General features: G+C 59.0%; 206 protein-coding genes and 4 pseudogenes (1 of these 210 only partly in view). 116 read left to right on the plus strand and 94 right to left on the minus strand.

Annotated features, from left to right (window positions below; all coding sequences use genetic code 11):
- The 3 genes from QLG10_RS01585 to QLG10_RS01595 form a co-directional block, all read right to left on the minus strand.
- On the minus strand, positions 1 to 2680 hold a 2680-nt coding region (locus QLG10_RS01585), incomplete at its 3' end, for a CheR family methyltransferase (RefSeq protein ID WP_282485302.1).
- 98 nt (positions 2681 to 2778) lie between these two features.
- Entirely contained in the window at positions 2779 to 4935 is a 2157-nt protein-coding gene (locus QLG10_RS01590; RefSeq protein WP_282485303.1) for an amylo-alpha-1,6-glucosidase, read from the minus strand.
- Positions 4910 to 5989 (minus strand): glycosyltransferase family 4 protein, encoded by a 1080-nt coding sequence (locus tag QLG10_RS01595; RefSeq protein WP_282485304.1) that lies wholly within the window; start codon positions 5987 to 5989, stop codon positions 4910 to 4912. Before QLG10_RS01595 ends, QLG10_RS01590 begins: the two co-directional genes overlap by 26 nt.
- Positions 5990 to 6281: 292 nt before the next feature.
- Here QLG10_RS01595 and QLG10_RS01600 point away from each other — a divergent pair, with 292 nt between their 5' ends.
- The gene (locus QLG10_RS01600; protein ID WP_110747812.1) at positions 6282 to 6617 is read left to right on the plus strand and encodes a hypothetical protein; all 336 of its coding nucleotides are present in this window, start codon (positions 6282 to 6284) and stop codon (positions 6615 to 6617) included.
- Positions 6618 to 6673: 56 nt separating this feature from the next.
- Here QLG10_RS01600 and QLG10_RS01605 read toward each other — a convergent pair whose 3' ends face one another.
- Positions 6674 to 8323 (minus strand): arylsulfatase, encoded by a 1650-nt coding sequence (locus QLG10_RS01605; protein WP_110747809.1) that lies wholly within the window; start codon positions 8321 to 8323, stop codon positions 6674 to 6676.
- 416 nt (positions 8324 to 8739) lie between these two features.
- On the opposite strand from QLG10_RS01605, the gene QLG10_RS01610 reads away from it, so the two are divergent.
- Positions 8740 to 9513: a ParA family protein gene (locus QLG10_RS01610; protein ID WP_033042239.1), complete on the plus strand. Its 774-nt coding sequence runs from the start codon at positions 8740 to 8742 to the stop codon at positions 9511 to 9513.
- 225 nt (positions 9514 to 9738) lie between these two features.
- On the opposite strand, the gene QLG10_RS01615 is transcribed toward QLG10_RS01610, so the two are convergent.
- The 9 genes from QLG10_RS01615 to QLG10_RS01655 form a co-directional block, all read right to left on the minus strand.
- Positions 9739 to 9948: a hypothetical protein gene (locus QLG10_RS01615; RefSeq protein ID WP_282485305.1), complete on the minus strand. Its 210-nt coding sequence runs from the start codon at positions 9946 to 9948 to the stop codon at positions 9739 to 9741.
- A 212-nt stretch (positions 9949 to 10160) separates the two neighbouring features.
- Positions 10161 to 10445 (minus strand): hypothetical protein, encoded by a 285-nt coding sequence (locus QLG10_RS01620; protein WP_188264536.1) that lies wholly within the window; start codon positions 10443 to 10445, stop codon positions 10161 to 10163.
- Between the two features lie 197 nt (positions 10446 to 10642).
- A complete protein-coding gene (locus QLG10_RS01625) occupies positions 10643 to 10873 on the minus strand; it encodes a hypothetical protein (RefSeq protein ID WP_056852777.1) in 231 nt (76 codons plus the stop codon).
- A 119-nt stretch (positions 10874 to 10992) separates the two neighbouring features.
- Entirely contained in the window at positions 10993 to 11214 is a 222-nt protein-coding gene (locus tag QLG10_RS01630; RefSeq protein WP_020797233.1) for a hypothetical protein, read from the minus strand.
- Between the two features lie 72 nt (positions 11215 to 11286).
- Positions 11287 to 12306 (minus strand): DNA topoisomerase IB, encoded by a 1020-nt coding sequence (locus tag QLG10_RS01635; RefSeq protein ID WP_033042232.1) that lies wholly within the window; start codon positions 12304 to 12306, stop codon positions 11287 to 11289.
- Positions 12307 to 12382: 76 nt separating this feature from the next.
- Positions 12383 to 13462, minus strand: coding sequence for a molybdenum ABC transporter ATP-binding protein (gene modC, locus QLG10_RS01640; RefSeq protein WP_110747801.1), 1080 nt, complete (start codon positions 13460 to 13462; stop codon positions 12383 to 12385).
- 3 nt (positions 13463 to 13465) lie between these two features.
- The gene (gene modB / locus QLG10_RS01645; RefSeq protein ID WP_179057188.1) at positions 13466 to 14146 is read right to left on the minus strand and encodes a molybdate ABC transporter permease subunit; all 681 of its coding nucleotides are present in this window, start codon (positions 14144 to 14146) and stop codon (positions 13466 to 13468) included.
- Positions 14147 to 14914, minus strand: a complete 768-nt coding sequence (gene modA, locus QLG10_RS01650; RefSeq protein ID WP_223194143.1) for a molybdate ABC transporter substrate-binding protein — start codon at positions 14912 to 14914, stop codon at positions 14147 to 14149.
- Positions 14915 to 15035: 121 nt separating this feature from the next.
- Entirely contained in the window at positions 15036 to 16100 is a 1065-nt protein-coding gene (locus QLG10_RS01655; protein WP_282485306.1) for a nitronate monooxygenase family protein, read from the minus strand.
- A 174-nt stretch (positions 16101 to 16274) separates the two neighbouring features.
- Here QLG10_RS01655 and QLG10_RS01660 point away from each other — a divergent pair, with 174 nt between their 5' ends.
- Positions 16275 to 17258, plus strand: coding sequence for an MDR family oxidoreductase (locus QLG10_RS01660; RefSeq protein ID WP_282485307.1), 984 nt, complete (start codon positions 16275 to 16277; stop codon positions 17256 to 17258).
- Positions 17259 to 17260: 2 nt separating this feature from the next.
- Here the strand turns inward: QLG10_RS01660 and QLG10_RS01665 are convergent.
- From QLG10_RS01665 to QLG10_RS01695, 7 genes and pseudogenes are all read right to left on the minus strand, one after another.
- Positions 17261 to 17341 (minus strand): annotated as a pseudogene (locus QLG10_RS01665) (outer membrane lipoprotein carrier protein LolA); the annotation flags it as partial.
- A gap of 31 nt (positions 17342 to 17372) precedes the next feature.
- Positions 17373 to 18440 carry a bifunctional DNA-binding transcriptional regulator/O6-methylguanine-DNA methyltransferase Ada gene (gene ada, locus QLG10_RS01670; RefSeq protein WP_282485308.1) on the minus strand — a complete coding sequence of 356 codons (1068 nt, stop codon included), beginning with the start codon at positions 18438 to 18440 and terminating at the stop codon, positions 17373 to 17375.
- Between the two features lie 87 nt (positions 18441 to 18527).
- Entirely contained in the window at positions 18528 to 19193 is a 666-nt protein-coding gene (alkB, locus tag QLG10_RS01675; protein WP_282485453.1) for a DNA oxidative demethylase AlkB, read from the minus strand.
- Between the two features lie 5 nt (positions 19194 to 19198).
- Positions 19199 to 19285: pseudogene (locus tag QLG10_RS01680) on the minus strand (2OG-Fe(II) oxygenase); the annotation flags it as partial.
- Between the two features lie 116 nt (positions 19286 to 19401).
- Positions 19402 to 19506 (minus strand): annotated as a pseudogene (locus QLG10_RS01685) (2OG-Fe(II) oxygenase); the annotation flags it as partial.
- 20 nt (positions 19507 to 19526) lie between these two features.
- Positions 19527 to 19697, minus strand: a complete 171-nt coding sequence (locus tag QLG10_RS01690) for a hypothetical protein (RefSeq protein ID WP_093935766.1) — start codon at positions 19695 to 19697, stop codon at positions 19527 to 19529.
- A gap of 35 nt (positions 19698 to 19732) precedes the next feature.
- Complete coding sequence (locus QLG10_RS01695; RefSeq protein ID WP_110747780.1) at positions 19733 to 20035, minus strand: DUF1883 domain-containing protein; 303 nt, start codon at positions 20033 to 20035, stop codon at positions 19733 to 19735.
- Between the two features lie 211 nt (positions 20036 to 20246).
- On the opposite strand from QLG10_RS01695, the gene QLG10_RS01700 reads away from it, so the two are divergent.
- On the plus strand, positions 20247 to 20603 hold the full coding sequence (locus tag QLG10_RS01700) for a hypothetical protein (protein WP_110747863.1): 357 nt from the start codon (positions 20247 to 20249) through the stop codon (positions 20601 to 20603).
- A gap of 72 nt (positions 20604 to 20675) precedes the next feature.
- A complete protein-coding gene (locus QLG10_RS01705) occupies positions 20676 to 20906 on the plus strand; it encodes a hypothetical protein (RefSeq protein WP_110747777.1) in 231 nt (76 codons plus the stop codon).
- Between the two features lie 11 nt (positions 20907 to 20917).
- On the opposite strand, the gene QLG10_RS01710 is transcribed toward QLG10_RS01705, so the two are convergent.
- Both QLG10_RS01710 and QLG10_RS01715 read right to left on the minus strand, forming a co-directional pair.
- Positions 20918 to 21199 (minus strand): lipoprotein, encoded by a 282-nt coding sequence (locus tag QLG10_RS01710; protein WP_033040807.1) that lies wholly within the window; start codon positions 21197 to 21199, stop codon positions 20918 to 20920.
- A 128-nt stretch (positions 21200 to 21327) separates the two neighbouring features.
- Entirely contained in the window at positions 21328 to 21516 is a 189-nt protein-coding gene (locus QLG10_RS01715; RefSeq protein WP_282485309.1) for a hypothetical protein, read from the minus strand.
- A gap of 292 nt (positions 21517 to 21808) precedes the next feature.
- Between QLG10_RS01715 and galU the strand changes: the two genes are divergently transcribed.
- Both galU and gorA read left to right on the plus strand, forming a co-directional pair.
- On the plus strand, positions 21809 to 22648 hold the full coding sequence (gene galU / locus QLG10_RS01720) for a UTP--glucose-1-phosphate uridylyltransferase GalU (protein ID WP_008065368.1): 840 nt from the start codon (positions 21809 to 21811) through the stop codon (positions 22646 to 22648).
- Between the two features lie 349 nt (positions 22649 to 22997).
- Entirely contained in the window at positions 22998 to 24356 is a 1359-nt protein-coding gene (gene gorA, locus QLG10_RS01725; protein WP_188264528.1) for a glutathione-disulfide reductase, read from the plus strand.
- Here the strand turns inward: gorA and QLG10_RS01730 are convergent.
- The gene (locus QLG10_RS01730) at positions 24353 to 25366 is read right to left on the minus strand and encodes a DNA-binding protein (protein WP_282485310.1); all 1014 of its coding nucleotides are present in this window, start codon (positions 25364 to 25366) and stop codon (positions 24353 to 24355) included. The two genes, gorA and QLG10_RS01730, sit on opposite strands and share 4 nt — an antisense overlap.
- 207 nt (positions 25367 to 25573) lie before the next feature.
- Between QLG10_RS01730 and ahpC the strand changes: the two genes are divergently transcribed.
- Together ahpC and ahpF are read left to right on the plus strand one after the other, a co-directional pair.
- The gene (gene ahpC, locus QLG10_RS01735) at positions 25574 to 26137 is read left to right on the plus strand and encodes an alkyl hydroperoxide reductase subunit C (RefSeq protein WP_110747742.1); all 564 of its coding nucleotides are present in this window, start codon (positions 25574 to 25576) and stop codon (positions 26135 to 26137) included.
- 140 nt (positions 26138 to 26277) lie between these two features.
- A complete protein-coding gene (gene ahpF / locus QLG10_RS01740) occupies positions 26278 to 27840 on the plus strand; it encodes an alkyl hydroperoxide reductase subunit F (protein ID WP_282485311.1) in 1563 nt (520 codons plus the stop codon).
- A 97-nt stretch (positions 27841 to 27937) separates the two neighbouring features.
- On the opposite strand, the gene gloA is transcribed toward ahpF, so the two are convergent.
- Positions 27938 to 28459 carry a lactoylglutathione lyase gene (gene gloA, locus QLG10_RS01745; RefSeq protein WP_020797214.1) on the minus strand — a complete coding sequence of 174 codons (522 nt, stop codon included), beginning with the start codon at positions 28457 to 28459 and terminating at the stop codon, positions 27938 to 27940.
- A 138-nt stretch (positions 28460 to 28597) separates the two neighbouring features.
- On the opposite strand from gloA, the gene QLG10_RS01750 reads away from it, so the two are divergent.
- A complete protein-coding gene (locus QLG10_RS01750) occupies positions 28598 to 29122 on the plus strand; it encodes a DUF4946 domain-containing protein (protein WP_110747860.1) in 525 nt (174 codons plus the stop codon).
- Between the two features lie 167 nt (positions 29123 to 29289).
- On the opposite strand, the gene QLG10_RS01755 is transcribed toward QLG10_RS01750, so the two are convergent.
- Together QLG10_RS01755 and QLG10_RS01760 are read right to left on the minus strand one after the other, a co-directional pair.
- Complete coding sequence (locus tag QLG10_RS01755) at positions 29290 to 29652, minus strand: histone-like nucleoid-structuring protein, MvaT/MvaU family (protein WP_008065377.1); 363 nt, start codon at positions 29650 to 29652, stop codon at positions 29290 to 29292.
- A 238-nt stretch (positions 29653 to 29890) separates the two neighbouring features.
- Positions 29891 to 31423: an EAL domain-containing protein gene (locus tag QLG10_RS01760; protein ID WP_110747736.1), complete on the minus strand. Its 1533-nt coding sequence runs from the start codon at positions 31421 to 31423 to the stop codon at positions 29891 to 29893.
- A gap of 443 nt (positions 31424 to 31866) precedes the next feature.
- Here QLG10_RS01760 and hppD point away from each other — a divergent pair, with 443 nt between their 5' ends.
- Entirely contained in the window at positions 31867 to 32943 is a 1077-nt protein-coding gene (hppD, locus tag QLG10_RS01765; RefSeq protein ID WP_110747733.1) for a 4-hydroxyphenylpyruvate dioxygenase, read from the plus strand.
- Positions 32944 to 33031: 88 nt separating this feature from the next.
- Here hppD and rarD read toward each other — a convergent pair whose 3' ends face one another.
- Together rarD and QLG10_RS01775 are read right to left on the minus strand one after the other, a co-directional pair.
- Positions 33032 to 33913: an EamA family transporter RarD gene (rarD, locus tag QLG10_RS01770; RefSeq protein ID WP_110747730.1), complete on the minus strand. Its 882-nt coding sequence runs from the start codon at positions 33911 to 33913 to the stop codon at positions 33032 to 33034.
- Between the two features lie 233 nt (positions 33914 to 34146).
- Positions 34147 to 35157, minus strand: coding sequence for an aldo/keto reductase (locus QLG10_RS01775; protein ID WP_282485312.1), 1011 nt, complete (start codon positions 35155 to 35157; stop codon positions 34147 to 34149).
- Positions 35158 to 35324: 167 nt separating this feature from the next.
- On the opposite strand from QLG10_RS01775, the gene QLG10_RS01780 reads away from it, so the two are divergent.
- The 6 genes from QLG10_RS01780 to QLG10_RS01805 all read left to right on the plus strand — a co-directional run bounded on the left by QLG10_RS01780 (position 35325) and on the right by QLG10_RS01805 (position 42610).
- Entirely contained in the window at positions 35325 to 36446 is a 1122-nt protein-coding gene (locus tag QLG10_RS01780; protein WP_110747723.1) for a sugar diacid recognition domain-containing protein, read from the plus strand.
- Between the two features lie 219 nt (positions 36447 to 36665).
- Positions 36666 to 37814, plus strand: a complete 1149-nt coding sequence (locus tag QLG10_RS01785) for a glycerate kinase (RefSeq protein ID WP_282485313.1) — start codon at positions 36666 to 36668, stop codon at positions 37812 to 37814.
- Positions 37815 to 38040: 226 nt separating this feature from the next.
- Positions 38041 to 39156, plus strand: a complete 1116-nt coding sequence (locus QLG10_RS01790; protein ID WP_188264522.1) for a hypothetical protein — start codon at positions 38041 to 38043, stop codon at positions 39154 to 39156.
- A 305-nt stretch (positions 39157 to 39461) separates the two neighbouring features.
- The gene (locus tag QLG10_RS01795; protein ID WP_282485314.1) at positions 39462 to 39722 is read left to right on the plus strand and encodes a hypothetical protein; all 261 of its coding nucleotides are present in this window, start codon (positions 39462 to 39464) and stop codon (positions 39720 to 39722) included.
- A gap of 6 nt (positions 39723 to 39728) precedes the next feature.
- Positions 39729 to 41708: an RHS repeat protein gene (locus QLG10_RS01800; RefSeq protein ID WP_282485315.1), complete on the plus strand. Its 1980-nt coding sequence runs from the start codon at positions 39729 to 39731 to the stop codon at positions 41706 to 41708.
- A complete protein-coding gene (locus QLG10_RS01805) occupies positions 41708 to 42610 on the plus strand; it encodes an RHS repeat-associated core domain-containing protein (protein WP_110747677.1) in 903 nt (300 codons plus the stop codon). Before QLG10_RS01800 ends, QLG10_RS01805 begins: the two co-directional genes overlap by 1 nt.
- A gap of 58 nt (positions 42611 to 42668) precedes the next feature.
- Here the strand turns inward: QLG10_RS01805 and QLG10_RS01810 are convergent, their stop codons facing one another.
- Both QLG10_RS01810 and QLG10_RS01815 read right to left on the minus strand, forming a co-directional pair.
- Entirely contained in the window at positions 42669 to 43421 is a 753-nt protein-coding gene (locus QLG10_RS01810) for a response regulator transcription factor (protein WP_110747674.1), read from the minus strand.
- A 51-nt stretch (positions 43422 to 43472) separates the two neighbouring features.
- Positions 43473 to 43757, minus strand: coding sequence for a helix-turn-helix transcriptional regulator (locus tag QLG10_RS01815; RefSeq protein ID WP_110747671.1), 285 nt, complete (start codon positions 43755 to 43757; stop codon positions 43473 to 43475).
- Between the two features lie 341 nt (positions 43758 to 44098).
- On the opposite strand from QLG10_RS01815, the gene QLG10_RS01820 reads away from it, so the two are divergent.
- Positions 44099 to 45286: an aminotransferase class I/II-fold pyridoxal phosphate-dependent enzyme gene (locus QLG10_RS01820; RefSeq protein WP_110747669.1), complete on the plus strand. Its 1188-nt coding sequence runs from the start codon at positions 44099 to 44101 to the stop codon at positions 45284 to 45286.
- A gap of 128 nt (positions 45287 to 45414) precedes the next feature.
- On the opposite strand, the gene QLG10_RS01825 is transcribed toward QLG10_RS01820, so the two are convergent.
- The 5 genes from QLG10_RS01825 to QLG10_RS01845 form a co-directional block, all read right to left on the minus strand.
- Complete coding sequence (locus tag QLG10_RS01825) at positions 45415 to 46392, minus strand: D-glycerate dehydrogenase (RefSeq protein WP_110747666.1); 978 nt, start codon at positions 46390 to 46392, stop codon at positions 45415 to 45417.
- Positions 46393 to 46406: 14 nt separating this feature from the next.
- Positions 46407 to 47702, minus strand: a complete 1296-nt coding sequence (locus QLG10_RS01830; RefSeq protein ID WP_110747663.1) for an MFS transporter — start codon at positions 47700 to 47702, stop codon at positions 46407 to 46409.
- A 112-nt stretch (positions 47703 to 47814) separates the two neighbouring features.
- Positions 47815 to 48789, minus strand: a complete 975-nt coding sequence (locus QLG10_RS01835; protein ID WP_188264520.1) for a sugar kinase — start codon at positions 48787 to 48789, stop codon at positions 47815 to 47817.
- Positions 48782 to 49564 carry a sugar phosphate isomerase/epimerase gene (locus tag QLG10_RS01840; protein ID WP_248678126.1) on the minus strand — a complete coding sequence of 261 codons (783 nt, stop codon included), beginning with the start codon at positions 49562 to 49564 and terminating at the stop codon, positions 48782 to 48784. The genes QLG10_RS01835 and QLG10_RS01840 overlap by 8 nt, the downstream gene beginning before the upstream one ends.
- 79 nt (positions 49565 to 49643) lie before the next feature.
- The gene (locus tag QLG10_RS01845) at positions 49644 to 50669 is read right to left on the minus strand and encodes a LacI family DNA-binding transcriptional regulator (RefSeq protein WP_282485316.1); all 1026 of its coding nucleotides are present in this window, start codon (positions 50667 to 50669) and stop codon (positions 49644 to 49646) included.
- A gap of 627 nt (positions 50670 to 51296) precedes the next feature.
- Here QLG10_RS01845 and QLG10_RS01850 point away from each other — a divergent pair.
- Positions 51297 to 53342, plus strand: coding sequence for a fibronectin type III domain-containing protein (locus QLG10_RS01850; protein WP_282485317.1), 2046 nt, complete (start codon positions 51297 to 51299; stop codon positions 53340 to 53342).
- A gap of 6 nt (positions 53343 to 53348) precedes the next feature.
- Here QLG10_RS01850 and QLG10_RS01855 read toward each other — a convergent pair whose 3' ends face one another.
- The 3 genes from QLG10_RS01855 to QLG10_RS01865 all read right to left on the minus strand — a co-directional run bounded on the left by QLG10_RS01855 (position 53349) and on the right by QLG10_RS01865 (position 58450).
- Positions 53349 to 53990, minus strand: a complete 642-nt coding sequence (locus QLG10_RS01855; protein ID WP_110747649.1) for a DUF1345 domain-containing protein — start codon at positions 53988 to 53990, stop codon at positions 53349 to 53351.
- 188 nt (positions 53991 to 54178) lie between these two features.
- Positions 54179 to 57277, minus strand: a complete 3099-nt coding sequence (locus tag QLG10_RS01860) for an efflux RND transporter permease subunit (RefSeq protein WP_282485318.1) — start codon at positions 57275 to 57277, stop codon at positions 54179 to 54181.
- 15 nt (positions 57278 to 57292) lie between these two features.
- A complete protein-coding gene (locus tag QLG10_RS01865) occupies positions 57293 to 58450 on the minus strand; it encodes an efflux RND transporter periplasmic adaptor subunit (protein WP_282485319.1) in 1158 nt (385 codons plus the stop codon).
- A 264-nt stretch (positions 58451 to 58714) separates the two neighbouring features.
- Here QLG10_RS01865 and QLG10_RS01870 point away from each other — a divergent pair, with 264 nt between their 5' ends.
- Both QLG10_RS01870 and QLG10_RS01875 read left to right on the plus strand, forming a co-directional pair.
- Entirely contained in the window at positions 58715 to 59416 is a 702-nt protein-coding gene (locus QLG10_RS01870) for a response regulator transcription factor (protein ID WP_020797194.1), read from the plus strand.
- A 4-nt stretch (positions 59417 to 59420) separates the two neighbouring features.
- Complete coding sequence (locus QLG10_RS01875) at positions 59421 to 60719, plus strand: ATP-binding protein (RefSeq protein WP_110747640.1); 1299 nt, start codon at positions 59421 to 59423, stop codon at positions 60717 to 60719.
- 104 nt (positions 60720 to 60823) lie between these two features.
- Here the strand turns inward: QLG10_RS01875 and QLG10_RS01880 are convergent, their stop codons facing one another.
- The 7 genes from QLG10_RS01880 to QLG10_RS01910 all read right to left on the minus strand — a co-directional run bounded on the left by QLG10_RS01880 (position 60824) and on the right by QLG10_RS01910 (position 65760).
- Entirely contained in the window at positions 60824 to 61585 is a 762-nt protein-coding gene (locus tag QLG10_RS01880) for a transcriptional regulator (protein ID WP_110747637.1), read from the minus strand.
- A complete protein-coding gene (locus QLG10_RS01885) occupies positions 61582 to 62079 on the minus strand; it encodes a sigma-70 family RNA polymerase sigma factor (protein ID WP_177411566.1) in 498 nt (165 codons plus the stop codon). The genes QLG10_RS01880 and QLG10_RS01885 overlap by 4 nt, the downstream gene beginning before the upstream one ends.
- Positions 62080 to 62133: 54 nt before the next feature.
- A complete protein-coding gene (locus QLG10_RS01890; protein ID WP_110747631.1) occupies positions 62134 to 62667 on the minus strand; it encodes a tetratricopeptide repeat protein in 534 nt (177 codons plus the stop codon).
- 139 nt (positions 62668 to 62806) lie between these two features.
- Entirely contained in the window at positions 62807 to 63760 is a 954-nt protein-coding gene (locus QLG10_RS01895) for a D-2-hydroxyacid dehydrogenase family protein (RefSeq protein WP_188264516.1), read from the minus strand.
- 13 nt (positions 63761 to 63773) lie between these two features.
- Positions 63774 to 64796 carry an alpha/beta hydrolase gene (locus QLG10_RS01900; protein ID WP_282485320.1) on the minus strand — a complete coding sequence of 341 codons (1023 nt, stop codon included), beginning with the start codon at positions 64794 to 64796 and terminating at the stop codon, positions 63774 to 63776.
- A gap of 83 nt (positions 64797 to 64879) precedes the next feature.
- Positions 64880 to 65314 carry a YqaA family protein gene (locus QLG10_RS01905; RefSeq protein ID WP_282485454.1) on the minus strand — a complete coding sequence of 145 codons (435 nt, stop codon included), beginning with the start codon at positions 65312 to 65314 and terminating at the stop codon, positions 64880 to 64882.
- Positions 65314 to 65760, minus strand: a complete 447-nt coding sequence (locus QLG10_RS01910; protein ID WP_188264514.1) for a DUF411 domain-containing protein — start codon at positions 65758 to 65760, stop codon at positions 65314 to 65316. Before QLG10_RS01910 ends, QLG10_RS01905 begins: the two co-directional genes overlap by 1 nt.
- 379 nt (positions 65761 to 66139) lie before the next feature.
- Between QLG10_RS01910 and QLG10_RS01915 the strand changes: the two genes are divergently transcribed.
- Entirely contained in the window at positions 66140 to 66328 is a 189-nt protein-coding gene (locus QLG10_RS01915) for a hypothetical protein (RefSeq protein ID WP_075945084.1), read from the plus strand.
- Positions 66329 to 66351: 23 nt separating this feature from the next.
- Here QLG10_RS01915 and QLG10_RS01920 read toward each other — a convergent pair whose 3' ends face one another.
- A complete protein-coding gene (locus QLG10_RS01920) occupies positions 66352 to 66723 on the minus strand; it encodes a fe2+ zn2+ uptake regulation protein (protein WP_188264513.1) in 372 nt (123 codons plus the stop codon).
- Between the two features lie 255 nt (positions 66724 to 66978).
- Between QLG10_RS01920 and QLG10_RS01925 the strand changes: the two genes are divergently transcribed.
- A complete protein-coding gene (locus QLG10_RS01925; RefSeq protein ID WP_282485321.1) occupies positions 66979 to 69315 on the plus strand; it encodes an acylase in 2337 nt (778 codons plus the stop codon).
- 54 nt (positions 69316 to 69369) lie between these two features.
- Here QLG10_RS01925 and QLG10_RS01930 read toward each other — a convergent pair whose 3' ends face one another.
- Entirely contained in the window at positions 69370 to 70371 is a 1002-nt protein-coding gene (locus QLG10_RS01930) for a FecR family protein (RefSeq protein WP_282485322.1), read from the minus strand.
- A 96-nt stretch (positions 70372 to 70467) separates the two neighbouring features.
- Entirely contained in the window at positions 70468 to 75318 is a 4851-nt protein-coding gene (locus QLG10_RS01935) for a DUF6543 domain-containing protein (RefSeq protein WP_282485323.1), read from the minus strand.
- A gap of 183 nt (positions 75319 to 75501) precedes the next feature.
- Here QLG10_RS01935 and QLG10_RS01940 point away from each other — a divergent pair, with 183 nt between their 5' ends.
- Complete coding sequence (locus QLG10_RS01940; protein WP_282485324.1) at positions 75502 to 76542, plus strand: Ldh family oxidoreductase; 1041 nt, start codon at positions 75502 to 75504, stop codon at positions 76540 to 76542.
- An 84-nt stretch (positions 76543 to 76626) separates the two neighbouring features.
- On the opposite strand, the gene QLG10_RS01945 is transcribed toward QLG10_RS01940, so the two are convergent.
- Positions 76627 to 76944, minus strand: a complete 318-nt coding sequence (locus QLG10_RS01945) for a DUF883 family protein (RefSeq protein WP_110747577.1) — start codon at positions 76942 to 76944, stop codon at positions 76627 to 76629.
- Positions 76945 to 77108: 164 nt separating this feature from the next.
- Here QLG10_RS01945 and QLG10_RS01950 point away from each other — a divergent pair, with 164 nt between their 5' ends.
- Positions 77109 to 77360, plus strand: a complete 252-nt coding sequence (locus tag QLG10_RS01950; RefSeq protein WP_008061409.1) for a hypothetical protein — start codon at positions 77109 to 77111, stop codon at positions 77358 to 77360.
- A gap of 119 nt (positions 77361 to 77479) precedes the next feature.
- Here the strand turns inward: QLG10_RS01950 and QLG10_RS01955 are convergent, their stop codons facing one another.
- Positions 77480 to 78388, minus strand: coding sequence for a LysR family transcriptional regulator (locus QLG10_RS01955; protein ID WP_282485325.1), 909 nt, complete (start codon positions 78386 to 78388; stop codon positions 77480 to 77482).
- 813 nt (positions 78389 to 79201) lie between these two features.
- Here QLG10_RS01955 and QLG10_RS01960 point away from each other — a divergent pair.
- From QLG10_RS01960 to QLG10_RS01975, 4 genes are all read left to right on the plus strand, one after another.
- Complete coding sequence (locus tag QLG10_RS01960) at positions 79202 to 79849, plus strand: hypothetical protein (protein ID WP_282485326.1); 648 nt, start codon at positions 79202 to 79204, stop codon at positions 79847 to 79849.
- The gene (locus tag QLG10_RS01965) at positions 79850 to 81739 is read left to right on the plus strand and encodes a Mu transposase C-terminal domain-containing protein (protein ID WP_282485327.1); all 1890 of its coding nucleotides are present in this window, start codon (positions 79850 to 79852) and stop codon (positions 81737 to 81739) included.
- Entirely contained in the window at positions 81736 to 82728 is a 993-nt protein-coding gene (locus QLG10_RS01970) for a hypothetical protein (protein WP_282485328.1), read from the plus strand. Before QLG10_RS01965 ends, QLG10_RS01970 begins: the two co-directional genes overlap by 4 nt.
- A gap of 1513 nt (positions 82729 to 84241) precedes the next feature.
- A complete protein-coding gene (locus QLG10_RS01975; RefSeq protein ID WP_282485329.1) occupies positions 84242 to 84553 on the plus strand; it encodes a BPSL0761 family protein in 312 nt (103 codons plus the stop codon).
- 1021 nt (positions 84554 to 85574) lie between these two features.
- Here the strand turns inward: QLG10_RS01975 and QLG10_RS01980 are convergent.
- A complete protein-coding gene (locus QLG10_RS01980) occupies positions 85575 to 86660 on the minus strand; it encodes a tyrosine-type recombinase/integrase (RefSeq protein ID WP_282485330.1) in 1086 nt (361 codons plus the stop codon).
- Between the two features lie 78 nt (positions 86661 to 86738).
- Here QLG10_RS01980 and QLG10_RS01985 point away from each other — a divergent pair, with 78 nt between their 5' ends.
- From QLG10_RS01985 to QLG10_RS02005, 5 genes are all read left to right on the plus strand, one after another.
- Entirely contained in the window at positions 86739 to 87644 is a 906-nt protein-coding gene (locus QLG10_RS01985; RefSeq protein WP_282485331.1) for a DNA-binding protein, read from the plus strand.
- Positions 87645 to 87987: 343 nt separating this feature from the next.
- A complete protein-coding gene (locus QLG10_RS01990; RefSeq protein ID WP_282485332.1) occupies positions 87988 to 89097 on the plus strand; it encodes a hypothetical protein in 1110 nt (369 codons plus the stop codon).
- Between the two features lie 330 nt (positions 89098 to 89427).
- Entirely contained in the window at positions 89428 to 91089 is a 1662-nt protein-coding gene (locus QLG10_RS01995) for an AAA family ATPase (RefSeq protein WP_282485333.1), read from the plus strand.
- Positions 91082 to 92239: a UvrD-helicase domain-containing protein gene (locus QLG10_RS02000; RefSeq protein WP_282485334.1), complete on the plus strand. Its 1158-nt coding sequence runs from the start codon at positions 91082 to 91084 to the stop codon at positions 92237 to 92239. The genes QLG10_RS01995 and QLG10_RS02000 overlap by 8 nt, the downstream gene beginning before the upstream one ends.
- A 677-nt stretch (positions 92240 to 92916) precedes the next feature.
- Complete coding sequence (locus QLG10_RS02005; RefSeq protein WP_282485335.1) at positions 92917 to 94569, plus strand: methyl-accepting chemotaxis protein; 1653 nt, start codon at positions 92917 to 92919, stop codon at positions 94567 to 94569.
- On the opposite strand, the gene QLG10_RS02010 is transcribed toward QLG10_RS02005, so the two are convergent.
- The 3 genes from QLG10_RS02010 to QLG10_RS02020 are packed head-to-tail and all read right to left on the minus strand — an operon-like array spanning position 94557 to position 97729.
- The gene (locus tag QLG10_RS02010; RefSeq protein WP_282485336.1) at positions 94557 to 96083 is read right to left on the minus strand and encodes a DHA2 family efflux MFS transporter permease subunit; all 1527 of its coding nucleotides are present in this window, start codon (positions 96081 to 96083) and stop codon (positions 94557 to 94559) included. The genes QLG10_RS02005 and QLG10_RS02010 overlap by 13 nt on opposite strands.
- The gene (locus QLG10_RS02015) at positions 96076 to 97257 is read right to left on the minus strand and encodes an HlyD family secretion protein (RefSeq protein WP_282485337.1); all 1182 of its coding nucleotides are present in this window, start codon (positions 97255 to 97257) and stop codon (positions 96076 to 96078) included. The genes QLG10_RS02010 and QLG10_RS02015 overlap by 8 nt, the downstream gene beginning before the upstream one ends.
- The gene (locus tag QLG10_RS02020; protein WP_282485338.1) at positions 97250 to 97729 is read right to left on the minus strand and encodes a MarR family transcriptional regulator; all 480 of its coding nucleotides are present in this window, start codon (positions 97727 to 97729) and stop codon (positions 97250 to 97252) included. Before QLG10_RS02020 ends, QLG10_RS02015 begins: the two co-directional genes overlap by 8 nt.
- Positions 97730 to 98048: 319 nt before the next feature.
- On the opposite strand from QLG10_RS02020, the gene QLG10_RS02025 reads away from it, so the two are divergent.
- The 3 genes from QLG10_RS02025 to QLG10_RS02035 are packed head-to-tail and all read left to right on the plus strand — an operon-like array spanning position 98049 to position 100840.
- Positions 98049 to 98990 carry a Rieske 2Fe-2S domain-containing protein gene (locus QLG10_RS02025; protein ID WP_282485339.1) on the plus strand — a complete coding sequence of 314 codons (942 nt, stop codon included), beginning with the start codon at positions 98049 to 98051 and terminating at the stop codon, positions 98988 to 98990.
- Between the two features lie 17 nt (positions 98991 to 99007).
- On the plus strand, positions 99008 to 100036 hold the full coding sequence (locus QLG10_RS02030; RefSeq protein WP_282485340.1) for an aromatic ring-hydroxylating dioxygenase subunit alpha: 1029 nt from the start codon (positions 99008 to 99010) through the stop codon (positions 100034 to 100036).
- A gap of 24 nt (positions 100037 to 100060) precedes the next feature.
- Positions 100061 to 100840, plus strand: coding sequence for an SDR family oxidoreductase (locus tag QLG10_RS02035; RefSeq protein WP_282485341.1), 780 nt, complete (start codon positions 100061 to 100063; stop codon positions 100838 to 100840).
- Here the strand turns inward: QLG10_RS02035 and QLG10_RS02040 are convergent.
- Complete coding sequence (locus QLG10_RS02040) at positions 100837 to 101232, minus strand: VOC family protein (RefSeq protein WP_282485342.1); 396 nt, start codon at positions 101230 to 101232, stop codon at positions 100837 to 100839. The two genes, QLG10_RS02035 and QLG10_RS02040, sit on opposite strands and share 4 nt — an antisense overlap.
- Before the next feature lie 201 nt (positions 101233 to 101433).
- Between QLG10_RS02040 and QLG10_RS02045 the strand changes: the two genes are divergently transcribed.
- Genes QLG10_RS02045 through QLG10_RS02065 form a run of 5 tightly spaced genes read left to right on the plus strand, consistent with a single transcriptional unit; the run spans position 101434 to position 107610 of the window.
- Positions 101434 to 103671, plus strand: coding sequence for a CoA transferase (locus QLG10_RS02045; protein WP_282485343.1), 2238 nt, complete (start codon positions 101434 to 101436; stop codon positions 103669 to 103671).
- Between the two features lie 51 nt (positions 103672 to 103722).
- Positions 103723 to 104460 (plus strand): SDR family oxidoreductase, encoded by a 738-nt coding sequence (locus tag QLG10_RS02050; protein ID WP_282485344.1) that lies wholly within the window; start codon positions 103723 to 103725, stop codon positions 104458 to 104460.
- A 24-nt stretch (positions 104461 to 104484) separates the two neighbouring features.
- Positions 104485 to 105780 carry an acyl-CoA dehydrogenase family protein gene (locus QLG10_RS02055; RefSeq protein ID WP_282485345.1) on the plus strand — a complete coding sequence of 432 codons (1296 nt, stop codon included), beginning with the start codon at positions 104485 to 104487 and terminating at the stop codon, positions 105778 to 105780.
- Complete coding sequence (locus QLG10_RS02060; RefSeq protein ID WP_282485346.1) at positions 105777 to 106829, plus strand: phosphotransferase family protein; 1053 nt, start codon at positions 105777 to 105779, stop codon at positions 106827 to 106829. Before QLG10_RS02055 ends, QLG10_RS02060 begins: the two co-directional genes overlap by 4 nt.
- A 25-nt stretch (positions 106830 to 106854) precedes the next feature.
- On the plus strand, positions 106855 to 107610 hold the full coding sequence (locus QLG10_RS02065; RefSeq protein ID WP_282485347.1) for an SDR family oxidoreductase: 756 nt from the start codon (positions 106855 to 106857) through the stop codon (positions 107608 to 107610).
- Positions 107611 to 107649: 39 nt separating this feature from the next.
- On the opposite strand, the gene folE is transcribed toward QLG10_RS02065, so the two are convergent.
- Together folE and QLG10_RS02075 are read right to left on the minus strand one after the other, a co-directional pair.
- Positions 107650 to 108207, minus strand: coding sequence for a GTP cyclohydrolase I FolE (gene folE, locus QLG10_RS02070; RefSeq protein WP_282485348.1), 558 nt, complete (start codon positions 108205 to 108207; stop codon positions 107650 to 107652).
- A gap of 61 nt (positions 108208 to 108268) precedes the next feature.
- Positions 108269 to 111832, minus strand: a complete 3564-nt coding sequence (locus QLG10_RS02075; protein WP_282485349.1) for an indolepyruvate ferredoxin oxidoreductase family protein — start codon at positions 111830 to 111832, stop codon at positions 108269 to 108271.
- A 370-nt stretch (positions 111833 to 112202) separates the two neighbouring features.
- On the opposite strand from QLG10_RS02075, the gene QLG10_RS02080 reads away from it, so the two are divergent.
- From QLG10_RS02080 to QLG10_RS02115, 8 genes are all read left to right on the plus strand, one after another.
- Positions 112203 to 113876, plus strand: a complete 1674-nt coding sequence (locus tag QLG10_RS02080; protein WP_282485350.1) for a DUF1302 family protein — start codon at positions 112203 to 112205, stop codon at positions 113874 to 113876.
- 65 nt (positions 113877 to 113941) lie between these two features.
- Complete coding sequence (locus tag QLG10_RS02085; protein WP_282485351.1) at positions 113942 to 115294, plus strand: DUF1329 domain-containing protein; 1353 nt, start codon at positions 113942 to 113944, stop codon at positions 115292 to 115294.
- A gap of 65 nt (positions 115295 to 115359) precedes the next feature.
- Positions 115360 to 116178: an SDR family NAD(P)-dependent oxidoreductase gene (locus QLG10_RS02090; protein ID WP_282485352.1), complete on the plus strand. Its 819-nt coding sequence runs from the start codon at positions 115360 to 115362 to the stop codon at positions 116176 to 116178.
- Positions 116179 to 116211: 33 nt separating this feature from the next.
- Positions 116212 to 116661: a nuclear transport factor 2 family protein gene (locus QLG10_RS02095; RefSeq protein ID WP_282485353.1), complete on the plus strand. Its 450-nt coding sequence runs from the start codon at positions 116212 to 116214 to the stop codon at positions 116659 to 116661.
- Between the two features lie 37 nt (positions 116662 to 116698).
- Positions 116699 to 118060, plus strand: coding sequence for a phosphotransferase family protein (locus tag QLG10_RS02100; RefSeq protein WP_282485354.1), 1362 nt, complete (start codon positions 116699 to 116701; stop codon positions 118058 to 118060).
- Positions 118061 to 118119: 59 nt separating this feature from the next.
- A complete protein-coding gene (locus tag QLG10_RS02105; RefSeq protein ID WP_282485355.1) occupies positions 118120 to 118941 on the plus strand; it encodes an SDR family NAD(P)-dependent oxidoreductase in 822 nt (273 codons plus the stop codon).
- Between the two features lie 11 nt (positions 118942 to 118952).
- On the plus strand, positions 118953 to 120203 hold the full coding sequence (locus QLG10_RS02110; protein ID WP_282485356.1) for an MFS transporter: 1251 nt from the start codon (positions 118953 to 118955) through the stop codon (positions 120201 to 120203).
- A gap of 95 nt (positions 120204 to 120298) precedes the next feature.
- Positions 120299 to 121225: a zinc-binding dehydrogenase gene (locus QLG10_RS02115; protein WP_282485357.1), complete on the plus strand. Its 927-nt coding sequence runs from the start codon at positions 120299 to 120301 to the stop codon at positions 121223 to 121225.
- 39 nt (positions 121226 to 121264) lie between these two features.
- Here the strand turns inward: QLG10_RS02115 and QLG10_RS02120 are convergent, their stop codons facing one another.
- Positions 121265 to 122170: an AraC family transcriptional regulator gene (locus QLG10_RS02120; RefSeq protein WP_282485358.1), complete on the minus strand. Its 906-nt coding sequence runs from the start codon at positions 122168 to 122170 to the stop codon at positions 121265 to 121267.
- 142 nt (positions 122171 to 122312) lie between these two features.
- Here QLG10_RS02120 and QLG10_RS02125 point away from each other — a divergent pair, with 142 nt between their 5' ends.
- Complete coding sequence (locus QLG10_RS02125) at positions 122313 to 123224, plus strand: LysR family transcriptional regulator (RefSeq protein ID WP_282485359.1); 912 nt, start codon at positions 122313 to 122315, stop codon at positions 123222 to 123224.
- Positions 123225 to 123416: 192 nt separating this feature from the next.
- Here QLG10_RS02125 and QLG10_RS02130 read toward each other — a convergent pair whose 3' ends face one another.
- A complete protein-coding gene (locus QLG10_RS02130; protein WP_282485360.1) occupies positions 123417 to 123866 on the minus strand; it encodes a hypothetical protein in 450 nt (149 codons plus the stop codon).
- Between the two features lie 120 nt (positions 123867 to 123986).
- A complete protein-coding gene (locus QLG10_RS02135; protein WP_282485361.1) occupies positions 123987 to 124121 on the minus strand; it encodes a hypothetical protein in 135 nt (44 codons plus the stop codon).
- 223 nt (positions 124122 to 124344) lie between these two features.
- Here QLG10_RS02135 and QLG10_RS02140 point away from each other — a divergent pair, with 223 nt between their 5' ends.
- The 7 genes from QLG10_RS02140 (at position 124345) to QLG10_RS02170 (ending at position 133991) form a co-directional block, all read left to right on the plus strand.
- The gene (locus QLG10_RS02140; protein ID WP_282485362.1) at positions 124345 to 125964 is read left to right on the plus strand and encodes a GMC family oxidoreductase N-terminal domain-containing protein; all 1620 of its coding nucleotides are present in this window, start codon (positions 124345 to 124347) and stop codon (positions 125962 to 125964) included.
- Complete coding sequence (locus QLG10_RS02145) at positions 125961 to 127451, plus strand: aldehyde dehydrogenase family protein (RefSeq protein ID WP_282485363.1); 1491 nt, start codon at positions 125961 to 125963, stop codon at positions 127449 to 127451. The genes QLG10_RS02140 and QLG10_RS02145 overlap by 4 nt, the downstream gene beginning before the upstream one ends.
- Before the next feature lie 65 nt (positions 127452 to 127516).
- Entirely contained in the window at positions 127517 to 129184 is a 1668-nt protein-coding gene (locus tag QLG10_RS02150; RefSeq protein WP_282485364.1) for a DUF1302 family protein, read from the plus strand.
- A 27-nt stretch (positions 129185 to 129211) separates the two neighbouring features.
- Positions 129212 to 130573 (plus strand): DUF1329 domain-containing protein, encoded by a 1362-nt coding sequence (locus QLG10_RS02155; RefSeq protein WP_282485365.1) that lies wholly within the window; start codon positions 129212 to 129214, stop codon positions 130571 to 130573.
- A 396-nt stretch (positions 130574 to 130969) separates the two neighbouring features.
- Positions 130970 to 132007, plus strand: a complete 1038-nt coding sequence (locus tag QLG10_RS02160; RefSeq protein WP_282485366.1) for an amidohydrolase family protein — start codon at positions 130970 to 130972, stop codon at positions 132005 to 132007.
- Entirely contained in the window at positions 132004 to 133203 is a 1200-nt protein-coding gene (locus tag QLG10_RS02165; protein WP_282485367.1) for a phosphotransferase, read from the plus strand. The genes QLG10_RS02160 and QLG10_RS02165 overlap by 4 nt, the downstream gene beginning before the upstream one ends.
- Positions 133204 to 133205: 2 nt before the next feature.
- Positions 133206 to 133991, plus strand: coding sequence for a tyrosine-protein phosphatase (locus tag QLG10_RS02170; RefSeq protein ID WP_282485368.1), 786 nt, complete (start codon positions 133206 to 133208; stop codon positions 133989 to 133991).
- Here QLG10_RS02170 and QLG10_RS02175 read toward each other — a convergent pair.
- Positions 133988 to 134872, minus strand: a complete 885-nt coding sequence (locus tag QLG10_RS02175) for a DMT family transporter (RefSeq protein ID WP_282485369.1) — start codon at positions 134870 to 134872, stop codon at positions 133988 to 133990. The genes QLG10_RS02170 and QLG10_RS02175 overlap by 4 nt on opposite strands.
- Before the next feature lie 89 nt (positions 134873 to 134961).
- A complete protein-coding gene (locus QLG10_RS02180; protein ID WP_057715116.1) occupies positions 134962 to 135807 on the minus strand; it encodes an SDR family oxidoreductase in 846 nt (281 codons plus the stop codon).
- A gap of 420 nt (positions 135808 to 136227) precedes the next feature.
- Between QLG10_RS02180 and QLG10_RS02185 the strand changes: the two genes are divergently transcribed.
- The 8 genes from QLG10_RS02185 (at position 136228) to QLG10_RS02220 (ending at position 147462) form a co-directional block, all read left to right on the plus strand.
- Positions 136228 to 137889 (plus strand): DUF1302 family protein, encoded by a 1662-nt coding sequence (locus QLG10_RS02185; RefSeq protein WP_282485370.1) that lies wholly within the window; start codon positions 136228 to 136230, stop codon positions 137887 to 137889.
- A gap of 30 nt (positions 137890 to 137919) precedes the next feature.
- The gene (locus QLG10_RS02190) at positions 137920 to 139278 is read left to right on the plus strand and encodes a DUF1329 domain-containing protein (RefSeq protein ID WP_282485371.1); all 1359 of its coding nucleotides are present in this window, start codon (positions 137920 to 137922) and stop codon (positions 139276 to 139278) included.
- 96 nt (positions 139279 to 139374) lie between these two features.
- Positions 139375 to 140505, plus strand: coding sequence for a YCF48-related protein (locus QLG10_RS02195; protein WP_282485372.1), 1131 nt, complete (start codon positions 139375 to 139377; stop codon positions 140503 to 140505).
- Between the two features lie 35 nt (positions 140506 to 140540).
- Positions 140541 to 143072, plus strand: coding sequence for an MMPL family transporter (locus QLG10_RS02200; protein ID WP_282485373.1), 2532 nt, complete (start codon positions 140541 to 140543; stop codon positions 143070 to 143072).
- Positions 143073 to 143119: 47 nt separating this feature from the next.
- A complete protein-coding gene (locus tag QLG10_RS02205) occupies positions 143120 to 144091 on the plus strand; it encodes a hypothetical protein (RefSeq protein WP_057715112.1) in 972 nt (323 codons plus the stop codon).
- Positions 144088 to 144906, plus strand: a complete 819-nt coding sequence (locus QLG10_RS02210; protein WP_282485374.1) for an enoyl-CoA hydratase/isomerase family protein — start codon at positions 144088 to 144090, stop codon at positions 144904 to 144906. Before QLG10_RS02205 ends, QLG10_RS02210 begins: the two co-directional genes overlap by 4 nt.
- Positions 144907 to 144938: 32 nt before the next feature.
- Positions 144939 to 145760 carry an SDR family oxidoreductase gene (locus QLG10_RS02215; RefSeq protein WP_282485375.1) on the plus strand — a complete coding sequence of 274 codons (822 nt, stop codon included), beginning with the start codon at positions 144939 to 144941 and terminating at the stop codon, positions 145758 to 145760.
- A 97-nt stretch (positions 145761 to 145857) separates the two neighbouring features.
- Positions 145858 to 147462: an NAD(P)/FAD-dependent oxidoreductase gene (locus QLG10_RS02220; protein WP_282485376.1), complete on the plus strand. Its 1605-nt coding sequence runs from the start codon at positions 145858 to 145860 to the stop codon at positions 147460 to 147462.
- Between the two features lie 143 nt (positions 147463 to 147605).
- On the opposite strand, the gene QLG10_RS02225 is transcribed toward QLG10_RS02220, so the two are convergent.
- Positions 147606 to 148271, minus strand: a complete 666-nt coding sequence (locus QLG10_RS02225) for a TetR/AcrR family transcriptional regulator (protein WP_282485377.1) — start codon at positions 148269 to 148271, stop codon at positions 147606 to 147608.
- A 173-nt stretch (positions 148272 to 148444) separates the two neighbouring features.
- On the opposite strand from QLG10_RS02225, the gene QLG10_RS02230 reads away from it, so the two are divergent.
- The 5 genes from QLG10_RS02230 (at position 148445) to QLG10_RS02250 (ending at position 153449) form a co-directional block, all read left to right on the plus strand.
- Positions 148445 to 149722, plus strand: coding sequence for a cytochrome P450 (locus tag QLG10_RS02230; RefSeq protein WP_282485378.1), 1278 nt, complete (start codon positions 148445 to 148447; stop codon positions 149720 to 149722).
- A 51-nt stretch (positions 149723 to 149773) separates the two neighbouring features.
- Positions 149774 to 150805, plus strand: coding sequence for a hypothetical protein (locus tag QLG10_RS02235; protein ID WP_282485379.1), 1032 nt, complete (start codon positions 149774 to 149776; stop codon positions 150803 to 150805).
- 139 nt (positions 150806 to 150944) lie between these two features.
- Complete coding sequence (locus QLG10_RS02240; protein WP_282485380.1) at positions 150945 to 151733, plus strand: SDR family oxidoreductase; 789 nt, start codon at positions 150945 to 150947, stop codon at positions 151731 to 151733.
- A gap of 45 nt (positions 151734 to 151778) precedes the next feature.
- Positions 151779 to 153074, plus strand: a complete 1296-nt coding sequence (locus QLG10_RS02245) for an MFS transporter (RefSeq protein WP_282485381.1) — start codon at positions 151779 to 151781, stop codon at positions 153072 to 153074.
- A gap of 24 nt (positions 153075 to 153098) precedes the next feature.
- Positions 153099 to 153449 (plus strand): nuclear transport factor 2 family protein, encoded by a 351-nt coding sequence (locus tag QLG10_RS02250; RefSeq protein ID WP_282485382.1) that lies wholly within the window; start codon positions 153099 to 153101, stop codon positions 153447 to 153449.
- Between the two features lie 45 nt (positions 153450 to 153494).
- Here QLG10_RS02250 and QLG10_RS02255 read toward each other — a convergent pair whose 3' ends face one another.
- From QLG10_RS02255 to QLG10_RS02270, 4 genes are all read right to left on the minus strand, one after another.
- Positions 153495 to 154328 (minus strand): oxidoreductase, encoded by an 834-nt coding sequence (locus tag QLG10_RS02255; RefSeq protein ID WP_282485383.1) that lies wholly within the window; start codon positions 154326 to 154328, stop codon positions 153495 to 153497.
- An 84-nt stretch (positions 154329 to 154412) separates the two neighbouring features.
- Complete coding sequence (locus QLG10_RS02260) at positions 154413 to 155648, minus strand: FAD-dependent oxidoreductase (RefSeq protein ID WP_282485384.1); 1236 nt, start codon at positions 155646 to 155648, stop codon at positions 154413 to 154415.
- Positions 155649 to 155668: 20 nt separating this feature from the next.
- Positions 155669 to 155989 carry a 2Fe-2S iron-sulfur cluster-binding protein gene (locus QLG10_RS02265; RefSeq protein ID WP_282485385.1) on the minus strand — a complete coding sequence of 107 codons (321 nt, stop codon included), beginning with the start codon at positions 155987 to 155989 and terminating at the stop codon, positions 155669 to 155671.
- A 27-nt stretch (positions 155990 to 156016) separates the two neighbouring features.
- Positions 156017 to 157279 (minus strand): MFS transporter, encoded by a 1263-nt coding sequence (locus tag QLG10_RS02270; RefSeq protein WP_282485386.1) that lies wholly within the window; start codon positions 157277 to 157279, stop codon positions 156017 to 156019.
- Positions 157280 to 157689: 410 nt separating this feature from the next.
- Here QLG10_RS02270 and QLG10_RS02275 point away from each other — a divergent pair, with 410 nt between their 5' ends.
- The 6 genes from QLG10_RS02275 (at position 157690) to QLG10_RS02300 (ending at position 163137) form a co-directional block, all read left to right on the plus strand.
- Complete coding sequence (locus QLG10_RS02275) at positions 157690 to 157926, plus strand: ferredoxin (protein WP_123432352.1); 237 nt, start codon at positions 157690 to 157692, stop codon at positions 157924 to 157926.
- 51 nt (positions 157927 to 157977) lie between these two features.
- The gene (locus QLG10_RS02280) at positions 157978 to 158736 is read left to right on the plus strand and encodes an SDR family NAD(P)-dependent oxidoreductase (RefSeq protein ID WP_282485387.1); all 759 of its coding nucleotides are present in this window, start codon (positions 157978 to 157980) and stop codon (positions 158734 to 158736) included.
- A gap of 66 nt (positions 158737 to 158802) precedes the next feature.
- Entirely contained in the window at positions 158803 to 159753 is a 951-nt protein-coding gene (locus QLG10_RS02285; RefSeq protein ID WP_282485388.1) for a VOC family protein, read from the plus strand.
- Between the two features lies 1 nt (position 159754).
- Positions 159755 to 160639 carry a fumarylacetoacetate hydrolase family protein gene (locus QLG10_RS02290; RefSeq protein WP_282485389.1) on the plus strand — a complete coding sequence of 295 codons (885 nt, stop codon included), beginning with the start codon at positions 159755 to 159757 and terminating at the stop codon, positions 160637 to 160639.
- A 38-nt stretch (positions 160640 to 160677) separates the two neighbouring features.
- On the plus strand, positions 160678 to 162264 hold the full coding sequence (locus tag QLG10_RS02295) for an MFS transporter (RefSeq protein ID WP_282485390.1): 1587 nt from the start codon (positions 160678 to 160680) through the stop codon (positions 162262 to 162264).
- 87 nt (positions 162265 to 162351) lie between these two features.
- Positions 162352 to 163137, plus strand: coding sequence for an IclR family transcriptional regulator (locus QLG10_RS02300; RefSeq protein ID WP_282485391.1), 786 nt, complete (start codon positions 162352 to 162354; stop codon positions 163135 to 163137).
- Between the two features lie 9 nt (positions 163138 to 163146).
- Here the strand turns inward: QLG10_RS02300 and QLG10_RS02305 are convergent, their stop codons facing one another.
- Positions 163147 to 164337, minus strand: coding sequence for a thiolase family protein (locus tag QLG10_RS02305; protein ID WP_282485392.1), 1191 nt, complete (start codon positions 164335 to 164337; stop codon positions 163147 to 163149).
- Positions 164337 to 164735: an OB-fold domain-containing protein gene (locus tag QLG10_RS02310; RefSeq protein ID WP_282485393.1), complete on the minus strand. Its 399-nt coding sequence runs from the start codon at positions 164733 to 164735 to the stop codon at positions 164337 to 164339. Before QLG10_RS02310 ends, QLG10_RS02305 begins: the two co-directional genes overlap by 1 nt.
- Before the next feature lie 139 nt (positions 164736 to 164874).
- On the opposite strand from QLG10_RS02310, the gene QLG10_RS02315 reads away from it, so the two are divergent.
- From QLG10_RS02315 to QLG10_RS02330, 4 genes are all read left to right on the plus strand, one after another.
- Positions 164875 to 165576, plus strand: a complete 702-nt coding sequence (locus QLG10_RS02315; protein WP_282485394.1) for an SDR family NAD(P)-dependent oxidoreductase — start codon at positions 164875 to 164877, stop codon at positions 165574 to 165576.
- Positions 165573 to 166571, plus strand: coding sequence for a fumarylacetoacetate hydrolase family protein (locus tag QLG10_RS02320; protein ID WP_282485395.1), 999 nt, complete (start codon positions 165573 to 165575; stop codon positions 166569 to 166571). Before QLG10_RS02315 ends, QLG10_RS02320 begins: the two co-directional genes overlap by 4 nt.
- A gap of 122 nt (positions 166572 to 166693) precedes the next feature.
- Positions 166694 to 168094 (plus strand): Rieske 2Fe-2S domain-containing protein, encoded by a 1401-nt coding sequence (locus tag QLG10_RS02325; RefSeq protein ID WP_282485396.1) that lies wholly within the window; start codon positions 166694 to 166696, stop codon positions 168092 to 168094.
- A gap of 91 nt (positions 168095 to 168185) precedes the next feature.
- Positions 168186 to 168761, plus strand: coding sequence for an aromatic-ring-hydroxylating dioxygenase subunit beta (locus QLG10_RS02330; protein WP_282485397.1), 576 nt, complete (start codon positions 168186 to 168188; stop codon positions 168759 to 168761).
- Positions 168762 to 168846: 85 nt separating this feature from the next.
- Here the strand turns inward: QLG10_RS02330 and QLG10_RS02335 are convergent, their stop codons facing one another.
- Positions 168847 to 169587 (minus strand): DUF2889 domain-containing protein, encoded by a 741-nt coding sequence (locus QLG10_RS02335; protein ID WP_282485398.1) that lies wholly within the window; start codon positions 169585 to 169587, stop codon positions 168847 to 168849.
- A gap of 101 nt (positions 169588 to 169688) precedes the next feature.
- On the opposite strand from QLG10_RS02335, the gene QLG10_RS02340 reads away from it, so the two are divergent.
- Positions 169689 to 170489, plus strand: coding sequence for an SDR family oxidoreductase (locus QLG10_RS02340; RefSeq protein ID WP_020798206.1), 801 nt, complete (start codon positions 169689 to 169691; stop codon positions 170487 to 170489).
- A 264-nt stretch (positions 170490 to 170753) separates the two neighbouring features.
- On the opposite strand, the gene QLG10_RS02345 is transcribed toward QLG10_RS02340, so the two are convergent.
- Positions 170754 to 172385, minus strand: a complete 1632-nt coding sequence (locus tag QLG10_RS02345) for an ATP-dependent acyl-CoA ligase (RefSeq protein ID WP_282485399.1) — start codon at positions 172383 to 172385, stop codon at positions 170754 to 170756.
- A gap of 183 nt (positions 172386 to 172568) precedes the next feature.
- On the opposite strand from QLG10_RS02345, the gene QLG10_RS02350 reads away from it, so the two are divergent.
- From QLG10_RS02350 to QLG10_RS02435, 18 genes are all read left to right on the plus strand, one after another.
- Complete coding sequence (locus QLG10_RS02350) at positions 172569 to 173300, plus strand: TetR/AcrR family transcriptional regulator (protein ID WP_282485400.1); 732 nt, start codon at positions 172569 to 172571, stop codon at positions 173298 to 173300.
- Positions 173301 to 173646: 346 nt separating this feature from the next.
- The gene (locus QLG10_RS02355; RefSeq protein ID WP_282485401.1) at positions 173647 to 174711 is read left to right on the plus strand and encodes an amidohydrolase family protein; all 1065 of its coding nucleotides are present in this window, start codon (positions 173647 to 173649) and stop codon (positions 174709 to 174711) included.
- Positions 174711 to 175562 carry a fumarylacetoacetate hydrolase family protein gene (locus QLG10_RS02360; protein WP_282485402.1) on the plus strand — a complete coding sequence of 284 codons (852 nt, stop codon included), beginning with the start codon at positions 174711 to 174713 and terminating at the stop codon, positions 175560 to 175562. The genes QLG10_RS02355 and QLG10_RS02360 overlap by 1 nt, the downstream gene beginning before the upstream one ends.
- 13 nt (positions 175563 to 175575) lie before the next feature.
- Positions 175576 to 176481, plus strand: a complete 906-nt coding sequence (locus QLG10_RS02365) for a 3-hydroxyacyl-CoA dehydrogenase (RefSeq protein ID WP_282485403.1) — start codon at positions 175576 to 175578, stop codon at positions 176479 to 176481.
- Positions 176478 to 177653, plus strand: a complete 1176-nt coding sequence (locus QLG10_RS02370; protein ID WP_282485404.1) for a thiolase family protein — start codon at positions 176478 to 176480, stop codon at positions 177651 to 177653. The genes QLG10_RS02365 and QLG10_RS02370 overlap by 4 nt, the downstream gene beginning before the upstream one ends.
- Before the next feature lies 1 nt (position 177654).
- The gene (locus tag QLG10_RS02375) at positions 177655 to 178158 is read left to right on the plus strand and encodes a carboxymuconolactone decarboxylase family protein (protein ID WP_282485405.1); all 504 of its coding nucleotides are present in this window, start codon (positions 177655 to 177657) and stop codon (positions 178156 to 178158) included.
- A 139-nt stretch (positions 178159 to 178297) separates the two neighbouring features.
- Complete coding sequence (locus tag QLG10_RS02380) at positions 178298 to 179575, plus strand: cytochrome P450 (protein ID WP_282485406.1); 1278 nt, start codon at positions 178298 to 178300, stop codon at positions 179573 to 179575.
- A gap of 190 nt (positions 179576 to 179765) precedes the next feature.
- Positions 179766 to 181073: an amidohydrolase family protein gene (locus tag QLG10_RS02385; protein ID WP_282485407.1), complete on the plus strand. Its 1308-nt coding sequence runs from the start codon at positions 179766 to 179768 to the stop codon at positions 181071 to 181073.
- Positions 181074 to 181184: 111 nt separating this feature from the next.
- Entirely contained in the window at positions 181185 to 182333 is a 1149-nt protein-coding gene (locus tag QLG10_RS02390; protein WP_282485408.1) for an acyl-CoA dehydrogenase family protein, read from the plus strand.
- Complete coding sequence (locus QLG10_RS02395; protein ID WP_282485409.1) at positions 182333 to 183406, plus strand: acyl-CoA dehydrogenase family protein; 1074 nt, start codon at positions 182333 to 182335, stop codon at positions 183404 to 183406. The genes QLG10_RS02390 and QLG10_RS02395 overlap by 1 nt, the downstream gene beginning before the upstream one ends.
- Positions 183403 to 184203, plus strand: coding sequence for a crotonase/enoyl-CoA hydratase family protein (locus tag QLG10_RS02400; RefSeq protein ID WP_282485410.1), 801 nt, complete (start codon positions 183403 to 183405; stop codon positions 184201 to 184203). The genes QLG10_RS02395 and QLG10_RS02400 overlap by 4 nt, the downstream gene beginning before the upstream one ends.
- A 42-nt stretch (positions 184204 to 184245) precedes the next feature.
- Positions 184246 to 185370 (plus strand): acyl-CoA dehydrogenase family protein, encoded by a 1125-nt coding sequence (locus QLG10_RS02405; RefSeq protein ID WP_033040994.1) that lies wholly within the window; start codon positions 184246 to 184248, stop codon positions 185368 to 185370.
- A gap of 24 nt (positions 185371 to 185394) precedes the next feature.
- Positions 185395 to 185946 carry a glutathione peroxidase gene (locus tag QLG10_RS02410; RefSeq protein WP_282485411.1) on the plus strand — a complete coding sequence of 184 codons (552 nt, stop codon included), beginning with the start codon at positions 185395 to 185397 and terminating at the stop codon, positions 185944 to 185946.
- 4 nt (positions 185947 to 185950) lie between these two features.
- A complete protein-coding gene (gene panC / locus QLG10_RS02415; protein WP_282485412.1) occupies positions 185951 to 186832 on the plus strand; it encodes a pantoate--beta-alanine ligase in 882 nt (293 codons plus the stop codon).
- Entirely contained in the window at positions 186829 to 187686 is an 858-nt protein-coding gene (locus tag QLG10_RS02420; RefSeq protein ID WP_282485413.1) for a cache domain-containing protein, read from the plus strand. The genes panC and QLG10_RS02420 overlap by 4 nt, the downstream gene beginning before the upstream one ends.
- A 42-nt stretch (positions 187687 to 187728) precedes the next feature.
- Positions 187729 to 188466: an alpha/beta hydrolase gene (locus QLG10_RS02425; RefSeq protein ID WP_282485414.1), complete on the plus strand. Its 738-nt coding sequence runs from the start codon at positions 187729 to 187731 to the stop codon at positions 188464 to 188466.
- Positions 188466 to 189659 carry an MFS transporter gene (locus tag QLG10_RS02430; protein ID WP_282485415.1) on the plus strand — a complete coding sequence of 398 codons (1194 nt, stop codon included), beginning with the start codon at positions 188466 to 188468 and terminating at the stop codon, positions 189657 to 189659. Before QLG10_RS02425 ends, QLG10_RS02430 begins: the two co-directional genes overlap by 1 nt.
- 18 nt (positions 189660 to 189677) lie before the next feature.
- The gene (locus QLG10_RS02435; protein WP_282485416.1) at positions 189678 to 190103 is read left to right on the plus strand and encodes a hypothetical protein; all 426 of its coding nucleotides are present in this window, start codon (positions 189678 to 189680) and stop codon (positions 190101 to 190103) included.
- A 296-nt stretch (positions 190104 to 190399) separates the two neighbouring features.
- Here the strand turns inward: QLG10_RS02435 and QLG10_RS02440 are convergent, their stop codons facing one another.
- Positions 190400 to 190879 carry a hypothetical protein gene (locus QLG10_RS02440; RefSeq protein ID WP_282485417.1) on the minus strand — a complete coding sequence of 160 codons (480 nt, stop codon included), beginning with the start codon at positions 190877 to 190879 and terminating at the stop codon, positions 190400 to 190402.
- An 87-nt stretch (positions 190880 to 190966) separates the two neighbouring features.
- Between QLG10_RS02440 and QLG10_RS02445 the strand changes: the two genes are divergently transcribed.
- Entirely contained in the window at positions 190967 to 191254 is a 288-nt protein-coding gene (locus QLG10_RS02445) for a helix-turn-helix transcriptional regulator (RefSeq protein ID WP_282485418.1), read from the plus strand.
- Positions 191255 to 192026: 772 nt separating this feature from the next.
- Positions 192027 to 192950, plus strand: coding sequence for a carbon-nitrogen hydrolase family protein (locus tag QLG10_RS02450; RefSeq protein WP_110747572.1), 924 nt, complete (start codon positions 192027 to 192029; stop codon positions 192948 to 192950).
- On the opposite strand, the gene QLG10_RS02455 is transcribed toward QLG10_RS02450, so the two are convergent.
- Both QLG10_RS02455 and QLG10_RS02460 read right to left on the minus strand, forming a co-directional pair.
- Positions 192940 to 194367: a nucleobase:cation symporter-2 family protein gene (locus tag QLG10_RS02455; RefSeq protein WP_110747569.1), complete on the minus strand. Its 1428-nt coding sequence runs from the start codon at positions 194365 to 194367 to the stop codon at positions 192940 to 192942. The genes QLG10_RS02450 and QLG10_RS02455 overlap by 11 nt on opposite strands.
- Positions 194368 to 194555: 188 nt before the next feature.
- A complete protein-coding gene (locus tag QLG10_RS02460) occupies positions 194556 to 195449 on the minus strand; it encodes a LysR family transcriptional regulator (RefSeq protein WP_282485419.1) in 894 nt (297 codons plus the stop codon).
- Positions 195450 to 195550: 101 nt separating this feature from the next.
- Between QLG10_RS02460 and QLG10_RS02465 the strand changes: the two genes are divergently transcribed.
- The 5 genes from QLG10_RS02465 to QLG10_RS02485 all read left to right on the plus strand — a co-directional run bounded on the left by QLG10_RS02465 (position 195551) and on the right by QLG10_RS02485 (position 200170).
- Entirely contained in the window at positions 195551 to 196642 is a 1092-nt protein-coding gene (locus QLG10_RS02465; RefSeq protein WP_282485420.1) for a polyamine ABC transporter substrate-binding protein, read from the plus strand.
- Between the two features lie 13 nt (positions 196643 to 196655).
- Positions 196656 to 197615: an agmatinase gene (gene speB, locus QLG10_RS02470; RefSeq protein ID WP_282485421.1), complete on the plus strand. Its 960-nt coding sequence runs from the start codon at positions 196656 to 196658 to the stop codon at positions 197613 to 197615.
- Between the two features lie 253 nt (positions 197616 to 197868).
- Positions 197869 to 198987, plus strand: coding sequence for a cell division protein ZapE (zapE, locus tag QLG10_RS02475; RefSeq protein ID WP_188264506.1), 1119 nt, complete (start codon positions 197869 to 197871; stop codon positions 198985 to 198987).
- A gap of 18 nt (positions 198988 to 199005) precedes the next feature.
- The gene (locus QLG10_RS02480) at positions 199006 to 199587 is read left to right on the plus strand and encodes a DinB family protein (RefSeq protein WP_110747556.1); all 582 of its coding nucleotides are present in this window, start codon (positions 199006 to 199008) and stop codon (positions 199585 to 199587) included.
- A 91-nt stretch (positions 199588 to 199678) separates the two neighbouring features.
- Positions 199679 to 200170 carry a GNAT family N-acetyltransferase gene (locus QLG10_RS02485; protein ID WP_248677584.1) on the plus strand — a complete coding sequence of 164 codons (492 nt, stop codon included), beginning with the start codon at positions 199679 to 199681 and terminating at the stop codon, positions 200168 to 200170.
- A gap of 132 nt (positions 200171 to 200302) precedes the next feature.
- Here the strand turns inward: QLG10_RS02485 and QLG10_RS02490 are convergent, their stop codons facing one another.
- From QLG10_RS02490 to QLG10_RS02505, 4 genes and pseudogenes are all read right to left on the minus strand, one after another.
- A complete protein-coding gene (locus QLG10_RS02490) occupies positions 200303 to 200518 on the minus strand; it encodes a hypothetical protein (protein WP_020797165.1) in 216 nt (71 codons plus the stop codon).
- A 107-nt stretch (positions 200519 to 200625) separates the two neighbouring features.
- A pseudogene (locus QLG10_RS02495) lies at positions 200626 to 200832 on the minus strand (hypothetical protein); the annotation flags it as partial.
- Positions 200833 to 200983: 151 nt separating this feature from the next.
- A complete protein-coding gene (locus QLG10_RS02500) occupies positions 200984 to 202714 on the minus strand; it encodes a phosphoethanolamine transferase CptA (RefSeq protein WP_282485422.1) in 1731 nt (576 codons plus the stop codon).
- Between the two features lie 196 nt (positions 202715 to 202910).
- Complete coding sequence (locus QLG10_RS02505) at positions 202911 to 203087, minus strand: DUF6026 family protein (RefSeq protein ID WP_177411564.1); 177 nt, start codon at positions 203085 to 203087, stop codon at positions 202911 to 202913.
- 273 nt (positions 203088 to 203360) lie between these two features.
- Here QLG10_RS02505 and gnd point away from each other — a divergent pair, with 273 nt between their 5' ends.
- From gnd to QLG10_RS02520, 3 genes are read left to right on the plus strand one after another with little or no spacing between them, the layout of a single operon-like run.
- Positions 203361 to 204341: a phosphogluconate dehydrogenase (NAD(+)-dependent, decarboxylating) gene (gene gnd, locus QLG10_RS02510; protein WP_110747551.1), complete on the plus strand. Its 981-nt coding sequence runs from the start codon at positions 203361 to 203363 to the stop codon at positions 204339 to 204341.
- Positions 204338 to 205861 (plus strand): glucose-6-phosphate dehydrogenase, encoded by a 1524-nt coding sequence (zwf, locus tag QLG10_RS02515; protein ID WP_110747549.1) that lies wholly within the window; start codon positions 204338 to 204340, stop codon positions 205859 to 205861. Before gnd ends, zwf begins: the two co-directional genes overlap by 4 nt.
- Positions 205858 to 206679, plus strand: a complete 822-nt coding sequence (locus QLG10_RS02520) for an HAD family hydrolase (RefSeq protein WP_188264503.1) — start codon at positions 205858 to 205860, stop codon at positions 206677 to 206679. Before zwf ends, QLG10_RS02520 begins: the two co-directional genes overlap by 4 nt.
- Before the next feature lie 115 nt (positions 206680 to 206794).
- Here the strand turns inward: QLG10_RS02520 and nhaB are convergent, their stop codons facing one another.
- The 3 genes from nhaB to QLG10_RS02535 form a co-directional block, all read right to left on the minus strand.
- Positions 206795 to 208297: a sodium/proton antiporter NhaB gene (nhaB, locus tag QLG10_RS02525; protein ID WP_110747540.1), complete on the minus strand. Its 1503-nt coding sequence runs from the start codon at positions 208295 to 208297 to the stop codon at positions 206795 to 206797.
- Between the two features lie 78 nt (positions 208298 to 208375).
- Complete coding sequence (locus tag QLG10_RS02530; protein ID WP_188264501.1) at positions 208376 to 209665, minus strand: hypothetical protein; 1290 nt, start codon at positions 209663 to 209665, stop codon at positions 208376 to 208378.
- 283 nt (positions 209666 to 209948) lie between these two features.
- Positions 209949 to 210215 carry a hypothetical protein gene (locus tag QLG10_RS02535; RefSeq protein WP_110747535.1) on the minus strand — a complete coding sequence of 89 codons (267 nt, stop codon included), beginning with the start codon at positions 210213 to 210215 and terminating at the stop codon, positions 209949 to 209951.
- 343 nt (positions 210216 to 210558) lie between these two features.
- Between QLG10_RS02535 and QLG10_RS02540 the strand changes: the two genes are divergently transcribed.
- On the plus strand, positions 210559 to 211884 hold the full coding sequence (locus QLG10_RS02540) for a sigma-54 dependent transcriptional regulator (protein WP_110747532.1): 1326 nt from the start codon (positions 210559 to 210561) through the stop codon (positions 211882 to 211884).
- A 157-nt stretch (positions 211885 to 212041) separates the two neighbouring features.
- Here QLG10_RS02540 and QLG10_RS02545 read toward each other — a convergent pair whose 3' ends face one another.
- From QLG10_RS02545 to pnuC, 8 genes are all read right to left on the minus strand, one after another.
- Positions 212042 to 213322, minus strand: a complete 1281-nt coding sequence (locus QLG10_RS02545) for a hypothetical protein (protein ID WP_033038538.1) — start codon at positions 213320 to 213322, stop codon at positions 212042 to 212044.
- 46 nt (positions 213323 to 213368) lie between these two features.
- On the minus strand, positions 213369 to 214115 hold the full coding sequence (locus QLG10_RS02550) for a hypothetical protein (protein ID WP_110747530.1): 747 nt from the start codon (positions 214113 to 214115) through the stop codon (positions 213369 to 213371).
- A 33-nt stretch (positions 214116 to 214148) separates the two neighbouring features.
- A complete protein-coding gene (locus tag QLG10_RS02555) occupies positions 214149 to 214829 on the minus strand; it encodes a C39 family peptidase (protein WP_020797151.1) in 681 nt (226 codons plus the stop codon).
- Positions 214830 to 214890: 61 nt separating this feature from the next.
- Positions 214891 to 216408, minus strand: coding sequence for a heme utilization protein (locus QLG10_RS02560; RefSeq protein WP_248677589.1), 1518 nt, complete (start codon positions 216406 to 216408; stop codon positions 214891 to 214893).
- Positions 216409 to 216459: 51 nt separating this feature from the next.
- A complete protein-coding gene (locus QLG10_RS02565) occupies positions 216460 to 217032 on the minus strand; it encodes an adhesin (protein ID WP_282485423.1) in 573 nt (190 codons plus the stop codon).
- A 1-nt stretch (position 217033) separates the two neighbouring features.
- The gene (locus tag QLG10_RS02570) at positions 217034 to 217411 is read right to left on the minus strand and encodes a hypothetical protein (RefSeq protein ID WP_110747519.1); all 378 of its coding nucleotides are present in this window, start codon (positions 217409 to 217411) and stop codon (positions 217034 to 217036) included.
- Positions 217412 to 217806: 395 nt separating this feature from the next.
- Complete coding sequence (locus QLG10_RS02575; protein WP_282485424.1) at positions 217807 to 218331, minus strand: AAA family ATPase; 525 nt, start codon at positions 218329 to 218331, stop codon at positions 217807 to 217809.
- On the minus strand, positions 218328 to 218891 hold the full coding sequence (gene pnuC / locus QLG10_RS02580) for a nicotinamide riboside transporter PnuC (RefSeq protein ID WP_110747513.1): 564 nt from the start codon (positions 218889 to 218891) through the stop codon (positions 218328 to 218330). The genes QLG10_RS02575 and pnuC overlap by 4 nt, the downstream gene beginning before the upstream one ends.
- A gap of 286 nt (positions 218892 to 219177) precedes the next feature.
- On the opposite strand from pnuC, the gene QLG10_RS02585 reads away from it, so the two are divergent.
- A complete protein-coding gene (locus tag QLG10_RS02585; protein ID WP_110747510.1) occupies positions 219178 to 220008 on the plus strand; it encodes an undecaprenyl-diphosphate phosphatase in 831 nt (276 codons plus the stop codon).
- A complete protein-coding gene (locus QLG10_RS02590) occupies positions 220005 to 220415 on the plus strand; it encodes a DUF1294 domain-containing protein (protein WP_188264499.1) in 411 nt (136 codons plus the stop codon). The genes QLG10_RS02585 and QLG10_RS02590 overlap by 4 nt, the downstream gene beginning before the upstream one ends.
- Positions 220416 to 220426: 11 nt before the next feature.
- On the opposite strand, the gene QLG10_RS02595 is transcribed toward QLG10_RS02590, so the two are convergent.
- Together QLG10_RS02595 and QLG10_RS02600 are read right to left on the minus strand one after the other, a co-directional pair.
- On the minus strand, positions 220427 to 220786 hold the full coding sequence (locus QLG10_RS02595; RefSeq protein WP_110747504.1) for an MmcQ/YjbR family DNA-binding protein: 360 nt from the start codon (positions 220784 to 220786) through the stop codon (positions 220427 to 220429).
- On the minus strand, positions 220783 to 221691 hold the full coding sequence (locus tag QLG10_RS02600; protein ID WP_110747501.1) for a LysR substrate-binding domain-containing protein: 909 nt from the start codon (positions 221689 to 221691) through the stop codon (positions 220783 to 220785). The genes QLG10_RS02595 and QLG10_RS02600 overlap by 4 nt, the downstream gene beginning before the upstream one ends.
- 132 nt (positions 221692 to 221823) lie before the next feature.
- On the opposite strand from QLG10_RS02600, the gene QLG10_RS02605 reads away from it, so the two are divergent.
- Together QLG10_RS02605 and QLG10_RS02610 are read left to right on the plus strand one after the other, a co-directional pair.
- A complete protein-coding gene (locus QLG10_RS02605) occupies positions 221824 to 222435 on the plus strand; it encodes an FMN-dependent NADH-azoreductase (protein WP_110747498.1) in 612 nt (203 codons plus the stop codon).
- 182 nt (positions 222436 to 222617) lie between these two features.
- Positions 222618 to 223655, plus strand: a complete 1038-nt coding sequence (locus QLG10_RS02610; protein ID WP_110747495.1) for a dienelactone hydrolase — start codon at positions 222618 to 222620, stop codon at positions 223653 to 223655.
- A gap of 27 nt (positions 223656 to 223682) precedes the next feature.
- Here QLG10_RS02610 and QLG10_RS02615 read toward each other — a convergent pair whose 3' ends face one another.
- The 3 genes from QLG10_RS02615 to QLG10_RS02625 form a co-directional block, all read right to left on the minus strand.
- The gene (locus QLG10_RS02615; RefSeq protein WP_110747493.1) at positions 223683 to 224105 is read right to left on the minus strand and encodes a tail fiber domain-containing protein; all 423 of its coding nucleotides are present in this window, start codon (positions 224103 to 224105) and stop codon (positions 223683 to 223685) included.
- A gap of 154 nt (positions 224106 to 224259) precedes the next feature.
- On the minus strand, positions 224260 to 225456 hold the full coding sequence (locus QLG10_RS02620; protein ID WP_110747490.1) for an MFS transporter: 1197 nt from the start codon (positions 225454 to 225456) through the stop codon (positions 224260 to 224262).
- Positions 225457 to 225746: 290 nt separating this feature from the next.
- The gene (locus QLG10_RS02625; RefSeq protein ID WP_033044478.1) at positions 225747 to 227333 is read right to left on the minus strand and encodes an ABC-F family ATPase; all 1587 of its coding nucleotides are present in this window, start codon (positions 227331 to 227333) and stop codon (positions 225747 to 225749) included.
- A 490-nt stretch (positions 227334 to 227823) separates the two neighbouring features.
- Here QLG10_RS02625 and lpxO point away from each other — a divergent pair, with 490 nt between their 5' ends.
- On the plus strand, positions 227824 to 228672 hold the 5' portion of the coding sequence (gene lpxO / locus QLG10_RS02630; protein WP_188264497.1) for a lipid A hydroxylase LpxO. Its footprint extends 51 nt past the window's final position; the window shows 849 of its 900 coding nt (coding positions 1–849); its start codon is at positions 227824 to 227826; its stop codon lies beyond the right edge, outside the window.

Consider the following 228672-nt stretch of genomic DNA (forward strand, 5'->3'; position numbering starts at 1 on the left):
CGTCGAGAATGATGATCGCAAAATCGTGGGTGCTTTCGGCAACCAGGCGCATGCGCTCGTTATTCAAGCGCAACTCATCCTCCGCCGCTCGCCGCTTGGTGATGTCGATAAAGGTCAGCACCGTGCCGTCGATATGATCCTCGCTGGAACGATAGGGCAGCAATCGGGCGATGTACCAGCGTTGGTCGTTGCTGCTGATCTCGCGCTCGATCATGTTCAGCGAGCCGAAAACCGTCTCCGCATCCTCGACCATTTCCGGATAATCGAGGCGATGGGTGATGTCCAGCAACGAGCGCCCGGTGTCCACCGGCAGCATGCTGAAGATGTCCGTGGCCCGGGGGGTGAACCAGCGGATGCGCATGTTGCGATCGACGAACACCGTAGCAATGTCGGTCGACGCAATCAAGTTGGTGAGGTAGTCATTGATCTTGTCGGTTTCTTCAACCTTGGTCTTGAGCTCGTAGTTGACGGTCAGCAGTTCCTCGTTGATCGACTGCAACTCTTCCTTGCTGGTCTCCAGCTCTTCGGTGGCCGAACGTAGCTCTTCGTTGATGGCCTGCATTTCTTCGTTGGAAGCCTTGAGTTCTTCACTGGAGACTTCCGACTGTTCGATCGTCTCCTGCAAGTGCAGCTTGGTGCGCTGCAGTTCATGCTCGAGGCTGGCCAGCAGGTGGTTGTCGCTCTCGTTCGAAGCAACATCCAACTGTACATTCGCAACGATTTCCTGCTCCTTGAGGATCACCAGCACGTACTCGCTGTCGGTCTCTTCATCCTTGTACGGGTGCGCGCTCAGATCCACCTGGTAATACTGCTGTTGGCGTTGGATTCGGACCTTGTTCGAGGTGACGGCAGCGCCTGTTTGATGGACCTGATAGAGCATCGTGCGCAGCTCCAGTCGCAATTCTGGAAGCGCGAGTGCCAGCAAGCTGCGGGTCAGCTCTCCTGCTACATACCGCAGGAAGCGCCCGGCGCCTTCACTCAGGTGCAGGATGTTGCCGTTGACGTCGACAATGATGCTCGGTGGTGCGGTCTTTTCCAGCGCGCGCAGATGGATATCGGCGAAGGAAATCTTGCGAGTCGTCTGGGTTTCAAGGGGGCGGGCGCTGATGGCGGTTCGCGCATAGCCGTCGTGAGGCAGGGCCGGGGCGCGCCGAGACGTGTTCGCAGGGCTCTTGGCGCGGAAGATGCGATTGCGTTTGTCCACCGGGGTAAACAGGTCCGGGCAGCCATCGGCGAATTCGGATGCCCCCAAAAACAGGAAACCGCCCGGCCGCAAGGCAAAATGAAACATCTCGTAGAGGGTGCGTTGTACGTCGCGGTCCAGGTAAATCAACAGGTTCCTGCAGACAATCAGGTCCATCTGCGAGAACGGTGGGTCCTGTAACAGGCTGTGCTTGGCGAACAGCACCTTGTCACGGATCTCCTTGTGCACCCTGAAGTTCTGGCCCTCCTTGATGAAATGCTGACGCAGGCGCTGGGGAGGGACATCGGTGATGATCGCCCCGGGATAAAGGCCCCTGCGTCCAACGGCGATGGCGCGCTCATCGATGTCCGTGGCAAATACCTGCACTTTGGCCGCTGTAGCCTCTAGCGCCAATTGGTCACTGACCAGAATGGCCACGCTGTAGGCTTCCTCGCCGGTCGAACAACCGGCCGACCAGATGCGAATTTCCTCACGGTGCGGCTGGGAGTCGCGTAACGATTTCACCAGGTTGGGCACCACTTCGCGTTCCAGCGCTTCGAAGGCTTCGCGGTCGCGGAAAAAGTTGGTCACGCCGATCAGCATATCGCCCAGCAGGGCGTTGTTTTCTTCCGGGTGCGTTTGCAGGTAGTCGTAGTAGGCGGCCAGGTTTGGCTGGGCGGTCACTTGCAAGCGTCGCTCTATCCGGCGCAGGACCGTGGCGCGCTTGTAGTGCTTGAAATCGTGGCCGGTATTGGTGCGCAAGTGCAGCAGGATGTCCTGCAGGATACGCTCGGTCTTTGCTGCATCCCGTTCCTCGGGAAGGGCCGTCTTGAGGCCTGGATCATTGGCGCCGGGCAGGGTGATGGTCTTTGCGTTGTGCCAAAGCTCCAGGAGCTTTTGTGGCATTTGCGCCACGGGCATCACCAGGTCGACCATCCGCGTGTCGATGGCCGCGCGCGGCATGCTGTCGAACTCGGCCTCTTCGGGCGTCTGGACCAGGGTGACGCCCCCTTGCTCCTTGATTCGCGACAGACCGACCGCGCCATCGGAGCCGGCGCCGGAAAGCACCACGCAAAAAGCGCGCTCCTTGTGCACATCCGCCAAATCCCTGAAGAACAGATCGATAGCAATGTGGCTTCCCGCCGAGCGCTGTGCAGGAGCGACCGACAGGTAGCCGTCATTCATGATCAGGTCATGGGCCGGCGAAATGACGTAGACGCAGTTTTTCTCGATCGGGATCGTCTCGGTCACCTGGCGCACCGGCATTTGCGTGACGTCCTGAATGATCCGGTCGGCAATGCTTTCATGGTCTGGCGCCAAATGAAGAATGACCACGAAGGCCATGCCATTGTCATTGGGCATGTGCTCAAAAAACGATTTTACCGCGTTGAGGCCGCCAGCGGAGGCGCCAATCCCGACCACCGGAAATGCAAGGTTGCTGGGGGTCAGTTCCTTTCGTTGCGGAACATTGGGTGAGCGGCTGGGAGTAGTTCTCATAGGAGGCACCTTGATCTCCGGGGCAAGCTCTGCCTACAGCTGCCCAGGGTAAACCGCGATTCCGGTCCCTGGCGTGGATATCGGCGGATGACAGCGATTTACAATTTAACGTCGAGTCGAATCAAGCTTGGACCATCTTGTCGTTCTATGTAAACCGCAACGCGGTCGCCAATTCGTTGAAAGCCAAGATCGACGCTGTGTTCATTGATCTGGAGTGTCCGCACTTCCAGACGGTCAATACCAATGGGCAGTCGAGGTTGCCTGATGATCACTCGACAGTCAGCAGCGTCAATGCTGATCCCCAGGCATGCCTGCAAGAGCATGAAAATGGAGCCTGCTGCCCAGGCTTGAGGCAAACAGGCGACTGGATAGGCAACCGGTGCCTCACCCGGACCACGCTTGAACCCGCAGAACAGTTCGGGTAACCGCATCCCGAAAAACGTCGCGGCTTCGAACATCCCGCTGAGGACACGAACGACGCCCGTATACTCGCCATATCGGGCCATACCTGCTGCGCACAGGGCAACGTCATGCGGCCAAACCGAACCGTTGTGATAAGACATGGGGTTGAACCGCACGGCCCCGGTTTCAAGTGTTCGAACGCCCCAGCCGTTATTGAAGATGTTGGTCAGAAATTGCCGGGCAACCGTTTTTCCCCGTTCAGGCATGGGTAATCCGGTGAACAGCAGGTGACCTGCGTTCGAGGCCTTCACCTCGCAACGCTGGCCATTGCCATCGAGCGCCAGTGCGTAAAATTGCTGATCCTCCATCCAGAAGCATTTTTCAACCGCCCGGCGCAGGTTTTCTGCGATGCCTTGCCATCGAACCGCAGCTTGCTCATTGCCTCGTTGCCTGGCCAAGGTGCTCATGCTCAAGAATGCGCGCCAGGCGTAGCCTTGCACTTCTATCAATGCGATGGGCCCAACCGGGGTGCGGCCATCGCGATGAAAAATGGCGTCATGACTGTCTTTCCAGCCTTGATTGGCCAAGCCGGTGACTTCCCCTCGCTGGTAGCTGATAAAGCCTTCGGCATTCTTCGAGGCATTGGTCTCCATCCAGAGCGTGGCCAGTTCCAGTGCCGGCCAAAGTGCTTCAATGAACGCCCGATCGTTGGTGCGTTTTGCATAAGCGCCGGCCAGCATCACGAACAAGGGGGTCGTATCGACGCCTCCGTAATAACGGGCAAAGGGTAATTCGTTGAGTTTCGACATTTCACCCTGTCGCGTCTCATGCATGATTTTGCCCGGCTCAGCATCGCTGAAGGTCGAAATCTCCGTGGCCTGATGAGCAGCCAGGTAGGCGAGCACACCTCGGGCAAGGCACGGGTTGAGCCAGAGTGATTGATAGGCTGTGATAATCGCATCGCGGCCAAAAGGTGTGGAGTACCAAGGAACGCCGGCATAGGGGTAGGGGCCGGAGGGAAGATCGGCAGTCAATAAGGCTAGGTCAGCCCGGGATTTGTTTATCCAACCCTGGAACAGCCGGCCGGAAGCCTTGATCCGAGCCCCTCGCTGCTCTTTCCTGCGCATGGCCCGGCAAGCTTGCGCGGCGGCGGATCGATAGCGCGTGCGGCCAGGACTGACAATGCTGGAGCCTACTTCAACATACAACTCGCGGCGCTCGTGAGCGCCGATATCGATCTGGAAACTCGCACTGTCGCCGCTGATGTGTTCTGGCAATCGGGAAAAACTGATCGCCATGCAGCGTCGCTGATGGTCCAGTCCCTCGTAATGAAGCATCACGCCCTGGTCGAGTACTTCAGGTTTGGTCAGCGTGCCACGCAATGGCCGTTTTTGACCACGAACTTCGAACATGTCGAGGAAGTCTCCCCGGAACCGCAGTTCAACCGGTAGTTTGCCGGGTTGCTCGCTGTAGTTGAAAAAGCAGATGCGCTCGAACATTCGCTCTTCCCAAAGAAAGCGTTTGCGCTCGATATGGATGACGCCTTGCGGTGTGTCTTCTTCTCCCAGTACCGGTAGCGGATGGTTGGTCAAATGTGAGCGGAAGTACACGTTGTCGCGGCTGACCGCCGCCGAGAGCAGCGACGGACGCCGACCCGCCACGGTCAATTGATATTCGGATAACAAACGCGTGTCGTGGTAGAACATGCCCACGGCACCGCCGTCGATATCACCGAATGCATTGGCCACCAGGTACGTATTGTGATCGACCAGCACATACAAGGTATGCGCAACGGGTTCGTTCGCACCGGGTTTTGGTTGAGGCTGTTCAGGATTGCTGGACGATGTATTCATGGGCTATGTCCGGCACTGTGTAATCAGACCTGTCGGTGAGTGTCCGATAGAGGTCAACATAATGTTGCGCCATCACCTTGGCTGAAAAACGTCTGACGAATACGTCACGTATCACTTGTCGATCAAGCTCAAGTACCTGACGGGCAGCGAGCACCGCCTCTTGTTCGCTATTGATTATGAAGCCGGTTACACCATGATCAACCACTTCGGGGACAGAACCGCAGCGCCAGGCGATGACCGGCGTACCGCAGGCCATGGCCTCGATCATCACCAGGCCGAAGGGTTCGGGCCAATCAATGGGAAAGAGCAGCGCCCGGGCGTTGCCCAGGAACGCGGATTTGTCGGCATCGCCAATCTCGCCGATGAACTCGACGCCTGGCAGTGTCAGAAAAGGGCGAATCTGCCGTTCGAAGTATTCGCGATCGGCGGCGTCGACCTTGGCGGCGATTTTTAGTGGCAAGCCGGCAGCGTGCGCAATGCGGATAGCCCGGTCGGGACGCTTTTCCGGAGAAATACGCCCCAGGAAGGCGAGGTAGTCACCCGGTCTTGAATGGAACGTCAGACTGGACTGCGGTAAACCGTGATAAACGGTGTCGATCCAATTGGCGTTCGGTAATGGCTGGCGCTGATGTTGCGAAATTGAAACCAGGGGATAGTGAGACCATCGAGAATAGGCTCCCTCCAGATCCTTGATATCAAGGCGACCATGAATAGTGGTCAAGACCTTATGCGCCATGTCTTCGAAAAATGGAAAATGCAACAGGTCTATATGAAAGTGCAGCACATCGAACGCTGCCGCCCGATGTCGCAACTCATACAGCAAACTCAAGTGACTCGCCAACTCGGACTTCAACGGACTACTGTCCAGTCGCAACGCCTGATCCCGGGCTGCGACCAGGTTTGCACAAGTGCGCGATCCCTCGGCGGCAAAAAGGGTGACGTCATGTCCCAGTCCGACTAAAGCATCCGTTAGATGAGCTACGACTCTTTCGGTTCCTCCATAGAGACAAGGGGGCACGGATTCATACAGCGGGGCTATTTGTGCGATTTTCATAGCCGCGATCTCTAAGTAATCAGCGTTTATGGAAAAGACCTGCCGTCAAGTTTTTCGACCTGACCGTAAAGACATTGGATTTATTGCCACGACAAGCGGTTAATTCATAGAGGAAAGCTAAATGTGCAGCGACAGTGATATTGCAAATATATAGTTTTGGGAATGATTTTCGTGGAGGAAATCGTCCGACAAGTGGCGGGTTTCAGGAAGTTGACGCTGTAGATTTGTCGTACTAAATATTTCGTATTGCGTTGGTTTTCATCGAAATTCAACAAAGAGGGAGGCCACGAAGATGATGCGCAGAGGTTCCACGTATTGGCTCTGGGCGGACTGCGAGTTGCATTGTCGATCCCACGATGAATTGCAAAATGATGGCACTCTCATTGATGTTCAAACAAGAGTTTCCAGAAAGGGTAGAACGCAGCTATTCATCGGTGTCTACGACAAAAACGGTTCGCCTTTATTTGAAGAGGCCCACGACTGTTTGCCCCACGATACGATGACCACGGCACTGGCATGGGGGGTATCTCGTGCGCGGGAGATTGCCTCGGGAAACCTGGTAATGAATGCTCAGAGTGACACAAACCACATCGCAGCCAGCGATTCTCAACGAACAACCTTGGGTTGAATCCCCCGTCGAACGCCAGCGCCGCGCCAATCAAGCGCAGGCGCTGGCTGCTTGCGCTAGTTGGGTATTGGAATAGTGATGCCTTCCTTCTCCAAATCTTCGCGTACCGATTGGAACTTCTGGTACTTGGACAATTCGATCGGGCCGTCATAGCTCATGCTTTGCAGTTTGCGAGGAGGGTACTGAACGTAGGTTTTCATCAGCTGGGTGATTGCCATGCTGATTGGCACCATTGTCCAGGTGCGCTCGGTGTAGTTGTTCATGAAAATGTCATAGCGCTCCTGCGGATCCTGCAGCAAGTCGAACACCTGCGGTACGGTCGCTACATACTTGGACGGGCCTTTCCAGCCTTGGTTGCTGTCGACGGCCAGGCCACCGGTCACGGCGCCGTTGTCGCCACGCAGGTTGAACACCGCCTTGTAATTGCCGACACGGGCAGCGCCCGGGGAGAGTTCGTTCTCGGTGAAGTAGAACCACTCCTTGCGCGGATCAGGGCCGGTGCCGAGCAACACAGGGGTCATGTCATAGCTGTCGAACATGATCGGTTTTCCTTCGCGATCCTTGTCCGGCAGCTTGATCCCGGCAACCGAGGCGAACGTCGCCATCAGGTCCAGTCCGCCGATGATGTCGTGGTTTTTTGCGTCCGGCTTGATCTTGCCGGGCCAGGACATGATCGCCGGCACCCGGTTGCCCCCTTCACGCACGGTGCCTTTGGTGCCACGGAAGGGCGTGTAGCCAGCGTCCGGATAAACGTCCTGCCAGGCGCCGTTATCGGTGGTGTAGACCACCAGGGTGTTCTTATCCAGGCCCAGCGCCTTGAGCTTGTCGAGGATGCGGCCAATGTGGGTATCGAGCTCAACCACGGAGTCGGCGTACTTGGTCTTGGAGATCGACTTGTGGACGAACTCCGGCGCTGGCAGGTTGGGCTGGTGAACCTTCATGAAGTTGACGTTGATAAAGAACGGCTTGCCGGATTTGGCCGCGGTGTCGAGAAACTCCAGCGCCGCCTTTTCCACATAGTTGTCGAAGAACGGAATGCCCACGACACCGGGCTTGCCATCCACTACCGGGGTGTCGACGTACTGGCCGTTGATCTTGAACTCTTCAACGGCTTTTTCCCCGGCCTTGCCCGACAACGCGCCCTGGGTCACCTTGGCGAACATGGCACGGGTTTCTTCATCCATGTCCGGGAACCAGGTAGGGTCGGCATAGGTGTAGGCGTTGAGATGATAGAGGCCAACGTACTTCATCACGTCGTAGCCCTGGGCATTGGGCAGTGCGTAATCAGCCTCGCCCAGGTGCCACTTGCCGGTGAAGTAAGTCTCATAGCCGCCGGTTTTCAGCACCGATGCCAATGTCCATTCAGCCGCCGGCAAACCGCCGCCCTGGCCCTGGAACGCCACCGTGGTCATGCCGCTGCGATTGGGGATGCGCCCGGTCTGCATGGCGGCGCGGCCTGGGGTGCAGCTTGGTTGGGCATAGAAGGAGTAGAAGGTGGTGCCCTCTGCGGCGAGCCGGTCGATGCTCGGCGTTGGCATCCCTCGACCCACGCCGCCGCCGTAGGGGCCCAGGTCACCGTAGCCGGTGTCGTCGGAGACGATGAAAAGGATATTGGGTTTTTCGGTTTGGGCAGCTTGGGCAAAGTTGATTGCCATCAACAATGAACAGGCGAGGTAAAACCTGGGGCGGTGCGCGAACTCGTTCATAAGGTTTCCTTTCTCAAGTCCGATACTCGTTGCGGGCCGCTCAAGCATCGAGCGCAAAACAACAAGCATGATCGTTAGTAACCCCCAACGTTTAGCCTGGACAGTTCAAGGTAGCCATCAAACAACGCGATGACATTTCCATTCACTGCTCAAGGCAGTCGTGCAAGATTAGTTCGACAATTCGCGCCCCGCGTGGTCGTAGCTCGTGGATTAGATGTCGTTCGTCGATTATTTGGACTTCGACCATCGACGTTCCTTTATTGAACAGGTCATGAAGGCCTCTCACTCCATCGCTCTAATCCGGGCCTTGTGCCGCCACTGTCGCAAAACTGTAATGTTCCGGTCATACAATTGACACGGCTTCTTACATTTACCGTCAGTTGGCCTCTGGCTTTTTTCATGGATGAGCAAGTCACATGCGTCGTGTCGTATTCAATCAGAAAGGCGGGGTTGGGAAATCCAGCATTGCCTGCAACCTCGCCGCCGTGAGTGCTGCCGAAGGCTACCGAACGCTGCTGGTTGATCTCGATCCCCAGGCCAATTCGACTCACTACCTCACCGGCCTGGTGAATGAGGATATTCCTGCGGGCATCGCCGATTTTTTCAAGCAGACCTTGTCCGGCGGTTTCGAAGGCAGGAAGCATCGCGTGAATATCACCCGCACGCCTTACGCCAACCTCGACCTGGTAACCGCCAGCCCTGAGCTGTCAGACCTGCAGTCAAAGCTGCAGAGCAAGTTCAAGGTCAACAAGCTGCGCAAGCTGTTGGTGGAACTGTCCGAGGACTACGAGCGCATTTATATCGATACACCGCCGTCATTGAATTTCTACACTTTCAGCGCCTTGGTGGCGGCGGACAGGTTGCTGATTCCCTTCGATTGCGACAGGTTTTCTCGTCTGGCGCTGTATCGCGTCATTGCGCAAGTAGAAGAGTTACGACTTGATCACAATGAGTCGCTGACGGTGGAAGGGGTGGTGGTCAATCAGTTCTCGGGGCAGACCGGATTGCATCAGCATCTGGTGGATGAGCTGTTGGCCGAAGGGATACCGCTGCTGCCGGTTTACCTGAGTCGCTCTGTGAAGATGCGCGAGTCTCACCAAGTGTCGGTTCCCCTGGTTCATCTGGCTCCGCGCCATAAGCTTTCGCTGGAGTTTGCCGATTTGCTGGATGCCCTGGAGCGAGCGGCTTAGGTGCAAATTTGGATTGGGGGATATCCATTCCTGCGGTAACGGCGATTTGTGGTTTCAATTTATATAGCGAGTGAGCCTGTAGGAGCGAGCCTGCTCGCGAAGAAGGTCCTGACAACGTATTCATCCAGACAGGGCGCGTTATCGTTAACGTCCATCGCGAGCATGCTCGCTCCTACAGGGGATTTGGGGTATCCGTAAAAGACTGGTCGGGTGTCAGGCCGCTCGTTATTGCTGTTTATCCTCAGTGCTCAAATCCGCCTTGCGCCGATCGTTGCCGTTCGGGTTGCCGACATCGATCAGCCTTCTTTCCAGCAAAATGTTTTGCAGCGCCTCGCGGTCTGACGGGGACATTTGGTGTTCTCGCTCCTTGAGTTCAAGCAGGATCGGGCTGGACCACTGGCGATAGGTTTGTTCGGCATTACGAGTGGATGACATCGCTTCCTCCTTGGGGTGATTTCTGCCAATCAACACGCCTTGGTTCTATACGCAAAATGACCCTAGCCGAGGAAGGCCATTGTCGCCAATGCCTCACATCGGAAGGGTTCAGGCGCGTGCTGTAGCGGTGCGTCGGACATTGTTGCGAAAGACCCGGGGGGATGCGTCGATTGTCAGGAACGGCCGATCAGATCGACCCGATCCTCGTGCCTCTAGACGAAGCCCTGGCCATGAAAGCCCCGTGGCAACCGTTGCATCCCTGCCATGGCGGTCAGTCGCTCGGTCCAGGCCTGGCGCCAGTCATTGACCACGTGAGCGGTTTTTGCCTTGCGTGCGGCGCGGCGTGCAGCATTGCGCTCGGTTTTGCGCGCCTCTTTGTAAGCGTCGGTGTTTCGACAGCTTCTGCATTTCACCCGATTCAGTTCCCGGGTGGAGGTGAGGTTGCTGCCCTTGTGACCGCAGGCGAGGTGCCCGCCGATTTTGAAGTGGGTGACCATCAGAACGCCTCCTTCGTAACGAAGTAATCGTTAGACAACCCTGTGTTAGTGATATTCGCCGCTTGCGGGCGCAAAAAAACCAGCGCCCGGCTGGTTTGAGGGACAAGAATCAGGCAAGCACTCGCTCGGCGACGATAGCGTCGCCGATCATGCGTCCTGCATCAGGTCGTGCCTGCGTATCGGTATCCCGATCTGGATCATCTGAACCGTGGCAGAGGCCGGTCGACTGGCTTGAGCGACGACAGTGTATTGCGGATCAGGGGTGTATCCTTCTCGATGTCGTTCAGACGATCACGGATTCTGAGCGCAGTCGGGTGTCCGCCTTGATGATCGACCCAGTCGGCGATTTCCTTGCACGCGGCGGCCAGGCGAACCTGACGGGAGTCGAGCAGGGTGAGCAGGGTGGTGATGGACTCTTTTTCGGACATGGGGAACACCTCCGTTTAAGAACCTGAAGATTGGCAGTAAAAAGCCCGCCGCAAGCGAGCTTTGAACCGATGGGCGCTGATCCTTCAGCACTTTGTCAGTATAGACCCGCGAATGTTTGTCAGCCTTGCCGGACCATCACTTGTGACCGGGCGTTGAGCTGTCGGCATACCCGCTGGGCATCGTATTCATGATCGTAGCCGTCACCGATGAAACCATTGGTGCGGGTATCGGCGATGCGGTACCAGACGGCGGCTTCAGCGGGTTGATGCGTGGTTTCTCCAGCCCGGCGTCCATGAATGATGATCTTGTTGCAGCGCTTGACGACGAAAATGTCTTCCATGGCTTCACCGCAGCTGATTGGCGTACAGATCAACTATAGAAGCCATTTGCAATCGTGCAAAAAATAGGCAGGTCAGTTCGTCGCCTCGGACGCCATTTTCTCCAGCAGCATCGCCAGTGCGACTTCCTCCGCCCGCAGGCCTTTACGAACCCTCGGCTTTGGCAGTTGCGCCAGGGCGCCGAGCAGGAAACCCTCGAGTACCGCCGGGTGGATGTAGCACTTGCGGCACACCGCCGGAGTGTTGCCCAACTGTCTGGCGACGTCCTTGACCATCGCCACCACGTGCTGTTTTGCCTGGGACTCGGGTTGCCACTCGAGCTCGCGCAGAACCGCCAGGGCCAGGGCGCTGCCGGCCCAGGTGCGGTAGTCCTTGGCGGTGAAGTCGGCGCCGGTCAGGGTTTGCAGGTAGGCGTTGACGTCGGCGGAAGTGATCGTGTGTCGCTCGCCGTTTTCATCGAGGTATTGAAAAAGGTTTTGCCCGGGAATGTCCTGGCAACGCTTGATGATACGCGCCAGGCGCCGGTCCTTCACGGTGATCTGGTGCTCGACGCCACTCTTGCCGCGAAACTGGAACTGGATCGCACTGCCGTTGACCTCGACATGGCGGTTGCGCAGGGTGGTCAGGCCGTAGGAGCGGTTGTCTCGGGCGTACTGGGTATTGCCGACACGGATCAGCGTTGCGTCGAGCAAGGTGATGACGGTGGCCATGACCTTGTCGCGACTCAAACCCGGCGCCTCCAGCAAGGTTTCCAGTTGTTTGCGCAGCTTGGGCAGGGCCAGGCCGAAATCCCTCAGCCGCGAGTATTTGTCGCTGTCGCGCACCTCGCGCCAGCGCGGGTGATAGCGGTACTGCTTGCGCCCGCGGGCGTCGCGACCGGTGGCCTGCAGGTGCCCGCGCGGGTCGCTGCAGATCCACACGTCGGTATAGGCCGGGGGTACCGCCAGGGCGTTGATGCGCTGGATTTCTTGCGGGTCGACGATGCGCTGGCCAGTGGGGTCGAAATAGCAGAATTTGCCGCGCAGTTTGCGGCGGGTGATGCCGGGCTGGGTGTCATCGACGTAGTGCAGGTCACGGGGCAGTGCATCGGGCATGGCGATTGTCCTGGGCGAGGGATCGAGGGGCCGTTACAGCCATTGACCCCGCGCCGCGCCAGTCGTGCCCACGGCGTTACGCCAGCACGGCCACGGCCTTGATCTGCGCCCAGAGACGTTGGCCCGGGTGCAGGTGCAGGTGGTCCCGGGAATAGCGGGTGATACGTGCAAGCAAAGGGCTGCCCTCGGCGTCCAGGCGCACCAGCACATGGGCGTTGTTGTCGGCGGGCATTTCGCTGACCACCGTCACGGGCAGGCGATTGAGGATGCTGCTTTGGTAATCGCCGAGCAGGCTGAGGCTGACATCCCGCGCCTGGACCTTGCAACGTAACGCCTGGCCCATCGCCATCGGCGTGTGAGTCACGCGAATGTTCAGGTCCGTATCGGGCAGTTGCAGCGTCAACAACTGGTAGTCGGCGTCATAGGCGGCGACATGCCCTTGGATCACTACGCCGGCGTCGTCACCCAGCGCCAGCGGCAAGTCGAGGCGTGCGAGGGTCTGGCCGATGGGGCCGCTGGCGAGCGCCTTGCCGTCGCTGAGCAGCACCAGGTGATCGGCCAGTTGCGCGACTTCATCCTGGGAGTGGCTGACATAGAGCACCGGGATGTCCAGTTCATCGTGCAGCCGTTGCAGGTAAGGCAGGATCTCGCTTTTGCGTTGCGCGTCCAGTGCTGCCAGCGGTTCGTCCATCAACAGCAGTGTCGGGCTGGTGAGCAGGGCGCGCGCCATGCCGACACGCTGCCGTTCGCCGCCGGAAAGGTGCTGCGGATGGCGGTCGAGCAGATGACTGATACCCAGCAGTTCGGTCGCGTGTGCCATGTCGACCCGGCGCTGAGGCTTGGGGATGCGCTTGAGGCCAAATTGCAGGTTGGCCAGCACCGACAGATGAGGGAACAGGCTGGCTTCCTGGAACACGTAACCCAGTGCGCGCTTGTGCGGCGGGACGAAAACCCCCTTGGCGCTGTCTTGCCACACTTCATCGTTGACTTGGATAAATCCCTCGTCGGCGCGTTCCAGCCCGGCGATGCAGCGCAGGCAGGTGGTCTTGCCAGACCCGGAGTGTCCAAACAGCGCCGTTACCCCGCGGCCGGGCAACTGCAGATCGACATCGAGGGCGAACCCCGGATAACTCAGTTTCAGACGCATTTGAATCATCGATCAGCTCCAGCCTGTTTTGGTTTTACGGCTGGAGTACAGCGCCAGCAACACTGCAAATGAGAACACCAGCATGACCCCGGCCAGCCAATGGGCCTGGGCATATTCCATGGCTTCGACGTGATCGTAGATCTGCACCGAGACCACTCGGGTCTTGTCGGGGATGTTGCCGCCGATCATCAGCACCACGCCGAATTCCCCGACGGTGTGGGCAAAGCCGAGGATGGCCGCGGTGAAGAAACCGGGCCTGGCCAGGGGCAGGGTGACGCTGAAAAATGTGTCCCAGGGACCGGCGCGCAGGGTGGCGGCCACTTCCAGCGGACGGGTGCCAATGGCGGAAAAAGCGTTTTGCAGCGGCTGGACCACGAACGGCATCGAATACAGCACCGACCCGATCACCAACCCTGCAAAACTGAAGGTGAGGGTGCCAAGTCCAAGGGATTGGGTTAACTGGCCGACAAACCCGTGGGGGCCGAGCGCCAGCAACAGATAGAAACCGATCACCGTGGGCGGCAGCACCAGGGGCAGGGCGACGATCGCCCCGACCGGGCCGCGCAGCCAGGATTGGGTGCGCGAGAGCCATAACGCCAGTGGAGTACCGACCAGCAAAAGAATGACGGTCGTCAGGGACGCCAGTTTCAGGGTCAGCCAGATGGCGGAAAAATCGGCACTCGATAGCGACATTTAGATCTGGTAACCGTAGGACTTGATGATGGCAGCGGCTTTTGGCCCCTTGAGGTACTCGACCAGTGCCTTGGCGGCTGGATTATCCTTGCCCTTGTTGAGGATGACCGCGTCTTGCTTGATCGGGTCATGCAGGTCGGCCGGGACGATCCACGCCGAGCCGCTGGTGATCTTGCCGTCCTTGTAGATCTGCGACAAGGCAACGAAGCCGAGTTCGGCATTGCCGGTGGACACGAACTGGTAGGCCTGGGTGATGTTCTGTCCTTCGACGAGCTTGTCCTTGACCTTGTCGGCCAGGCCTTTTTTGGCCAGCACCTGGGTCGCTGCAAGGCCGTAAGGCGCGGCTTTCGGGTTGGCGATGGACAGATGCTGATAGGTGTTATCGCCCAGGACGTTGCCCTTGGCATCGACGTAGCCTGCCTTGGCCGACCACAGGGCCAGCGTGCCGATGGCGTAGGTGAAGCGCGAGCCCTTGACGGTGTCGCCTTCGGCTTCAAGTTTTTGCGCGGTGGTGTCGTCTGCCGAGAGGAACACCTCGAACGGCGCGCCATTCTTGATCTGGGTATAGAACTGCCCGGTTGCACCGAAGGCCGTGACCAGTTTGTGCCCGGTGTCCTTCTCGAAGTCAGCGGCGATGGCCTGGATCGGCGCGGTGAAGTTGGCAGCGACAGCGACCTGGACCTCGTCTGCCTGGGCAGAGCCGAAGGCGAACACGGCGAGCAGGCTCGCCAGGCAAGTGGGGGCAAAACGTGAGGCACGAATGGTCATGAAACGGCTCCGTCACAGGCAAGTGCTGCAAGATGGGTGAATCGCTATATATCGGAATATATAGCGAAATGCCGGTAAACGGAATGTGTTGCAGCGCTAACCGTGTTCCCCGCCACCACGGTCAGCGCCGGAGCAACTTCGCCAACCCTTCCTCGGCCAGGCGTCGGGTCAATTCGGCGGTGCCCGACTCAACCCCCAGGGTGAATGCCTGTCCGGCCCAGAGGTTGCTGAAGTCTGCCTCGCCTTTGGCACGCAACGGCAGCAATGCACCGCCTGCGAGGGGAAAACGCGGCGCATGGTCGCTCATCGGCCCGAGCTCGCGCATTACCCGATTGAGTATCCCCCGTGCCGGGCGACCGGTGAAAATGTTGGTGACCGCGGTCTCGCTTTCCCTGGCGGTCCGCAAGGCCTGGTGATGCGCGGCACTGACCTTGGCCTCTGGCGTGAAGAGGTACGCCGTGCCCACTTGCACCGCCGAAGCCCCCAGCATGAACGCCGCCGCCACACCCCGAGCATCGGCAATGCCGCCAGCGGCAATCACCGGTACGTTCACGGCATCGACCACTTGGGGCACCAGGGCGAAGGTGCCGACCTGGCTGCTCAGGTCATCACTGAGAAACATGCCCCGGTGCCCACCCGCTTCAAGACCCATGGCGATGATCGCGTCGCAACCCTGCTGCTCGAGCCAAATGGCCTCTTCGACGGTGGTGGCCGAGGACAGTACCTTTGCCCCGGTGGCCTTGACCCGATCCAGCAGGGATTTTTCCGGCAGGCCAAAGTGGAAACTCACGACTTCGGGGCGCAATTGTTCGACCACTTCGCAGGCGGCCTGGTCGAACGGCGCGCGATTGGACACCGGTGTCGGTGCATCGAAATCGACACCCAGTTCGCGGTAATAGGGCTGCAGCAGGTTTTTCCAGTCCTGGGCGCGTTGCTCGTCGACCGCCGGCGGCTGATGGCAGAAGAAGTTGACGTTGATCGGGCGCTGGCACTGTTGGCGAATGCCCTTGAGCTCGTCACGCAATTGCTCGACGCTCAGCATGGCGGCAGGCATCGAGCCGAGGCCGCCGGCGTTGCTTGCCGCAATGACCATGGCAGCGGTGGTGGCGCCGGCCATGGGGGCCTGGATAATCGGGAGCTCGATTCCGAGCAGGTCAAGAATGCGCGTATCTGGCCATTGACTCATTTCAGTTTGTACTCCGACGTTGGGACCGGGCAGGGCTCGATTTTTAACAGCAATGCCTGCGGTTATGCCAGTCATGTTTGCCACAGGCGAATTGGCTTAAAGTCCAATAGGGTAATATTTTGCGAAATGGTATTTAAATCACACCACAACAGGTGATCTCACCAGGAGGCAGCAATGTTCCAAGGTATTTTGATCGACAAAGACGAAAGCGGTTACCGGGCCACACTGCAACAGATCGATGATGACCAGCTGCCCGAGGGCGATGTGACGGTGCGTGTGGCGTACAGCACGCTGAATTTCAAGGATGGCCTGGCGATCACCGGCAGCAGCCCGGTGGTGCGCAAATTCCCGATGGTGCCGGGGATCGACCTGGCGGGGACTGTCGAGGTCAGCACGCATCCGGACTACAAGGCGGGTGACAAAGTCCTGCTCAATGGCTGGGGCGTGGGCGAAGGGCATTGGGGTGGCCTGGCGCAAAAGGCGCGTCTCAAGGGCGAATGGCTGATTGCGTTGCCCGAGGCCTTCACTGAAGCCCAGGCCATGGCCATCGGCACGGCAGGCTACACGGCGATGCTGTGCATCATGGCGCTGGAGCGCAACGGTGTGACGCCCGACCAAGGCGAGGTTCTGGTCACCGGGGCCAACGGCGGCGTGGGCAGTTTCGCTATCGCATTGCTGAGCAAGCTAGGCTATCGGGTCGTCGCTTCCACGGGTCGCCTGTCGGAACACGAATACCTCAAGCAACTGGGCGCCAGTGAAATCATCGATCGCGCCACCTTATCCGAGCCCGGCAAGCCGCTGGCCAAGGAACGTTGGGCAGCGGTCATCGACTCGGTGGGTAGTCACACCTTGGCCAACGCCTGTGCCAGTACCCGCTCCGAAGGCACCGTCGCCGCTTGTGGGCTGGCCCAGGGCATGGACTTTCCGGCTTCCGTCGCGCCCTTTATCCTGCGCGGCGTGACGCTGGCCGGGATTAACAGCGTGACCCAGCCTAAAGCCAGGCGTGTAGAGGCCTGGAGTCGATTGGCCAAGGATCTGGACTTTAACTTGTTGCCGTTGATCAGCCATGAAATCGCTTTGAGCGAAGCGATCGAAGCCGCCCCGCGCTTGCTGGCCGGACAGCTGCGCGGGCGAGTGGTGGTGGATGTGAATCGCTGATCGACTGTAGGAGCGAGCCTGCTCGCGAAAAACCTGAGAGCGGCGGGGGGTGTCAGGTGACCAGCGTCATCGTTGACGACCAGCGTCGGAACGCCGCCCGGAGCCTGCTCGCTTCTACAGGGGTTTTTCCCGTTCCAGCAATTGCCGCTTGCGCTCCACGCCCCAGCGATACCCCGACAGGTTGCCGTCGCTGCGTACCACGCGGTGACAGGGGATCGCGACTGCCAGGCTGTTCGCGCCGCAAGCTTGCGCCACTGCGCGCACCGCTTTGGGGTTGCCGATGCGTTGGGCAATGTCGGCGTAGCTGGCGGTGCTGCCAAAGGGGATGTCCCGCAGGGCTTGCCAGACCCGCTCCTGAAATGCGGTGCCGCGCACATCCAGTGGCAAGTCCAGCCCCAGGGCCGGGGCTTCTATGAAACCCACGACCCTGGCGATCAACTGTTCGAAGGCCTGATCGGCACCGATCAGTGTGGCGCGGCGAAACTTGTCCTGCAGGTCGCAAAGCAGTTGCTGCGGATCGTCGCCGAGGAGAATCGCGCAGACCCCACGCGCGCTTTGCGCCACCAGGATCGCGCCGAGGGAACACTGGCCAACCGCAAAACGAATGTCATTGTTTTGCCCCGCGGCACGGTAATCAGTGGGTTTCATCCCCAGCACCTGATCCGCCGCTTCATAGAAACGGCTGTTGGAGTTGAAGCCGGCGTCGTACAGCGCATCGGTGACCGAATGGCCATCCGCCAGCCGTTCGCGCATTCGGCGCGAACGATGGGCCGCGGCGTAGCCTTTGGGCGTCAGGCCGGTAACGGACTTGAACACCCGATGGAAATGAAAGCTGCTCAGTCCTGCCGCTTGCGCCAGCTCGTTCAGCGCGGGCAGCGCCTCGGCGGTTTCGATCTGGCGACACGCGGCGGCCACGGTGGCGGCATGTTGCGCGGCGACCGCGCTTTGATCCTTTGCCGCGCGCTTGCTTGGGCGATAACCGGCGGCCTGGGCAAGTTCGGCGCTGTCGAAGAACTCGACGTTCTGCGGTTTCGGCAAGCGCGAGAGGCTACTGGGGTTGCAGTAGATCCCGGTGGTTTTCACCGCATAGACAAACTGCCCGTCCGCCTGTGGATCGCGGGCGACCACCGCGGCCCAGCGTGGATCGTTTTCGGTGCTGCTTGTTGTCGATTGGCTTGTCATGGCTTTACATCCGTTGACCCGTTTGCCGCAGATTAACCAGCGGCCCGTAGGCCCACACTCCGGCGCTTGCGGTCAAACTCCACGGTCTCACCGCGCGGTACGAAACGTGAAGTTGATCCGCTGCTCGCCCAGGCGTGGGTGGTGGCCATTCTTGATCGGCAGCACACCGTGATAACGCAAGCGATCCACGCCGCCCCAGACCACGATGTCGCCATGCAGCAACGGCACCCGTTGGCTTTTGTCGCTGCGCGCGCAGCCGCCGAACAGAAACATTGCGGGTAACCCCAGCGATACTGAAACGATGGGTGCAGCGTAGGATTTTTCGTCCTTGTCCTGATGCAAGGACATTTTCGCCCCGGGCACATAGCGATTGATCAGGCAGGAGTCCGGCACGAAATCGGCAAATCCTGCTTCCCGTGCCGCCGCCTGCGCCAATTGCAAAAACACCTCGGGCATGGGGGGCCAAGGCAGGCCGGTCCGGGGATCCTCGCGGGTGTAGCGATAACCGCTGCGGTCGGTGGTCCAGCCCCAGGTCCCGCAACTGCTCAGGGCCACCGACATGGTGAAGCCCCCAGGGGTGACCATGTGCCGGAACGGTGCCGCCGCCAGCACGGTCTCCAGTGCCGGTAACAAGCGCGCAAGCCAGGGCAGGGCAAAGCCCCTGAGGACGTAGGACTGTTCGCCGATCTGCTCGCGTCGGCGTTCCTGCTCGGGCTCTACATCGGCAAACAAGTCCAGGGTGGGCGGTTTCATGGTGCTCATGATGCGTCGTGAAAGATGATCCCAAGAGTATGCCGTTTTCCACTGTGCAAGCGACTGACGCCGTGGCGCAGGGTGACCCTGTAGGAGCTGGCTTGCCAGCGAAGGCGTCCTGAAGACCTGCGCAATGTTTAAGCAAACCTTCGCCGGCAAGCCGGGCTCCTACAGGCGACTCGCCGGCCTCATTAATTGTAACCGGGGGCAGGCAGTTGTAATGCTGTGTCCCGTATTGGAGCAACAAAGGCGTCGGACGCTATTGGCCGGCGGCATGACAGCGCTCGAGGAAGGTGGCGTGGCTGTCGGGAAATGTTGTTGCTCCAAACGATGTTACAGCGCTTTGCTGACGCTGATGTCGCTGATGACGTCTTCGCCCTGGCCATGAAGCGCGTCCAGCGCGGCTTTGGCTTCTTCTGCCGTGCCGTTTTCCAGTTGGGCAAATTCGAAGCGGCGTTCGCCATTGAGTTTGTACTTGATGACGTATTTGGTCGTCTGGGCCACGGTCATACCTGTCTGTCTGTGTATTAAGGCGCTGCTCAGCTCAGTTTCGAGTTGGAGCGGCGGATGATCTTGATCGAATGTGTCAGGGTCGGCTTGCGCGTCACACTGATCGGCCGGCGGTTGACCGTATCGATGGTGATGTTCCAGAACCCGGTGCTCGGCGCCGTGATACGGGCCGGGAAGGTGTCGAACGCGCCGCCGTGATAGGTGTGACGACCGCCATTCTTGAAGCTGCGGAAGTTGGCGTCGTTCATCAAGCGAATGTTGCACGTTTGCGAGCATTGAATGACGACGATGTCGTCTTCGTTGAGGTGCTCGCGCTGGTGGATAAATTTCATGAGGCGCCTCCAGAAGGGCTTTTTCTACAAAATCAAAACGATAGCATGGTCGATTGGCGCAGTTTATCAGCCCCGGGGCGTTATTATCCGGCTCTCCGGGCCCGGCTGGACAATAAAAATGCATATATCGCGTGCCGGGGAAGAAAAAAGCAGTCAAGCCCGGAGAAAACCCTTATTTGTGCTGTCCGAGGGTCTTTATTGGAGATTTCATATGAAGTGGGGCATGTTTGGCTTGCCGTGGGTTCTGGCAGTCGGTGGTTGTGCAAGTGTCTCGGACATCAACCAGACGCTGCCGACCATGAATGTGATTTCCGGCAAGAAGCCCCTTGAGTACGCCCAGTGCCTGAGCGAAAAACTCGCCGACAGCCGTGGCGCCTTGCAGGTCGAGAAGCAGAAAGACGGGGTGCGGGTGATCGTGCCGCAGAAGCTTACCTCGGGGCCGGCCGCGGTGTTTGATATCGAACAGCGCTCGGGTGGCAGCAGCATCAAGCTGCACGAGCGCATCTCCAATGTGCCGATACGTCCCTTCGATGTACGCGATGCCGCCACGGCGTGCATTTCCGGCTGATAGACTGTCGACCGTCAGCACCAATGCCGTCAAAGCATGCCTTTGCCGGCATTGTCATTTCTGGAGTCGAACATGAAGCGAGAGCGGGTACGGGAGCGGCATGCAGAGGGCCAAATCTGCGCCACCCATGTGATTCAGAACCCGGCGAATCCGGGGGAGTGGATCGTTTTTTTCAAGAAAAGCGCCGGGCGCAGTTTTTTCCTGGTAGACGAAAGCGACGAAGTCGAGTCCTTCAGCAGTCTCGACGAACTGGTCGAGACCGTACGCGGCCTGGGGATCAAGTTCGCCGAAATCCACATGTAGGGCTCGATGCCCTATTTGCAGACCACCACGACGCTACGATTCTTGTAGTTGCCAACGTCGACGCCAAGGGTCTTGTCGCTTTCCTTGGGGGCGGGTGAGCCGTCAGTGCCAACGATCCGGTAGCCGGTGCCAGCGCAAGACGCATCGGCCTTTTCGTAGCAGGTCGCCCAGGAATTGGCCTCGCCGGAGCAGTCAATGGCCAGGCCTTGTTCGCCATTGTTCAGGTAAGTGGTTTCGGAGGTGGCGCAGCCACTGAGGGCCAGGACCGCAATCAGCGGCAAAAATTTGGTCATGTCGTTGTCGTCGTCAGGATAAGGGGCAAAGCCTGTGACAGCGCGGTAGGCAAAAGGTTATAGCCAAAGGCCACTTCTTGCGGATATTTGCAAAAAAGCCCTGCACAAGGGCAGGGCGTCGGCCTGGATCAATTCTTGTCCTTGCCCCGTCGTTTCGGTGCCGAGTGTTCCAGTTGCAACACCGATGCCACTTCGATTGCCATGGCTTCGGAGGGGAAAGGTCCGGCAATATTTTCACCGCCAACGCCGGCTACCCACCACTGGCCATCTTTGGCCTTGTTGATCAAGTACCCGTTGACGCTTTTTGCTTCTGACATCTATTTGCCTCGTTGGCTGGTTCAAGGGCGCCATGATACCGCCAAATGCACCGTTCGGGTGCCGCTGGGCGCGTGTTGGTGCACTTGGCCATGGGTTGACTTGGCGTGCAAACCTGGCGGACTCTGCTATCAATAACAGGCTGCCGGTCCATTCGCGGTGCTCGCTGCGGAACTAACGGCGAGAATATTTCTCTATGATGGCATCGGTTAGCCAGTGCGGGGCATTGTAAGGTGTACGCCGCCTGATTAGACTGCGCCGAAACCCGTACACACAGCCCTTTCAAGGACTTATATGATCAAGAAATGCTTGTTTCCAGCAGCCGGTTACGGCACTCGCTTCCTCCCAGCGACCAAAGCCATGCCTAAAGAAATGCTGCCGGTGGTAAACAAGCCACTGATCCAGTACGGCGTCGAAGAAGCACTGGACGCTGGCTTGACGGAAATTTCCATCGTCACCGGTCGTGGCAAGCGCGCCCTGGAAGACCATTTCGACATCAGCTACGAGCTGGAAAACCAGATCAAGGGCACCGACAAGGAAAAGTACCTGGTCGGCATCCGCAAGCTGCTCGACAATTGCTCGTTCTCCTACACCCGCCAGACCGAAATGAAAGGCCTGGGCCACGCGATCCTGACCGGCCGTCCGCTGATCGGCGACGAACCCTTCGCCGTGGTGCTGGCAGACGACCTATGCGTCAACCTCGAAGGCGACGGCGTACTGACCCAGATGGTCAAGCTGTACAAGCAGTTCCGCTGCTCGATCGTGGCCATCCAGGAAGTCGACCCGCAAGAGACCAACAAGTACGGCGTGATCGCCGGCGAGATGATCCGCGACGACATCTACCGCGTGCACAGCATGGTGGAAAAACCAAAACCTGAAGATGCGCCATCGAACCTGGCCATCATCGGTCGCTACATCCTGACCCCGGACATCTTCGACCTGATCGAACAGACCGAGCCAGGCAAGGGCGGCGAAATCCAGATCACCGACGCCCTGATGAAGCAAGCGCAAAACGGCTGCGTCATGGCCTACAAGTTCAAGGGCAAGCGTTTCGACTGCGGCGGCGCGGAAGGCTACATCGACGCGACCAACTTCTGCTTCGAGAACTTCTACAAGACGGGCAAGGCGTACTGATAGCGCCCCAGTCGCTTGTTTTGAAAAGCGAACTTCACCAGCTGTCATCACGCTGATGAAGGCCTGAATAAACGCCCCGACTTGTTCGGGGCGTTTGTTTTTGTGCGCTGAAAAGTTCCTGGTTTCCTGTAGCCAGGCTTGTCGCAAAAAATGCACCGCAGCGTCTGATTCGCCTGTAGGAGCCAGGCTTGCCGGCGAAGAACGATAGCGCGGTGTGACTGATACACCGCAGCGCCTGGTTCGCGGGCAAGCCTCGCTCCTACAGTTCGTCCGGCGCCCGGGCATTTCAGCGCAATGCTTGCTCCGCGGCTATCCACAGGTATGCTGGTCACCTGCCGAGGAGATAGAAATGGCCTACGATTTTGACCTTTATGTGATTGGCGCCGGTTCTGGCGGTGTGCGGGCGGCCCGGTTTGCGGCCGGCTTCGGCGCGAAAGTGGCGGTAGCCGAGAGTCGCTACCTGGGCGGTACTTGCGTAAACGTCGGCTGCGTGCCGAAAAAGCTGCTGGTGTACGGCGCGCATTTCGCCGAGGACTTCGAGCAGGCTTCGGGTTTTGGCTGGAGCCTGGACGAGGCGCAGTTCGACTGGGCGACGCTGATCGCCAACAAGGATCGCGAGATCAATCGCCTCAACGGCATTTACCGCAACCTGCTGGTCAACAGTGGCGTGACGCTGCACGAAGGCCACGCCAAGATCGTCGACCCGCATACGGTCGAGATCAATGGCGAGCGCCACACGGCTAAAAACATTCTGATCGCAACCGGTGGCTGGCCGCAGATTCCGGAGATTCCGGGGCACGAGCACGCAATCAGTTCCAACCAGGCGTTCTTCCTCAAGGAACTGCCCAAGCGTGTGCTGGTGGTGGGCGGTGGTTACATTGCCGTCGAATTCGCCGGCATTTTCCACGGCCTGGGTGCGCAGACCACGTTGTTGTATCGCGGTGAACTGTTCCTGCGGGGCTTTGACGGTTCCGTGCGCAAGCATCTGCAGGAAGAGCTGACCAAGCGCGGCATGGACCTGCAATTCAATGCCGACATCGAGCGTATCGACAAGCAAGCCGATGGCAGCTTGAAAGTGACGCTCAAGGATGGCCGTCAGTTGGAGGCCGATTGCGTGTTCTATGCCACCGGTCGACGTCCGATGCTGGACAATCTGGGGCTGGAAAATACCGCGGTGAGGCTCGACAACAAAGGCTTCGTCGAGGTGGACGACCTGTACCAGACGGCCGAGCCTTCGATCCTGGCCCTGGGCGATGTGATCGGCCGGGTGCAGCTGACGCCAGTGGCGCTGGCTGAAGGCATGGCGGTGGCGCGGCGCTTGTTCAAGCCTGAACAGTATCGCCCGGTGGACTACAAGATGATCCCAACGGCGGTGTTCAGCCTGCCCAATATCGGCACGGTCGGCCTGACCGAGGAAGAAGCGCGTGAGGCCGGCCACGAGGTGCAGATCTTCGAAAGCCGCTTCCGGCCGATGAAGCTGACCCTGACCGAATGCCAGGAGCGCACGCTGATGAAGCTGGTGGTGGATGCCCAGACCGACAAGGTACTGGGCTGCCACATGGTGGGGCCGGAAGCTGGCGAAATCGTCCAGGGCCTGGCTATCGCCTTGAAGGCCGGCGCCACCAAGCGCCACTTCGACGAAACCATCGGTGTGCACCCGACGGCCGCCGAAGAGTTTGTCACCCTGCGTACACCGGTCGGCGCTTAATCGACCCTGGCGACGTCTGGCGCTGCTGCATTGGCAGTGACCAGGCGTAGGCTTTTTTCGAGGTCGGCCCGGGCTTTCTGCAGTTCGATTTCCAGCGCCTTGTTGAGCTGCGCTTGTTCCTCGACGCTCTGCTTGAGCGCCTGGCTTTCCAGCATGGCTACGCGCAGGCGTTCCTGGAGGAGGGTGCGTTCGCTGTCGACACGCGTGGCCTGGTCGAGTAGTTGATCCTGGCGGGTGTTGCTTTGCTTGAGCTGCTCTTGCAGCAGGCTCAGCTCGCGCAGCGTGCCGCGATTTTCCGTCAGCAGGCGTTCGTTGTCGCGGTGCAGCTGGGTAATTTCGTCTTGGCGCACCAAGGCGCTTTGCTGGGCTTGGCGCAACTCCATCTGCAGTTGCTGTACCTGGCCTTCGTGGCGGCTTTGCTCTTGCTCGCGCTGCTCGTTGATCGCGTTGCGGTAGTGCTCCAGGGCATCACGACTGTGCAGGTGTTTCTCTTCGAGCGAGCGAATCTGCTCGTCTTTGTCCTGCAGGCGCAGCTCAAAATCAGCCAGTGCCTGAGTCTGCCCGGCGTTGCGCGTTTGTTCACCCTGCAGCAGGGTGCGCGTGCTTTGCAGTGCCTCGGATTCCTGGGCCAGTGCCAGGCTCTGCAGCTCGTAGTGTTGCTGCAGTTGCGTATTGGCTTGCTCGGCTTGCTGCAGTTGCGTTTCCAGCGCCTTGCGTTGTTGCTCGTACTGTTCGCGGGCCTGGTCAATGGGTTCCTGCGCCTGCTCTTTAAGGCGCTGCGCGAGGCGTGTTACCAGCGCCAGCAACTCTTCGTCGATCGGCTCGGAAGGGGCTTCGTCAGGGCCCGGGGTGCTATCATCGAGCTCCTTCATATAGCGATGGATCGTGGTTTTCGAGCCGGTATTGCCCATTTCGATCCGTACGGCATCGATGCTGGGATTTTCGCCGCGGGCCAGGATCGCCAATCGCGCCGCTTGCACCACTTGTTTGTTCACGCCGCCACGGGCCATGAGATCTCCTGCTGTTTTGCTGTGTGGTACGTACCACGAAAAAAGCATTCTAGCATTTGTCGGGCGTAAATTCGGTTTTCTTCTATCAATACCGTCGGCTAATAGCGAAAGCCAATCAGCGGCATGAGGTTTGCCAATGAGCCAACCGTCCGTCGAGTGGGTAAAGTTCTCTCCATCAACTTCTTAACCCCTGACGGAGAGTCAACGATGCCTATCATCAACAGCCAAGTTAAACCGTTCAAAGCTGACGCATTCAAAAATGGCGACTTCGTAAAAGTCTCGGACGCTGACCTCAAAGGCAAGTGGTCGGTGGTGTTCTTCTACCCGGCCGACTTCACCTTCGTCTGCCCTACCGAGCTGGAAGACCTCGCTGACAACTACGAGGCGTTCCAGAAGCTGGGCGTCGAGATCTACAGCGTTTCCACCGACACCCATTTCGCCCACGCTGCCTGGCACAACACTTCGCCAGCTATCGGCAAGATCCAGTACACCATGATCGGCGACCCGACCCACGCCATCTCCCGCAACTTCGACGTACTGATCGAAGAAGCAGGCCTGGCTGACCGTGGCACCTTCGTGATCAACCCTGAAGGCCAGATCAAGATCGTTGAACTGAACGACGGCGGTGTTGGCCGTGACGCCAGCGAGTTGCTGCGCAAGATCAAGGCTGCCCAATACGTCGCCGCTCACCCAGGCCAGGTTTGCCCAGCCAAGTGGAAAGAAGGCGAGGCCACTCTGGCGCCGTCCCTGGACCTGGTTGGCAAGATCTAAGTCTGTGACGCGCTTCATCAGGGCGGACTTCCGCACCTTCTAAGCAAGCTGCACCGCCCAATAAAAACGCCCGGGCGAGATTCGCTCGGGCGTTTTTTTATGTCTTCGTCTCTTCACCAAACAGCATGGAAATCGCCCGTATGTTGGACGCCAATCTTAAAGCCCAGTTGAAATCGTACCTGGAACGGGTCACCCAGCCGATCGAGATCGTTGCCTCCCTCGACGACGGTGCGAAATCCCAGGAAATGCTCGCACTGCTCAAAGACGTTGCCAGTCTTTGCAGCCAGATTACCTTGCTCGATAACGGTGACGATGCACGCAAGCCATCGTTCTCGATCAACCGCCCCGGCGCGGATATCAGCCTGCGTTTCGCTGGCATCCCCATGGGCCATGAATTCACCTCCCTGGTGCTGGCCTTGCTGCAAGTCGGCGGCCACCCCTCCAAGGCCAGTGTCGAAGTGATCGAACAGATCCGTTCGCTCAAGGGCGAATTCAACTTCGAGACGTATTTCTCGCTGTCCTGCCAGAACTGCCCGGACGTGGTCCAGGCGTTGAACCTGATGGCAGTACTCAACCCCAATATTCGCCATGTCGCCATCGACGGCGCGCTGTTCCAGGCTGAAGTCGATGAGCGCCAGATCATGGCGGTACCGAGCATCTACCTCAACGGCGTGAACTTCGGCCAGGGCCGCATGGGCCTGGAAGAAATCCTCGGCAAAATCGACACCAGCGGCATCGAGCGTCAGGCCGAGAAGATCAGCGCCAAGGAAGCCTTTGACGTACTGGTGGTGGGTGGTGGCCCGGCCGGTGCTGCAGCGGCCATCTATGCCGCGCGCAAAGGCATTCGCACCGGTGTTGCTGCCGAACGCTTTGGTGGCCAGGTGCTGGATACCATGGCCATTGAAAACTTCATCTCCGTGCAGGAAACCGAAGGGCCGAAACTGGCGGTCGCGCTGGAAGAGCACGTCAAGCAGTACGACGTGGACATCATGAACCTGCAGCGCGCCGACAAACTGCTGCCGGGCAAAGACGGCGAGCTGCACGAAGTCCACTTCGCCAGCGGCGCGAAACTCAAAGCCAGGACGGTGATTGTGGCCACGGGTGCACGCTGGCGCGAAATGAACGTGCCCGGTGAGCAGGAATATCGCAACAAGGGCGTGGCCTACTGCCCGCACTGCGATGGCCCGTTGTTCAAAGGCAAGCGTGTGGCGGTGATCGGCGGCGGTAACTCTGGCGTCGAAGCGGCCATCGACCTGGCCGGTATCGTGGCCCATGTCACCCTGCTGGAGTTCGATGTGCAACTGCGTGCCGATGCGGTATTGCAGCGCAAGTTGCACAGCCTGCCGAACGTGACCGTGATCACCCATGCGCAAACCACTGAAGTGATGGGCGATGGGCAGAAGGTCAACGGCTTGCGCTACAAGGATCGCCAGAGTGACGAAGTGCGCAGCGTGGAACTGGAAGGGATCTTTGTGCAGATCGGACTGTTGCCCAACACCGATTGGCTCAAGGGCACCATCGAGCTGTCGCCGCGTGGCGAGATCATCGTCGATGCTCGTGGCGAGACATCGATACCGGGCGTGTTTGCGGCAGGCGATGTGACCACCGTGCCCTACAAGCAGATCGTGATCGCGGTGGGCGAGGGCGCCAAGGCTTCCCTCAGCGCATTCGACCACTTGATTCGCACCTCGGCCCCGGCGTAAACCGGGCGCTGAAAACACAAAACCCCATGAATGATCATGGGGTTTTTTTTTGCTGATCGTTACCACGCGGAGCTTGGGAACGATCAAGCCAGATTTTTTACAGTGGGGCTGGCTGGATGATTTCGACCCAGTACCCATCCGGGTCCTTGATAAATGCCAGGCTCTTCATGCGGCCATCGTTCAGGCGCTTCTGGAAATCGCAGCCCAGCGCTTCGAAGCGTTCGCACGCAGCCACGATGTCCGGCACCGAGATGCAGATGTGGCCGAATCCGCGCGGGTCGGTATTGCCGTTGTGATAGGCGAAGTCCGCATCGTTCTCGGTGCCGTGGTTATGGGTCAGTTCCAGAATGCCCGGAATCGACTTCATCCATTGCGTGCGCTCGGCGGCATCGGCCGGAATCTGACGCTTGTCGACCAGGGCGAGGAAGTACAGGCTGAATTCGGCTTCCGGAAAATCGCGTTTCTCCACCAGCGAGAAGCCGAGAACGCGCGTGTAGAAGTCCAGGGACTTGGTGATGTCCTTGACCCGCAACATGGTGTGGTTGAAGACAAATTTCTGGGTGGCGGTGTCAGGCTGTGCGGTCACGCCGGGGAAGGTGTTCAGATCTTGCAGGCTCATGGGCCCTCCGGAAATTAAATGGGGCTGCCGACAATGATACGCATGGCTTGCGACATCACCAAACCCAAAGCGTCTGCTATTGCCTGACCGCCGGCCGAAGATCAAACTTCAGGGCTAACTGGCTGAGTGTTGATGGCAATGATTCGATTGTGCAGGTCGTTGATTATCCTGAGTGGTGTGCTTTCTGTGTTGGCCCGGGCACACGCCGATGAGCCCGTCGTGACGTGGCCGCCGGGCTGGGAGGTCGAAGCCGTTGCCCAAGGCGAAGCCGGCTCTGGTGTCAGTCGCCAGCGCGCGGTCAAGAACGATGCGCAAGGCATGCCGTTGATGGTGATGGAATTGACCGTGAGCCGGGTGCAGGCCGGTCACCAGGTGAACCTGGAAGCTGTGTTGCTGGAGATGCGCAAATCAGTGCAGAAAGACTTTTTCCGGGGTGGTTATCAAAGTGTTTGCAACCGGATTCACGCGGCCACCTTGAGTCGCTTGCCGGCGCTGGAAACCACTTGCACCATCACGCAAAACGGCCGGCATGTGCTGTCTCAAACATTGGTTGCCGCGGTGGATGCCGATAAGGCCTACGTATTTTCCTACGCCGGGCAGGCCGAAGCTTATAAGGCCAGTCAGAATGAAATAGAGGCGGCTCGTAACGGCTTGAAACTTTAGTTGAGGCCTTCAATGGGCACCGATTTCATGTCTGTGCCGACAGCGTTAGATAGCCAAAAGGATTAAGCACAAAGTTGCCGGGAAAGTGCCGGTCAGCCTTGCCTTTAGATGCCATCAATGAAAAAAAAGCCCTGCAGGTGCAGGGCTTGGTTTTTCAGTGCGAGGGTTTAGCCGCGCAGCCAGGAGTCAACGGTAGCGGCACCGTATTGCTCCTTCCAGGCCTTCAGTCCACGGTGGTTGCCGCCCTTGGTTTCAATCAGCTCGCCGGTATGCGGGTTCTGATAAACCTTGACCACGCGGGCGCGGCGGGTCTTTGGAGCGGCCTGTTGCAGACCGGATTTTGCCGGGTTCGGGTCGAGGATGGCGATGATGTCGCGCAGGCTCTTGCCGTAGGTTTTCATCAGCCCCTGGAGCTTTTCTTCGAATTCGATTTCTTTCTTGAGCCCGGCATCGTTCTTCAGGGATTCAAGCTGCTTGAGCTGCTCTTGAAGGGCCTTTTCAGCTGCACGAAATTCAGCGAGTCTGGACAATATCTTTACTCCAATAGTGTGTTTGGCTGATACCAACCGCAAACAAAGCTATAAGCCAAGAGCCTTGAAGCGACTCGGGGATTAGATGGCTCACCTGCCAATCTGATGCAGGCATGAAAAATTGTAGTAGTTAATGGGTCAAGAGTAAATAATGACTTTTTGTTCATGTAACAAGAGTTGTACTTGATTCAAATGGAGGAGTGCGGTGTGTCGTTGAATTGCTGCTAAAGGCCACTAGTTAATCATCACTTAATGCATTAATGAATTCGGCGGCGGGCATCGGCCGACCAAACAGATAACCTTGCAGGTAGTTCACGTTGTGGGCCGCCAGGTAGTCACTTTGCTCCTGGGTTTCCACACCTTCGGCAACCATTGCCAGGTCGAGCTTGGCCGCCAGCTCGATGATGCTTTCCAGAATGTGGCTGGAGAGGGTATCGATGCCGATCATGGCGACGAAGCTCTGGTCGATTTTCAGGAAATCCACGTTGAACTGGCGCAGATAACCGAGGCTTGAGTGGCCGGTGCCGAAGTCGTCGATGGCGATCATCACGCCAAGCTCATGCAGTTGCTCGAACAGTTGAAAGGTGATGGCCGAGGGCTCGATCAGTTTGCGCTCGGTCAATTCCAGCACCAGGTGAATGGAGCCCGGGGCAAAGGCGGCGAGGAATTGCCGGCAATCCTCGACCAGCGCAAGATCCTGGCAATGATTGGCGGTAATATTGATGCCCACATGGAACGGCTCATCGAACGACGCCGACTTCGGTGCCAACAGCCTGGCGGTTTGTTGCATGATCGAGCGCGTCATCGGCACGATCAGCCCGCTGTGTTCGGCAAACGGAATGAACAGATCAGCGCTGACCAAACCTTCCTTGGGATGGTTCCAGCGCATCAGTACCTCGACCCCCGTGCATTTTTTGCTCAGCGCATGCACCACTGGCTGGAAGTACGGAACGAACTCCGCCGCGTCCAGTGCGCGCTGCATCTCAAGGGTTGGCGACGAGGAACGCTTCTGTATGACGTGCCCGATAAAACCGGCAATCACGCCGAAGAACAGCAACAAACTGAACAGTGGCGGATATTCACTGCTCATGTAGCGCCACACTTCGCCTTCGGGGAAACCGGCCGTTACGCTGAAGGGATAACGCGAAGATGCCAACGTGTTTTGTGCGACGGGGAACTCGGGTGGATCGCCTTCGTGAAAACTGCCGTCTGCGGACAACCAGTGCGGCCCGACTTGCAACAACAACAATGTCTGGTGCCCGATCAGGCGCAGGAGATTACTCAGGTGGTACCCGTCCAGCGTGCTCATGGCGCCCCGTTTACCGTCGCTGAGTCGATAAACCAACAACGCGGTGTCGGGCGTCACCGGGTTGCCCTTCATCAGCAACAACTGGCCGTTGGCAAAATCTCCGGAAGCCATTTTTTCGTGATAGTCACCGAACAGGGAACTGCAATAGACAGTGTCGTCCCATAGCAGGTTGGTCGAGCGCACGAATGGACGCCGTGTCACCTGCTCGCGCAACGCCAGGTTGACGTCAATGCAACTCTGGCCAGCCAACGGCAGCAACTCTCGCGCCGCCTGGGCGGTGTTGTCGAGCATCAGTTCGAATTGGCGCGTCGCTTCTTCGGCGGTGTGCTGGCTGCTGAGCCTGAGTACGCGTTCGGCCTGCATGTACAGAATGACGAAACCCAGCAGGATCGGCAGCAGTCCACTCAACAAGGTTACAGCGAGCTTGATGCCTCTGGGGTGGGCGTTGGTTTTCAGTGGCATTCGCGAAACCTGTATCGCTGGAGTGGGGCTCTCAACGCCTGGCGGGAAGTGATGCCTGCCATCGAGCGTTCAAGCAAGAGGCAGGATAGTTGGCCCTCGGCACTTGTGCCGAGGGATCATTCCGGGGGTGATTTTCTTGTGTAACAAAGCCCTTGCGCGCCATGGGGAAAAGGGGATTTGATACAGAAGGCGGACAAATTGATTTACGCTGTGTAGAATCAGGTTACGCATACAATAATAATCGTCTTCTGGCAGCAGAAGCCTCGCCCTCAGAGCCTTGGGTCGACAATGAAGATATTCGGGTTTCAATTGATCTACGGTGATTTCCTCGCCCGCAGCGTGCGGGGCATCTCCTGTGCGCCACCCACCGCTCTCAGCATTGCTAGCAACTAACGCTCGTTAATTTCAGCGGTTAATTCTTAAAGCATGATGAGGCGCCAACCATGGCAGATTTATACGAAAACCCAATGGGCCTGATGGGCTTCGAGTTCATCGAACTTGCATCGCCGACCCCCAATACCCTGGAGCCGATCTTCGAGATCATGGGCTTCACCAAGGTCGCGACCCATCGTTCCAAGGACGTGCACCTGTATCGCCAAGGCGCGATCAATCTGATCCTCAACAACGAACCCCACAGCGTCGCCTCGTATTTTGCCGCCGAGCACGGTCCATCGGTGTGCGGCATGGCGTTTCGCGTCAAGGATTCGCAAAAGGCCTACAAGCGTGCCCTGGAACTCGGCGCCCAGCCGATCCACATCGAGACTGGCCCGATGGAGCTGAACCTGCCGGCGATCAAGGGCATCGGCGGTGCGCCGCTGTACCTGATCGACCGTTTCGGTGAAGGCAGCTCGATCTACGACATCGACTTCGTGTTCCTCGACGGCGTTGACCGTCACCCGGTCGGGGCTGGCCTGAAGATCATCGATCACCTGACCCACAACGTGTACCGCGGTCGCATGGCCTACTGGGCGAACTTCTACGAGAAACTGTTCAACTTCCGCGAAATCCGCTACTTCGACATCAAGGGCGAATACACCGGCCTGACCTCCAAGGCCATGACCGCGCCAGACGGCATGATCCGCATTCCGCTGAACGAAGAATCGTCCAAGGGCGCCGGGCAGATCGAAGAATTCCTGATGCAGTTCAACGGCGAGGGCATCCAGCACGTGGCCTTCCTCAGCGATGACCTGATCAAGACCTGGGATCACCTGAAAAGCATCGGCATGCGCTTCATGACCGCGCCGCCGGACACCTACTACGAAATGCTCGAAGGCCGTCTGCCCAACCACGGGGAGCCGGTAGGCGAGTTGCAGGCGCGCGGCATTCTGCTGGACGGTTCGTCCGAGTCGGGCGACAAGCGCCTGCTGCTGCAGATCTTCTCGGAAACCCTGATGGGGCCGGTGTTCTTCGAATTCATCCAGCGCAAGGGTGATGACGGCTTCGGTGAAGGCAACTTCAAGGCGCTGTTCGAATCGATCGAGCGCGACCAGGTTCGTCGTGGTGTGTTGTCCACTGACTGATTGGTTGTAAAGATCAAAAGATCGCAGCCTGCGGCAGCTCCTACACGGTCCACCTGTAGGAGCTGCCGCAGGCTGCGATCTTTTACTTTCAAGGGCGGCGATGGCGCACCAGGTGCTTGAACCCTTCAAACACCAGCACCAGTACCGCCATCCAGATCGGAATATAGGTCAGCCATTCACCGGGCTTGATGCTTTCCCCCAGCAACAACGCCACGCCCAGCAACAGCACCGGCTCGACGTAGCTCAACAACCCGAACAGGCTGAACGGCAGCAAGCGACTGGCGATGATGTAGACAACCAGCGCCGACGCGCTGATCAAGCCCAGCAGGGGAATCAGCCAGGTCAATGCCGGGTGCTGCTCGAAGACCCCAAAGCCCTGCTCACCACTGCTCACGAACCAGAATGCGATCGGCAGCATCAGGGTCATGTCGACCCACAGTCCGCCGAGGTTGTCAGTCTTCAGCCATTTGCGCACCACGAAATACAGCGGATAACCCACGACCACCACCAAGGTCGCCCAGGAGAAGCCGCCGACCTGGTACAGCTCATTGACCACACCCAAGCTTGCAAAGAACACCGCGATCTTTTGCAAGTACGACAGGCGTTCACCGTAGGCGATGCGCCCTGTCAGCACCATGGCCAGCGGCAACAGGAAGTAGCCCAGCGACACATCGAGGCTGTAGCCGTTGAGTGGTGCCCACATGAACAGCCAAAGCTGGACGCCCAGCAGCGCCGCCGAGACGAACAGGATGCCGATCAATCTGGGTTGGGTGCTGAACCGACGCAACAAGTCGGCCACGCGCCGCCATTCTCCCGACACCAGCATGAACAGGGTCATGCACGGCACGGTCAACAGCATGCGCCAGCCGAAAATCTCCACACCGCTCAACGGCTTGAGCAGTGAAGTGTAGTAATACATGACGGCAAACAGCACCGAGGCTGAAACCGATAAAGCGATACCTTTTGACAAGCTGTCCTCGCGAGGTTGAACGTGAAACGGGGTGCGGAGGATACGTGGTTTTACTGTCGAATATTGTCCAATCGATCAATAAAGATCCCCTGTAGGAGCGAGCATGCTCCGGGCGGCGTTCCGACGATGAACGACTAGACACCGCGGGCATTCAGGCACCCCGCGTTATCGTTGACCACCATCGTCGGAACGCCGCCCGGAGCATGCTCGCTCCTACAGAGGGGTGTGTTCATTCAGTTACGCGTTTTACGGCCGGACACGAAATGGCTCACATCATTGAACCCCGGCGTCGATGCATGTCCCGGCGTAACCAACGAATCGATGAAGGCTTCATCCTCAATGCTGATCTTCACCGCCTGCGCCCTGGTGTAGGCATCCCACTGTTCTTCGGTGCGCGGGCCGACGATGGCCGAGGTCACGGCGCTGTTGTTCAGCACCCAGGCGATGGCGAACTCGACGATGCCCACGCCGCGTTCCTGGGTGTATCGCTGGATCTGCTGGGCGATGCGCAAGGACTCGACACGCCATTCGGTTTCCAGAATGCGTTTGTCGGCACGTCCCGCGCGGCTGTTGGCATCCGGCTTGACGTCCGGCGCGTACTTGCCGCTGAGCACGCCGCGGGCCAACGGACTGTAGGGCACCACACCCAGGCAATAATTCTGCGCGGCAGTGATCTGCTCGGTTTCGGCCTGGCGGTTGACGATGTTGTACAGTGGCTGGCTGATCACCGGCCGGTCGACACCGAGCTTGTCGGCCACGCGAATCACCTCGGCGATACGCCAGCCCCGGTAATTCGACAGGCCCCAATAGCGGATCTTGCCTTGGCGAATCAGGTCGCCAATGGCCGACACCGTGACCTCAAGCGGCGTGTTGTGGTCTTCGCGGTGCAGGTAATAAATATCGATATAGTCAGTGCCCAGGCGCGTAAGGCTGGCATCGATACCGTTGAAGATGTGCTTGCGGCTCAGGCCGCTGCGGTTCGGCACACCGTCCACCGGGCCAAAACCGACCTTGGTCGCCAGTACCCATTCGTGGCGGTTACCGGCAATCGCTTCGCCGACGATTTCTTCAGAACGGCCATTGGTGTAGACGTCGGCGGTGTCGATGAAATTGATGCCCTGGTCCCAGGCCTTGTCGATGATCCGCAGGGAATCTTCGGTGTTGGTCTGCTCGCCAAACATCATGGTGCCCAGGGTCAGGGTCGACACCTGCAGGCCCGAGTGACCCAGCGTGCGGTAGCTCATGAGGAAATCCTTTTGCCGGTGGGAAAGGCTCAATCAAATACCACAATGGCACAGCGGGGCAAAAGCTCTGTGACAGGCAAGTTCGCTTTATCATGATTTCTGGCGATGCAAAGGGTAACGTTGATCGACCTGTGAGTCTCGACCACCCCGTTTCAAGGAACCCCGTTATGTTCGAACTCGATCACGACCTGGCCCAGGACATCGTCGACCGGGCAATGGCCATCCTGCCTTACAACGTCAACGTCATGGACAGCCAGGGCCTGATCCTCGGCAGTGGCGAGCCGGAGCGGGTCAACACCCGGCATGAAGGCGCGCAACTGGTGTTGGCCAACAGCCGCGTGGTGGAGATCGACGCACAGACCGCGATCCACCTCAAGGGCGTGCAGCCGGGCATCAACCTGCCGTTGATGCTCGACCAGCGCTTGATCGGCGTGCTGGGCATCACCGGCGATCCCGAACAATTGCGCACTTACGCGCAGCTTGTGCGCATGACCGCCGAGATGCTGGTGGGCCAGCGCAACCAACAGGCCGAGAAACAGTGGCGCAGCCAGCGTTGCGATGACCTGCTGGCCTTGCTGCTCAGTGATGGCGGCCACTCGCCGCGCTTGATCGACGAAGCGCAACAGCTTGGGCTTAAACCGCAATTGACGCGGGTGCCTTACCTGTTCGAACTGGGCCAGGAGCAGGGGCCGGGGCACTCCGTCGAAGCGCTCAGTGCCTGGCTGACCAGTCGTTACCCGGACAGTTGGTGCGTGAGTTCGGCCAAGTCTTCGTTGCTGTGGTGCCGACCGACGAACCAGGCCGTCGACAACGAGCGATTGCTGGAAAAACTCGACGGCCTGGGCTGGAACATCCTGCGCATGGCCGTGGGCGGGCAGGCGGATGGGCTGACAGGATTGTGCCGCGGCTATCGTCGGGTCGGCGACTTGCTGGCCTATGGGCGCGAGGTGTTGCCTCAATCCCGTTTGCTGACGCTTAACCGCTATCGGCTACCGGTGTTGCTGTGGCGCCATCGCAACGACGATGCACTGGACGAGCTGCTCGACCCGTTGCGTAAAGTCATTGCCAGGGACAACAACGGCCAGTTACTGGCGACCCTGCGCAGTTGGTGCGAACACGATGGCCAGAGCCAGGCCTGCGCCGATGCGCTGGGCATCCATCGCAACAGCCTGCGTTACCGGATGGAGCGGATTGCAGAACTCAGTGGCGTTGATCCGTTGCGCCTGGACGGCATGCTCGCCCTTTACCTGGGCGTACAGCTGCTCTGCGAAACCGCCCCAACTCCCTGACCAAGACCCGCCCCCCTGTAGGAGCTGCCGCAGGCTGCGATCTTTTGACTTTGCTTTTCAAGGTCAAGATCAAAAGATCGCAGCCTGCGGCAGCTCCTACATGGAAAGTATAAGATTTGTGGGAATGAACAATAATCCTCGATGCCCGTTGTGCAGCGGCCCGGCGTTATTGTTCATGCCGGCTGGCAGCATGGATAGCATTGGAACTGGAGAATCCCCATGAAAATCGTCATCGCCCCCGACTCGTTCAAGGACAGCCTCAGCGCTCAAGGCGTGGCCGACGCCATTGCCCTCGGTCTGGCAGAGGTGTGGCCCGATGCGCAATTGATCAAATGCCCGATGGCCGACGGCGGGGAAGGGACGGTCGAGTCGGTGCTTGCCGCGTGTGCTGGCGAGCTGCGTCGCACGACGGTTCGCGGGCCGCTCGGCGTAGCCGTCGATGCTGCCTGGGGCTGGTTGCCCCACAGCCACACGGCGATCATCGAAATGGCCGAAGCCAGTGGTTTGCAGCTGGTTCCGGTCGATCGCCGCGATGCCTGCATCAGCAGCACTTTCGGCACCGGTGAATTGATTCGCGCTGCCCTCGATGCCGGGGCCCAGCGCATCATTCTGGCCATCGGCGGCAGCGCGACCAATGACGCCGGCGCAGGGGCGATGCAAGCCTTGGGTGTGAAGTTGCTGGACACGCAGGGGCAAATCCTCGCTCCGGGCGGCTTGGCACTGGCACGGCTGGCCCGCATCGATATGAGCGATATCGACCCTCGCCTGGCCGAGGTGCGCTTCGACATCGCCGCCGACGTGAACAATCCATTGTGCGGGGCTCACGGCGCGTCGGCCATTTTCGGCCCGCAAAAAGGCGCGACGCCTGCGCAGGTCAAACAACTGGATCTTGCCCTTGGGCACTTTGCCGATCACTGCGCAAGCGCCTTGAACAAAGACGTGCGCGATGAGCCTGGCAGCGGCGCAGCAGGCGGCCTGGGGTTTGCCGCCAAGGCGTTCCTGGGGGCGCAGTTCAAAGCCGGGGTGGAAGTGGTCGCCGAGCTGGTGGGGCTGGCCGATGCGGTTGCCGGTGCTGATCTGGTGATCACTGGCGAAGGCCGCTTCGATGCACAGACATTGCGCGGCAAGACGCCCTTTGGCGTGGCGCGCATTGCTCGTGATCGCGGTGTTCCGGTCATCGTCATTGCCGGCACGTTGGGCGAGGGCTATCAAGCCTTGTATGCCCATGGGATCGACGCCGCGTTTGCCCTGACGAGCGGACCGATGACATTGGCGCAGGCGTGCAGCGAAGCGCCGCGTCTGTTGCGTGAGCGGGCGGGTGATGTGGCGCGGGTTTGGCGGACGGCAACGACGTCTTTATCGTCCTGACCGACTCCGCCTAGAGGTGTCTCCCCATCCCAAAAAATGCGCAACACCTGTCAACTTTGACAGTATCACGTTTTGAGAAACCGGCGCTTAATCTGCCCAGGTCTTTTGACCGGGCAGAACGACAGGGTGCTCTGCAGTGTTGAGCCATGGGTTGGACTGCCAAATAAGTTTTGCAAGCCATGAAGCTGCTCATGGCTTAACTGAAACGGATTTGGAGAGACAAGCAATGGCAAGTTCATACCAGAAGCTGACTGCTGAGCAGGTGCGGGCTCGATACCATCAACGGTTCCTGGCAGACGATCTGCAGCCCCCTCGGATCGTGGATGCCCTTGATGCTGACGGCTTGATACACAGCAGCAAGCGTGATGCACCGTTGAAAGTGCATATTCCATTGTGGGATGGGCGCCCACCATTTCCAGGTGCGGATCCAAATGTACTGAGGATGGAGTGGAGGCCTTCCAGTTCAGAGCAATGGTTGCCTGTCGGTAATCCAGAGGAGGTTCCAGGTCCTGATGGCTTGCCTGATGACCGTTTCCCCCTGGAAAGGGAGATCCCACTTTTGATTTTCCGGGATTATGAAGGGGTATTTGAATTTCGTTACCGTGTGAAAAACTGGAATGACGGGAGCGAAAGAGAATCCCCAGAGGTCCCGGTCACTATCGACAGAACGGGGCCGGTCTGGGTAGATCCGCTAAAAGCCATGATCGATATCGTTGAAAAACCCGTGATCACTGATGCTGTTTTAGCACGCGATAACGGTGTCTTTTGCATCATCCCGGATTTTATAGAAGCGAACAGGCCTGAGGTATCGGTTAGCGTTGTCTGGATGACCAGGCCGCCTTTGCCGACGGAGGATATTACCGATTTTATCGTGTATACCGGTCTGCTTCCCGCAGATCGCGAAGTGCTGGTGCCCGCAGACGTCGTCAGGGGGTATGGCTCGACCACCCAGTACGCGGTGGCCATCCTGTTCGACAAGGCAGGTAACCGTGGTGAAAGGTCGCTACCCGCTACGGTGCCGGTTGCGTTGGGTTCACTGCCTACAGGACTCCATCCTTGCACCGTGCCTCTGGCCGAAGACGCCGAAAGGCTGATTGATCGGGCCGATGCGGCTTTTCCAACCAGGGTACATATCGAGGAATACACCGGGTGGCTCCACAACCATGGCGTCCAGATCCGCTGGGGGGGGCAAATCCTCGCCCGGACGTCCGTCGGCTCACACGGCGGGTTCCCATTAAAAATTGCGGTGCCCTGGCCCCGCATGTCACAAGAGTACGACTTTGATTCGGCCACGCATGTGCAACCTGTCGCTGTCGATTACAAGATTCTGGTAGGCGATTAGGCAAGACGAAATACTCAATCGTGGTTCGCGGTACGGACGTGCCGTCTCAAACGGTCCAAGCGTACATTGCCGTATTTGAAGCTGACGGCTCGGGCAACGACCACTGCCGTATTCCCAGACCTTAAGTCGTTCGATGGCAGGCAGCAGGAAGAGCGTTTCTTCCTGCTGCCTGTGATTGAGTGCGGCCGCACTTCGGATAAGTCCTACAGACGCATCTGCGAATTCTGAATAACGTTGCCACCCCGGTTTGTAGGGCAAAGGCATTAGCCCTGACGAACTCCAGCACAATGACGGTGTGGTCCTTGATGAACGCTAAACGAACCTTTGCCTTACAACCTCTGTCGGCATCCTTGAAATGGATGACGCTGCTGCCGCTGTTGCTGGCCAGTACTCAGTCCCTGGCAAGAATCATCGATGGGGGCCCGCCGGTGGCGATTGACGGCAGCGTAGCTTCCGATGAGTACTTGTTGAGAAATGCCGCGAAGCTGACGGCCAACGGTGCGACCACTTACAACATACGGGCTGAAAGCCGTTTGAGCACGGCCGCAAGTTGCAGGAAGCGGTGACCCTCAATGGTAAAACCACCACGAACCGTGGCGCCCGTTACTCCATACGAAGCCAGTCGCAAATACAGCTATTTCCTTACCAGCGCTGTTGGCGAGCGGGCCTCGCAAACTGTTGTTGACGTGAAGGGAGTCGAAACCATCGCCTACCTGGATGGAAACAATCGGGTCATCCGTGAAATCCGCCGCGATGCCGATGCGCTGGGCGGCGACGCGACCGGGTACCGTGAAATTTATCGTGCGACCTACAACAACCTTGACCAACTGAGTCACGAGACTGTGATCGACTGGGAAAGAGCCAAAGATGTGCCGCTGACCAGCTTGTTCAAATATGACGACTGGGGTGAGTTGTGCAGTGAAGTGCGCCCCGATGGTGTCGAGGAGCATAAAGTCACTGACCCGATCAGCCGCACCGTCAGCCACTGGCTCGAAGGCATGGGTAAAACCGTCACGACCAATAACCTGTTCGACAAGCCCGACCGTATCGTGCGCATCAACCTGGCCGGTGAGACCATCAGCGAACACACCTACTATTACGATGGCATGGGGCGTTTGGTCGAGGAATACGACGCTGCAAACAACCGTACACGCTATGAGTACGACGCTTTCGACCGGATGATAAGGACAATATTGCCGGACGGTAGCGTTGTCGAACGCGAGTACGCGCCGCACAGTAGTGAAGACTTGCCGGTGAAGATCAGTGTCAACGACGCCGTACTGGGCACGCGAAGATACGACGGAATCGATCGCTTGGTCGTGTCGATCACCGGCGGGAGGCAAACTGACTACAGTTACGATCCGGGTCAGAGCCAACCCAGTAAGGTCAAGCGCCCCACGGGGCTGGAAACCGGCTATGTCTACGTGCCCGCCCTGGGCGAAGATCCGCAGAAGCGCATCGCACAGGAAAGCACCGCCATCTTCGATTACGATCCCCAGAACGCGCGTCTGAGCAAAACTGAAGAAGTGGACCCGGACGGTATCATGCATACCCTCAAACGTGAGTATTTCAGTACGGGTGAAATCAAGAGCGAAAGCCGCGGACAGGGTGACGAAGTGCCGCTGGAAATGTTTTATGAATACAGTCGTCAGGCGCGCCTGCTCAGTTACAAAGACGTCCTGAAGCAAGTCCAGGAGTATGAGTACAACGAACGTGCGCAATTGATTTGCACAAGCCTGGGCACAACGCGCTCGACGTTCGCCTATAACGACCAGGCGCAGCTCGAGTCCATTTTAACCATTGATGGATCGCAGCAACTCAAGACCGACCTCGAGTACGATGATTTTGGCCGCGAGATACTGCGTAGGTTCGACCTGGGCAATCAGGTCATTCAAACCTTGGAGCAGACCTATGATGAAGTCGACAGGCTTGTTCAGCGCACGCTGATGCAAGGCGTGCAAACGTTGCGGGACGAACGCTACGGTTACGACGAGCGCGGGCGGCTGGTCGATTACAGCTGCACCGGCAGCCAATGCCCCGAAGACCCTTATGGGAAGATCATCAAGGGGCAGATTTTTGGTTATGACGCGTTTGATAACATGGACTTCGTCGAGACCACGTTCGAGGGGGGGCGACATACCATCTATTTCGAGTATTTGAACGAGCTGGACCCTTGTCAGTTGACGGGCTTGACCAACCATTTGAATCCCGCCCTGCCAGACGATCCACTTTACCCAGCCAGAATCGACTTTTGCTATGACGCCGACGGTAACCTGCTGCGAGACGAAGTCGGTCGGAAGCTGGAGTATGACAGCCTGGGACGACTGATCAGGGTCTGTGCTCCATCCGGCGAATCGGGCACAGACTATCAATATGACTCGCTTGACGAACTGGGCGGGCTCGAAACGTCCAGCGGGAGCGAGCAGCGTTACTATAACCAAGGTAAATTGACCAACCAGATCAAATCCAAATCAGGCGACTCCAGTACGTTCTTCCACGCCGAGGGGATTGCGCTTGCAGAGCTCAAGGAAGGTGCTGGCCCAAAGTCCTGATGCTGGCCAATGATCAACAGAACACGGTGTTGTGTGAGTTGAGCCAGGATGGACGTAAAGAAAGCGCGTATTCAGCGTATGGCCATCGTGCCGATGATGCGGCGATCCATAGTCGGCTTGCTTACAACGGCGAACTACGTGAACCGCAAAACAATTGTTATGTGTTGGGCAATGGCTACCGGGTGTTTAATCCGGTGTTGATGCGGTTTCACAGCGCGGATAGTTGGAGTCCGTTTTGGTTGGGGGGATTGAACGCTTATACCTACTGCCGCGGGAATCCGATCAGCTTCAGGGATGATTCAGGGCATGTCTCATTTTCAAAATTCTTGTTGGTGTTCATGAGCGGCGTCGGTGACGATATGGCTCGGACGGGCATGAATCCGCGTCCTGGTGGATCCGTTGGCTCCTTAGGACGACCTGTTCAGTCCGGTAGCTTGTTTTCGGGAAGCAGAGCACCAGCCAGCGGCGCTATGGAAAATGTCACAGAAAACTTGGGGGCGCTTAAGTTGTCTGGTCGCACTTCAAGGACACCTCCTCGGCAAACGGCAAAACCGCGTGACCCGGCGCCGGACTACAGTTCTGATGAATCTGTCACTGGGGCTTCTGTAAATAAAGCACCTTCTGATGTACCCCGGCGGGCGAAGAGCAAGAAGCCGAGACTGATAGAGAATAACTATGAGCATAATAGGAAACACTTTCCAGAGGCTTATGACCGGGCGCTACAGCAGAGTATTCCAGGCGCAATTATAGAAAAACATAGAGACAAACCAGGAGCGTTCTGGGTGGCAGGTCCTAGGCAAACCGGGGTCGATCCGTTTTTTGGTGTGGCCAAGCGCAACATAATCGTACGTCTGCCTGATAGTCCCAGAGGGCCTAGAGACCGTTTCGGTTATAATGTGTAAAGGATGCTTGATCGACAGAGGCTTGAATGTATCCGCATTTCATGCGGATACATTCTAATCAACTACTTCGCAACCCACTCACCCGCGCAAACTCCACCAACCCACCGTCATGCACGAGCCCCAACTTGTCCATGGCGGTGCGTTTTTGCCTGCTGATGGTTTTTTCGCTGCGGTTCAGTCGCGCGGCAATCTGTCGTCCAGATAGTCCTTGGGCAAACAACCGGACTACTTCGATTTCCCGGTTCGACAGGTTTACTGATGGCGTGTTGGGGCCAAGGGGCGGCAAGGCGTGGGCATCGAGAATCCGGGCAAAAGCCGGGCAGAGGTATCGACGCCCGTTGGCGGTGGAAAAAACCGCCCGTTTCAACTCGCTCAAGGCACTGCGCTTGTCGAACAGACTATCCACACCGATGTTGAGCAAGGCTTGCAACAAGGCAGGGTTGCGCAACATGGTTATCACAATCACTGGCAGGGACGCGAATCGCCGCTTGAGATAACCCATCAATGCCAGCCCATCGGGAAGGCGCCCATAAGGCATCGCGTAGTCGCTGATCACCAGGTCACAGGGCGTGTGGTGCAGATGATGAATCAGCTCATCGGCATTTTCAGCCCTGGCGACAACTGAGCATGTGAAATCGGCGAAGGAGGAGAGAACCATTTCGATACCCGTCAATACGACCGGATGATCGTCGGCAATGATGATTCGCAGCCCTTTGTTTGGTCGGTGCCCATGGGACACTGGCGCATCGTCACAGGCACTGGCGTGGTAGAGGTCAAGCGGTCGTGATCGAGGTACGGGGTCCAAGCTCATGAATAGTCTCAACAGGGGTCAATGAAAGGCCGACCGCTGGAGAGACAGGGTTCAAGGTGACTGGATAAGACCTTGTTCCAGTGCCTTCACCATGGCAAGCCAGCGCGATCTCACGCCAAATTTCTTGCGAATGTTACAAAAGTGATAATTCACACCTGCCTCGCTGCATTGGCAGATTTGCGCGATTTCCCATGACGATTTGCCCATGGCTGTCCACTTCAAGCACTCCTGTTCCCGAGCCGTCAGCTTGATCGCTTCAGGTTGAGGGCACTCCGGCGATTGGAAAGTGGCCTGTGTGGGCGTTGATCGAACTGATCCGGTATTGGCACGGTACATAGTTGAATCTCCCATTCATCATCATTGACGGCGTGGGCGCGGCGGAATCTTCCTACATCTAGATGGCATGGTTCGCGCGGCCGTCCTTCAGGCACCTGATTCAGGGCTGGAGGCTCGACTTCCTTATAGCTCGAATCACCCCACTTGAAACCTGTCACAAATTACAGGTGGTGGACTTTAATCGGACTGCGCCGAGTTGGCTGTCAGCAAAAGAACCCAGTCATGTAGGAAGAGTTGCTGATTTCTGTTGCCTAACCCGTTCGTCGATTTCATCGAGGTAGTGGCGCGTGGCGCGATTTGAGATAGGGTTGACTCAGGAACTCGCGCGATTGGAGAACTACATGCGCTATTCAGGCTTGACCCAACGCATCGCCGGAGATGGCGCTGCGGCCTGGCAGATTCACGACCGCGCACTGCAAATGCGCGAACAAGGCGTCGACGTACTGCTGCTGTCGGTCGGCGACCCGGATTTCGATACACCCAGCCCCATCGTCCAGGCCGCCATCAACAGTTTGCTGGCGGGCGACACCCATTACTCGCAGGTGCGCGGAAGTCGGGGTTTGCGCGACAGCATTGCCCGCCGTCATCAGCGTCGAAGTGGTCAAGTGGTGGATGCCGATCACGTGATCGTGATGCCTGGTGCGCAATGCGCGGTGTACTCCGTCGCGCAGTGCCTGCTCGATCCAGGCGACGAAGTGATCGTTGCCGAGCCGATGTACGTAACGTATGAGGGCGTATTCGGCGCGTGCGGGGCCACCGTGGTGCCGGTAGGGGTGCGTCCGGAGAACGGCTTTCGGGTCGATCCGGCGGATGTGGCGGCCCGCATCACCCCCAAGACCCGCGCGCTGTTGCTCAACAGCCCGAACAACCCTTCCGGAGCCAGTTTGTCGCTGATGATCTGGCAGGAGCTGGCCTTGCTGTGTGTGCGTCACGATCTTTGGTTGATCAGCGATGAGGTCTACGGTGATCTGCTGTACGAGGGCGAACACATCAGTCCGGCCAGCCTGCCGGGCATGGCCGAGCGCACCGCGACCATCGACAGCCTGTCCAAATCCCACGCCATGAGCGGCTGGCGAGTGGGTTGGGTGATCGGGCCGAAAACCTTGAACGACCACCTGGAACATCTTTCGTTGAGCATGCTGTTTGGCATTCCGGAGTTCGTTCAGAAGGCGGCGCAACTGGCGCTGGATGCAGACCTGCCGGAGGTGGCGTTTATGCGCGATGAATATCGCCGGCGCCGCGACCTGGTGTGTACCAGCCTGAACCAATGCCCGGGTATTCGGGCCATTCGCCCGGACGGCGGGATGTTCGTAATGGCCGACGTGCGCCAGACCGGGTTGTCCGCCCAGCATTTCGCCGAGCGACTGCTGGAGGGGTATGGTGTGTCAGTACTGGCGGGTGAGGCGTTCGGACCGAGTGCGGCAGGGCATATTCGTATTGGCCTGGTGGTGGATCAGCGCAAGCTGGCGGATGCCTGTCGGCGGATTGGGCAGTGCGCCATGGACCTTCTGGAGGCGCGGCGGGCCTGACAGTTTTTTGTTGTTCGGGCCGGCCCCTTCGCGGGCAAGCCCGCTCCCACAGAGTATCTGCGGTGGTAAACAGACCCCCTGTGGGAGCGGGCTTGCCCGCGAAGACTGCCTGACTGACAACTAATTTCTCAAGCCTTCCACGCCCGCCCATTCACCAAATTAGCCGGCCGTTCACCCGCCAACGCCGCCAACAGATTATCCACCGCGCACCGCGCCATCGCCTCCCGTGTTTCATGGGTCGCCGAGCCCATGTGCGGCGTTGCCACCACGTTGTCCATCTGCAACAACGGCGAGTCGAGGTGCAGCGGTTCACGCTCGAACACATCCAGCCCCGCCGCGCGAATCTGCCCCGTATGCAATGCCTGAATCAGCGCCGCTTCATCCACCACCTTGCCTCGTGAAATATTGATGAAGATGGTCTCGGGACGCATCAGCGCAAACTGGTCAGCGCCGATGAGCCCTTCAGTATCCGAGGTCAGCGGCAAGGTCAGGCATACGAAATCGGCCTGCTGCAGCAATTCCGGCAGGCTGCGGTACTGAGCGTTGAAGCGCTGTTGCGCTGCCGGTTTCGGCGAGTGGCTGTGATAGATCACCGGCATGCCAAAGCCGAAATGCCCACGCTGGGCCAGTGCCTCGCCGATACGGCCCATGCCAATGATGCCCAGGGTTTTGCCATGCACGTCGCTGCCGAAATGCGCGGGGCCGAGGTTACGGGTCCAACGGCCTTCGCGAACCATATTGGCCAGTTCCACCACGCGTCGAGCGGTGGCGAGAATCAACGCAAAACCGGTATCGGCGGTGGTTTCGGTGAGCACGTCCGGTGTGTTGCTGAGCAGGATGCGGCGCTCGGTCAGGTAGTCGATGTCGTAGTTGTCGACGCCCACCGAGACGCTGGCGATGGCTTCAAGGTCGGGGGCCAGGTCGAGCAGTTCGGCATCCAGCTTCAGACTGGCACCGAGCAGGCCGTGAGCGCGGGGCAGGGCATCGCGCAATCGGGCCAGGCCATCGGCGTCGAGGTTCTCGATGAGCGTCACTTCGGCCTGCTCGTGCAAGCGAGCCATCAGCAGCGGCGAGAGTTTCTTGTACAGAACAACCTGCTTTTTCATTGTCGTCATCCAATTCAGGAATGTGCAGCGGGGCGGGTTAATGCGACCGTGGGCCGTTCCCGGTCGCTGGCGCCGGGCTTGAGGCAAATCGTCAGCACCACCGAGAGCATCAGCGCGCCGCTCATCAACAGGTAAGACGCGCCGGGCGAGCCGGTGGAGCTGTTCAGGTAACCGACCAGGTAGGAGCCGCCAAAGGAACCGAGGGCGCCCATGCTGTTGATCAGCGCCATCGCACCGCCGGCGACGTTGGCTGGGAGGATCTCCGGGATGATCGCGAAGAACGGTCCGTAAGGTGCGTACATGCAGGCCCCGGCAATCACCAGCAAGGTGTAGGACCACCAGAAATGTTCGGCGCCCAAGGCGTAGGAGCCATAGAAAGCGAATGAGGCGATCAGCAGCGGCGGCCAGACGAAGCGCTTGCGTTTTTGCAGTTTGTCCGAGCCCCAGGATACCAGCAGCATGCCGATCACCGCCGCCAGGTAAGGCAGCGCCGACAGCCAGCCGGCTTGCACCATGTCCATCTGCGCACCGGCCTTGAGGATCGACGGCAGCCACAGCACGAAGCCGTAGACGCCGATGCTCCAGCAGAAAAACTGCAGCGCCAGGAGGATGACTTTCGGCGAGCGGAAGGCTTCGGCGTAGTTCTTAACGGCCTTGATGCCTACTTGCTCGGCGGCCAGGGCGCTTTCCAGGTCCTGCTTTTCCTGGTCGTTGAGCCACTTGGCCTGGGACGGACGATCATCAGCCAGGCGCCACCAGATGAATGCCCACAGCACCGCCGGCAAACCTTCGACTATGAACATCCAGCGCCAGCTGTAATGTTGCACCAGATAACCCGAGACCACCGACATCCACAGCATGGTCACCGGGTTGCCGAGGATCAGGAAGGTGTTGGCCCGTGAGCGTTCGGCGCGGGTGAACCAATGGCACAGATAGATCAGCATGGCCGGCATCACTGCGGCCTCGACCACCCCAAGCATGAAGCGGATGACGATCAGCCAGTAGGCGTTGGAGACGATACCGGTCAAGGTTGCCAGACTGCCCCAGAGGATAAGGCTGACGAAAATCAGCTTCTTCACGCTGTGTTTCTGCGCATAGATCGCCCCCGGTACCTGGAAGAAAAAGTAGCCGAGGAAGAACAGCGCACCGAGCATCGACGACAGGCCCGGCGTGATCATCAGGTCGGCCGCCATGCCCGAGGCGGCGGCGAAGCCGTAGTTGGCGCGGTCCAGATACGCCAGGCTGTAGGTGATGAAGACAATGGGCATGATGTACCACCAGCGGCGGGTGGCGAGGGTTGCGGTTTTCATGGGTGGTGCTCCTGAGCTTGTTGTTTTTGTCGCAGCAGGTAACGGTGATCCTTCCCACGCTTCGCGTGGGAATGCCTCTAGGGACGCAGAGCGTCCCCTGTGACGCAGAGCGTCACGGGCTGCATTCCCACGCAGGAGCGTGGGAACGAGCGGTGAAAGGGGGAGGCAGTTCGGCGCGTGTAGGTAACCCCTCCATGTCCCCCCGGCTCTGCACCGCGCGGCTGCCAATCCAGTTGGCCCGCTGCACGGCGTCGGCAAAGCTGTGGTTTTCGAGCAGAGCACTGATCATGCCCACGGCAAATCCATCGCCGGCACCCACCGTATCGATCACTGTTTGCACCGGTACGCCAGCGACAAATCCCTGATCCTCTTGAGTGCGGTAGTAAGCGCCATGCGGACCGAGTTTGATCGCCACCGCCTCGGCGCCCTGATCGAGGTAGAACGCGGCGATGTCGGCCGGATCGTCGCAACCGGTGAGCAAGCGCCCCTCGCTCAGCCCCGGCAACACCCAATGGGCGAGCGCGGCGAGACGGTTAATCTCGCTGATCATCTGTTGCTCGCTGGCCCACAGGCTGGGGCGCAGGTTCGGATCGAACGATACGCTGCGGCCGGCCTCGCGCATGCGGGTCATCAATTCGAACGACATTTGCCGGGCGGTTTGCGACAGTGCTGGCGGGATGCCAGTGGCATGCAGGTGTCGGGCCTTGAGTAATTGGGGCACGATCGAGTGTGGTGACAGGTGACTGGCTGCCGAACCGCGGCGGAAATATTCGACGGCGGGGTCGCTGCCATCTTCGGTGCGCGACTTGAGCTGGAAACCGGTGGGGTGCGCGGTGTCGATGTCGACATGGCGGCAGTCCACGCCTTCCTTTTCCAGGGTATCGATCACGAAGCGGCCCAGTGAATCGGCACCGACCCGACTCAGCCATGCGACCTTGAAGCCCAGGCGCGACAGGCCGATGGCGACGTTGCTGTCCGCGCCGGCGATGCGTTTGTGAAACTGGCCGACGCTGGCCAGATCACCGGCCTGCTCGGCGACGAACATCGCCATGGTTTCGCCGAACGACAGGATATCGATCTCAGACATGTGCGTTCTCCCGCTGCGATTGGCCCAGGTGGGCGAGGGCGGCGACGTGTTCGCGGGTCAACTGCACCAGGTCATCGCCTTGCAACGGGTATTCCGCCGCGCGCATGACACCTTGGGCCATGTGCCGCAGCAGGTGTTCCCACTGTTGCAGGTCGCTGGCGGCGGGCGGGATGGCGACCAGTTTGCCGTCGGCGCGACGGGTCACCGCTTTGCAGTGCACATAGTCCACATGGCGTCCGAGCAATCGAGCAGCGCTCGTTGGCGACTGGTCCTGCCAGTGCCAATTGCCGATATCGAAGGTCATCCTGATCGGCAGGCTGTGCTGCTCGACCTGCGCGAAGAAGCGCTGGAAGGGCTCGATGCGACCACCATGCAGGGTCTGGTCGTTTTCCACCAGCAACTGCACGGCACTCTCGCTCAGCAGCCGGGCGAGGGTTTGCAGATCGCTGTTGTCGGTGAAATAGCCCAGCGACACTTTTAGCCATTTGGCGCCAAAAGCCAGGGCCCGCTGCAGGGCGGCAATCAGTTCAGGGTTGGGTTTGGGTTGACCCGCCAGCCACAGCTCAATCGGCGAGGAATAAACGCTCTCCAGACCCTCGGCTCGAGAAGCCATGGCCAGTAGAGCGGGGACCTCATTGGTCAGTAGCTCTTCGCGCCATTCAATGCGCGAGGCGCCGGCAGCGGCCAGTATTTCAATAAAACTGCCCTGGCCACGTTGGCGCACAAAATCGGCACCGTAGCTGGAGAGGCTGATGGAAACGGCGGGTGTATTCATTGTTTTTCTACCTCTGAAACCGGTTTCATTTTTGTTCAAAAAAAGGTGGTCCTGCTTGCCCGCGATGAGATCGGAACAATCACCGACGATCTCCAAGGGTCGACCCCCGCACAATCAATCGCGCCGAAAAATCCAGCGTCCGCACCGGACCGTCATCCCCGCGCAAACGCTTGAGTAAACATTCAAACGCAGTGGCGCCAATCTCGGTAGTCGGTTGGGCGAGGGCGGTAATGCCACTGCCCACCAGCGGGTACCAATCCAGGTCATCCAGGGCAAGCAGGCCCACGTCCTCGAACAGATTGCACCCAAGCTCACGCAATGAGTGGGTGCTGGCCAACGCCGCAATCCCGTTCGCGCAAAACAGCGCCTTGGGGCCGGGGCCAGGAGTGTCGAGGAAGGTTTTCAGATTCGCCGTCAGCTCGCTGCCGGTTTCGGTGATGGCCCCGCGGAGCGCAGGCCGCTGTTCGATTCGCGTCTTGAAGCTGCTGACCCGTTCGATCCGCGAACTGGTGCCGTCAAAAGGCTCAGTCACCAGCATCAGGTCGCGATAACCACGCTCTTCAAGATGGGCGAGGGCGATGTCGATCGCTGCCGGATTGTCCAGCCCGACCATGTCGCTCTCGAGGTGCTCGACCTTGCGATCCACCAGCACCAGGGGCATTTCCCGATGCAGTTCGTGCAATTGGTCGCGGTGATGGCCGAGGGTGTTCACGATCAGGCCTTCGATGTTGTACGAGCGCAGCAGCGCCAGGTGCTGGCGTTCCTGCTCGTCGTCGCGGTCGGTGTTGCACACCACCAGGCTGTAGCCGTGCTGACGGCAGGCGGTTTCTACCCCGTGCATCACGGCAATCGAATAGGGGTTGCGGATGTCGGCCACCAACATGCCGATCAGGCGCGTGCGGCCGCGCTTCAAGCCACGGGCCATCTGGTTCGGGCGGTAGCCCAGTTCGGCAATCGCCTGCTCGATGCGCAAGGCTATGGCATCGGACAGCAGGGCGCGGTCTTCGCCGATGAAGCGCGACACGCTGGCCTTGGAGACCTTGGCGTGTTCAGCGACATCAAGCATGGTCACGCGGCTACGCTGGGCGGCGGAAAAACTGTTCACGGGGCACGACCTTGTTCTTGGATTTATTGGGAGACAGCGGCTGTGAGATATCGCTGAAACCGGTTTCAGGAAACACCATTACGTAAGGATCGTCAAGAGGCCAGGCGAGATAATACCCCGGTAGCACAGCTGTAGCGTGCCGCCACTATCAGTTCTGTTAGTAGCGGTTGTGGAGAGAGAAGGCTTAAATGGCTTGCCATATGGACGCGGCAATTTTTGACGCTCCACCGCACATTCAAGATGTTCGCCAGTACTTGAGAGGGTATTTAGACCATGGACTCTTCAACTGAAATCGCGACGAGTTTAGACAACACGCAGGTGCGTAATTTGAGTAACCCGGGGCGAACGTTCAACGAGGCGTGGTTGACCTGGGAACCGCCCGTAGACTCCTCCTACCTGGTCGATTATGAGATTACTTGCCCAGGTCGGGACCCCGTTCGTACAGCGGACCTGGAATACACTGCTACGGGGCTGATGCCGGATCTCAACTACCTGTTCCAAGTGCAGCCAAAGCGGTCTCAGGGGGGGCCGGCGTCACCTGCATCGATCAGCATAATCACCCGTGACCGAGTGCCCCCGACTCGACCTCAAGGACTCAAACTTCGGCCGACGTCACCCGGTAAAGTGATGATTAGCTGGCGCGCGTCGCAAGATAACGTTGGCACGTCCCGCTACGAGATTCGCCGTAATGCAGAACCATGGAAGCCACATTATGCAAACGAGTATGCCACTGCCGAATTAGAGGCTACCGAAACCTTTGAAGTGCGGGCGATAGATGCCTCTGGCAACTACTCTGTGACAGCGCTACTACGTGGCAAGGATGAAACAGCGCCTACCCAGCCTACCGAGTTACAGGCTACTGAAATCACTCATGCCTCGGTCACCCTGGAGTGGGCTGCGTCCAGTGATGACAGCAGGGATGTCTTCTATGAAATTTCTTGCGACGACACCCCGATCGACATAGTCAGCGATACCCGGGCTGTCGTTACCGATTTGACCGCCATGAGGACCTATTTTTTCAAGGTGCGTGCTAGGGATGCTACCGGGAATGGTTTTGAATCAGACCCATTGACGGTCACTACACTAGACGAGACCGCACCTTCCAAGCCAATCAAACTCTCAATCGTGACTAATATAGGCAAAAGCGCTCTCCTCTGGCACCAGCCAACTGGTAACGTCGAGCTTAACGGCTATGAGGTTTATCGAAACGGAAATCTACTCGACAAAACCGACGATACGCTTCTTTTCCCTATCGACGTGACCGAACCCTATTCATTCAAAGTCCGCGCACTGGGCACCAATGGAAAAAATGCTGATTCGGACCCGCTGTCATCCGTAGAGAATCACCCCCCCAGCAAACCCGGCATTCCGCGAGCCACGCTCATCACCGACAACTCGGTGACCCTGGAGTGGGCGCCATCCACGGACAATGTGGTTGTGGTTGGATACCGTGTTTTTCTCAACAGCACGATGATGCCCCTGGTCGAAGATACGCGCTTTACCGCCCTCGGGTTGACTGAAGGCACTACGTATAGGTGCAGGGTACGCGCGCTGGATGCAAATGGAAATTATACCGATTCCGACACCCTGCCGGTCACTCCCACCAAACCAGACACGATAGCGCCCTCCAAACCCACTAACTTAAGAGCCACCACCATCACCGGCACCTCTGTCACTCTGGAGTGGACTGCATCCAGTGATAACGTCGGGGTTACCGGCTATGAGATCTTCCGTGGCAACAATAGGATCGACACAGCGAACGGCACCCGCTTCGTTGTCAACGGCTTGAGCCCAGGTACACCCTATGTTTTCAAGGTGCGCGCGATGGATGCCGCCGGCAACGGTACCGACTCCGATCCGCTGCCAGTCACCACCACCAAACCAGACACGACAGCGCCCTCCAAACCCACTAACTTGAGAGTCATCCCATTCAGCGGCAGCTCCGTGTTCCTGGCATGGGATGCCGCCGTTGATGATGTTGGGGTTAAACATTATGAGATCTACCGCAACAATATCTACTACACCACAGAACCCGGCACGCAAGTTCTTGTGATGGATCTGGCGGGGGGGACTACCTACCTATTCGAAGTGCGGGCTGTGGATGCTGCTTCAAACACTGGCGAGTTTGAATGGATTTTGTTTACGAATCCCGGTTCGGATACCTTGCCGCCGAGCAGACCGGGCAACTTAAGAGCCTTCGAGATCACCAGCAACGCCGCTCGCCTTTCGTGGTCCCCTTCGACAGACAACGTTGCGGTGACTGGGTATGAGATATGGCACTTGCAGGAGCGGATTGATACGGTGCCCAACCTGCAATATCTCGTCACCAATCTGAACGCTTCCACCACCTACACCCTCAGGGTGTACGCTGTGGATGCTGCCGGGAACCGCTCGGAACCGAATAGTGTTGAGGTGACCACGCTCGTGAGCAATGGCCCGACCAATCTGACATTTGCGCGGACCGGCAGCACTGTCGGACTTCTCAAATGGGAACCTCCCGTTGATAGTAGCGGCGTCATCGGTTATCAGGTTACACAAGATCGATTCATCCTCGAAGATTCTCCCCATACCTTCTACCCGTTCTTTAATTTGACGCCCGGTGTAACGCACTTCTTCGAGGTGCGAGCGAACCGCAATGGAACGTATTCGGATCCTGTTCACATCAGTGGCTGAACCGCCTCAGCCGAATAACCCCGCCGCGATATTGATCGAAAACCCCAATATCGCGGTGTTGAACACAAAACCAATCAACGACTGCGCCAGTACGATTTTGCGCATTCCCCGCGTTGCAACCCCAACATCGGCGGTTTGAACTGCAACGCCGATGGTGAACGAGAAATACAGGAAGTCCCAATAATTGGGCGTCGTCAAACCTTCGGCAAACCGCAACGCCGGGTCTTTGCCGTTCCAGGTGTAGAACAGGCGCGCGTAGTGCACGCTGAAAATCACCCCGATCAGCAACCATGAACCGATGACAGTCAATGCTGTGAAGCCGTAGTGCAGCAGCTTGCGGGAGGTTTCCAGGTCTTTGCTGCCGGCCAGTTCGAAGGCGATGGTTGCCAGGCTGGCAATCGCTGCGATGCACACCACAAACAGCACCAGCGCGGCGTTTTCGTCTTCGATATCGGCGATGCGTTTCACATCGGTCGCCTTGGAGCGCAAGGTGAGCCAGAACATCAGCAGCAGATAGGTCCAGACCCCGACGTTCCAGCCGATAAGGATTTTGCTGATGATCGAGTCGGCCGGAACCAGGATGCCTACCGCGATGCCGAAGGTGGTGGCGGCGGACAGGCGAGGGTGGGTGTGGGTGAGGTAGGGCATGGAGGCTCACTGTGGCGGGGCGTCAGTGCACCATAGCGCAGGAAATTTGTAGGAGCGAGCATGCTCCGGGCGGCGTTCCGACGATGGTCGTCAAAGATGACGCGGGGAGCCTGATACCCAGAGGCGTTCTTGAGTTCATCGTCGGAACGCCGCGCGGAGCATGCTCGCTCCTACAGGGGGGGTGTCGGTTAACGATCTTTATGGCGTTTGCGCACCCGCTTCATCACCACCACAAAAAACACCGGCACGAAGATCACCGCCAGGGTCGCGGTGATCATTCCGCCGATTACCCCGGTACCGATGGCCTGCTGGCTGGCAGAACTGGCGCCGGTCGCGATCGCCAACGGCACCACGCCGAGGATGAACGCCAGCGAGGTCATGACGATAGGCCGCAGGCGCAAGCGTGCGGCTTGCAGGGAGGCGTCGATCAAGTCGTGGCCTTCGTCGTACAGGCTCTTGGCGAATTCGATGATCAGGATCGCGTTTTTCGCCGACAGGCCGATGATGGTAATCAGCCCGACCTTGAAGAACACATCGTTGGGCATGCCGCGCAGTGTCACCGCGAGCACTGCGCCGAGTACACCCAGCGGCACCACCAGCAACACCGAGGTCGGGATCGACCAGCTCTCGTACAACGCCGCCAGGCACAGGAACACGACCAACAGTGACAAACCGAGCAGGATCGGCGCCTGGCTGCCGGACAAGCGCTCTTGCAACGACAGCCCTGTCCACTCCTGGCCCAATCCGGCCGGTCCTTGCGCCACCAGCCGTTCGATTTCCGCCATGGCCTGGCCGGTGCTGTGACCGGGTGTCGGTTCGCCGGAAATGCTGATCGCCGGATAACCGTTGTAACGGGTCAGTTGCGCCGGGCCCTGGGTCCATTCGGCCTGGGTGAAGGCCGACAAAGGCACCATTTTTCCGTCGTTGTTGCGTACGTGAATCTTCAGCAGATCGGCGACCTGGCTGCGTTGATCGCCCTCAGACTGAACCACCACCCGTTGCATCCGTCCCTGATTGGGAAAGTCATTGATGTACGTCGAACCAATCGCGGTGGAGAGCACGCTGCCGATGTCGGCAAACGACACGCCCAACGCGTTGGCCTGCTGACGGTCGACGACCAACCGCACTTGCGGCGCTTCGGCCAGGGCGCTTTCGCGCACGTTCATCAGCACCGGGCTCTTTTCAGCGGCTGCGAGCAATTCACTGCGTGCCTGCATCAGCGCGGCATGGCCGAGGCCGCCGCGATCCTGTAAGCGAAACTCGAAGCCACTGGACGTGCCCAGGCCATCGACGGGTGGCGGCAGTACCGAAAACGCCATGGCATCCTTGATCTGGCTGAGGGCAGCGTTGGCCCGGTCGGCAATCGCAGCGGCCGAGTCCTTGACGCCTCTATCGGACCAATCCTTCAACGTGCTGAACGCCAGCGCCGCGTTCTGGCCACTGCCGGAGAAGCTGAAACCGAGAATGACCACGCTGTCGCTGATGCCCGGTTCGCCGGCATTGTGCGCTTCGATCTCCTCGACCACCTGCACCGTACGGTGCTTGCTCGCGCCGGGTGGCAATTGAATGTCGGTGATGGTGTAGCCCTGGTCTTCCACCGGCAGGAACGAGGAGGGCAGGCGCATGAAACACACGCCCAGGGCCACCAGTAGTACCGCGTAGATCAACAGGTAACGCCCGGTGCGCTGCAATGCATAGGCAACCCAGCCCTGATAACGCTCGGTAAGTCGCTCGAAGCGGCGGTTGAACCCGCCAAAGAATCCGCTCTTCTCGTGGTGTGCGCCTTGGGCAATCGGTTTGAGCAAGGTTGCGCACAGCGCCGGGGTCAAGGTCAGGGCGAGGAAGGCCGAGAACAGGATCGAGGTGGCCATCGACAGCGAGAACTGTTGGTAGATCACCCCGACCGAACCCGGCATGAAGGCCATCGGAATGAACACCGCCACCAGCACCAGGGTGATGCCGATGATCGCCCCGGTGATCTGCTTCATCGCCTTGCGGGTCGCCTCCCTGGGCGACAGGCCTTCGCTGGCCATGATCCGCTCGACGTTTTCCACCACGACGATCGCGTCATCCACCAGGATACCGATGGCCAGCACCATGCCGAACATGGTCAGCACGTTGATGGAAAACCCCAGGGCCAACATGGTCGCGAAGGTGCCCATCAGCGCCACTGGCACCACCAGCGTGGGTATCAGGGTGTAGCGGATGTTCTGCAGGAACAGGAACATCACCGCGAACACCAGCAGCATCGCCTCGCCGAGGGTGTAGACCACCTTGGTGATCGAGACCTTGACGAAAGGCGAGGTGTCGTAAGGAATCGTGTACTGGACGCCTGCGGGGAAGTACCGCGACAGTTCATCCATCTTGGCCCGCACCAGGGTTGCGGTGTTCAGGGCATTGGCCCCCGGCGACAACTGGACGCCGACGGCGGTTGATGGCTTGCCGTTCAGGCGCGTGGAGAATTGGTAGTCCTGACTGCCGATCTCGACCCGCGCGACATCGCCGATGCGCACCGTGGAACCATCAGGGTTGGCCTTGAGCACGATGGCGGCAAACTCTTCAGGGCTCGACAGCTGGCCTTTGACCAGGATGGTCGCGGTGATTTCCTGAGTCGCGCGGCTCGGCAAGTCGCCAATGCTGCCGGCCGAGACCTGGGCGTTTTGCGCGACGATGGCGGCGTTGACATCCGCCGGGGTCAGGTTGAAACCGATCAACTTGCGCGGGTCGATCCAGATGCGCATGGCGCGCTCGGCGCCATACAACTGCGCCTTGCCGACGCCGTCGAGGCGCTTGATCTCGTTCATCACGTTGCGTGCCAGGTAGTCGCTGAGCGCCACGTCGTCGAGCTTGCCGTCGCTTGAGGTGAGGGCAATCAACAGCAGGAAGCCGGCGGACACTTTTTCCACCTGCAAGCCTTGCTGGTTCACCGCTTGCGGCAGGCGCGACTCCACCACCTTGAGGCGATTCTGCACGTCGACCTGGGCCATTTCCGGATCGGTGCCCGGCTGGAAGGTGGCCTTGATCGTGGCGCTGCCCAGGCTGCTCTGCGATTCGAAGTACAACAGATGGTCGGCGCCATTGAGTTCTTCCTCGATCAGGCTGACCACGCTTTCGTCCACGGTCTGTGCTGACGCACCGGGGTACACGGCATAGATTTCGATTTGCGGCGGTGCGACGTTGGGGTACTGCGCCACCGGCAACTGCGTGATGGCCAGGGCACCGGCCAACAGGATGAACAGGGCGACCACCCAGGCGAACACCGGGCGATCGATAAAGAACTGCGGCATAAACAAGCGTCCTGCTTACTGGCCAGAAACCTGGGCAAGTGGAAGAGGGGTGTCGTCAACCTGCACTTTTTCGCCGGGACGGGCGTGTTGCAGGCCTTCGATGACGATGCGGTCGCCGGGCTTCAAACCGCCCGTGACGACCCAGCGGTCGTTCTGCACCGGCCCCAGTTCGACCGGCTGCTGGCTGACGCGCTGCTCTGCGTCGAGCAGCAATACCTGGGCGATGCCGGCACTGTCACGCTGGATGGCCCGTTGCGGCACGCTGATGCCTTGCTGGTTGACGGCTTGCTCCAGGCGCACGCGCACGAAGCTGCCTGGCAGCAGATCAAGGTCCGGGTTGGGGAATTCGCTGCGCAGGATGACCTGGCCGGTGCCCGGGTCGACGGTGATGTCGGTAAACAGCAGCTTGCCGGGCAACGGGTAGAGGCTGCCATCGTCCTGGATCAGGGTCGCCTTGGCCTGGCCTTGACCCACTTCCTTCAATTGGCCGGAACGGAACGCCCGGCGCAGGTCGTTGAGTTCGCGGGTTGATTGGGTCAGGTCGGCGTGGATCGGATCGAGTTGCTGGATCAGCGCCAATGGTGTGGTCTCGTTTTGCCCGACCAATGCGCCTTCGGTGACCAGCGCGCGGCCGATGCGTCCGGAAATCGGCGCGGTGACAGTGGCGTAGCCAAGGTTCAGCCGGGCGCGTTCAACCGCCGCCTTGCTGGCGGCCACGTCGGCGGCGGTTTGCCGGGCGTTGGCCCGGGCATTGTCGTAGTCCTGGCCGCTGATGGCCTTGTCGTCGATCAACTGGGCGTAGCGCTGCTCTTGCAGTTTCGCCTGGAACGCGTTGGCCTCGGCCTTGCGCAATACCGCCTCGGCGCTATCGAGATCCGCCTTGAGCGGTGCCGGATCGATCCGGAACAGCACCTCGCCCTTTTTCACGTCGCTGCCCTCGCGAAAGGCCCGTTGCAGCACCACGCCGGCGACGCGGGCGCGCACCTCGGCCATGCGCGGCGCGGCAATGCGCCCGGTCAATTCGCTGCTGATCGACAGCGCTCGGGTTTCGACGGTTTCGATGCGAACGCTGGCCAATGGCGGCTGTTCTTCGGCGATCGAAGCCTTGTCGCACGCGCTCAGCGTCAACGCCAGTGCAATCAGGCTGAGCCCGGCAAGCAGTTTCTTTGACATGGATGACCCCAATAGTGACCCCCAGCATCCTACTGGGCGACGGCGATGGTAGCGGTGAAGCTTTGTTGGTGCTGTGTGAAATTGTGTAAGGGTTTTGCTCAGGTGTGTGTGAGGGCGTATATCCTTCAGGCCATGAATTTTATTGCGCCTGTCAGATCGTCTTCGCGAGCAGGCTCGCTCCCACAGTTGAAATGCATTCCCTGTGGGAGCGAGCCTGCTCGCGAAAGCGGCCTGACCGGCACCACAGCATTTCTGGAAACACCCATGCCCAACATCCTCCTGGTCGAAGACGACACCGCACTCGCCGAGCTGATCGCCAGCTACCTGGAACGCAACGGTTACTCCGTCAATGTGATCGGTCGAGGCGATCAGGTGCGCGAACGCGCGCGGCTCACACCGCCGGACCTGGTGATCCTCGACTTGATGCTGCCCGGTCTCGATGGCTTGCAAGTCTGCCGCCTGCTGCGCGCCGATTCAGCGAGCTTGCCGATCCTCATGCTCACCGCCCGCGACGACAGCCACGATCAGGTGCTGGGCCTGGAGATGGGCGCCGACGACTATGTCACCAAACCCTGCGAACCCCGGGTGCTGCTGGCCCGGGTGCGTACCTTGCTACGGCGCAGCAGCCTCGCCGAGCCATTGGCGGCCAATGACCGCATCCTCATGGGCAACCTGTGCATCGACTTGTCCGAGCGCACGGTGACCTGGCGCGGGCAGCCGGTGGAAATGTCCAGCGGCGAGTACAACTTGCTGGTGGTGCTGGCCCGACATGCTGGCGAAGTGTTGAGCCGCGACCAGATCCTGCAACGCCTGCGTGGCATCGAGTTCAACGGCACCGACCGTTCGGTGGATGTGGCCATCTCCAAGCTGCGGCGCAAGTTCGACGACAATGCCGGCGAGGCTCGCAAGATCAAGACCGTGTGGGGCAAGGGTTACCTGTTCAGTCGATCCGAGTGGGAATGCTGAGACGATGTTCAGAATCCTCTTTCGCCTGTACCTGGTGACCATCGTTTCGTTCAGCGCCGCGATCTACCTGGTGCCGGACCTGGTGATCAAGGTCTTCCACGAGCGCTTCCTCACCTACAACCTGGATTACTCGCGCGGTTTGCAAACCCTCATGGTCAGGCAGTTCAAGGCCGTCCCGAGCGAACAATGGCCAGCCCTTGCCGCGCAAATGGACAAGGAATTCGAACCGCTGCATATCGTGCTCAGCGCCATTGACGATGCCAGCTTGTCGAGCGAAGAACAGCAGCGTTTGCAGCGCGGCGAAAACGTCGTGCGCGTTGGCGACTGGGGCTGGCGTACCCTGGCGGTGGCACCGCTGAACGAGCACACCGTGGTGCAAATGGTCGTACCCCCAGACCCGATGGACGTCAGCCTGTTGTACTGGAGCATCAACGTGCTGATCGGCGCCACCATGCTTGCCTGTCTGCTGCTGTGGCTGCGCCCGCACTGGCGTGACCTGGAACGTCTCAAGAGCGCGGCGGAACGCTTCGGCAAGGGGCACTTGAGCGAGCGTACGCAGATTGCCGCCAGCTCCAACATCGGCAGCCTGGCCAACGTTTTCGACACGATGGCTGGCGACATCGAGAACCTGCTGAATCAACAGCGGGACCTGCTCAATGCCGTATCCCACGAATTGCGCACGCCATTGACCCGCCTGGATTTTGGCCTGGCCCTGGCCCTTTCCGATGATTTGCCCGCCACCAGCCGCGAGCGTTTGCAGGGATTGGTCAATCACATTCGTGAGCTCGACGAACTGGTGCTGGAATTGCTGTCGTACAGCCGCCTGCAAAACCCCGCACGTTTACCGGAGCCTATCGAAGTGTCGCTGGATGAATTCATCGACAGCATCCTGGGCAGCGTCGACGAAGAACAATCGCCGGATATCGTCATCGACGTGTTGCTGCACGGCCAGCTCGAACGCTTTAGCCTCGACCCACGCCTGACCGCCCGCGCCCTGCAAAACCTGTTGCGCAATGCCATGCGCTACTGCGAAAGGCGCATTCAGGTCGGTGTACAGGTGTGCCCCAAAGGCTGTGAGATCTGGGTGGACGACGATGGGATCGGTATCCCGGATGACGAGCGCGAGCGGATATTCGAACCGTTCTATCGACTCGATCGCAGCCGGGATCGGGCCACCGGCGGGTTTGGCCTGGGGTTGGCAATCAGCCGTCGGGCATTGGAAGCCCAGGGTGGAACGTTGACGGTGCAAGCGTCGCCGTTGGGTGGGGCAAGGTTTCGGCTGTGGTTGCCGACAGCGCCCTGATCCATCATCACCCGGTAGGAGCTGCCGCAGGCTGCGATCTTTTGATCTTGCTTCTTCCAATATCAAGATCAAAAGATCGCAGCCTGCGGAAGCTCCTACAAGGGTCAGGTGCTGATCCGAGTGCGTAATTGCGTGGCCATCTCCTCAAGATCCACCAGCGAATTACGCCCGATCAGCATCCACGCATGCTCCATATCCGACCAATACACGATGTTCATCCCGTGCCGTCGCTCATTGGCAAAATGCCGGCTGCCGCTGTTGGAGCGCGTGACGCACAGCGCCATCGGCCCATGAACCGGGTCCAGGTAAGTGATCTGGGCGATAGCCACGCCGTCGTATTCAAGGATTTGTGCGCGCTTGAATTGGGCGCGTGGCAAGGCCAGTTTTGCCGGCAGCAGATTGAGTCCCAATCGCGCGTCGATGGTGCGCAACTGCGCCTGTTGCGTCGCTTCGTCGCTGGGCAAATGGTCGAGGGTTTCCGGCACGTAGAGCACCATGTAGTCGGCGACGAGCCCGCGCCAGTTGTGGGTCTGCTGACTGGTTTGCCAACCGAGGAACAGACGGTCCGCCAGCACCCCGCCGGCCAGCAATCCGGCGGCGGCCGCGAGGAACCAGCGCCGACTCAGTGCAGGGCGAGTCGGGGCGGGCAGGGTATCGAGCATGGCTTGCAGGCGCTCGACCGGGGCTTGTCGAGTCACTTCGTCGTAAGCTGACTTGAACGGCATGCTGCTGCGGTCCAGCCATTGCAGGCGCAAGCCGAGCATCGGGTCTTCGGCGAGGGCGGCATCGATGCGGCTGCGTTGTTCGGCATCGAGCTGGTTGTCCAGGTAGGCCACCAGTTGCTCATCCGACAGTTTCGCGTTCATCGACGTTCTCCGGTGGAAGGGTTCGGCACCGTGTGCAGGGGCGGATACTCGGCGAGTTTCAGCCGGGCGGCGGCCAGTCGACTCATCACGGTGCCGATGGGGACTTGCAGGACATCGGCCACCTCGCGGTAGGACAAGCCTTCGACGTAGGCCAGAAACACCGTTTCGCGCTGGGCCTCGGGCAACGCCTCTACGCGCCGGATCACCTGCGCGGCGCGAACATGGGTCTGTGCCGCTTGTTCGCCATCGAACGACAGGGCTTGATCGGCATCCACCACGCCCTGGCCCTGCTGCACTCGGCGGGCTCGCACTTCATTGATCCAGATTGAATGCAGAATGCTCATCAGCCAACGGTCCATGCGCGTGCCCGATTCAAATTGCCCGCCGCGTTCGAGCGCCCGCACGCAGGTGGCCTGCACCAAGTCCTCGGCGACATGCCGTTGTCGGGACAACAGCAAGCCGTAACGCCACAGACGCGCCAGGTGCTGTCCCAGTTCTGCCCTAATTTCCTGATCGCTGGCGATAGCGACCTCCCTCCAATCGGGTTGTCAGGTTTTCGATGACGCGTTGATGGCTTCGGCGAGGTCCTGGTATTGCTCGCAGGTGGTGTTGCCGCAGATCGATTTGATCTGCTGCAACTGTTCCCGGGCGAGGTCCAGCCGGCCCTTGATCACATAGGCTTCGCCAAGGTACTCGCGAACCAGCGCATATTGCGGATCAAGCGTGACCGACTGCAGGTAATAACCGATGCCTTCATCGGTCCGTCCCAGTTTACGCGTAGCGTAGCCCCGATAGTTCAAGGCCTTGGCGGTGTTGGGTTGCTTGAGCGTATCGAGCAGGGCCAGGGCTTCTTCGTAACGCCCGTCCTTGGCCAGCTGATAGGCGTAGTCGGTACGGTCGGCGTCCGGCAAGAGCATGCTGGTTTGCTTGACGCACCTTTGTGCCTTGCTGTCGAACACCTGCCCTCGAGGGCACTGCGGTTTGGCAGGAGTATCTTCCTCGCCGTTGGCCCATGCCAGGGAGCTGGACAGCGCGACGGCAAGCACCAGTGGTGCAGTAACAATCGAGAGACGGCGATTCATGGGCAATGCTCCGAACGGGCCGAAAACGTTGAGAAGGGCTGATGACCCTTCATGCGAAACATAAACACCTCGGCCTGAACATTTATTCATTTTTCTTGGGCGATTTTTTGCAACAAAAGCCCCAGCTTACCGGGGGCTGTCAATTCAGTAGACGAATCGGTTTTTCCGCCGCCCAGGCCTGGATGTCCTCGATCATCTGCGCAAAAAATAGATGGTAATTTTGCTGGCTGACGTACCCGACATGGGGCGTTGCCAGCACGTTGTCCAGGGTTCTGAATGGATGATGCGCGGGTAGGGGCTCTTGCTCGAACACGTCCAGCGCCGCGCCTCCCAGGCGTTGTTTCTGCAGGGCCTTGATCAGCGCCGCTTCATCGACAATCGGCCCGCGGGCGGTGTTGACCAGTAGCGCCGTGGGCTTCATCCATGCCAACGCCTGGGCGTCCACCATGCCACGGCTGCGCTCACTGAGTACCAGGTGCACCGACAACACGTCGGCCTGCTCGAACAATTGCTGCTTGCTGACGTAGGTCACGTCGAACTCGGCGGCGCGTTCGGCGCTGAGGTTTTCACTCCAGGCGATGACCCGCATGCCGAACGCCTGGCCGAAGCGGGCGACCCGTTGGCCAATGCTGCCCAGGCCCAGGATTGCCAGGGTCTTGCCATGCAGGTCGCCACCGAGGCCTTGTTGCCACTTTCCGGCGCGCAAGGCGTTGGCTTCGACCACCAGGTTGCGGGTGGCGGCCATGATCAAGGCCCAGGTCAGCTCCGGCGCGGCATGTTTATAGCTGTCGGTGCCACAGACCTGAATGCCGAGCGCAGCAGCGGCCTTGAGATCGAGGGCGGCATTGCGCATGCCACCGGTCACCAGCAGCTTGAGATTGGGCAAGCGGCGCAGCAGGTCTTCGTCGAAGCGCGTGCGCTCGCGCATCACGCAGATCACTTCAAACTCGCCCAGGCGCGTGGCCAGGGTCGGGTTGTCAGCGGGGTAGTCGTGGATGAACGCGACCTGGCCGATGGTCTCCAGCGCCGACCAGTCCACCACGTCGCGGGCCACATCCTGCCAATCATCGATCACTGCAATCTGTACCGCCATCAGCCTTACCTCATCAAGGAACGGGGTTGGTTTTGTCCAGCCAGCCAAGCAAGGCCTTGTGAAACTGCGCCGGCTCTTCCATCTGCGGCGCGTGGCCCATGCCGGGGAATTCGACGAGGGTCGATTGGGGAATCAGTTTCGCCACCTGCTTGCCGAGCGCATTGTAATCACCGATTTTCGCCTTGACCTCGGGGGGCGCGATGTCTTTGTTGATCGCCGTGGTGTCGGCGGTGCCGATCAGCAGCAAGGTCGGCACCTTCAGGTCCTTGAACTCGTAGTAGACCGGCTGGGTGAAAATCATGTCGTAGATCAAAGCCGAGTTCCAGGCGACCTGGTTTTTACCAGGGCCCTTGGCCATGCCGGCGTACATGTCTACCCAGCGGTCGAATTCGGGTTTCCAGCGGCCATCATAATAGGTGTTGCGCTGGTAGTCGTGGATGCCTTCGGCTGTCACCTTCAGTTCGCGCTCATACCATTGATCGACGGTGCGATAAGGCACGCCGAGGGCTTTCCAGTCCTCCAGGCCGATCGGGTTCACCATCGCAAGCTGGTCGACCTGTTCGGGATATTGCAGCGCATAGCGGGTGGCGAGCATGCCGCCGGTGGAATGTCCGAGCAAGCTGGCTTTCTGGATGCCGAGGGCCTTGAGCAGTTGCTGGGTGTTGCTCGCCAGTTGCTGGAAGGTGTACTGATAATGGTCCGGTTTGCTGGACGTGCAGAAACCGATCTGGTCCGGGGCAATGACCCGATAGCCGGCATCGCTCAGCGCCTTGATCGAGGTCTCCCAGGTGGCGCCGCAGAAGTTCTTGCCATGCATCAGCACCACGTTGCGGCCGTTGGCCTTGCCATGGGCTGCCACGTCCATGTAGCCCATTTGCAGGGATTTGCCCTGGGACTCGAACGCAAAATGCTTGACGGTGTAGGGGTATTCGAAGCCTTGCAGCTCGGGGCCGTAGACCGGGCCCTCGGCAGCGATGGCGGGCATGGCGGCGGTCAGCAGCAGGCCGGGCAGCCAGCTTGAGCGGGTAAGGGGCATGGATGAACTCCGTTGAAAATCCGCCGATGCTGGATCGGCACGATTAGGGCGACATTAAACAGGCAATCGCCGCGGCACTTGGTTCAACTCATCCACCCCAGGGTGGCCAACGCCACTGCGCCATAACGGGCGCCTTTGGCCAGGGTCACGATCAACAGGAAACGCCCCAGCGGCTCGCGCATGACGCCGGCCACCAGGGTCAGTGGGTCGCCGATTACCGGCAGCCAACTGAGCAGTAACGACCAGTGGCCGTAACGTTGATAGTGACGACGGGCGTTTTCCAGGTGTCTGGCGCTGACCGGGAACCAGCGCCGGTCCCGAAAGCGCTCGATGGCGCGTCCCAGCAACCAGTTCACCACTGAACCGAGGACGTTGCCCAGCGTGGCGACAGCCAGCAGCAACCACAGCCAGTACCGATCGCTGAGTATCAGCCCGACCAGCACCGCTTCGGACTGCAGCGGCAGTAAAGTCGCGGCACCGAACGCCGCCAGGAACAAGCCGAAGCAGGCAGTGAAAATCAATGGGCGGGGTAATCCGCCACCACGACATCCGTACCGTCCTTTTTCAGGCCGATCACCTGATAGGCATCGCTCATGCCGTCCATTTCCATGCCCGGCGAGCCCATGGGCATGCCAGGGGCGGCAACACCGAGCAGGTCATCGCGCTTGCTCAGGGCCAGCACTTGATCGGCTGGCACATGGCCTTCCACGAATTTGCCGTTGATCAAGCCGGTATGGCACGAGGCCAGGCGCGGAGGTACTCCGTGTTGTTGCTTGAACTCGCTCATGTTGCTTTCGACATGGTCTTCTACCTTGAAACCATTGGCTTCGAGATGGCTGATCCATTTCTTGCAGCAACCGCAATTGGCATCACGATGGACCTCGATCGGGATCAGGTCGGCGGCTTGGGCCAGGGAGGAAATGAACAGGGCGCCCAAGGCAGCCAGACGTAAATGGGTTCGCATGGGGGAAGGGGTCTCGGGTAGCGGGCGAAAATCATATTTTGAAGGTTTTTAGCGGGTAGGCGTTCCGAGTTTGTTTCGAATTGCTACCGAGTTGCTTGGCCTTATTATCGTAGATCAAAGTTGTCAGGCGGATGAGGGGAAGATGACAAGTTTGTCAGGTGGGCGGCCGCACCCGTTGCACACGGCTCACGTCATGCGTTGTCAGCGGAACGCGGAGCGTCCCTGGCGGCATTTCCGCGCAGAGCATGGGAACGATCATACATGGGCGGCTGTCAGGCGGCCTTCGCCGCGATAAAGCTAAAAATCTTCATCGGCTGTAACATAAGCCCCCGTCTGATGGATGCACAGCGGATACATATTTCAGCTTCAGGAATTACCAATGACTCAATCGCAACGTTTGAAATACTCGATTCTGATCTCCCTCGTGGTACTGGGAATCATGTTTGGCCTTTCGTATTTGCAGAACACCGGCGTCATCAGTGAAAAACTGTTCCAGTACATCGCCATCGGCGTGGCGGTGGTCGTGGTGGTCGTCAACGGCGTGATGCGCCGCAAGGTCAAGCCCTGAGCGGCGCGCCGGGCCTGGCTCGATCAGTCGTGGCTCAGCAGGGCGGCGGCGCGTGGGTGGAGGCTGTAGCTCTTGTCCGCATTGAGGACAATCACGCCTTCGGTGCACAGGCGTTTCAACACCTCGCGCACACTCAGGAACGATAAGGGAATATCCAGTTCCAGCAAGTGCGTGTGCACGCCGCGCACGCCCAGGCTGCGGTCGTTCTCGGCGGCCGACAGCAAGGCGTCGATGACTTTCAGGCGAATCAGACTGGTTCGCAGGCCAAAGCTCTTGAGCAGGATACGGATGCGCTCGTTGCCGTGGCGCTCGGTACGCTGGTCGAAAACACCGACCCCAATGGAAGTGCCCTTTGGCGCTTTGCTACCGTCCGTTGGCAGTTGCGAGTTGTACATTGCAAAAACTCCTTTTCAGAGCCTGATCGGGAAAAATTGGGCGCTCTTGCCTTACAGACGCATGAGCGACCCAAATCATGAAGACTTAAATGTAGAAATTTCGTCGTCATGATGTGACCACTGTGTAAGGTGGCGTTGAAATGCGGTCCGCGACCGCCATCCAGTCTCCTAAATTTTCGTCGTTTGCTTCGTCCCTAACAGGATGCGCAGTCTGTACGCAGAACTGTGACCATCGGTTTTCGATCAGGAGCGAGTGTGATTATTTCCAGCCAGTTAGCCAGGATCAGCCTGGCGGGTGTATTTCTCGGGCTGAGCGTTGCGGCGAGTGCACACAACCCGCCTGGTCAGGCGAGTGCCGATATCCGCCGGACCGGTTTCGGTGTGCCACATATTCGAGCCGAGAACGAGCGGGGGCTCGGTTACGGCATCGGCTATGCCTACGCTCAGGATAACCTGTGTTTGCTGGCCAACGAGATCGCCACGGTGAACGGTCAACGCTCACGCTTGTTCGGCCCCGACCCGTTCACCGTCGAAGGTCGGGAAAACCGCCTCAGCGATCTGTTTTTCATCTGGTTGAACACCCCGCAGGCGGTCGATGCTTTCTGGCAGGCGCAACCCCCTGAAGTTCGGCAGCTGATGGAAGGTTATGTGGCCGGTTACAACCGTTTCCTGGGCGAGCGTCGGGCGCGTGGCCTGCCGCCGCAGTGCCAGGGCGATTGGGTGCGGGACATTACCGCGATGGATCTGGTCAAGCTGACCCGGCGCTTGCTGGTCGAAGGCGGCGTCGGGCAGTTCGCCGAAGCTCTGGCGGGTGCGACGCCGCCGGCCGCGGTCGCCGCCACTGGCCATGAGCAGGCTTCGTTCCAGGTGGCCGCTTTACGCTTGCAGCGCTTTGCCCTCGATCGTGGCAGCAACGCGGTGGCGGTGGGCAGCGAGCGTTCCTTCAACGGACGCGGCATGTTGCTGGCCAACCCGCATTTTCCGTGGGTCGGCGGGATGCGTTTCTACCAGATGCACCTGACCATCCCTGGCAAGCTGGACGTCATGGGCGCCGCATTGCCTGGATTGCCGTTGATCAATATCGGTTTCAACCAGCACCTGGCCTGGACCCACACGGTGGATTCGTCCAAACACTTCACGCTGTATCGACTGCAGCTCGATCCTAAGGATCCGACCCGTTACCTGCTCGATGGCCAATCCCTGCCAATGCACAAACAGACGCTGACGGTTGACCTCAAGCAGCGGGATGGCACGGTCAAAGCGGTGTCCCACGTGGTGTACAGCTCGCAATTCGGTCCGATTGTGCAATGGCCGGGCAAGCTGGATTGGGATAGGCAGTTCGCCTACAGCTTGCGCGATGCCAACCTGGACAATGACCGGGTGTTGCAGCAGTGGTACGCCATGAACCGTGCCGGCAGCCTCAAGGAGTTCCAGGCTTCGGTCCATGAAATCCAGGGCATCCCGTGGGTCAACACCCTGGCGGCGGACGATCAGGGCCAGACGCTGTACATGAACCTGTCGGTGGTGCCGAACGTGAGCAGCGAAAAACTCGCGCAGTGCAGTGATCCACGAATCGGCTTGCAGATGATCATCCTCGACGGTTCAAACAGCGCCTGCGCCTGGGACATCGACCCGCACGCCGCACAAAAAGGCATTTTTGCCGCGAGCCTATTGCCGCAACTGCTACGCAAGGACTTCGTGCAGCATTCCAATGATTCGGCCTGGCTGGCCAACCCGGCGCAGCCGCTCACCGGGTTCTCGCCATTGATCAGCCAGGACGGCCAACCCTTGGGGCTGCGCGCGCGGTTCGCCCTGGATCGCCTGGGTTCACTGGCCAGGTCCGGGCCGATCGCGGCGGCGGATCTGCAACAGATGGTGCTGGATGACCAGGTGTATCAGGCGACGCAAGTGATGCCGGACCTGTTGCAATTCTGCGCGGCCGACCTGGGGGCCGATGCGCAGGCGCTGGCGCCGCTGTGTGCCAGCCTCAAGGCCTGGGATCGCAAGGCCAACCTCGACAGCGGCATGGGCTTCGTGCATTTCCAGAATGTCATGGAGGCGCTGGATCAGCTGCCCGATGCCTGGCGCGTGGCGTTCGATCCGCTGGACCCGCAACACACGCCGCGAGGCCTGGCGATTGATCGTCCACAAGTGGCGCAGGCGTTGCGCCAAGCGATGCTGGCATCGGTAGAGCAGGTCCAGGCGTCAGGGCTCAGGAAAGATGCCCGCTGGGGCGATGTCCAAGTGGTCAGCAGCGGTGGGGAGCAAACGCCGATCCATGGCGGGCCAGGTACGTTGGGCGTCTACAACGCCATCCAGAGCGTGCCCAGGAGCGACGGCAAACGCGAAGTGGTCAGCGGTACCAGCTACCTGCAAGTGGTGACGTTCGATGAACAGGGCCCGCAGGCCAAGGGGCTTCTGGCATTTTCGCTGTCGAGCGATCCAGCCTCGAAATACTCGCGGGACCAGACGCTGGCTTTTTCGAAGAAGCAGCTCAGTGTGTTGCCATTCACCGAGCAACAGATCCTGGCGGACCCGGACTATCAGGCCCAGACCATCCACGAACACAACGCCAGGGGGGGTACCCAGTAAGCTGAAGGCGGGTTGATTGAGGCGTGAAGCCCGCAGCCGCGTGGGCGGCGGCCTTCAGCTTTTCGGGGCTTGCTGCGGAATGGAGTTGAGGACCGGGTTGCCGTCCTTGTTGCGGGTCAGGTAGACCGGCAGCACCTTGGGCAGGGACGTCACCAGGGTATCAAGCTCCTTGATGTTGTAGATGCCGCCGATGCGGATCGCGCCGGTGCTGTTGTCGGCGACCATCAAGGGGTTTTCGAGGTAGCGGTTGATCAATGGCAGGGCATCGCTGAGCGTCAGGTCGTCGAGCACCAGTTTGCCGTTGCGCCAGGCCAGCGAGTTGTCGTTGTCGTAGGTCTGGCTGATCCGCGGAATGTGGTCGCCATGGCGATAGCTCGCTTGCATCGAAGGGCCGAGCCTCAAGCCATCCCTCGACAGGTCATCGTTGCTGCTGACCAGTACCGAGCCTTCGACCAGGTTTACCTTCACCTGGTCTTCATACATCCAGACGTTGAATTTTGTCCCGGTGACCCGGATTCGGCCTTCGGACGCCTTGACGACGAATGGGTGCGACGCGTCGTGGCTGACGCTGAAGAACGCCTCGCCTTTTCCCAGGGTGACCTGGCGTCGATCCTTGTAGTTGCTGTAGGTCAACTCGCTGCCCAGGTTCAGTTCCACCTGGCTGCCGTCGTTCAAGGTGACCTGACGCACACTGTCGGTCGCCTCGAAGTGTTGATACGAATTGGGCAGCCAGCCCAGGTTCCAGCCGCTGTACGCCGCCAACGGCAACGCCAATGCACAAACGGCCGCCGCCATGCCGACAGTGCGCCAGGACGCCCGGGTGCGGCGCACCATTGGCGCAACGCTGGAGTCTGGTCGCGGAAGATCGCCTGCAACTTCCCAGATTTCCAGCATGGCCTCGTATTCGACCAGATGCAGTGGATGAACATCCAGCCACTGCTCGAATGCCTGGCGCTCTTCAACGGTGCAGTCGGGTTCATGCAGGCGCATGCACCAATGCGCGGCGGCTTCGGTAATGGCGTCAAACTGGGCTTGCGGGAGAGGGGTGTCGGTCATTGACTCATCCTGATTTCCCGCATTCTAACCTTGAGGGCAGCTTGCGAAAACAGCCGTCATGGCATTTACCCATCAAACGGCTGTTTATTTTCTGAATCAAGGCGTGTGGGTGTGTAACACCCGTCCGAGCTGACTGATTAACCAGGCCACGCTATCCGCGTTGCCAAGTTGTACCGCCAGCCGGACCAGTGAGTTTCTCTTGAAGGTCTCGCGAGCACCGCTCAGGTTTTCTGCGCCGGTCAACGCCAGGATATGCGCTTTGACCCGATCGGTATCTGCAAGAGTAGAACTTCCCGGATCTTCCCACTCGCCAGTGTCGGGATCCTGGGTCATGAACAGTTGTGTGTAGGGTGTCTTGATCGACAACGCGGTGTCCTGAACACTGGTCAAAGCATTTTTGAGCTGCCTGGCGGTCCCACTGGCAGTGCCGATCAGATCGGCGAAAGGTCTACCAGGATCCATGTAGGAAATGTCCTCGGAGTCACAAACGATGTGTGAAAGTTCATGCAGGAGAGTCGTCGCCCGTGCATGCGTACTGATCGGGAAGGCCTTGTCGGTAAGGTGTTGGCGGTAATGCTCGTAACTGGAGTCAAAGAACTTTTCTCCCAGGTAGATTTTCTTTTTTATGTCCTTCGGAACGACAAAACCGAATGTACTCTCGGCGCCTTCGATTACCCTGCCGACGACAAAACGATCGGACTTGGCCTTTCTGAGCGAAGGGTCCAACAAGGCGGCAAACATGTCGCCCACGACTTTTTCCAGCTTTTCCACATGTGCGGGCAGTACTTCTGGCACGTCGATGAAACGCTTGATGAGTTCGTGCACGGGGGTGGTCGTGTCGTTGGCGTTCTTCAGCAACTGCAGGTTTTGAAAACTGTTCCAGGCATAGCTCGTCGCCAGGTCCAGCGCTTCGTCGATTTGCCGGGCCTTTAGCGGGAAAAGGCGTCGTATTTGCGCCATTCCATGGGCGTCGATGTTCATGCCGTCCCAGGCCGCTGCCAGCGCATCCAGTCGGCGGATGAGGCCAAATTGCGGTGCGGATGCAGCCCGGTCGAGCACCCATTGTTTCGATTCGTTTTGCCGTAGATAAGGGCCGAGCGCCTGTGTGCCAGCGATGCGCCAGCGGGTGCCGCGTTTGGCCACCGCAAATACCTTGCCTTCCACCGGCCCGTAAACTTGCCGGGTCGCCGGGTGCGCGTAGAGCCCGAGCGTTGAGTCGGGCTTGAGCGAAGCCAGGTCGACGTGCAGGCTTTCATGATGCTTCAGGCCAGTGCGTTCGGGGGCGGTAACCTTGATGTCTTGCCATTTGCAGGCGGCTTCAGGTTTTTCTTGCAGCGCATCGGTCGGCCTGGAAGTCGGCGGTGCGGGAATGTCCAGCGATTGGCGCAACGAAGCGAGTTGAGCAATGCCGCTGATGAACCTCTTGATGGCCGACGACCATTTATGCGTTTGCAGGTCTTCGGCGGATTGCTTGATGTCACGGTAGCTGGAGTACACCGTGACAGGGTAGGCGAGCTTGCCCATGAAAAACGAATAGGCCTCGTGCAGGTCTTCACCCAGAACGTGCTTGATGGTTGCCCATTCACCCTGCTTTCCGTCATCGGACTGACAACCGAGCAATCGGCTCAACAACGCGGCATTGTCATGGAACAATTGACCGAACAGGTGCCCCTTGATGGGGTTGGATGCCAGCGTGACGTCGGCTCTGGTATTGCCCGAGGCCACCGGCACGGCTCTTGTCGTCCGGTTGCTGGACGTTGCCATCCGCGTCTCCAGCAAGATCCGCTCGGGGTTCTCCAGGTTCATGAGTATCCAATCGAGCAATGGGCCGCGTGTCTTCAGTTCGGCCAACAACTGGGCTTCGCTTGCGTATTCCTTCATCCCGTGCTGAGGACTGTGAGGGGCCAACAGCACCTGCGGCGCTGTGTCATCTGCCGATGAACCGATCAGGTAGATGCCAGGCACCTTTACGGTTTGGCCGCTCCTGACACCGAGGAACTCCAAAGGCCGGATGATGGCGTGGGCACCTTCGACGGCGGCTCGGGCGATGGCGTCCGGCATGTCCATGACTTGGCGGACAAGGTCAAAACCGGTTTCGCTCAAGCGCTCCTGCAGTTTTTCTTCATGGGCGTAGTGCATCAGTTGCCAGGGCAGTTGCGTGTAGAAACGCTGCCGGCGAACCCTGTTTGCCTCGGTGTCGGCGAGGGCTGCGCTGAGGATTTTCCGCTGATGCTCACCCGGTTTCAGATTGCGTATCAGGTCTTTGATGTAGCGTTCGTCGAAGCCTTGCGCAATGACCGTGGTGTCCAGGGGCGTCAGTTCGAGGCGGATGGTGTCGAGGTCCTTGAGGTGAGCCAACGCAAATTCGGTCAGCGTCTGGCTGCTGGATGCAGACCTGGGACCCGCGCTGATCTCGACCTGGACCTTGTCGGGGTCGATGTTGAAGTTGTCTGCCTTGAGTTGTTTTTCCAGTTCATGGTGGGCAGTGCGCTGCAATGAGCGGATGCCGGTGAGGTAATCCTGGTCGTCCTTTACGTTTTTCAGGTATTGCTCAAGCAGCTCGCCATGCAGGATCAGCTCATTGATCGACGCCTTGGCCAGCCAGGCTGGCAGTTTTTGCTGGGTGGTCAGGGACTGGGCGATGTCGGTCGCGCGACTGAGCCCGGTCATCGGCTCACGCAGGGCTACCAGATTCAACAGGTTGGCCAGCGGCGCGGGGGAGAGAGGGGTGGTCAGCGCACGGGTGACGAAGGCTTGGTCCAGATCAACGAAGGGCTTTTGCACATGTTCGAGGAAATGCCCATGAATCCGTTGCAGCGGCGCCAGCGTGTAGACTTTGCCGGGCGACCGCTCGCTGCGGCCGAGGTTTTCCAAGAGCATAAAACGATGATTTTCGTTTTCAAGGCGCCGTTCGAGCTCGTCCTTTAGTGGCGTCAGTGACTTGAAGGCTTCAAATCCCAGTGCCGGCGTCCACAGAATGGCTTTGCCCGAGTGCACCGGATCCAGGCCACCCCGTTCAGTCAAGACAAAACAACTGGCCAGTTTCAGCGGGGTTGCAGTGGCTCCAGCCTTCAACGCCAGGGCAAAGACTTCCGGTAAAAAGCCGTTCAATGCTGCTCGCTGCCAGTGTATGGGCGTATCGAGCACGGTCTTGATGATCGCCCGTTCTGACGCACCCAGAGTGCGCGAGACGGTGCGCAGCTTCAGTTCACTGCGCAGGGCCGTTGACAGGGTATGGGTAAAACTCGATTGCAAACCCTCCAGTGACAGGTTGACCAGGCTTCGCGCATCGGTGAACGTGCGGGTCTGCGGGGGAATGGCCGGGTGTTTTTCAAGGAGTTGATCGAGCGCCTGTTCGACCGAATTGAGCAGCGACAGCTCCTGTTTGGCCGACTCGGCGCGCACGGTGGCCGGTCGCGCGTTAATGCCGCGGTCCGGCCGTGTGCTCCAGCGTCCCTGGGCTTCAGCCAGCAGCAAGCGTTGATCGATCAACCCCCGAACGTCCAAGGCGTTGTCGAGCAAGGCATGAGGGTCCAGCATGCCTTCGCTTTCACGGTAACGGCTCAAGGCATGGCTGAGGTTTTGCCGCTGTTTATCCACGATGTCATGCATCAAGCGAGTAAACACCGAGCCGACGATGGGCTCACCGATGATCAGCCGTTCGTTCGGTTCCAGCCCCAGAAAGGTACTGCGTTCGTCCAATGACATGAAATTGAGCAACGTGTCTTCATGCCCCTCGCTTTCGAGCATCTGCAGGACGATTTTTTTCACCGCGGGCAGGTCGCTTGAGGCCTCGATGCCTCGGGACGGGCTGTACAGGAAACCCAACGAGTTGGCGCCGCCAATCATCAAGGTCGAGGCAAGTTCCGCAAAATGTTTGAAGGGGGCGGTGACCCGTACTTTTTCTATGCGAAGAGGGTCGGTCGAGGCGGGAGCGAGGCTGACAGTCAACAGTCGCTGGTATTGCTCTGTGGTCAATGTGCCCTGTTGACGCTGGTGTAACAGTCTCGCGTGAAAAATGCCACGCAAGCACTCGGCGAAAAACGCCTGTCGCGACAAGCCATTGGCCATGGGCGTGTTCCAGAACGTCGCAAGCAGACTGTGCAGGTGCGGGGTGAGACTCTGCGCGATTTCTTTTATCGCGCTTTCCCAGGCATGGTTGTCAGCATCGCTGCTGATGACGTGCTCGGGGTGGGCAAACACCCTGGAGTCGCCCCTTGGCCACTGGTTCGTCAGGTAAAAAACCAGCAGCGCGTTGCTCAATGGCATCGAGGCAACCGTATGAGTCGTTTCGCCGTCATCAAACACAGAACCTGTACTGACAAAGCTTTTCAGCTGCGTCAGGCGCTGGTCGAGTTTGGGGAACGACTTGTACAGCGAGTGCTTGAGGGTGTCGTCCAGCATTGATTGCAAGGAGGGCATCTTGACCAATTCGTCGATCATCGCCTTCAGGTTGTGTTCCTGCTGTTGCTTGAGCGTGAGTTCCTGATCTTCAAACACGGCACCGTCGATCTCGCGGGTGGAGATATCGAGTGCTGCGGCGGCGGCCATGCGTTGTTCGATGGAGAGGAAACGCAACAGTTCACGTTGTCCAGTGGCCTGCGCCAACCACGCTTTGAGTGTGCTTTTGAGGACGACCATGTCCGCGAATTTGATCAAGCCTTTCCACGGTGTGTAGAGCGTGACCTCGCCATTGCCGGGTCGGCTCATGGCAAAGCTGCCGGCCAATGGGATGTCGGCCTTGTCGCTCAAAGACAACAACAGATGGAAGACCTGCATCGGTTTTCCATGGCTTTTGCGGGCTGCCTGGGTCGGCAGGTAAACCGTCTTCAGCCAACTCAGATCGTCCAGGGTAAAGCCCAGCGCATTTTCCCGCTCGCCGGGTTCCCTGGCAGTGGACGCGCGCTCAGCCTCGTCAAAAAAATACGGTAATGCAGGTATTGTCATGATGCTTCCTTGTTGGACTGCGACACTGCTCGGCGCAGGTCATTGAATCAAGGGGTGACAATAGGGAGCGGGATCAGCTTGGGTGCGGTACATATTGCTTGCGCGAGAGACTTGACAGGACGCCGGTAAGAAAGCGCTTAATCGACATGTCGCCCGCCTCTAACAATAAAACTGGAGCTTCAGATGACCGCTTCGCCTGAAATGGCAATCAGTTCGGCCAACTCAACCCTGGATTTTGATTCTCTCGTCCTGTTGCTCGAACGTATTTTCGTTCGGCATGGCACCTCCAATGAGGTCGCCAGGACACTGGCCCTCAACTGCGCCGGTGCCGAGCGCGACGGTGCCCACAGTCATGGCGTGTTCCGCATGCCCGGTTATGTGTCCACGCTCAAGAGCGGCTGGGTCAATGGCCAGGCCGTGCCTGTGGTCGAGGACGTGGCCTCGGGTTTTGTCCGGGTGGATGCCGGCAATGGTTTCGCCCAACCGGCGCTCGCCGCCGCACGCGCCTTGCTGGTGGAAAAGGCTCGCAGTGCCGGCATTGCGGTGTTGGCGATTCGTAACTCCCATCACTTCGCGGCGTTGTGGCCGGACGTCGAGCCGTTCGCCTATGAAGGGCTGGTGGCGTTGAGCGTGGTCAACAGCATGACCTGCGTGGTGCCGCACGGCGCCGATCGCCCACTGTTCGGCACCAACCCGATTGCCTTCGCCGCCCCGCGGGCAGACGGTGAGCCGATTGTCTTCGACCTCGCCACCAGCGCGATTGCCCATGGCGATGTGCAGATCGCCGCGCGCAAGGGCGAACGTTTGCCGCAGGGCATGGGCGTCGACAGCCTTGGCCAGCCGACCCAGGACCCGCAGGCAATTCTGGAGGGAGGCGCGTTGCTGCCGTTTGGTGGCCATAAAGGTTCGGCGCTGTCGATGATGGTGGAGCTCTTGGCGGCGGCGTTGACCGGCGGCAACTTCTCGTTCGAGTTCGACTGGAAGAACCACCCGGGGGCCAAGACTCCGTGGACCGGCCAACTGTTGATCGTGATCGATCCGGCCAAGGCGGCCGGGCAGAGCTTTGCCGAGCGCAGCCAGGAGTTGGTGCGGCAAATGCACGGTGTGGGGCTCAAGCGGTTACCGGGTGATCGGCGTCATCATCAGCGCGCCAAGTCCAATGCTGATGGAATTCAGTTGGATGCGGGTACGCTGGCGAATCTTCGGGAGTTGGCTGGCGCCTAGATATTTAAAAGTGGACCTGTGGGAGCGGGCTTGCCCGCTCCCACAAGGAATGCATTTCATTTTGAGGTTATTTGACGGCAGTGCTTACCGTCGTCCCAACAACAAGCCCACGACCAACCCAAAACCTGCGGAAATGGCCACGGTCTGCCATGGGTGCCCACCTATGTAGGTTTGTGTGGCTTCGACCGCCGGCAGGGTCCGAGAACGGACGCTGGTAACCGAGTCCCGTGCCTGTTGGAGTTTCTGGGAGATTTGTCCACGAAGCGTGTCCGCTTCTTCACCGACCAGTGACGCACTGCTCTTGAGCAGTTTTTCCGACTCTTCGATCAGCGACTGAAGTTCGCTGAAAGCCTGGTCCTTGATCTGGTCTTCGGCAGCTTGTGCGGCGGTTTTGCGGGCCATTGGGTGACTCCTTGCAGGTAATGGACAGTGAACAATGGAGTCTGCCGCGATAGAAAAAGTTGCAGTGACTTTGCGTGCGGACGCCATCCTGTAGAAAAATCCAGCGCAGGACATTTCTTCCTACAGTGTAAGATGTAGCCTATTTACGCAGCAGGTAATTTCCCATGAGTTTCAATCTGGCCGACAAACCCCTTGCCGAGCGCGCAGCGCTGGAAGACGAGAAATCCCGTCTGTTCGAACTCTGGCAAAACAACCTGGGCAAGGCCAAGGGCGAAGCCGCACGTCTGTTCGGTGAGCGCGCCAAGCGCAAGGGAAAATGGGCCGAGTGGGTGCGCGCCGAGCTGGATGGCATGTCGCCACCGGAGTTCTCGAACATGGTGCGAAGTGAAGTCAATCGGCTGATGGCGGCCAAATAATCGCTCGCGGCTGTTCCGATCTACTGTAGGAGCGAGCAAGCTCGCGATGGACGTCAACGATAACGAGGGCTTTGCGGGTGACCACGCTGTCCAGACGTTTTTCGCGAGCATGCTCGCTCCTACAGGAAGCTGGCGACAATCGCTTCACGCACCTTCATGACCAGGGAATCGAGCTGGGTGCTGGTGCGCCAGCCCAGTTCGATCGGGTAGCGCGGCAACGCCAGGGGGCAGGGCAGCAGTGCCAGGCCGCTGAGCGTGGCGATGCTTCGGGCGGCATGGGCCGGAATGGTCGCCACCGCCTGGCTGCCCTTGAGCAGATGCGGCAATGCGGCGAAATGCGTGGTCGAAGCGCATACCCGGCGGCTAAGGCCAAGTGCGGCCAATCCTTCGTCAGTGATCCCGATAAAGCCACCCGATGACACCAGGATATGTTCACGGGTGACGAACTCTTCAAGCTCGATGGTTTGCTGTCCCGCGGCAAGACTCATCGGGTCGACCAGGCACAGGTAATCGCCTTCACCCAATACCTGGCGACTGAGCAACCGCTCGGCAAACCCGCCGGCCGTGATGGCCAGATCGATGCTGCGTTCCATCAAGGCGTGGGCGACGATCTGACTGTGGGTCTGGCGGAAGATCAGCCTCAGTTTCGGCGCGCAACGGGCGATTTCCTCGATCAAACGGCGTCCGTAGGCGATTTCGAAATCATCCGACATGCCCACTGTGACCGAGCGCCCTTCGTAGTGATGGGCCGCCGGGTCGACCATCGCCAGGCTTTGCCGGCATTTGTTCAGCGCGTCGCTGACCACCGGTTTCAACTGATTAGCCTTGAGCGTCGGCGCCAGGCCGCGGCCGGTGCGCACAAACAACTGATCGCCATATAGCTCGCGCAGCCGGCGCAATGCCGCGCTTACCGCCGACTGCGTGACGCCCAGGCGCAACGCCGCGCGGCTGGCGCTGGACTCTTCGTGCAAGGCTTCGAAAACTTTGAGTAAGTTGAGGTCGACGGTGGCGATATTCATCAGGTTCATATCATTCAGCAGTAAACAGGGCTTTATTCCCGCATCGCAATAATTACCGGAATTTTAGCCACCGGACTTTCTGTGAAAATCCCGCTTGAAAATGTCCTGGCAGGTATTTTAATTACTGATGCGGCTTTTTTAATTGATGTTTAATAATTTTTTCGCATAAAAAGTCCATCAAGAAATTGAATGGCTTCGACTTAAATAGTGGACATTTCGTCGTACTACCGGAACTACTGGACTTTATGTCGTTGCGCTAAAGGTGAATTTGAAAGAGTTGGCCCAACGGGCCATTGAGATTTTGTAAAATTTTCAATCTGTTAGGGAAGAAATTTCACTTGATTTGCGATAGGTGTTCTCTATTGGTGTGGCGTTTCTATTTGAGAAATTCCATTATGAACTTTATCAAATGGCTGACTATGATATTCGAATAGTGTTTCGCGTAGGACAGCCCCCATCAGAGGATAAGGCGGATCTTACTTTCCAAAGAATTTACTTCTTGGAGGTAAGGTATGCCTTTTTTTTGTGGGGTTTTGTCATATAAAGTTAAAAAATCACTTGAGCTGAAAAGGCGTGCCGAGAGTGTCTTGCCCAATGGTCGGCTTCTGGCTTTCTGTACCCCGCAGAAATCATCTGTATTAATAGTCAATTCAAGCCAAGTTCAGTTTTTTGTTTTTTGTAGTAGTGCTAATTTTTATATTGCTACTATCCTTTCAATTACCTCGGGGCCTTCCATCGAAGCGTTGCCTTCAGTTGTATTGCGCTACTTCATCTTCTTGATTTCGGTATGCCTCTTTTGCCTTGGCTCGGCAGGGGGTAACCGTGAACATTGAAATGCCGAATGATTCTTTATCACCACTACAATCGATAAAGCGTCCAAGGAACAGTCATCTGATTCGGGTATTTAGCATAACCAATCGTTGTTCGCTTGAGTTTTACTATAGGGCCCAATTGTCGGAGTGGACGAGGCTAGAATTTGATTCGCAGATAGTGGATTTTGAATCTATTAATAAAGCATTTTGCTGGGAGGGAAAATCCTTATTTGTTGCTTTTCGGGTTAGGTATCTTCATTCGGACTGCTTTATATATATAGATCATTCGGGTCAAGATACTCTCGTAAGAGCTTTTGAAGACTATTGTTCTGTCGTAGGTGGTGTATGTAAGCCGCTGCTGGCAGAAACTTTAGTCGGGGCGAGGTTTGAAGTTTGGAATCGACTAAAGATGCTTTCAGTTATTTCAAGATGGCAGAATGAAATAACTTCGGACAATATCAGGCGATTCATAGCGGAGCTCAATGGTTTTCCGTTTTACTCGCTTAGCGAGATAGAAAAGCTCGAAGCGTTCTCCAATGGTCGGGGACATGCGTATGCATTTGAATTGGTCCGAATCGGAAAGTTTCGAATAGATAGCCTTGCTAATGAAATGATTACAGGTCGGACGTTAATTAAATTAAAGCCTGAAGGTGTTTAAATGGACAAGCCAAAGGAGCGTTTTTCCCGGTCTGGTTTACGTTCGTCGGGAATTGATATCTCTGTATGGAAAGCTCCAGATTTAAGGGCGTTTTCTACCGATAAGAGAGAGCTAATAGAAAGGCGACTGTCAGCTTTGAATGCTTTTTTGACTCAAGGGGCGACATGTCGAGAAATCGAACAGAACTACAGTGTTCCCAAGTCAACTCTGTATGACATGATTGGCAAGGCGCTTCAGTTAGGTGAGGATGGTCATTATGTTGGGTATCGAGCTTGCCTGCTAAATTTTCGCCTGCAGAAAAATTTTCGCACGGCAGAGTTACAACCAAAAGCAGTTGGTGTAGATAATCTGCCGGGAGACGCGGGGCTATTCTCGCAGTTGTTGCGTAAATACCCGAAGCTTGAAACATTGCTTAGGCGTTACGCAATAATCTACAAATCGCGTAAGTCTGGGGGGATCAAAAAACTAATAGATTTTCACTCGGACTTTCTCAAGGAGTGTGAAAAGCTCGAAATTCGAGCTCCACAATATCCGTTTGCCCGAAGCGATCGAGCGGTAAGAAGTTTTGAAAGGTATCTGCATAACTTTAAACGAGAATACGCTGAAAACCAACGCGATAGAGAACTTGGAGTAGACGCTCTGGCCATATTACCCACCACCGAACCACTGCAAGAGGTACAGTTGGATGGACATAATCTGGATATACGTATTACCGTGCAGGAGACTGATACTTATGGACTGAAATTCGTGCACGAGATACTTACGGTGTGGGTAATCCTGGTTATTGATGTCTATACTCGCTGTGTGCTCGGTTACAACTTGGCGCTGGGAAAGAATTATGATCAAACCGACCTGCTTACCGCGATCTATAACTCAATCGCCCCACATGTTAGGCCAAGGTCCGTTATTCAAGGTTTAACGTACAAAGCTCAAGGGGGATTTCCAAGTGAAAAAATATCGGATCTTGGTTGGTCTTGCGGAATTATTTATAAATTAGATAACGCAATGGCCCATAAAGCAAAATTTGCGGAGCAGACGCTGCGTAGGGTAGTTGGCTGCTTTGATGATTTTGGTCCCCCACATGCACCGAATGATCGAGCCATTGTCGAAACTTTTTTCAGATATCTGGTGGATAATTTTTCTCATCGCATAATTGGCACTACAGGGTCTCAGCCAAAAGATGAAATCATCAGGCGACTTGCGCCGAAAGGCGGTGATTTAACAATTCTTCTAACTATTGAGGAGTTGCATCAGGCTTTAGATATCGTTATATCTGACTATAATGGTCGCCCTCATAAAGGGATCCCTCCACATTCACCACTCGAACTATTTGTTCGTACTGTTCGTGAGCGAGATGCAATTTTCCCTCGGCTCCGTTCGGAGCATCGGGATATTCGTCATTTTACTCAGAAAACTGATTTCACTAAGGTTCGAAGTGATGGGCAGTACAGCGCATTTATTAACTTTAAAGGTGCTCGTTACAGGAATTTACCTGTTTTAAGTCATTCTGTGGGAGATGAAGTAATGATTGAATGGGATCCTTTAAATATTTCATATCTGCGAGTTTATGATCTGCAAGGGCGATATCTTGGTGAAGTATTTCCGCCGCAGCCTTGGGTTTCACCGCACAGTGAGAAGCTCCGCGAGCGACTTCTGAAGAGCCTAAGGAATAAGCAAATTTCTTATCGTGAAGGTGATTCGGTTGCCGATTTGATTAGGGCGCTTCAGCAGACTGAGAATTGGAAGTCGCGAGATGTCGCCACATATAATCTAAAACATACTGGTTCAGTAACCCTTTCCGTTAATTCGGGGGGGCATGTAGCTCCTCCGTCGGAGCCTGTAGAGCGTTTAACAAAAGGCTATATCTTCTCTCGGCGAGATAAAAAATGACTGAATCTGAGTATTCTACTATCCGGCCATGCGCGTTTGAAGAGCATCCGCTCAATCATCAGGACTATCTTTTGCCTACAGACTCCATTTCTTTTGCCTGGGGAGAATTGGATAAAGTTTTGCGACGAAGGTCAGGCGGATTCATCATGTGGGGATATTCACGAATTGGTAAGTCATCTGCGATAACCTACCTAATGTGTCAAGCGCAAGCCAAATACAAAGGGCTATACGCGGCTTTAATGGATGGAACAATGAAGACGTACATTTCCGAGCGGGATTTTTTCTCGACGCTCTGCGAAAGCCTAGGCTGCGCTACCGGTGGGGCTGCGGTGGAATGCCGGCGGCGAGCCATCAAGACCTTGGTGAGTCGGGGAGGGCGCAATGTGAAACGATTATTCCTACTTTTCATCGATGAGCCCCAAAAGTGGACCGATATTCACATGCAGTGGATTTGTGAAGTATACGATAAGTTGGAAGAAAACAACATTCGCTTAATAACGGTGTTGGTCGGGCAGCCGGCACTGACGTCATTTCGCGAAACTTACATTGAGAGAAAAAATATTGTGATCGTGGATCGCTTGATGAAATCTGCAATCCAGTTTCGTGGGATTCAAAGTCCTGATCAATTAAGGTATGTCTTAAGCGGCTACGATACATTGGCGCATGATGTCCCTGAGTGGCCGTTTACACGTTTTTTCTTTCCAGAAGCATTTGCGAGCGGGTTCCGACTAGAGCAGTATTATGAACCAATATGGGATGGATTTGCGGCGGTGATCGATTTGCATGGGAAGTTCATCGAGTATTGGTTGCCGATGAAACATATTACCGCGATGATTGAGTTGTTGTTTTTAGAGTATCATCATCTTGATGCAGTTGATTTTGTAATCGACCGCGGACTTGTCGATGAGTTGGTTCGAGAAGTTGAATTTTTACTGTATCTCGAGATGATTGATTCTTCCGTGGAGGGCGAGGCAAGCGGGCGAAGATAGACGCAGAATGTAAGCTAACGGACTACAGCTGGAGGTAACTATATTGCAATACTTTCCAGGCGGTGTGATTGATCGTTTTGAATCCGTGTACGCCGTTCTTGGGCGCTTTCAGGCAGACAATGCGCTGTCGGGGTCAGCATTTAGACGCCTGTTTAGAACAAAATCGTATACGAAAAATTGGCTGAGCTTTGGCTTGGAGGATCTGAGGTCCGTCAATTATTGTTCGCTGCAGCGAATCATTGGTCTGAGCCGATCGCAATTGCTGGAGATGTTCTTAGTTCCCTGTTATTTACTTGGCGCATCATTAATATGCCCTTACCTGCGCTTCTGTCCTATCTGCATAGGTGCACGTAGGCACTACGCTATTTTTCAGCTGGAACAATTGGCCGCATGCCCCTTTCATTCAGTGCAGCTACGTACGACTTGTGCAGTCTGCAATAATGTCGCTATTTATGATTGGACGGGAAAGCTATTCGACGTGCCATTTTGCTGCGCGCATTGCGAGGTGCCGTTGGGGGCTAAGCAGGGGCGAGTTTGTTTTTTTGATGTGTATACTGCGGCTAGATCATATCGAATCGATCGGGTGTACGCTGCGTTAAAGGGCGTTGTCCCGATTCGGTACAAGGGTAGTAGCGGTGGCCATGAGGCGTGCGTTGGATTTCTGGTGTACGGTTTGAATGGCTCAGCTTTTGAACAATGGCAATCGATGGTCGAATTGCCGCTACAGGGATTGGGTCCGTCGGACGTTGACTGGCTTCACTCGCTGGGCTACGTCCAGATAAGAGGTCCTTCCCCAGGTGTTTTTGCGCAGGATACTGGCGAACTGTCCAGCGTGCGGGTGGAGCTAGTCGCTCGGCTTAAAAACTGCCTCAAATCGATTCTGCGGAACTTGCGCCAGAGTTGGGGTCTTAGGCGGCAGTGCTCAAGTTTAACTCCTGCCGAGCGCGAATTGCAGCGCTTTCGGAAGCAAGCTTACCGGCTGTTGCAGCAACATTGGTGGGGATTTTCGAATGAGTCAGTTTACCGCGGAGGCGGACCTCATCATAAACGCGTGATGTCAAACATCGATGCCTTTGTGGGGCGCCATTGGGCAGCCGATTGCCGAATTCCTTGTCCTGCGGCGGTGCAGGCATGGCTGATGACTCATAGGTTTTGTGGGCAGGTGATAGATTGGATTGGAGTTTTGTCCCAATTGACCGATTGCTTGCCTGGAATTTCCGATGACTTATTGTTGGAGAAAATCGCGATGGTAAATAAACCGCTATGGTTGGTAGCGCTTATCACACCGAATACGGCTCCATCTTATCGCGTAGTTCGACATTATAAATTTCCAGCGTGCTTGTGGTCATTGGACCTGTGGGGGGGGAGCTAAATCGAAAAATTTGAATAGGGAGATTCAGAGGCGCGAAATGAACCGTTGATCCATTAAATCCAGTAAGGTGTGTTCTATTTCCGGGGATTTATTGGAAGTGCCCGTTTCCCTGCGGGTGTCCCTAAGATTGAGAATTCTGTCATGACCATGATTCATGAGCGTACTCGCAGTGTTGTACAAACCGAGAAGTTCTTGCGCGATATAATAAAGGATAAGACCCTGCCCGAAGCCTTGCGCCTTCAAGCAGAGGGTCTTTTGCGGCATTACCCAACAGCGGATGATATCTGGCTCGCTGGCAAGCTAGAGGCACGGCGCAGAACTCTGCTGCTCCTACTAGAGGAGCAGCTAGGTTCTCTGCCGCCGGAACTAAGTCTTTGGTTAGTGCAGGAGCCTCTGTTTTGTGATGCCCGCCAAGACACTGGTACGGCCAGCAAAGAAACGCCGAAGCAATAATTGCGGAGTATTCACACCTAACGTGCAACTCATGGTGGGACGCTTTGCACTAAGTGAAACTTTCCGCAGTCCCGGTTTCTGTGGAGCAGCGCCTTTCCCTCCCTTAAGGGCAAGAGCTCAGCAAGCCATTGCGGAGGATTGGCCCCTAGTCTCAGTTTTAACCAAGCGCTCAGCCGACAAGTCCCTTCGTTTCGGAGGGGCATTAGGTGAAAGTTTCCGCAATTTCGGTTTTTGTGGGAAGCAGGGTTTGACCTTTACCCCAAAAAAAGACTGGGAAAATCATTGCGGAGGATTCGCACCTAGTCCCAACCGGGTCGCGGACACTCAGTCGATAAGTCCGGTCCTTTACCTTGTGCGGAACAAGCACTAGGTGAAATGCTCCGCAAGTCCGGTTTCCCAAGGTTGTAAGAGTTATAAAAGGTCGTCGAAAGCTGAAAACAGCAAAGTGGCCCTTGATCGCTCAGTTCAAAGCTGAGGCTCTGGAGGTTCTACGCAAGGGTGCGCACGCGCAGAAAAAATGTCTCCGCACGGCCGCTGAAAAAGGAAGGGATCAGGAACCAACAGAAGGGTTTGCCGGCCCCCGCGTTGAGCCACAATGCCGAGTCGTCATCCGAAAAGCACAGCTTGCAGTTCCAGTGATCTGCGTTGGTGGGCGTCCCGCTCTGATTATTGCCGTATCGTCGCTTCGTAGTGACGCAGGCGCACGTGATCGCCGGCAGGATCGCGTCGGGCTTCACTGTGGCTGAATGCCACCGGTGAGGCCTTCAGCGGTTGCCCCCTTAAGTGCGGTGCGTCGCTGGAGGTTGTTCAGGTCGACGGTGTTCGAGGCGAGTGAATAACCGGGGCCCAGTTTTCGCGCAATGGCTGCCGGTGCAGCAACGACGCTGGGGATGAGGAGATGCTCATAGGCCAAGCGGATTTGCGCAAATGTGGCTAATGGCTCCGGCAGTCTCCTGATCACCTGTCGTTTTGTTCGGCGTAAGCTGAGCGTTGCCCGGCCATTGATTGAGCGTGCGCTGCTTCAGGGCTCGTCCAGTAGATGCGTGGCTTTGCTGTTAAGGAGGGTGCCCGCCTGAAAGTAACCCATCACCGTCGTCACGCTGCGGTGTTCGGTCATGGCCATCACTTCTCCGAGCGGCACACCCTGACGCCCGGCCTCAGTAACGAAGCCCGACCTTAAACTGTGCGCGGCCCAGTCTCCATCCAGTCCGGCCAATTGGGCTCGACGTTGGACGATGCGCGCCACCTGATCAGCCGACAAGCCTGCCGTGCCGACCTTGCCGCCTTTATATATTCGCCGAAACAACGGGCCGCTGTCGGCGGGCGCGGCGGCCAACCAAGCTGCAAGGGCGTCTGCTGCCGCTCCGCGCAGTGGTTTTTCGCGGCGCACGCCACCGGTATCTGTCTTGGTCGCGCCCAGGGCGTACAGCCAGGTGTCGGCATCCAGTTGGCGCACATCGCCGACCTGCAAGCCCACCACTTCCGAGCGGCGCCGTCCGCCACCGCTCCAGGCGAGCAGGAGCAGGGCGCGATCGCGAACGCCGCGCACGCCATCGCTACAGGTGGCCAGCAACGCCTGCAACGGTTCGAGCACCGCCGCAGTTTTCTTGCGCACATTCAGGCCCTGGCGTGCTTGCGCCTTGCGCGCTTCCCGCAGCAGGGTCTTCAACGCCGATGCTTCCGTGGGGCTGTCCCAGTCATTGATCCGGTGCCATTTACCCAAGACGGCCAGGCGGTGGCTGACCGTATTAAACGCCAGCGGCCCTGGCTTGGCTTTGACCCGCGCTGCCACCAAGGCGGTGTCGATCGACGGCGGCAGCAGGTGCACCCAGCTACCGTTGTCCAACAGTCGGGCCAGATGATCGAGGACGAACTGCAGCGCCACCGCCGGCGGCAGCGGCGCATCGCCGAGCGCCTGTCCATAACGCAGTTGCAGCCAGGCCGACCAGTAGGTCAGGGCGTTGCGATAGCTGCGCACGGTATTGGCCGCGGTGCCGGCAGCGAGAAAGGCCGCCGCCGCTTCCTGGGCGTTGATTGCTAGGGAATACAGCTTTAGCGGGGTTTCGTCGACCAAAGATAATTGGTCTGTAATATTTAATACGTTCAACGTATGATAATTCCGTTATTCAAAAAATTACGTCGGATAATCTTCTTTTATCAGACCTAATATACGCGGAGGTGAGGCATGGCAGTAGGGGTGCCGGAAAATGAGGTGTTTGCTGCCGCGGATGCGGTACTGGCGCGTGGCGAACGGCCAACGGTTGAGCGCGTGCGCCTGGAATTGGGGCGCGGCAGTCCGGCCCGGGTTGGTGGTTTGCTCGATCAATGGTGGGCACGCCTGGCCGAGCGGCTGAGCGGCGAGACTCGTCTACCAGCGTTGCCCGGCGAGGTCTCGCAAGCGTTTGTCGCGGTGTGGCAGCAGGCGATTCACCTCGCGCAGGGTGTCGCCGAGCAAGGGTTGGCCGAACAACGCAAGGTACTGATCGCTGAGCGCGAGCGGGTCGCCGAGATTGAGGATCAGGCGCGTCAGGACGCGGCACAGTTTCGCCAGCAGGCGGCAGAGGCGTTGGTCGGACGCCAGGCCGTGGAGTTGCGTCTGGCCGATCTGGAGCTGCTGTTGTCGCAACGGCAGACGCAGATCGAGGACCTGCAACAGCAGCGTGAAGGTTTGTTGCATGAGCGCCGCGAAGCTAAGCAGCAATACCAGGCGTTACAGCAGGATCTGCAGGCGCTGCGGCTCAAGGCCGAGCAGGATCTACAGTCTCTGCGGGTAAAGGCCGAGCAGGAGCGTGTGGCGCAGGAGAGCTACGTGCGCGGAGTCGAGGATCGCGCACACCGCGAGGTCGACCGCGCGCGGGAGGAGGGCAAGGCTGTGACGGCCAACTTCAAGGAGGCCGGGCGTCAGGTCGAGCAGTTGCAACGGCGACTGGAGTCGATCCAGGCCGAGCTCAGTCAAACCCAGCAACGTGCTGCAGCGCAGCAGGCTCGTGCCGATACGTTGGAGCAACAACTGACGCAATTACGCCAGACTACCGCTACCAAGCGTAAGCCAAGATCCCGAAAGCCCGCGGCGGCAATGTCCGATCCCTGAAGGCGAAGTTGGCATCCGCACGTCGATATGGCGCAAGTCGATACAGCAGGTTGTACTTATTCCATCCAAGGCAGCAATCGGCCAAAAGCTGCTGGCGGCAAAGGGCAGAAAACGGCCAAAAGCGGACAATCCACTATTATTTTTACTTGCAATCCTGTCCAGTTGCTCTGGAGTATAGGTAAATGGCTCAGATGAATACTTGACGAGCTAAGTCCCTGCTGAACCTGGCCGTAAGTCTGTCATCCATCTACACAACGAGAATATTTCGTCGTTTTGACGTTGGAGAATACGTCTCGTTTTTGAGAGGCTCGCCACGTTGGTGGTGCTACCGAGAGTTAGTTGTATGCAGGGTACAAAGATTCCATTCGGTGAGCGTGAGGGCAAATTTTTCCGGGCCTTTGAGGTCGAGAATGGCGTTGCTTGTGGCTGTATCTGCCCGGGTTGCCGCAATCCGTTGAATGCTGCGAATGGTGGCCAGAAAGTCATCCCGCATTTTCGCCACGTCCATTCTGAATATTGTGATAGCGGCTACACAGCTGGTGTGCGACGCGCGGCTGTAGCTCTAATTGCTGCACAGCGATGCCTTATTCTTCCAGCTTTCCATTGTCGGCTAAGCGCCATGACTGACTCTGGGCGCACCCTGTCTCGCGACGTAGTTTTCCCAGAAACGTTAGCTACTGCTGAAAAGGTCGAACGATTTGTAGACCTTGGTGACGTCTTAGCCCATGCGGTTCTTACTACCGGCAAACGCCAGTTGTTCGTAAGGATTAAAGTATCCGCCCGGACAGAGAGTAAGCGGTACGAGCGCCTCTCTAACATCGAAGCTTCATCAGTTGAGATTGACCTCACCGAGCTCGATTTGAGCCAGATCAACGATCCGACAACATTTGAACAAGCCGTTCTACACGATCCCACCATCAGGTCATGGATTCGATCGATTCGGGGGGAAATGCTGATCAAGCGTGCTGAAATAGAACTCGCGGCCGAAGTTGCTCGCTGTAATGACCAATGGCAAAGGGAGCAGGGTCCCCTTCGGGCGATCGAACAAGCGAAGCGAGCTGCGCAAGCAGTCAAGGCGGCCGAGCATGCCGTCGCGTTAGCACTTCATAGGCAAGTCCAATGTGAGATTGCTGAGGCACAGCGTACTGCGGGGATCCTAACGAAAGATGAGCCGCCCGATCCCAAGCGGCGAGAGGAGTTGATCGCTAACCAGTGGCTCCGAGCAGCCCGAGAGTGGGGTGGCCAGGCCGTACAATGCTCCGCCTGCTGGTTGCTTAGCCCACCTGGGAATCAGTTCTGTCTTTTCTGCGCTAGTGAGACCAGCACGACTCCCATTCAGGTACCGAAGGATGTTGCAACTACCATCCGCAATCGAATGCGTAGCTCGGCAAAGCCTGATCAATCGTTACAGAAAGCGCCGACTCTACTGGTTCAACCCGATCCTTTCACTTGAAACTCATTTTGCAGCGAAATTACTCGCGCCAAACTGTAGTGGTCTAATGAAACCGGACACCCATTTAGCCGAACGAGATTCCGAAGAGCATCTTCATTGATGCTCCAATGCCGATCGCTGGCGCTGCTGGAAAGCCCAAGGCCCAAGGTCAGGATTAATTGTCTATGCCAGCTCGAGTTGCGTGTGCTGACGGGACCCAACCCACTCTGCCCCCGCAAGGCAGACGTCGCTGGTTGTCTTCTTACTGGACAGGGAACCCACGTCCCTATAGCGTGAGCCGCAATGGCCTTACGCCACACCAGTCGCCGCTACTTCATAAGGATTTGAAACGTGCTCATAGAATCGCTACGCCTGATCAACTTCAAAAAATTCAAGGATCAGACTTTTGACTTCAACGAAGATGTAAATATTTTCGTGGGTGATAACAATGCAGGCAAAAGCACGATTCTGGAGGCTTTGGAGATCGTTCTCAATTTTCAGTATCGCGGTCGGCCATTCAATAGCGAGTTCTCGCCGGACCTTTTCAACGCCGAGACAGTCGCCGCGTTCCGCGCCTCGCGAAAATCGCCTGCGGACTTACCGATCCTCGTGATCGAGGCGTATATGAAAGACGTGCCCGACTATCGCGGTGCGAACAACAGCCTGAAGAAAGATGCTCAGGGGGTTCAGATCAAAGTCAGCTTTGATCCAGACTTTACTGATGCCTATAACGATTACCTAGCCTCCGGTGCCGCGGTAACCAGCATCCCAGTGGAGTTCTACCAAGTCGAATGGATGGATTTTGCTTGGAATGTTATCAAGCCGATGACCAAGCAATTCAGAGCGCTCTACATCGACCCCACTCGTATTCATCCCACCTTCGGCAAAAATCAGTACATTTCGAATGTTCTAAGTACCGCACTCAGAAAAGACGAAGAGTACCGTCTGAGCTTGCACTACCGTGAGACCCTTCAATCCTTCAACAACACTGACGAGGTCACCACCGTCAACAAGGATCTGGATTCCGATAACAGGATCACGGAAAAGAAGCTGACCATCGCCGCCAACACCATGCCCGCTGGCGCTATCCAGAACGGACTGCAACTTGAAGTAAATGCCGTGCCGTTCCACATGATCGGCAAGGGTGAGCAGAGCAAGGTGCAAATCAAGCTGGCCCTGCACAACAAGTCAAAAGATATCGACCTGGTAATGATGGAGGAGCCGGAAAATCACCTGTCGCATGTCGAGCTAAGCAAGTTGGTGCAAGACATTGAGGACCAGCGAGACGGCAAGCAGCTATTCCTGACCACCCACAGTTCTTATGTGTTGAACAAACTGAGCATTGATAAAATTTGCTTGCTGCATGACACGTACAAGCGACTGCACCTCTTGGACAAGGGGGTGGTAAAGACGCTGAAGCGGCTGCCAGGCTACGACACGCTGCGTGTTGCGCTATCCAGGAAGGTGGTATTGGTAGAAGGCCCCTCAGATGAGTTGATTCTCAAAAAGATCTACAAAGACACCCATAAGGAGCGTCTGCCAGAGCAAGACGGAATCGATATCATTGTGGTGCGCGGCGTCGGGTTCAAGACGTTCATTGCGATTGGCAAAGAAATCGGTACCGCGATTAATGTCTTGCGAGATAACGATGGCGATTACGAAAATAACGTCGTTGAAGCACGTAAGGATTACAAAGATTTCCCAAATATAAAGCTGGTCTCTTCAACAAATAACAAGGAGTTTTCGCTGGAGCCAGCGATGATTCTGGCCAATGCGGATTCGGAAAAAGAGTTGCAGGCATTTGCAGAAATTGTCCTATCAACCAAAACCATCAAGTTGTTCACTGCCAAACCTACCTTTGCTGAAAAGCTCGAATTTATCGTGGAGTGGTTCAGAAGCGGTGACGGCGACGGCAAAGGCAAAAAGAAGGTCGACACCGCGATTCGAATTTTCGAAACTGATGAGCCGTTCAAATATCCAGCCTTCCTCGCTGAGGTGCTGAACTTTGCCTAATAAACTCTGCATGGCGGGTGCCGGCTCAGGCAAGACTCACAAGGTCATTACCGAATCAATCACCGAAATCGAGCGCGGAGGAAAGGTTCTGGTGGTGACCTATACGACCAGTAATCAGCAGGAACTGAGACGTCGATTTCTGGAGGTCTTTGGTACGCACAGTGATCGGTTCGTGGTCAAAGGTCTGTTCTCTTTTTACCTGGAAGACATGGTGAGACCTTATCAGCAGGCATTGTTCTCGCGGCGGATCGATGGCATCTGCTTCGACCAGCGCAATCCTCATATGAGGCCAGACTCAACGTTTATGCTGCCGGGGCGCGCCGAGCAGCTGGACGATAAGAGCTACAACCCAAAACACTTCCTGACTCCATGCGAGACCAAGGCTCATACCGGCTTTCTCGCAAAACTGGCGAGCCGGATAATGAAGGCCACGAAAAACTCTGCTGCAGTACGACTAGGGGAGATTTATGCTCAGGTGTTCTTTGATGAGGTTCAAGATCTGGTTGGGTGGGACTACGAGGTGCTCAAGGGGCTGAGCAAAGTGATGCCGACACCCATCACCTGCGTGGGAGATTTCCGGCAGACGGTGTACGAGACGACGTTTGGCCAAAAAGCGCCTAAAACGGCCGCTGAGAAGATCGCAGCCTTCAGGTCCATGGGCTTTGAGGATGAGTCGTTGACGCTTAATCGGCGTTGTATTCAACCGATCTGTGACGTCGCCGATGCTGTACACAATGGTACTTATGAAGCGACGGAGTCGGCGGTGAAGGAGGTTCCACCTGAATTTGCCCATCACCTCGGTACATTCATCGTTAAGGAGTCAGACGTCGCCGCGTACATCAAGGTTTTTGACCCAATGGTGCTGCGCTGGAGCGTAACGTCAGGAGTGAGGCTTCTTCCCACCGAGGCGCGCTGCTACAACTTTGGCGGAAGCAAAGGTCTGGGTTTTGATCGGGTGCTGGTGCTACCGACTGAAAACCAGTTGCATTTCGTCTTGGATGGCCGAAAGCCGTTTCCCGCAAAGGACGAAACAGCTCAGAACAAGATGTACGTCGCCATCACGCGCGCGCGATACAGTTTGGGGTTCATCGTGCCAGACAAGAAGGCCGCTGGCTTACGGTTCCCGCTCTGGGCAAAAGCTCCTACTTGACGGAAGTTAATGACTCCACGCAGGGATGACTATCCTGGATAGCGTTTCTGATTAGCGCGGCAATTTTTGGTTAGGGCTCACGTACTCTCTGAGGAATGGGGCATCAGATTGACACTTTCCACAAGCATCCGCGAACGTTTGACCGTCCGCTTTTGGCCGATTCTGTTGAAAAAGTCGGATTTTCAGCTGGCCTGAAGTCAGGCAGGACCACCATCGGAGAACCTACTTGCCACATTGAGTGGTTCCTCGGCTCTTCGTTGACCTTTGCTGCTCTGTCATTGGGTTAATTTGAGGTTTTTTGCTTCGTGCAGGCGCACCTATCCCGTGGCAGGTGGCGATAGCCGTGGGCATACAGACGCCTCAAGGCCAGTATGCGATCGATGTTGTCGGCCCGGTTTGGCGAATTGAACAGGCGAAGGAAACGATAGAGGCTGCGCTCCTGAAATGTAAGGAAGACCTCATCAACGGCTTGCGCAGTATCGATTAGTACAGCTTATGCGTGACGCACAAAAGCGGATGTCAGTTAAGCGCGAGGGACAGAGAAGCAGCCACAGCTGTATGGGGCACAAGTTTTTTTGATTATCATTCTGATAGTAGAATTAAATACTGTATAAAGAATGAAGTTGAATAAGCCGCCTGCTCAGGCATGCCCCATAAAAACAAAAACGGTAACCCCCATGTCATTTCTCAAACGCCTCTCCATCGGCGCCAAGCTCCTCGTGCTGCCCGGAATATTTGTGCTCGCGCTATTGATCGTCTCGGGTCTGGCCTACCACGGGCTGGCCAGGCAACAAGCAGTGATCGAGGAAATCGACCAGTTGCGTTTCCAGCAGTATCGCCAGGTCCTGGAAACCGCGTCTGCCTCGCAGGCGGCGATGGTCGGGGCCTATGCCATAGGCGCGCGCATCCTTGAATCCAATGGGCAGGCTTCTGCCGAGGAGTTGGAGTCCTATCTGGAAGACATGCAGGCCAGTGTCGACGACATGCGAGCGGGGCTGGACAAGGTGGCTCGCGAGACGCGTCTGGGTGAGGAGGAGAAAGAACTCTACCGCGCCGTGCAGGAGCAGGCCGCCGTGGTTGGCGAAGGCCTTGCCGATTTCAAGCGCGCGGCCTTGAGCGACCAGATACAGGCGGCCTCGCTGCTGGGCAGGGTGCGCGCCGACAACAATGGTCTGCAAGGTCAGTTCAACCGTTTGCTGGGGCTGCAGGCGCAGCTGACCTCCGGCGCCTTTGCCGAGGCCGGTGCCATGCAACGGCAGGTGTCACGGATGCTGGTCGCGGTATTGCTCGGCGCCAGCGTACTGGCCGTCATGGTCAGTCTTTTGTTGCGCGCCCAGATCATCCGGCCTATCCGGGAAATCGAACAGGCGTCGATCGAGTTGCGCGATGGCGACCTGACCCGACGCGTGCGGGTCATGGGCCGAGACGAGATTGCCCACACGGCCCAGGCATTCAACGAACTCATTGATAGCTTTCAGCAGGCCATGCGCCAGGTTGCCAGTGTCGCGGCATCGGTGGGCGCGTCGGCGGAGGAACTGGTGGGTGCGTCGGCGCGTGTGGCGCAAAGCTCCACGGCGCAGGCCGGTGCGGTGGGGGCGGTGTCGATGACCATCGAGCAGATGAGCGACGGGATTGCGGCAATCTCCAGTCATGCTCAAAGCCTGCGCAGCTGCGCCGAAGCCAGTTTGCGCGGTGCGCAGGATGGACACTTGGCCTTGTCACGACTGCTCGAGAAAATCGACAGCGTGCGCCAAGCCTTCTCCGCCATCCGCGGCTCGGTGGGCGATTTTGTCGAAAGCACGACAGCGATCACCGCCAGCATCGGTCAGGTCAAGGACCTCTCCGCGCAGACCAGCATGCTGGCGCTCAATGCGGCGATCGAGGCCGCGAGGGCCGGAGAGAGCGGGCGCGGCTTCAGCGTGGTCGCCGACGAGGTGCGAAACCTGGCACAACGCTCTGCGCTGGCGGCCAACTCGATCAACCAGTTGACGTTGAAGCTGGAGAGCCAATCAGGGATCGTCGACGAAGCATTGAACGCGGGTACTGTGGCCCTGGAAGACAGTGGCCGGTTGCTGGGGGAGTTGGAAAGCACCCTGCAACAGGCGACGGAACTGGTCGGGGACTCCACGCGCGGGGTAGACCGGATTGCCGATGCGGTGAGCGTGCAGAGCGAAGGAGGGCGGGGCATCGTGGCAAACGTCGAGCACATCGCACGCATGGCCGGCGAGGGTGATGCGATCACCCATCAGGTATCCGGAGCCGTGGTGTCTTTGCGCGAACTGTCCGATGAGCTGAATGTGGCGGTCGGACGTTTTCGCTACGAGGCCTGATTGGCTTGAGACTTCGCCGTCCTGAATATCAGCAGCAGCGGTATGACGCCAATGGATAACCACATCAGCAGCTTGAAGTCATCCAGGTAAGCCACCCAGCTGGCTTGCACCGTGATCAAGCCATCCAGGGCTGCACGCCCGCTGGCGGTCAATGGATTGAGTTGATTGTTGACAGGCCAGGCATCGAACAGGCGGTTGAACGGCGTCACGTAGGCGCCGATTTCGGCATGATTGATCTGGGTGTTTTGCGCCAGCAGCACCGTGACGATCGATATGCCAACGCTCGAACCGACATTGCGTGACAGGTTGTACAGGCCCGTGGCTTCGCCACGCAGATGCGGGGGCAGGGTGGTAAAGGCAATGGTGGTCAGGGGGACGAACAACAGGCCCAGGCTCGCGCCCTGTATGAAGCCGACGTAGACGATGGTGTCGATGGACACGGCCGGCGTCCAGCCGGTCATCATGTACATCGACCAGGCGGACAACACCAGGCCGCAAAACAGTATCCAGCGAATATCGACCTTGCCGATGATCTTCCCGGCAAGGAACATGCTGAGCATCGTCCCCAGGCCGCGTGGCCCCATGACCATGCCAGCGGTGAGTACCGGGTAGCCCATCAGGGTTTGCAGGTAGGGTGTCATCAGTGCAAGCGAGGCCAGGTAGGTGATGCCGATGATGAAGATAAACACCACCGCCACCGAGTAATTGCGATCCTTGAACAGCTTCAGGCTGATAAAGGGCTTGTTGTGGGTGAAGGTGTGGACGATGAAAATGTACGAAGCGATCGTGGCCACCAGCGCTTCCAGGATGATTTCCCCGGAGTCGAACCAGCCCAGTTGTTCGCCGCGGTCGAGGAACAGTTGAATCGACATGATGGCCACGCTGAGCGAGCCAAAGCCCAGCCAGTCAAGGCGTGCGGTTCTGTCGGCCGGGGTTTCCCGAATGAAGCGGGTCATGCCGATGAAGGCCAGCAAGCCGATAGGCAAGTTGATGAAGAACACCCAGCGCCAGCTGAGGTGTTCCGTCAGCCAGCCGCCGAGCATCGGCCCCAGTACCGGACCGACCATGACCGAAACTCCGAACAGGGCCACTGCCGACCCTCGTTCTTTCTGAGGGTAAATATCCAGCAGGATGCCTTGCGATAACGGCACCAATGCCGCCCCGGCCACCCCTTGCAGCAGGCGGAACAGGATGATTTCTTCCAGGGAGCGGGCGATGCCACAGAGCACCGAGGCCAATACAAAGCCGAAGATCGACCACAGCAACACGCGCTTGCGCCCGAAGCGCCGGGCAAGAAATGCCGAGGGCGGGGTCATGATGGCGGTGGCGACGATGTACGAGGTCAGCACCCAGTTAATCTGATCGGCGCTGGCCGATACGCTGCCCTGCATATAGGGCAGGGCGACGTTGGCGATGGTGGTGTCCAGCGCCTGCATGACCACCGCCAGCACCACACACAAGGTGATCAGTACCCGCAACGGCGATGGCGGAAGTGGTCCGGATACTTCACTCATGATGGCGTGCGAACAGGTTTGCCAGCGGCTTCGGCACGCCTCGGGCGGTGCCGGTGTCGATATCGACCACGGCGCTCATGCCGTGGCGCAGCGCCGGTTTGCCGGCAGCATCGTCGATATGGATCCGCACCGGAATGCGCTGCACAACCTTCACCCAGTTGCCCGTGGTGTTCTGGGCTGGCAACAGGGAGAAGCTCGAGCTGGACGCCGGGCTGATGCTTTCCACGGTGCCATGCCAGGTGACACCCGGATAAGTGTCTACCTCAATGGTAACGCCCTGGCCGATCCGGGCGTTGGTCAGCTCGGTTTCTTTGGGCGACGCAGCGACCCACAGCTGCTCGCTGGAGACCAGGCTGAAACCCGATTGCGGTGGTTGCAGGTACGCGCCCACTTGCAGTGAGTCAACATTGGTGACGACGCCGTCGAACGGGGCCATGACCACGGAGTTGCGCAGGTTGCGTTCGGCTTCATTCAGTGCCGCCAGCGCTTGCAAGTAGGAAGGATGCTGCTCAAGAGGTCTGTCGAGGCGCCCACCGAGTTGGGCCAGCGCCGCGGCAGCCTGGGCCTTGGCGACCGCCACTTGCTGACGGGTATTGTCGAGGTCCTGGTGGGCGTCGTCGTAGAGAGTCCTGGAAACGGCGGCAACGCTGACCAGCTTTTCCAGGCGTTGCAGATTGGTCTGGTAAAAAGGCAACTTGGCTTCAGCCTGGGCGATCTCGGCCAGCGATTGGTTGTAGCTGGCCTTGAGGTAAAGGATCTGGTTGCGCGCGTTTTCCAGCTGCGCCTTGGCACTGGCCACGGCGATTTCAAAAGGCTCGGGCTTGAGACGGAACAGCACCTGGCCTTTGCTCACGGTCTGGTTGTCACTGACTTCAATGGCAGCGACGATCCCGGCGACATCGGTGGAAACCCCCACCCGCTCGGCCTGGATATAAGCGTTGTCGGTGCTCACGACCTGGCCACCCAACACATACCAGGCGGCGCAGGCCACGACACTGATAGGTGCCAGCAAAAACAGGCCGATGCGCCAGCGTTGGCGTGCCGTATCAGCCGGTTCTTGACCATGGTCGTCAAGGGCCGAAGCCTCGGGCGCCTGCATCTGGGGTTTTTCCGCTGGCTCGAGCGGTCGGGCTTCAGCGTGCACGGCCGGGCGCTGCAATGTCGGCTCAGCCATGCTTCACCTCGCTCGCTGCACAGCCAGTGGGCTCATCCACGGGCTGGCCACAGGCTGTCAGCAAGTGTTCACGCATACGTTCGAGGTACTGCAGCAATTGGTCGTGCTCCTGAGTGGAGAAATCCGCCATGGTTTCTTGTCGGGTTTGTTCGCCGATGGTGCGCATGAACTGCAGTAGCGGATGGGCGGCCGGGGTGAGAAACAGCAAGGAGTAACGGCGGTCGGTGGGGTGGTTACGGCGTTCGATCAAGCCGCGCTCCTGCATCTTGTCCAGCAAGCGCACCAGGGTGACCGATTCGATTTCCAACAGGTCTGCCAGGCCTTTCTGGTGGATGCCCTCATGAATCGACAGCTTGGCCAGGACTTGCCATTGCGAGCGTGTGAGGCCGGCTGAGCGAGCCCATTGTTCAAAGCGCTTGCGCATCAGGCGGGCAACGTCATGGAGGACAAAGCCGAGGGTGGATTGGGTCATCGTCAGCACACCTTGGAGTCAATGAGCAAGCTAATGGTAATCAGGCTTATGGATTGCTTGCTAGCTATTTTTCATTAAAACATGATCACTAAAAGAAAAAATGTCCATTTGTAGGTCGCATAAAAGGCTGAAATATGCTCGTTAAGCTGAGATGTTCCGGATTTAGGCTGGAAATGGTCGTTTTCTTTGGTTATTAAAAAAATAGACAGAAAATAAAAAACTGTTGAATTATGTTTGCTCTCTCCACCACGAAGCACTAACGTTAGCGCTGACTGCGTTCAACGCAATTGCCCAAGACCAATAACAAAGAGGCAGCCCGATGATGACCCCAGGCTGGTGGGCCATGGCGCTTTGCGAGGCCGTTAATGATCAAGTGCCATTGGCTGTGGCCTTTGCCGGCGAGGAGCTGGTGCTGTTTCGAAACGCAGCCGGCCAGGCCTTTGCCCTGGAAGACCGTTGCCCACATCGGCGGGTGCCGCTGGCGTTGGGGCGAGTCGTCGAGTCCGGCCTGCAATGCGGTTATCACGGCTGGACCTTTGATGGCGCCAGTGGTGGCTGTACGCAGATCCCCAACCTGCATGCCGATGAGCGCGTGCCTGCGCGTTATGCCGCGCGTGCCTTTGCGGTGCGCGAGGCAAATGGGTTTGTCCATGTGTGGTTGGGTGAGGGGGCACCGCAAGGGCAGTTACCCAGCAGCGATTACCAACCGAGCGGACGCGAATTTACCGGTTCCACCATCGTCAACATGAGTCACGACCAGTACCTGGATGCGATGCTCGACGGCCCGGAATGCTTGCTCGGGTTTGCCCATGTGCGGCTTACCGATTTTTTCCTTGGCGATCTGCGCAGCGAGCAGGGGCGTGTGGTTCTGGAACGAGGTGCGGTATGGAGCACACAAATCCTGCCTTCGCAGTTTGTGGTGGATTACCCCTTGATTGTGCGCACCGCCGTCCCCGTGAACGGCGGTACTGTTCGGGTGGATCTGCAGAGCGAAGATGAATTGCCGCTGGTGACGCTGATGATCGCGACCGGTGCCAACCGGCGTGGCACAACCAGTTTGTGCTGGCGTGGTTTTGTGCATGAGCAGGTACGCCTCAGGGCCCCCCTGCGTTGGCGTCTGGCCCGCCTGCGCAAACAGGCGCCGTTCCAGGTGAAAAGCCTGATCGATGGCGCAGCCATCGCGGCCTTGTTGCAAGCCTCATCCCGCGAACTGCGTGAGTTGCGCCAACCGCGCTTGATTCCCGTCAGCGCAGTCGTCTGAGCACAGGAGTTCCCACCATGCATGCCGTGCCTTCCTCCACCGACACGATCCCTGGCAAAGTGCGGGGTGACTGGACGCCGATCAACTACGACCTGCGTGACACCTGGTTCCCGGTGTCCCATAGCCGCGACCTGAGTGCGCGGCCCATTCGCCGGATCATTCATGCCCAGCCCTATTACCTGTGGCGCGACAACGGGCGCGCGGTGGCGGCCGAGTTTCACCCGCATTTTCCCCAGAAAGAGCTGACACTCACAGCGTTCACCGGGGGACGGGGCTTTTATCCGCTGGTCGAGCGTTATGGCTACATCTGGGTCTGGTACGGCAACCCGGACGCTGCCGACGTGCAGGTGCTCCCGCATATTCCGTTTCTACCCCAGGACGGCAGTCTTCCCGGTTACACCCAGCGTACCGTGCGCTTTGATGCGACCTCGGCGCTGTCGGTGGAAAACCTGATTGACCTGACCCATGCCGATTTCCTGCATGCCAATACCATTGGCGATGGTGTAAGCGAGTCGGACGTGGTGGAGGTGCAGTGGACCTCCGAGACCGTGACCCGCACCCGCACCGTGGCGCAAAAGTCGGTGGCGCCCATCATGCGCTGGGTAGGCGGCGTGCGCGCCAGGTATCAGGATTTTCGCGCCGTGTTGCACATTCATCTACGCAGCAACGTGTGCATCTCCTATCCGCGCTTTCGCCCCGGGTATGACGTGCCCAACCTGCAACCGTTCCTGCCGGTGGGCAAGCATCGATCGCGGTGTGACGTGACCTTCAACACCACTGCTGCACCCGCACCTTTCCGTTATGTGATGCCACGCATCAACTACATCATCCAGCCCCAGGACAACTCGGTGGTGCGCCCGCAGAATCAACGTTATTTCGAAGTCGACCAACGTCGCGACCTGCACTCGCGCTTCGATACGCCGGGTACCCGTTATCGCTACCAGATGGAGCAGTTGGTCGAGCGCCAGCGCGCCGGCCAATTCGCCTACGGCAGCGACGCTGAACCCGGTCGCGACATCACGGCCTTGCTCGGCATGAACGACTGACGCCAACAAGCGAGGAGTGCTGCAATGGATCTGGGTATTGGTGGGCGTATTGCGCTGGTGTGCGCATCCTCTCGAGGACTTGGCAAAGCCTGTGCGCAAGCATTGGCGCAGGAGGGCTGCGAGGTGCTGATCAACGGCCGCGATGCCGAGAGCCTGGCCCACACCGCGCAAGATATCTTGCGCAGCACGGGCCGGCTGCCGCGCACCGTGGTGGCCGACCTGTCCACCGCAACCGGACGACAGGCGCTGCTGGACGCCTGCCCGGTGGTGGATATTCTGGTGACCAACAACGGAGGCCCTGAGCCGGGCCGGCTGGAGGACTGGGACCATGCCGCCTGGCTGGCGGCCATTGAGGCCAATATGCTTTCCGGCATCTTGCTGATTCAGGCGCTGGTCGGCGGGATGCGCGAGCGGAGATTTGGCCGCATCGTCAATGTCACTTCGGCGATGGTCAAGTCGCCACGATTGCCCCTGGGATTGTCCACGGCGGCGCGTGCAGGGCTCACGGCTTTCTGCAAAGCCCTGTCCGTCGAGGTCGCGCGGGATAACGTGACCATCAATAACCTGCTGCCCGAGCGTATTGAAACCGACCGCCTGCGCTTCATGACCGAGCAGTTGGCCAAGCATCGACATCTCAGTGTCGAGCAGGCGCGGGTGGAAATGCTCAAGCCGATAGCGGCGCGCCGATTTGGCCAGCCGAGTGAATTTGCAGCGGCCTGTGCATTTCTTTGTTCGGCTCAGGCCGGCTACATCACCGGGCAAAACCTGCAGGTCGACGGCGGCAGCTACTCCGGGTTGATCTAGCCGGCCCGGCGTTCTTTCCAATCGGCTGGCGGCTCTTCGCTGGCGTCAAAGTCGAGTTCGACTTCAACCCCGTTGGGGTCCTGCATGAACAGCTGCCAGGTGCGTTGCGAGCCTGGCGCACGAATGATCTTGAAGCGCACGCCATGCTCGATCAGGCGCGTGCACATCGTCTGCAAACCACTGGCATGAAAGGCCATATGGTCGAGCACGCCACGTCGCGGTTCCGGCATTTGCGCTACGCCCACGACATGCAGCACTGGCTGGTTCCGGGTGTAAAGCCAGAGCCCGGGAACCGGGAAGGGCGGGCGTGGCCCCTCAACCAGACCTAGCACCTCAACATAGAAATCCCGTGTCGCCTGCAGTTGGTCAGAGACAATAGTGAAGTGGTCCATGCGCAGGATCATGTCGAGGCCCTTGATTGTGTTGTTGAACTGATTATTAACTATTGTTCATATTCACGCTTATGATTCTATATTCGGAATACTAATCTATATATGAAATTAATTTTCGATGGCTTAGGGTAACGCCATGGATGCGATCTGCAGCTTTGCTGCAGATCGCTTTGAGCAGAACAAGCCATTGAAAGGTGCTGTATGAACCAGGCAATCCTCGAAGGCATTCGCGTCATCAGCCTGTGTTCCGGCATTGCCGGTTCCGCCGCCGGCCTGCAACTGTGTGAAGCGGGTGCCGAAGTGGTCATGGTTGAGTCACCTGGCAACGCGGCCAGAGATCACCAGGCGCTCTTTGCGGTGCTCAATCGCGGCAAGCGCAGTGTCACCCTTGACCTGGAAAATCCTGCCGATCGCCAACAGTTGCGGTTGCTATTGGCCAGCGCCGATGTGCTGTTGCACGACTTCACCCCGGTAGTGGCGCAGGCCCATGGTCTGGCAGACGCACAGCTCGCTGCAGACTTCCCGCGATTGGTTATCTCTGCGATCGGCGGCTGGCCGCAACGGCATGCGCTGGCGAATGCCATTCCCCGGGAAACACTGATCCTGGCGCGCCTGGGCCTGCTGGACGAGCAGCCCGCGCATCGCCCCGGGCCGGTGTTTGTGCGCATGCCCTTTGCCAATTGGCTGGCCTGCTGGCTGTGCGTGGTCGGGGTGATGGCGCGGCTGCTGGCGCGCGACCGCGACGGTGGTGGCGGCATCGCGCATACGAGTCTGGCCCAGGCGGCCCTGGTGCCTATGACCATGCATTGGAACCGGGCGCAAACGCCAACCCCGGCCTTTGCCAAGGGGCTGGATAAACACATTCCAATTCCATTGCACCAGTGCGCCGATGGCCGCTGGCTGCATGTGCACTACTCGCCGGACAAATCGCCGTGGATGGCCGCAGCGCTCAGCGAACTGGGCGCAACCGAAGTGGCTCGGCTCAATGCGCTATGGCCACCCAGTCATGTGGCGCCTAACTTCGGCGCCAACAAGGCCATTATTGCCACACGACCGGCGCAGGACTGGGTCGAGCATTTCTGGCAGCACGATGTGGCCGCGCAAATTGCCGGTGCCTTTGGCGATATCTACTTCGACGAGCAGGCGCGTCTCAATGGCTATGTGGTTGAAGTCGACGATGTACAACTGGGCAAGACCCTGCAACCGGGCCCGGCCTGGCAGGTGCAGCCACCTGCGCGAGTCGGCGGCAGTGCGCCACTGGCGGGTGAGTGGAACGCATCACTGCCGGACGCTGATGCATTGCTCCCAGCGCATGGACGTCAGCCAGGTCCTGCTCCACTGCCACCGCTGCATGGCCTGAAAGTCCTGGATCTGGGCGCCTACCTGGCCGGGCCGTTTGCCTGCATGCTGCTGGCGGACCTCGGCGCCGAAGTCATTAAGATCGAGGCGCCCAAGGGGGATGCCATGCGCCGCCTGGAGCGGATTTTCAGTGGGACCCAGCGGGGCAAATTGGGAGTTGCGCTGCAATTGGGTGATCCGCAAACCGAGCCCGTGGTCGAGGCACTGGCACGCTGGGCTGATGTGGTGCACCACAACATGCGGCTGCCGGCCGCACGCAAGCTCAAGGTTGACTACGAGCACCTCAAGGCGCTTAACCCGCAACTGGTCTATTGCCATGTCAGCGCCTACGGGCCGACCGGTCCGCGAGCGGATTGGCCAGGCTTTGACCAACTGATGCAGGCCTCCTGCGGATGGGAGGTCGAGCAGGGCGGCCAAGGGCAAGCGCCAATGTGGCTGCGCTTCGGCGTGGGGGATTTTTTTGCTGGATTGTCCTCGCTTTATGCCTTGCTACTGGGGTTGTACGCGCGCAATCGCAGCGGCGTCGGGCAAATGGTCAGTTCCTCATTGTTGGGCGCCACGTTGCTGTCGATGAGCGAAGCGGTGGTGCTGGAGGACGGCAGTCTCACGCCTGTCGCCCATATGGATGCGCAACAGACGGGGCTCAATGACGCACACCGTCTCTATCTGTGCAGCGATGCCTGGCTGGTGGTGGCAGCGCTGCAGCCTGATGAAATTCAGCGTTTCACCGCACTGGCGGGCAGCCGGCCCGAGGATTATTTCGCCAACCTCACTCGGCAAGCGGCACTCGCAGCACTGGCTGGCGTGCAGGTTCCTGCGCAGGCCGTGCTGGAGGCGCAGATGGATGCGTTTCTCGACAGCCCCGAACACGCTGCCGCCGGCCTGCACGCCCATTATCCCCATGCGGTGTACGGCGACCTGCAACAGATCGGCGCGTTCTGGGATTTCGGTAACTTGCCGTTGTCGCTCAATCGCCCACCACCGGCCCTGGGCCAACACACCCGGCAAGTCCTGGCAGAGCTCGGCTTCACCAGCAGCGAAGTTGAGCGCATGGCTTCGTCGGGGCTGGTGGCGCTGTAAAAAGCGTGGCTATTGCTCGGCAGTATTCATCGACAAGCAAAAGGAACACCCATGTACGAGTTGGATTTCAGCGGTAAAACAGTGCTGGTGATCGGCGGTTCCAGTGGCATCGGCAATGGCATTGCGCAGAACTTTCGCCAGCGCGGTGCCGAGGTGCACGTCTGGGGCACACGAGCATCGGCAGCATCTTATGAAGATTCACCTGACTCTAATCTTGAGGGCCTGCACTACGCCCAGGTCGACGTCGCGGATGCGGCGTTGATTGAAGCCGCCAGCGTACCCTTCACCCGCCTGGATGTGCTGGTGCAAGCACAAGGCACGGTGCTCTACGACCGGCAGGAATTTCTCACCGAGGGCTTCAAGCACGTACTCGATGTCAATCTCACCAGCCTGATGGTATGCGCGCAGAAGTTTCACCCGCTGTTGATGCAGGCCAAGGGATCGATGATCACCGTCAGTTCCGCTGCCGCCTTCCACTCCACGCGTGGCAATCCGGCCTACAACGCCTCGAAAACCGGTGCTTTTGGACTGACTCGCACCCTGGCCGAAGCCTGGGCGCGTGACGGCATCCGGGTCAACGGCATTGCCCCCGGGCTGGTGGAAACCAAGCTGACGCGGGTGACCACCAGCAACCCCAAGCGCCTGGAAGGTGCGCTGCGGGCCATTCCTCAAGGGCGCCTGGGCACGCCCCAGGACATGGCCAACGTGGCCCTGTTCCTTGCCTCGCCGCTGGCCAGCTATGTGCTCGGCCAAACCCTGTTGGTCGACGGCGGCATGCTGCTGGCCTGATCGCTATTTGTTAGGAGACACACCATGGCCTGGGACTTTCAGACCGACCCCGAGATACAAGCGGAACTGGATTGGATCGAGCAATTCGTACGTGAGGAAGTCGAACCCCTCGATCATGTGTTGGGCAGCCCGTGGAATATCCACGATCCATTGTTCAAGCAACTGGTCAAGCCGCTGCAAGCGCAGGTGAAGGCACGCAAATTGTGGGCCTGTCACCTGGGGCCGGAGCTGGGCGGGGCAGGGTATGGCCAGGTGCGCCTGGCGTTGATCAATGAAATTCTCGGCCGTTCACTGTTTGGCCCGATCGTGTTTGGCTGCCAGGCCCCCGATTCCGGTAACGGGGAAATCCTCGCCCATTACGGCACCCCGGCGCAGAAGCAGCGCTACCTGCAACCCTTGCTCGATGGCGATATCGTGTCCTGCTTCGCCATGACCGAGCCGCAGGGTGGCGCCGATCCCGCCGTGTTCACCACCGAAGCGGTGCGCGATGGCGATGACTGGCTGCTGAGCGGCGAAAAATGGTTCGCCTCCAATGCCCGCTACGCCGCGTTCTATATCGTGATGGCGGTCACCGATAAAAGCGTATCGGTGTATGAAGGCATGTCGATGTTCATCGTCGCCGCTAACGCGCCGGGGGTGAGCATTATCCGTAACGTCGGTATCGCCGATGATCCGGCTGCCACCCATGCTTATCTGTCATTCGACAAGGTGCGAGTGCCTGCCGGCGACATGCTCGGTGCGCCCGGCCAGGCATTCGTCGTGGCTCAGGTGCGGCTCGGTGGTGGCCGTGTGCACCACGCCATGCGGGTGATCGGCCAGGCGCAAAAAGCCCTTGATGCACTCTGTGAGCGGTCCCTGTCGCGCAGTACCCAGGGCAGCCGCCTGGCGGACAAGCAAATGATCCAGGAAAAAATTGCCGATTCATGGGTCGAGCTGGAGCAATTTCGCTTGCTGGTGATGCGTACGGCGTGGCGCATCGACCAGTACCAGGACTACAAGCGGGTGCGCAAGGATATCGCCGCGGTGAAGGCTGTCATGCCCAAGGTGCTGCATGACATCGCCGCCCGCGCCTTGCATGTGCATGGTTCGCTGGGCGTCAGTGAAGAAATGCCCTTTACCGGCTACATCGTGCGCTCGTTCCAGATGGGACTGGCCGATGGGCCTACCGAGGTGCACAAAGTCACGGTTGCCAAACAGTTGCTGCGCGACTATCAACCCTGCGACGAGTTGTTCCCTGATTACCATCGGCCCACCGCCGCCGCCCGCGCCCGGGAAAAATACGCCGACGTGCTGGCCAGCCTTGGCGAGCGTAACCCATGAACGACTGGCAGGATCTGGTCGACCTCGCGCGCCTGGCCAACTGGATGGATAGTCAGAACCTGGAGCGCGGCCCCATCGAGGCCCCGATGCGCCTGACCGGAGGCACGCAAAATCTGTTGCTGCGTTTTCGGCGCGGTACGCGTGAATTCGTCCTGCGTCGGCCTTCCAGGGAATTGCGCGAAGTCGGCGGCAAGACGATTGCCCGCGAAGCACGTTTACTCAAGGCATTGGCGGGGTCGCAAGTGCCCCATGCCGGTTTGATCGCCGACTGTGCTGACCCAGGCGTTTTGGGCGCCAGTTTCTACTTGATGGAGCCGGTACAGGGTTTCAATCCCAATTGCGCGGCCGGTTTGCCGGCGCCTCATGCGCAACAGCCGCAAATGCGCCGGCGCATGGGGTTGGCCATGGTCGATGCGCTATTGCGCCTGGGCGAAATTGACTACCAGGCGGTGGGACTGGCGGATTTTGGCCGGCCTGAGGGTTTTCACCAGCGGCAGGTCTCCCGCTGGCTGGCGCAGCTGGACAGTGTCAAAGACTATCCCGGTTGGCCCGGCGCCAAGGGGCTGCCGGGGCTCGAACGCTTGGCCCATTGGTTAAGCGAGCATTGTCCGCAGCAGTTCCAGGCCGGTATCCAGCACGGCGACTTTCACCTGTCCAATGTCATGTTCCGGCACGACTGTGGCGAACTGGCCGCGGTAGTCGATTGGGAGCTCGCCACCCTTGGTGATCCGTTGCTCGATCTGGCCTGGCTGGTGGTGACCTGGCCCGATGCCGAGGGTCGTGGCGCCGGCACCATCGAGGTGCATCCCTGGGATGGCTTTTGCAGCAGCGATGAATTGGTCGCCCATTACCGCGCCGGCAGTTCACGCTCGTTGGCTGACTTCACCTGGTACCTGGTGTTGGCCGGTTTCAAGCTGGGCATCTTTCTCGAGGTCAGCCATGCACGCGCCTGTGCGGGTAAAGCCTGCAGGGTCACCGGTGAAAAACACCACGCCTCGGCGCTGCGCCTGTTCGCTACGGCGTTGCAACGCATCGAGCAACCATCCTGATAAATCCACACAAGAGGAACAGCCCATGCAACTGGCCGGTAAGCGGATAATCGTCACGGGAGGCGCCAGGGGTATCGGCGCGGCAGTGGTCAAGGCGTTTGTGCAGGAGGGTGCCCATGTCGTTAGTCTCGACTTGGGCGAAGTCGCCTCGATAACGGGTGACGGGGGTGGTTGGGCGCACTCACGAGTCTGTGACATCGCTGACAGCCAATCGGTGGAAGCGGCCTTTGCCTGGGCCAGCGAACAGCTCAACGGCCTGGATGTGCTGGTACATGCCGCAGGCATCGCACCCAACGCCAGCGCCGACAGTATCACCCTGGACGAATGGGAAAGGGTCTTTGCGGTGAATACCCGTGGCACTTTCCTGACCAACCGAGCGGCCTATGAACGGCTCAAGGGCAGCGGTGGGCGGATCATCAATTTCGCCTCGGCTGCCGGTGTGGTTGGCCAGCCCGGGAAAGCCCATTACGCCGCCAGCAAAGGCGCCGTGCTGGCCTGGACGCGCACGGTGGCACGGGAATGGGGCCCATTGGGCATTACCGTCAACGCAATCGCCCCGGCGATGTGGACGCCGATGTACGACGCCACCCGCGCCAGCATGAGCACCGAGCAATTGCAGCAGCACGATGCGTACATGGCCAGCCAGATACCCCTCGGCGGGAAGCTGGGCGAGCCGGCCCGGGACCTGGCCCCGGTGCTGGTGTTTCTTGCCGGCGACGGTTCACGGTTTGTCACCGGTCAGACGCTGATGATTGATGGCGGGATGTTGATGCTCAGTTGAATGGCAGGCGGTGTGCCTGGGCGACCCCGGCACACGTGCCTAGCGACCGCGGATCAACTGCAAAAACTCCTGGCGAGTGTTGTACGACTCGCGGAACGCACCGAGCATCACCGAGGTGCTCATCACGGAGTTCTGCTTTTCCACTCCGCGCATCATCATGCACATGTGTTTTGCCTCGATCACCACCGCCACCCCGGCGGCATCGGTCACCTGGGCAATGGCGTCGGCAATCTGGCGTGTCAGGTTTTCCTGGATCTGCAAACGGCGAGCGAACATATCGACAATCCGCGCGATTTTCGACAACCCGAGCACTTTGCCCGTCGGTATGTAGGCGACATGGGCCTTGCCAATGAACGGCAGCAAATGGTGTTCGCACAGGGAGTAAAGTTCGATGTCACGGACGATGACCATTTCATCGTTGTCCGATTCAAATAAGGCACCATTGACGATTTGTTCGAGGCTTTGCTGGTAGCCATGACAGAGGTACTGCATGGCTTTTGCTGCGCGCTTTGGCGTGTCCAGCAAGCCTTCACGTTCTGGATTTTCACCTACGCCGTGGAGAATCTCACGGTAATTGCTGGCCAGTTCTTCGTTCATGCTTTGACCTTGTTGAATTAACCCACATCCCGGGCTGCACAGTGTGCAGCCCGGGCGAGGCTTACAATTGAGTGACGGCGATTTTGCTGTTGCTCTGGCTGGCATCATGGAACTGGCCGCTCGAGCCATTACGCCACTGCACCAGCAACTGCGCCTGACGCTGTTGCGCGTGGTCGAGGAACCGCTCCTTCACCGGACCATAGCCGCGAACGCTTTCCGGCAGCTCTACCAGCTCCTGGGCCACGCCCAGTTTTTCGGTGGTCAAGCCCGCCAGCACTTCATCGAGGATCTGTTCGTAGCTGGCTAGCCAATTGCGCTCCACCTTGCGTTCATGGGTACGACCGAACGGATCAAGCCAGGTGTTGCGCAGGAACTTGAGCTTGGCCAGCAGCTTGAAGCCTTGCAGCATCCACGGACCGAAACTGCGTTTTTTAGGTTCACGGCCGGAGCCGTTATCGTTCAGCAGCGGCGGGGCGAGGTGGAAGCGCAGGCGATAATCACCTTCGAATCCAGCCTGGATTTTTTCCAGGAACTGGCCATCGGTGAACAGACGGGCCACTTCATATTCATCCTTGATCGCCAGCACTTTGAAGTAGTAACGGGCGACACTCGCCGACAGCTTGCCGGGTTGTCCGAGCAGTGCGGTTTCCGCCTTGATGAATTGCTCGACACGATAGCGGTAACGTTGGGCATAGGCGTAGTTCTGGTAGGCCGTGAGAAACTCCATGCGCCGTGCCAGCGTTTCTTCCAGGCTTTGCGACAGTAAGCGGTCCGGGCTTTGCACCTTGGCGGCTTGCAGTTTGCGTAAAACCCGTGGCAGGTCATGGGCGCTGCGCCGGCCCCAGTCAAAGGCCGAGAGGTTAAAGGGCACCGCCGTGCCGTTCAGTTCGATGGCCTGCAGCAACGCGGCCTTGCCCACCGGCAACCAGCCTTTCTGGTAGGCATAGCCAAGCATGAAGGTGTTGGTCGCAATCGAATCACCCATCAGGGCCGTGGCGATTTTGCTTGCGTCGATAAAATCCGCCTGCTCAGTGCCCACCGCGTCGGCAATTTGCGCCGACATGTTGCCGGTCTGGAAGGTCGGGTCCGGGTGTTTCAGCAAGTCACCCGTTTCCGCCTGCTGGGCGAAGGTGCGCACAAAGGCGCTGGTGATGCTTTCCTCGCTGTTGACCACGGCATGGGTGATGCCGTGACGCAACTTGGACAGGGTTTCGGTGTTGGCACTGACCACCAGGTCGCAACCGAGCAGCAGAGCGGCTTCACCTTCGGCAATCCTCGGTGCGAACAGCTGTTCCTGGTGCGCGGCGATGCGAATGTGCGACCACACCGCGCCGCCTTTTTGCGCCATGCCGGCCATATCGAGATTGAGCGTGCCTTTGCCTTCGATGAACGCCGCCATCCCCAGCAGGGCGCCGATGGTCACCACGCCCGTACCGCCCACGCCAGTGATCAGGATACTGTAAGGCTCATCCAGCGCGACAGTCGCGGGCGTCGGCAAATCCCACACGTCATCCTTCGCGGCCGCCAGGGCTTTGGGTTTGCGCAAGGTGCCACCTTCGACCGTGACAAAACTCGGGCAAAAGCCATTGAGGCAGGTGAAGTCTTTATTGCACGAGGACTGGTCGATTTCCCGCTTGCGGCCGTACTCGGTTTCCACCGCCACCACCGACATGCAGTTGGACTTGCTGCTGCAATCGCCACAGCCTTCACACACCGCTTCGTTGATCACGACCCGACGTGCCGGGTCCGGGAACTTGCCGCGTTTACGGCGCCGGCGCTTTTCCGCGGCGCAGGTCTGGTCATAGATGATTGCCGATACACCCTGGAACTGACGCAACTGGTCCTGCACTTCGTCCATTTTGTCGCGCCGCAGTACCGGCACGCCGTCGGCCAGATCACGGATGTGCTGGTATTTCTCGACATCGTCGCTGACGACCACAATCCGCTGCACACCTTCGGCCGCGAGTTGCCGACTGATCTGCGCGACGCTGAGGCTGCCGTCCACAGGTTGTCCGCCGGTCATGGCGACAGCATCGTTGTAGAGAATCTTGTAGGTGATCTGCACCTTCGCCGCGACGGCAGCCCGAATCGCGAGGATTCCGGAGTGGAAATAGGTGCCGTCGCCCAGGTTGGCGAAGACGTGTTGGGTCTTGGTGAAAGGCGCCTGGCCGATCCATGCCACCCCTTCGCCGCCCATCTGGCTGAAGGTCTGGGTCTGCGGGTAGATCCAGGCCGCCATGTAGTGGCAACCGATACCGGCCAGCGCCCGGCTGCCCTGCGGGACCTTGGTCGAAGTGTTGTGCGGGCAACCGGAGCAGTAGTGGGGGACGCGTTCCATCAGGTTGCTGAATTGGCCTTTGCTGGCCAGTTGCGCGTCCAGCACCGCCAGGCGCACTTGCAGGGGGCCATTTTGATGCAAGCGCAAAATACGCTTGGCCAGTGCACGGGCAATCATCGCCGGGGTCAGGTCGTTGATGGCGGGCAGCAACCAGTCGGTGTGTGGCAGGCTCCATTCACCCTTGTCGTCAAACTTGCCGACGATGCGCGGGCGTACGTCTTCACGCCAGTTGTAGAGTTCTTCCTTGAGCTGGTACTCGATCATGTGGCGTTTTTCTTCAACCACCACGATTTCTTCCAGGCCCTCGGCAAACTGGCGCACGCCTTCGGCTTCCAGCGGCCAGACCATACCGACCTTATACACGCGCAGGCCGATCTGCTGTGCGAGGGTTTCATCGATACCCAGGATTTTCAGCGCCTGGCATACGTCGAGGTACGACTTGCCGGAAGTGATGATGCCGATGCGCGCTTTCGCTGAGTCCATCACGATACGGTCGAGACGGTTGACCCGGGCGTAGGCGAGGGCGGCATATAGCTTGTGTTCCAGCAGGCGTTGTTCTTGCGCCAGGGGCGGGTCAGGCCAACGGATATTCAAGCCGCCTACGGGCAGTGGAATATCCGGAATGATGGGTTGTACGCGATGAATGTCGATGTCGACCACGGCCGCGCTTTCCACGGTATCGGCCACCGCCTTGAGCGCAACCCAGCAGCCGGAGTACCGCGACATGGCCCAGCCGTGCATGCCGTAGTCGAGGTATTCCTGTACGCCCGATGGCGCCAGTACCGGCATCATGACCGCTTTGAAAATGTGCTCGGTCTGATGCGGCAGCGAGGAGGAGCGGGCGCCATGGTCATCGCCGGCAATCGCCAGTACACCGCCGAACTTTGAGGTGCCGGCAGCGTTGGCGTGACGGAATACGTCACCACAACGGTCCACGCCCGGGCCCTTGCCGTACCACAGGCCAAACACGCCGTCGTAGGTCGCCCCTTCGAAAATATTGACCTGTTGCGTACCCCAGATCGAGGTGGCGGCGAGATCTTCGTTCATGCCCGGATGGAACACCGTGTGGTGCTCCTTGAGATAGTCGCGGGCCTTCCAAAGGGCCTGGTCAAAACCACCCAGCGGCGAGCCGCGGTAGCCGGAAATGAACCCGGCGGTATTCAGACCATTGGCCAGGTCGCGCTGGCGCTGCATCAGAGGCAGGCGCACCAGCGCCTGAATCCCGGTGAGTAAAACTTTTCCGCTGTGCTGGATGTATTTGTCATCCAGGGACGGGGACGCACTCATGCTCATCCTCCAGGCTTTATTGTCATGGCGGCGCCAGGAGAGCGGCGTTGCCTAGTTATTGGCTGGAGTCTAGGGAGGGGAGGCGTGGATCGTAAAATCACAAAAACAGCGGGGTGGTATTGGATATTTGAATACCGGAATGTTCTTTGGGTATAGCTCACGCAGCGGCCAATGGCGCTGGAGCATTTGAGCAATATCGAATGCATTTCAGCAATGCTCCCAATCGTTGTGCCCAAACCTCCCTGTCCCGTTTACTTCAGCCATACCGAATGCCCTCAGGCCAGCGCTCATCGGCGTAGTTGAAAAGGCGCGATGGATACGGCCCGGCGCTTCGGCTGCCAATAACAAAAAGAATGGGAAGGGAGTGTTGATGATCAACGCAAAACCAAAGCCGTTAAGCCTGGCCATCTGGCTCAGTGTGATCGGATGTGCCTTGTCCTTTGGCCACAGTCAGGCTGCCGAGTTTGATACCGGTAATCCGGACCTGACTGCGCGCTGGGACAACACTGTTCGCTACAACCTCGGCCTGCGGGCCGAAGGCCGCGACAATGCCTTGGCCAACAACGCCACCTACGACGAGTCCGATGCCAAGTTCCGTGACAAGGGCGATGTAGTGACCAACCGGGTCGACCTGATGAGCGAAGTAGAGGTGGCCTACAAGAAATACAACGGCTTTCGCATCAGCGGCGCTGCCTGGTACGACCAGGCGTACGAAGACACCGATGTCGAGACCAGCGCTGGCAATGTCTTCTACCCCGGCGCATTTCCAGGGACCAGTACGCCGAGCTATACCAACGGCCATTACTCCAGCTTTACCAAGCGCTACCACCGCGGGCCCAGCGGCGAATTGCTGGACGCCTTTGCGTTTACCCGCTTCGACCTTGGTGACATTCCGGTCAGCGTGCGTGCCGGCCGGCACACCGTGTACTGGGGCAACGGCTTGCTGATTGCCGGGCATGCCATTTCCTACTCACAAGCACCCCTGGATGGGCGCAAGGCGGTGAGCAACCCCGGCACCGAGACGCGCGAGATCTTCCTGCCGTTGACGCAAATTTCCACCCAGGCCCAGGTCACTGACCAGTTGTCTTTGGCGGCGCAATATTTCTTCGAATGGGACACTACGCGTGCGCCTGAGGGCGGCACTTATCTGGCCTCCGCCGACATCGCACTGGAAGGCCCGGACCGCTTGCCGTTGTTCAGTGGTTTCACCCGGCCATTGATCGACCCGCTCAAGCCCAAGGACTCGGGCAACTGGGGCGTGATGGGGACCTACAGCTTCGACTATCTGCACTCCGAGGTCAGCCTCTACTACCGCGAGTTCGATGACTACAACCCATGGGGCCTGCAAGTGGCGCCGACCTTCGCCCGTTATGTCTACGCCGAGAACGTCAAGCTCTACGGCCTGGGTTACTCCGCAGGGCCGGTACTGGGTGGCGGCTCCGTGGGGGTAGACCTGTCCTATCGCCAGAACACCTCCCTGATCTCCAGCAACATCAGCACCGTCGACAACGAGGGCGCCCGAGGTGATACCTGGCACCTGGTGGTCAACAGCCTTTGGTTGCTGCCGCGTACCCATTACTTCGACACCGGCAGCCTGATTACCGAAATGGCCTTCAGTCACGTGGAAAAGGTGACAGAGCATGAAGAGCTGTTCAAGGGCGAAGGCTACCGCGGCTGCCCGGCGGGGCAGGACAAACACTTCGGTTGCGCCACCGACAACTATGTTGGCCTTGCCGTCAGCTTTGCACCGCAGTGGCTGGGGGTGTTCCCCGGCTGGAATATTTCCACCCCGATGAGTGTGGATTACGGGGTCAGTGGCGTTGCCGCCACCGGGGGCGGCAACGAAGGCAAATACACCTGGAAGGCCGGCGTCAAGGGCACCTACGACGAGCGCCTGGACGTGACTTTGTCTTATATCGGCTACGGCAGCGAACGCCATTACGCAGACGTCGCCGGCGTCGGCAAGACCGTCATCGGCGGCTCCGGTGACGTCGGCCTGACCGACCGCAACTGGGTCTCACTGACCGTCAGCACAGCGTTCTGAACCGCCCCTGAAATGCACCGCAGTGGTCGCCGGACTCGGCGATCCCATCTGAATGGAGATTGGTCATGAAGATTAATTCTTGTGCGATAGGCCTCGTGGCCATCGCTTTGGCAGGGTCGGCTGTGGCCGAGGAGAGCTTTACCCCGGCCGATCTGGGCGGCAAGCTCACGGCGTTCGGTTCGATTGTCGCCGGCAACGCGGCAGGCACTATTCCGGCTTACGACGGTGGTCTGAAAGTCCCTGCCGGCATGGTGCCTGGCGATGGGACCTGGCCCAACCCGTTTGCCAATGAAAAGCCACGCTTGCGCATTACGGCAAGCAACGCGGACCAGTACGCTGACCAACTGACGGCCGGGCAGATGAATCTGCTCAAAAAGTACCCGGATACCTATTACCTTGAGGTGTACCCCACTCACCGCACGGCGACCTTTCCGGCAAACTTCCTGGCCGCTACCCAGCGCAATGCCACCCGCAAGGACTGCAAGACCGAGAACGAGGGTCTGTCGATCAGCGAGGCTTGCCGTGGCGGTCTGCCATTCCCGCTGCCGCGCGATGGTCGCGAGGTGATGTGGAACTACATCCTCAACTATCAGGGTGTGAATGGCTGGGACTGGAACCACAGTGCCTATGTGGTCAATGAGGGCCACGTCACGCTGACCAACACCAACCGTTCCACCGGGGAAAAACCTTTCTATCAACTGGATGTGCCAGGGCGTGATCCGAAAATCGCCCAGCGCATCTGGTCGCACGTCGTCGCGCCGGCCCGTACGGCCGGGCAGGCATCCGGGTATTGGGACTATCTCGATCCGGTCACCGACTCCCGTTACGCCTGGAGCTACAGCACCGGCCAGCGGCGCGTGCGCAAGGCCCCGGAGTTCAACTATGACACCCCCAACTCGGCGTTCGGCGGGGTGGCCTTCTACGACGAAATCTTCCTGTTCTCCGGAAAGATGGACCGTTTCGACTGGAAACTGGTGGGCAAGAAGGAAATGTTGATTCCCTACAGCAACTACAAGTTGAAATGGGGCTGTGACATGGACACCAAACTCATGCCCAAACACATCAACCCCGCTTGTGAGCGCTGGGAGTTGCACCGTGTCTGGGTAGTGGAAGCGACCCGCAAGGACGGCGTTCGCCACGCGCAGAAAAAACGTCGCTACTACATCGACGAGGACACCTTCGGTGCTGCGGTCTACGACGCCTGGGACGACAGCGGCGCGCTGTTCCGTACCGGCTCGCAGTACAACATCGAGGCCTACGGCATTCCCAACAATCCGCAACAGGATTCCTACTCGCTGTACGACTTCACCCGTGACCAGTACGGCATGTTCGGCAACGGCCCTACACGCTACCGCCAGGAGCCGGTCGCCGAACGTGAAGCCAATCCGCAGACCATCGCTGGTGGTCAAACCCGCTGACATCGTGCGCCTTTTCGGCGTTCGTTACGGACGCCGATTTTTTTCTTCGTACCCGAGACCCCTTTATGAGCGAGATCCTGAAACGCCTGGACGGCAAAGTCTGTGTGATCACCGGCGCGGGCAGCGGCATTGGCCGCGCTTCGGCACTGCGTTTTGCCAGGGAGGGCGCCAGCGTGGTGGTCACCGATCTTTTCGCCGAATCGGCGCAGGCCGTGGCGGCTGAAATCGGCGCCAATGCCCTGGCATTGCAAGTGGATGTCGGCCAGGAAGACGCCCTGCGGGAGATGGTTGAACAGACCGTCCAAACCTTCGGCCGTATCGACGTACTGTTCAATAATGCGGTGTATCGCAACCCGGCCACCACCCGCGATATCGACTTCATCAACTTCAACACCGAGCTGTTCCACAACTGCATGCGTGTCAATGTGCTGGGCGGTGTGTTGGCGTGCAAATACGCCTTGCCGCACATGCTCGCCCAGGGCAGCGGCTCGATTCTGTTCACCTCATCCACCAGCTCGATTGCCGGCGAAATCTCCCAGTTCAGCTACGGCGCTTCCAAGGCTGCGCTCAATTGGTACGTGCAAACCATTGCCGCCACCTTTGGTAAACGCGGCATTCGTTGCAACGGCATTTTGCCGGGGGTGATTCGCACACCGGCGATGGAAAGCTGGGCCAACGAGGCCATGAAAAGCGCTTTTCTCGACCTGCAAAACGTACCGCAACTGGGCGAGCCGGAAGACATCGCCGCCATGGCCGCATTTCTTGCCAGCGACGACGCCGCCTATGTCAACGGCACTTTGATGCGCGTAGACGGCGGCATGAGCTGCGGTACGCCGATGGTGCCGGTGGTGCGCAATTTTCTGCTGCCCAAAGCCTCGATCTGATCCCGATCAATTCACTGCACTGGAGCCCGTTTCATGGCACTCGAACAGGAACGCTTCATCCTCGACATGCTGGCCGCCTGGGGCGATGGCAGCGACGGCAGTCGCCCGGATATCGACCGCATCATGGCCACTTTCGCCGACGACGCTGTCTGGCAATTGTGGGTCCCCGGTGGTCCGGTGATCCGCGGTCGCGACGCGCTGCGCAAAGAGATAGAGCGGCAGATGAGTTATGTCACGCATAACCGCTGCAACACGCGCCACATTGTCTCTTCCGAGCGCGTGGTAATGACCGAGCGCGACGATTACTGCGTAAACAACGGTGTGCCCATGCCGCACTCGATGGTGGCGGTCTATGAGCTGGACGAGCAGGGCCTTATCTGTGCCTGGCGCGAATACCTGGACACCGCCGACCTTGCGAAGAAAAAGGGCGTGCCGCTGGAGCTTGTGGGCGGGCCGAACGCTGGTGTTGTCAGCAGCCATTGATAGCGGCGCTGGACATCAGCGCCTGGAGGAGACCCCTATGTCAACAACACATGTGACCTGTGATCCGGTCGAAGAAAAACTGCGGTCCTTTGTCGAAGGGCTACTGGGTGGGAAGGTCACGGCCATGCAGCGCCTGCTGCGCTGGCGCCCGGCCTGGAACCTTGAGTTGCAACGCGATGGCGAAACCCTTCAGTTGCATATTCGGGGTGAGCGCGGTGGGGATGTCAGTCCATTCCCGGATCTGCGCCGGGAGGCGGATATTCTCTCCCTGCTCGGTCAGCAAGGCGTGCCCGTACCGCATATCTATGGCTTTTGCGAAGACCCGCAAGCCATCCTGATGCAGTTGGTGCCGGGTAGCCGTGACGTCAGCACCGCGAACAGTGATGCCGAACGTCATGGGGTTGCACGCCAGTGGGTCGATGCCATGGCGCGCATGCACCAGCTGCCGTTGCAACCCTTCATCGATCAGGGTATCAGCCTGCCCAAGAGTGCCGAGGACATTACCCTGGCGGGTCTGGAAGCCTATTACCCGCTGTATGCGCGTAATAAAACCAAGCCACAGCCTCTGGCCGAATTCGCCCTCGGTTGGCTGCGGCGCAACGTGCCACAGCACCGAACCCGGCCGGCTTTCGTTCAGTACGATTCGGGGCAGTTTCTGTTCGAGAATGGAAAGGTACATGGCCTCTACGATTTTGAGTTCGCCATGATCGGTGATCCTTTGGCCGACCTCGCTTCGGCGCGCATGCGCGACAACTACGAACCGCTCGGGGACAGTTTTGCGGACCTGTATCGTTATTATCAGCAAGTGACCGGCGAACCTGCAGAGCCTGATGTGGTGCGCTACCACACCGCGCTCTTCGCCACGGTCAGCACCATGCAATTCTCGGCATCGGTGGCCACGCCACAACCGGGCGACCCGCATGACACCTATACCGAGTTCGATATCGCCCTGCGTCGGGTAGTGGTGCATGCGTTGGCCGAGGCCATGGGTGTTCCCCTGCAAAAACCGGATCTGGACATGGTCGGCCCAGGCCCCAATGCACAACTGCTGACCATGCTGACCGATGCCTTGGCCCAGGTTGAGGTGGCCAGCGATTTCCAGAAAACCAAACTGCGCGCAGTGAGCAAGCTGGTGGAATACCTGGGCCGTGGCGATGCCATGGAATTGCACTTGCGCAAGCTGGAGCAACAGGACGCGCAAGCGTTGCTGGACCGTACCTTCAGCGACTACAGCGAGATCGATGCAGCGCTGGAAACCTTTGTCAAAAACGCCGGGCCGGAATACGACGAACCCTTGCTGCACCTGTTCATGGCGCAAATCGAGCGGCGCGTGCTGGTCTATGGCAGCACCGCCATTGGCGCCTCCGCCAGCCACATCGACCTGCCGCCAGTGGTCTGACGCGGTGAAGCCTTCCTCGCCCGGTGGCTGGCCGCCGGGCCTTTGTTTACGGAGTGTTTATGTCTGTTGCTGATAATGCCTTCCAGCATCGGTATGGCCCGTGGGCTGTGATTGCCGGTGCATCCCATGGGGTGGGCGCCGCTTTTGCCCATGCACTCGCCGAGCGGGGCCTCAACTGTGTGCTGGTGGCGCGCCGTGGCGAAGCCCTGGCACAGTTGAAAAATGATCTGGAGCGACGCTACGACGTTGAGGTGTTGGTGCTCATCCAGGACCTGTCCCATCCCGATGCCTGTGAGCACTTGCTGGCCGCTGTCGGGAAGCGGCAAGTCGGCCTGTTTATCTACAACGCAGGTGGCGACCCCTACATCACGCGTTTTCTCGATACGTCGGCCGATGACTGGGGCACCTTGCTGCGCCTCAACTGCCTGACGGTGATGCAATGCAGCCATGCCTTCGGTGCCGCGATGCTGGAACGCGGGCGAGGGGGCCTGCTGCTGGTGGGGTCCCAGGCCGCCTTGGGCGGGATTCGAAAACTGGCGATGTACACCGCCACCAAAGGGTTTGCGCTGAACCTCGGCGAGTCGTTATGGGCGGAGTGGAAAGATCGTGGTGTGGATGTGCTCAACCTGCTCATCGGCACCGTGGACACCCCAACCATGCGCGATGCCATGGTCAAGCTGAACATCCCCGACGCCCTTACCATGACGCTGCCCAAGGCTGAAGACCTGGCACTGCTGGCGCTTCAGGAACTGGGCAATGGGCCGACGCTGATACACCCCGAAGACACCTTCGAACCGCTCGCCAATGCACCTGGCCCGGCACGCCGTGCACAGGTACTGAGCCAGAGCGCGCAAGCGGCTGTGTTTATCGGCAACGACTGAGGTCACCTACCATGAAAGGCTTTGATAACGCAGAATTCAAACGCGGTTGGAGGGTGCTGATTCTGGCTCTCGTGGGTGTCGCCACCAGTTCCAGTTCGTTGCTGCTGTACAGCTTCAGCTCCCTGGTGATTCCCCTGGAACAAGCCATGGGCTGGGGCAGGGCGGAGTTGCAGGCGGCGATCACCGCATTGTCGCTGGGCACCATTGTCGCGTCGCAATTGGCCGGCTGGCTCAATTTGCGCTTTGGCCTGCGCCTTATCACGTTGCTGTCGCTGTTGGCGTTGTCCCTGAGCGTTTTCCTCCTGACCTGTATCGGTGGCTCGATCTGGACCCTCTACCTGGGTTTTTTCCTGGTGCCGCTGGCCGGGCTGGGTACGTTGCAGGTGACCTGGTCGCACCTGGTCAACCTGTGGTTTGAGGAAAACCGAGGCCTGGCGTTGGCGATCATCCTCAGTGGCTCCGGGCTCGCGGCCATCATGCTGCCGTTGATCACCGCCTGGGCGATCGGCCGCTGGAATTGGCAGGCGGGTTTTATCGCACTGGGCGTGTTGCCGGTGCTGCTGGCATTGCCGCTGGCGTTACGCTGGTTAATGCCGACCGCTGTTGACAGCCACGGCACACCACCACCACTTGCGGTCGCCAGCGAAGGAGCCGGCGGATTGCTGTTGCGCGAGGCACTGCGTTCCTGGCGCTTCTGGGTGTGCAACCTGTCGATGACGCTGGTGGTGTCCTGCGTGGTGGGCATGGTCACCAATATCGTGCCATTGCTGCAGGATCGAGGCTTGAGCGCCCTGCAGGCCAGCCAGGTTTTCAGCAGCTTTGGCGTGTCGCTGATTCTCGGCCGGTTGCTGGTGGGTTACCTGATTGACCGGTTGTGGGCCCCGGGTGTCGCTTCCCTGGCGCTGTTGATGCCGGCATTTGCCTGCGGCATTTTTGCCTATGGCGATTCCAGCATTGCCCTGTACTTCCTCGCCACATTGCTGGTGGGCGTTGGTGCGGGGGCCGAGTTCGATATCGCGGCATTCCTGATCGCCCGCTACTTCGGCATGCGCGACTACGGGCGCTTGTTCGGTGCCCATCTGGGCCTGATTACCGCCGGTGCCGCGATCTCGCCATTGCTGTTTGCGGGGCTGTTCAAACTGACCGGTGGCTACTCGGCCATGCTGTTGTTCAGTTTCGTCTGCTTTGTCGTCGGCCCCTTGCTGCTCCTGACGCTGGGTGGGTATCCGCGTTATCAGGCCGTGTCATTGGCGAGCCGATAGCGGAATTTTTATGCAAATATATGGACAAATAACTGATTTCTGTTCAACTATTGCTCAAAGTGCAGCCTTAAAATAAAACAGACAAGGAGAATGCCATGCGTGCAGCAATCATTTCCGAGCGCAATGCGCTGCCGGTAGTCGACGAGTTTCGTGAGCCCAAGCCGCAAGACGGCGCGGTACTGATCGATGTCGATACCGCTGGCCTGGGGGGCTGGGATGTACTCGGCGCCTACCGTCTCGGCGTGGAATACCCCTGTGTCATTCGCGGCGAAGGCGTAGGCCGTGCGCCCGATGGCCGTCGGGTGTATTTCGGCGAACGCTCGGTATTGCCCTTTGGGGCCTGGGCAGAGCGCACCCTGGTGCCGCAAGCCGAAGTGTGGAATGTGCCGGACGACGTGGACGATAAAACCGCAATCAGCATGGGCATTGCGGCGACCGGTGCCATCGTTCCACTGGAGAAAGCCGGGATTCAGAAGGGTGAAAAAGTCCTGATCCTGGGTGCGACCGGTACGCTCGGCCAGATCGCCTTGCAACTGGCGCGCGGCATGGGCGCGGGCAAGGTGGTCGGGGCTGCGCGCTCGGGCGAAGCATTGGGCCGTCTGAAGTCACGAGGTCTTGCCGACGAGGTGGTGACGCTAGGCGGTAGCGATGATGTCGCAGCGCTCAAGGACGCGGCCGATGGTGGCTTTGACGTGGTGCTGGACCTGGTGTGCGGTCAACCCATGTTGACGTCTCTGAAAGCCACCAACTGGGGCGCCCGTATCGTGACCATTGGCACGGGGGCCGGACGCCAGCTCAATCTGGATATTGCCGATCTGTTGTTCCGCAATTTGTCGTGCATCGGCACCGGCCAGCGCCCCCCAGCAGACCGTGAACAAATCTGGCGGCGTCTGCTGAAGATCGCCAAAGAGCAGCAGATCCAGGTGGATTACCTTGACTTCACCCTGGACCAGGCGGCTGAAGCCTGGACCGCGCAGGTCAATGGGCCACACGCAAAAATCACTGCCACGATTCGTCGTTGAGACCCCGGTCGCTAAAAGGTGCCCGTGTTCGGGGGCCTTTTAGCGCTGGCGCTGATGGCGAAACTCTTCGGGGGTAACGCCGAGTTCTTTGCGGAATGCGGCACTGAAAGCTGCGGCATTGCTAAAGCCGGCCTGATAGGCAACCTGTTTGATCAGTAACCGTGTGTCGCCCAACAGGGCCATGGCTTTTTGCAGGCGATGCTGCGCTGCGTATTGGCGCAAGGTCATGCCAGTGGTGTTTTTGCAGCGACTGGACAGCGTTCGCAACGGCAGCTCGCAGGCCTGCGCCAGGTGGCGCAACGAGTGGCCTTCGTCGCTCGTGGTATCGAGCAGTTCACGCAGGATGTTGAATTGACGAGGGCTGAGTTTTTCAGTGTCGGGTGAGGCAACGGCGCCATCGACGGGGGCGTCGATGAACTCGCGGCGCAGGTCCAGGGCAATGCTGGTGAGCAGGCATTCGGTTTGCAGTTCGCTGGCGAAACCGGGATTGCTCACCTCTTCGGCCAGCCGTTGCAGGGACGCGTGCAGGTAACCGCTCTGCAGGTTGAGCATGGCTTCGCTGACGTTCTCCTTCCAGTTCCAGCGATAACTGCCCAGGGCACCGAGGGAGGAGGGATCGAACAGGCACACCAGGGCCTTTTGCTTGCTGGCATCGTGGCGAAGATGGAATTGGGTGGCATGGGGAATGAACAGCAGTTTGCCCAAGGGCTGGAATTGACGCGTGCCGTGGCTGGGAAAACTGCCGCAGTTAGGCTTGCTTTGAGCGCTGGCAGGCAGCATCAGGCGAATCAGGCAACTGTTGCCGGTTTCAATCAGGGCCGTGCCGGAGCAGGACCATTGCGCCTGTTCAACGCGCAGATCGAAGCCTTGTCTGGCCAGTGAAGCTTCGGTCAGGAAATTGCCTGACGCTTCACCGTCGTACTCGCTGTAGTGGATCGCGTTCATTTTTCAACCTTCAGCCATTTTTATTGTTGGTGCTGAAATTCGAAGGGTGGCGATACGGCATGGCAGCTACCCCGTCTCGAGTGTAGCGAGGCTGTGGACCGAGCTGTTTCATATATTCAGACGGTAGGTATCAGAAAATCAGATGACAAAAGGCAGAGATATTTCAATGCGTCAGCTGCGCTATTTTGTCGCCGCTGCAGACGCCGGACAGTTTTCCCAAGCGGCGCTGAAGGCACATGTATCGCAGTCGGCGATTACGGCGGCCGTGTTGCATCTGGAACAGTCCATGGGCGTCAGCCTGTTCGACCGCCTGCCCCATGGCGTGTCACTGACCGCTGAAGGCAACAAGTTTTCCCAGCATGCGCGGCACATCCTCGACACCCTGCAGGACGCCCTCAGTGAACCGCTGTTTCTCGGGCATGCCATGCAAGGCACCGTGCGTGTGGGCGCCTCTTACACGGTGCTGGGCTATTTCCTGCCCGCGCTACTGGCACGCTTCAAACGTAGCTACCCTCAGGTAGAGATCGACCTGATCGACATGGACCGTCACAGCATCGAGGAAGCCCTGGGCAATGGCGATCTCGACCTGGGCCTGACGATTGTCTCCAACACGCCAAACCTGCTGGGGTTCGCTCACCAGGTGCTGATTCGTTCTCGCCGCCAACTCTGGTTGGCCAGTCAGCACCCGTTGATGTCCGCCACCTCGATCAATCTCGAAGACGTCGCCGAGCACGCCTATATCCTCGCCACGGTCGATGAGGGGGAGGCTTCGACGTCGCGCTATTGGGAGTCCCGTGGACTGACGCCCAAGGTGGCCTTTCGCACCTCATCCATGGAGGCATTGCGCGGGTTGGTGGGGCATGGTTTCGGCGTGACCATTCTGTCGGACATGGTCTACCGGGCCTGGTCCCTGGAGGGCAAGAAAATCGAGATCCGCCCGCTGGTAGACGTGATTCCACCCATGGAACTCGGATTGATCTGGTTGCCGGATACCCGTTTGTCGGCAGCGGCCCAGGCATTCCGGCAGTTTTTGATCATGGCCTGCGCCTCGTAGCCTTGCTCCTGGCGCGCAGTATTGTGCGCCGGCCAGGCGCGCAGCATTGGCTGGTTATTTGCCGGAGTCGAGGGAGGAGGGGATCGTAAATCGCGAAAACTGTGCAGTGGTATTGGTTATTCAGATACTGCAACACAGGTTGGTTTATTTGCGTCTTCGTCGACGACAGTATTCAGGGGAGGTATCTCAATTTCAGTTCGCTGCTTGCTTGATATCTCCGCAGAAAATATCGACGTTGCCATCGGCCGGCGTGGTTGTCACGACCACGGAGTAGTCAGTGGAAAACAGTTCTGACATGGCCACAGGCGCGCTTCGTGAATAGGTCCAGCCACCGATAGCGGATATGCGACTGGTGTTGATCCGGTCATTCATCGCGTAGGCAACCGGTCCGGGTTGTTTGCAGCTGCCTTCATGGATTGACGTATAGAGGTTCAAGGGACTGAGGGTTCCGCTTGGAACCCCGCCGATGATGAAGGTAAAGGCGGTCTCATTACCTTGTTTGGCCAATGTCGTATTGGCAATCTCGCCGGTGTTCTGTGGCGTAGCAAGCAGAGGAATGGTCACTGTCTGGTTTGCTGAATGCGTACAGCCGAGCATCATCACCGTGACCATCAGAGCCGCCGATTGATTTCTCAGATTCATGATAAATCTCCTGTGCTCCAAAAAAGTAGTACGGGAGATTTTGGTATAGCTCATTGAGCACTGTCTTGTGAGGGATGTAGACAGGGTCGATGGCATCATGGCCTGCGCATCGTAACGCCGCTACTGACAAGCGTTGTTGGCCGGCGGCCAGGTTCCATTGTTCATCAGGCTGTCGAAGGTCTCGGTCATCTCTTGCGCCGAGTTCGGATAGACGTGGCGTACCCACCACAGCCACAGCCCGATCAAGGCCCCCACGAAACAGCGTACCGCCGCGCTCTATCCACTCGATGACAACGGCTACATCGCCAGCACCGGCTTCAACGTGCCGCCAGGGCAGGAGAGTCTCGCCCAGCGAGGCGCCCGGGCTTGCCCAGAGCGGGTGATCGAGATTCGCGATACGACCGCAGAACCCCGTTAAAGGCTGCTTTGGGGCCGCAGCGTTCGAAGGTCTACAGCAACCAGCAAAAGAAGAACAACAATGAGCGAAACCTACGACTACATCATCATTGGTGCGGGGTCATCGGGCTGTGTATTGGCCAATCGATTGTCCGCAGACTCGACCGTTTCAGTCCTGCTGATCGAGAGCGGCCCGGATCACACCAGCCCATTGATCGCCATGCCCCGAGGCATTGGCAAACTGCTCAACCCCGGCAACCCCCATGTGTGGAGCTACAAGGCCAAGCGCGGCGAGGGCATGAGCGACGAGCAGTGGCTCAAGGGCAAGACCATTGGCGGTTCCAGCTCGGTTAACGGCATGGTCTATGTGCGGGGGGCGCCAGCCGACTACGACAACTGGGAAGCACAAGGCTGCACGGGTTGGGGCTGGAAAGACATGGGCCGGCAATTCGTCGCCCTGGAAGACCACCAGTTGGGCAAGAGCCAATGGCGCGGTGTCGGTGGCCCACTCAAGGTCACCGTGCACCCGTCTGGCGATGCTCTGTGCGATGCGGTCATCAGTGCTGCCGGCAAGCTTGGCGTGGCGCGTACCGAGGACACCAATCATGTCGACTCGGTCAGCCAGGGTGGCTTTGGCTACCAACCGCAAACCACCTGGAAGGGCCAGCGTTTCAGTGCAGCCAAAGCCTTCCTCGACCCGGTGCGCACACGACCGAACCTGACGGTAATGACCGGCACCGACGTGCAACGCATCGAGTTCAGCAAACGCCGCGCCTGCGCCGTGCACGTCAGTGGCCGTGCCGGCCTGGCCCGCTTCCAGGTGCGTCGCGAGGTGTTGTTGTGCGCCGGAGCCATCGAGTCGCCCAAGCTGTTGCAACTGTCCGGTATCGGTCCGGCCAGGCTGCTGAATTCACTGGGCATCACGCTCGTGCAAGACGCACCCGAGGTGGGTCGCAACCTGCGTGAGCACGTGTACATGGCCATGCAGTACCGGGTCACCCGGGGCAGTTTCAACCATTGCTTCCATGGGGTGGGTTTGCTGGGCGCGGTGGCGCAGTACTTCCTGCGCAAGAAGGGGCCGATGACCCATGCTGCCCACGAGGCCGGTGGGTTCATCAAGACCCGCCCGGAGCTGGAGCGTCCGGATGCGCAAATCGGCGTCAGCCTCTACTCCATGGACGGAGACGGCAACAAAGTCGAAATCGACAAGCACCCCGGCCTGACCATCGGCGGCTATTTCCTGCGCCCCCAGAGCCAGGGAGAGGTGCGTATCCAATCGACGGATGCGTCGGTACCGCCACAGATCAACGCCAACTACTTGAGTGCCGAGATCGATCGCACCTCGGCGATTGCCCTGTTTCGCTGGTTCCGCCGTCTCGCCGCGCAGCCGGTCCTCAAGCCGTTCATCGTCGGTGAACTGACACCGGGGGCGCAGGTGGAAAGCGACGAGCAGATTCTTGCCGCGTTCCGCCGGTACGGCCAGACCGCCTTCCACGTCTCCGGCACCTGTCGCATGGGCAGCGACAGCGCCTCGGTGCTCGACCCCCAATTGCGTGTGCGTGGCGTCGAGGGATTGCGGGTGGTCGACACCTCGGTGATGCCGTGCCTGGTTTCCGGCAATACCAACGCCCCGGCCATGGCGATTGCCATGCGCGCCGCAGAACTAATCACCGGCAAGGTTTCAGGAGCTACAGCACCATGAGTGTTCCCTTTACCCAGTTGGACAAGCTGTACATCGATGGCGCGTGGGTGGGTGTCGACGGCCCGCGCGAAGCCGTGCTCAACCCCGCCACCGAGGCGGTGATCGGTCATGCCCCGACAGGTGATCTGCACAGCGCCGATGCGGCGATTGCCGCTGCACGTTACGCCTTTGACAATGGCCCCTGGCCTTGGTTGAGCATGGCCGAGCGTGCCGGTTATCTACGACGCATGCATGCCGCGCTGGTGGCAAAGCGCGAGCAGATCGCTGCGTTGATCATCGCTGAGGTCGGTTGCTCGCAAGGCGTGACCTACGCCATGCAGGTCGATATGCCCCTCGGCCACGTGCTGACGGCTATCGAGCAGTCGCTGCACAGCGACAGCGTGCAGATTCCGGTGCAGGCCAATCCCAACCCCTTCAACCCGACGGGGCCGATGATCCTTGGCAGTGGCACGGTGGAGCGCGAGGCCATTGGCGTGGTGGCCGGCATCACGGGCTACAACTTTCCGTTTCTGCTCAACCTGGCCAAGGTGTTCCCGGCCTTACTGGCCGGTAACACCCTGGTGCTCAAGCCTTCGCCCTTTACCCCGTACTCGGCGCTGCTGTTCGGTCAGATTGCCGAAGAGGTCGGCTTGCCCAAGGGCGTGCTCAATATTGTTACCGGCGGCATCGGTGTCGGCAGTCTATTGAGCAGCTATCCACGGGTGGATATGGTCTCGTTCACAGGTTCCGAAGCGGTGGGCGTCAGCATCATGAGCCAGGCCGCACCGACTTTGAAGCGCGTGCATCTGGAGCTGGGTGGCAAATCGGCCTTGATCGTGCGCGCCGATGCCGACATTCAAGCCGCTGCCCTGGGTGCAGTCGCCGGGCTGGCGGTCAATGCGGGGCAAGGCTGTGCGTTGCTGACCCGCTTTGTGGTGCACCACTCGGTACGCGAGCAGTTTGTGCAATGCGCCAAGGCGATCGCCGGGCAATGGAAAGTCGGCGACCCAGCGGACCCGAGCGTGATGATGGGCCCGCTGATTCGCGCGTCGCAGCGCGCCAAGGTCGAGCATTTCATTGCCAGTGGCCGCGATGCCGGGGCGACGCTGGTGTGTGGCGGCGGGCGCCCTGCGCATCTGCGCCAGGGTTTCTTCAGCGACATCACCCTGTTCGATGACGTGCGCAACGACATGCTCATTGCCCAGGAAGAAATCTTCGGGCCGGTGGGGGTGGTGATCGGCTTCGACAGCGACGACGAGGCCGTGGCCATCGCCAACGATTCGCGCTTTGGTCTCAATGGCGCCGTGGCCTCGGCGGACGCCGCAACGGCCTACGCCCTGGCCCGGCGCATTCGTGCGGGCAGCGTGTACCTCAATGGCGGCAGCGGCAGCCTGCCTTATGCACCGATCGGCGGCTTCAAGCGTTCAGGGCTGGGCCGCGAGTTCGGGCCCAACTGGCTCAAAGAGTTCACCCAGGAAAAATCCATCATCTACCCCATAGGGCGCTGACCAGGACGCCCCCCCAACCGGGGCGTGGACAACGCGACTGACAATAAAAACAAAAGGTGGTTTGCATGAATCAAATAAGTAAAAAGGGGCGCGTGCGAGCCCGGCAGGCGGTGGTGCTGCTGGCAGTGGGGAAACTCGCATTTGGCGATGGTGGCGTGGCAATGGCGGCACCCATCGAACTGACCAACCCGGACTATAACCTGCGTTGGGACAACACCTTGCGCTACACCCTGGGCATGCGCACGGAGGAGCAGGACCGGCGCATCATGAACAACCCCAACTACGATGAATCGGACGGCAAGTTCGACAAGAACGACATTGTCACCAACCGTCTCGACCTGCTGACTGAAGTCGACTTTTCCTACAAGAAGGATTGGGGCGCGCGACTCAGTGCCGCTGGTTGGTATGACCAGGCGTACCACAACGATGATGTGCACAGTAACGTCCCTGGCTTCCAGACCAGCTACTACAACGACCGCTACAGCTCGGAAGTGAAACGCTACGTTGAGGGCCCGTCGGGGGAAATACTCGACGCCTTTGTCTGGAAAAACCTGCGCCTGGGCGATGCTACAGTCAACGTCAAGGTCGGCCGCCATACCAACTATTGGGGGGAGGGCTTGCTGTTTGGTGCTCACGCCATTTCCTACTCGCAAGCGCCGCTCGATGGTGCCAAGGCGGTGACCAGTCCGGGTATCGAAACCAAGGAAGTGTTCCTGCCCATCGGGCAGATCTCCGCCAAAGCCCAGGCTACCGAGAACCTGACCCTGGCTGCGCAGTATTTCTATGAGTGGGACTACACGCGCATTCCCTACGGCGGCACCTACTTCGGCGCGGCGGACCCGTTTTTCGAGGGGCCGGATCGCTTGCCGGTAGCGCCAGGTTTCTCCCTGAACCGGGAGCGATCCAAGTACGGCCGTGACTCGGCCAACTGGGGCGTAATGGCCAAGTACGACGTCGAGGCGATTCAGTCGACCTTGGGTGCGTACTACCGCCAGTTCGATGACTACCAACCCTGGCTGGCGCCAGAAGTCTCGGCCGCCACCGCAAGTTATCGCCTGGTGTACCCACGAGGCGTCAAACTCGTCGGCCTGAGTCTTTCCACAGTGCTCGACACCGTGTCGGTAGGCAGCGAGATCTCTTATCGTCAGAACGGTGCGTTGAACGCTGTGGGCGTCGATCCCACTGACAACGAAGGGCCACGCGGCGATACCTACCACTTTGTCGTCAACGCCGTGTATGGCGTGCCGCGCAACTTCATCGCCAAGAACGCCACGCTGGTGGGCGAGTTTGCCTATAGCCATCTGCGCAAAGTGACCGAGCACGAAGAGCTTTACCTGGGTGAGAACAACAACAATTGCGTCGACCCGCGTGTTGGCACACCGGGTTCAGGGGACAAGGACGACGGCTGCTCGACCCGCGACTATGCCGCCATTGCCGTTAACTACACGCCGCAATACCTGTCGATATTCCCGTCCTGGGACATGACCGTACCGTTGACCGTCAATTATGGCCTGTCGGGCAACGCCGCCAGTGCCGGTGGTGGCAATGAAGGCGCTCTGACCTGGTCTGCCGGTGTGCAGATGACCTACGCCCAGCGTTACGAATTCGGCCTGCGTTACTCCGACACCGACGCCCAGTCGAAGAACATTCCCGGTGACACCGTCGGTGGCAACGGCGCCGTGGGCGGAACCGACCGAGGCTGGCTGGCCTTCACTTTCAAAACCTCCATCTAAATACGCCAAGAAACGGAGTACCTGATTATGAAAGGACAATTTGCATGGGCGGTGGCGCTGTTGGGCATCGCCACCTGCAGCCAGGCTGCGGCCCCGGCCGACCAGGTTGCCCAAATTGGTAAAACCCTGACGCCCTTCGGCGCGATCATCGCGGGCAACGCCGATGGCAGCATCCCACCGTACACAGGTGGCCTGAGGCAAATCCCGCCAGGCTTCAAGCCAGACAGTGGATTCTGGGCCGACCCGTTCAAGGATGAAAAACCACTGCTGCGTATCAACTCCAAGAACATGGAGCAATACGCCGACAAGCTGAGCGGCGGGCAAAAAATGCTGCTCAGCAAGTTCCCTGACTACTACCTGGATATCTACCCGAGCCACCGCACCGCGGCGTACCCGCAAGAGATACTCGATGCCTCGGCGCGCAATGCCAGCAACTGTCACGCCACCAAGGACAACCTGGCGGTAGACCCGGTTTGCCGCGGAGGGCTGCCGTTCCCGCTGCCGCAAAACGGCAACGAGGTCATCTGGAACCAGCAATTGCGCTACAAGGGTTCGGGGTACACCACCACGGCATCGTCCAACAGCTGGGTGGTGGATTCCCACGGCTCGGTGACCAAGACCGCCGAGTCGGCCACCATGGAGGAGGCCCCGTATTACCAGGTCAAACAGTCCGATCGAGACCCGCAGTTGTACTATCGTGCCTGGGCGCTCGACAGCTACCCGGCTCGCAGCGCCGGGCAACTGATCATCCTCGCCGACTTCCTCGACCCGCAAAGCCAGCCACGCCGCGCGTGGAGCTACACCCCGGGCATGCGCCGCATCAAGCTGGCACCGGAGTTCGCCTACGACACGCCGGTACCCAACCAGGGCGGGGTGAACCTGTTCGATGAGCTGCAAATGTTCTCCGGCAGCCAGGACCGCTTCGATTACAAGCTGGTCGGCCGCAAGGAAATGTACATTCCGTATAACGCCTACAAGTTCTACTTCAGCTGCGGCCAGGAAGATCAATTCACCGCGCATCACGCCAACCCTGCCTGCGAACGTTGGGAACTGCACCGGGTGTGGGTGGTGGAGGCGACGCTGAAACCGGGCAAACGCCACGTCTACAGCAAGCGCACCTATTACCTTGACGAAGACACCTTTGGTGCCGGTTTGTATGACGCCTGGGACCAGGGCGGGGTGCTGTACCGCGCGTTGTTCCAGAGCGGCGTGCAGCTATATGACAAGACCCTGCCGTATACGGTGAAAAACGTCAGTTATGACTTCAACAAAGGCATGTGGTCGTTGCTCAACGATGGCCTCAAGGGCGGCTACCGGGTGCACGACGCGCCATTGTCCGAGCGCGATATGAAACCCGAGTCGATTGTTTCTCAGGAAACACAACGCTGATTGCATCGAATGGACACGCATTTGCGGCCTGAGAGGGCCGCTTTTTTTTTGCTGGATTCTTTTAACGTACATATCCATTTGAGGCGGCCTGACACCCGACCCCTGTAGGAGCGAGCATGCTCGCGATGGACGTCAACGATAACGCGCCCTGTCTGGATGAACGCGTTGTCTGGACCTCCATCGCGAGCTTGCTCGCTCCTACAGGTTCTTCCAATCCGCAAAGGCCCGTTTCACACAAGGCACACTCCAAAAACCTTCTGAAACTCCAATAATAAAATGAACACATATCAAAAAAGTGTCTATATTAGTGGCGATGCAGTTAACCCTCAAACCGGCCCGAAGTCCCTGACAAATGGGGCGTTCGGCCTGCTGGCTTATTACAACAAGGAGAACGCCATGCTGATTGATGTCCACGCCCACTTGCTGACGGAGGGCATGCTTAACCGCCACGAGTTCTGGGGACCGTTCATGAAGGTGCAGGGGCTGACCGTGGGGCATTTTTCCCTCGGTACCAAGCAACCGGCCAAAGCCGCTACGGATGCCGAGGCGCAGGCCAACCTCCTCGCGCGCATGACTCACGCCAGCCGGCGCAAGTTGATGGCCGAACGGGGTGTCGACAAACTGGTGATGTCCACGCCGTCCCACTGTTTCATGTATTGGGCAGGTGATTTCGCCAACGAATACGCGCGCCTGTGCAACGACGAGCTGTCGGCATTTTGCCGGGTCGATCCCGACCACTTCGATTTCTGGTGCCACGCCAACCTGGCGGATCCACTGAACGCGGCCAAAGAAATCGAACGCGCTGTGACTCAGCTAGGCGCCAAGGGCGTGTGCGTCGGCGGGGCCAATTTCAATGGCCTGGAAGCTCACGATGAACGCTTGTTCCCCGTCTGGGAAAAGCTCACCCAGCTGGATGTGCCGATCATGGTGCATGGCTTCAACCAGTCGATCTACTGGGGCGAAAAACACACGGACGACAAGTTCGAAACCACCTCGATCGTGGGTGACTGTGTCGATGAGACGCTGTTCTTCTGGTACCTGATCTGCGGTGGCGCACTGGATGTTTTTCCGACCCTGAAAACCTACATCACCCATGCCGGTGGCATGGCGGTTTTCCAGTTGGGGCGTCTGAGCGAGCTCAATCGAGCGATGGCACCGGACTCGCGCAACCAGCGACCGTTGATGGATTACATGCAGAACTTCTACTTCGACCTCGACGTGCATGCGCCCGGCCTGCGCCGTGGCGTCGCCGAAGTGGTAGGCGCGGAGCGTCTGTTGTACGGCACCAACTTTGGTGGCGCCTATGACCATGGTGACCTGACCGAAGGGCTGGGTTTGTCTGCTCAAGACCGTGAACGGATTCGTAGCGGTAACGCGATCGATCTGCTCAAGCTGAAGGTTCCGGCCAATGCTGGCCGGGTGCTGACGCCGTGACGGACAGCCTGCTGGACATGGCCGCTGGGCGGCCATACCCGCAGCGCACCGGGCGATTGCCGCGGCAACTGAGTGAGATCTCCCCAGTCTGGCTCACGCAGCTATTGCAGCCGCGTTATCCAGGCATCGAGGTCCTGGCGTTGACGGCGGTGGAGGTCCGTAACGGGCACACCACCAAATTTCGCGCCAGGCTTGAGTTGAACGAGGTCGGACAGCGCGCGGGTATTCCTGCGCATGTGTGCCTGAAGTCGAACTGGTCCGAGGGGTTCGAGAGTGGCGATATCTGTGAGCTGGAAGCGCGCCTGTATCATCTGGCGCGCGACTGGTCCGACGCGCCATTGCCGATCACCTTTTTCACCGACTGGGACGCCGACGGTGGCGGTCGGGGCGTGGTGATGATGGAAGACCTTGGCCTGGCTGCCGGGCAATTTGGCCATAGCACCGATCACCTGGGCGTGGACGGTGTTGCTCAGGGGCTCGAGTCACTGGCGACGGTGCATGCTGCTACCTGGAACATTCCGCAGTTGCAGGAGCAGCGCTGGTTGCCGGTGTCGATGGCCAACCCGGTGGACAGCGACGGTCTGCTGCGCATGTACAACTACATCAAGGTCAATCTGCGTAAACCCGAGTACCAGCAGCTGCTGCCGAAATGGATGTACGAGTCACCGGAGTTGTTTAGCCATGCCTTCGATGAGTTGGCAGCTTTTGAACTGGAGCAGACTTCACCCTGTTGTTTGATCCATGGTGACTCCCATCAGGGTAATAGTTTCTTGCGCAGTGACGGGCAACGTATCTGGCTGGATTGGCAACTGGCCCGACGTGGCCGGCCATGGCGCGACGTCGCCTATTTCATGCTCGGCGCGCTGACCGTGACGGAGCGCCGAGCAGATGCGCAGCGATTGTTGCGGGTGTACCGGGAAAAGTTGATCAGCCTTGGGGCCGAAGGCGTGCTCGACCAGGACGCTGCCTGGGAACAGTTGCGTCGTTGGCCGGTGTGGGGGATGCAGACCTGGATGTCGAACATGGATGACTGGGGGCAGGCCGGGTTGCCCATGGTGGAACGTTTTTTCGCCGCCGCCGAAGATTTTGATACTGTGCGCCTGCTAACTCACGGCCGTAAACCGCGCCGGACACCGATTCTGGGGCAAGGCGCACGTCCGTTGACCCAAGCGTATCAACACTTGCTGGAGAGTTGAGCATGACCTGTCAGGAAGATTTGCGCTTGCAAGGCGCGGATAACTTTCGCAGCTTGAAAGGCATTCCCTCCCGTTGTGGTCGCCGCATTGGTGGCGATGTTCTGTTGCGCGCAGACCAGTTGCATGGGCTGACTGCTCAAGACTGGCAGACACTTCAGCGCCTGGGGTTGCAGACCGTCTGCGATTTACGCAGCGCGGGTGAGCGTGAACGTTACCCGAACCGCTTGCCCGATAGCGCAATCCAGGAATGGCACCTGGAGGTCATCGGCGATGTCCGGGCCGATCCAGGCATTGCCCTCATGCTGGCGGATAACCCGGTTGAGGAGGGTGCACGGGGCATGATGCTGGAAGTTTATCGGCGGCTACCGGGCATGTTGGCGCCCCGGTTGCCGATACTGTTCGAGTTGTTTTCTGCAGGCAAGGGCTCGGTGCTGATTCACTGCACGGCGGGCAAGGACCGCACCGGCGTGGCGGTCATGCTGCTGTTGCACGCCCTTGGCGTCGCGCCGGAACACATCATGACTGACTATTTGCGTTCGGCGCGGCGTTTCAGTCAATTGAGTGCAGAGCGTCAGCAGGCGATGAGTCATGCGGTGAGCCGGATGGTTGGCCAGCCAGTCAGTGAAGCGGCGTTCGATGCGGTAGTGGATGCCCGGCCCGAATACCTGAATGCCGCTTATGCGGTGATCGAGGCGCAATACGGTGGCCTGGATTGCTATCTGCAGCGCTTCAGTGGTTTGAGCAACGCGCGCTTGCAGGCATTGCGAGACACCTTGCTGGTCGCCTAGGTCGCGGCGCGGGTCATGACCCGTGCCGGTTTCCATTGCGCCAATCCGATCCCCAGCAAAATCAAGCCACCACCCACCGCGTGGTACAGGTGCAATGTCTCCCCGAGCAGCATGATCGCCAATACCGCGGTGAACAGCGGCACCAGGTTCATTAATACGGCGGTTTTCTCCGCGCCGAGGGTTTGCAGCCCGCGCATCCACAGGCCGGGTGCCAGCGCCGAGGCGAACAGGCCAGCGAACAGCACCAGCGGGATGTTCCTGGCGGTCAGGGCGATCGAGGGGGCCAGCACAAAGGGCGGCACCAGCAGCAGGGTGCCGCAGATAATTTGCACATACAGGCTTTCCCAGGTCGGCAGGGGAATCTGCCAGCGCTTCACCAGCACGCAATACAGCGCGTACGACAGCGACGCCGCCAACATCATCAGCTCACCCTGGCCAACCCCGTGCTGCCAGAGTGAGGACAGGTCGCCTGCTGCCAGCAACCAGGCCAGACCGGCAAACGACACCAGGGCGCCGACCAGCAAGGTCGCGGTGGGTCGGGTATTGAGCACCGGGAAGGCCAGCAGCACGGTGAGCAGCGGCATGGTCGCCAGTATCAGGCCCATGGAGGTGGCGCTGACGGTGTGTGCCGCAAAATACGCCAGCGACTGGTACAGCGACATGCCAAGCAATCCCAGCAGCCACAGCTTGGCCAAATGAGGGCGAATCTCGCGACGCAAGCGCCATACCTTGGGCAACAACACCGGTGACAACACCAGCAACGCCGTCAGCCAGCGATAGAAGGAAATGGCCGCGGGGTCGATCACCCCGACCGACAGGCGGTTGACCACCGTACTGGCGGCCCAGATCAGCGTGGCAAGGACGGGCAGCAGCAGGTTCATCAAAGTGCGCCAATGTTGAGGGTGCGCTGGGCGCACCGGGACCCAGGCCGCATGTGCGGCCCTCAGTGAAGGCCGGACTGCGCGAGGGCTTATTCGCTGGCAGCGTTACGCGCGGCAATGGCAGCGGCAAAGTCGCGCTTGAGCGTCGGGAAGTAAGCAATCTGCCCACCCATGCCACCGGCGATGTCGATCGAGGCAGCGCTGATGAAGCTGGCATATTCGCTGGCCAGGAACAGCGCCATGCCGGCAACGTCTTCAGGCTTGCCGTAGCGTCCGAGCGGCACGACTTTCATCACCATGGCGTCGAACTCCTCGCGACTGACCCCAGGCCCCATCTCTTTGTAATGGCGGTCCCACTGGCCAGTATCGATCCAGCCCATGTTCAGGCTGTTGACCAGGATATTGTCCTTGGGCAGGGACATGCCCAGCGAGCGGGAGAGGGCGATGCATGACGCGCGGTTGATCACCGAGGGAATGCCGTCTGGCGTCGGAATCGCGCCGGCCAGGGCGTTGATTTCGATGATTCGCCCCCAGCGTTGTTCACGCATGAACGGCACCACGGCCTGGACGAAACGAAAATGCCCCATCTGCAGGATGTTGGCATGTTCGAGGATGGCCTCCGGGGTCAGGGTATCGAGATTGCCGCCGCGTCCTTGACCCGCATTGTTGACCAGCACATCGACACCGCCCCAGGCGTGTGCAACTTCGGCGACGAAAGCCTTGACTCCCTCGCTGTCGGTCACGTCAACCGCCCGGGCAATGACTGCCTGGGCGTGCTCCGCGAGCTGCGCACCGACCTCGCGCACGGCTGCCTCACTGCGGGCGCAAATGGCTACCCGCGCCCCTTCAGCCGCGAAAGCGCGGGCGATGGCCAGGCCGATGCCCCGGGAAGCGCCCGTGATGATCACGCGCTTTGCACTCAAATCAATGTTCATGCTGGCTCCTTTTGTTTTTTTTCTGCCGGTTCATTTGCGGGTTTCCTGCCGAACGCCCCGTATTCAGGGGGTGTGCCCGGGCTATTGAAAGCCCAAAGAGGTCAATCGTCAAAGATTATTTGAACGTTTATGTGTTTTGTGTGCAGTATTGTCCTTGGCGACACCGTTGGCTGAAACAGATAGCCAAGGAATCGAGACCGAAATTCTGTATAGAGAACTGCAATCTTTATGTGGAATTTTCCATTGCGATCCGTTACGGTGGCTTTCAGCTGAGGAGGAAAGTAGTCCTGGATGCGTGCCAGACCTCTTGAGCGGACTGTCCAGGCGGGACTTGCAACGATCCTGTGGGGTTTCGCAGATCGCTGGAATGACTGTTTGAATGCACTTAACGACTGAAAATAAAAATAAAAGGTAGTGTGTATGAAAGAGAAGACCAAACAGGGTCGGCGGGTGCTGACTCAAGGTGCTCTGACACTGTTGATGGTTGGCAGTGCACAGGGTTTGATGGCGGCCTCGTTCGACATGTCGAACCCAGACTACCGCGTGCGTTGGGACAACACGGTCCGTTACAACCTGGGGATGCGGACCGACAGTCAAGACAGCCACATCATGAATACGCCGAACTATGACGAGTCGGACGGCAAGTTCGATAAAAACGAAATTGTGACAAATCGCCTCGATGTGTTGAGTGAATTCGACTTTTCCTATCTCAACGATTGGGGCGCTCGTCTCAGCGCTGCCGGCTGGTATGACCAGGCCTACGATGACGACGAAGTCCACAGCAACATTCCAGGCTTCGCGACCAGCTACCACAACAACAAGTACAGCGGTGAAGTGGACCGCTACATGAACGGTCCTTCGGGCGAAATTCTCGATGCGTTCCTCTGGAAAAACTTCAACGTCGGCGAAATACCGGTCAACGTGAAAGCCGGTCGCCACACCAACTACTGGGGTGAGGGCCTGCTCATCGGCGCGCATGCCGTGTCTTATTCCCAGGCGCCAAGTGATGGCGTGAAAGCCTCGACCAGTCCTGGTATCGAAACCAAGGAAGTGTTCCTGCCAGTCGGGCAAATATCGGCCAAGGCGCAACTCACCGACCATCTCTCTGTTGCCGCTCAGTATTTCTACGAATGGGAACCCACCCGCATACCTTACGGGGGCACGTATTTTGGTGGTGCCGACCCATTGTTTGAAGGCCCGGACCAGCTACCGTTGGCCGCCAACGGCTCGACCCTGCAACGTCAGGATTCGAAATTCGGGCGTGATGGCAAGAACTGGGGCGTGATGGGCAAACTCAACGTCGAAGAAATCGAATCGACCTTCGGCGCCTACTACCGTCAGTTCGACGATTACCAGCCTTGGCTGGCCCCGGAAATCAAAGCAGCAGCGGGCTCCTATCGGGTGATTTACCCACGTGGCGTGAAGCTCGCGGGCCTCAGCTTCGCCCGGGTCTTCAACACTGTGGCGGTCGGTACCGAATTGTCCTATCGGATGAACGGCGCATTGAATGCCACCGGCGTCAGTGCCCTGGACGATGAAGGTCCTCGCGGTGACACCATCCACTTTATTGCCAACGCTGTTTACGGCGTGCCGCGTAACTTTATTTCGAACAACGGCACGCTGGTTGGTGAATTCGCCTACAGCCATCTGGATCGGGTGACCGAGCACGAAGAGTTGTACAAAGGGGTTGGCGAGAATGCTTGTACCGATGCGAGAAACCCTCGCAGCCCCGGCTCCGGCGATGAGTCCGATGGTTGCTCGTCGAAGAATTACTACGCAGTTGCCGTCAACTACACGCCACAGTACATTCAGGTCCTGCCTTCCTGGGACCTGGATGTCCCAATGACTGTCAACTACGGCCTGCATGGCAACGCCCCGACTGCCGGTGGCGGTAACGAAGGCGCGCTGTCCTACTCAGTCGGCCTGAAGGCCACTTATGCCCAACTCTATGAGTTCGGCTTGCGTTACGCAGACACCAAGGCCCAACCCAAGCATCTGGCCAACGGCACTGTAGCCGGTAACGGTCCGGTCGGTGGTACCGACCGCGGCTGGCTGGCATTTACCTTCAAGACCTCCTTCTGATAAATCAAACAAGAATCGGAGAATGTGTTCATGAAACGACAACTTGCCTTAACCATTGCCCTGATGAGCATGGCGACCTACACCCTGGCGGCAGGCGGTGACGCTTCCGAACTGGGCAAAAGCCTCACTCCATTCGGGGCGACCAAGGCGGGCAACGCCGAGGGCACCATCCCTGCCTATGACGGTGGCCTGACCAAGGCACCGGCCGGCTTCGTACCCGACAGCGGGTTCTGGGTCGATCCATTCAAGGATGAAAAGCCACTGTTTCGCATCGATGCCAAAAACGTCGACCAGTACGCGGACAAGCTCAGTGAAGGGCAAAAGACCCTGATCAAGAAGTATCCGACGTATTACATCGACATTTATCCAAGCCACCGTACGACCGCCTATCCCCAGGCCGTGCTGGATGCCACCGTGCGCAACGCCAGCAGCTGCACGATTCAGAAAGACGGTCTGGCGGTCGATCCGTCCTGCCGTGGCGGCTTGCCGTTCCCGATTCCAAAGAACGGCAACGAAGTGATGTGGAACCAGCAGGTGCGCTACAAGATCGGCACCGGCTACTCGACGACCTCGTCTTCGAACAGCTGGGTTGTCGATGCCAATGGTTCTATCACCAAGACCGCCGAACAGGCGACCTTCGAAGAAACGCCGTACTACCAGGTCACCCAGGCGGACCGTGATCCGCTGATGTATGCCCGGGTGTTCTCGCGTAATGACTATCCGGCGCGGCGTTCCGGTGAAGTCGTGGTGCTGAACGACTTCCTCGATCCACTGGCCAAGGCCCGTCGCTCCTTCAGCTACTCCCCTGGTCAGCGTCGGGTCAAGCTGGCTCCGGAGTTTGCCTTTGATACACCCGTGGCCAGTCAGGGCGGTGTGACGCTGTTCGACGAACTGCAAATGTTCTCCGGCAGTCAGGACCGGTTCGACTACAAACTGGTCGGCAAAAAGGAGATGTACATCCCGTACAACGCCTACAAGTTCTACTTCGGTACCAAGCAGGAAGATCAGTTCATGCCGCACCACGCCAACCCGGCCAACGAGCGTTGGGAGCTGCATCGGGTGTGGGTCGTGGAGGCAACGTTGAAGCCGGGCATGCGCCATGTCTACAACAAACGCACCTATTACCTGGATGAAGACACCTTTGGCGTTGGCCTGTATGACGCCTGGGACAAGAGCGGCGCGTTGTATCGCTCGATCTTCCTCAGTGGCGTACAGCTCTACGACAAGAATATTCCCTACAACGTGAAAAACGTCGTGTATGACTTCAACAAAGGCATGTACGCGTTGCTCAACGATGGGCTCAAAGGTGGTTACAAGTTCTATGACAAACCGCTCAGCGAGCGCGACATGAACCCTGAAGCCATCGTAGCCCGGGTCACCCAACGCTGATGTGAGTCGCCTGTTACTGCCCGTCGGTTTGCGCATCAGGCCTGGCGGGCAGGACAGGTGGGTTCTGCCATGCGCGATGGTTAAGGAATAAAAATAATGATTAGCCCTTGCCCTGCTTCTGTTGTTTTTTCCAGGTCGCGCCTACTGCTTGCGGTGGCGTTGACCTTGGGTGTCAGCTCGTTACTGGCGATGCCTGCTTATAGCGCAGCCACGGCTTCCACCGATTCGCTGGACGTGCCGGCGCAACGGGTGGACGAGCGCCTGCCCGCGCCCTTGCTGTCCGTCGCCAGGGCTGGAGATGCCCTCATCAGCGTCGGCCTCCACGGATTGATCCAGCGCTCCACCGACGCGGGACGCACCTGGCAGCAGGTCGACAGCCCAGTGTCCGGCGATCTGGTGCAGGTACGGTTTCGCGATGAGCGCAATGGCTGGATCGTCGGCCACGATGCCCTGGTGCTGCACACCACGGATGGCGGTCACAGCTGGCAAGTGCAACTCGACGGGCGCCGCCTGTTGACACTGCTCAATGCCTACTACGGTCCGCGCGCCGAAAAAGGCGACGAATCCGCGGCCCTGGTAGTCAGGGAAGTGGCAATGGCCGCCGGTACCTCGGCGACCCCGGGCGTATTGGCCGCACCCTTTCTCGATGTGATGTTCGATGAGCAAGGCAACGGCTTTGCCGTGGGCGCCTTCGGGCTGTTGCTGCACAGCACCGACAACGGCCAGAACTGGGAGCCGTGGATCGAGCGCAGTGACAATGAGCGGCGCATGCACCTGTATGGCCTGGCCCAGCACGCGGGCACTTTCTATATCAGCGGCGAACAGGGGCTGTTGATGCGCCTGGATCGTCAGCAACAACGTTTCGTGAAAATCGACACGCCCTACACCGGCACCTACTTCGGCGTCCGTGCCTACGATCATTTGCTGCTGGCCTACGGGCTGCGCGGCAATCTGTTCGCCAGCCGCGATGACGGACAGCAATGGCAGGCCGTGGAAACCAACCTCAATAGCAGTCTGGTCAGCATCGTCGAGCAGGGCAACGCCTTGATCGTCGTGAGCCAGGGTGGGCAACTGGTCAGCGTTGATCGCCAGAGTTTGCAAGTTACCCCGCTGGCGGATGCGCGAATGGGTGAGGTGTATTCAGCCAGTGCCACCCATCAGGCTGGGAGCCTGGTGGTCACGCGCTTTAGCGGCGCCAAGGTCATCGATATCGCCCAGGCCAACTGACGCCGTCGGCACGATTCCCCTACGAGAAAGAAAAAATGGTCGAGCAAAAATTCAACAGCGGGATGCCAGTGATTGCCAACCTGGAGGACTTTGACAAGAACTCCGGAGGCTGGTTTGAACGGGTGATTTTCCGGCATCGCATGTTGGTCATCGTTGCCTGCTTGCTCGCCACCGTGGTGTTGGGCTTCTTTGCTACACGGCTGCAGGTGAACGCCAGCTTCGAGAAAATGATCCCCAGCTCCAGCCCCTACATCAAGAATTACCTGGCCTATAAAGACCAGCTTCCGGGGTTGGGTAACAGCATTCGGGTGGTGGTGGAAAACAAGACCGGCGATATCTATGACGCCGACTACTTGCTGGCGCTGCAGAAAGTCAACGACACCCTGTACCTGATCCCGGGCATCGACCGCTCCTGGATGAAGTCGCTGTGGATGCCGATCGTGCGCTGGAAAGAAGTGACGGAGGAGGGCATCGATGGCGGTGCGGTGATGCCTTCGGATTACGACGGCAGCGAGAAGTCGATCAAGGCCCTGCGCCGCAACATCATGCGTGCCGGCATTGTCGGCAACCTGGTGGCCAACGACAGCCAGTCGAGCATGATTGTCGCGCCGTTGCTCGATACCAATCCGCAAACCGGCAAACCACTGGACTACGGGGATTTCTCCAAGCAACTGGAAGCACAGATTCGCTCACTGGAAAGCGACAAGGTCGGCATCCACATCGTCGGTTTCAGCAAGCTGGTCGGCGACCTGATCGACGGCCTGTATTCGGTGATGCTGTTCTTTGGCGCCTCCGTGCTGATCGCCGGGCTGTTCGTGTACTTCTACACCCGTTGCCTGCGCAGCACCTTGTTGCTGGTAAGCGTGGCAGTGGCGGGTGTGGTGTGGCTGCTGGGCCTGATGCAAATCCTCGGCTACGAGCTGGACCCGTACTCGATCCTGGTGCCGTTCCTGATTTTTGCCATCGGCATTTCCCATGGCACACAGAAGATGAACGGCATCCTTCAGGACATTGGCCGTGGCACCCATAAATACATTGCCGCGCGCTATACCTTCCGCCGTTTGTTCCTCACGGGCCTTACCGCACTGCTGACCAATATCGTTGGTTTTGCCGTGCTGGTGATCATTGATATCCCGGTGATCCGCGACCTGGCCCTGACCACCAGCATCGGTGTCGCCGTGCTGATCTTCACCAAGTTGCTGCTGATTCCGGTGGCGCTGTCTTACCTCGGTGTCAGTAAAAAAGCCGCGCGAATCGCCATCGCCAAAGACCAGGCCGGCGCAGAAAACAAAGGTTTCCTGGGGCGTCTGTGGAGCGGCCTCGACCGCTTCACCGAACGGCCGATGGCCACCGCGGTGATCGCCGTGTCGCTGCTGGTGACCCTGGCGGGCAGTGTGGTGATGATGCATCTCAAGGTCGGTGACCTGGACCCCGGTGCGCCGGAGTTGCGTGCGGATTCGCGCTACAACCGCGATAACGCCTATATCACCAGCCATTACGGGCTTTCCAGTGACCAGTTCGTGGTCATCATGAAGACCAATGAAGACAGCTGCCGCCTGTACCAGTCGCTGCAAAGCATGGACAAACTGGCCTGGCGCCTGCGCCAGACGCCAGGCGTTCAAACCACCCAGTCGTTGGCCGAAACCGTGCGGATGATCAGCTCCGGCATGGCCGAAGGCAGCCCGAAATGGCTGAGCATCAGCCGTGACCAGGCGATCACCAACTCGGCGGTGGATGCAGCGATGATTTCCGCCCCGGGGATCACCAACCAGCAGTGCTCGGTGACCCCGATGATTGCCTATCTGGCTGACCACAAGGCCGACACCCTGAGCCGGGTGTTGCAGGTCTCCGAAGAATTCGCCAAGGAAAACAACACGGCCGCCGGCGCAGATCAACCCGTGGAATTCCTCCTGGCCGCGGGCAATGCCGGCATCGAGGCCGCCACCAACATCGAGGTCGAGAAGGGCATCATCACCATGTACCTGGCGGTGTACGGCGCCACGGCCTTGCTCTGCCTGCTGACCTTCCGCAGCTGGCGTGCAACCCTGGTGGCGTTGATCCCGCTGCTGATGACCACGATAATCTGCAAAGCACTGATGGTCTGGCTGGGCATCGGCCTCAAAGTGGCCACCTTGCCGGTGATCGCCGTCGGGGTCGGTGTCGGTGTGGACTACGCGCTGTACCTGCTCAGTGTGCAACTGGCGGTGCAGGAGCGTGGCGGCAGCCTGGCGGTGGCCTATCGCCGATCGCTGGACTTCACCGGCCGTGTCGTCGCACTGGTGGGCCTGACCATGGCCGCCGGGGTGATCACCTGGGCCTGGTCGCCGATCAAGTTCCAGGCCGACATGGGCATCCTGCTGACCTTCATGTTCCTCTGGAACATGCTCGGTGCACTGGTGTTGATCCCGGCCCTGTCGCATTACCTGCTCAACCCCAAAGGCAACTCCAAGGCCGGAGTGACCCTCGATCTTGAAGACGCCCGCGCGCAGCAGGAACCGCGTAAGCCCGCAACTGGAGCACCGACCCCCTCATTGACTGAGCTCGCCTTACCCCGGCGTGCCCGCTGACTAATAGCCGGGCACAGGCCCAGGCTGGAAATTGCAAGGAGAGAAGTATGTTCGAGTTACTGATGAGTGCCGACATGATGGTTCCGGACCCGGACGGCATGACGGAAATGCTGGTCGACAAGCTCGGGATCTACAAGCACGAACGCTGGCGCCAGGCGTTCGATAATCACCCGTACATCGCGCATTTCCTGCGTGTACACAAATCCCTGGCGGTGTCGCCAACGCGCATTGAACCGCAGTGGCATCTGGATCGGCCGAACCCTGGCGATCCGTTGTTCCATGACTTTCTCGAAAGCCTGAAGGATTTCCAGGGTCATCATCGGCCGATGATCACTCACTCCATCGTGCTGGCCCTGCACGGGGACAAGTTCGATGCGCTGGTGGACAAACTGATGCGCCGCCGCTTGCCATTTCGCATGGCGCAGCGCACCCCGGAAATGCCGTTCGACCGCCTGTGGCTGGGGGCTACCCCCGAGCAACCGTACTATCAGCCATCCGTGGACGGTGGCCTGTGCATTGAAATCATGCCGACCGAGCCGTTGCAGATGCCGCCGGAAACCTACCAGTTGCCACCGGTGCAACCACGCGATCTCAAACCCGGCGACATGGTGCGCGTCACGGCCCGTGGCTTCCTGGTCCGCGACCTCGACGAAACCCTGCGCAAGGTCTCGACCAACCTCGACTGGGAACCGAGCGGTCCGGTGGAGAACATCCGCAGCGAAGGTTACCGCCGTGCGCGCATGGGCTTCACCGTGCCCAACAGTGCAACCCTCGATGTACTCGAGGCGACCTACTGGAACACCGACGCCGGCCATTACGTCAACAACTGGGGCCCAGGCCCGTATTACATCCGTATCGGTGTCAACGACCTGGCTGCCAAGGCCGAAGATCTGCGTGCACGCGGCACGCGGTTCCAGTGGATCGAATCCTCGGAGGCCGTTGGCGGTCGTCCATTGATCAAGATCGATCCACAGGAACTCAATGGCCAGGTCTTCGAGTTCGAGGAGTGCCCTGCATGAGTACAGCGCAAAACCAGCAGCCTCCCGAGCTGATCAACGATGCGGTACGCCTGGAGCGCGATGCCATGGTGGGTTGGGTGGTACTGACCCGGCCTCGGCAGATCAACGCCATCAACGATGAGATCCGCCAGGGCGTGCCGCAGGCACTGGCGTTGTTGCAACAGGACCCGGACATTCGCGTGATCGTGATTCGCGGAGAAGGCGAGCGGGGCTTTTGTGCCGGCGCCGATATCAAGGAACGGCGCGGCCCGGAGTCCAGCTTGCAGGTTCGCCAGCGCATGGAAAACGTACGCTGGATCGAGGCCCTGGACGGCATCAGCAAGCCGGTGATCGCCGCCATTCATGGCTACTGCATGGGGGGCGGGCTGGAATTGGTCCTGGCGTGTGACATCCGTTTCGCCGCACCCGATGCGGTGTTCGCCCTGCCGGAAACCGGGCTTGGCCTGATCCCCGGTGGCGGCGGCACGCAACGACTCTCCCGAGTGGTGGCACCGGGTCAGGCACTGGACATGTTGCTCACCGGTGACCGCGTGGGTGCCGAGCAAGCGCAGCGCATTGGCTTGGTCAGTCGCCTGGCCAGCGACAGTGCCAACCTGGTGCAAGAAGTGCGGGCTTTTGCCCAGCGCATCGCCAGCAAACCACCCACCGCGTCGGCCTTTGTCAAACAGGCGGCGCGGGCGGCGCTGGAAATGGATCTCAAGCGTGGCCTGGACCTGGAGCTTGATCTGTTCGCCTTGCTGGCCCCGACCAAGGACGCCCGCGAAGCGGCCCTGGCCTTCAGCGAGCGGCGCGAACCGCGATTTACCGGTGAGTGAAGCGTCATCCCCAAAACAAAAAGGATAAGGGCATGAGTACAGGAAAACTGGCAGGACGAGTGGCCATTATCACCGGCTCCGGTGGCGGTCTGGGCGCCGAGTGCGCACGGGTATTGGCCTCCCATGGCGCGAGCATCGCCGTGGTCGATATCAATTTCGAGGGCGCCACGGCTGTGGCCCGATCGTTGCTCGCCGAGGGCCATCAGGCCTTGGCGATCGCCACCGACGTGTCCTCGGAAGACGACGTGCGGGCAATGGTTGCCCAGGTCAAAGAGCGTTTTGGCCGAATCGACATCCTGCACAACAATGCGGCGATCCTGAATGCCGAGCAACGTCAGCTGGACCGTGATTTCGTCAACCTCGACATGCAGGCCTGGGACCGCGCCATCGCCGTCAACCTGCGTGGCGCCGTGTTGTGCACCAAGCATGTGATTCCGGTGATGCTGGAGAACGGCAAGGGCTCGATCATCTTCGCCACCTCGGGCCTGGGGATGCAGGGCGATATGTCCCTGACCGGCTACGCCACCTCCAAGGCGGGGCTGATGATGCTGCCGCGCATGGTGGCCTCGCAGTACGGCAAACAAGGTATTCGGGGCAATGCTGTGCAGATCGGCCTGGCGCCTTCGGAACACGCCATGCCTGAACCCTTGCTCGACATCCTGCGTGACAACCACTGCACCGCCGAGCTGGGCACACCCCGGCAGATCGCCGATGTGGTGGCGTTCCTGGCCAGTGACGAATCCTCCTTCGTCACCGGCACCACCCTGGTCGCCGACGGTGGTTTCAGCAGCCACACGCCATCCCTCGTTGCGATGCGCGCGTTGTTCGCGCAGATGGGTCGCACCGGCATGTAACGTTTGCCTCGGTGCGCCGTCCGGTGCGCTGGGGCTGTACTTCGCCACCACAGCCGCCGCGCGCCGCCGTGGTTGAATTACGTCATGGAAGCAAGTGATGAATCAGAACCACAAAGCGGGAAACACCGACTTCGATGTGATCGTCGTCGGTGGCGGCACCAATGGCCTTTCGGCTGGCTGTTACCTGGGCATGGAAGGCAAGAAAGTGCTCGTGCTCGAAGCGTTGGACAAGGTTGGCGGCATGGCGTCCTCGGGCTACCTGATACCGGAGGCTCCGCAGCACTTGGTCCACCCCTGTGCCCTGGACATGATGTCGATGCGTGTGCATTCCCACGTGCCGACGGAACTCGGGCTGGAGCGCCACGGTTTCAAATCGGTGGAGCTCGCGCCGGGGTATGTGTACCTGCACCCGGATGGACAGTCGCTGATTTTCTGGCGTGATCGCGAAAAAACCGCTGCCGAGATTCGCCGCCTCAGCAGCAAGGACGCCGCGGCGTTTCTTGAGTTCATGAAGGTCATCGACATGTTCCTCGACATTGCGCTGCCGATGATGCGTGTCGATCCGGCGAAGACCAATCTGGGCGTGAAGTTGAAAATGCTCGGCACTGCGATCAAACACAAAGCCTTGAAGCCTGAGCTGATGGCACTGATGACGGGGTCCGCGCTGCAGGCCGCGCGTGAGCGCTTCGAGCATCCGGTGACGATTTCGGCGATGTGTGCACTCACGGGTCTGGCCGGCGATATCAGCGCCGACGGCGGTGGCATCTATTACGCCTTGCTCGGTTTCCTCCATCGTTTTGGTGTGGGTCGGGTCCTGGGTGGCATGCAGCAGTTGAGCAATGCCATGCAGGCGCGTCTGGAAGAGCTGGGCGGTCAGGTGCTGGTGTCGGCCAGCGTCAGTGAAATCGTGGCCAAGGATGGCCAGGTCAAAGGTGTGAAACTGACCGATGGCCGCCAGTTCATGGCCCGTGCGGTGATTGCCGGCTGTCACCCCAAGCCTGCGCTGGATATGGTCACCCGTGGCGAAATCCCTCAACACCTGCTCACCCGCATCGCCATGGCACCAGCCAACGGCAAGGGCTCGGGACCACTGAAGGTGGATCTTGCCTTGCGTGGGCAGATTTCCGTGCCACGTTTTGCTGCCATTCGCGGCGACGGTGTGGATCTGCGTAAAACGGTGATGTTGATCGGCACCGAAGAGGCGGTGCTGGAAAACTTCGCGGCTTGCGCCCGAGGCGAGGTACCGAAGTTGCCCTACATCACCGTGGCCGCACCGAGCGCAGCCGATCCCTCACAAGCGCCAGCCGGCCAGGATGTACTCTACATCTATCCGCCGGTGATGCCGGTTAACCCTAACGAAGGCTGGGACGCTTTGCGTGAGCGAGTGGCCGACCAGGTACAGGAACAGCTGTATGACTACATTGACGGGATCGAAGGGCAGGTGATTGGCCGTCACATCGAGGCCGCACCGGACTTTACCGCGCGCTTGAACACGGTCAATGGCTGCGTGGTGCATATCGACACCACCTCCATGCGTTCGAGCACCATGCGCCCTGCGTACGGGTTGGGCGGCGACACCTTGCCGGTGGCCGGTCTGTATTTTGGTAGCGCCGGTATACATCCGGGCGGTGGCGTCAACGGCATGGCAGGGCGGTTGGCGGCCAAGCGGGTGAGCAAGTACCTGAGTAAAAAAGGCAACTGAGCCGTCGACAGATAAAACCTGTGGGAGCGAGCCTGCTCGCGAAGGCGGAGTGTCAGGCGGCGATGATCCTGGAGGTGCCTGTTCCTTCGCGAGCAGGCCCGCTCCCACAAAGAGATCGTATTTATGCAACGCGCTGATAGACGTTAAACGCTGTCAGCGTTTTTTTTTGCACCCAACGAAATACTCGCCAGGACAAAATCTGCCGAGTACTGGCGCCAGGTAGCCATGCCTTCCGCCGAGTCGGTATCCAGGCCCGCAAGTGCGGACATGGAATAGCGGTTGGTAAACCAGCCAGTCGTCACCAGCGAGGCACTCGCGAGCAACAAGCGCGGGTTGATGCCAGCACGAAAATCACCACTGGCGGCTCCGCGGACCAGGATCGCGTCGAGCTTGGCGATCAGCTTCGGTGCCATTTCAAGAAAATGGTTACGCGGTGTTTCGTGGGTATCGTGGTAGCGAATACCTTCCAGCGCCAGGCTGCCGAGGAAGGGGTCAAACCGGTATTGGTCGAAGAAATGATTGAGCACGGTGCGCATCGCCTGGGGCGGTGGTAGCTCTTCAACACTGAGGTTGACCAGCTCGGACATGATGTTGTCCGAAGATTCATCCAGTACCGCTACAAACAGCCCTTCCTTGGAGTTGTAGTAGTGGTAGACCAGTTGCTTGGTAACCCCGGCATCCCGGGCAATTTCTTCCACGCGCGCACCGGCCAGGCCTTTTTTGGCGAACTCAACACGCGCGGCAGCGAGCAGACGATTCATCGTATTGCGTTTGCCCTGTTCGCCACCTTCTCCTGCCTTCACCGCCACCTCGTACTCCTTCTGTTGAATGGGGTTTCACCTTGAAGCATATACCCGGTCGCCATCGTTTGACCCTGAGTCAAACGAAGCGCAGGGCCGGTGCAGACACAACCGCATACCATGGACTGGCAGCCGGGCAATCTTGGTGTGCAAGAGCAATAAAAACAAGACAGGAGAACCTGATGAGCAACGAAAGCGCAGCACTGGACCTGGCCACCGCGTATTCCGCCGTATCGGAAATGTATCGCGGCACTGACCTGGATATTCATGCGGTGTGCCGCGAGCAACGGCTGAAGTCGCCTATCTATGAAGGTGATTTCATTACCCAATTCGGTGTGCCAACCAATGCCGGCACCCAGCAGGGCACTCGCCCGACCTTCGCCTTGTTCAAATACCAGGACGTGATGGCTGTTCTGCGCGATGGTGCGACCTATACCAACGGCTTTATTGCCGAAGGCCTCGGCGCGTTTTTCGATGGCTTGATCATCCTTGCCATGGACGGTGACGAACACCGCAAGGTGCGCGCCTTGCTGCAGCCGGCATTCATGCCCGAGACCGTGAACAAGTGGCGCCCGCAGATCGACCAGGTGATCCGCGAGGAGTACATCCAGCCAATGTTGTCGGCAAAGAAAGCCGACCTGATGAAATTCGGCCTCGAACTGCCGATTCGCATCATGTACGCCTTGATGGGCTTTCCCTCGGATGAACCGTCCAAGTACAAACAATATGCGGCCTGGGCCTTGGCCATTGTCGGCGGCAACCAGATCGACCCGAGCAAAATGGTCGAAGCGCGGCGTCAGGCCGGCATCGCGGTCAAAGGTCTTTATGACGCACTGGCCGAGGTCGTGGTGCAACGTCGCGCCGAGGGCAGCCAGGGCGATGACGTAGTCGGTCGTTTGCTGCGCGCGGAGTACGAAGGGCGCACGCTGGATGACCACGAAGTGATCACCTTCACTCGCTCGTTGTTGCCGGCGGCCGGGGAAACCACAACGCGCATGTTCGGCTCGGTGATGACCTTGTTGCTCACCACGCCCGGATTGCTCGAACGCGTCAAGGCCGACCGATCGCTGATCGGCAAGCTGATGGACGAAACCACCCGTTTTGAACCGGTGGCCACCTTCAAGGTGCGCGAAACCGCCAAGGAAGTGGAATTTCACGGTGTGAAGATCCCCAAGGGTTCATTCGTCCAGTGCATGGTGGTGTCCGCCAACCGCGACGAAGACGCTTTTGAAAACCCGGATGTCTTCGACATCGACCGCAAGCCAAAACCCTCGTTTGGTTTTGGCTTCGGCCCGCACATGTGCATCGGTCAGTTCGTTGCCAAGGTCGAGATCAACTGCGCGGTCAACGCGATCCTTGATCTGTTCCCCAACTTGCGTCTCGACCCGACGCAGCCCGTCCCGCAGATCGGCGGCGCGCAGTTGCGCGGCGTATCGACGCTCCCGGTGATCTGGGACTGAACCACGATTGCAATCCGTTTCCAGGCCTTGATAACAACAATAGAGGGCAGTATGAGAACGTTCAAAACCATTCCAGAACGCGGTGATTTCGGCTTCCAGCAACTCGTAGGACCGCACAAGGTCACAGGCGCTTCGATGTCTGCCGAGCGCGGCTTCTTCGGCCTGCATTTGAGCAAGAGCTCGCCGTTCGGCTCGGTGCGAGATGAGCAGGGCAACATCTATTCATTCGTGCGGTCGCTGATGGCGCCCAATGGCACGCCGAACCCGACCAAGTTCTTCTACCTGAACAACCACGTCGACAACGTTAACCTGCGCATGGACCACGAAAAAATGGCCCTGCAGGCGCTGACACCGTTGCCAGTGCACAGCCTGGAGGGCGATACCGCACGCTGGGCCAGCCAACCGGGTGAACCCGGAAATGCCTGGGAAATCACCGCCAGCAGCGAACGCCTGACCTGGAAAGAAGAGGGCTTGTTTCACCTCGAAGGCCGTCTGCTCGGCCCGGGGCTGCAGTGGTATTTGCCTGGCGTGGAGTGGGGCACCTTCTACGTATCACAGCTGTGGGACATCGCCGGAGTCTGCGAGGGGCGCCCGGTAAAAGGCGCCATGGCGCTGGACCAGTTCTACATGGCTGAAGGCGGCGCCATCCACTTCAAGAAAGACCTGGTGGTGAACAACAACAAGCATGTGATCTGGTGGTCCTTTGTCACCGTTTATAAAGACGGCACCTGGGACACCGGTTCCTTCATGGTCGGTCACGATCATCTGGGCTACGCCATATTCAACAATGAAAAAGGCGAGGTGCGGGTTACCACCGATATCGAAGGGCACACCGAGCACAAGGACGGCAGCTACTTCCTGAAGTCCGCGAAAATCGTGCTCGAAGGCAAGGAAGAGTGGGAATTTCTCCCGGACGAGAAGGGCGAGATGATCGACTTCGTCGGCGGCTTCCCGATCACGGCGCAACAGGAAGGGCGCTGGCGCCGGGTTGGCGATACCCGCGAGCCTTCCCACTGGCTGGGTTGGGGCGAGTCGGATCGGCGTAACGGTTCGGCCCGTAACGTTCCAGGCAAGGACCTCTAAACACTTGTGGGAGCGAGCCTGCTCGCGATGGACGTTAACGATGACGCGCCAAGTCTGATACCCAGCGGTGCTCTCAGGTTTATCGCGAGCAGGCTCGCTCCCACAAAAGCCCCACTAATAACAATAAAGAGGAACGGCGATGAAATTCCGCGACAAAGTAGTCCTGGTCACCGGTGCCGGACGAGGCATGGGACGCGCCATTGCCCTGGCCTATGCCCGCGAGGGCGCCAAAGTGGTGGTGTCGGCACGCACCGCTCGATACGGCGAAGAAACAGTCGAACAAATCAAGGCCCTTGGTGGTGACGCCTGCCTGGTGGGCGGCGACATCGCCGACCGCGAGGCGATCAAGTCAATGGTGCAGGGCGGCGTAGAACATTTTGGCGCTCTGGATATCGTGGTGCATTGCGCCGCTGACACCAGTCACGGGCTGATCGCCGAAATGGCCGATGACACCTTCGATCACATCGTGCGCAGCAATATCCAGTCGCTGTTCTGGCTGGCCAAGGACAGCGCACCCTACCTGTCCAAAGCGGTGGACAAAGGCCGGCTGATTTTCATCTCCTCCGGTGAAGCCAATCGCAAGTACACACCACGCCTGATTGCCTATGGCTCCAGCAAAGCCTTCATGAACGCCTTTGCCCGCGGCCTGGCGGTGGAGTTCGGCGCCATGAATATCCTGGTCAACGTAGTCGAGCCCGGACTGATCGGCACCGACCACATGCTGGAAACCCTGGGCAATGAACTGCCGCATAAACTCGCCGCACATTTCCCGGTCGGGCGCCTGGGTGAGTCCGCCGACATCGCCAATGCCGTGCTGTTTCTCACTTCTAACGAAGCCTCCTATATCACCGGCACGTCGCTGTTGGTGGACGGCGGCGCCACCATGATCGCACTGCCCAAAGTCGAAGAAATCCTCAAGGGCCATTAATCATGTCGCGCATCCGCGATAGCGGCCTGCGCCGGGAGTGAGTTGATGACAACCGAGACACGCAACAACACGGCCCACGGTGGCAATGATTTTTCCGAGTTCAAACGTGGCTGGCGCGTGGTCCTGCTGGGGCTGTTTGGCATTTGCACCAGCATCACCGCGGCGCTGCTGTATGCCTTTGGCACCCTGGTGATTCCGTTGGAACAGGCCTTCGGCTGGAGCCGTGGCGACTTGCAGGCTTCGATCACCTTTCTGTTCGCTGGCGTGGCGATCTCCACGCAGTTGGTCGGCCCGCTCTACCGCCGCTATGGCCTGCGACGAGTCGCGATTATTTCGATCGTGCTGCAGATAGTCGGTTACTTCGCCATTACCCGCATCCAGGGCTCCATTGGCTGGTTGTACCTGGCATTTTTCAGCATGCCGATCGTCTGTGCCGGTACGATTGCGATTACCTGGACGCAGTTGGTCAACCTCTGGTTCGAACGCAACCGTGGCCTGGCGCTGGCAGTGATCCTGTGTGGTACGGGGTTGATGGCGATGATCCTGCCGCCACTGTTGTCGCGGCTGATTGCCGCCTACGGCTGGCAAGCTGGATTCATTGCCCTGGGGGCGATGCCCTTGCTGTTTACGCTGCCGTTGTCGTTGATGTGGTTGCGCATGCCGGCATCGCACGTCAGCACTGATGCGACTGCACAGAAGGCGCTTCCAGAGCTCAACGGAATGTCTTTCAAACAGGCACTGCGTTCAGGGATGTACTGGGGGTTTAACGTCGCTCTTATTTTGTCGGTGTCATTGACTGTTGGAATGGTCACCAACATGGTGCCGATGCTGCAAAGCAAGGGCTTGAGCGCCCAGCAAGCCGCGCAGATTTTCAGTACGTTCGGCATTTCCATCATCGGCGGGCGGTTGCTGGTGGGGTACCTGCTGGACCGGTTTTCACCTTCTTTGGTGGCCGCGGTGAGTCTGGCGCTACCGGCATTGGGCTGTGCGATCTTTCTCTTTGGCGGCGCGCAGAGCACACCGCTATTGGTGCTTGCCACCCTGTGCATCGGTGCCAGTGCCGGTGCTGAATTCGATCTGGCGGCCTTCCTGATGGCCCGCTATTTCGGCTTGAAGGACTACGCGCGGATCTTTGGCTTGCACCTGTGCCTGATCACCATCGTTTCCGGGTTGGTGCCCATGCTGTTCGGTCATCTTTACGACGTATACGGCAGCTATTTCGCGGTGCTGGTGTGCTGTTTCTGCTGCGCGATCATCGGCCCGGGCATTCTGCTGTGGCTGAAGATGGAGCCGGCATTTCTGGCACGTCAGCGAAACTTGCAGCAACGGCAGCATGCCTGACCCCTACCCGAGGATGAACAACAGATGAGTATGGACAAACACACAATCGAGCACTTCCTGCACGGTCAGATCGACTGCTGGAACAGAGGCGACAAAGAGGGCTTTTTCGCCCATTACCGCAGCGTTTCGGCCAATGGCTTGAGTATCGAATACGTAGGCAAACCACAGCACGATGCCTGGCAGGTCCTGGAAGGCATGTGGGCGCAACAGCAACCGAAGATTCGCGTCGAGGTGCGCCAGTGCATCGTCAACGGCGATGAAGCCGCGTGTCATCACCTCAATGCCTTTCGCGAGCAGGAAGGTGGCATCGAGACGATCGAGTTGTATCGGTTCGAAGAAGGGAAGCTGTTCGTGCGTTACTTCATCAATCAGTAATGGGGGGACGCACAGCCTTGTCAAAAGGCTGTGCGCACTGGCGGCCTATAGGCCGTCGGTGGAACAGGACAGCTGTCGCCACCGTTCGATTTCCGCGAGCATGGTGTTGAGCTTGTTGCTGACTTGCTGATAGGCGTCAGAGCCTGCCAGGTAACGCAACGGCGGATGTTCACTGCTGGCCAGGAACACCAACGCGTCCCCCAGTTTCGCCGGATTGCCGGTTTGCTGGTGGTTGTAGGCGGCCGAGGCGCCTTTGACCTTGGCGGTGAATGCGGCGTAGTCCTCAAGCGCGCGTGTACCGAAGACTGCAGAACTGGGGTCGAGAAAGTCGGTACGGAAAACACCCGGCTCCACCAGCGTGACCTTGATGCCGAATTGAGCCACTTCCAGGGCCAGGGATTCGGAAAAACCTTCAACGGCAAATTTTGACGAGCAGTACAACGCCGCGCCGCCCATCCCCACCACACCGCCCATCGATGACACGTTGAAAACGTGACCATTGCGTTGCCGGCGCATCACCGGCAACACGGCGCGGCATACGTTGAACACGCCAAACACGTTGGTTGCGAACTGCTTGTCGGCTTCGCTGGCGAAATTGTCTTCAAAGGGCGCCAGTTGGCCATAGCCGGCATTGTTGACCAGCACATCGATTTGGCCAAAACGCGCGACAGCAGCCTCTACGGCAGCAAGCGCCTGGGCTTCGTCGGTCACATCCAGGGCCACTGCCAACACGCGTTCAGCGTATTCAGCGAAGACGTTTTCCAACGGTTCGACACGCCGGCCAGTGACCACCACGCGGTCGCCGTCAGCCAATGCGGCTTTGGCAATGGCGGCACCCAGGCCTCGGGCCGCACCGGTAACAAACCAGACTTTGTTCATTGCATTGCTCCAGTCGTTGTGCAAAAAAAATGCCGCGTCAGCCTGGAGGCGGGCGCGGCATCGGATTTACGGGGCCATGCGCGCTCAGTCGCGGTTGGCCGCTTCCCAGGCTTTCAGGTCGAAACCGTCGGCGGCGGCTTCGGCGGCCGTCAGTTTCGGCGCCCGGGCAAGGATCTTGCGCGCGGCCATGTGATCGCCCATGCGATTGCAGGACTCCACGGCCACCAGTCGATCATTGCGGAAACACAGCACGGAAAGCTGCTTGTCCTTGGCAGAACCCAGGACCACCGTGCTGTCGTAGCCGTGGGAGAGTCCGGCAATCTGCAGCTTCAGGTCGCCCTGATCGGTCCAGAACCAGGGCAGGGCGCTGTAGGGCGCCGGCTTGCCCATCAACCTGGCGGCCACGGCGCGGGCCTGGTCGATGGCGTTCTGCACCGACTCGAGGCGGGTATGCTGTTCGTCGTTTTGCAGGCAAGGGAAACTGGCGACATCGCCCAGCGCGGAAATTCGCGGGTCGCAAGTGAGCAGGTTGGCGTCGACTTTGATGCCGTTCTCGATGGCCAGGTCCGCTTCGGTTGCCAATTGCGCGTTGGGGATCACACCGATACCAAACACCACGAGGTCGGCGGGCAGGACGCGCCCGTCAGCGGTTTGCACGGCGCAGACCTTGCCGTTGTCGCCATCGATGCGGCTCAAGCCCTGGCGAAAGTCAAAATGCACACCCCACTGTTCATGAGCCTGGCGGAACAGCTCGGACATCTCCCTGGACACCGCACGCGCCATCGGCCGCTCAGCCAGCTCCAGCACATGCACGTTAGCGCCCAGCGCGGCTGCCACTGCGGCGAACTCCAGGCCGATGAAACCCGCGCCAATCACCACCACGTTGCGCGCGGCTTTCGCCAGCGGTGCCAGGGCATCGGCATCGGCTTTGGTCTTGATGCCGAATACTTGCGGCAGCTCAGCGCCTGGCACCGGCAGCGGGCGGTTGTGCGCCCCGGTGGCCAGGACCAGATGGTCATAGTTGATCGCATCACCGCTGGCCAGCACCACGCGACGGTTCACACGGTCAATGGCCGTCGCCTGGTCGTGCAACAGTTCAATGCGTTGGGTCGCATAAAACTCGGCTGGCCGGAACAGCAGGTTGGTCTCCTGGATCTTGCCCAGAAGGTAGGCCTTGGATAAGGGTGGGCGCTGGTACGGCAGGCCTGGCTCATCGCCAATCAGGGTAATGCGCCCGTCATAGCCTTCCTGACGCAAGGAGGCAGCGACCTGAAAACCGGCCTGGCCAGCACCGACGATAACGACTGAGGCGAGGGTCATGGAAACTCCTTCAAGCGCATTCAGAATTGCGACGACGGCAGGTGCAGAACCATGCCGTCCATCTCTTGGCTGATGATCAACTGACAGCTCAGGCGGCTGTTGTCACGGCGTTCGAAGGCGTACTCGAGCATGTCGTTTTCCATGCCTTCCGGCGCTTGCACTGTGCTCAGCCAGGCCTCGTCGACATAGGCATGGCAGGTGGCGCAGCTGCAGGCACCCCCGCAATCGGCAGGAATGCCCGGCACCGAGGCGAAGGTAGCGGCCTGCATCACCGATTGGCCGATGTCGCCTTTGACCTGATGGGCGGTGCCGTTGTGTTCGATAAACGTCAATGTGGGCATGTTCTGCTCCGATTCTTGTTGGGGGACTCAGGATTGACTTGGAACTGTTTGTGCGTTGAAGCGCGGCACTCGCCCCAGGGTCAGTAACAGCAAAGGGCCGATCAGGCAGCAAGCGGCGCTGTAAACCAGCATCGCGGTATAGGAACCGGTGCGTGCCAGCAGGTAGGCGAAAAGCAGCGGCGCCAGCGCCGAGGCTACGGTGTTCAAACCCTGATGGACGCCAAACAGACGGCCGTACTCGCGCAAACCAAAGTAGCGGGCAATCAGGAACGCGGCTATGTCGAATTCTGCACCGGCGCCAAACCCGACCAGTACGGCCGCCAGCAGCAGGGGGGCGAATTCGTTGGTCGGGCTCAGGTAGATGAAACACCCGACGGCGGGCAGCACCAGGCTGAGCGCGGACACCGCTGGCGGCCACAGCCGGTCGAGCAGGTAACCGATCAACATGCGGCCGAAGATCAGCGAGATACCAAAACCACTGAAGATGGTGGCGGCTTGCGCAGCGGACAAACCTCTGGCTTGCAGCATGGGCACGGTGCTGGTGACCATGCCGACAATCGAAGAAATCACCAGGCCGAGTGCCAGGTTGCAGGTCCAGAATTTCAGCGAACCCATGCCTTCCCGAAAGCCCATGCCGGGCAATTGCTCCAGCGCACTGCCGTCATCACGCTTGCCTTGTGCAACGGGGAGCTTGAACCACAGCAGAATCAGTGGCAGCAACACCAACAGGTTGAGTAGCGCGAGAATCACGAAGGCCGCACGCCAGTCCCATTGTTCAATACCCCACGCCATCAGGCGGGGAATGGTGGCGGCGGTGACGCCCGTACCGGACAGCCCGATGGCCAGCGCCAGGCCACGATTTTTGTCGAACCACAGGCTGATCAATTGCGTCCATGTGACCGCTAGGGCGCCCATGCCGACGATGGGCAGCAGCGCGAAGGCAATGTACATCGACCAGATCGATTGAGTCAGTTGAGTGGTCGCCAGGTAGCCGAGCGACAACAACAGCAGGGAAATAACCGTGACGCGCTTCATCCCGTAGCGCAAGTTGAACCAGCCCACCAGTTGCAAGGAGACCACGGCACCACCAAACAGGAAGGTGATGCACGCCTGCAGTTCGCTTTTACTCCAGCCAAAAGCGTCGCCCAGCGGTACGACCAAGGTGCCGAAGCCGTAGAGCAGGGCGGCGTTGATGCTGATGGCCACACCGGCGACGGCCAATATCAGGATTTTCCAGCTTTGGCGGAATTCGTGAAGATCAATCGCTGCTTCGTTTTTAGACGGGGGCATGGAGTTGGCTTCCTTATAGGTTTTGTTGAGCCAAGCACTGTTTTGGATGGTCCTGTGGACCATCGCCAGCAGATTCTTTGAACAGAATCTGGTTTTTTATTCAGAATAAAATCAGGATTTCCGCTTTGTCCAGCACTGCTATCTGACTCATGGACAAACGAATTTCCTGCGTTGCCGCCACCTTTGAATCAATCTGATCTCGGTCCGTGCTCGCGCCAGCACCTGACCGGCGGCATGCCTGTTGGATTTTCCGGCGCCTGTCGCGAGCAAGCTCCCTCCTTCTGGGCTCTTGCCTGGCAGCGCAGGTGTCCAGCAGTCGGTACCAGCATATCCGTGTTAAAAATTAATTGCACATAAAATAAATAAGTGTTCATAATTTGCTGTGACTGGACCTGATAAGGAGAAAAAAAGTGAGTTCAGAAAAAGCGCAATTCAAAGCCGTTGCCGACCGTAGCCGCTGCTGTGGATATGGTTTGTGTGCCGCCATTTGCCCCAGCCTGTACAAACTTGATGCCGATGGCCTGGTGTACATGGACGATGCCCGTGTTCCGCCGGAACTGGAGGAGGAGGCCCGCGAAGGGGCTGCCGCCTGCCCGGCAGAGGCCATCTGGCTGGAACCCATCACCTCTGAAGACGAAGCCGTTTAATGTCGCGAGCTTAAGCCGCAACGTGATAACCACTCAGATGAGGATGTGTTGATGGGACGTTTAAACAACAAGGTCGCATTGATTACCGGGACCGGCGGAGGCCAGGGCCGCGCTGCGGCGCTGCGTTTTGCCCGCGAAGGGGCGATTGTGGTCGGCTGCGACTTCAACGCCGAAGGCCACGAGGAGACGGCAGCCTTGATGCGAGCCGAGGGGTTCACCCTGTATGGCTCGGCGCCCGTGGACCTGGGCGATCACGAACAGGCCAGGACCTGGGTCGATGCCGCCGTCGCTGAGCACGGACGCATCGACGTCCTCTACAACAACGCTTCCGCCGCACGTTTCGGGCTGGTCAGCGAGATGTCGATCGAAGATTGGCAGTTCACCATGCGCAACGAAATCGACCTGCTGTTCTACACCACCAAGTACGCCTGGCAGCACTTGGCCGAGCAGCGTGGAGTGATCATCAACGTGTCGTCTACCGCGGCCTGGGGCGGCTCGAAAGTCGCCGGTATTGCCGCGCATTCGGCTGCCAAGGGCGCCGTGGTCTCCTTTACCCGGCAGTTGGCCGTGGAAGGCGCGCCGTTCGGTATTCGTGCGGTCAGCCTAAGCCCGGGGTTTGTCGCCACGCCGGGTACCCGGCCGTTTCTGGAAGACCCGAAAATGCGCGCCATGCTGCTGGACGGTGTATTGATGGACCGTCCCGGCGAGCCGGAAGAAGTGGTGGCGATGGCGGTATTCGTCGCCTCGGATGAAGCTTCGTTCATTACAGGCTCCGACTTCGTCATCGACGGCGGATTACTCGCGGTCTGACACGCGCGGCGTCAGTGCAGGGGCCATTGGCACCCTTTCATCTCGAACAAGAACAAGGTGAATAACGTGGACATCATCGGTATCGGATACATGGGCTTCGAAACCCCCAATCTCGAGGCGTGGCGTGAGTACGGCCCGCAGGTGATGGGCTTTGGTATCGGCAAGAATCCCGAAAGTGACCCTGAATCGCTGTACTTCAAAATCGACGATCGCCGTCATCGGTTCGCGTTTCATCCGGGCAAAGTTGACCGAATTGCCTACATCGGCTGGGAAGCGGTGGGGCGCATGGCGTTCGAGGACGGGATCAAGAAGTTGGCCGCGGCCAATGTCGAATTCACCCGTGGCGATGCTCAACTCTGTGAAAAGCGTGGTGTTCGCGAGCTGGTGCGCTTCCGCGACCCTGTGGGGTATCAGCACGAACTCTTTTACGGGCAAAAATGGCTACCACGCTCGTTCCAGCCAGGCCGTCCGCACAGCGGTTTCCTGGCCGACGAACGTGGGGCAGGCCATGTGGTGCTGATCACCCCGGACTACACCCCGGAACTGGAAGACTTCCTGCTCAACGTCATGGGCTTCAGCTGGTATGGCGCCGGCGCGGGCAAAGGGCGCACCGGCTTCTTCCGCTCCAAGCTCAATCATCACACCAGTCACGACATCGCTTACGGCCACGGCCCGGGACGCATGGGCGTGCAGCATGTCGGGCTGTTTGTGCGCAATGTGCGCGATGTCGGTGAAACCTACGACATCGTGCGCCAGCGCGAACTGCCGATGATGATGACCCTCGGTCAGCATGCCCAGGACCCGCACCTGTCGTTCTATCACTTCAATCCGTCTGGATTCGCCTTCGAGACCATTGCGGAAATCGAGCCATGGCAAGGCGACCCCTATGAGCTGAACCCGGAAAAACTCAGCCTGTGGGGCCACGAAATGGTCGGTCCGATTCTCGGTGCCAGCGTCAAGACACCGGAAGAAGTGCTCGACGCCGAGTACCTGCCCATCTACCTGGCCAAACACTGAGATGCGTCTGGCGCGGGTGGAGGTAGCCGGGCAGGCGTTCTGGGCGTTGCTGGATACGCAAACGGATCGCCTGCGGCGGATCAACGCGCCATTCGCCCAGTGGGCCGGGCTGGGGGCGCAGCTCGTGCCGGATGCCCTGGACCTGACTGGCGAGTGGTTGCCGTTGTCAGCTGCGCGCCTGCTTGCGCCCCTGGAACCGGGCAGTCGGGTTTTTGGTGTGGGCCTCAATTACCTGAGCCACCTCAAGCGCCTGGGCAGTGATGCGCCGGCGCACCCGCTGGCGTACATGAAGCCCGAGTCAGCGCTGGTCGGTGCTTTTGACGAGATCGATTATTCGCCGCTGACCACCCAGCTCGACTACGAGGTGGAGCTGGTGGCCGTCGTGGGCCGGCCGTTGCTGGACGAACCCCATGCCAGCGACTGCCTGCTGGGATACACGGTGGGCAATGACATCAGTGCGCGCGATGCCGGCAAGCAGATTGGTCGCCTGGACCTGTTGACCCAGAAAGCCATGGACCGCACCACCCCGGTGGGCCCCTGGATCGTCACGGCAGACGAACTGGGAGTAGCGGGGCAGCCGGCGTTGGAGATGCGCCTTTGCGTCAACGATGAACTGCGCCAGCAGGACAATAGCCGGCAGATGATTTTCAGCCTGGATGAGTTGCTCAATTATCTGGATGCACGCATCAACCTGCGACCGGGTGACCTGGTGTTTACCGGTTCCAGTCACGGCGTGGGTCTGGAAAGCGGGCGCTTTTTGCAGCCAGGTGATCGGGTCGAGGCGCAAATCGAAGGCATCGGCCGACTGCGCAACACCATTGCCGCACCACGCCAGCTAAGCCCCGCGCGCGCGGTGGGGCGACTGGGCCAGCCGCTGGATAAGTAAACCGCTGATTTGATTGGTATTGACGCTGAGGAGTGATGATGAGCGAGGGTTCGGCGTGGGCGCCGTTTCGCAATAGAGCGTTCCGTGGCCTATGGCTGGCGGGCGCTGTGGTCAATATGGCGATCTGGATGCAGACGGTTGCCGCAGCGTGGATCATGACCACATTGACCACGTCTGCGGCGATGGTCTCGCTGGTGCAAACCGCCGTGACCCTGCCGGTGTTCCTGTTTGCCTTCCCGGGCGGCGTGATTGCCGATCGGGTGGATCGGCGCAACTGGCTGATCATTACCCAGTGCATGATGCTGTTCGCCGCGCTGGTACTGTGGGGGCTGGCGTACAGCGCACATCTGGAAACCTGGGGATTGCTGGCGTTTACCTTCGTCCTGGGCACCGGCAGTGCCTTGGGAATGTCGGCGTGGATGGTCACCATGGTCGGTGTGCTTTCCCGCGACCAGGTGCCAGCGGCCGTGTCGTTGAACGGCATTGCCATCAACGCCACCCGCGCCCTGGGGCCGGCGCTGGCGGGTGCCTTGATTGCCTACTGGAATACCACTTCGGTGTTTTTGGTCATCGCACTGTGCATGTTCGCGGTGCTGCTCTTTCTCTTTCGCCTGGTACCCAACCCGCCCGCCGTGGGCTTGCCACCGGAAACGCTGACGGGAGGCATGCGCAGCGGCCTGCGTTATATCCGTCATTCGGCGGTATTGTTCAGCGCCATGAAGCAGGTGTTGGTATTCACCAGTTGCGCCAGCGCCTTGTGGGCATTGATGCCCCTGGTTGCCAAGCAGGAATTGGGCATGGACGCCGGCGGTTATGGGTTACTCATGGCGTTTCTTGGCGCGGGGGCGGTGCTGGCGGCGCTTAACTTGCCACGTCTGTATCGCGTCATGAGCATGCGTCATCTGCTGGTTTGCGGCGCCATTGCCTTTGCACTCGCGACCTTGACCGCCGCGCTTTCCCACAACCGCTATGGCGTCTGCGCGATGATGCTGCTCGCCGGGTTTGGCTGGATGGCGGTCAATGCGACCATTTCAACGGTGGTGCAGACATATGCCGCCAACTGGGTGCGGGCACGGGTTGCGTCGGTCTATGTATTGATCCTGATGGGCGCGATGGCCGCCGGTGGCGCGATCTGGGGGGCGCTGGCCGAGTATCTGGGGTTGAGCCAGTGCTTGCTGCTCTCGACGTTGTTGTTGCTGGTCGGCATTGTGCTGACGCGTAACGGTCGGGTGGAGCTGGGTCAGGAGGCAGATTTTGCCGAGGTACAGTTGACCGACAAGCTCCAGCTGGCCAGCCCGGTGTCCCATGCCGATGGACCGGTGTCGGTCGAGATCGTGTACCAGGTGACGGCGCCGGACTGCGATGGCTTCCTGGCCGCGGTGTACGCTGTAGGCAAGGCGCGACGGCGCAACGGGGCGCAGAACTGGCGCCTGTACCGCGACATGGCCAACCCGCAGCTCTACAGCGAGCGATTTATCGTTGAATCCTGGCTGGAGTATTTGCGACAGCAGACACGGGTCACCCAGGCGGACCATGTCCAGGAGCTTGTCATCGAACGTTTTCGTCGCGAGGACCTGCAGACCCGCCGGCTTATCCATCAGCCTCTGGTCAGGCAACCCGACTGAAGTGTTCGAATAATTCCCAGACAAAACTTTACGGTGCGATTCATTCTCAGGCTAGAATGGCGACACTATAAAGTGACTGGATTGGGCATGGACTTCACTGACGTCAACGACAACAACAAATCAGCCGGCGCAACACTCGTCAAGCCCGTTTCCAACGCGATCCGCATCCTGCGTTACCTCAGCCAGGTGGGCACACCGGAACGCTCGGTGGACATCGCCCGACAACTGAAGATCAATCCCAGCACCTGCTTCAACATCCTGCGCACGCTGGTGCAAGAGGAGGTGGTCGACTTCAGTGCCATGTCCAAGCGTTACTCCGTCGGCCTGGGTCTGGCGCGCCTGGTCGAACAGCTGGTCACCCAGGGCCACCGCGTGCAGATGGCCAAGCCCCTGCTGCAGAACCTGGCCGCGCGCCAGCGGGTAACCATCACCCTTTGGCGCAAGATGAGCCCTGACCGCATTGTCATTGTCAGCTCCGCTGCCAGCCCGACTGATGTGCGCATCGACATGGCCGAAGGTCAGCGCCTGCCGATTCTGATGGGCGCCAGCGGGCGTTTGTTCGCCACTCAGATCGACCTCGACGACCCTGAGGTGCAGAGCAGTTTCGAAACCATTCGCTGGGCCCAGCCGCTGTCGCTGGAAGTTTTCCGTGAGGAAGTCAGGGTCGCTGCCGAGCGTGGTTGGGCAGTGGACGACGGGTATTTCTCGGGTGGGATTCTTGCTGTGGCGGCGCCTGTGTACTCACCGACCCACAGCATCGACTTCACCGTTTCCGCGGTGATGTTTCGTGGGCAACGCGATGAAGAGGGCCTTGCCGAACTGGGCAAGGCACTGATCGAGTTCTGCAGCGAAGTGGCCGGCGTACTGTACTGATCCAGGCCGTTACTCTCGGACCAGCAGCAGGCTGCCCCCCAGCGGGCCGCCCCCTGCGGCTACCGTGCTGACGCGGTGCTCGCGGGTTTGCCGCCCTTCGGCACGGCCCCACAGTTGCAGGCAGGCTTCATGCACGTAACCCAGGCCATGGGTGCGTCCACCGGACAGCTGTCCGCCGTTGGTATTGATTGGCAGGCTGCCATCGAGCGCGATGCGCGAGCCACCCTCGACGAATGCGCCGCTTTCTCCGACGGGGCACAGGCCCAAGGCTTCCAGCCAAATCATGGTCAAGATCGAAAAACCGTCATACAGCTGCGCGGAGTCGACGTCTTGCGGGGTGTAGTCAGTGCGTGCCCACATCATCTGGCCGACATCGAAAGCGGCCATTTTGGTCAGGGAGATCTGGTCCCAGGACCAGGGCTGGTTCAATGCAGCTCCCATGGCCTCGATGCGGATCGGCTGGTTGGGTTGATCCTGGGCGATATCCCGGCGAGACAGGACGATGGCGGTCGATGCATCGCAATGCACGTCGCAGTCGAACATGCGCAGCGGAGTGGAAATCATCCGCGACGCCATGTAGTCCTCCATGCTCATCGGCGTGCGAAACACCGCCTTGGGGTTGCGCATGGCGTTCTGGCGACAGGTCAGGGCTATCTGCGCCAGCTGCTCTGGTCGGGTGCCATATTCATGGAAATGGCGTTGGGCATACAGTGCCATCAGATTGGTCGCCGATAGCACATTAAATGGCGTGAACCACTGCCAGGCGTAGCTGCTGTCGCGTCCCTGGGTTTTGTTGGTGAGAGCACTCGCTTGCTTGTTGACCAGGCGGGCCGACGCTTCAGTGATGGTGCGAAACACCAGTACGTGCTTGCACAGGCCCGCCGCAATCGCCATGGCACCATTGATCACGCCAGTGAGGGGACCGGGGCCTTCGTAACCGCCGCCGAACCAGTTGACGTTAAGTCCAAGAGCGCTTTTCAGTGCGCTGGGGCCGACCGGCGAAAACGGGTCGCCATTGTTGTTGTCACCCGGCCAGCAGGCCACGCCATCAATGTCGCTGCGTTGCAGCCCGGCGTCGGCTATCGCTTCCAGGCAGGCGTCGAGGGTCAGGCGCATGGCTGACTTGTTCGACGGTCGGCCGACTTCCGATTGGCCGATGCCGGTGATGGCTACGTCTTTTTCATAACGATGATCGAACATCACTGATCCTTCTCGAACAGAGGCAACCAGACATCCTCGACATTGAGGAAACTGACCCGTACCGGCATGTCGATATGCACATCCGTGACCGGCAGGCCCACCACGTTGCTCACAAATTGCAAGCCGGGTTGTTCCACCAGCTCGACGATTGCCACCACATAAGGTTCCACAAGGTCGGGGGTCCAGGCCTGGTGGTTGATGGTGTAGCTGAGCACTTTGCCTTTGCCGGATACCGCTTCTGGCGCCACGTCAAAGCTTGCGCAATGCGCACAGAGCGGTGCTGGCGGGTGGAAATACCGGCTGCAGGCCGCACAGCGATGAATGAGCAGTTCGCCCTGTTTACCGCCTTGCCAGAAAGCGCGGTTGTCGGCGTTGAGTGCAGGAAGTTTTCTAGGCATCAGCGGTCCGCAGGTGAGTATTTGACTTGAAGTCGTACGGTATCATTTGAACATATTTTATAAAAGTGTCATATATTTGTACCGACGAAGGCGCGAATCGAACCTTCGCGCCGTAAAACAACAACAAGAGGATTTCGCGATGTCCCAGTCGTTACTGGACAAAAGGGTAGTCGTCACCGGCGGGTTTGGAGCCCTCGGCAGCGCACTTGGCACATTTCTGCTGGCACGTGGCGCCCGGGTTGCGTTGCTGGATCGCAGCGAGGCGCCTGCCGCCTTGCTGGGTACGGAAAACCTGCTGTGCCTGGGCGGTGTCGACCTGACGTCGACCGAGTCGGCCAGTGCCGCGTTCGAGCAGATCGCCGAGCACTGGGGCGGCATTGATGGTTTGGTCAACGTCGCGGGCGGTTTTGCCTGGGAGACCGTCGAGGGCGGCAACCTGCTGACCTGGGATCGCCTCTACCAGATGAACGTGCGTACCGCCGTGGTCAGTTCTCAATCGGCGCTGGCGCATCTGTTGGATTCCACCGCAGGTCGCATCGTCAACATTGGCGCGCTGGCCTCGGTCAAGGCCGCGGCAGGCATGGGCGCTTATGCCGCCTCCAAGGCCGGTGTGGCCCGGTTGACCGAAGCACTGGCCGAAGAACTGAAAGATCGTGGTGTCACGGTCAACGCCGTGCTGCCCAGCATCATCGACACGCCCACTAATCGTGCCGACATGCCTGATGCCGACAGCAGCCGCTGGGTAACGCCGCAAGCGCTGGCAGCGGTAGTGGCGTTCCTGTTGTCCGACGAAGCCGCTGCGGTAACCGGTGCGCTGCTTCCTGTGAGTGGCCGCGTATGAGACTGGTGACCTATACCGATGCCGAGGGCTTTGATCGCGCGGGTGCGTTGCTCAACCGGGACCAACAGGTGCTCGACCTGCAAATCGCCTACCGCTTGCTGGAAAGCCGCGAAACCCCGGCACTGAGCAGTATTCTGTCGCTGGTGGAAGCCGGTGAGCCGGCGCTGGGGTTGGCCCGCTCCCTGGTGGCCAAGGCTCCCTCGGCGGCAGTGCTGGAGCGCGCCAGTGTGAAGCTGCGCGCACCGATCCAGCCGCCACCGCAGATGCGCGATTGCTCCTGCTTCGAATTGCACCTGCGCCAGAGTTTCGCGGCGGCCCGGCGCGCCCGGGCGTTGCGTACCGAAGACCCGGAAGCGACCTTGAAGGCGATGAACACTCGCGCCGATGATCGGGTGATCGAGACCTTCAACAAGCAGCCCATCTACTACAAGGGCAACCGTTTCGCGGTGATCGGCATCGATGATGAGTTCCAGTGGCCGAGCTTCAGTCGGGCAATGGATTTCGAACTGGAGTTCGGTTGCTACATCGGCAAGCGCGGCAAGGACATCAGTCGTGAAGCCGCCCGTTCGCATATCGTCGGTTACACCATCTTCAACGACATGAGCGCACGCGACGCACAGGCCCTGGAAATGCCCGGCATGCTCGGCCCGGCCAAGAGCAAGGACTTCGACACAGCCAACATCATGGGGCCATGTCTGGTGACCGCAGACGAACTGGGTGATCCCTACGACCTGAATATGGTTGCCCGGGTCAACGGGGAGGAGTGGGGCCGCGGCAATACCCGCGACATGCGCTGGAGCTTCGAGGACGTGATCGCCCACGTGTCCCGCTCGGAAACCTTGTACCCCGGAGAGTTTCTCGGCTCCGGCACGGTCGGCAATGGCTGCGGGCTGGAGCAATTGCGTTATTTGAAGCCCGGTGACGTGGTCGAGCTGGAGATCGACGGTATTGGCGTGCTGCGCACCCAGGTGGGCACCGCGACTGGCAAGAACTGACGTTACACGAATGGTTGAAGAAATCACTTACAAGTCGAAAGTGAATTCTATGTACAAAAACAAAGAAAGTGTCTTATATTTCGTTGCGACCACTGTCGTGACGCTCTGATTAGGAGGCAATCATGCTAACAAGAACAAGCCCCGTATTGTCTGATGGAACCAAGGTCTCGGACCTGATCTATCCATCCAGCCGTGAAGTACAAATGCGCGTGTTGTCCGACCGCGAAATTTACGAACTGGAAATGGAGAAAATCTTCGGCAAGATCTGGGTGCTCCTGGGCCATGAGTCGGAAATCCCCAATTCCGGAGACTTCATGGTCCGTGACATGGGGTCTGATTCGGTCATCGTTGCCCGTGGCAAGCAGGGCGAGGTGTTCGTCACCCTCAACGTGTGCCCGCACCGCGGCATGCGCATCAGCACCGCCGATTGCGGCAACACGCAAATTCATAAATGCATCTATCACGGCTGGGCCTTCCGCCCCAATGGCGACTTTATCGGCTCGCCGGTGGAGCGCGAATGCATGCACGGCAAGATGCTGCCTAAGGAAGAGCTGGGTCTGAAAAAGGCTCGGGTCACCTTGTATGGCGGTCTGGTATTTGCCACCTGGAACATCGAAGGACCGTCGTTTGACGAGTTCCTGGGCGATGCCAAGTGGTATTACGACATGCTGTTCTGTCGTTCCGACAAGGGCATGGAAGTGCTCGGCCCACCCCAGCGCTTTATCGTCAACGCCAACTGGAAAACCGCGGGCGAGCAATCGGCGGCCGATGGCTTCCACACGCTGACCTTGCACCGTTGGCTCGGTGAAGTGGGCAACTATGCCAAGAAGGGCGAGGGCGAAACCGCCGATCTCAGTCCGGAAATGATCGGCGTCGAAATTAGCTCGCCCCACGGCCATGCGCTGCGCTGCATCGACCTGGCGCGCAAGATCAAGCGCCTGACTGGCCTTGACCCTGCCGAACTGACCGTGCAGCAAAAACTGCAAGCATTGCCGCCTGCGGGCATGACTGCCGACATGGTCGAGCAGCTGGCGCGCAATTTGTCGGAAGACCAGTTGAAAGTGCTGACCAGCATGCCGCCGCAAGTCGGTGGGATGTTCCCGAACATTCTTTTCGGCTTCGTTTACATTCCGCAGCCCGATGGCAGCGTGGTCGGCTCGATGACCTTGCACGCTTACGTGCCGCGCGGGCCGGACAAGTTGGAGTTCGTCAACTGGGTGTTTGCCGAGAAAGACGCATCCCCTGAACTGCGCGACAAGATGCTCAAGCAAACCATCCAGTTGTTCGGCACCTCGGGCATGGTCGAGCAGGATGACTCCGATACCTGGCCGCACATGACCCTGGCTGCCAAAGGCGCGATGGGCCGCAAGAGCACGCTGAAATACCAGGCGTGCTTTGAAACCGGAGCACCTGAGGGCTGGCCTGGCCCCGGCATCGTCAATGAAGGTTTTACCAAGGACGATACCCAGTGGCACTGGTGGTTGTACTGGCACGAACTGATGACTGCCCCGGACGAGCAATAAGCGCGCGTCACGCCTGGTTCGAAAGCGGCCCTCATGGGCCGCCGTCGGATACAGCATTAACAAGCACAAGAATAAAAGTGAGGAGTGACTCATGACTCAGGTTCAACAACGCGGCGTGGAGGATATCCAGCCGGGTTCCCCAGTCGGCACCAAGCGGGTGCCGGTGGGCTCGCCGATCTACAACGATGTGGTGACCTTTCTCTACGAGGAAGCCACGCTGCTCGACCAGATTCGCCTGCAGGAGTGGGCCGAACGCCTGGACACCGACCTGGTGTACACCGTACCGCTGCGCCAGACTCGCGTGGCGTCCGAGTTGAGAACCACCATTGTGCGCAGTGTCCAGCACTACCACGATGACTATCGTTCGATCATGGGCCGCATTTTGCGCCTGTCCGGCAAAAGCGCCTGGGCGGAAGATCCTCCCTCGCGTACCCGACGCCTGGTGACCAACGTGTTTGTCGAGGAAACCGACAAGAGCAATGAGTTCGTGGTGACCAGTTATCTGCTGCTGACCCGCAGCCGTTTCAACGATCACCATGTCGATATCATCAGTGGTGAACGGCGTGACGTGCTGCGTCTGCATGAGGCGGGGTTCAAGCTTTCCCGGCGTGAAGTCATCCTTGACCAGGCGGTGCTCGGAACGCCCAATCTGGCGGTCTTCCTCTAAGCCGTGGTCGGCGGTCCGGGGCACACCCGGATCGTCGGGCCTTGCGGGTGTCGAGCGCGTAGCTCTTGCGCCAGGAGCAGCGTGGTTAAGGCCTTTGCCTCAGCCAATCCTGGTCCTCGGCGCACAACCTGAGTTGTTCATGGGTGAAATCCAGGGTAGATCCCTTCATTCGCAGTGCCTGTTCGGCTCGTTCGGGTTGTTGGCTGTAGCAGAGCGCGGTGTTCGCGGCATGAATCTCCTCGTCAAGGTTGAAGGCGCGTCCCATCGAGATGAGCGTGCAGCGACGAAGTAAAAGAGCCGCTTCGGCGGCTTCTTCTTTGAGGGTATTGAGTGCCCAGCGAGCCATGCCTTCGCGAAGATTGATGCCGGAATAGGGCATCGGACCTTCGATCATTGTGCCGTTGACGTCCCAGACCAGATCCTCAACACCATCGCGTATCAAGGTCGCGCGGGTGCGATTGGCGATGCGTCGGCCGATGTTGATGTCATAACGTCGTTGATGGGTGCCGCGTGCGGCAGTTGCAATGGCAAGACCCGCCAAGTCAAACAGGTGGGTGCATTGATGGCTGGCGTCGGTCTGCCGGGTGACTGAGTGGGCTATCCGGTCCAGTTTCATGCCTAGCAACAGCTGTAATGGGCCGCAAGCCTGCGGGCACAGGGAAAAGGGGTAGCGCAGCGCTTCACCGCCGATGGCAGTCACTTCGCCTTCGTGGTGGCGAACCCATACACGGAAGTGGTGAAAGTCGTCTTCCAGAGCCGCGCGGACCTCACCTGAGCCATCGACATGGTGAGCAATGATGTCTACGCGCCGACGAAATACAGTCATCCTCAATATCCTTGTTCCAGTACTGTTTAGCCTGAAGAAATACGCTATATTTAGACACTATAACCAATAATGTTCACAAAAAAACAAAAAACGGAGTGGCTATGGCACTGCTAAATGAACAGGTTGCGCTGATTACCGGTGCAGGCGGCGGAATTGGGCGCGGTATTGCGCTGAACTTTGCCAAAGAGGGTGCTGCCGTGGTGGTTGCCGAACTGGATGTCGCCAGTGGAGAGGCGGTGGTCGCCGAACTGAAAGCGTTAGGTGGCCAGGCTGTATTCATCAAGACTGACGTGTGCAGCAAAACGGACATCGAGGCCGCCGTGCAATTGGCCGTCGATCAATTCGGGGGGTTGGACATCCTGGTCAACAACGCCTTTGCGCCCACCCCCAATGTACTCCTGGAAGAAAAAACCGATGCCATGCTGGAGCAAACGCTCGGCTCTACAGTGTGGGCTGCCTGGTGGGCGATGAAGGCCGCGCTGCCTCATATGAAGGCGCGCGGTGGTGGCAAGATCATCAACTTCTACTCTATCGATATCGAAATCGGTGCCTGGTTGCATGGCGACTACAACACGGCGAAGTCGGCGATTGTCGGGCTGACCCGTAGCGCTGCATCCGAGTGGGGGCGGTTCAACATCCGCACCAACGCCATCGCCCCCACGGCCATGGGCGCCACGTTCCACAAGCTCGCCGCAGAGAACCCCGGCTTTGCCGAGATGTCGGCTTCCATGCGCCCACTGGGCCGCTGTGGCGAGCCTGAAGCCGACATCGGCCCAGTGGTGGTATTCCTCGCGTCCGAGATGTCGCGTTTCATCACCGGCGAAACCATTCACGTCGACGGAGGCCTGCATCTGCCGGGTTATAACTCCCGGCCTAAAGGTATTCCCGTGCGCGAATATTGATTTCAGCGGTTGAATGGTCAGCTTGCTGGTAGAGCGATGGCGAATGTGACGACGCCATCGCCAGCAAGCCGGCTCCTACAGGGTATGGCGTTTCGGAATGTTGTGAACGACCCAGATCTGTAGGGGCCGGCTTGCTGGCGATCCGGTAGTGGGCGCGATGACGCCATCGCTGGTAAATAAAATCTGCACAGCCCACTGCCGGAAACGAGAAAACCCGCTTTGAAGCGGGCTTTCAGCGCTGCATGGCCGAGGCCATTGAAACGATTACTTTTTGGACACCACGATCGACGTGGTTTCCAGATCCCAAGTGGTCGCAGTTTTACCTTCATCGCGCAGCAAATACTTCAACACCCGACCCTGCGGATTCTTCGGTAAGCTGCCGCGAAATTCGATATAGCGGGGCAGGGCATAGTAAGGCACCGATTCAGTGGCCCAATGGAACAGCTGCTCCGGATCCAGGGTCACGCCTTCATGCAGCACCGCTGTGACTTTCACATCGTCCTCGCCTTTATCCGATGGCACCGCATGTACCGCGACCTCGGCCAATGCCGGGTGAACAGCAAAGGCTGCTTCCATTTCAAAGCTGGAAATGTTTTCGCCCCGGCGGCGCAGGTAATCCTTCTTGCGGTCGACGAAGTAGAAAAAGCCATCGTCATCGAACTTGCCAATGTCACCAGTGTGGAACCACATGTTGCGCATCAGCTTCTGGGTGTCTTCCGGACGGCGCCAGTAGCCCTGGAACATGATGTCCGGACGCAGAGGACGGACCACGATTTCGCCGGCGCTGTTCGGCGCCACTTCCTGGTCGAGGTCGTCGACGATGCGTACATCGAAATCCGCAATGCGTTTTCCCGAGGAGCCCGGCGCGGCGTACTCGCCGGCGGCCAATGAGGTGATAACGCAGGCTTCGGTGAGGCCGTAGCCATTGCCGCCCACCAGCTTGGTACCGAAACGCTCGCGCCAGATCTTTTTGGTTTCTTCGGTGTAGGGGTTGCCTCGAGCGGTATGGATCTGCCCGACGCAACGCAGCATTGCTTCGTTATCTGGCGCCTGGGCGAGGAGACCGCCCATGCCACCCAGGATCGAGGCGATGGTAGCGCCGGAGCGTTCCACTTCCTGCCAGAAATTCGAAACGGAGAAGCGCGGGAGGATGGCAGCGCGTGCGCCCACCAGGATACTGGCGATGATCGATACGCACAGCGCATTCATGTGGAACAGCGGCAATGGCGTGATGGTCACGTCATCGGCACTGGCGGGACCGGCCCGCAATTGCAGGCGTGCCAGGTTGCACATGAAGTTGTAGCTGATCATGCAACCCTTAGAAGGACCTGTGGTGCCTGAGGTGTAGATCAGGCAGGCAAGGTCTGAAGGTTGCGGTTTTGTGGCGAGGGGTGTGGCGTCATGGCCACGCCATTCGTCCAGTGGCGCAATGCGAATTCGGCAATCGGGGAGCACATCGACCGTGCCTCGGTGAAGGATGTGCTGGACGTCCTGCAGTTGTTCGGCGAGCGGTGTGATGCGTGGCAGGTAGGCTGCTTCGCAAATCACCACGCAAGTTCCGGTATCGGCGATCTGGTGACGCAGAAACTCGCCCTTGAGCGCGGTGTTGATCGGCACGCTCACGGCGCATAGCTTGTTGATGGCCAACCAGGTGGTGACAGCGTCGATGTTGTTATCGAGCATGGTCAGCACGGTTTCACCGGCTTTCACGCCCAAGGTAGCGAGTGCGTTGGCCATCTTGGTCGAGAGTGAGTCAACCTGAGCATAAGTGTATAACTCGCCGCTGAAATCCAACAAAATCTTGTCTGGATGCCTTGCTACTGCACGACTTAGCGCTTCGATGACAGTGTCTCGTTCTCCCACTGCCCAGGTTTCTGGATTGCCACTGCTGCCCATGAATATTCTCCTTTTAGGCGCCTAAAGCTGCTGGTTTGCCTGATTTTATTTTGATGAGAGAATTTGATTCTAAATACAAAATATGAAAATGTCTTTAGCAATAAGTTGAACATGAAATCTTATTTATGCACAGATCCTGTGCTAGTGTTGACCTATCTTTACTCTCAATGAGCCCGTCAATCCATGCCAAAAGCCGCATCCCAGAAAGCAGAAGCGCCGACGCCGGCCTCCAAAACGAAAAAAAAATCGCTGCCTGATGCAGGAGCGGCTCCGGTAAAACCGGTGGAGCGACGTACCGCCGCCAATGGCGTGGTAGGCACCAAGGTCAAGCCGAACCGCCGTTCGGAAGAGACCATTGCCAACATTCTTAAAGCCACTGAAGAAGTGGTGCTGATGTCGGGTGCGGATCGCATTTCGATCCTGGATGTGTGCCAGGTGGCGGGTGTTTCGCGCGGTACCTTCTATCGCTATTTCGCCTCCCAGGAAGACTTGCTCGACACCTTTTCCCGGCATAAACGCGAAAGTTTCCACAGTTCGCTGTCCCAGGAGCTGGGCCATATCAGCGACCCGGAAGCACGCCTCAACGCGCTGTTTGCCTATCTCGACAACTACCTTGAGCAGAGTCGAGCCCGTCGGTTGCTGGTGGTTGCACCTGACTACGCACTGGGCTTCTTTCGGCGGATTTTCCATGATTCGATCGTGCGCTTTCAGGATGGCCTGGGCATCGTGTTCGACGATTGGGACGAGCGCCTCGGGGTACGCCTTGACCGTGAGCTGATCTGCGAAATGATCATTCGTTACGTGTTGAGCGAAATCCTGGTGCCGGAAGCGGCGGGGCGGCGATTGTTTCCGGTGCGGGTGAAAAAACTCCTGGGCGCATTGATCATGGGCTCCACCTCACGAACCCGCCGCTGACCTCCAGCCTCTACGCTTCTCTAGCGCTAAAGCCCCCGTTTATCGGGGGCTTCGTGTTTGTGCGCGGTATTTTTCTCTCGCCTGTACATCACGCGTTTTCCTGCCTGGCTCTGTTTTTGTAACCATCAAAGGTGTTTTTTAACTTTGCTCGAAGGCTCTGGGGCGGGCTTCTTCACGCGCCTAGAAAATAAATTGAACAGATTTTTGATTTCTGCTCAATTTAAATTTAAGCTCTGGTCTTAGCGGTGAGCCCTTCGGCTTGCTCTTTGCGCAGCAGATTGATGCTGGTCCAGCGAAGGCGCCGCGCCAATAACCAATAAAAGTGCCAACTTCGAGGTACCCAGACATGCTTATCGATCTACACGCCCACGCTCCCCACCCTGGCTATTACAACCAGCACCCTCATTGGGGGCCGTTCTTCGAGCAACACGCCGACGGCGATATCAAGCTGCGTGTAGGTGATTGGATTCTTGGCCTCGGATCGCCAGAGCGAAAGGCAGCCGTGCGCTCCGGCAAAGGGCCCAAGCTTGAAGAATATTTTGCGCGCTGGGCTGATCCGAAAGTGCGCCTGGCCGGTATGGATGCGGCTGGACAGAACCTGCAGGTGGTTTCCGTCCCGTCCCATTGCTACATGTACTGGACTGAAGCCGAATTTGCTGTCCCGTTCGCCCGCACCGTCAACAACACACTGGCCGAATACTGCTCCGCAGCCCCTGATCGCCTGATGTTCTGGGCTCATGCACCGCTCAATGCACCAGAAGCTGCGGCGGCTGAAATACGTCACGCTTGCACAGAGCTGGGCGCCAAGGGCCTGGTCGCTGGCGGCGCCAACTTCGGCGGTCTGGAATTCGATTCGCCGGAACTTGATGTGGTGTGGAAAACCCTCTGTGACCTGGATCTGCCGATTTTTGTACACGGCTATAACCAGTCCGTTACCTGGGGCAAGAACGCTAACGACGACCGCTACGAAACTACCGCTATCGTCGGCATGCAGTACGACGAAACCCGTTGCTTCTGGAACCTGATTTGCGGCGGCGTGCTCGATCGCTTCCCTGATCTCAAGGTGTACATCACCCACGGCGGCGGCTATGTCCCGTACCAGCTCGGTCGCCTGGCCAAGACCAATGAAAACCTCGACGTCAAATACAACAAGAAGCCACTGCTCGAGTACATGAAGAATTTCTACTTCGACGTAGAACTGCATGAAGTGCCGATGCGCCAGGCCCTGGTCGACATCATCGGTGCGGACCATGTGCTGTACGGCAGCAACTTCGGCGGCAGCGATGCCGTACGTCACGATCTGACCCACGGCTTGCAGCTGTCCGATGCGGACATGCGCAAGATCCGTTATGAAAACGCATGCCGCTTGCTGCACCTGGATCCTGCCAAGTTGGGCAAGGTAGGTGGCTGATGAAACTGGCGCGTTGTGAGTATTTTTCTACCGGCGTCTTTTGGGCTGTGGTGGATGTCGCGCAGGATCAGGTGACACCCATTTCCGGCGATTTCAAGGATTGGGCCCCGGCAGTCGCCGCCGGGCGCGGTATCAGCTCGGTGCGTTTTGCCGGGCCATCGCTGCCGTTGTCGAAGGTGCGCCTGCTGCCCCCGATTGAACCGATCAATCGGGTGGTCGTGGCCGGTGCCAATTACGCCAAGCACCTGGTGGAATTCGGATTGCAGGCGCCGGCACAGCCGGTGGCTTTCCTCAAGGCCTATGGCGCGCTGATTGGCGCCAATGACCCGATCCGTTTTCCGCCATTGACTGAAGAACTCGATCACGAAGTCGAACTGGTGGCCGTCATCGGCACTGAAGAAATCGACTTGGAAAATCCGCTGGCTTGCGTGCTCGGCTACACCGTCGGCAATGACGTCAGCGCGCGCGACCTGCAGCGTAGTGGGCCGGCAGGTATCGGCATGGACCTGTTCGCCGCCAAAAGCCAGGACCAAACTACGGGGCTTGGGCCATGGATCGTGACCAAGGATGAGTTTCCCGAAGGCTCGCCACGCTTGCGCCTGACCCTGAAAGTCAATGGTGAAGTGCGCCAGGACGGCTCCACCGGCGAAATGACCTGGGATGTTGGCCAGCTGATTCGCTTCGTGCAGCAGCGATCGAGTTTTGCCAGTGGCGACGTGTTGTTCACCGGTTCGCCGGCGGGAGTGGGGATGGGCACCGGTCTGTTCCTCAAGGAAGGCGATGTGGTCGAAGCCAGCGTCGAAGGCATTGGCACGTTGCGCAATGTGGTCAGTAAAAAGAACCGCGCCTAATCGAGAGCCAAACATGAACGCTAATAACCAAGAAAAAGTAGTCGTGGTCGGTGCGGGTCTGATGGGCACCGGTATTGCACATGCGTTCGCAAGCGCAGGTTTCAATACGCTGCTGGTTGATACCAATGCAGCCTCGCTGACGAATGCCCGGGCGAGCATCGAAAAGATCCTTGCCGATGGTGTACGCCTGGGCAAGGTCAGTGAAGAACAGGCCCAGCAATCATTGGCCAATCTGTTGACCTGCGGCGACTTGAGCGAAGCCGCGACGGGGGCCAACTGGCTGGTGGAGACAGTCTCCGAGCAGTTGGCGGTGAAGAAGGCGGTGATTGGCCAGGCGGCGCCGCTGCTGGCGCCGAACGCCATTATTGCCACCAATACATCGGCGCTCAGCGTGACCGAGATTGCGGCGTCGGTGGACTGCGCCGATCGCGTGATCGGCATGCACTTCTTCAACCCCGTGCACAAGATGAAACTGGTGGAGCTGGTGCGCGGTTTGGCCACCAGCGATGAAGTGGTGGCACGCACTCGCACCCTGTGCGAGCAGATCAATAAAACCTCGATCGTGGTCAATGAGTCGCCAGGACTGACCACCAGTCGCATGTCTGCGCTGCTGGGCAACGAGGCGATGTGGATGCTGCAGGAGGGCACCGCAACCGCCGAGGACATCGACACCGCGCTGCGCCTGGGCTTCAACCACCCGATGGGTCCATTGGAACTGGGCGACTTGACCGGCTGGGACACGCGGCTATCGGTACTGCGTTATCTGCACCAGACCCTGGGTGAGAAATTTCGACCTTGCCCGCTGATCATCAAGATGGTCGCCGCCGGACGACTGGGGCGCAAGTCGGGGCAGGGGGTCTACCGCTACGAAGAGGGTAAACAGGTGCCGGGTTCAGGGCTCAAGGCGAGTGCGCTATGAAGGACATCGTCATTGTTGATGCGGTACGCACGCCAATTGGCAAGTTCCGCGGCAGCCTTGCCGGCGTACGCGCCGATCACCTTGGGTCGCTGGTGATCAGCCGCTTGCTGGAGCGGGTCGATGTGTCGCCGACCCTGGTCGATGACGTGATCTTCGGCAATGTCACGCAAATCGGCGAACAGTCCGCCAATATTGCCCGCACCGCGTTACTCGGTGCCGGCTGGCCGGTCAGCGTTGCCGGGCTGACCATTGATCGTAAATGCGGTTCGGGTGAAGTGGCCGTGCATCTGGCCGCTGGCGCCATCGCGGCGGGTGCTGCCGATATTGTGGTGGCCGGTGGCGCGGAAAACATGAGCCGCGTGCCCATGGGCAGCAACCGTGAGATCCACGGCGCGGCATTTGGCTGGATGGCGGCGCAACGTTATGAGTTGACCAGTCAAGGTGAGGCGGCCGAGCGCATCGCCGACAAGTGGGCACTCAGTCGCGATGCCCTGGATGATTTCGCCTACGCCAGTCACCAGCGTGCAGCGGCGGCGTCCGATGCGGGTTATTTCGACAATGAAACCGTGCCGGTGGTGGTCGAAGATCTCCGTGAGCAAGAGTTGACGGAGCCGGCTGCAGTGCTGCGTCACGACGAAACTATTCGCCGTGATACCTCTCGGGAAAAACTGTCGACGCTTAAAACCAGTTTTCGCCCGGACACCGGGCGCATCACTGCGGGCAATTCGTCGCAAATCTCCGACGGCGCTGCGGCGTTGTTGCTGATGAGTGGCGAAACGGCGAAAAAACTTGGGCTTAGGGCGCGCGCGCGTGTCGTGGCTTTCACCACGGTCGGCTCTGATCCGACCTTGATGCTCACCGGACCGATTGAAGCCACCCGCAAGGTCTTGGGCAAGGCTGGGCTGGATATCAATGATATCGACCTGTTTGAAGTCAACGAAGCGTTTGCCTCTGTTCCGTTGGCCTGGATGCATGAGACCGGTGTGCCACATGACAAGTTGAACGTCAACGGTGGCGCCATCGCCCTCGGGCACCCATTGGGGGCCAGCGGCGCGCGGCTGATGACCACGATGTTGAATGAGCTCGAGCGCCGTGGCGGGCGTTATGGGTTGCAGGCCATCTGCTGTGCCGGTGGCATGGGCACGGCAACCATCATCGAACGGCTCGATTGAGATGGCGCGCTTGCCGTTGATTCCCCTGGATGCCATGCCGGCCGCGTTGCAAGACGCGGTCGGGCGTGGTCAGCACAGCCGCATGCTCAGTTCGACGACGCCGGTGCAGGTCTGGGCCCATCGACCCAAGGTGGCGCTGGCCTGGCTGGGTTTGATGGAAAGCTTGCACGAGGAGAGTCTGCTCGACGAGCGTTTGCGTGAGCTGGTACGGCTGAAGATTGCCAGCATCACCACCTGCAAGGCCTGCCAGCTGGCGCGCAAATCCGACACCGTTACAGAGCAGGACATTGCCTGCATGGCGACGGACAGCGAGTACTTCACGCCGGCCGAGCGTGCGGCGCTGCGTTATGCCGAGTTGTTTGCCAGCGACTACCTCGGTATCGACGACGAGCATTTTTCCCGGCTGGGAGCGTTTTTCTCTACGGCACAGGTGGTTGAGCTCGGGTTGTACTGCGCGCTGATGTTGGCGGGTGGCCGCATGACCCTGGTGCAGCAGGCCTATTGAGCAGCTCAAGTCGTCTAATTAATTAATCAAAATGTTAATAAGTGTCCAATAACGTCCTGGCAAGGCCTATTATCAGGCACAAGGCAGCGCCTTTGTGCGGCCTGGATAAAAAATAATGACAAAAATAGCGGAGACGATCATGTCCACACCGGCACAGAGCGACCTGGCCAAGGTTTTTACCGACGTAGCCAGTAATTATCGCGGCACCAGCGATATCGACCTGCACGCGACCTACCGCGAGATGCGCGCCAATTCGCCCGTGCTCCAGGACAATTTCATGGCGCGACTGGGGGTGCCGACCATCGCCGGGCTGGATGCCAATCGACCGACCTTTACCCTGTTCAAGTACGACGATGTCATGGCTGTCATGCGAGACGCCGGTAATTTTACCAGCGGCTTCATCGCTGAAGGGTTGGGGGCGTTTTTCGATGGCTTGATTCTCACGGCGATGGACGGTGATGCGCACAAGAGCATGCGCAGTCTGCTGCAGCCGGTGTTTATGCCCGAGACAGTCAATCGCTGGAAAGAAACCAGGATCGACCGCGTGATTCGTGAGGAATACATCAAGCCGATGGTGGCGAACAAGGGCGCTGACCTGATGGACTTCGCCCTGTATTTTCCGATCCGGGTGATCTACTCGTTGATCGGCTTTCCCGAGGATCGCCCCGAGCAAATCGAGCAATACGCGGCTTGGGCATTGGCAATCCTGGCCGGCCCGCAAGTCGACCCGGAGAAGGCCGCCGCCGCCCGTGGCGCCGCGATGCACGCCGCACAAGCGCTCTACGATGTGGTGAAAGTCGTAGTCGCCGAGCGTCGCGCAGCGGGTGCATCGGGAGATGACCTGATCAGCCGGCTGATCGGCGTCGAGTACCAGGGCCGCTCCCTGGACGATCATGAAATCGCCACCTTCGTGCGTTCGCTGCTACCCGCCGCCAGTGAAACCACGACCCGTACCTTCGGCACCTTGATGTCATTGCTGTTGCAGAATCCGGATGTGCTGGAGCGGGTGCGCAATGACCGCAGCCTGGTTAACAAGGCCATCGATGAAGCGGTGCGTTTTGAGCCGGTGGCTACTTTCAAGGTGCGTCAGGCCGCCAAGGATCTGGAAATTCGTGGCGTACCCATTCCCAAAGGCGCGATGGTGCAGTGCATCGTCACTTCCGCCAACCGCGATGAAGACGCGTTCGAAAATGCCGACAAATTCGACATCGATCGAAAACCCAAACCTTCCTTCGGCTTCGGCTTTGGTCCGCACATGTGTATCGGTCAGTTCGTTGCCAAGACCGAAATCAACTGCGCACTCAATGCGATCCTCGACCTGATGCCCAACGTTCGCCTCGACCCGGACAAACCCGGGCCGCAGATCGTTGGCGCACAGCTGCGCGGCCCGCATTACCTGCATGTGTTGTGGGACTGAACAACCCCCTGCATCCCTGCTGTAAAGCCTCTGCTTGCCCGCGACTGGCTTCTGGCCTTCGCGGGCAAGTGCGCTTCAGAACCCATGCATCGGAATTAATATGAACACAAACAAAAAATGTGTTTAATTAAATCGAGATGTACACTATGATTCAGGCACAACAACAAGCCCGAATGCGAAGGGGAAAACAATGAAAGTTGAAGATCTGATTCTCGTCAGTGTCGATGACCACGCGATCGAGCCACCGAATGCTTTTGCTCGCCACATGCCTGCACGCTTCAAGGGGCGTGAGCCTCATGTGGTCAAGAAGGGCGATCGTGACGTGTGGGTCTTCGAGGAACAGGCCACTGGCTACATGGGCCTCAACTCCGTGGTCGGTCGACCGAAAGAGGAATACGGCATGGAGCCGCTGGGCTACGAGCAAATGCGCCGTGGCACCTGGAACATCAAGGACCGTGTCGACGACATGAACGCCAACGGCGTGCTCGGTTCATTGTGCTTTCCAACCTTCCCGGGTTTTGCCGGGCAACGCTTCCAGGTCCACGCTGACCGCGATGTCTCGATGGCCGCCATCCAGGCCTACAACGACTGGCATTTGCACGACTGGTGCAACGCCGCGCCTGGTCGCTTCATCCCGCTGATGATCGTGCCGTGGTGGGACATGAAAGCCGCCGCTGCCGAAGTCGAGCGTCTGGCCAAACAGGGCGTGCACGCGCTGTCGCTGTCGGATAACCCGGCCATTCACGGTTACCCGTCGATTCACAGCGATTACTGGGATCCGCTGTGGAAGGCCTGCAGCGACAATAAAGTGGTGATCTGCTGCCATATCGGTACCGGTGTGAAAGCCCAACACGCATCGGACATGTCGCCAATCGACGCCTGGATTACCTCCATGCCGATTTCCATCGCCAACTCCGCGGCGGACTGGATCTGGGCGCCAATGTGGAAGAAGTTCCCGGACCTGCGCATGGCGCTTTCCGAAGGCGGTATCGGCTGGATTCCTTACCTGCTGGAGCGTGCGGATTTCACCCACCGCCACCACAACGCGTGGACCAACTCCAACTTCGGCGGGAAGATGCCGAGCGACATCTTCAACAAGCACTTCATCACCTGCTTTATCGAAGACAATTTCGGCCTGAAGAACCTCGACTACTTGAATGCCGATATGGTCACTTGGGAAAGCGACTACCCGCATTCCGATTGCACCTGGCCCAACTCGCCGGAAACCGCATGGGAAGGGTTGCAGCACCTGCCTAAAGAGATGATCGACAAGGTCACCCACTTGAACGCGATGCGCGAGTTTTCCTTCGATCCGTTCTCCATCCACGGTCGGGAAAATTGCACGGTCGGCGCGCTGCGAGCCCAGGCCACCCACGTCAGCACCGAACCTGCCCTGGGCCTGGGTGGTGCCGATCATGGCCGCCACGACAACAAGCCGGTCACTTCCGGCGACATCAATGCGATGTTCGCCCAGGCTGACGCGCAAACCGCGTTGTAAGTTGCCGCTGTTCCTGCAGTCACCGGCCAACGGCGATTGCAGGAACGGTTGCCGTTCTGTGGTCGCTTCGTTCGAGGCGATTGCGCCTGTGTTCAGCGTTAGAGAGCGCATATGGCCATCAGTCAATTTACCTACAGCAACATTCCCCCCGAGGCGCAAGCGCTTCGCGCACAAGTGCGGGCATTCATCCACGATACGCTGGCCGATTACCCACCGACCTTGAGTGCCCAGTCCTGGATGGGTTTCAGCGCTGAGTTCAGCAAAAAACTTGGTGCCATGGGTTGGGTCGGCATGGCCTTGCCCAAGGCGTATGGCGGTTCGGAGGCGGGGCCGTTTGCCCGTTATGTGATTATTGAAGAATTGCTGGCTGCCGGAGCACCGGTATCGGCCCACTGGATCGCCGACCGCCAGAGCGGTCCACTGATCAATCGCTTCGGTACCGAGCAACAAAAGCAGCATTACTTGCCGGCCATTTGCCGGGGTGAAAGCTACTTCTGCATTGGCATGAGCGAGCCCAACTCCGGCTCCGACCTGGCTTCGATCAAGAGCACCGCCGTCCGTGAGGGCGATAGCTGGCTGGTCAATGGCCAGAAGGTCTGGACCACCAACGCCCATCATTCGCAGTACATGATTGCCCTGGTGCGTACCGGTGAAAAACAGGAGGCCCGTCACGAGGGCATGTCGCAATTCATCGTCGACCTGAGCCTGCCCGGCATCACCATCCGACCCATTCGAGACCTGGCCGGTGGCGAGCATTTCAATGAAGTGTTTTTCGACAATGTGCGGTTGCCTGCTGATGCCTTAATCGGTACTGAAGGCAAAGGCTGGGATCAAGTGACCGCCGAACTGGCCTTCGAGCGTAGCGGCCCTGAACGGTTCCTCAGCTGCATGGCGCTGCTGAAAACCCTGATCGATGCGCTGGGCAAGACCCCCAACGCGTTACAGGCACGAGAAATCGGGCGTCTTTCGGCCAAGCTGCTGACCCTGCGCAACATGTCATTGTCGGTCACGGCACAGCTGGCAGCGGGAGAGCACCCAGCCTGGGCGGCTTCCTGCGTGAAAGACCTCGGCAATGCCTTTGAACAGGAAATCCCCGAGGTTGCCCAACTACTGCTGGAAACCGAGCCACGGCAAGACGGCGGCAGCGAGCATGCCCGCGTGCTCGCCTACCTGACTCAGATGGCGCCCTCGTTCTCACTGCGTGGGGGCACTCGTGAAATTCTGCGCGGCATCATTGCCCGCGGCCTGGGGTTGCGATAATGCGCGAGATATTTGAAACGACGATTGAACGCCTGTTTGCCGATTTGGCGACGCCCGCTTATGTGATGGGTTGTGAAGGCGGGGAGTGGCCGGCGGATTTATGGGCCGTGCTGGAGGAATCGGGTTTCACTTTGGCGGGTGTCAGCGAAGCGCTGGGCGGAGCCGAAGCCAGTTGGGCTGATATGTATGTGTTGGTGCGTGCCGCCGGACGCTTTTCCGTTCCGGCCCCAATGGGTGAGGCCTTGCTGGCCAACTGGCTGCTGAGCAAGTCCGGTCTGGAGGGGCGGGCTGGCGCGTTGAGCATAGCTGCCAATGCCAATCTGGTGCTCGATGGCGAGCGCGTTAATGGCACCGCCTATTCGGTACCTTGGGGGCGCAATGTCGAAGAGGTCGTCGCGATTGCCAACAGCTCAACGGGTGTTCCGCATTTGGTGTTGCTATCGCGTAGCGCTGCCAGCGAACTCACGCTCAGTCTGAATGTGGCTGGCGAACCGCGTGATGACCTGGGTTTCACCAGCGCCCAGGTACTGGCGCAAGCGCCGCTGCCCAACGGGTTCGAAGCCAATGTCCTGGAATTGGGCGGCGCGATGCTGCGCGCGGCGCAGACCGCCGGGGCATTGCATGCGCTATTGGACATGACTGCCAACTATGCCGGGGAACGCAAACAGTTCGGCAAGACCATCGGCTCATTCCAGGCCATTCAACAGCAACTGGCGGTATTCGCGGAACAAGCCGCCGCCGCCGGGATTGCCGCCGAGGCTGCCTTCGTGGAATCGCGTTGTGGACTCGCAGCGTTGACTATTGCGGCCGCAAAAATCAGCACGGCAGAAGCGGCCAGTGTTGGCGCCGGCTTTGCCCATTCGGTGCATGGTGCCATTGGCTTTACCGAGGAATATCCCCTGCATTTGCTCACCCGGCGGTTGTGGGCGTGGCGCAGCGAATTCGGATCGGCCAGCCTTTGGAGCCAACGCCTGGGCGTCCGGGTCTGCCAGGGTGGAAGCGAAGGGTACTGGCCGTTACTGACAGGTCATGGCCAACAATCATTAACCCGACTTGTGAGTGATCCGGTATGAGCCCGTTTCTTCAGATAGAGCGCGATGGCGGTGTCCTCACTGTGCGCATGAACCATCCCGAAACCCGCAACGCCCTGACGACGCCCGAGCAGATTCAGGAGTTTGTCGACCTCTGTGCCCAATTACGTCGCGACCCAACGGTGCGGGTCATGGTGCTCACCGGTAATGGCAGCGCCTTTTGTGCCGGTGGCAACGTCAAGGACATGCATGAGCGTGGCGGCATCTTCGCTGGCTCGCCTTATGAGCTGCGCAACACCTACCGTGATGGCATTCAACGTATTCCCCTGGCGATCTACGAGTTGGATATCCCGGTGATCGCCGCGGTCAACGGCCCGGCGATTGGTGCGGGCCTGGATCTGGCGTGCATGTGCGACATCCGGCTGGCGGCACCCAAGGCGATCTTCGCCGAGAGTTTTGTGCGCCTGGGCATTGTTCCGGGTGACGGCGGCGCCTGGCTGTTGCCGCGCATCATCGGCATCCCGAAAGCCAGCCTGATGGCCTTTACTGGTGACGCTATCGATGCTGCAAAAGCGCTGGAATGGGGTCTGGTAGAGCAGGTCTGCACCCATGAAACCTTGCAGTCGGAAGCGCAAGCCTTGGCGCGGCGGATCGCCAGCAACCCGGGCCATGCGTTGCGGCTGTGCAAGCGCCTGCTGCGCGAAGGCCAACATATGCGTCTCGACTCGCTACTGGAGTTGTCTGCCGCATACCAGGCACTCGCCCATCACACCGAAGACCATCAGGAAGCGGTGGCCGCTTTTGTCGATAAGCGCGAGCCGCAATACCGGGACCGCTGATTACTCATTGCCAACAACAAGAATCGATCTGGAGTAAGCAAGATGCGTGGCGTATTTCGAGAAGACCACAACATGTTCCGTGATCAGGCCCGCCGTTTCGTCGATCGCGAAATCGTGCCCTACCTGCATGAGTGGGAAAAGAACGGCATCGTTCCCAAGGAAGTCTGGCTCAAGGCCGGCGAGAACGGCTTGCTGTGCTCCACGGTGCCCGAAGAATACGGCGGCCCGGGAGGCGACTTCGGTCATTCTGCGGTGATGATCGAAGAACTGGCGCGAGCCAATGCCACCGCGGTGGGTTTTACCACTCACTCGGAAATCGTCACCCCTTACATCGTTGCCTACGGCAGCGAAGAGCAGAAGCAGCAATGGCTGCCGCGCATGGTCAGCGGTGAATTGATTGGCGTGATCGCCATGAGCGAACCAGGCATCGGCAGCGACCTGCGATCCATGCGCACTTCGGCGCGCCGCGACGGTGATGACTACATCGTCAACGGCCAGAAGACCTTCATCACCAACGGCGGCAATGCCGGCCTGGTTGTGACCGCCACCAAGATTGATCCTGCGGCCAAAGAGCTGACATTGATCTGCGTCGAAGAAAGCCGTGCCGGTTTTGCCAAGGGTCGTCTGCTGGAAAAGATCGGCCTGAAAGGGCAGGACACTGCCGAGCTGTTTTTTGATGAGGTACGGGTGCCGGTTGGCAATCGATTGGGCGAGGAGGGGATGGGGTTCAAATACCTGACGCACCAATTGGCCTGGGAGCGCTTGATCATTGCCATCCGCGCCGCTCAATCGATCGACACGCTGCTGGAAGAAACCATCGGCTACACCCGTGAACGCAAAGTCTTTGGCAAACCGGTTCTCGACTTCCAGAACACCCGCTTCAAGCTGGCGGAAGCCAAGGCCCAGGCCACGATGTTGCGGGTGTTCGTCGACGACTGCCTGGCCAAGGTGATGCGCGGCGAGTTGACGCCCGAAATCGCTGCTATGGCCAAGCTGCTGGGCTCGGAAATGCAGGGCAAACTGCTCGACGAGTTCCTGCAACTGCACGGCGGCTACGGCTTCATGAGCGAATACAAAATCAGCCGCGCCTGGGTCGACGCGCGAGTGGCGCGCATCTATGGCGGCACCTCGGAGATCATGAAAGAAATCATCGGCCGTACCCTTTGAAGCCAACCTGCATGAGGCAGACAAATGAGTAGCTCCCTTTACGACATTTCGCTGAAGCAGATCGACGGCAGCGCCAGCCGCCTTGGCGACTATCGGGGCAAAGTCCTGTTGGTGGTCAACGTGGCTTCCAAATGTGGCCTGACCCCGCAATACGAAGGTCTGGAAAAACTCTACCAAAGCAAGCGTTCCCAAGGGCTGGAAGTGCTGGGTTTCCCTGCCAACGATTTCAGGGAACAAGAGCCGTATAGCGACGCGGAAATCGCTGAGTTCTGCTCAGTGAACTATGACGTTCACTTTCCCCTGTTCTCGAAAATCTCGGTTGTTGGCAGCGGGCAGCATCCTCTCTACGCCGAACTGACTGCCGCTCAACCCGAATCCACAGGCGAGGGCCCAATGCGCGAGCGTCTGAAGGGTTATGGCATCGAGTCCAGCAACACGACGGACGTGCTCTGGAACTTTGAGAAGTTTCTGATCGATCGCCGGGGTGCGGTCGTCGCTCGATTCGCTCCGGACGTTGCAGCGGATGATCCACGGTTGCTTGCGGCAATCGAGTCGCAACTGGCCAAAAGGGCGTAACGCAGTGCAGACAGTCGATACGGTTGGCGCGCTGCGTGCGCTCGTGGCCCGCGCCCGGGGTGAAAACAAGAAAGTCGCGCTGGTGCCGACCATGGGCAATTTGCATGCCGGTCATATCGCCTTGATTCACTGTGCAAAGCAGCGAGCGGACTTCGTCGTTGCCAGCATCTTCGTCAATCCACTGCAGTTCGGGGCCAATGAGGACCTGGCCAACTATCCCCGCACGCCCGACGCTGATCGCGAAAAACTGGTCAATGCCGGGTGTGATGTGCTGTTTGCCCCTGCTGTCGAGCAGATCTATCCGGATGGCATGCTCAATCAGGCCATCGTCAGTGTGCCGAACGTTTCTGAAGGCCTTTGTGGTGCGGCACGCCCTGGTCACTTTGACGGCATGGCCACGGTCGTCGCCAAGCTGCTGAACATAGCCCAGCCAGACGTGGCGGTTTTCGGGGAAAAGGACTATCAGCAGCTGGCAGTCGTGCGCTCGATGGTCAGGGATCTCAACATGGTGACTGACGTTGTCGGTGCACCGACGATCCGGGCCGCGGACGGCTTGGCATTATCCTCGCGCAACGGCTATCTGACCGAGCATGAGCGCTCGGTAGCCCCCGTTCTCTACGCCTGTTTGAAGCAAATGGCGGCAAGTATCCAGGTTGAGAGGCGGGTGACTGAGCGCCAGTTGATTGAATGTCATCAACGTATCAGCGACGCCGGTTTCCAGCTGGAATACTTTGAAGTCAGGAATGCCCAGGATCTGGCACCACTGAAAAGCACCGATACTCAGTTTGTGATTCTGGTGGCGGCGCGCATTGGCAAAACACGGCTCATTGACAATCTGACGGTGGACCTTCGGGCATCGGAAACTTCACCAGAGGAACAACCATGAGTCTTTATCGAGCGTGCGCTGCGCTGTGCCTGTGCTTTTTCTCCCTCGTCGGTTTTGCTCAGCAAGCACCGGTGGACGCTTACAGTGCTGACACTCAACGCGCCAATGCCTTGTTGGTAAAAGCTGTTGCCGAGTACAAAGCCAGGGGCGACTCCGTCCTGGCCGAGTTCAGCCGGCAGGGGGCCTTTATCGATGGTGAACTGTACATCTACGTGGTCGATACCTCCGGTGTGATGCTCGCCAGCGGTGGGCCTTCCGCTTCGCTGGTCGGCAAGCCGGTGTTCAGCGTCCTGGACGATGACCTCAAGGTGGCATTCCAGCATGCCATTGCACAGCGAGACGACGGCATTGTGCGTAGCGCCGAATATCGCTGGTGGAACTGGCAACACGCCAAGGTCGAGCGTAAACGCGTGTTCTATCAGCGCGTCAAGGATCGGTTGATCGTCGTGGGTTACTACATGCCACGGTCCTCCCCCGAACAGGCACAACAGCTGCTTGGGCAGATTTCGCGACAAGTTGCCAACGACGCGAAAACCACCTTCGGGCTCATTAATCAGGACGATAAACAGTTCACCGAGGATGATCTGTATGCCTTTGTGGTGGATCTCAAGACCAAGCGGTTTGTGGCTCACGGTTTTTCGCCCCGGTTGATCGGCACCGACTTCAAGTCATTGCGCTCAGTCGATGGCAAGCCCATTGGCGAGGACATCCTCAAACAGATGAGCGGCCATGACACAGGTGAGATCGCTTATCTGTGGCGTAACCCGATTACCGGGCAAAACGAATACAAGAGAACTTTTCTGCAGCGGGTAAACGGGTTCGTCGTCGCCGTGGGTTGCTATGCAGTCAAGTGATCAAGACAGGTACGACCGGTACCCACTCACAGGAGCGTGCGCATGACTGATTTGGTATTGCTGCATGGCGGCAACCACGGCTCCTGGTGTTGGGGGCCCTTTATTGAAGCGCTGAACCAGCAGCCTGGATGCTTCGAGCGAGTGATTACCCTGGATATGCCAGGGTGCGGCACCAAGCGCGGCCGGGATGTTGTGTCCCTGCGGCTCGATGATGTGGTTGATGAACTTAATGAGGACCTGCGTGCACTCGGGGTGCACCAGGCCGTCCTGCTTGGGCATTCCATCGCGGGAGCCCTGCTGCCGATGATGGTGCTGGCCGCTCCCCAGCTGTACTCGCAGTTGGTGTACCTGGCCTGCGCATTGCCCGGTGAAGGCCAATCAATTCTGCAGCTGCTGGGTACCGGGCTGCATGGCGAAAGTCCGGACCATGTCGGCTGGCCGCTGGACCCGGCGCATACAACCCCTCAAGCGCTGGCCGTGGCGATGTTCGGTCAGGACTTGAGCGAGCAAACCCTTGGTTGGTTGTTAAGCGAAGTGAGCCAGGACACGACGCCACTTTGTGTTGCGACAGACTCCATCAGTCGCGTGGGATATCCGGGAATCATTCCGGCGAGTTACATCATCACCCTGCGCGACAACATCCTGCCTGTCGACTGGCAGCGGCGTTTTGCGCAACGTGCCGGCGCAGGCGTGGTTATCGAGATCGATACGGCGCATGAACCATTCGTATCACACCCGCAGTTGCTTGCGGATGTCGTACGGGGCCTGGAACAAGGCTGATGGGCGACATCGGTGTTTTGAGCCGTAGTAATGGCAAGGCTATCGGCAGCCACTGGTTGATCCTGTCCATTATCTGCTTCAACTTTATCTCCTATGTCTGCAGTGGTTTGCCGCTTGCGGTCTTGCCGGGCTACGTCCTCAATGATCTGGGCCTGACCTCGGTTTTTGCCGGCGTTGTGATCAGCTCGCAGTATCTGGCGACGCTCCTGGCTCGCCCGTTGGCCGGTGGCGTGGCTGATCGCCTGGGCGCCAAATACGCCGTGGTGTGTGGGCTCAGCGGCTTGATGTTGAGCGGCACCCTGACCGCGCTTGCGCTCATCTTGCCCACCCAACCCTGGTTGACCCTGACGCTCATACTGCTGGGCAGGCTGGTGTTGGGGGCGTCTACGGCCATGATCTCCACGCCTTGTTGCACCTGGGCCATCGGGTTATGTGGTGCGCCCCGGGCAGCACAGGTCATGTCGTGGAATGGAATAGCGGCTTACGGTGGAACGGCAGTTGGTGCGCCGCTGGGCGTGCTGCTTCGTAATTCGTTGGGTATCGCCAGTGTCGGGCTGTGCACGGTGTTGCTAGGCCTGATATTCCTGATTTTGGCGCTGGGCAAGCGCCCGGCGCCTTTGATCACAGGCGCCCGATTGGCATTCTATCGAGTTCTCTTCGCGGTCATGCCCAATGGCCTGGTCCTTGTGTGCAGTTCAGTAGGGTTTGGCGGCCTGACGGCATTCGTCGCACTGTACTTCGACAGCCACGGGTGGGACAACGCCGCCTACTGTTTGAGTGGGTTCGGTGCTGGTTTTATCGTTGCCCGCTTGTCGTCGCCCGGAATACTGCAGCGATTCAGGGGCTACAAGGTGGTGGGCGGCTGCCTGCTTGTACAGACCTTGGGCATGTTGCTGATATGGCTCGCGCCATCTCCCGCACTGGCAATTGCTGGCGGTGCGCTGACCGGGATAGGGGTGTCATGGGTCTATCCGGGGTTAGGGATGGAAACACTGGCTAGCACTCCGGCGGCCAACCGTAATTCGGCGCTCAGTGCACTTTCTTTATTCTTTGATATCGCAGTGGGGCTGGCCGGCCCGGTGATGGGCCTGGTTGCTTCTGGTCTTGGCTATGCGGCGATATTTCTCTGTGCTGCGTTGATGTCGATGGGTGGGTTTGTTGCGGTGCTTTGCCTGTGTAGAAGTAAAAGGTAGGAGCGATTAGAGGCGCTGTTGCTACGGAAAAAAGCACCGACACTGATGGATGGTGTTTTCCCGGCCGCAGTTTATTTTCGGTCAACTTCACTCACACGCAGTGCTGACCGCCTTCTCGGCGAGTTGGATTTTCTGCTTAACATCAGTTGTTATATGCTGCTTCTTGAGCTGCTGTACCAGGCAGGGTTGTTCGCCTCGCGACTTCACTTCCGCATCCGTTGCGGCGACCTTTGCCTCGACATTTACGGAATGTTCCGTAATTACAGCTCCCGCCTCTTCCTTGGTTTTAGCAGTATCGAGCGCCTTGATGAGCTTGCCAACCTAGGCCGTTTCCGCTTCTACGTAGCCTTCGACAGACAGACCGGTTGCCATGGCGCGCGCCTGGATCTCGACGGCCTTCAGATGCTCCTGTGCCACTTTGCACTATACCCCCATCTTCGATAGCCACCCGATGGGGAGGGCGCAACCGGCCGATTACCGCTACCACACGACAGCTGAATCTTCCACAGAGCCTGTCATAACTCCGGCCGGTTCGAGCTCCCTTCCTAGTTTTTTCGCCGCCTGCATAAATCGACGCTGATTTGCAGTCCTCCTGCCGCCGAGGCGCTTCGCCTCTTCTTCGAATTGCTCGCGCTGTGACAGAGATTTCTGCCTCATATCCATGTCGAAACCTTCATAGTTAGACTGGTCGGTGTGAGCGCGCAGGATCACGACACAGGAATTTGAGAGCTACTGCCGTTTCAAACGCCGCAATGCGAGATGGCTGCGCCTACGGCATTCGTTATGTCTCGCTGGATGGAGAAAATTGTCCGCTCGCTTTGCACGCTAGACGGGTCTGCAGTTGGCCCCTCAATCACGAGTCGGCCATCTTCCAACCCATAAACGTAAGTCAACTGACCGGTGTTCGATTCCACGGCTTCACTCAGTTCATTCAACCGATCCATCCGCCAATGGCCGCAGCCGTTCACAGAACCAGGAGTAACCACCATGACGTCTTCTAACCACATGTCAGCGTCACGATCGCTGAGTAATTGCTCGAACTCGCGAATGCTGGCGAGTAACAACGTGGTTTGACCGAATTTGTCAGAACGCTGGTAGCCGATGGAAACGTAGAACCACACGCAGGGAAGCGACAGCTCCGCGTAATGCCAATGGCGCACATCTGACTTGCCAGCCAAGAGTCCCAGCGGTACCTCAGCCTCGCTATATGTGATGAACATCGAACATGTCCGGCGAAAATGAACACTATAGATTGTAGTCCTATAGTGCGCAATCAGGCTTTATCGTTCCTTTTGCGAGATGGGCAAATGGAGCTAGAACGTGCTTTTGGACTGGCGCTGAAAACGCATCGGGTCAGCGCAGGGCTGTCTCAGGAAAGTCTTTCGGTGGTGAGCAGCCGCACCTATGTCAGTACCCTAGAGCGCGGCTTGAAAAGCCCGACTCTGGATAAGATTGACGAGATAGCCTCGGTTATCGGTTCACACCCGCTGTCGATCCTGGTTAGCTGCTATCTGCGGATGGACGAAACGCTGACTATCGAGGCGCTTTTATTACGCATACGGCATGAGGTACAGCACGTAGAGCATGGTTCGTAGATATTATGCGCGCGTATTGGGGTGATTGCGTTGGCGAGTGATTGCTTGATTCCTATCGGTGGGCGTTATTGTGAGCGTTTTGGGGCCGCTATAATGTCAGCCGTCAGAAAGGACGTATTTGCTAGGTGGATAGTGACTCGTCCTGCAGAATGCACCCGAACATTGATTCAACCCCGCGATTTTCTCCTCGACTTTAAAAGAGATATGGGTGTGGCAGTAGGCGTCAGGCTAAAAGGCTGTTACGACATATTTTTGCATGGGAGATTTTAGAGGAGGAGCGATTTGAATGTTCAAACCGTTTTTGACTTCGGAAGCCGCCGATTGACCCATTGCGAGTGCGCGAGCGGGACGCTGGGCTAGCCAGCCGCTCGCGTCTGACAAAGTGCGCCGTTTTATGACCTTCAGATTCTGGGTTCCAACCGAACGTTGACTCTATGAAAGGCCGATTCCTACTAGCATCGCAGCGCTCGAAGAAAAGATGTAAACAGGTGGGGGAATATCAACATTCAGGTTTTTGATGCGCCGAAATTTAGATGTTTTGTTCCGTGGGAACTCTAACCACTCACGACCAAAGGTCCACCTTTTGTGAAGCATTCGACGGAAATTAGATGAATTCCGTCCCGAGGCGACTAGAAGTCCACGTTTTGTGTCTTTTTTGGATTTTTAATGCAAAAAAATAGGCAAATAGTCCAGGATTTATGTCGGTGCGGGTTATTGATGATCCGGTAGCGCCTGAGAATGAGCAACACCCGATTCGAATGGAGTTACCGCAATGCCCAAGTCAACCGTTGCAGCGCTGCAAATCGGCGCTCTACCCGGCGGCAAGGCCGAGACCCTGGAGCAGATCCTCTCGTACGAAAACGCCATCCTTGAAGCCGGTGCGGCGTTGGTGGTCATGCCCGAAGCGTTGCTGGGTGGCTACCCGAAGGGCGAGGGATTCGGCACGCAACTGGGTTACCGGCTGCCGGAAGGCCGGGAAGCATTTGCCCGATATTTCGCCAACGCCATCGATGTGCCCGGCGCGGAAACCGAAGCGCTGGCCGGTCTGTCGGCGCGCACCGGGGCCAATCTGGTCATCGGTGTCATCGAGCGCGCCGGCAGCACCTTGTACTGCACCGCGCTGTACTTCGATCCGCAGGCTGGACTGGTCGCCAAACACCGAAAGCTGATGCCCACGGGCACCGAACGGCTGATCTGGGGCAAGGGTGATGGCTCGACCTTGCCGGTGATCGACAGTCAGGCAGGGCGAATCGGCGCGGTGGTGTGCTGGGAAAACATGATGCCGCTGCTGCGCACCGCGATGTACGCCAAGGGCGTGGAGGTGTGGTGCGCACCCACGGTGGACGAGCGGGAGATGTGGCAGGTGAGCATGCGCCACATCGCCCATGAAGGGCGTTGCTTCGTGGTCAGCGCCTGTCAGGTCCAGGACTCACCGCAGGCTCTGGGCGTGGAGATCCCCCACTGGCCGGCGGACCGTCCGTTGATTGCCGGCGGCAGCGTGATCGTCGGGCCGATGGGGGACATACTCGCCGGGCCGCTGCGGGGCGGGCGCGGATTACTCACCGCCCAAATCGACACCGATGACCTGATCCGCGCGCGTTACGACTACGACGTCGTCGGTCATTACGCGCGCCCCGACGTGTTCGAGTTGACTGTGGATGAGCGTGCCAAACCCGGCGTCAGGTTCAACACTTGACCGGCACCTCCGGGTTTTCCATGACCTGGAGGATCGAGGCTTCCGGATCGAAATCGTCTTCTTCCAGCTCGATGAATTCCTCGGGCAGGAAGATGTTCAGCACGATAGCGCACAACGCGCCGACAGTAATCGGCGATTCGAAGATGTTATGCAGTGCCTTGGGTAGCTCGCGCAACACTTGCGGCACGGCCGCCACACCCAGGCCCATGCCGATGGAAATCGCCACGATCAACATGTTGCGTCGATGCAAACCGGCTTCGGCGAGGATCTTGATCCCGGCCACGGCGACGGTGCCGAACATCACCAGCTCAGCACCGCCGAGCACCGGCTTGGGCATCAGCTGCAGCACGGCGCCGATCATCGGGAACAGCCCCAGCAGCACCAACAGGCCGGCAATGAAAAACGCCACGTAGCGGCTGGCTACGCCGGTCAGCTGGATCACCCCGTTGTTCTGCGCGAAGGTCACCATCGGCATGCTGTTGAACACCGCTGCCATGGCTGAGTTGAGGCCGTCGGCGAGCAGCCCGGATTTGATTCGGCGAATGTAGACCGGGCCTTTGACCGGTTGACGGGAAATCATCGAGTTGGCGGTCAGGTCACCGGCCGCTTCCAGCGGCGACACCAGGAAAATTACCGCCACCGGGACAAACGCCACCCAGTCGAAGGCAAAGCCATACTTGAACGGTACCGGCACGCTCATCAGCGGCACGGCCGGCAAGCTGGCGAAATCGACGTGGCCCAGCATCCAGGCGACGGCGTAGCCGAGGGTCAGGCCGATGACAATCGCGCCCAGGCGCAGGAACGGCACGTCCACCCGGTTCAATATCACGATGGTGCCGAGCACCAGGGCTGCCAGGCCCAGGTGACTGGCCGCGCCGAGGTCGGGGGCGCCGAAGCCGCCAGCGATGTCGGTCATGGCGACCTTGATCAACGACAAGCCCATCAGGGTGATGATGGTGCCGGTCACGACCGGGGTGATCAGCATCCGCAGCTTGCCGATGAACTGGCTCAACACCACTTCGATGAAGGCGGCGAAGAAGCACACGCCGAAGATCGTCGAAAGGATTTCATCGGTGCCGCCGCCCCGGGCCTTGACCATGAAACCGGCACTGAGGATGACGCTGATGAACGAGAAACTGGTGCCTTGCAGGCACAACAGGCCCGAGCCCACCGGACCGAAGCGCCGCGCCTGGACGAAAGTGCCCAGGCCCGAGACGAACAGCGCCATGCTGATCAGGTAGGGGATTTCGCTTTGCAAGCCCAGGGCACTGCCCATGATCAGTGTCGGGGTAATGATCCCGACGAAGCTGGCGAGCACGTGCTGCAGCGCGGCGAACACCGTGGCGGTGAGGTGCGGGCGGTCGTCGAGGCCGTAGAGCAGGTCACTGTGGCGCGGGGTTTTTTCAGGGGAAGTCATGGTGGTTTATGTGCCGGGAGGCGGGGCCGGGTCAGAAAATGGAGGCGCAGGATGCCAGAAAGACTTTGAAACAGAAACTCGGGATTGTCCCAATCCCGTAGTGAGGGCATTCATCTGTGGTGGGTGGATTTATTGTGGCGAGGGGATAAATCCCCTCGCCACGGATACATACCCAAGGCACAGAGTGTTCAGGCAAACGCCGCGAGCAGGTCCTCTTCAAACGCCTTCTGCGCATCCCCGGGTACCTGCGCGCGATGGCGAGCAAGGTGAAACGCCACCTCGAAACTCAAGTCATCGCGACGTACTGGATGCAGCAAACCCTTGTCTTCCCAACTGCGGGCGAAATGACTGGGCAGATATCCCACATGCTTGCCAGACAGGATAAAGGCGAGGGTGCCTTCGACCTGCTCGGAGCGCGCCGAGCAGAGCTTGCCTTGAAAGGGTTCGTCGCTGCGCAGGAAGCGGTAGGGGTGATCGACCCGGTCGCATGCCTGGAGCGCCTGGTCATCCGGCGCCTCGTCGGTGAACAAAGGATGGCCAACGGCGCAATACAGGTGCTGGGTTTCGGTAAACAGCTCGCGGTAGTCAAACGCGCTCTGGATCTGCGAGAAATAGCCGATGGCCAGGTCCAGCCGCTGCTGCAACAGCAAGCGCTCCATGTCGCCGGGCATGGCGCTCATCAACTCGATGCGCACCGATTCGTCACGCTCGCGAAAGCGCCGGATCGCTTCGGCCACCCGCTGCAGCACCGATTGGTCGAGCGCTTCGGACAAGCCCAGGCGCACCTCGCCGATCAAGCGCCCGGCCACGCCATTGGATTGGTGACGAAACGCCTCGATGGACTGGAACAGGCTGCGCGTCGCGCTAAGCAATTGTTCGCCTTTGGGCGTGATCCGAAAGCCACCCTTGCCACGGCTGCACAAGCGATAGCCGAGACGGGTCTCCAGCCTGGCCATTTGCTGGCTGATGCTCGACTGGCTCAGGCCCAGTTCACCCTGGGCTGCGCTGAAGCCACCGCACTCGACCACGCTGACAAACAGGCGCAGCAATTGAAGGTCCAGGTCATGCAGTTGACCGAGCATTAAACATTACTCCGGGATAATGTCAGGTTAACAATCTTTATATTTTACCAATGTAATCGACGACGCATCCTGCATCCACTTCCCCCGGTCAGGTGTTGGTCATGAATTGCCTATTCAAGCTGTGTGTTCCCGCGCTGTTCATTGCCATGGCCACTGCGGCACAGGCCGAAGACAGAGTCGTCAATCTGTACAGTTGGGCCGATTACGTCGCGCCCGAAACCCTGCAGCGCTTTGAACAGGAAACCGGTATTCACGTGCGCTACGACACGTTTGATGCGCCGGAAGTGCTGGAAACCAAATTGCTCACCGGCGGCAGTGGCTATGACGTGGTGGTGCCGTCGTCCAGTGTCCTGGCCCGTGGCCTGGCGGCCGGTGCGTTGCAAGCCATTGCCCACGAAGGCTTGAAGGGCTACGCCAATCTGGACCCGGACTTGCTGGAGAAACTCGCCGCGGTCGATCCCGGCAATCAATTCGGCGTGCCTTACACCTGGGGCACGCTGGGGTTGGGGATGAATATCGTGGCGCTGCACAAACGCCTGCCGAACGTGCCGCTCAACAGCCTGGACCTGTTGTTCAAACCCGAGTACGCCAGCAAGCTCAAGGACTGCGGCATTGCGATCATCGACTCGCCGCAGGAAGTGATCGGCCTGGCATTGCATTACCTGGGCAAGGACCCCTACAGCACCGACAAGACAGATCTCGACGCGGCGCAAGCGCTGCTGCATCAACTACAGCCATCGGTGCTGTATGTCGCCAGCGGCCGGCAGATCAACGACCTGGCCAACGGCAGCGTCTGCCTGGCCCTGGCTTACAACGGTGACGCCAGCATGGCTGCCGATCAGGCGCGCAAGGCCAGCAAACCCTATGAAATCGCCTACCGGATTCCCAAGGAAGGCACCCTGGTTTGGCAGGACAACCTGGCGATCCCCAAGGACGCGCCACACCCGGAAGCCGCGCGCCAATTCATCGAATTCATGCTGCGCCCCGAGTCCGTCGCCGCGCTCACCAACACGCTGTTCTTCGCCACCGCCAACCGGGCCGCGACGCCGCTGGTCGACGAGGCGGTGCGCAGCGACCCGGACATATTTCCACCCGCCGACATCCGTCAGCGCCTGTACGCCGACCGCAGCATGAGCCTCAAGGACATGCGCCAGCGTACCCGCGTGTGGACCACTTTCCGTAGCCGCCAATAACAAGGATCCTTCAATGGACGTCCCCCTGCAGAACGATCAGGCCATCACCCGTGACAGCCTTTATGGAACCGCCGCCGAAAGCACCTACGCTGGCATCACCAGTTTCATGCGCCGACGCTACAGCCGCGACTTGCGCGGAGTCGACGTCGCGGTCAGCGGCGTGCCGTTCGACACCGCGACCAGCAACCGCCCCGGCGCCCGCTTCGGACCCCGCGGAATCCGCGCCGCGTCCACCGGGATTGCCTGGGAGCGCCACTGGCCGTGGACCTTCGACCCATTCGATCATCTGGCGGTGGTCGACTTCGGTGACTGCGACTTCGACTACGGTTCGCCGCAGTCGACCCCCGAACGTATCGAAGCCCACGCCGAGTACATCCTCGATGCGGGCAGTGCGATGCTGACTTTCGGCGGCGACCATTTCATCACCTATCCGCTGCTCAAGGCCCATGCGCGCAAGCATGGCGCTCTGTCGCTGATTCACTTCGACGCTCACAGCGATACCTGGCCGGACGAAGAGGGCAAGCGCATCGACCACGGCACCATGTTCTGGCATGCGGCCAGGGAAGGGCTGGTCGATCCGTCACGTTCGGTGCAGATCGGCTTGCGCACCACCAACGACGATCCCCAGGGGTTTGCGGTGCTGGATGCGCGGCAGGTGCACCGGCGTGGCGTCGATGCGATCGTCAAAGCCATTCGTGCAAGGGTCGGTGACAACCCGGTGTACCTGACGTTCGACATCGACTGTCTCGATCCGGCGTTCGCACCCGGCACCGGCACCCCGGTGTGTGGCGGCTTGAGCACCGTGCAGGCGCTGGAAATCCTCGGCGGCTTGCGCGGGATCAACCTGGTGGGCATGGATGTGGTGGAGGTGGCGCCGGCCTATGACAATGCGGACATCACCTCATTGGCGGCGGCGACGCTGGCGATGGAGATGCTGTGCCTGTATGCGGCGAAACATAAAGTCGACCGATAACGCCCACCCCCTGCAGGAGCAAGCCTGCTCGCGATAGAGGCCAACGATGACGCGGAAACCTGACGCCCCGCCGTGCCCTCCGTTTTTTTCGCGAGCAGGCTCGCTCCTGCAGTTGATCGGGGGCCGGCCTCCGGGATTTTGCATAGATCCAGGGATACGCCACTGCTGAAGCCGTGAACGTCCTTGACCACACACATGGGAACGGACAGAAATTTTACAGAAGAGGTGGTCGACGGGTGGCATACTGCCGCGCATGAAAGTCGACTCTCCCCTCAGTGCCTGGCAGCACGCGATCGAACAGAAGGGTTTCGTCCAGGACGAAGCCCAGGAACATGCCGTCTGGGCCCTGCAAAAGTGCCATGAAGCGCTCCATGAAGGCCGCAGGCCGATGATGGGCGTGTACCTCTGGGGCCCGGTCGGGCGTGGCAAGACCTGGTTGATGGACCAGTTCTACCAGACCCTGCGGGTGCCGGCCCGGCGTCAGCATTTTCACCATTTCATGGGTTGGGTGCACCAGCGTTCATTCCAGCTGACCGGTACCGCCGACCCATTGAAGGCCCTGGCCCGCGAACTCAGCGAAGAAGTGCGCGTACTGTGTTTTGACGAGTTATTCGTCAATGACATCGGCGACGCGATCATCCTCGGGCGCCTGTTCCAGGTGATGTTTGAACAGGGCGTGGTGGTGGTCTGCACCTCCAACCTGCCACCGGACCAGTTGTACGCCGACGGTTTCAACCGCGATCGCTTCACGCCGGCCATCGCCGCGATCAAGCAGCACATGCAAGTGATCGCGGTGGACGGCGGCGAAGACCATCGCCTGCATCCGGGGCAGGGCTTGCAACGTTACTGGGTGGCGGCCCCCGGACAGCCCAGTGCATTGGCAGACGTATTCAAGGTGCTGACCCTGGGCCAAGCGGTTTCGAGCGCGCCGATCAAGGTCGGCTACCGTTCGCTGGAAGTGGTGCAGGCCAGCCAGAGCGTGCTTTGGTGCCGTTATGCCGACCTCTGCGAGCAGCCCTTTGCCGCGATGGATTTCATGACCCTGTGCGACACCTTCAGCGCTATTCTTCTAGGTGACGTGCCCAACCTCAGCGCGCAAAAGCGCGCCGGGCGCATTGCCCGGGGCACTGAGGACGGGGTCGAGCGCGTGGTGGCAGGCGACCGAGAATTGCCGCAGTTGTCGGTGCATGACGATGGTGTACGGCGTTTCATCGCGCTGGTGGACGAGTGTTACGACCGTAAAGTGCCGCTGTACCTCGAAGCCCAGGTGCCCATGGACGCGCTTTACACTGAGGGCTACCTGGAATTTCCCTTCCGCCGCACCCTCAGTCGCCTGCAGGAAATGCAGCTGCAACGTTTTGCCGAGGCGTGAATTCCAGGAGGCGTGAACATGAATCAACCTCTGTCCCACCATTTGTTGACCATGGCCTATCAGAATGCCTGGGCCAATCACCGGCTGGCCAAGGCCTGGTGTCAGTTGAGCCAGGAGGCGTTGACGGCCCCCCGGGTCAGCTTCTTTCCCAGTCTCAGCGCAACCCTCAACCACATCCTGACCTGCGATTGGTTCTATGTGGATGCCCTTGAGCGCGAGTTGCGCGGTGACGACCCCCATCCTGATTGCTACGTGTTCTTCAAGGACGACGTGCCCTTTACCCAGGCCGGCGACCTCAAGCGCGAACAGGCGCAGGTCGACCGGCGATTGATCGCCTACTGCGAACAAATGCGCGACGCCGACCTCGGCAAGATCGTGACCATCGCCCGGGACACACCGCAATACGACAGCCGCCTGCGCCTGCTGTCGCATCTTTTCGAGCATCAGATTCATCATCGCGGGCAGGTGCACGCGATGCTCAGTGGGACTTCGGTCGAGCCGCCGCAGCTGGACGAGTTTTTCTGCGCCGGCGAGTCGCACCTGCGGGCTGAGGATTTTGCCGAGCTGGGATGGACCGAAGCGCTGATCTGGGGGCATTGAGATCAAAAGATTGCAACACGCAGGACGCTCAGGATAGGGTCGTAGTCCGATGCTTACGTATCGGGACTACTTCATGTGATCGAGGATGGAAATGGATTCCGCAGAAATTCTTGTACTTCAAGCCAGTTATACCAATCCGGTACATGCCGAGGCGATATGCCTGGTATTGAACAGCTACGCCGAAGATCCAATGGGGGGTGGTCACTCCCTGCCCGCCACCGTACTGGAACATCTGCCGGCTGAATTGGCCAAGCGCCCCCATGCGTTCAGCGTGCTGGCCTTCGTGGGCGGCGAGCCGGCCGGGTTGATCAATTGCTTTGAAGGGTTTTCGACCTTTGCCTGTCGGCCATTGGTCAACGTGCACGACGTGGCGGTGGTGCCGAAGTTTCGCGGCTTGGGTCTGAGCCAGCGGATGCTGCACAAGGTCGAGGACATCGCCCGCCAGCGCGGCTGCTGCAAAATCACCCTTGAGGTGCTGGAAGGCAATGGGCCGGCGCAGGGTTCCTACACCAAGTTCGGCTTCGCCCCGGGAGAGTTTGATCCGGCGCACGGGCGCATGATGTTCTGGATCAAGCCGCTTTAATCCCCCTGTGTAGGAGCGAGCATGCTCGCGATGGACTCAAGGACAACGAGGGGTATTTGGTGCCCCGCGTCATCGTTGACCACCATCGCGAGCATGCTCGCTCCTACAGAAAGACAGACAGGCAGAAGTCGATTATTTCGGCCTATAGGACTCGGTCATTTGCGCAGTTTGATCGTCCGGCACTCGCAGTTCCTTCGCCTGGCCTGGCGTGATGTTGCCCAGCGCCACCTGCTGGTTGTAGTGCAAGGTCTCGTAGTAGTAGCGCATGCGTTCGGCGCCGCCTTCGGCAAAGGCGCTGGCGGAGCCTAACGTCATCAGGACTGCGAGGATCAACGTGGATCTTTTCATGGTGTGCCTCCCACTTACAGATGTCGGATGCCTTTCGTCCATGAGTCAATGAATCAAAGTCGAACGCTCATTATCCGCCGATTCCGTTAAATGGGAATTAACATCGCCTAGAGTGTCCAGTCCAGGCTCAGGGTCACCGTGCGCGGATCGCCCCAATACACACCGTTATAAAACCCGACGTTGTCGTAGTACTTCTTGTCGAACAGGTTGTTGACGTTCAACGAGGCCGACAGGTGCCGGTCGAATGCGTAGCGCGACATCAGGTTGACCACGGTGTAGGCCTCCTGCTGGATGTTCATGCGCTCGGTGATGATGCTGTTGTCAAAGACGAAGGAGGGTGGAGGGATTTAGAGGTAAACGAGAATTAGTATTATTTTCGTGTTGTTGGGTATGCATAAACCTCCCTGTAGGAGCGAGCATGCTCGCTCCTACAGGTACAGGTACAGGTACAGGTACAGGTACAGGTTATTGCTGCGCAACTGCCGCCTTGGGCTTGATCAGGCTGAAATCGATCAATGGCCGCTGTTGCTGCTCGTAAGGATTGCCGATCAGCAAGGGGCGCGCCTTGAAGCTGTCGCTGACCACGCTCTTGCTGCGATCGAGTTCATCGAAACTCAACCCCGCCAGGTCTGCCCAGGTATGGATCAGGTGCGAGCTGCTGTACGGACGCCCCAGGTCAGCGGCAAAGTTCCAGTCGTGGGTTTCGCGCCATCTTGGCGAGGCCCAGGCCATGAACGGGATGGTGTACATCGGCGCCGTCGGCTTGCTCTCGTTGCGCCCGAGGGTGCCATGGCCAGGGGAGTCGAACACGTCTTCACCGTGGTCGGAGAGGTAGAGCAGGAAGCCGTTCGGGTCAGACTTGGCGAAGTCCTTGATCAGGCTCGACACCACGAAGTCGTTGTACCGCACGGCGTTGTCGTAGCTGTTATAGGTGGGCAGTTGATCGTCCCGCACGCCGGCCGGAACACCGTTGCGATCCTTGAACGTGTCGAAGGTCGCAGGGTAGCGGTACTGATAGCTCATGTGCGTGCCAAGCAAATGCACCACGATCAGCTTGCGCGGTGCCGCGTCGGCCAGGGCTTTGTTGAACGGCTCGATCACGTCGCCATCGTACTGGGCGGCATTCTGGTTGCGATTGTTGTTCAGGTACACCTGTTCGTCGGCCTGCTCGGAGAAGGTCGTGAGCATGGTGTTGCGCTTGGTCATGGTCTGCTGGTTGGTGATCCAGAACGTCTTGTAGCCAGCCTGTTTCATCATGGCGACCAATGACGGCGTGGACAGGTACAGCTCAGGGTTTTCTTCGTCAGCGAAAGTCAGAACCTGCTGCAACGCCTCGATGGTGTAGGGGCGCGGCGTGATGACGTTATCGAAGACCGCCAGTTGGTCCTTGAGCTTGTCCAGTTCCGGAGTGGTTTGCCGAGGGTAGCCGTACAGGCTCATGCGTTGACGGTTGGTGGATTCGCCAATCACCAACACGAGGGTGGCGGGCTGGTTGGCCGTGGAATCCTTGAAGTTGTGCAGTGGCGCGGCCTTGCTCGCGCTGTGCAGCATCTGCTGCATGCTGGCCAGGGTATCGAGGTAGCGGTGATAGGCCACGGCCATCTGCCATGGCACAGCCGGCTCGACGCGGGTTTCGAACTTCTCGAAGCCCTCGGCGAAGCTGCCGGTACGCATCGTTTGCTTGACCAGTGGATAACCGACCACGCCGACCAGTATGGCGGTAGCCACCACCAGGGCCTTGGCGCGAGGCAGGTACACCGGGCGCAGGCGTGTCCACAGGAAATAGCCGACCGCGGTGTGCGCGAGGAAGGCTGGAACCATCCACCAGGCAAAATACTGGGTCATGTACTCGCCAGCTTCGGACACGTTCGACTCGAACATGATGAAGATGACGCTTTGGGAGAATTCCTGCTGATAGATGAAGAAGTAACCGAGGCTGGCCATCGAGCACGCCCACAACACCACGCCGATGACCGCGGCCATCACTCGGGTTTGCCTTGGGAACAACAGCATCGGCGCCAACCAGATGGCACTCATCACGAACGCCTGGCGAAACCCGGTGAAACCGGAGGTGCCGGTCAGCTGGATCAACAGTTGGGTGATGCCGGAAAAATACCAGAAGAACAGGAACAGCCAGAGAAACCCTGCCCAATCGAAACCTTCCGCAGACGAATCGCTGCGTTTAAACCAAGTCATTCAACGCTCCAGCCAGTAGTCACTCGTACCGCCAGGCCACGCAAGCACCGAGAACGGCGGGCGCGCACAGGCCAGGCGGCGCACAATGCGCCGGAGTATCAACAGGCGAATGTGAAAATTTCGTGAGTTATTGCAGTCAAAGGGGATGCGGCGCGCCGGAAGCAGTGCGGTACTACTTCCGACAAAGGCGAGGAGATCAGGCGTGGGGTGCCCGCTGGGGCAATGGCATGGGCTGTTGGCCCTGGATCAGCAAGCGCAGTTGCGCCAGCTCCTGTTTCAACTGGTCACGCTCGTCTTTCAACTGACGCAATTCATCGCGACGGATAGTGACGTAAAGGGTTTGTGCTGGCAGTGCGGTGTGTACTGTGCCCATTGCTCACCTCGCAAATGGCGTGTTTCAACTGTAGGTTGGCCCTCGAAATCGGTGGCTCATCTACTATCGGCGCCAATTTTGATTTCTTTTGCCCCTGAAGGGAACTTTTTTATTTTTCATGGTCGTTGTGTCTTCGGCACGATTCCCGACGTTATCCATCAGGATCGGGCACAATGCCCGGAAACTTCATGCCAACGCTCTGGACTAACCTCATGAGTCGCGTTGGGCTATAACCTTTGACACACTTTTATTTGTAGTAGGGAGCATCAGCACATGCAACTCGGGATTATTGGACTGGGCCGCATGGGCGGCAATATTGCGCGGCGCCTGATGCTCAACGGACATACCACCGTTGTGTACGACCGCAATACCGCCTTCGTCGATACCTTGAGCAGCGAAGGCGCCACCGGCGTCGCCGATTTGCCGGCCCTGGTCGCTGGCCTGGCCAAACCACGAGCGGTGTGGGTCATGTTGCCGGCAGGCGCACCGACCGAAGACACCATCGACACCCTGAGCACCTTGCTCGAAGCCGGCGATACCATCATCGACGGTGGCAACACCTTCTATAAGGACGACATCCGCCGGGCCAAGACCCTTTCGGAAAAAGGCCTGCACTATATCGACGTCGGCACCTCCGGCGGTGTCTGGGGCCTGGAGCGCGGGTATTGCATGATGATCGGTGGCGACACGCAGACCGTTAGGCGTCTTGATCCGCTGTTCGACAGCCTCGCCCCAGGCATGGGCGATATCCCGCGCACCAAGGACCGCAAGTCCGATGACGATCGCGCCGAGCGCGGCTATATCCACGCCGGTCCCGCCGGTGCCGGGCATTTCGTCAAGATGATCCACAACGGCATCGAATACGGCATGATGCAGGCCTTCGCCGAAGGTTTCGACATCCTCAAGACCAAGTCCAGCACCAAGCTGCCGGAAGACCAGCGTTTTGACCTGAACGTCGCCGACATCGCCGAAGTCTGGCGTCGGGGCAGCGTGGTGTCGTCCTGGCTGCTGGACTTGACGGCCGACGCGCTGGCCAGCGATCCGAAACTCGACGGCTTCTCGGGTTCCGTGGCTGACAGCGGCGAAGGTCAATGGACCATCGAGGCCGCCATGGAGCAGGCCGTGCCTGTACCGGTGCTGTCGAACTCGCTGTTCGCCCGCTACCGCTCCCGTGGCCAGGGCACTTTTGGCGACAAGATTCTCTCGGCCCAGCGCTTCGGCTTCGGCGGCCACGTGGAGACCGCGAAAAAATGACCCATGGGATCCGCAGGAAATCCAAGACTGAACCCGCGCCACCCACCACGCTGTTCCTGTTCGGCGCCCACGGTGATCTGGTCAAGCGCCTGCTGATGCCGGCGCTGTACAACCTCAAGCGCGACGGTTTACTCGGGGATGGCTTGCGGATCGTCGGCGTTGACCATAACGCCATCAGCGATGAAGGCTTCGCGCAAAAGCTCGAGGACTTCATTCGCAATGAGGTGGCCGGCAAAATCGGCAAGGGCGATCAGGCCCTTGACCCGGCTGTGTGGGCCAATCTCGCCAAAGGCATCAGCTACGTCCAGGGCGATTTCCTGGACGACGGCACTTATCAAGCGCTGGCGGCAAAAATCGCCGCCAGCGGCACTGGCAACGCGGTGTTCTACCTGGCCACCGCGCCACGCTTTTTCAGTGAAGTGGTGCGCCGCCTCGGCGCGTCCGGCTTGCTGCAGGAAAGCCCCGAGGCGTTTCGCAGGGTGGTGATCGAAAAGCCTTTCGGTTCCGACCTGCAGACCGCCGAGGCCCTGAACGCCTGCCTGCTCAAGGTCATGTCGGAAAAGCAGATCTACCGAATCGATCATTACCTGGGCAAGGAGACCGTGCAGAACATCCTGGTCAGCCGGTTCTCCAACAGCCTGTTTGAGGCGTTCTGGAACAACCATTACATCGACCACGTGCAAATCACCGCCGCCGAAACCGTCGGCGTTGAAACCCGTGGCAGTTTCTACGAAAACACCGGCGCCCTGCGGGACATGGTGCCCAATCACCTGTTCCAGTTGTTGGCGATGGTGGCCATGGAGCCACCGGCCGCGTTTGGCGCCGATGCGGTTCGCGGTGAGAAAGCCAAGGTGGTCGGCGCGATTCGTCCCTGGTCGGTGGACGAGGCCCGTGCCAATTCGGTGCGCGGCCAGTACACCGCTGGCGAAGTCGATGGTCAGCCACTGCGCGGTTATCGCCAGGAAGACAAGGTAGCGCCCGACAGCAACACCGAAACCTATGTCGCCCTGAAAGTCATGATCGATAACTGGCGCTGGGTTGGCGTGCCTTTCTACCTGCGTACCGGCAAGCGCATGAGCGTGCGCGACACCGAAATCGTCATCTGCTTCAAACCTGCGCCTTATGCGCAGTTCCGCGATACCGAAGTCGATGAGCTGGCACCCACCTACCTGCGCATCCAGATTCAACCCAACGAAGGCATGTGGTTCGACCTACTGGCCAAGCGCCCCGGCCAGACCCTGAAGATGGACAACATCGAACTGGGGTTTGCCTACAAGGATTTCTTCGAAATGCAGCCGTCCACCGGCTACGAAACCTTGATCTACGATTGCCTGACCGGCGATCAGACCCTGTTCCAGCGCGCCGACAACATCGAGAACGGCTGGCGTGCGGTGCAGCCTTTCCTGGACGCCTGGCAGCAGGATGCCAGTGTGCAGGGCTATGCCGCAGGTGAAAACGGACCGCAAGCCGCCGAAGAACTGCTGGCTCGCGATGGCCGCGTCTGGCACGGCCTCGGATGAGTGACGAGTCGCAACAACCCATCCGCTTGCTGCTCAGTGACATGGACGGCACGTTATTGTTGCCCGATCACAGTCTCAGCCAACGCACCATCGACGCGGTCCGTTCGTTGCGTGAAGCCGGAGTGTCGTTCAGCCTGGCCACGGGGCGTCCACCCAGGGCCATGTTGCAAACGATCGAGGCCTTGGGCGTTGACCTGCCCACGGCAGCCTTCAACGGCGGCACCGTCGTTCATCCCGATGGCAGTTTGCTCGTCGCGCATTATTTGCCGGCCACGGCAGCATTGATGACCCTGGCGCTGTTCGCCGATCAACCGGAGATCGAAGTCTGGGTGTTCAGTTGCGGCGACTGGCTGGTGAAAGACGCGACCGGCCCCTTGGTGCCGCGCGAACAACACGGGCTGGGATATCCGCCAGTGGTGGTCGAAAGCTACGAACCGTACCTGGCCCGCATCGACAAGATCGTCGCCGCCAGCAGCAACACGCAGTTGCTGGTTGAGCTGGAGGCCCGGTTGCTGGCGAAAGTTGAAGGCCAGGCCCAAGTCTCGCGTTCACAGCCGGTGTATCTGGACGTAACTGCGATGCAGGCCAACAAGGGGCAGGCGCTGGCGACGCTGGCCGAGTTTCTCGGTGTGCCGCTGGCACAGACAGCGGCCATGGGCGATGGCGGCAACGACCCGGCGATGTTTCATGTGGCCGGGTTGTCGATCGCCATGGGCCAGGCGGAGGACGAAGTCAAACGCCAGGCCGATGTGGTGACGGGGACCAACACCGAGGACGGGGCGGCCCAGGCCATCGAGCGCTACATCCTCCCTCGATAGCCACACAATCCAAATGTGGGAGCGGGCTTGCTCGCGAAGGCGGTGTGTCATTCAACATTAATGTTGCCTGGCACGGCCCCTTCGCGAGCAAGCCCGCTCCCGCATTTGTTAGGTGTTACAACCAGAAACTCACGGCATACCAACCCAGAATCCCCATCACCACGGTATACGGCAACGCCATCCACACCATTCGTCCATACGACAGGCGAATCAGCGGTGCAATCGCCGAGGTCAGCAGGAACAGGAAGGCCGCCTGGCCATTGGGCGTCGCTACGCTGGGCAGGTTGGTGCCTGTGTTGATGGCAATCGCCAGCGTCTCGAAATGCTCGCGGCTCATGTGCCCGGAGAGGAAGGCCTGTTTTACTTCGGTGATGTAGATGGTGGCCACGAACACGTTGTCGCTGATGGCCGAGAGCAAGCCGTTGGCGATGTACAGCATGCCCGGTTGTTGGTCCGCGGGCAGGGCCAGCACCCAATGGATCAATGGCGTGAACAACTGTTGATCGTGGATCACCGCCACCACGGCGAAAAACACCACCAGCAACGCGGTGAAGGGCATGGCGTCCTTGAATGCGTTACCCAGGCGGTGCTCGTCGGTGATGCCGGTGAACGCGGTGATCAGCACGATCACCATCAGCCCGATCAGGCCCACTTCCGCCACATGAAAGGCCAGCCCGGCAATCAGGATCAAGGCCGCCGCACCTTGCACGAGCAACGCAGCACGCTGGCGGGAAGTGCGCTCGGAATTGTCCTGGGCGGCGTAGTTGGCCAGCACGGTGCGAACGTTGTCCGGCAGCAACGTGCCATAGCCAAACCAGCGCAGCTTTTCCAGCAGGACACAGGTGACCAGGCCTGCGACCAGCACAGGCAAGGACACCGGCGCGACCTGCAGGAAAAATTCGGCGAAGTGCCAGCCCATTTCATGGCCAATCAGCAGGTTCTGCGGTTCGCCCACCAGCGTGCACACACCACCGAGCGCTGTGCCCACGGCGCCGTGCATCAGCAGGCTGCGCAAAAACGCGCGGAATTGCTCAAGGTCGGCGTGATGCAGGGTGGGCAGGTGCTGGTCATCGCTGTACTCGCTGTCCTGGCGCGGATCGCTGCCCGAGGCGACGCGGTGGTACACCGAGTAAAACCCGACGGCGGCACTGATGATTACTGCGGTTACGGTCAGGGCATCGAGAAACGCCGACAGGAACGCCGACAAAAAGCAGAACATCAGCGCCAGCAGGGCCTTGCTGCGTACCCCTAATAGCAGGCGCGAGAACAGGAACAGCAGGAGGTCTTTCATGAAGTAGATACCGGCGACCATGAACATCAGCAGCAGGATCACCGGGAAGTTGTGCAGCAACTCGTCATAGAGCGCCTGGGGCGTGGTCATTTTCAACAACAGTGCTTCGACCAACAGCAGGCCGCCGGGCATCAGCGGATAACATTTGAGGGCCATGGCCAGCGTAAAAATGAACTCCAGCACCAGCAACCAGCCAGCCACCACCGGGCCTGCGGTCCATAACGTCACGGCGTTGAGAAGCAGGAAACCGACAATGCAGGCCTTGTACCAGCGCGGTGAGTTGCCGAGAAAATTGTGCGCGAACGCCTGGGCCATCGAGCCGGACATCGGCTACTCCTTGAGTTAAGAAGCGCGCAACTTGCCGTAAGCCGAACAGAAGATCAAGCGTAGGAAAAGTCTATCGAGTTAGCCCAGGTAGCGTGCGACGATTGCCCGATAACTGCCGTCCAGCGAATAGCCACCGACGAGGATGTTGCCATCATCCTGCACCGCGATCGAAGTGGCCGTGTCAAGGCTGCGGCCCAGTCGGGTGCGTACAAATCCGCTGCCGTCGCCAAAGTCGCCATCGAGCTGCCCGCCCGGCAGGTATCGGCCCAATACAAAGTCGGCCTCGACGCCGCCAATGGTGGCACCGGCGGTCAACACGCTGCCGTCCGGCTGTATCTGCGCGGCAGTCCATTGGCAACCGCTGCGACCGACTTCCAGTAATTGCGCCTGACCGCCATTGCAATGATGATCCGGACGTCCATTGGCGTGCATTTTCAGGGCCAGGCAGCGCATGGGTTCGCGGCTGCTGCCAAAACATTGCACGTCGCCGTTGGCCTGCTGGACGATTTGGCTGACTTGGGCACTGTGTCCGCCTGCCATGAAACTCATGAAGCCATCCAGGGCAAAACTGCTGTCCAGGCTGCCATCGGCATGATAGCGGGCCACCAGGCCTTCTTCCGGGAAATTGATCGAGCCACCCACCAGGATGCGACCGTCACCTTGCACCGTCACACTGCTGAGCCAGGTATTCATCAGCAGGTGCCTGACCATCACAAAGCCGCGGCCATTGAAGCTGTTGTCCAGCGCGCCCTCTGCGGTCAGCCGTATCAGCATGGCGGCATGATCGGCGAGTTCGAAGTGATGATTGGCCACCAACAGGATGCGACCGTCGTCCTGCACGTCGACGCCGCAGGCCTCGGCGCCTGGTACGCCCGGAGGTAGCCAGACATCGCGCATGCCTTGGGAAAAGTTGCCTGGCAGCCGCACGACGCAACGGCCATTGTCGCCAAAACGCCGGACCGGTTGGCCCAGCGAGTCAAACAGCGCCAGCGCGGGGAGTGTGCGGTGTTCGCTTTCGTATTGCAGGCCGACGATCAAGATGTGCCCATTGGGCAGCACCTGTACCTTGCCTGCCATGGCCTCGAAGCCCGGTTCGAATTGCCCGATGACGCTGCCTTGTTTGCCGAAAGCCAGGTCCGCTGAACCGTCCCTGAGCAAACGCGCCAGGCCAAAGCGGCTGCCACCCGGCATCGTCACCTTGGCCGCCACCAATAGCCGGCCCTGTGAATCAATCGCGATGTCGTTGGCCAGGCTTGAAGTGCTGCCGAAGAAATACACCTGGGCGGTGCCTTTGGCAGCGAAGGTCGTGTCGAGCTTTCCAGCATCACGGACGGTTGCCGGGAAAGCCAAAACAGACTGGATTGACATGCACGCATCTCCTTGCGAGTCGTCCTTATCCAGAAGTTGGGCGGTGGCGACTGTCTAGAGAATATTCAATCCCTGAATGATTAAATGCACAACTGTTAGAACTAACAGGCGGAGGGTCGTTGTGTGCCACAACAGTGTCTTTTCGAACCAATGGCAAGCCAGCAAAGAATTAAGGACGCGTCGAAGTTCAAGTAAGAAAGCGTCTTGCGTGCGCTTGGCGTGAAAAAAAGGCCAACTAATTCCAGCCAGGGATGCGGATTACCTGGCGTAATCCGCCCTACAGTTATTGCGGCATCGACCATGATTGCAGGGTGTAGCCTTCTTCGCTCAGCTCGGCGCGGGCCTGTTGCAGCAAGCACTCAAGCTGCGCTGGATCGGTATAGGCGCTGCTCGGGATCTGCGTGCGTCCAATATTGTTATTGGTGCGATCGATAACGGTCAGGGTCAGTTCGCCATTACCGTCTTGTGGGGCCCAAGCCACGCATTTGAACGGTTTAAACGCGCGGTCGGCAATCAAAAGAGCTTCGTTGACACGGAGTGGGGCGTTCATAGGTCGTCTCTCTATAGGCCCAGTCAAGTCAATTGCCGTCGGTTGGGCTTACCGTTCGGCTGGTTACTTGTACTGATGCCCGCAACCGGGGTTCAGGTCACACTCAAGCAAAAGAAATTTCAACTTTCTTTCGCATCCCAAGGATACAGCCTCGCGTTGAAAGCGTAATGAAAGAAAACTTTCGTCAGATGGCTGGAAAATCCCGCTTCTTATAACTCTTTATCTAGAAGCCCTATAGTCAAACGGTACAAGCGCCCGTCAAATTCTTGCTAACGTTACAGCCAGGTCCGCCAAATGACTGTTTTTAATAAAAAATCCTAAAATTTGGCGTCAAGGAAATCACATGAACGAAGCGCCTGCGTTACGTCGTTTATTAGTGGTGGATCCCTGCGACGACTGCCATCGTCTGTTGCCGGGATTACGCTCCGTGGGATGGGACGTTGATAGCTGTTCGCTGGACAACGCCGCCGATCGTAGTTGCGACGTGGGCTTGCTACGATTACAGCCCTTTCACCTCGAGCATCCGGATACCGTCAAAGAGGTGATCAGCCGCAGCGGTACCGAGTGGATCGCCGTACTCAATCAGGATGTCCTGCGGCTACAGAATGTCGGGGACTTTGTCTGCGAGTGGTTTTTCGATTTTCATACCTTGCCATTCGATGTCTCCAGGGTCCAGGTCACGTTGGGTCGGGCCTTTGGCATGGCGCGGCTGCGCGGACAGGGCACGGTTCATATCGATCAACCCGAGCACGAACTGCTTGGCGACAGCAAGCCCATACGCGAATTGCGCAAGTTACTGAGCAAGCTGGCACCCACTGAATCGCCGGTGTTGATTCGTGGCGAAAGCGGTACTGGTAAAGAATTGGTGGCGCGTACGCTGCATCGACAATCCCTGCGCCACAACAAACCTTTTGTCGCGATCAATTGCGGGGCTATTCCCGAGCACCTGATCCAGTCCGAGCTGTTTGGCCACGAGAAGGGGGCCTTTACGGGGGCCCATCAACGTAAGGTCGGGCGGATCGAAGCGGCCAACGGTGGCACGCTGTTTCTCGACGAGATCGGCGATCTGCCCCTGGAACTGCAGGCGAGCCTGTTGCGGTTTCTCCAGGAAAAACACATCGAGCGGGTGGGCGGCAGTCAGCCGATTCCGGTGGATGTGCGGGTATTGGCGGCAACCCATGTCGATCTTGAGGCGGCGATCGAAAAAAAAGGCTTTCGCGAAGACCTGTATTATCGTCTGAACGTGTTGCAAGTCGCGACCGCGCCCCTGCGTGAGCGCAATGGCGATCTGTCGATGCTGGCCAACCATTTTTCCCATTTCTACAGCCACGAAACGGGCCGCCGTCCCCGCAGCTTCAGTGAAGACGCACTGATAGCCATGGGCAAACATGACTGGCCGGGCAATGTGCGCGAGCTGGCCAACCGGGTGCGGCGCGGGTTGGTGCTGGCCGAGGGCCGGCAGATCGAAGCGCGAGACCTCGGGCTGATCAGCCATCACACCGTTGCCGCGCCGATGGGCACGCTGGAAGACTACAAGCACCGGGCAGAGCGCCAGGCCTTGTGTGATGTACTAAACCGCCACAGCGACAACCTGAGCATTGCCGCCAAGGTCTTGGGGATATCCAGGCCAACCTTCTACCGGTTGTTGCACAAGCATCAAATTCGCTGAACACAATACTGTAGGCGCGAGCATGCTCGCGATGGACCACAGGACACCACGGGGGTGCCAGGCTTCCCGCGTAATCGTTGAGGACCATCGCGAGCATGCTCGCTCCTACAGTAAAAGCCCCGTTGCGAGTGAAGTCGCAACGGGGCTTTGTCGTGGGTCAGAAGTAGTACGGGAATTTCAGGCTGAAGGAAAAATCCGGCGAGTCGTCGGTCAGGCCGATGGCCAGGTTGGGAACGATCGTAAGGTTGTCGGTGGCGGCCAAGGTCATGCCGATGTTGAAGTTGGCCGAGTTGTAGTCGCTGTTGGAGATCGATTGCCAGTCGCCGCCATCCGGCTTGATCTTGCTCTTGCGTGCGAACTGATCGGTGAAGGAGAACGACATACTCATCTTCTCGTTCAAGGCGAAGGCAATGCCGGCGCCAATCTGCCAGGAATCGCCCAGTTTCACGTCCCCGGGCACCTTGGAATTGACCTGAGGGCTGATGTCGCTGAAAGAGTCCTCCATGTTGTAGGTGTAGGCCAAGCTGCCGAACAGCACGGCCGGGTCGAAGGTCTTGACCAGCGAGATCCCCGGGGTGATCGACCAGACACCATTGCCGGTCGGCAAGTCTTCGGGTACCGCGAGGTTATCGTTGCCCGGGACCTCGATCAGCTTGATGCCGTAAGGGTCTTCCCCGGTTGGCGCCTTGATGCGCAGTGTCGCCACCGCGTCGGGCAAGTTGGCCGACTCGTCGAGGAATTTGTAGGCCACGCCAACGTTCACATCGCCGATGGCCGGGTCGCGGGTAACGGTTTCGTCTGAAACCCCGTTGGCGGCGCCGCCGGCGCCACCGGAGGAGTACGTCGACTCGCGATAGATCACGGGGACGTTAATGTCGAACTGCCAGCGTTGCGCTACGTTGTAGCGGGCGGTCAGGTCCAGTGTCCAGTTGTCAGCCTTGATACGGTCCAGGTTGATGTTGCCGAGAAAAATCGAGTCCAGTGCCAGGAAGCCGTTGAGCGTCAGCGCACGGGTATCGTAGTGCGTGTAGGTCAGGCCGGTTTCGACGCTGAACTTGCCACCGCCGAAGAACCCGCTGGCTTCGTCGTACAGGTTGGAAACGCTTTGCGCCGGTTCCGAGTCATCCTTGAGCGACTGCCCATAGGAGCTGCCCGTGGTTCCGGGCGCGCCGGTAGCCACCTTCTGGCCACTATTGGGCGATTCCGCGGGGGATTTGGTCAGGCGTTTGGGCGCAGGTGTAGCAGGAGCTTCTTCGACTTGTCGAACGCGCTGTTCGAGAACCATCAGCGCGTTCTGTTGTGCTTCGTAACGCTGTTTCAACTCCATGAGTTCTTGTTTTAGTGCTTCTACCTGGGGGTCCGGTGCTGCGTATAGCAATGGGGCCGGTGCCAGGCTACTCAGACAAACGATAACTCTGAACGTTAACGATCGGTGCATGGATTAGCCGTCCCTTCTGACTACAGATGATGAGACTGAGCGTAGATCAGAATCCTTGAGTGCGAAGACCTTTGAGCTGGTCCAGGTTGCCGTTCAACGAGCCGGCTGTCGCCATGTTGTCGCGCAGCACGACATTCAACGATGTGAGGTTCCTGACCTGGTTGCTATTGCCGAGCAACGTCGTGTTCTGCATCAACCCGCCCTGGGCCAGGCGTTGCATGGTGCTGCCCTGGTTGTTGTTGGCCATGATGTTAAGTTGTACCCCAGAACCGCTCGAGGAAACGCTCAGCGTGCCCGCGCCATTGGAACCGACCAAGGTCGAGCCCGCGGCAAGTGCCTGGCCCTGCTGTGGCGTGGCTGGCGCCTGGTTGGCCTTGGTAACGTTGATATCGACGTTGTTGTAGGCACTGTTGTTGTCGCCGGCAGCCCGCACGACTTGAGTGACGCCTTCGGTGCTGTTGAGGCCGCCACCGCCGGTGACCGTGCCAGTACCGGTGCTTTGGGTGCGCGCTGAGCCAGTGCCTTTTTCGTCGATCAACGACACATAGAATTGTGGCTTGATGGTCGACTGTTGAATTTGCATCGAGGACGTTGCCCCGATCACTTCCCCGTTGGCGTTTTGCCACGTGCTGGTCATGGCAATGCCGAAACTGATGATCCGTCCCGGCAAGACATATCGCCCGCGCAGGCTTGCCAGTTCCTGGTCGTTCAACTCAATGGGTTTCAATATTTCTGCATGGATCGGCAGGCTGGCGGCCAGGCAAACGACGGCCAGCCAGATTGGAGTCTTCATTGGATACTCCCGGAGCATCATGCTCGCTTGTTATTAGAAGAAGTCACTTTGTATGAAGCCGAAATCCATCAACTCCGCGTCCTGCACCGGGCTGAAGGTATTGACGCGGTTCTTTGCAGTCAGCGGCAGAGGCGGGTCGAGCAATGCATTATTTTTGTCGTAGCCTTGGCCGATGACGGCAAAGATGATGCCGTTCCAGCCTTTGATAAAGTCATCGACTTTGTAGCGTTTGTGCCCGAGTACCGGATCGCCGATATAGACCCAGTCGTTATGGACTCTTTGCATGACCACAAAGTGTTTGTAGCCACGGATGTCCATGAGTACCACCACGGGAATCCTGATCTCCTTCAAAGATTCAGGTGACACACGATAGCCACGCGCCCGCATCCCGAGACTTTCCACGTAGCGCTTCATGTCGAGCATGGAGAAGCCCTGGACGCGAACCAGATCCTGATCGGAATGTGACAGCATGCCTTCGATGATCTGTTCTTCGTCTACGTCAAGCCAGTAGGCCTGGCGCAAAATGGTCGCCAGCGCAGCGGCGCCGCAACTGAAATCGGTTTTCTGCTGCACCAGGTCGGCAAACTTGCGCTCGCGAATGCTCTGGATCGGCTTGTACACCACCGCACCGCCTGGCAGGACGGACAGCGGCAGTTGCGCAGCCTCGATCACACTGGACACGCAAAGCAAGATTGCCAAGGCGATAATACGCATGGTGGGGACGCCTTCTGGTTGGGTTGAAAAGGCCCCCGGAAGGGGGCCTCGACTGACAGCATTAGAACGATTGGTTGGAGATGGCCAACGAGTTGCTTTGTTGGTTGCCCACACCAGCAGCCACGTTGACGCCCAGGTTGCCGCTGCCGCCGTTCACCGAACCGCTCAGGGTTGCAGTGTTGGTTACAGGGTTGGCCCAGCCGGTTGGAGTCAGCACTTGATAAGAGTAGGTGTTGCTCAAATCATAAGAGCTGCTTTCGCTCCAGCTTTTCGCTTTTGCGTACTCGGATTCGGACGACTTGCTGCCCGACTTATCGTACGAGGAGGCGTTCGCTTTCTCGAACGAAGTATCGAACGATTTCTCGAACGACGAATCGCGCGATTTGTCGTACGAGGATTCACGATTTTTCTCGTACGAAGAGTCGTAAGACCGGTCGAACGAGGAATCACGAGATCTGTCGAACGAGGATTCGCGCGATTTGTCGTACGATTTGTCTACCGACACGTCAAGCGATGCGCTGAGCGATGCGGTAAGCGATGCGTCGGACTCTCTGCTGCGGGTGCGATCGCCAAAACCGAAGTTGACGGTAGTGGAGCTCGAAGACGCAGCTGCCGCATCCAGGGAAGCATCCAGGGAAGCGTTCAAAGAAGCACTCGATGAACCGCTAGCGCTGCTGCTGTTGGAACCGCTGGCAGAGCTGCTGTTGGAACCGCTGGCAGCCATGCTGTTGGAACCGCTTGCGCTGCTGCTGTTGGAGCCGCTGGCATTACTGCTCTTGGAACCGCTTGCATCCAGGCTGAAGGAACCGCTGGCACTGGAGTTTTTGGACCCGGCAGCGGCCCAGCTCGACGAAGCGCTTTGACTGCCGCTAGCCTCGAAGGATTTCTCGCGAGAGGCACTACCGCTTGCGGTTTTGGTCACCGTAATGGTGTCCACGCGATAGGTGCGGTCAGCGGTGTTGTTCACGATCAGGCCAGGACCGTCTTGATTGGCGGAGGCAGTGGCCCTTGCGCTACCCAGCGGGGCATTGGTGTTGGCAATTGCCATGGTGTTTTTCTGCTGGTTCAGGTCGCCGCCAGCAATGTTGACACCCACGTTACCGCTGCTGCCATCGGCGGATCCACTCATCACGGCAGAGTTGGTTACGCCGAAGTTGTTGACGACGTTACGGTTGCTGGTTTGCCTGACGTCAGCGCTGGCAGTGGCAGTGCCGAACACGAAGCTGTTGTCGATCGCGGCGTTGTCGGACGCTGCGTTGGCGATGGCGGCAGCGTTGTCTTGCTGGTTGCCGTTACCGGCAGCCACGTTGACGCCGACGTTGCCGCTTGCGCCTGCGGCCGAACTGCTCATTTCGGCTGAGTTTTCTACCCCTTCATTCCAGATGCGGTTGCCGGTATTGCTTTGTCTGTCGTTAGCAGTGGCAGTCGCGCTGATAGGGATCATTTTTGGAGGAGGGGTTTGGTTGCCGCCGTTGTGATGACCATTGTGGTGGTCACGGCGATCGCCAGCTTGTACAGCAACAGCCATGACCGCAGCAATTGCGAAAACCAGAGGCTTTAATGCCATCGAAGGTTTCATGGTGATTCTCCGTACTTATTTTAGGTTAAGTGTTGTTATTACCTGTTTGGGTCAATCCACGACCCGTACGCTGAGGGTGTTGGCCATTCGGTTTCCCACCCCGGCGCTCTGATTCAGCTGAATCACCCCGCGGCTACCGGTGAAAGCCTGGTCACTGGTAGTGACCTGGCGATAGCCTGGTGCAGAGTCAGTTGGATCGGAGTTGTTGAGCAGCGTCACGTTCTGCTGCCTGAGGACGCTGTCGTCGATACTTTGCGGTTGCGTACCGATGCTGATACGCAAGGCGTTGGCTTGCTGGGTGCTGGCGCCCGCGCTCTGGTTGACGCCCAGCACGCCATTGCCATGGCTGAAGGAGTCGCCTTGAATGCTCGAGTGAGCATCCATCCTGGGGTCGACAATGGTACGTAGCCGTTGGCGAATCTCTGTGGTCGCGCTGGCACCATGGCCATTGACGATGGCCCTGGCATTCGCCTGCTGCTGCAGGTCGCCGGCCGCCTGGTTGACCCCAAGGTTGCCCTGGTACTGCGAGCCCGAACCGTCGATGTCGGCGTTATTGATGACGGGAGATTGGGCGAAGGTCGATGCACTGCAAAACATGGCGATCAGCAGCAGCGTACGATTCATCTTAACGGTCTCCCGTTATGATTCTCAAAGCGCCCAGGCCCTGCTGGACGTTTGAATTGACCATGTTGGCAATGCCGCTGCCGGAATTGCCCGAACGCCCGGCGGGGAGATTGGAAAGCTGGGTCTGGGTGCTGATATTGCCGCCCAGATTGTTGGTGTTTTGCGTCACCAGCCGGGAGATGCCTGCACCACTGGCAACGCCGGCAAAGTCACCGTCACTCAACTCGTTGGTTTGAGCGAGGATCTGTTTGGACGGGTTGGCGTTGACGGTCGTGGGGTTAGGGTCGGGAACGAGCGGCGCACTCGTCGCGTTGCGCACCTGGACATCACGCTTGATGATGATAATGCCGTTGTCCGCTTGTGCAGACAGGCAGGCCATTGAACTCAGTGTGCATCCGACCAGCAGGAGACTATGGATTTTGTTCTGGAGTTTCCCCACGGCGGCAATTCCTTCTGTAAGTGGAACGCTGGCCCTTATCAGCGTTGCAGGGGAAGAGAGCAGAAGGTGTGCCGGTTTTTGTTTTGTCTTTGATAACAGTGGCTTGGCTTTAACTGTTGAGGTGGTGAAAAACACTTTGTAACGTCACTGAGACAAAGCTGCGCGAAAGTGCCGTCCATGTGGGCGGCGTTGCTTGCTAAGGTCGTTTGGGGGGCGTTGTATCAGTGGCTTAACATTTTCTTGAGAAAATGCTCGAGCCGCTCTAGCTTGAGGTTTTGCGCGGGGCGAGGTGTTTCAGGAATGGACATTTTCTGGCAGCACCGGGCCGCACCCTGTCAGGTGCGTAGCAAGTGTTTCACAGCCTCGAAGGCCATGTCCTTGCGTTGTTGCCAGTCACCTTGCAGTACCTGATAAGGCTGGCGATGCAGGTCAAACCACTGGCGGCTGGCCTGGAAAAAAGCCTGGCGTTCTTCCAGTTGCGGCTGGCAACGTTGTCCGTCGTCATGCCAGGCCACGGTATCCGGGCTCAGCAGCACGTGAAGGTCGTAATGGCGCTTCTGCAAAGCCCCTTCGATCCACGACGGGCAAGCGCCGAACAACGTTCGACTCCAAAGTACATTGCTTAACAGGTGCGTATCGAGAATCAACAGTGGCGGCCGTTTCGCCCGTGCCTGATCTTCCCACGTAAGCTGGCCAAGTGCTATGGGCGTAATGTCTTCGTAGCAGGTTAGCCGGGCTTCATTCTCGATGAAATACCGAACATACTCGCCGACCAATATGCCGCCGAAATTGGCGTGAATCTCGCTCGAAAGCCAGCTTTTGCCACTCGATTCCGGTCCTGCCAGCACCAGCACCTTCATGGGCATAGCACCGGGTCGCTGCGCCATGTCCGCCAGCCTTGAATGGCCAACAGGGTGAACAGGCCATACAGGGCAGCCGTCAGGTACATCCCCTTATAGAGGAATAAACCGACGAAGACGCAGTCCAGGACGATCCACAATGGCCAGCACTGCAGGCGTTTTTGCGCCATCCACCATTGCGCCACCAGGCTGAAGGCCGTGAGGGCGGCATCTAGCCAGGGTTGTGCGGCATCGGTCCAGTGTGCCATGGCGGCGCCCAGCAACAGGCTGCCGAGCGCGCCCAGGGCCAGCCCGGAAGCCACTGCTTGCCCCTCCAGCCGGCTGACCTCGCGTCCAAGATGCGCCTGGCCTGCGCGCGTCCACTGCCACCAGCCATAGATCTGCAGCGCGGCATATATCACTTGCAGCAACATGTCCGAGTACAGCTTCACCTCAAAAAAGATCCAGCTGTAGATCAGCACCATGACCAGGCCGATCGGCCAGCACCAAGGGTTCTGCTTGACCGTCAACCAGACGGCAATGACGCCGAGGGTAGCGGCAAACAGTTCAAGCCCGGACATACGTTTCCTTGGAAAATCGAAGAGGGGGGCGAATTGTAACCGGATTACCGGGAAGAGGCTTGATGCAGCGTCTCTCTCGGAGCCTGCAACACGACAGCATTAGGCGTACTTGTCTGCTAGGATTTCGTCCCGCACGCAAAAACCTGAAATCAAACTGATTTTTCACAAAACTCTGGAGATTTTTGCGTAGGCTTGTGCGCGCGGGACTCAACGACGCTGATTTACAGTAAACGGCTTTGAATAAATTAACGGGGCATGCGTCGACGCATTGTCTTTTGGGGGATTGATGGATCTTTGGACGGCCTTTCAGGCTTTGATTCTTGGCATTGTAGAAGGGCTGACGGAGTTCTTGCCCATTTCCAGTACCGGGCACCAGATTATTGTCGCCGACTTGCTCGACTTCGGTGGTGAGCGTGCCATGGCGTTCAACATCATTATCCAGCTCGGCGCCATCCTGGCGGTGGTCTGGCAGTTTCGTCGCAAGATTTTCGATGTGGTAGTGGGCCTGCCGACGCAGCCCAATGCCCGGCGCTTTACCGCCAACCTGCTGATTGCCTTCTTTCCGGCGGTGGTGTTGGGGGTGATTTTCGCCGACTTGATTCACCACTATCTGTTCAATCCGATCACGGTGGCCACGGCATTGGTCGTGGGCGGCATCGTCATGTTGTGGGCTGAAAAGCGCCAGCACGAAGTACATGCAGAAAGCGTCGATGACATGACCTGGAAAGACGCCCTTAAAGTCGGCCTAGCCCAGTGCCTGGCGATGATTCCGGGTACCTCGCGCTCAGGCTCGACGATCATCGGCGGCTTGTTGTTCGGCCTGTCGCGCAAGACTGCTACCGAGTTTTCCTTCTTCCTGGCCATGCCGACCATGGTGGGGGCTGCGGTGTACTCGGGGTACAAGTACCGCGACCTGTTCGTACCTGCGGATTTCCCGGTGTTTGCGATTGGCTTCATCACGGCGTTCATTTTCGCGATGATCGCAGTGCGAGGCTTGCTCATGTTCATCGCCAGCCACAGTTATGCGGTGTTCGCCTGGTACCGCATTGCTTTCGGCTTGCTCATCCTGGCCACCTGGCAATTCGGTTGGGTTGACTGGACCGCAGCCAAGCCATGAATGGCGTCAGCGCGCGAAACGGGGCAAACATCCGCCACCTGCGCCTGAAGTTGCTGGTGTTTGCGATGGTGTGCGCGCTGCCGCTGTTCGGTTCGATGTCGATGTGGCTGCAAGGGGGGTCGCTGATTCCCCTGGCGGCCTACGGCATCGTCAGCGTGCTGGCGTTCCTGCTGTACTGGAGCGACAAGCGCAAAGCGCGCGTTGATCACTGGCGTACGCCGGAAAACGTCCTGCATGCGCTGGAATTCGCTGGCGGCTGGCCGGGCGCCTTGCTCGCGCAGCAAGTGTTTCGGCACAAGACGCGCAAGGTGTCCTTTCAATTGGTGTTCTGGATCATCGTGCTGCTGCATCAGGTGTTCTGGATCGACCAGCTGTTCCTCGGGGCGCAGCTGTTCTCACTGCTCTAATCGAGGCGCTGCTAGAGCAACAGTCCGACCTGCGTGCGCTTGGGCAACTTGCTCACCACCAGTTGATGAGAACGCTGTAGCAAGCCCTGCAATTCCTCGGCGCCGAGCGGGTAGGGCGTGGTCATGATGATCCATTGTGCCCGGGCCAGATAAGGCGCCGGGTGAATGCCGGGACGGTCGCAATACCCCAGAAACAGGTCCTTGTCGACCTTGAAAGCCAGGGATTCTCCGCGCAGGTTCTGCAAGGCGAACATCTTGTTGCCGGCAATCGAAAACACCCGCACGCCACCCCATTTGTAGTCCTCACGGGCACCCGGCAAAGCCAGGCAGAAAGCCGCTACGTCGGCCTCGCTCATGCGTCCTGCCTTCATATCAAGCGATCTCCACAGGCATTGAATGTTTCGATCAGGTGGTCGAGCCAGGCGCGTACGGCCGGCATCACGCCGCGTCGATGCGGGTAGACCGCTTGCAACCAACCCCCGGGCAGGGACCACTCGGGCAGTAACTGTACCAGTGAGCCATTTGCCAGCTCCTGCTCGCAATACATCATCGGCAGCGTGGTAAAGCCCTGGCCAGCCAGTGTGCAGGTCTTGCGCACGATGAAGTCGTCGATGCCCAGCCGCGCTTCTAGGGCCAGGTCGTGCTTTTTGCCCTGGCGATCGACCAGGCCAATGTGCACCAGGCGATCCGGTTCGAGGGCGCCAAGTACCGGCAGGTTTTTCAGGTCATCGGGGTGATTGATCTCGAGCCCCTCGAGAAAGGCGGGGCTGGCAACCATCAGCATCTGCGCCTGGCGCAGGCGGCGAGTCACTAACAGCGGGTCTTCATCACCCGGTTCGCGCACGCGTAATGCAACGTCCACGCCTTCGGTCACCAGGTCGACGCGTCGATTGACCAGCATCACCTCCAACTGCACTTTCGGATATTTCTCCAGGAAGTTGCTGATTACCCCAGGCAGCATTTCGTGAGCCAGGCCGACCGGGGAAGAGACCCGCAAGCGCCCACGGGGTTCGCTGGACATACTGGCCACGGCTTCGTCAGCCATTTCCGCTTCCAGTAGCATTGCCTGGCAGTGGCGCAGATAACGTTCGCCCACGGCAGTGAGTTTCAATTGCCTTGTGGTGCGTTGCAGTAAACGTGCACCCAGGCGCTCCTCAAGCTCGGCGATGCGCCTGGACAGTCGTGACTTGGGAATCCCCAGTAAACGCCCGGCGGCCGCGAACCCGCCAGCCTCGACGACTTTGGCGAAGTAATAGAGATCATTGAGGTCTTGCATGGGCGTTTTCTCGATCGTTCTACCAGTGAGACAAACTATCGCATTGTTGCAGTCTAATCAGTTATTGGTTTGATCTGTAGGATTGTTTCCATCAGATCGCCCCTGACGGCGATCCTCACCTGGAGATCCCACATGAAATTGCTGCATATCGATTCGAGCATTCTTGGTGACAACTCGGCTTCCCGTCAGCTGAGTAGCGAAGTCGTCAAAGCCTGGCAAGCCGCCGAGCCGTCCGCCGTTGTGACCTACCGCGATCTGGCAGCCGACGCGATCAGCCATTTCTCCTCGACCACACTGGTTGCAGCGGGTACCACGGCTGAACTGCGCAACGCCGCCCAACAGCACGAAGCCGAACTGAGCGCGTCTACCCTGGCCGAGTTCCTCGCCGCGGATGCCGTAGTGATTGCAGCGCCGATGTATAACTTCACCATCCCGACCCAATTGAAGGCCTGGATCGACCGCATTGCCGTCGCCGGCCAGACATTCCGCTACACCGAAGCCGGTCCTGAAGGCCTGTGCGGTGGCAAGAAAGTGGTGATCGTTTCGACTTCCGGTGGCCTGCACGCCGGCCAGGCAACCGGTGTTGCCCACGAAGACTACCTGAAGGTGCTGTTTGGTTTCATCGGCATCACCGACATCGAATTCGTCCGTGCCCACGGCCTGGCTTACGGTGATGAAGTGCGCGGTAAAGCGATGAGTGATGCCCAGGCACAAATCAGCGAGCAGCTGTTCGCCGCCGCATAAGGTTTGGATAAAGACCTGCTGTCGCTGCAGGCAATCCCAAAAAAACTCTGTATTCTGTTCACGCAAGTGGCAGATACGGAGTTTTTTGTTTCTCAGTATTACTAATTGCGCTTGCAATATTGTGGCCCGAGTTATGCAGTCGAGGCTTAACGTCTCCGTTCCGTAGCAAGGTGGGGCATCCCATGGTGCGTCTTTGTGCAGCTTTACTGATCTGTCTGCTCGCCAGCCTGAATTCAGTGCACGCAGCACCTGCGCCGCATCCTCACTGGAGTGTCGGTTTTCATGAAATGAGCTTTCTCGATCCACTCGATCTGCAACCGATGAGGGCCATTGCCTTCTACCCTTCGAGCGAGAAGGAACACGCCAGCCGGCTCGAGGGCTACACCGTCGAAGCCGGCGAAGACACCAAAGTCGCCATGGGCCGGTTTCCAATGCTGATGCTGTCCCATGGCAACACCGGCACGCCATTGGCCCTGCATGACCTGGCCACGTCGCTGGCACGCAAGGGTTTTGTGGTGGTCGCTGTTATTCATCCAGGCGATAACTCCAAAGACCACAGCCGCCTCGGCACCTTGAGCAATTTGTACGGACGGCCGATCCAGATCTCCGAAGCCATCACCGCGACCCTGGGCGATCCCATGCTCGCGCCTTATGTCAATGCCGAGCAGGTTGGCGTCATTGGCTATTCGGCAGGCGGCGAGACGGCATTGATACTGTCGGGCGCGACTCCGGACCTGGATCGTCTGCGCCGCTACTGCCAGGAACGCCCGGACGATCGTGATGCCTGCAATACCCAGGGTGAACTGATCGTCGACCGCGATGATTTGCAACCGGTAGCCGACCCGCGCGTCCATGCATTGCTGCTGATGGCGCCACTGAGCCTGAAGTTCGGTCGTCATACCCTGGCCGACGTGCATGTTCCGGTACTGCTTTACAGCGGCGATGGCGACAAGCTGGTGTACCCCGACAAGAACGCCGCCGCCCTGGCGCGTAAACTGCCCGTCGCCCCCGATTTCAAGCTGCTGGCCGGGGCCGGGCACTTCGTATTCATGGCTCCGTGCAATGATGAGCAGATCGTTGTCACGCCAGCCTTGTGCACCGATGCCGACGGTGTCGATCGCGTCGATATTCACCGTAACCTGATCTCCGAAGCCGGACGCTTTTTTTCTCGCACATTGGGCAGAGCGACGCGGGCCGGGATGCAGACCGCCGATCAATGAATGGCGAGCAGGCGCTTTTATAATTCGTTACTTGTTAGCCAAGGCTGTTTCCAGGGTTTGCACTCTGGCATTGAGTTCGCGAACCGATTCAATTAATGGTGCGACAAGTTTTTGATAGTCCACTTGCAGGTGATCGCCTTCAGTGCGTACCAACTGCGGGTAAACCTTTTGAACATCTTGAGCGATCAAGCCGACGTCAGCCTGGTCGTTTTGTTTCCAGTCGAATGTTACGCCACGGAGTTTGAGCAGGTTCTCTGTCGGGTTTGCCAAGGGCTGGACGTTTTTCTTTAATTTTTCATCGCTGAATGGGCAGCATTCGCTACCAATGTCACCAAGGTCCCAGCATTTACCATTATGGCAAATTTGCTGGTTTGAGACTTCAGCCTCGGCGGTAGCGTGCATGGAAAATGCCAGTGCTGGGGCGAGTAGGGCAAGTGACAATATGCGCATTTTATTTCTTCCTGTTTCGATATGGATGTAAGTGCGGTTAATTAAATTCTCACGGAATTAGTAATTAAAACAACGATGGCACTTAGCATTAATCGATTCGGCATATTGCATGTTGATCGTACTTTAAATGTTATGGTTGTTTATCTCATGGTTTTTAAGTAAATGTATTTGCTGCCCGCCGTGAGAGCAAAAAAGTGAGGCAAAGTCCTATCACGGACAATAACGCCGCGCAAAAGAAAATCCACGCGTACCCCATGTTCAACGCCACCGCGCCCATCAACGGACCGGCAATCGCCAACGCCAGATCGAAAAACACCGCATAAGCGCTCAGGCCGGCGCCGCGACTCGCGTTAGGCACCTGCTTGATTGCCTCGACGCCCAAGGCCGGATACACCAGCGACAAGCCGAACCCGGTGAGGCCGGCACCGATCAACGCATAGCCAGTCGAAGGCGCCAGCCACAGCAGCGCCAGGCCGATGGTCTCGATGGTCATGCAGGCGATGGCCGACGGGAAGCCGCCAAATCGGCTGATGCTGGAAATGAACAGCAACCGGGCCAGGATGAAACACACCCCGAATACCGTCAGGCAATACGCCGCACCGCTCCAGCCTCGATTGATGTAATAAAGGGTAATAAAGGTGGTGAGGGTGCCGTAGCCGATTGAAGCCAGGCTCAGGCTTGCGCCAAACGGTGCAATGCGTCCGAATACGGCCCAAAAGGGCAGGCGCTCACCGCGCACCACCGGCACCGACGGCTTGTTGCGAATCAACAGCAGCGCCGCCAGGGCCAACACCGACAGCGCGATACCCAGGCTGGCAAACCCCAGTTGACCGACCATTACCACCCCCAGCGGCGCCCCGATGGCAATCGCTCCATAGGAGGCGATGCCGTTCCAGGAGATCGAGCGCGCGGTGTGTTCGGCACCTACCTGTCCCATGCACCAACTGATAGTGCCGACCCCGATCAGTCCTTGGGCGATGCCCAGCAACAGGCGTCCGGCGATCAGGACCAGCAAGCTGATTAAAGGAGCGCTTTGCAACAACACCGACAACAACGTCAGCCCGCCACTCAGGACAATCCCCGACAGGCCATAAACGATCGCGCGCTTGGTACCGACATTGTCCGACATGCGCCCGGCCATGGGCCGGCTGAGCAGGGTAGCGAGGTATTGCGAGCCGATGGTCAGCCCTGCGACGACGGCACTGAACCCGAGCTGTTCATGGACGTATCCCGGCAGCACCGCGATGGGCAGGCCAATGCAGAGGAAGGCGACAAAGGTATAGAAAACGATGGAAACGATCTGCAGGGTGATCGCCATGGAGCTTTGCGGTGGCTGTTCTTGCGCAGACATGAGGACTCGTTCGCGGGCGGCGGCAGGAGAACTGCATGATGGCTTGGGTGAGGAACTAAAGAAAGCAGGCTAAGTAATTTGGCTTGAAATTGGATGGATCCCACGCGGTGCGTGGGAATGCCTCAACGGACGCTCCGCGTTCGGCTCTGGATTGGGACGCGGAGCGTCCCGGGCTGCATTCCCACGCAGAGCGTGGGAATGATCTAAAACGTTCGGATAACGCATTCATCCAGATTTCACGCGTTAACGTTAACGTCCATCGCGAGCATGCTCGCTCCTACAGGCTGCTCTTAGAACACCACGCCCTGGCTACGCAGGTAATCGTCATAGGTGCCGCTGAAGTCGGTCACGCCGTTAGGGCTCAACTCGATGATGCGGGTTGCCAGGGACGATACGAATTCACGGTCGTGGCTGACGAAGATCAGCGTGCCCGGGTAGTTTTCCAGCGCCAGGTTCAGCGCCTCGATGGATTCCATGTCCAAGTGGTTGGTTGGTTCGTCCATCACCAGCACGTTCGGCTTTTGCAGGATCAGCTTGCCAAACAGCATGCGACCTTGCTCACCACCGGAGATGACCTTGACCGACTTGAGGATCTCGTCGTTGGAGAACAGCATCCGGCCCAGGGTGCCACGAATGATCTGCTCGCCCTGGGTCCACTGGCCCATCCAGTCGAACAGGCTGACATCGTCTTCGAAGTCGTGGGCGTGGTCCTGGGCGTAGTAGCCCAGTTCTGCGCTTTCGGTCCATTTCACGGAGCCGGCATCCGGGGTCAGTTCGCCCATCAAGGTACGCAGCAGGGTGGTCTTGCCGATGCCGTTCGGGCCGATGATCGCTACGCGCTCGCCAGCTTCGACGGTGAAGCTGAAGTTCTTGAACAGGGTCTTGCCATCGAAGCCCTTGGACATCTGCTCGATGGTCACGGCCTGGCGGTGCAGCTTCTTGGTCTGTTCGAACCGGATGAACGGACTCACGCGGCTCGAGGGCTTGACCTCGGCCAGCTGGATCTTGTCGATCTGCTTGGCCCGGGAAGTGGCCTGCTTGGCTTTCGAGGCGTTCGCCGAGAAGCGGCTGACGAACGTTTGCAGTTCGGCAATCTGGGCTTTTTTCTTGGCGTTATCCGACAGCAACTGCTCGCGGGACTGGGTCGCCGCGGTCATGTACTCGTCGTAGTTGCCCGGGAACAGGCGCAGCTCACCGTAGTCCAGGTCGGCCATGTGGGTGCAGACGCTGTTGAGGAAGTGCCGGTCGTGGGAAATGATGATCATGGTGCTGTTACGCACCGTGAGGATGGATTCCAGCCAGCGAATGGTGTTGATGTCCAGATGGTTGGTCGGTTCATCGAGCAACAGCACTTCCGGATCGGAGAACAGGGCCTGGGCCAGCAACACCCGAAGTTTCCATCCTGGCGCCACTTCGGACATCGGGCCGAAATGCTGTTCCAGTGGAATTCCCAGGCCCAGCAGCAGTTCACCGGCACGGGATTCGGCGGTGTAGCCGTCCATTTCGGCGAATTCGGTTTCCAGCTCGGCCACGGCCATGCCGTCTTCTTCGCTCATTTCCGGCAGCGAGTAGATGCGATCGCGCTCGGCCTTGACCTTCCACAGCTCTTCGTGACCCATGATCACGGTGTCGATCACGGTGAATTCTTCGTAGGCGAACTGGTCCTGGCGCAATTTACCCAGGCGCACGTTCGGCTCCAGCATGACCTGGCCGCCGGATGGCTCGAGGTCACCGCCCAGGATCTTCATGAACGTTGACTTGCCGCAACCGTTGGCGCCGATCAAGCCATAGCGGTTGCCGCCGTTGAATTTGACCGAAACGTTTTCGAACAACGGCTTGGCGCCGAACTGCATCGTGATGTTAGCTGTAGAAATCAAAGGTTTTTCCTGCGAAGCATTCAGAGTAGCTAGGGTTGCGGCAGTACCGATTCAGTACCCGTTCACGCTGTTCGACCATGGGACGTACATCCCGGTCAGCAGCGCAAGATCCATCTGGCAATAAGTGGACAGCAGCATTGGGAGCGCTTGGCCCGAGTCGAAGTGCGCTGAGGCCGGGATTTCCCGTCATCAACCAAGGGGGGCGCGTAAAGTTTGGCGGCGATTGTACTGGTCTGGCCATATAAACGATAGGGCAATAAGGCCGCACCGACGCATTGACGGTATCAACGGACAGATTTTCACATTTCAAGGCTAACAATTGGTTACGGACGATGGCTAAAATGCCATCTTTCACTGATGCCAAACGTTGGCGTCGGCTCAAGGACGGGCCACCGGGCCCGTTGTCTGGTTTTCAGGCACTACTCAGGCTCCGCAGGCCACTGGTTGCCAGGGAGCGCAGTTTGCTCACCTCTGACGTGTGACGATTTTCGTGAAACTCATCATTGCCGCTGTCTACGTTATATCCATCGCGTATGTCCATCTGCGTGGCCGTGTACGCCACAAACTGAGCCGCCAACTGAGCGACCACTCGACGTTCCTGGCGCCGATCAATTGCTTGCTTTACCTGTTCTCGAAGATCCCCAACAAGCCGTTTCTCAACCCGGCGGACTTTCCCGACCTTGCGCCACTGCAGGCCCATTGGGAGGAGATTCGCGCCGAAGGCCAGAACCTGCTGAAGGCGGGGGAGATCAAGCGCTCCAATGATTACGATGACGTCGGCTTCAACTCCTTCTTCAAGACCGGCTGGAAACGCTTCTACCTCAAGTGGTATGGCGATAGCCACCCGTCGGCCATGAAGCTTTGCCCGCGCACCACCGAACTGGTACAGAGCATCGGCTCGATCAAGGCGGCGATGTTCGCCGAATTGCCGCCGGGTTCGAAACTGGTTCGCCATCGCGATCCGTATGCCGGTTCCTACCGCTATCACCTGGGCCTGGAGACGCCTAACGATTCGGGCTGCTACATCAACGTCGACGGCGAAAATTATCATTGGCGCGACGGTCAAGCGGTGATGTTCGACGAGACGTTCATTCATTACGCAAACAACACTACCGAGCAGAACCGCATCATTCTGTTCTGCGATGTTGAGCGCCCGATGAAGTACCGCTGGGTGGCCGCATTCAACCGCTGGTTCAGCCGCCATGTGATGGCGGCTGCCGGTGCGCCGAATGAGGCGGGCGACAAGACCGGTGGCATCAACCGACTGTTCGGCAAGGTTTACAAGATCCGCTTGAATGGCAAAGCCTTGAAAAAACGTAATCGCAAGCTTTATTACCTG

Origin of the sequence: Pseudomonas sp. V98_8 (assembly GCF_029967975.1) — a bacterium.
GTDB lineage: Bacteria > Pseudomonadota > Gammaproteobacteria > Pseudomonadales > Pseudomonadaceae > Aquipseudomonas > Aquipseudomonas umsongensis.

What these genes read in the sequence shown, in the direction of transcription:
- QLG10_RS01590 (WP_282485303.1), bottom strand. Translation starts at nt 4,935, where the DNA reads ATGAATACATCGTCCAGCAATCCTGAACAGCCTCAACCAAAACCCGGT.
- QLG10_RS01595 (WP_282485304.1), bottom strand. Translation starts at nt 5,989, where the DNA reads ATGAAAATCGCACAAATAGCCCCGCTGTATGAATCCGTGCCCCCTTGT.
- QLG10_RS01600 (WP_110747812.1), top strand. Translation starts at nt 6,282, where the DNA reads ATGATGCGCAGAGGTTCCACGTATTGGCTCTGGGCGGACTGCGAGTTG.
- QLG10_RS01605 (WP_110747809.1), bottom strand. Translation starts at nt 8,323, where the DNA reads ATGAACGAGTTCGCGCACCGCCCCAGGTTTTACCTCGCCTGTTCATTG.
- QLG10_RS01610 (WP_033042239.1), top strand. Translation starts at nt 8,740, where the DNA reads ATGCGTCGTGTCGTATTCAATCAGAAAGGCGGGGTTGGGAAATCCAGC.
- QLG10_RS01615 (WP_282485305.1), bottom strand. Translation starts at nt 9,948, where the DNA reads ATGTCATCCACTCGTAATGCCGAACAAACCTATCGCCAGTGGTCCAGC.
- QLG10_RS01620 (WP_188264536.1), bottom strand. Translation starts at nt 10,445, where the DNA reads ATGGTCACCCACTTCAAAATCGGCGGGCACCTCGCCTGCGGTCACAAG.
- QLG10_RS01625 (WP_056852777.1), bottom strand. Translation starts at nt 10,873, where the DNA reads ATGTCCGAAAAAGAGTCCATCACCACCCTGCTCACCCTGCTCGACTCC.
- QLG10_RS01630 (WP_020797233.1), bottom strand. Translation starts at nt 11,214, where the DNA reads ATGGAAGACATTTTCGTCGTCAAGCGCTGCAACAAGATCATCATTCAT.
- QLG10_RS01635 (WP_033042232.1), bottom strand. Translation starts at nt 12,306, where the DNA reads ATGCCCGATGCACTGCCCCGTGACCTGCACTACGTCGATGACACCCAG.
- modC (WP_110747801.1), bottom strand. Translation starts at nt 13,462, where the DNA reads ATGATTCAAATGCGTCTGAAACTGAGTTATCCGGGGTTCGCCCTCGAT.
- modB (WP_179057188.1), bottom strand. Translation starts at nt 14,146, where the DNA reads ATGTCGCTATCGAGTGCCGATTTTTCCGCCATCTGGCTGACCCTGAAA.
- modA (WP_223194143.1), bottom strand. Translation starts at nt 14,914, where the DNA reads ATGACCATTCGTGCCTCACGTTTTGCCCCCACTTGCCTGGCGAGCCTG.
- QLG10_RS01655 (WP_282485306.1), bottom strand. Translation starts at nt 16,100, where the DNA reads ATGAGTCAATGGCCAGATACGCGCATTCTTGACCTGCTCGGAATCGAG.
- QLG10_RS01660 (WP_282485307.1), top strand. Translation starts at nt 16,275, where the DNA reads ATGTTCCAAGGTATTTTGATCGACAAAGACGAAAGCGGTTACCGGGCC.
- ada (WP_282485308.1), bottom strand. Translation starts at nt 18,440, where the DNA reads ATGACAAGCCAATCGACAACAAGCAGCACCGAAAACGATCCACGCTGG.
- alkB (WP_282485453.1), bottom strand. Translation starts at nt 19,193, where the DNA reads ATGAAACCGCCCACCCTGGACTTGTTTGCCGATGTAGAGCCCGAGCAG.
- QLG10_RS01695 (WP_110747780.1), bottom strand. Translation starts at nt 20,035, where the DNA reads ATGAAATTTATCCACCAGCGCGAGCACCTCAACGAAGACGACATCGTC.
- QLG10_RS01700 (WP_110747863.1), top strand. Translation starts at nt 20,247, where the DNA reads ATGAAGTGGGGCATGTTTGGCTTGCCGTGGGTTCTGGCAGTCGGTGGT.
- QLG10_RS01705 (WP_110747777.1), top strand. Translation starts at nt 20,676, where the DNA reads ATGAAGCGAGAGCGGGTACGGGAGCGGCATGCAGAGGGCCAAATCTGC.
- QLG10_RS01710 (WP_033040807.1), bottom strand. Translation starts at nt 21,199, where the DNA reads ATGACCAAATTTTTGCCGCTGATTGCGGTCCTGGCCCTCAGTGGCTGC.
- QLG10_RS01715 (WP_282485309.1), bottom strand. Translation starts at nt 21,516, where the DNA reads ATGTCAGAAGCAAAAAGCGTCAACGGGTACTTGATCAACAAGGCCAAA.
- galU (WP_008065368.1), top strand. Translation starts at nt 21,809, where the DNA reads ATGATCAAGAAATGCTTGTTTCCAGCAGCCGGTTACGGCACTCGCTTC.
- gorA (WP_188264528.1), top strand. Translation starts at nt 22,998, where the DNA reads ATGGCCTACGATTTTGACCTTTATGTGATTGGCGCCGGTTCTGGCGGT.
- QLG10_RS01730 (WP_282485310.1), bottom strand. Translation starts at nt 25,366, where the DNA reads ATGGCCCGTGGCGGCGTGAACAAACAAGTGGTGCAAGCGGCGCGATTG.
- ahpC (WP_110747742.1), top strand. Translation starts at nt 25,574, where the DNA reads ATGCCTATCATCAACAGCCAAGTTAAACCGTTCAAAGCTGACGCATTC.
- ahpF (WP_282485311.1), top strand. Translation starts at nt 26,278, where the DNA reads ATGTTGGACGCCAATCTTAAAGCCCAGTTGAAATCGTACCTGGAACGG.
- gloA (WP_020797214.1), bottom strand. Translation starts at nt 28,459, where the DNA reads ATGAGCCTGCAAGATCTGAACACCTTCCCCGGCGTGACCGCACAGCCT.
- QLG10_RS01750 (WP_110747860.1), top strand. Translation starts at nt 28,598, where the DNA reads ATGATTCGATTGTGCAGGTCGTTGATTATCCTGAGTGGTGTGCTTTCT.
- QLG10_RS01760 (WP_110747736.1), bottom strand. Translation starts at nt 31,423, where the DNA reads ATGCCACTGAAAACCAACGCCCACCCCAGAGGCATCAAGCTCGCTGTA.
- hppD (WP_110747733.1), top strand. Translation starts at nt 31,867, where the DNA reads ATGGCAGATTTATACGAAAACCCAATGGGCCTGATGGGCTTCGAGTTC.
- QLG10_RS01775 (WP_282485312.1), bottom strand. Translation starts at nt 35,157, where the DNA reads ATGAGCTACCGCACGCTGGGTCACTCGGGCCTGCAGGTGTCGACCCTG.
- QLG10_RS01780 (WP_110747723.1), top strand. Translation starts at nt 35,325, where the DNA reads ATGTTCGAACTCGATCACGACCTGGCCCAGGACATCGTCGACCGGGCA.
- QLG10_RS01785 (WP_282485313.1), top strand. Translation starts at nt 36,666, where the DNA reads ATGAAAATCGTCATCGCCCCCGACTCGTTCAAGGACAGCCTCAGCGCT.
- QLG10_RS01790 (WP_188264522.1), top strand. Translation starts at nt 38,041, where the DNA reads ATGGCAAGTTCATACCAGAAGCTGACTGCTGAGCAGGTGCGGGCTCGA.
- QLG10_RS01795 (WP_282485314.1), top strand. Translation starts at nt 39,462, where the DNA reads ATGAACGCTAAACGAACCTTTGCCTTACAACCTCTGTCGGCATCCTTG.
- QLG10_RS01800 (WP_282485315.1), top strand. Translation starts at nt 39,729, where the DNA reads ATGGTAAAACCACCACGAACCGTGGCGCCCGTTACTCCATACGAAGCC.
- QLG10_RS01805 (WP_110747677.1), top strand. Translation starts at nt 41,708, where the DNA reads ATGCTGGCCAATGATCAACAGAACACGGTGTTGTGTGAGTTGAGCCAG.
- QLG10_RS01810 (WP_110747674.1), bottom strand. Translation starts at nt 43,421, where the DNA reads ATGAGCTTGGACCCCGTACCTCGATCACGACCGCTTGACCTCTACCAC.
- QLG10_RS01815 (WP_110747671.1), bottom strand. Translation starts at nt 43,757, where the DNA reads ATGTACCGTGCCAATACCGGATCAGTTCGATCAACGCCCACACAGGCC.
- QLG10_RS01820 (WP_110747669.1), top strand. Translation starts at nt 44,099, where the DNA reads ATGCGCTATTCAGGCTTGACCCAACGCATCGCCGGAGATGGCGCTGCG.
- QLG10_RS01825 (WP_110747666.1), bottom strand. Translation starts at nt 46,392, where the DNA reads ATGAAAAAGCAGGTTGTTCTGTACAAGAAACTCTCGCCGCTGCTGATG.
- QLG10_RS01830 (WP_110747663.1), bottom strand. Translation starts at nt 47,702, where the DNA reads ATGAAAACCGCAACCCTCGCCACCCGCCGCTGGTGGTACATCATGCCC.
- QLG10_RS01835 (WP_188264520.1), bottom strand. Translation starts at nt 48,789, where the DNA reads ATGTCTGAGATCGATATCCTGTCGTTCGGCGAAACCATGGCGATGTTC.
- QLG10_RS01840 (WP_248678126.1), bottom strand. Translation starts at nt 49,564, where the DNA reads ATGAATACACCCGCCGTTTCCATCAGCCTCTCCAGCTACGGTGCCGAT.
- QLG10_RS01850 (WP_282485317.1), top strand. Translation starts at nt 51,297, where the DNA reads ATGATTAGCTGGCGCGCGTCGCAAGATAACGTTGGCACGTCCCGCTAC.
- QLG10_RS01855 (WP_110747649.1), bottom strand. Translation starts at nt 53,990, where the DNA reads ATGCCCTACCTCACCCACACCCACCCTCGCCTGTCCGCCGCCACCACC.
- QLG10_RS01860 (WP_282485318.1), bottom strand. Translation starts at nt 57,277, where the DNA reads ATGCCGCAGTTCTTTATCGATCGCCCGGTGTTCGCCTGGGTGGTCGCC.
- QLG10_RS01865 (WP_282485319.1), bottom strand. Translation starts at nt 58,450, where the DNA reads ATGTCAAAGAAACTGCTTGCCGGGCTCAGCCTGATTGCACTGGCGTTG.
- QLG10_RS01870 (WP_020797194.1), top strand. Translation starts at nt 58,715, where the DNA reads ATGCCCAACATCCTCCTGGTCGAAGACGACACCGCACTCGCCGAGCTG.
- QLG10_RS01875 (WP_110747640.1), top strand. Translation starts at nt 59,421, where the DNA reads ATGTTCAGAATCCTCTTTCGCCTGTACCTGGTGACCATCGTTTCGTTC.
- QLG10_RS01880 (WP_110747637.1), bottom strand. Translation starts at nt 61,585, where the DNA reads ATGAACGCGAAACTGTCGGATGAGCAACTGGTGGCCTACCTGGACAAC.
- QLG10_RS01890 (WP_110747631.1), bottom strand. Translation starts at nt 62,667, where the DNA reads ATGAATCGCCGTCTCTCGATTGTTACTGCACCACTGGTGCTTGCCGTC.
- QLG10_RS01895 (WP_188264516.1), bottom strand. Translation starts at nt 63,760, where the DNA reads ATGGCGGTACAGATTGCAGTGATCGATGATTGGCAGGATGTGGCCCGC.
- QLG10_RS01900 (WP_282485320.1), bottom strand. Translation starts at nt 64,796, where the DNA reads ATGCCCCTTACCCGCTCAAGCTGGCTGCCCGGCCTGCTGCTGACCGCC.
- QLG10_RS01910 (WP_188264514.1), bottom strand. Translation starts at nt 65,760, where the DNA reads ATGCGAACCCATTTACGTCTGGCTGCCTTGGGCGCCCTGTTCATTTCC.
- QLG10_RS01915 (WP_075945084.1), top strand. Translation starts at nt 66,140, where the DNA reads ATGACTCAATCGCAACGTTTGAAATACTCGATTCTGATCTCCCTCGTG.
- QLG10_RS01920 (WP_188264513.1), bottom strand. Translation starts at nt 66,723, where the DNA reads ATGTACAACTCGCAACTGCCAACGGACGGTAGCAAAGCGCCAAAGGGC.
- QLG10_RS01930 (WP_282485322.1), bottom strand. Translation starts at nt 70,371, where the DNA reads ATGACCGACACCCCTCTCCCGCAAGCCCAGTTTGACGCCATTACCGAA.
- QLG10_RS01935 (WP_282485323.1), bottom strand. Translation starts at nt 75,318, where the DNA reads ATGACAATACCTGCATTACCGTATTTTTTTGACGAGGCTGAGCGCGCG.
- QLG10_RS01940 (WP_282485324.1), top strand. Translation starts at nt 75,502, where the DNA reads ATGACCGCTTCGCCTGAAATGGCAATCAGTTCGGCCAACTCAACCCTG.
- QLG10_RS01945 (WP_110747577.1), bottom strand. Translation starts at nt 76,944, where the DNA reads ATGGCCCGCAAAACCGCCGCACAAGCTGCCGAAGACCAGATCAAGGAC.
- QLG10_RS01950 (WP_008061409.1), top strand. Translation starts at nt 77,109, where the DNA reads ATGAGTTTCAATCTGGCCGACAAACCCCTTGCCGAGCGCGCAGCGCTG.
- QLG10_RS01955 (WP_282485325.1), bottom strand. Translation starts at nt 78,388, where the DNA reads ATGAACCTGATGAATATCGCCACCGTCGACCTCAACTTACTCAAAGTT.
- QLG10_RS01965 (WP_282485327.1), top strand. Translation starts at nt 79,850, where the DNA reads ATGGACAAGCCAAAGGAGCGTTTTTCCCGGTCTGGTTTACGTTCGTCG.
- QLG10_RS01970 (WP_282485328.1), top strand. Translation starts at nt 81,736, where the DNA reads ATGACTGAATCTGAGTATTCTACTATCCGGCCATGCGCGTTTGAAGAG.
- QLG10_RS01975 (WP_282485329.1), top strand. Translation starts at nt 84,242, where the DNA reads ATGACCATGATTCATGAGCGTACTCGCAGTGTTGTACAAACCGAGAAG.
- QLG10_RS01985 (WP_282485331.1), top strand. Translation starts at nt 86,739, where the DNA reads ATGGCAGTAGGGGTGCCGGAAAATGAGGTGTTTGCTGCCGCGGATGCG.
- QLG10_RS01990 (WP_282485332.1), top strand. Translation starts at nt 87,988, where the DNA reads ATGCAGGGTACAAAGATTCCATTCGGTGAGCGTGAGGGCAAATTTTTC.
- QLG10_RS02005 (WP_282485335.1), top strand. Translation starts at nt 92,917, where the DNA reads ATGTCATTTCTCAAACGCCTCTCCATCGGCGCCAAGCTCCTCGTGCTG.
- QLG10_RS02010 (WP_282485336.1), bottom strand. Translation starts at nt 96,083, where the DNA reads ATGAGTGAAGTATCCGGACCACTTCCGCCATCGCCGTTGCGGGTACTG.
- QLG10_RS02015 (WP_282485337.1), bottom strand. Translation starts at nt 97,257, where the DNA reads ATGGCTGAGCCGACATTGCAGCGCCCGGCCGTGCACGCTGAAGCCCGA.
- QLG10_RS02020 (WP_282485338.1), bottom strand. Translation starts at nt 97,729, where the DNA reads ATGACCCAATCCACCCTCGGCTTTGTCCTCCATGACGTTGCCCGCCTG.
- QLG10_RS02025 (WP_282485339.1), top strand. Translation starts at nt 98,049, where the DNA reads ATGATGACCCCAGGCTGGTGGGCCATGGCGCTTTGCGAGGCCGTTAAT.
- QLG10_RS02030 (WP_282485340.1), top strand. Translation starts at nt 99,008, where the DNA reads ATGCATGCCGTGCCTTCCTCCACCGACACGATCCCTGGCAAAGTGCGG.
- QLG10_RS02035 (WP_282485341.1), top strand. Translation starts at nt 100,061, where the DNA reads ATGGATCTGGGTATTGGTGGGCGTATTGCGCTGGTGTGCGCATCCTCT.
- QLG10_RS02040 (WP_282485342.1), bottom strand. Translation starts at nt 101,232, where the DNA reads ATGGACCACTTCACTATTGTCTCTGACCAACTGCAGGCGACACGGGAT.
- QLG10_RS02045 (WP_282485343.1), top strand. Translation starts at nt 101,434, where the DNA reads ATGAACCAGGCAATCCTCGAAGGCATTCGCGTCATCAGCCTGTGTTCC.
- QLG10_RS02050 (WP_282485344.1), top strand. Translation starts at nt 103,723, where the DNA reads ATGTACGAGTTGGATTTCAGCGGTAAAACAGTGCTGGTGATCGGCGGT.
- QLG10_RS02055 (WP_282485345.1), top strand. Translation starts at nt 104,485, where the DNA reads ATGGCCTGGGACTTTCAGACCGACCCCGAGATACAAGCGGAACTGGAT.
- QLG10_RS02060 (WP_282485346.1), top strand. Translation starts at nt 105,777, where the DNA reads ATGAACGACTGGCAGGATCTGGTCGACCTCGCGCGCCTGGCCAACTGG.
- QLG10_RS02065 (WP_282485347.1), top strand. Translation starts at nt 106,855, where the DNA reads ATGCAACTGGCCGGTAAGCGGATAATCGTCACGGGAGGCGCCAGGGGT.
- folE (WP_282485348.1), bottom strand. Translation starts at nt 108,207, where the DNA reads ATGAACGAAGAACTGGCCAGCAATTACCGTGAGATTCTCCACGGCGTA.
- QLG10_RS02075 (WP_282485349.1), bottom strand. Translation starts at nt 111,832, where the DNA reads ATGAGTGCGTCCCCGTCCCTGGATGACAAATACATCCAGCACAGCGGA.
- QLG10_RS02080 (WP_282485350.1), top strand. Translation starts at nt 112,203, where the DNA reads ATGATCAACGCAAAACCAAAGCCGTTAAGCCTGGCCATCTGGCTCAGT.
- QLG10_RS02085 (WP_282485351.1), top strand. Translation starts at nt 113,942, where the DNA reads ATGAAGATTAATTCTTGTGCGATAGGCCTCGTGGCCATCGCTTTGGCA.
- QLG10_RS02090 (WP_282485352.1), top strand. Translation starts at nt 115,360, where the DNA reads ATGAGCGAGATCCTGAAACGCCTGGACGGCAAAGTCTGTGTGATCACC.
- QLG10_RS02095 (WP_282485353.1), top strand. Translation starts at nt 116,212, where the DNA reads ATGGCACTCGAACAGGAACGCTTCATCCTCGACATGCTGGCCGCCTGG.
- QLG10_RS02100 (WP_282485354.1), top strand. Translation starts at nt 116,699, where the DNA reads ATGTCAACAACACATGTGACCTGTGATCCGGTCGAAGAAAAACTGCGG.
- QLG10_RS02105 (WP_282485355.1), top strand. Translation starts at nt 118,120, where the DNA reads ATGTCTGTTGCTGATAATGCCTTCCAGCATCGGTATGGCCCGTGGGCT.
- QLG10_RS02110 (WP_282485356.1), top strand. Translation starts at nt 118,953, where the DNA reads ATGAAAGGCTTTGATAACGCAGAATTCAAACGCGGTTGGAGGGTGCTG.
- QLG10_RS02115 (WP_282485357.1), top strand. Translation starts at nt 120,299, where the DNA reads ATGCGTGCAGCAATCATTTCCGAGCGCAATGCGCTGCCGGTAGTCGAC.
- QLG10_RS02120 (WP_282485358.1), bottom strand. Translation starts at nt 122,170, where the DNA reads ATGAACGCGATCCACTACAGCGAGTACGACGGTGAAGCGTCAGGCAAT.
- QLG10_RS02125 (WP_282485359.1), top strand. Translation starts at nt 122,313, where the DNA reads ATGACAAAAGGCAGAGATATTTCAATGCGTCAGCTGCGCTATTTTGTC.
- QLG10_RS02130 (WP_282485360.1), bottom strand. Translation starts at nt 123,866, where the DNA reads ATGAATCTGAGAAATCAATCGGCGGCTCTGATGGTCACGGTGATGATG.
- QLG10_RS02140 (WP_282485362.1), top strand. Translation starts at nt 124,345, where the DNA reads ATGAGCGAAACCTACGACTACATCATCATTGGTGCGGGGTCATCGGGC.
- QLG10_RS02145 (WP_282485363.1), top strand. Translation starts at nt 125,961, where the DNA reads ATGAGTGTTCCCTTTACCCAGTTGGACAAGCTGTACATCGATGGCGCG.
- QLG10_RS02150 (WP_282485364.1), top strand. Translation starts at nt 127,517, where the DNA reads ATGAATCAAATAAGTAAAAAGGGGCGCGTGCGAGCCCGGCAGGCGGTG.
- QLG10_RS02155 (WP_282485365.1), top strand. Translation starts at nt 129,212, where the DNA reads ATGAAAGGACAATTTGCATGGGCGGTGGCGCTGTTGGGCATCGCCACC.
- QLG10_RS02160 (WP_282485366.1), top strand. Translation starts at nt 130,970, where the DNA reads ATGCTGATTGATGTCCACGCCCACTTGCTGACGGAGGGCATGCTTAAC.
- QLG10_RS02170 (WP_282485368.1), top strand. Translation starts at nt 133,206, where the DNA reads ATGACCTGTCAGGAAGATTTGCGCTTGCAAGGCGCGGATAACTTTCGC.
- QLG10_RS02175 (WP_282485369.1), bottom strand. Translation starts at nt 134,872, where the DNA reads ATGAACCTGCTGCTGCCCGTCCTTGCCACGCTGATCTGGGCCGCCAGT.
- QLG10_RS02180 (WP_057715116.1), bottom strand. Translation starts at nt 135,807, where the DNA reads ATGAACATTGATTTGAGTGCAAAGCGCGTGATCATCACGGGCGCTTCC.
- QLG10_RS02185 (WP_282485370.1), top strand. Translation starts at nt 136,228, where the DNA reads ATGAAAGAGAAGACCAAACAGGGTCGGCGGGTGCTGACTCAAGGTGCT.
- QLG10_RS02190 (WP_282485371.1), top strand. Translation starts at nt 137,920, where the DNA reads ATGAAACGACAACTTGCCTTAACCATTGCCCTGATGAGCATGGCGACC.
- QLG10_RS02195 (WP_282485372.1), top strand. Translation starts at nt 139,375, where the DNA reads ATGATTAGCCCTTGCCCTGCTTCTGTTGTTTTTTCCAGGTCGCGCCTA.
- QLG10_RS02200 (WP_282485373.1), top strand. Translation starts at nt 140,541, where the DNA reads ATGGTCGAGCAAAAATTCAACAGCGGGATGCCAGTGATTGCCAACCTG.
- QLG10_RS02205 (WP_057715112.1), top strand. Translation starts at nt 143,120, where the DNA reads ATGTTCGAGTTACTGATGAGTGCCGACATGATGGTTCCGGACCCGGAC.
- QLG10_RS02210 (WP_282485374.1), top strand. Translation starts at nt 144,088, where the DNA reads ATGAGTACAGCGCAAAACCAGCAGCCTCCCGAGCTGATCAACGATGCG.
- QLG10_RS02215 (WP_282485375.1), top strand. Translation starts at nt 144,939, where the DNA reads ATGAGTACAGGAAAACTGGCAGGACGAGTGGCCATTATCACCGGCTCC.
- QLG10_RS02220 (WP_282485376.1), top strand. Translation starts at nt 145,858, where the DNA reads ATGAATCAGAACCACAAAGCGGGAAACACCGACTTCGATGTGATCGTC.
- QLG10_RS02230 (WP_282485378.1), top strand. Translation starts at nt 148,445, where the DNA reads ATGAGCAACGAAAGCGCAGCACTGGACCTGGCCACCGCGTATTCCGCC.
- QLG10_RS02235 (WP_282485379.1), top strand. Translation starts at nt 149,774, where the DNA reads ATGAGAACGTTCAAAACCATTCCAGAACGCGGTGATTTCGGCTTCCAG.
- QLG10_RS02240 (WP_282485380.1), top strand. Translation starts at nt 150,945, where the DNA reads ATGAAATTCCGCGACAAAGTAGTCCTGGTCACCGGTGCCGGACGAGGC.
- QLG10_RS02245 (WP_282485381.1), top strand. Translation starts at nt 151,779, where the DNA reads ATGACAACCGAGACACGCAACAACACGGCCCACGGTGGCAATGATTTT.
- QLG10_RS02250 (WP_282485382.1), top strand. Translation starts at nt 153,099, where the DNA reads ATGAGTATGGACAAACACACAATCGAGCACTTCCTGCACGGTCAGATC.
- QLG10_RS02255 (WP_282485383.1), bottom strand. Translation starts at nt 154,328, where the DNA reads ATGAACAAAGTCTGGTTTGTTACCGGTGCGGCCCGAGGCCTGGGTGCC.
- QLG10_RS02260 (WP_282485384.1), bottom strand. Translation starts at nt 155,648, where the DNA reads ATGACCCTCGCCTCAGTCGTTATCGTCGGTGCTGGCCAGGCCGGTTTT.
- QLG10_RS02265 (WP_282485385.1), bottom strand. Translation starts at nt 155,989, where the DNA reads ATGCCCACATTGACGTTTATCGAACACAACGGCACCGCCCATCAGGTC.
- QLG10_RS02270 (WP_282485386.1), bottom strand. Translation starts at nt 157,279, where the DNA reads ATGCCCCCGTCTAAAAACGAAGCAGCGATTGATCTTCACGAATTCCGC.
- QLG10_RS02280 (WP_282485387.1), top strand. Translation starts at nt 157,978, where the DNA reads ATGGGACGTTTAAACAACAAGGTCGCATTGATTACCGGGACCGGCGGA.
- QLG10_RS02290 (WP_282485389.1), top strand. Translation starts at nt 159,755, where the DNA reads ATGCGTCTGGCGCGGGTGGAGGTAGCCGGGCAGGCGTTCTGGGCGTTG.
- QLG10_RS02295 (WP_282485390.1), top strand. Translation starts at nt 160,678, where the DNA reads ATGAGCGAGGGTTCGGCGTGGGCGCCGTTTCGCAATAGAGCGTTCCGT.
- QLG10_RS02300 (WP_282485391.1), top strand. Translation starts at nt 162,352, where the DNA reads ATGGACTTCACTGACGTCAACGACAACAACAAATCAGCCGGCGCAACA.
- QLG10_RS02305 (WP_282485392.1), bottom strand. Translation starts at nt 164,337, where the DNA reads ATGTTCGATCATCGTTATGAAAAAGACGTAGCCATCACCGGCATCGGC.
- QLG10_RS02310 (WP_282485393.1), bottom strand. Translation starts at nt 164,735, where the DNA reads ATGCCTAGAAAACTTCCTGCACTCAACGCCGACAACCGCGCTTTCTGG.
- QLG10_RS02315 (WP_282485394.1), top strand. Translation starts at nt 164,875, where the DNA reads ATGTCCCAGTCGTTACTGGACAAAAGGGTAGTCGTCACCGGCGGGTTT.
- QLG10_RS02320 (WP_282485395.1), top strand. Translation starts at nt 165,573, where the DNA reads ATGAGACTGGTGACCTATACCGATGCCGAGGGCTTTGATCGCGCGGGT.
- QLG10_RS02325 (WP_282485396.1), top strand. Translation starts at nt 166,694, where the DNA reads ATGCTAACAAGAACAAGCCCCGTATTGTCTGATGGAACCAAGGTCTCG.
- QLG10_RS02330 (WP_282485397.1), top strand. Translation starts at nt 168,186, where the DNA reads ATGACTCAGGTTCAACAACGCGGCGTGGAGGATATCCAGCCGGGTTCC.
- QLG10_RS02335 (WP_282485398.1), bottom strand. Translation starts at nt 169,587, where the DNA reads ATGACTGTATTTCGTCGGCGCGTAGACATCATTGCTCACCATGTCGAT.
- QLG10_RS02340 (WP_020798206.1), top strand. Translation starts at nt 169,689, where the DNA reads ATGGCACTGCTAAATGAACAGGTTGCGCTGATTACCGGTGCAGGCGGC.
- QLG10_RS02345 (WP_282485399.1), bottom strand. Translation starts at nt 172,385, where the DNA reads ATGGGCAGCAGTGGCAATCCAGAAACCTGGGCAGTGGGAGAACGAGAC.
- QLG10_RS02350 (WP_282485400.1), top strand. Translation starts at nt 172,569, where the DNA reads ATGCCAAAAGCCGCATCCCAGAAAGCAGAAGCGCCGACGCCGGCCTCC.
- QLG10_RS02355 (WP_282485401.1), top strand. Translation starts at nt 173,647, where the DNA reads ATGCTTATCGATCTACACGCCCACGCTCCCCACCCTGGCTATTACAAC.
- QLG10_RS02360 (WP_282485402.1), top strand. Translation starts at nt 174,711, where the DNA reads ATGAAACTGGCGCGTTGTGAGTATTTTTCTACCGGCGTCTTTTGGGCT.
- QLG10_RS02365 (WP_282485403.1), top strand. Translation starts at nt 175,576, where the DNA reads ATGAACGCTAATAACCAAGAAAAAGTAGTCGTGGTCGGTGCGGGTCTG.
- QLG10_RS02370 (WP_282485404.1), top strand. Translation starts at nt 176,478, where the DNA reads ATGAAGGACATCGTCATTGTTGATGCGGTACGCACGCCAATTGGCAAG.
- QLG10_RS02375 (WP_282485405.1), top strand. Translation starts at nt 177,655, where the DNA reads ATGGCGCGCTTGCCGTTGATTCCCCTGGATGCCATGCCGGCCGCGTTG.
- QLG10_RS02380 (WP_282485406.1), top strand. Translation starts at nt 178,298, where the DNA reads ATGTCCACACCGGCACAGAGCGACCTGGCCAAGGTTTTTACCGACGTA.
- QLG10_RS02385 (WP_282485407.1), top strand. Translation starts at nt 179,766, where the DNA reads ATGAAAGTTGAAGATCTGATTCTCGTCAGTGTCGATGACCACGCGATC.
- QLG10_RS02390 (WP_282485408.1), top strand. Translation starts at nt 181,185, where the DNA reads ATGGCCATCAGTCAATTTACCTACAGCAACATTCCCCCCGAGGCGCAA.
- QLG10_RS02395 (WP_282485409.1), top strand. Translation starts at nt 182,333, where the DNA reads ATGCGCGAGATATTTGAAACGACGATTGAACGCCTGTTTGCCGATTTG.
- QLG10_RS02400 (WP_282485410.1), top strand. Translation starts at nt 183,403, where the DNA reads ATGAGCCCGTTTCTTCAGATAGAGCGCGATGGCGGTGTCCTCACTGTG.
- QLG10_RS02405 (WP_033040994.1), top strand. Translation starts at nt 184,246, where the DNA reads ATGCGTGGCGTATTTCGAGAAGACCACAACATGTTCCGTGATCAGGCC.
- QLG10_RS02410 (WP_282485411.1), top strand. Translation starts at nt 185,395, where the DNA reads ATGAGTAGCTCCCTTTACGACATTTCGCTGAAGCAGATCGACGGCAGC.
- QLG10_RS02420 (WP_282485413.1), top strand. Translation starts at nt 186,829, where the DNA reads ATGAGTCTTTATCGAGCGTGCGCTGCGCTGTGCCTGTGCTTTTTCTCC.
- QLG10_RS02425 (WP_282485414.1), top strand. Translation starts at nt 187,729, where the DNA reads ATGACTGATTTGGTATTGCTGCATGGCGGCAACCACGGCTCCTGGTGT.
- QLG10_RS02430 (WP_282485415.1), top strand. Translation starts at nt 188,466, where the DNA reads ATGGGCGACATCGGTGTTTTGAGCCGTAGTAATGGCAAGGCTATCGGC.
- QLG10_RS02440 (WP_282485417.1), bottom strand. Translation starts at nt 190,879, where the DNA reads ATGTTCATCACATATAGCGAGGCTGAGGTACCGCTGGGACTCTTGGCT.
- QLG10_RS02445 (WP_282485418.1), top strand. Translation starts at nt 190,967, where the DNA reads ATGGAGCTAGAACGTGCTTTTGGACTGGCGCTGAAAACGCATCGGGTC.
- QLG10_RS02450 (WP_110747572.1), top strand. Translation starts at nt 192,027, where the DNA reads ATGCCCAAGTCAACCGTTGCAGCGCTGCAAATCGGCGCTCTACCCGGC.
- QLG10_RS02455 (WP_110747569.1), bottom strand. Translation starts at nt 194,367, where the DNA reads ATGACTTCCCCTGAAAAAACCCCGCGCCACAGTGACCTGCTCTACGGC.
- QLG10_RS02460 (WP_282485419.1), bottom strand. Translation starts at nt 195,449, where the DNA reads ATGCTCGGTCAACTGCATGACCTGGACCTTCAATTGCTGCGCCTGTTT.
- QLG10_RS02465 (WP_282485420.1), top strand. Translation starts at nt 195,551, where the DNA reads ATGAATTGCCTATTCAAGCTGTGTGTTCCCGCGCTGTTCATTGCCATG.
- speB (WP_282485421.1), top strand. Translation starts at nt 196,656, where the DNA reads ATGGACGTCCCCCTGCAGAACGATCAGGCCATCACCCGTGACAGCCTT.
- zapE (WP_188264506.1), top strand. Translation starts at nt 197,869, where the DNA reads ATGAAAGTCGACTCTCCCCTCAGTGCCTGGCAGCACGCGATCGAACAG.
- QLG10_RS02480 (WP_110747556.1), top strand. Translation starts at nt 199,006, where the DNA reads ATGAATCAACCTCTGTCCCACCATTTGTTGACCATGGCCTATCAGAAT.
- QLG10_RS02485 (WP_248677584.1), top strand. Translation starts at nt 199,679, where the DNA reads ATGGATTCCGCAGAAATTCTTGTACTTCAAGCCAGTTATACCAATCCG.
- QLG10_RS02490 (WP_020797165.1), bottom strand. Translation starts at nt 200,518, where the DNA reads ATGAAAAGATCCACGTTGATCCTCGCAGTCCTGATGACGTTAGGCTCC.
- QLG10_RS02500 (WP_282485422.1), bottom strand. Translation starts at nt 202,714, where the DNA reads ATGACTTGGTTTAAACGCAGCGATTCGTCTGCGGAAGGTTTCGATTGG.
- QLG10_RS02505 (WP_177411564.1), bottom strand. Translation starts at nt 203,087, where the DNA reads ATGGGCACAGTACACACCGCACTGCCAGCACAAACCCTTTACGTCACT.
- gnd (WP_110747551.1), top strand. Translation starts at nt 203,361, where the DNA reads ATGCAACTCGGGATTATTGGACTGGGCCGCATGGGCGGCAATATTGCG.
- zwf (WP_110747549.1), top strand. Translation starts at nt 204,338, where the DNA reads ATGACCCATGGGATCCGCAGGAAATCCAAGACTGAACCCGCGCCACCC.
- QLG10_RS02520 (WP_188264503.1), top strand. Translation starts at nt 205,858, where the DNA reads ATGAGTGACGAGTCGCAACAACCCATCCGCTTGCTGCTCAGTGACATG.
- nhaB (WP_110747540.1), bottom strand. Translation starts at nt 208,297, where the DNA reads ATGTCCGGCTCGATGGCCCAGGCGTTCGCGCACAATTTTCTCGGCAAC.
- QLG10_RS02530 (WP_188264501.1), bottom strand. Translation starts at nt 209,665, where the DNA reads ATGTCAATCCAGTCTGTTTTGGCTTTCCCGGCAACCGTCCGTGATGCT.
- QLG10_RS02535 (WP_110747535.1), bottom strand. Translation starts at nt 210,215, where the DNA reads ATGAACGCCCCACTCCGTGTCAACGAAGCTCTTTTGATTGCCGACCGC.
- QLG10_RS02540 (WP_110747532.1), top strand. Translation starts at nt 210,559, where the DNA reads ATGAACGAAGCGCCTGCGTTACGTCGTTTATTAGTGGTGGATCCCTGC.
- QLG10_RS02545 (WP_033038538.1), bottom strand. Translation starts at nt 213,322, where the DNA reads ATGCACCGATCGTTAACGTTCAGAGTTATCGTTTGTCTGAGTAGCCTG.
- QLG10_RS02550 (WP_110747530.1), bottom strand. Translation starts at nt 214,115, where the DNA reads ATGAAGACTCCAATCTGGCTGGCCGTCGTTTGCCTGGCCGCCAGCCTG.
- QLG10_RS02555 (WP_020797151.1), bottom strand. Translation starts at nt 214,829, where the DNA reads ATGCGTATTATCGCCTTGGCAATCTTGCTTTGCGTGTCCAGTGTGATC.
- QLG10_RS02560 (WP_248677589.1), bottom strand. Translation starts at nt 216,408, where the DNA reads ATGAAACCTTCGATGGCATTAAAGCCTCTGGTTTTCGCAATTGCTGCG.
- QLG10_RS02565 (WP_282485423.1), bottom strand. Translation starts at nt 217,032, where the DNA reads ATGAATCGTACGCTGCTGCTGATCGCCATGTTTTGCAGTGCATCGACC.
- QLG10_RS02570 (WP_110747519.1), bottom strand. Translation starts at nt 217,411, where the DNA reads ATGGCCTGCCTGTCTGCACAAGCGGACAACGGCATTATCATCATCAAG.
- QLG10_RS02575 (WP_282485424.1), bottom strand. Translation starts at nt 218,331, where the DNA reads ATGAAGGTGCTGGTGCTGGCAGGACCGGAATCGAGTGGCAAAAGCTGG.
- pnuC (WP_110747513.1), bottom strand. Translation starts at nt 218,891, where the DNA reads ATGTCCGGGCTTGAACTGTTTGCCGCTACCCTCGGCGTCATTGCCGTC.
- QLG10_RS02585 (WP_110747510.1), top strand. Translation starts at nt 219,178, where the DNA reads ATGGATCTTTGGACGGCCTTTCAGGCTTTGATTCTTGGCATTGTAGAA.
- QLG10_RS02590 (WP_188264499.1), top strand. Translation starts at nt 220,005, where the DNA reads ATGAATGGCGTCAGCGCGCGAAACGGGGCAAACATCCGCCACCTGCGC.
- QLG10_RS02595 (WP_110747504.1), bottom strand. Translation starts at nt 220,786, where the DNA reads ATGAAGGCAGGACGCATGAGCGAGGCCGACGTAGCGGCTTTCTGCCTG.
- QLG10_RS02600 (WP_110747501.1), bottom strand. Translation starts at nt 221,691, where the DNA reads ATGCAAGACCTCAATGATCTCTATTACTTCGCCAAAGTCGTCGAGGCT.
- QLG10_RS02605 (WP_110747498.1), top strand. Translation starts at nt 221,824, where the DNA reads ATGAAATTGCTGCATATCGATTCGAGCATTCTTGGTGACAACTCGGCT.
- QLG10_RS02610 (WP_110747495.1), top strand. Translation starts at nt 222,618, where the DNA reads ATGGTGCGTCTTTGTGCAGCTTTACTGATCTGTCTGCTCGCCAGCCTG.
- QLG10_RS02615 (WP_110747493.1), bottom strand. Translation starts at nt 224,105, where the DNA reads ATGCGCATATTGTCACTTGCCCTACTCGCCCCAGCACTGGCATTTTCC.
- QLG10_RS02620 (WP_110747490.1), bottom strand. Translation starts at nt 225,456, where the DNA reads ATGTCTGCGCAAGAACAGCCACCGCAAAGCTCCATGGCGATCACCCTG.